Genomic DNA, 230,686 nt, shown 5'->3' on the forward strand with positions numbered 1-230,686 from the left:
GGTGTTAACACTTTCGAACTTTAACACGTCAGCACGTAAACACATTAACACTTTACCTCTCCCCGGCAGCATTCTTCGGCATTGGTTCCGCAGGCAGCACATTGTCCGTGGCCATGAACCCAGACTAACTCTGCCTCCTGCCCGCAGAATAAACACCGGCGTTTTGCTTTTTTAGGAGATTCTGTTTGGGGTGATGAAGTATTGTTATCCATTGTCTTCTGTTAATTCAGCATAGGCCACTTCGATATTCGCGCTTAGCGGAAGTCTCCATCCCGGAGCTTTGAAGTCCTCAAAACCGTTCAGGGTTTCTTTGTTCATCAGCTCTTCTTTAGTCATCCCGGCATCAATTCCCTTTTGAGTGAAATCTAAGAGAGCGGAAAGAAACTCACTCATTACTTCCAGATCTTCAGCACTTCCCGTAATTCCGAAATTTGAATTGCCATGCCCGAATATGTACATCGCATCTGACGGAAAATCATCCGCTGTTCGGTTCAGTGTGGTAATCCAGTTTGAAATGGAAGCTCCGGCTCCGCGATCAATAAAGGGATGAGCACGGTTAAACATCAAGTCACCCATGTGAGCTATATTCGCTTTCTCGAAATAAATAACTGAATCCCCACCGGTGTGCGCCGGGCCGTAGTGAGTCAGGTGAACGGTTTCATCCCCCACATCTTCCGACCATTTTTCTTCATAGGTGGTGTCCGGATAAACCTGGGCATCCAGTGCTTCCTGACCACGTGATTCCGCTGAGGCTTTTTGCAGATCCGGTACATTTTTATGAGCAACAATACGCTTCACTTTTTCTTTGAAGGCCGGATTCCCTGCTGTATGATCGCCATGATGATGCGTATTAATCAGCACATCAAAAGCTATGTCCGTCATTTCTTCCAAGCCCGAGATGCAGGTTTTGGCCGACTCAGGAAACTGAGAATCTACAATCACCACCGCATCTTCATTTACCAGCCAGCCAATGGTTCCTCCCCGGCCAACAAAAGTCCCCACATTTCTTCGAAGAGTGGTAAACGGACTTTCCTGCACGGCCGCAAAAAATTTATGGAGTGGCAATGTAGCGGCAGCTCCCATTAAGGCTGATTTCAATAAAAATTCTCGGCGTTTCATAGGCTTTGATTAGGTTGAATATAGAATGATCAGTCAACGCAATATAAAAGACAAAACATTCCGTGCAAGTTTGGAGACATTGATTCTCCAATCAGCAGCGTAATTCGTGCCAACACAGAGAGTATATTGGTCAACTCATTCAACGGCGAACATCTGCTCCACCCGCCTCATCCGCGTTCCATGCCCAAAGTCGAACAGGCTTCTAACTCATTCCGCGATAGCGGCCAGGCTTGTGATTAATAGCCAGAATGATATTCAGGGCAACCGATGCCAATACCGAAAAAGCGAGAGCTTTCCAGTCAACCACGAAAAAGGCCGCCAGGATGATGATGGTATCCGCCACCATTTGAAACTTACCAGCACTGATTTGAAAATATTCCTGCACATAAATAGACAGGATATTCAACCCACCCAAACTGGCTTTGTGCCTGAAGAGCATAAGAAGGCCACTCCCGATCAGAAAGCCTCCGAAAATAGCTGCGAACCACGGGTTAATTTCCCCGAACTCAAAGATTATTGGGATGAACTCGGTAAGAAATGAAACTCCAAATACAGCCAAAAAAGTCTTGATGGTAAATTCCCATCCCAGCTTTTTCACGGCAAGCACATAAAAGGGTAGGTTGATCACAAAGAAAACAACCCCAAAGCTGAAGTCCGTTGTGTACTGTACTAAGAACGACACCCCCGCCGTACCCCCAATCAGGAAGTTCATATGCGAAAAGATGGCGATACCGAAAGCCGCCAACAGCGAGCCAATTACAATGCCCTGAATGTCATCAAAAACAGAATGCTTCTGTGGTTCCGGTTGGTTGGGTTCGTTTAGTTCTTGTTGTTCTCTCTTACCGTCGGTCAGTGTTTTCTCTTGGTCCATTTAAGTGATTTGTTCATCCCTGATGAGCAACAGGATAGCTGCGTGCGGGACGATTAAATATTTTTCGTTTTCAAATTCAATTTCGTAGGCCTGTTTTTTCAGGAAAATGGCTAAATCTCCTTCAATAGCCTGCATGCCAATGTACTTAGTATCGGTGCTTCCTTTCCAGGTCTCCTCGATATCGGTATTCGGGATGGGATAACCCGGGCCGGTTTTTACGATGTAGCCACTTTGGATTTCTTCTTTCTCCTTTACAGAAGCCGGAAGCACCAGTCCGCTCCGGGTGTGGGTTTCCATATCTCGCGGCTTGATGAGCACCCGGTCGCCCACAACCACAAATTTCTCAATGGAGTTCAAATATTCTTGTATCATAGCTTGCTTCGAAATTTTCTGTAAAGATACGGAATTTGATGCTTTGGTAAACCGTTTGCATACATCAATTATACCCCTGATTATTCCCTTGAAACTTTCGAAGCTATTAACCCGATAAAGTCAGGTATCAACGAAGGACATTCTCTATGAACAACAAATTATGTGTGATTACCGGAGCCAATTCCGGTATTGGATTTGAAACCACCAAAGCGCTGGCAAAAAAAGGCGCCTACATTGTGATGGTTTGCCGGAATGAAGACAAAGCCGAAGAAGCCCGGCAGCAAATCGTCGATGAAACTTCAAACCCCGGAATTGATATTGTACTATGCGATTTTGCCATCCAGTCAGAAATTCGGGACGCTGCAGAGAAGATTAAAGCCGATTATGATAAAGTGGATGTGCTAATCAACAATCACGGCTTTTTGGCTTCAGACCGGGAAGAAACGGTAGACGGGCTGGAAAAGACCTTTGCAGTAAATCACATCGGCTACTTTTTGTTTACCAACCTGCTTTTGGACCACATCAAAGCCTCTGACTATGCTCGTATAATCAGTGTGGCCTCAGAAGCTCACCGCCGTGGAGAGTTTGACCCGGAAAACCTTCAGCTTTCCGAAGCATACAAACCCATTAAGGCCTATGGAAATTCTAAGTTGTTCAATATTCTGTTCACCAAAGAACTGGCCCACCGTCTGGTTGATACGCATGTTACGGCAAACTGCCTTCACCCCGGAGTCATAGCCTCCAATTTTGCCAACAGTGCCAGCTGGATTATGAAAACACTCTTTACAATCGGTAAGCCGTTCATGGCCTCTTCCCGTAAAGGAGCTCAAACATCCATTTATCTTGCTGCCTCTGCGGATGTAGAGAATGTGAATGGCGCTTACTTCAAAAACAAAAAGGCAGCCACCCCCAGTAAAACCGCCCGTGATGCCGATGCAGCCCGGGAGTTGTGGAAAATGAGCGAAAAGCTATGTGGTTTATAGATCTTTGCCATTGATTAATCGACCAACTGAAGAAAATTTTCAACCTTTTCTTGGAGATCGCTTCGTCGACGAACACTTCAAACCAATTCAAGCATTGGGCTCCTCGCGATGACTGCTCTTTTTATTCTCGAGTTATTTCAGGTTCAGCTTCGAAATCACAATGCCGGCTACCATTACAACTGCTGAGATAATAATGGGAGTGTAGTCTCCGGTACTGATGGCAACATCTGCACCGAAAGCCTCAATAGATTCAGAATCCTGCATGTACTGGTATCCAAAATAGATAATTCCTATTAATCCACCCGCGGTTAACATGCCGCCTATAGTCTTTTTCATATGTCTTTGTTTTGTTTGTATTCACCCTATTAAAGACTTTCAGCAGCATTTTGTTTCATTTATTTCGTAAAATCATTGTTAAATAATTTATTTTGTGTATCACGTATATAAAAAAAGGCTTACCGGTTATCGGCAAGCCTTTTTTAATTACCTAAATGCTACTTTTAGTGTGAAGAATACACGCTGGTAGTCCCGTCTTTCTTTAGGAGTAATACATCATAATTGTCAGCGGGACGTCCCGGCATTTCCATTCCGGGAGATCCGGTTGGCATTCCCGGAACTGCTAAACCAATTACATCTTCCGGTTTTTCCTGAAGCAGACGCTCCACATCTTCGCGGGGCACGTGTCCTTCCACAACATAATCGCCGATCATGGCTGTGTGGCAGGAAGCCAATTCACGGGTAATTCCGTTTTGCTGCTTCACCTGCATAAGGACCGGGGTCGGAACTTCTTCTACAGAAAACTCCCCCTCTTCCATATGATCGCCCCACTTGGTGCAACACTGGCAACCTTCATTTTTATACATCACCACTTCGGTTTTATCGGACAAGATGCTTTGCGGAGAATTACCCGGCCAGAACAAAAAAGCAGCAACACCTACGGTTACTAATAATCCAACAACTAAAATTTTCGCGTTATTCATATTCTATGTTTGTTTAAAATGATTTGCGACAAGATAACTTTCCTGAAGCAATTTTGTTTTACCGGATTTAGTTCAATTTTGCCTTCCCAAGCCGGCGGGAATTAAACACCACGTTGATGGAACTGAATGCCATCGCGGCTTCGGCCAGCAGCGGATGCAGCCATCCTACAAAAGCCAGCGGTATCATGATCAGGTTGTAGAAAAAGGCCCAGAATAAATTCTGCTTAATTTTGGTGAACGTTTTCTTGCTAAGGTTAATCGACCGAATCACCGCCGACAGATCTCCTTTTACCAGCACAATATCCCCGGATTCTATCGCCACATCCGTTCCGGTTCCAATGGCAATTCCAACATCAGCCAGGGTAAGTGCCGGAGCATCGTTGATGCCGTCACCGACCATAGCTACCACTTCTCCGGAATCCTGAAGGCGTTTCACTTCATTGGATTTTTGGTCGGGCAGTACTTCCGCGATCACTTCATCAATACCAACCTGATCGGCAATTGCACGGGCTGTTTTCTGATTGTCTCCTGTGAGCATAATGGTTTTGAGTCCCAGTTTTTTAAGTTCATCAATGGCTTGCTTACTGTCTTCTTTTACTTCATCGGCAATGCCAAGCAACCCAGCAATTTCGCCATCAAAACTGACCAACACGGCTGTTTTCGCTTTTTCTTCCAACTGCTGTTTCTGAGATGAAACATTCGAAGATATTTTCGTCCCCAGCTTTTCCATCAGTGATGGTGTTCCAACGCCCACCTTCTTGCCATCCAGTTCAGCATACACACCCTTTCCCGTTATGGATTCAAAACCGGAGACTTCTGCCGGTTTAATGTCTTTCTCGGAAGCATAGTTTACAACTGCCCGGGCGAGCGGATGTTCGGAATTGTTTTCTACTGATGCCGCCCATTTCAACAGGTCAGCGTCTTTGGTTTCGCCAAATGAGATCACATCCGTCACCGTTGGTTTTCCTTTGGTGATGGTGCCCGTTTTATCCAGCACAATGGCATTCACATCTTTCATGCGCTGAATGGCTTCCCCTTTTCGGATAAGGATTCCATTTTCGGCTCCAAGTCCTGAGCCCACCATCAGGGCCGTTGGAGTTGCCAATCCCAACGCACATGGACAGGCAATTACCAGGACGGCAATCATCGCATAAAAAGCCAACGCCGTTGATCCTAAATCCGGATTAACCCAGGGAATAAAAGCAGAAGCCCACTCCACAATTCCTCCGAAAAAGTCCGGGAATAGCAGCCATGAGGAAAGTGTAACCAACGCCAACAATAAAACCACCGGTACAAATATACTGGTGACCCGATCGGCAAAATCCTGAATCGGGATTTTACTTCCCTGGGCTTCCTCCACCAGCTTTATGACCTGGTTCAGGAAAGTCTCATTTCCCACTTTCGTAGCCTTCACCTTCAGCACGCTGTTGGTATTCAGGGTAGCACCAATCACTTCGTCTCCTTCCGACTTTTCCACCGGCATCGATTCTCCGGTTGCGATGGACTCGTCCACGCTGCTGCTTCCTTCAATAACTTCTCCATCTGTTGGAATTTTTTCTCCCGGCCGCACCAGCATGACATCCCCAACTTGTAATTCTTTAATTGGGATCTTTACTTCTTCCCCCTCTCTCAGAACAGAAGCTTCTTTAGCTCCCAGCGTCAATAACTTTCGGATGGCCTGAGAAGCACTGCCTTTGGCCTTCGTTTCAATAAACCGACCGGTTAAGTGAAAGGCCATAATCATACCCCCGATCATAGCAAAGCTGTGGAAATCAGGCCCGTACCCCAGTTCATGGGCCAGCTTTACAAAACCGGTAGAAAGTGAAGCCAGAGCTCCCATGGCAATCAACACATCCATATTGGGACTCAGGTTTACCGTTGACTTCCACGCACTTTTGATGGTTTCCCATCCGGGTACAAAAATGGCAAAACCGGAGAGCAGGATCATTCCCAACTCCATTCCCACCGGACCTAAAAACATATAATGGGCAATCCACATTGGGAGCATCCAAAGCAGCGTCAAAGCCGTAGGAACCCACGACCTCACCATATTTCTTTTGGCAGTTTCGTACTTCTTTTGCTCCCTCTCTTCTACTTTATCTGCCCTCGTGCCGGAATCCGAATCATCCCGGATCAGCGTATACCCGGCATTCGCAACTGCTTCTGCAAAATCATCCATGGTGAGGTCGCCCTCATATTCCACCACCGCTGATTCTGTAGCCAAATTTACGCTGGCAGATTTCACCCCTTCCAGGTTTTCGAGCTGTTTATCCACGGCATTGGCACAGCCTGCACAATGCATCCCATCAATTTGAAGTGTGGCTTTCATGGTTATCCTTTCACTCCTTTCATTGAATAGCCGGAGTCATCGATAGCTTTTTCGAAATCGGTCAGCTGAACACGGGAATCATCATATGAGACCTCAGCCGTTTCCTTATCGAGTTCCACGTTTACAGACCCAACTCCTTCTAATGATTGCAGTGCAGATTCAACGGTGTTTACACATCCGCTGCATCCCATTCCTGATATATTTATAGTGATTGTCTTCATAGCATTGGTTTTTGAATTTTATTCAAGATAAGTCTCTCCACACTTCCTGAAATGCTGAATATTGATGGATGTTTACACTATTCTGTCATCTCAACATATTTAGTGACGGCAGGGTTTTAGCTTGCGCACCAAAATAGACATCAAGGCCATCCTTCAATCCTGCAAATCATGGTTCAATGCCGGTTATCAAAAATGTGCCCTTCGTTGGCTAACCCATCCTTGTTCCTTCCCTTTTTTGAAGGGAAGGAGACTCCATAGCTGCTATGCCAAAAAGAATCAAACCAATTGCTTATGTAGTGCAATACATCGGTGCTATAAATGAAGTTCTAACACACCCATAATATCTTCCGGTTAACAAGCATGCCCTTCAGGGCTGAGTTACAGGCTGAACACAACCAAAAAATTCCGACAATCCTTACATCCTAAAAATCATGGTTCAAAACCACTCACAATATAAACCTTCGCTAACAAACCCATCCTTGTTCCTTCCCTTTTTTGAAGGAAAGGAGACTCCATAACTGCTATACCAAAAAGAATCAATCCACTTGCTTATGTAATGCAATACATCGGTACTATAAATGAAGTTCAAACACACCCATAATGTCTTCCGGTAAACAAGTATGCCCTTCAGGGCTGAGTTACAGGCTGAACACAACCAAAAAAATTCCGACAATCCCAACACCCTGAAAATCATGATCCCCATTAACTAAGAATAATGCACATAAACCAATTTTTGCAATTTTTCTCCGTCAAAGTTTTTATTCTCAGGCTTCATTCTTAACACCGATTTATCCATGAAAAAACTGATTTCATTTACACTCGTTCTGTTACTTTTTGGTGCTGACCTCGATGCCCGGCAGTTTCCTGAACAACTGGAATTCAAAGACATCTTTCATGAGCCGTTTATTCCCGGTGCCCGTCCGTCCTTTTCTCATTTCTCACCGGATGGCAAAACCATCTATTACACCTGGAGCGACTCGGCCACTTCAGATACCGATCTCTTCCGTGTTGGATTAAGTGGGAAAAATCAGCAGAAGGCCGAGGATAATGTAATCCGAAATTATGAGCTGTCACCCAATGGTAATCACGTCCTTTACACCAAAGACGGAGACCTTGTGCTGGCGGATAAAAGCTTCGAGAATGAACGAGTAATTGTGGCCTCAAAAGGTTTTGATTACGATCCCGTTTGGAGTGCCGATGGCTCACGCTTTGCTTTTGTTCAGAACGGAGACGTCTGGGTTTCCGGGGTTGAACAGGCTTTTATGAAGCAAATTACCAACCGTAAAGAAGACAGACCCGGATATAATGTGGAACATTGGGCCGGCAACAAATTAGTGATTACTCAGACAGACCGTTCAGATTACCGGGAGGTGTTCTTTCCCGAATACGCGGACACCTTCGTAGAGCCCGGAGGTGATGGCCGCGGCATCCCAACCCGAATTGTATCTATTGCCGGTGTTGATTCCGGAGATGTTGAAATCATTTTCACCCATAAAGGATACCTGGATACGGATGTAAGTTCATCAGGAAAACATCTCGCCATCGACTACCTGGATCCTGCCATGAAAAACCGAACCATCACCGTGTATAACGTGAACACACTGGAGGCTAAGACGCTTTTTGAGGATGAAACAGAAGGCTGGATGTACAACACCAACATGGAATTTGCCCCCATTACCGATCGGCTGATGTTCCAAAGTGAGCAGGACGGCTGGAATCATATCTACACCGTTAACCCGGACGGCACCGGATTTGAGCAGCATACGTTTGGGGAATATGACATCCCGTGGGCTACCTGGCTTGATGAGCGGACCATTGTTATGGCCACTTCTGAAATGGATCCCGGCGAACGACAGCTATACAAGCTGGACATCATCACCAACCTGCCAACTAAGCTCACCACCGAAGAAGGCTACCGAAGAGATTTCGAAATCAGCCACGACCGTCGGTATGTGGTGTATGAAAAAACCTATTTCAACGAGCCCTTCGATTTGTACGTGGTAGATACCATGATCCCCCAAAGAGAAACTCAGCTTACCAACACCGTTCTCGATTCTTTTTATGAATATGACTGGCAGCAAGAGGATTATTTGCGATTTAACGGTCGCGATGGAGAAACACGGCTGTCTATGTCGGTATTGAAACCGGCCAAAAGAAATCCGGACGGCAACCCGGTGGTAGTTTTTGTACACGGTGCCGGATCACTTCAAAACGTGTACAAAGGCTGGTCAAATAATTACTGGCGGGAGTATATGTTTCATCAATATTTAACCCTGCAGGGGTATTATGTGATTGAAGTGGATTACCGGCACAGCACCGGATACGGACGTAAATTCCGCGAAGACGTCACCAACTGGATGGGCAAATACGAAACCGAAGACATCGAAGACGGACTCGCATTCCTGGCTGATAATTATGACAAAGCTGATACCTCGCGCGTAGGAATTTATGGCGGTAGTTACGGCGGCTTCATGGCGCTATATGCGGTGGGCGTTTCTCCTGAACACTTTGACGCAGCAGCCGGATTGCGGTCGGTCACCAACTGGGAAAATTATTATTACGCCAACCCCTGGTACACCCTGCCGAGATTAGGAACTCCGGAAGACAATCCCGAGAATTACGCCCGTAGCTCGCCCATCACCTATGCAGATTCGCTGGAACAACCGGTTATACTGTTACATGGGTTGATTGATGATAATGTAGGTTTCCAGGATGCCGTGCATTACATTGAGATCCTCATCCAAAGCGGAAATGAAGAATTCGAGATGATGATGTACCCAACCGAGCGACACAGCTTCCGGGATGAAGATGCCTGGTATGACGAATACCGCCGCATTTATGAATTCTTTGAAAAACATTTGAAGTAAGCGGAACCGTTCTGAAATTTATTTCGGGTAATTAAAGTTATCATCCGGAGAATCACTTATTACTGCCATGAACCTATTTAAGAAAATAATGCTCTGGATTGCCGGCCTTCTGATTACCGCCTCCTTGTTTATAACCATTGTCGGCTGGGCGGTTTCCAAACCCGGGTATCAGGGACCGGAATCGGACCATTTCAATGGGACTACCTTTGAGAATCCCGGTAATGTACCAACCAAAGACTTTTTCGATGTGATGAAGTGGTATTTCCAACGGGACCAGGGGGAGTGGAATGAAGTTCCTGAAGAAGAAATCACCTTTGCAGAGCGCCCTGATGATAATGTCACATCAGGCTTGAAAATCACCTATGTCAATCACTCTACGTTCCTGATTCAAACAGCTGGGGTCAATATTCTCACTGACCCTGTTTGGAGTAAGCGGGTAAGCCCGATGTCGTTTACAGGCCCAAAAAGATTTCGCCCACCCGGAGTCCGGTTCGAAGACCTTCCGCCCATCGACCTGATCATTATCAGTCATAATCATTATGATCACTTGGATATCAGCACCCTGAAGAAGCTGAATGAAAAGTTTGAACCACGGGTGATTGTTCCGCTTGGTGTCGATGTTTACCTGAATCAGGAAGGTATTCAAAATACCATTCCATTGGATTGGGAAGAAGATCAGCCTATCGACAGCGACATTACTGTTCACTCCGTTCAGGCGCAGCATTTTTCAGCACGCGGTTTATTTGACCGGGATAAAACCCTTTGGTCTGGTTATGTAATCGACACTCCCTCAGGCAGCGTGTACTTTGCCGGAGATACCGGTTATGGAGACTTTTTCACCAGTATCGGGGAGAACCATCCGGATATAAAAGTTGGCCTGATTCCTATTGGCGCCTACAAACCCCGCTGGTTTATGAAGCCGATGCATGTAAACCCGGAAGAAGCCATCCAAATCCATAAAGATGTTGGAGCTGAAATTTCCTTTGGTATGCACTTCGGCACCTTTCCCCTCGCCGACGATGGCATGAAAGACCCCGAAAATGATTTTGCCAAAGCCATGCAGCAACCCAAAAACAGCGGAGTGAACTTTAAACTGCTTACCGAAGGGGATAGTTTTCAGGTTCAGTAACCTAAGCGGATGGTCTTTATAAGACACGAAATGATTCAACAATTCCACCTAATTTTTAGTCGATCATTTTGTACATTGTCGCAGAGTCAAAGCGACCTTTGAGAATGTCAGAAACGTACCGCGCACTTACCCGAAAATATCGACCGCATACCTTTGAGGATATTGTCTCGCAAGAGCATGTGAGCAATACCATCAAGAATGCCATTAAGCAAAACAGGCTGTCTCATGCCTATATGTTTTGCGGTCCCCGAGGTGTTGGGAAAACCACTATGGCGCGTGTGCTTGCCCGAACGATTAACGAAATTGACACCAGCATTGATGGCGAATCGCTGAACCAGACGCTCAACATCGTGGAGATGGATGCGGCTTCCAACAACAAGGTTGATGACGTTCATCACCTTCGGGAAAGCGTTCGTATTCCTCCTCAAAATGGCCGCTACAAAGTTTTTATTGTGGATGAAGTTCATATGCTCAGTAAAGCAGCTTTTAATGCGCTGCTAAAAACGCTGGAAGAACCGCCAGAACACGCCATCTTTATCTTTGCGACTACCGAACCTCACAAGGTGCTGCCTACCATCCTGTCTCGTGTTCAGCGATTTGATTTTAAGCGGATTTCCGTGGATGAAATCGTGCAGCGCCTTCGTAAGATTTCCCTGGATGAAGACATTTCCATAGATGAAGAATCCCTACACGTAATTGCCAAAAAAGCCGATGGAGCGCTTCGTGATGCTCTTGGACTAATGGATCAGGCAATCGCTTTTTGCGGAGACACTATCACCCACGACGAATTGCTGCAGGCACTGAATGTGGTGGGTACCGACCGCCTGTTTCAGTTTATGGATTGTGTGAAAGAACATGATGCCGACAAAGGACTGGAACTCATCAACACCTTATTGCAGGAAGGGTACGACATTCAGGAATACCTGATTGGACTGACTGAACACCTGCGAAATTTATACATCGCCCAAGAGTCGGCACAGCTCTATTTGGTTGAGGCTTCCGAAGAAACCAAGAAACGGTATCAGCAAACGGCCAAGGATTTTTCCCGGGATGATTTAATGCGGATGCTGCATATCATTAGCGAAGCTCAGATTAAGTTGAAAGATGCGAGTCAGCCACGTATTCAGTTTGAAATCACCTTGTTGAAGCTGATTCACATGAAGCGATCTGAGCAGCTTTCCGAGTTATTGGCCGGTTTGGAGGAGTTAAAAAAAAACTCCGGTAACTTCGTAAGCTCTTCTCAAAACGGTTCAACCCAAAAAGAAACTGAGCCTGAGTCTGCACAAAATCCGGAATCTTCTTCCAACGGACATCAGGTTGAACAAGATGAACCTCAGAAACCGGAGACCGAAGAACCCAAGAATGAGGATGTTCAAGAGGAAGATCCTCAGGAGGAACCGGAAGAAGAGTTTGAAGCCGGGGAAGCTAATTATGAAGAACCTGAGCCGGAACCGATAGAGGAAGACGACGATTTTGATATTGGCACCCCGGCACTGATGACCAGTCTTTCCAGAAAAACGGCGGCTGCTTCAAAGAAAGCATCTACCCCAAACGGAGCTGCTGAGTCGCCCTCAAAGCCTTCTCCAAAAGAGCCTAAAAAAGCCCCGGAAAAACTCACTCTTGAATACATCCAAAACTCCTGGCCGGAATATCTGGACTCTCTGAAAGGCGATTTCCCTATGTTGCTGCACCTGCAAATGGAACGGGTAAAAGTAGTAAAACTGAAAGGATCTGAGCTGTTTTTGGAGTGTGATAATCAGTTTGCCCAAAAAATGCTGGATGAGCAGAAATCCGAACTCCAGAAGAAGTTAAAGGAATGTGTGGGGGCATTGCTGCGTTTTAATGTGTCGGTTGGTGAGCAGCAGGAACGCGAAAAACCAATGAGCGTGTATGAACGCTTCAAACAAATACAACAAAAAGACCCCATTATCCGTGATATCGTTGAGATTTTCGGGGCCGAACTTGAGTATTAGATAGCTATCAGGTTGCAGCTTTCAGCTCTCAGTCCAATTATGCTGATGGCTGAAAGCTGAAGCCTGACAGCTAAAATAAATTTTAAATCCAATTCAGAATTATGAGCAACTTCAATATGGCCGATATGTTTGGCAAAATTCAGGAAATGCAATCCAAAATGCAGGAAGCCCAGGAAGGCTTACAAGACGTGATTGTGGAAGCCGAAGCCGGTGGCGGAATGGTGAAGGTAAAAGCCAATGGCAACAAACAAATCGTATCTATCGAAATGGATGACGATGTGGTTGACCCGCAGGATAAGGAAATGCTGGAAGACCTGATTGTAGCTGGCGTAAACAAGGCTCTTGAAAAAGCCGAAGAAGCCTCTAAAGAAAAAATGCAGGAAATGTATAAAGGCATGATCCCCGGCGGCGGAATTCCCGGAATGGATATGTCAAAATTTGGACTATAAGAAATTGGAAATTATGGATTATGAATGCTGAATGGCGAAGAACGCATTCAACATTCATAATTTCTCATTTATAATTCCCTAAATGCAGATAACCTCAGAATATTTGGAGCGGGCTATTGAGCAGCTCGCCAAGCTCCCGGGAACGGGACGAAAATCAGCCCAGCGCATTGCTATTCATTTATTGAAACAGAATGATGAGTATGCTCAAAAATTGGCTCAGGCCATTGTAGATCTGAAAGAAAAAGTTACCCGCTGCTCCGTTTGTGGAAATGTGAGTGACTCCGATCCCTGTAAAATCTGTGATAATCCTAAAAGAGATCCGTCCGCCATTTGTGTGGTTGAGGAATTCAATGATGTCTATATCATCGAAAAATCGAATGAGTTCAGAGGCCGGTATCACGTGCTGGGCGGGGTAATTTCCCCCATGGATAACATCGGCCCGGATAAACTGCGGATTCAGGAGCTATTGAAGCGAGTGGGAGAAGATGATCAAATTAATGAAGTAATTCTGGCACTGAACCCTGATGCTGAAGGAGAAGCAACTTCTTATTACATTAACAAACTTCTAAAGAACTATGAGGTTGATGTGACCCGTATCGCCTACGGCATCCCGATGGGAACCGAACTCGAGTTTATTGATGAGGCAACCCTAAGCCGTGCCTTCGCCAGCCGTAACAGTTTTTAAAAGAAATTAAGAATGAAAAATTCAAAATTTTAAATTAGCGTAACAGCGATCCTAATTTTAAATTTTTCATTTTGAATTAACCCAACCACCAAGCATGAAACAGTTAACATCTTTTTTTCTGGTCACTTTGTTGGCCTTTTCGACCCTTAACGCCCAACACCGCACCTACTGGCAGCAGCATGTTGATTATACCATGGAAATTGACGTGGATGCTGAAAGCCACCAGTATTCCGGTAAGCAAACTCTGGTTTATACCAACAACTCCCCCGATGTATTAGATCGGGTTTATTATCACCTGTATTTCAACGCTTTTCAGCCGGGTAGTATGATGGACGTTCGCTCCCGCACGATTGAAGATCCGGATCGAAGAGTGGGTGATCGAATTGCAGGATTATCCGAAGATCAAATTGGTTACCAGCGGGTTAATTCTCTTACACAGGATGGCAAACCGGTTGAATACGAAACAGACGGCACAATATTAGTTGTGGAACTGAATAAGCCGATTCAACCCGGAGCTTCCACCACTTTCAAAATGGAATGGGATGCACAGGTGCCTCTTCAAATTCGCCGATCCGGGTGGAATAATGCCGAAGGTGTAGAATTCTCAATGAGTCAGTGGTACCCTAAACTGGCTGAGTATGATTTTCAGGGATGGCATCCAAATCCTTATGTTGGACGTGAGTTCCATGGCGTTTTTGGTGATTTTGATGTCAAGATTTCCATCGATAAAGACTATGTGTTAGGCGGAACCGGTGTTCTTCAAAACCCTAATGAAATTGGATATGGATACGAAGAGGAAGGTGCTGAAGTAAACCGACCCCGAGGCGATAAAATGACCTGGCATTTCAAAGCTGAAAATGTCATCGACTTTTTCTGGGGAGCCGATCCCGATTTCAAACACGTTACTGCTCAGGTTCCCAACGGACCCAAACTTCACTTCTTGTATCAGCAGCCTGCTGTGGTTGAAGGAGCTTCCGATGAACAAAATGCGCAATACACCCAAAACTGGGAGCAACTTGTGGATTATACCGTTCGGGCTGTACAATATGCGAATGAAAACTTCGGAGAGTATCCTTATCCGCAATACACCAACCTCCAAGGCGGTGATGGTGGCATGGAATACCCCATGGGAACACTGATTACCGGTGGCAGAAGCCTCGGCAGCCTGGTGGGCGTGATGGTACACGAGATGTATCACAGTTGGTTCCAGAATGTGCTGGCCACCAACGAAAGCTTGTTAGAATGGATGGATGAAGGCTTTACCAGCTATGCTTCCGCTGAAACTATGGATCACCTGTTCAATCAAAATGCTGATTTCCCGTATGCCGGTTCATATCGTGGCTATTACTCACTGGTAGAATCAGGCCTGGAAGAACCTATGACCACTCATGCCGATCACTATGAAACCAATTTTGCCTATGGTCGGGCTGCTTACTCCAAAGGAGCCGTATTCCTGGGGCAAATGGAATACATCATTGGGAAGGAAGATTTCCGAAATGGAATGCTGAATTACCATAAAGAATGGAAGATGAAGCATCCAACGGCGCTCGACTTCCTCAGTATCATGGAAAAAGAATCCGGCATGATCCTGGATTGGTATTATGAATATTTTGTTCAAACCACCAAGACCATCGACTATGGCATTACTTCTGTAATCGGGAATGAGAATAGAACGTCCGTTAAAATTGAACGCATCGACTTAATGCCGATGCCGCTCGATGTTGTAGTTGAATATGAAGATGGAAGCCGTGAATTATTTTACATCCCATTGCGCGTGATGCGTGGCGAAAAGCCTAACGAAATGGATATGAAGCGAACGGTACTGAAAGACTGGCCGTGGGTTGAACCAAGCTATACCATGACCATCAACGAAGCCGCTTCTTCCATTAAAACAATCACCATAGATCCTTCTCAGCGACTGGCTGACATCAACCGGGAAAACAATTCTTTTGATGTATCAGCGATGCTGAACGATTAATTCTGACTTTAACTTTAAGGTGTCGTACCCAAGTGCGACACCTTTTTTATTTGATAAAATTCTTACCTGAAACAAAACCACATGTCTAAAAAAGACTACGCGAAGTTAGCTATTGAAGCCCATCAAAAGCATAAAGGAAAAATCTCTATTGAACCTAAAATGCCTCTGGAGACCAAAGATGACCTCAGCATTGCTTATACGCCCGGAGTGGCAAAGCCCTGCGAAGAAATAGCAGACGATAAAGAAAAAGCATACAGCTACACCGCTAAAGGAAATATGGTGGCGGTGGTCAGCGATGGTTCTGCCGTTCTTGGGTTGGGGAATATCGGGCCGGAAGCCTCCCTGCCGGTTATGGAAGGAAAGTCGGTGCTGTTTAAAAAGTTCGCCAATGTAGATGCTTTCCCCATCGTGCTTGACACGCAGGATACCGACCAAATTGTACAAACGGTGAAAATGATCGCTCCCGGATTTGGTGGTATTAACCTTGAAGATATTTCAGCACCCCGGTGTTTTGAAATTGAACGACGCCTCAAAGAGGAATTAAATATCCCGGTTTTTCATGACGACCAGCACGGAACGGCCATTGTGACCCTGGCTGGTATGTATAACGCCATGCGACTCACCGGCAAGAAGCTGGAAGATCTCTATGTGGTGGTGAATGGTTCCGGTGCAGCCGGAGTGGCAATTGTAAACCTGCTGTTTGAAGCGGGAGTAAAAGACGTAGTAATGTGCGACAGCCGGGGCATCATCCATAAAGAACGGACCGACTTAAATGACACCAAGAAGCGTATGGCTGAAATTACCAATAAAGGCCATCGAACCGGACAGTTGAAAGATGCCATTTCAGGCAGCGATGCATTTATAGGAGTTTCGGTGCCGGGTGTATTAACACAGGATATGGTGAAAACCATGAATAAGGACCCGATGATTTTTGCGATGTCGAACCCCATCCCGGAGATTATGCCCGAAGACGCTAAAGCCGCCGGTGCTGCTATCGTTGCAACAGGGCGATCTGACTTCCCCAATCAAATTAACAACGTTCTGGCTTTCCCCGGAATTTTTCGCGGAGCCCTGGATGCACGGACCACCAACCTGACTACTAAAATGTTTATCACCGCAGCCAAAGCCATTGCTGATTGTGTGGATGATCTCTCAGCTGATAAAATCATCCCCAGTCCATTTGATGAACGGGTGGCACAACAGGTTGCTAAGTCTATAAAGGAAAACAAGACTTAGGAAACGGCATAGCATGTAACATAAACTCCGTTTCTTATTTTAACATTTTCACCGTCCGGCTGTAAAGATTAATTATTAAGTTCCGGCTCTCGCTCAACGAGTTACAAATAAATAACCGGGTCGGAATGAGATCGATATTATCAGCACTTACTATATCTGTATTATGTGGAATTGGAAACGGACATGTTCTGGGGCAAACACCGGATGAGTTGGTTCCCCCGCCAACCAACAATGAAGTAACCGCCGTTTTTGCTGAAGAAGCTCCTTACATCGATGGTAACCTGGATGATGAAGTTTGGGAAAACATCCCTCCCATCACCAACTTTACTCAGGTTTGGCCTAACGATGGTGCCTCAGCAACAGAAGATTCGGAAGTAAAAGTTGCTTACGACCGCGACCACCTGTACTTCGCTTTCCGCTTTTATGATGATAACCCGGAATTAATCCGCGCCAAGAATCTGGAACGCGGAGGTCGAAATAACCGCGATGACCACGCATACATCGGCATCGACACCTACCGGGATGGACGAAATGCTTATCTGTTTGAAATGAATGCACTGGGCACTCAGGATGATGCCCTGATTACCGATGAAAGCATCAGCTATGACAGCTTTTCCTGGAATGCCGTATTTATAAGCGAAACAAAAATTGATGATGAAGGCTGGACCATGGAAGTCTCTATTCCGTTCCGACAGCTTCGGTTTCCGGAGGGAGAAGAACTCGAGTTTGGACTTATGATTTCCCGGATGATCAACCGCAAAAACGAGCGGGTACTATGGCCGGCCATCGGGATGGAATATGGAGGTAATTTTGGAGCTTTTGGCACGCTGGCGGCTGTCTCTCAATATGGAACCCTGAAAGGAATTAAGAACATCCGCCGGGGAAATAATATCGAGATTAAGCCCTATGTGATTTCCGGGGCACAGGAAGTCCGGCCAGATCTTCAGAATGAACAAACCGACGTTGAATATACCTACGATATCGGTGGGGATATGAAATGGGGCATCACGTCTAACCTAACCCTCGACCTGACCGTTAACACAGATTTTGCCCAGGTTGAAGCCGATAATGTACAGTTAAACCTCTCCCGTTTTAATCTATTCTTTCCGGAAAAACGGGAATTCTTTCTTGAACGCGCCGGACTTTTTGAACACGGAAATACCCGTTCCACACAAACTTTTTTCTCACGCCGAATCGGCCTCACCAATGATATCCTGACCGGTGCCCGCATGACCGGGCAGTTGGGGCGTTTTTCCGTTGGCGCCATGAATATCGAAACCGGAAATGAGATGGGAGATGTTTTTGGCAGCCAATCTACAAATAACACGGTTGCCCGAATCAGAACCAACGTATTTCCACGAGCTACCGTAGGCACCATCATCACAAACGTTGAGTCACCAAATGGATATAACCGCGCCCTCGGTTTTGATACCAAGTACCGATTCTGGAGCTCCAGCGAGTTTAACGCCTGGTACACCAAGGTTTGGGATGATACCGATGCCCTTAACGATGCAGCGGGCCACGGAAGCCTTCAGCTGCAGAATGAAACCTATTCAGGCGGACTGTCCTACACCAATGTGGGAGAAAACTACAACCCGGCCCTCGGTTTTGTACGGCGCCGCAACATGAGGCAATATTCCGGGAATCTTGGTTATAACCCTACGGTAGAATTTAATGCTCTGCCTTCGCTGCGCAGGTTCAATTTTGGAACTTCCTACAACTACATTGAGGGGCAGGATGGTGTTAAACGAACCACCCAACTTAGCGGGTCTGCTACCGCTGAGTTTGCCAGCCGGCAAAGTATCCGAATCAGCGGAAATCAACAATTTGAACGACTATTTGCAGATTTTCCGATACGGCAGAATGCCATCATTCCCGCCGGGGATTATACCTTTAATTCAATAGGCATTCGCGGGGTTACCGATGAAAGTAAACGCGTGTTCGGCACCGTTGAAGCCAGCACGGGACAGTTCTATCATGGAAACCGCACTGATTTGGAAGGCAGCATCGGGTTCCGGCAATCCAAGCATCTTCACATTGAAGGACGCCTGAGCCACTCCATGATCGACCTACCTATACCTAACGGCGAGTTTGATGCTACCACCGTTTCCACTTCCATACTCGGAGCTGTAAGTCGCAAGTTATTCGCCAAAGCCCTTATTCAGTACGACAATTTCTCCCGTGATCTTCAAGCCAACATTCGCATCGACTGGATTCACACTCCGGGCAGTGACCTGTTTCTCGTATTCAACACCTCCTACCACCTTACCGGAGATAATGAAACGCTTTTTGATCCCCGAAAAGATGTGATCATGAACAGTCAGGCCGCCGTAGTTAAGCTGACGTATTTGATTATGCTGTAGAATTTCGCTCCGACGCAGAGCGTCAGAGCGAGTTGAGATAAGGCATTTTATTCCGTCTCATCCATCTTCGACCTCCTCTGTCTCCTCCTTCAAAAAGAGGAGGACTCTTTTTTAAAGCCTTCATCAGTAATCAGGTTCCCCCTCAAAACAAAGCCCGGTTCTCGGGAAGGTGAGGTCGGTTACCGGGCTTTGACATAAGGAATTGATCTGTTATTTGTATTAGTTATCCCCCGAAGCCCTCTCAGGTCGCTTCCATCTTACAGGGTCTTCAGGTGTTGGGATGATGGGGTTATCGTAATTCTGAAGAAGTCGCATCGCTTCGTTGATGGCTGCTTCCAGCTGTGGGTCGTGTCCGTTTATAACCTCTTTAGGTGTTTGCATCACTTCTATATCCGGATCAATGCCTTCTCCTTCCACGGCCCATTCTCCGTCCATGTTATAGAAACCACCACGGGGAGCTACGAATCGGCCGCCATCTACAAACGGTGGAGTATCCCACGTTCCTACCAATCCGCCCCAGGTTTTAGCCCCAACTAAAGGACCGATTTCCATCTTACGGAATAAGTATGGAAGCAGGTCTCCCCCCGAGCCGGCTCGCTCGTTGATCACCATTACTTTTGGTCCCCAGATACCGGCTCCCGGTGTAGTGAACGGCTTGCGATCGCCGGCCTTACTGTTAAAAAAGCCATGCAGCTCACGCTCCATAACATTAACCATGTAATCAGCTGCTGAACCTCCTCCGTTATTTCGTTCGTCTATTACCGCACCCAGCTTATCCTGTTGGGCAAAATAGTATCTGTTAAAATATTCGTAGCCGCTACCACCGGTATTTGGCACCCATACATAGGCCAGCTTTCCAGCTGACATTTCATCTACCTTGCGTCTGTTACCTTCTATCCAGGCACGTGTTCTCAGGCCATATTCACCGGAAACCGGAACTACCGTTACCAGACGAGCTCCTTCCGTTCGAGGCCGATCATTGACTAACAACTGAACCTGACGATTAGCGGTTCCTTCAAAAGGTTTGTAGAAATTCTCTTCCGCTGAAATTTCTTTTCCATTTACGGCAAGTATATAATCTCCTTCATTCACGTCTATACCCGGACCTGAAAGAGGTGCCCTCAGGTCGGGATTCCAGCTTTCGCCGGTATATATCTTATCGATGCGATAGGCACCATTTTGATGAGATACATCCGCTCCTAATAACCCGGCTTGTACTTCTTCAAGATCGGGATAATCTCCTCCGGCTACATAGGAATGACCTACGGCGACTTCACCGCTCATTATATCCAGCACATAATTGAGGTCAGAGCGATGTTTAGCATGTTCTACCCAGGGAGCATACCATTCATATATGTCTTTCCAGGGTGCTCCGTGCATATTATCAACGTATAGAAAATCTCGCATAAACCGCCAGCCATCCCGGAATATTTGAACAAACTCTTCCTGAGGATCTACTTTTATCTTAATATCTGAGATGCTCAAACTGCCTTCACCGGCTTTCTTTTCACTGCCATCGGTACCGACAATTCCCCAAGCTCCGCCACTTCTGTAAAGCAAACTCTTACGGTCCTGAGAAACTACACCTTCATTGAAGTTAGCCATGAACAAACTTCCTTTTCGATCATCCAGGCTGTATTTGTGAAGCCGGGTTCCTTCATTTTCCACCAACTCCATATAAAATACATCTCCGCCCGGTCCCGGCATCAGTCCGGTATAATTTCGTTGGGGGATATCCACAGCCAAAGTACGTTCATCAATTCCTTCCAAATCGATTACCACTTCTACCTCTCCGCTTTCATCGGAGGAACTCCCTTCTTCAGAAATTTCTTCGTCATCGCTTTTAGGAAGAAGTGGAGAAGGCTCGTTATCCGATAACACAATCATATACAAGGCACGGGTTACCGGCATGTTGTAGGAACTCATATCCAGCCAGCCGGTATTTAATCCATAATCGGTGCTGGCGAGGAAATAGAGGTATTTTCCATCTTCACTCCATACCGGTGTGATTGTATCCGACATCCCGTCAGTCAGTTGATGTGTTTTCCCGGATTTCACATTGTGTACCTTCACTGCCTTAAATTGATTGTCCAAAATTTTGACGTAGGCAATCCACTTACTGTCGGGCGACCAAACCGGGTTCATGGTTCGGTTAGGATGTGCATATCCATCGGTATCTACTTTTTTGGCTTCTCCGGATTCTACATTCACATACCAGAGATTATAATCGGTATCGGTATAGGCTACGTATTTACCATCGGGCGACCAGTCCGGCCGAAAATAGAATGTGGGGTTTGGGAGTGATATTGACTTCGGTTCTTCCAGGCCATATTGATCACCAATCATCAGCGTATACTCTCCACTTTGATCGGAGAACCAGGCTACCCGACTACCATCAGGCGACCAAATTGGATAGCGCTCTGCACTTGCCGATGAGTTACTCAGGTTTCTCCACGTTCCGTTTTCTTTTGGAACCGTAATAATCTCTCCCCGAAACTGAAAAACCGCTCGTTTACCGGTTGGGGAAATAGCCGCATTATCCAGCGAATAGGCATTGGGTTCTTCCCAGCGCGGTCGACCCCAGTTCATGTCTCCGGCAACATGAATTTCGAGCTGTTCGGTTTCTCCGTTTTCGGGGTTCAGCAAATGCAGATACCCACCTTGTTCATACACAATCATATCAAAACCGGCATCCAGGCTTTTGGCGTCAAAGTCAGAGTGAAACGTCCATTGTTTTTCTTCACCGGATTCCGGGTTGAAGGACCAGATGTTATTTGCGAAATCCCTTTCGGATAAATAAAACACAGAACCATCATACCAAACCGGGTCGGTATGACGTTCGTTATCGGTTCTTGGAGTTTGGATTAAGTCGTATTTATCCAGACTCACAATCCAGATAGGCTGCGCTTGTCCGCCCCGGTAATTTCTCCATTCAGGATCCCAAAACGTGATGGGATTATAGGCCAGGTATTTCCCATCGGCCGACATTTCCCCGGTTGCGGCCCGCGGAACAGGCAGCACTTCCGGCATTTCACCTTCCGTACTCACTTTCCAAATGCGGTTTAGTTGTGTGGGATGAGCCGTTCGGGTTGAACGAAACAGAATTTCCCCATCCGGCGTCCAGCCCGTTACCACATCATCAACAGGATGCCAGGTGAGTCGTTTAGGAGAACCACCTTCGGCAGGAATTACAAATACATCGGAGTTGCCATCATACTCTCCGGTAAATGCAATCATGTTTCCGTCCGGTGAAAAATGCGGGTTCGACTCTCCCCCGATGTTGCTGGTAAGACGAACCGCATCGCCACCGGTTTTATTCACCTTCCAAAGATCATTGGCATGAACAAAAACGATACTGTTTTCTGAAATAGTAGGCTCACGCAAAAGTTGCGTTCCCTGAGCAAAGAGTTCAGCTGTAAAAGTCAGGGTTAATAAAAGTGTCAGTGTATATCCGAATAAACGTTTCATAATATCCCGTGTTAATTGATGTGCTTGCGGAATATAATGAATCAAAGAGGAGAGTAAAGAAGAGGTGATAACTCTTTACAAGTAGTGGTTTAAAACAAACTCGTTTGCTCGCGGTCTTCTTTTTGGGCTTGCTCTATCTGGGGTTCTTCAGTTGGGGTGAAGGTTTTGAGCATTTCAGGCATGAACCGTTTTTCATAGATGCGGCGTGCAATTCCGTGCAGGGCTTTCTCACCACGGGGTGGGATTCGGAGAAAACCGCTGTCATCTTCATCCAGGAAACCAAACTGGCGCAAATCGTTGACAATCAGGTAAGCCAGTTTTTCAGTTACGCCGGAATTCTTTTCGACATATTCGCGATGGGGCGGCTCGTCTTCACTTACATATACCAGGCCGAGCACGTTAAGTTCAACATCGGTGAGAGGGAATCCTTCGCTGCCTTTGGTCAGCAGATTGTCCCAGGTTTTTTGAGAGTAGTACAGCCCAAACCAGGACTTGGCTTCACGAAGCAAATGACCGCTCATTGCACAGGCAAAATGTTGACCGGGTCCGGCTTTGCGCGGCTCGCCCCGGGTACGAAACATATTCACCATAGTGGCGAGATCTAATTCTCCAATGTTAGGAGGATACCTGAAGTAAAAATCGCTTCGTTTTTGCATGTACCTGTTTCCTGTCTATTTGGTTTGACAGCATCGGTAAGAAATCTACAAAAAAAATTTCAAAGCCACTTCCACATTGAATATTCATTATTGACTATTCAATGTTCTTTCAGCTACTACCCTTTTTCCTTAATCAGGTCAACCGCTTTGTCCATGGTGAAGTCTTCAGGAGTTTCCCCTTTGGGAAGGCTGATGTTCTTCTTTCCATGCTTAATATATGGACCATACCGCCCGGTCATCACCCGAACCTGCTTGTCGGTTTCCGGATGCTTGCCCAAGTCTTTAATCTCATTACTTCCGCGGCGGGATTTAGATTTTTGATTGAGGAGCTCCACCGCCCGATCCAACTCAATATCCAGTACGCTGTCTGATTTTGGAATGGACTTAAATTTGCCGTCATGCACTACAAAAGGGCCGTAACGTCCCACACCAGCTTTCACTACTTTATCGTCTTCAGGGTGCTTACCGAGTGGCCGTGGTAATTCAAGCAGTTGCAATGCCAGATCAAGATCTACGTCTTTAGGTTCCATTCCCTTCAGCAGAGAAACACGCTTCGGCTTTTTGTTTTCCTCGGTTACTTCACCGCGCTGCACGTAAGGACCGTATCGGCCGGAAAGCAGGAATATGGGTTCCCCGGTTTCAGGATCTTCACCAATGGGTTTGTCCTGTTCCTCAGAAATCTTAATCAGCTCTTCCAGCTTTTCTGATGAGATATCGCTTGGGTCCATATCGTTGGGGAGCGAAGTAGTTACTTCTTCCCCGTTTTTCTCCATGCGGGCGTAAGGCCCAAATCGGCCCACCGCAACTTTGATGCCCTCTAAACCTTCCAGGGGCAAATCAAGTAGCTTAGCTTCCTGCGGATCAATCTTGTCTTCCTGCGTATCCACTTTGGCTTTGAGGCCATTCTCACCGCTATAAAAATCTTCGAGGTATTTCACCGGGTCCTGATTTCCTGTAGCTACCGCATCCAGCTTATCTTCCAGCTCGGAAGTAAAATCACTGTCAACCAAGTCCGGGAAATGTTTTTCTAAGAGGGATGAAACAGCAAAGGCGGTGAAAGTCGGAATCAGCGTTTTGCCTTCGCTCTTGGCATACCCACGATCCTGGATGGTACTGATAATAGAAGCGTAGGTACTCGGGCGACCTACTCCTCTTTTCTCCAATTCCTTAACCAGCGTTGCCTCCGTAAATCGTGCAGGAGGCTTGGTTTCGTGGCTCACAAAGTTCAGGTCATCCAGAGCAGTTGCATCACCTTCAGTCATAGCCGGAAGGAATTTTTCCTGGTTTTCCAGTGCCGCTTCCGGATCATCACTTCCTTCTACATATGCCCGAAAATATCCCGGGAAAAGAATTTTCTTTCCACCCGCACGGAAGTCCGCATCGGTTCCATTATTGGTTGCCCGAATGGTAACGTTTGTGAACTCAAGTTCAGCTTCAGCCATCTGTGTAGCAATGGTTCGCTTCCAGATCAGGTCGTAAAGCTTAAACTCACGGTCCCGCAACCCGGCTTTATCCGGCTTCACAAAACGGGAGCCTGACGGGCGAATCGCTTCGTGAGCTTCCTGTGCCGACTTCCCTTTCTTGTTGTAATTCCGCACGCGCTCAAACAGGTAATCTTCGCCATATTCTTCGGTCACCGCATCACGGGCAGCACCAATGGCCTGACCTGATAGCCGGGTAGAATCCGTACGCATGTAAGTGATAAATCCTTTTTCATACAGCTTCTGAGCAACACTCATGGTGTCTCGTGCAGAGAATCCAAACTTACGGTTGGCTTCCTGCTGCAGGGTTGACGTTATAAACGGAGGCGCCGGATTTCGCTTCTGTGTTTTCACATCCACATTAATCACCGACCAGCTTGCAGACTTCAGGTCATCAACCAAAGCCGATGCCTTATCTTCATCCAGCAGAACTACCGAATCCGGCTTCTTCAGCTTGCCGGTGTTCTCATCAAAGTCTTTTCCGCTGGCGAGGCGCTTTTCGTTGAGGTGAGTCAGGTCTGCATCAAACTTGTCATTCTCTCCCTCTTTATGAAGCTGTGCTTTCAAATCATAATAGGTAGCGCTTTTAAACTTCATGCGTTCGCGTTCGCGCTCAACCAAAAACTCAACAGACACCGATTGTACACGTCCGGCTGAAAGTCCGGGAGAAATCTTTTTCCACAACAAAGGTGAAACGGTATAACCAGCCAGCCGGTCCAGGATTCTTCTGGTTTCCTGGGCATGCACCAGGTTCATGTCAATATCCCGTGTATTTTCCAGTGCGTTCAGAACAGCCTCTTTGGTAATCTCCCGAAACGCCATTCGTTTTACCGGAATCTTAGGCTTCAGCACTTCCATCAGATGCCATGAAATAGCCTCTCCTTCCCGGTCTTCATCCGTTGCGAGAATGAGCTCATCCGCATCTTTCAATAACTTTTTGAGCTTGGTAACCACTTTCTTTTTGGAAGAAGGAACCACATATAAAGGATCAAAACGATCATCTACATTAATTCCTAAATTCGACCAGCTCTCTTTTTTATATTTGGCGGGAATTTCTTTAGCTGAGGAAGGAAGATCACGGATGTGACCCATAGAGGAGTCCACTACGTACCCTTTGGGCAGGTATTTTTTAATCGTTTTCGTTTTTGTAGGGGACTCTACAATGACAAGGCTTTTCATGCAATAAGGATAATTATTTCAAACTTTCGACCAGCTCTTTTAGCTCTCCAGCGTGGTCTTTGGTATTCACTTTTTCAACAGTGCCCAAAATAGTACCATCTGTATCAATAACAAAGGCCGAACGTGAAGGAGCCTCATACTCATTCCCAAACATCTTTTTCTCAACGATGGAATCTGTGGCTTCAGCAAACTTATAATCCGGGTCAGATACCAGTGTAAAGTCTATGCCCTGCTTCTTGGCATATCGCTTGTGAGAACCACAGGTATCTTTACTGATGGCCATCAGATTATAACCATGTTTTTTAAACCAGGATGATTCGTCGGCTAAGTCTTTAGTCTGCCGGTCGCAACCACTGGTGTTGTTCTTCATATATACCGAAACGATAGTCGGCTTATCCAGTAATTCGTTGAAGTTAATTTCTTTTTCCTCTCCATTATGCACCGCTTTAACGGTGAAATCAAAATCTGCTTTTGCTCCTGCCTCAATCATGAATGTGATATTTGGTTAGTTTTTCGGTTGGGTTGGGATAACTACATTTTGAGCGAGAATCGTTCAGTGGATCACAGATTTGGTGATTGAGGGATTCCGCAGATTTTTCCGCCCTCTTTTGTTTTCTCCTTCAACAAGTAGAAAAACTCGTTGTTTAGAATTGTAGTTAAAGAAGATATCAAAGCTATTGTATGTCACGAAAAATCTGTGAAGATCCCTCAATCTGAGCAATCTGTGATCACCGACGCCACAACAAGAACTTAGCCACGGCCGCCACTACCAGCGAGTGATGCACTGCTCCCCGGCTCACAAGTTCTAAAAAATCATCCAGCGGCATTACATGTACATTAATGCGTTCATTACCATCCAGCTGTTGTTCCTGAACTTTTTTGCAGTTTTTGATCAGGTAAGTATGGGTGTAATTGGTAAAAATTGCCGGGTTCGAACTCACCCGCCCTAAGTTAATACACTCATCACCTGCATAGCCGGTTTCTTCCAGCAGCTCTCTCTTTGATGTCTCCAAGGGTGACTCTCCGGGATCTACCATTCCACCGGGTAATTCCAGCGTAGGCTGTTCAATTCCATACCGGTATTGCTCCACCAACACGATTTCATCATCCGGGGTAAGCGGGATTACGTTGATCCAATCGGGAGCTTTCAGAATCGAAAATTCAGCCGAATGATCTTCAGACTCGATTTTCATCGTACGACTCAAAAGTTTGAAGATATTCGTCGTATATTTGACCTCTTCATCTGTGGTAACCCACGGTTCAATTGTAAATGTAAAATCACCACTACTCATATGTCAGATACGCTCAAATTAGTTAAAGATCAGTTTTCCTCGGAGGCAGAACTTAAAAAAGCTATTGATAAAGCGTGTGACCTGATGGAAGAAATTTACGATTCGGGCAAATATCCCCAGATGATTGTGGAGAGAATCTGGAGCAAACATAACCCGGTTATCGACGGAGAGCTTGCTCAACCCAAAGCTTACCGCTGGTATCTGAAGCGCGAAATTGAACGCCTGGTAACTAATGGAGCCACCGTTTTTGTGAAACCTTCGCGGGAAGCACTGCCCATGAACAACCCGGATCTTTTTGACAACCTGGATGAAAGTGACTGGGACATCACCCAAAAGAAATTGTTTTTGTTTCGGGCTGAGCGCATCGATATTTCACTCGACCGCCTTCGGCATTACACCGGAACTAAACCCGCCGATTTTCAACGATATATCCTGTTTACCAACTACGATATGCATGTGGAAGTATTCCTCGACAAGTTCCCCGATTGTGTTAAACCGGAACGAGAGGGCGTACAAATGCCGGCCTATCATCACAAGATGGACAATAATTCAGGGCTTACGCTCATCAACATTGGCGTGGGGCCTTCCAATGCTAAAACCATTACCGATCATGTGGGGGTGCTTCGACCTGATGCCATGGTGATGGTGGGTCACTGCGGCGGACTCCGGAACCACCAGGATATCGGCGACTTTGTGCTCGCAAATGGGTACTACCGTGCCGACCGTGTTTTGGATGACTTATTCCCCATCGGGATTCCGATTTCCCCGAATTATATCCTGAACCGTTATCTGAAAGAAGTGCTTGATCAGCATGATATGAACCACCGGATCGGGACCGTTTACACCACCGCCAACCGAAACTGGGAATTCTCGAAGGCTAAAACGGTGGAAGAAATTCATATGAGCCGCAGTGTGGCTATTGATATGGAGTCATCTACTGTAGCAACGAACGGATTCCGGTATCGCATTCCACACGCCACCCTTCTTTGTGTGAGTGATAAACCCTTGCACGGCAAACCTAAGCTCACGGACGCCGCTCAATCGTTCTACCAAAACTCCAAAGAGATGCACCTCGAAATGGTGATTGATGCCCTGCAAATGGTGAAAGATTCCTACCCGGAAGGACTGCCCAACTCCAGCATCCGTGCCTTCAACGAGCCACTGATGGGTGGAAGCGGGTGATGAATATCGAACATTGAGCAAGGAACATACAACATTGAACTGTTGAGGGTTTGGTTCTTATATGGATCAGCCCTCTTCTTGGTCATTCCTGCGGAGGCAGGAATCTGGTTGTTGCTACTTAAACCCTTAAGGCACCTTCAGGCAGTAGACCGCTTTGCTGCCCACATTCACCATGTAGCCTTCGCCCACCCCCAGCGAGGAGATATAAATGTCGTGGCTGTCAGTTTGATAGCCCGGGGGTAGCTTGTTGTAAATGACCTTTCCGGTGGAAGTATCCAGCACCCAGATATCTCCGCCCCCCGAGTTCGTAAAATATAACCGGCCGTTTTGCACTGTTGGAATACTGGTGTTGGAATAGAAAATATCCTTTCGCCAGAGTTCCTCACCGGTTGTAAGATCCAGTTTATGGGCATTGGTACCAACAGAGGCGGCATAAATAGCCTCGGCATCTACAGCCAGGCCCACATCAAACCCGCTGTCAAAAAAATTATTCACCCAGTTAATTGCTCCCTTTTCCCGGTCAACCGACACAATGGCTTTGCCCTGAAGTAACACAATGGCCGACTCCGTAACCTCAATATCATATATGGGCGGGCTAACCAACACCGAATCCCCCGGCTGTTCAGTTCTGATATCATCTATAGGAAACTCCACCGGAAGCTCCCAAATCAACTCCCCGGTTGCGGCCTCGAAGGCAAATAAGTTTCCCCGATATCGTTCTTCTCCGGGGATAGTACGGTCAAATGACGAACCGGGCACGTATAACATCCCATCTCCAAACGGGGAGTAAACGGGTTCAGTTGCTCCCTGGCTTACCCCCTCAGGAACCAGCCGGTCGATAGAGTAGCGGCGGGTAATCGCTCCGTCGCTCTTGCGCAGCTGCAGAACGTAACCCCGGCGACCGGCATACAGGTGCTCCTGGTCTTGGCTCATCACAGGGCCTCCCATACCGGAAAACTCAGTAGCATCCTGGGTTACCGGATTGCTCCATATAATCCTTCCGGTTGATTTGGATACGGCTTTGATATTGAATCCCTCATCAAGGTATAGCGTGTTTTCACTTGAAAGGATCGCCCGAGAGAAATTTCCGTTACTGGTGTTAACACTCCAGAGGCGCTTTCCTTTATTCAGACTGTAGGCTTTCAGCTGTGTATCCTGAATAAAATATACGGCCCCATCCTCTATTAGCGGCTGTGTACTCACCAACCGATCGGTTGAGTTTTTCAAGTTCCAGACCACCTCACCCCCTTCGGGACCGGTATCGCGACCGCCAAACAGCTCACAGGATGAAAGCAGGGCTGCACACATAAATAGATTGATTATAAAATAGTGGTAGTTCATCTTCGATTTCAGCTAGAAAAATTAGGTTCTCCAAACTTATTATGTATTACACATTCATAACGATTATGTAATAATGATATTCAATTTAATACCGGCTGGCTGGCGAGGTTCCCAGCCGGTATCGGATAATTATTGTAAACAGGGACTAACTTTAGAGTCGAAAGAGAATGACTCGGATTCACACCCCGATACATCTACATAATGGATGTCGATTGCCGTTTCTCCGGCACTGCTAACTACTAGTTTTACAGCTGCACGTGCCGTTTCCCCATCTGGAGCAGCATAAAAGATTTGTTGCAATGTGGTACCATTACCTACACTCACCCAAGAACTACCCTGATCTCTGCGATAATGCCACTGATAGCTAACTGAACCCCCTGCATTGGAGACACTGCTGGAGAAATAGGCCGACTCGCCACCACTCACCAGTCTCGGACCACTGATATTTACATATAATGGCTTTTTAACTTCTGGGATGCTAACATCATCATTTCTAAATATCTCAAAGAGCCGTTGTTTCACTGCCGGGTGTGCCGTTTCTTCGAGGTGATTGGCTCCTCTTGCTTCTAAACGCCTAACAGTGTTATCTCCGAATCTTTCAAAAAAGGAAGGAGCCTGCGTTACAGCGGTTAATAGTCCATCATTTGTGTCTTTACAATTCTGACCTATGTTACCGCATATAGTTCCTGAATAATAGTTAGCACCCACTACATATTTATCCCAATCTCGCTGTTGAAAATACACCAATGAAAGAAAGCCTTTGTACCACTGCTGGGCTATCGTGGCAAAATAAACAGCACTATTGTAATAGAAGAAGTGATTAGGGTCATATGTATTCGATGTAAGATATAGATAAAAATACTCTCCAGATAAATATGTGTAGTAAGAAGCAGCTGCAAAGTAAAATGAATACAGATATCGATGCGCTTTTATAAAAGTACCATTTTCAATAGGAGACTCCGGACCTCTGTACGCTGATTCAGAAATGCGTACATATTCGTACCTGGATCCTGATTCATTCCCAAAAATTGCATAGCGAGCAGTCGGCAGAGTATTGTTTGGGGAGGCATTCAGGGTATTGAGGAAGGAGCTCCCAGGCCTCATATCGCTAACTGAAGCTTTTTGTCCATACGCAGTTTGTAAACGAGCATTAATATAAGGCCCGGTAAGCTGGTCTATATAACCAATTTCACTTAGTACAGCCCTTCCAAAATCACGGCCATACACTGACCCAAATGAAGCTATCGGTCCGGCAGCAACATCTTCCACCCAACCAGCGATAACATTAGCCAGGTTCCCGTTTTGAACATTTACTGCAGCAGGAGCACCCAAATTGGGGGTTCCCACCGTAATGAGTGCATTCATTTTTCCTGTTCCTTTTTGTCGCAGGTGTTCTCGTGCTACAAGCCCTCCAAGGCTATGAGCCAAAGTAACAGTACCGGAAGGAATATAGACACTAGAAGCTGTACTACTTACAGCATTAGCAGAATTATAGGATACATTATCCCGATAAAAAACAAATTCAGATGACAGTTGCCCTGCCATGTTATTCCAAATCGTATAGTTGTCTCCCAGTCCATGTATGAATGACACTGTATTCGACTGGCTAAATCCGGCTACTGAAAAGCCTGCTAATAGGACCAACACTAACATAAAATTTTTCATGATGTACCTCCTAATTATGTTGCTTTTTGGGGGTGGTCTGGAGCAATAAATAACCTTCATCACCCCGCTTCATTTTTACTGCCTTTGAGTTACCATCCTTTTTAGCAGCATTTCTGGCAATTTCTTTTCCATCTTTAGAAGCAGTAAAATTTGGTTCCATCCTACCGGTGTTGGCATCAAATATGCTCGCAATGCTCATCATTTTTGACGGAGTATCTTCCTTATACTTATATATGACTTCGAAACGGCGGTTGCCTAATTCTTTAACTTTGTATCCTTTGTCTTTCAGCCACTTTTTTATCTCTCCGTCGTCCATAGCCTCTAAAGGTTTTTCATTTTCAGGAGTATTAGAATTGTTTGAACTTTTAAGTAATTGTCCGGGTCTATCTTCTCCACTCCCATATGATTGTACAATGTCTAATTCCTGCTGTATCTCAAACAGAATGTTTTTTTCGTCCGCAGATAATGCAGTCGAGTAATTAGAGCCATTCAGCGTATATTGCAGCGACGAATATCCGTCATAACGAATACTACTGGGCATATTTTTGTAGGTCTGGATTACTGGATTTATTTTAAACGGATCGTCGATTGTACTTTCGGTTCCGGTAGTAATAGAAAGGTTACCCGTTACACTCAGTTGATTTGATGAATACACATCAAAGAGCAAATGTTCGGAGGTATTAATATTATCTGCATTCAGATCAATATCTGAAGCGGAGTAACTTGCCTCTAAAGTAAATTCTGCTGAGCTTGGCTCTGTATTGGTTTCAAGCGCTGAAAGTTCTGGTACATTCATATCCCCACTGAACTCATGATTGTTCGTCAAAGTGGAAGTGCTGTTAGTTTCGCAGGCTATAAGACCAATCATTAGTAGAAAGGCCACAATCGGTACTGGAATAAATGTTAATTTTTTCATTATAGTAATATTTTTATTACAGTTACATGCAAATAATTATTTGTTTTTTTACTACAATTACGCACATTCTAAAAGAGTCAACAGATTGTTTTTTGTTACATTTATTTACAAATAAACAGTCAGCAACCTGTCCTAACCCGGGGAATCATGGATTGAACCCTCCAACCTGACTTCGACACCACCCATTTTCCTTTATTCGGCAATTATTTATTGCTTATCAATAAATAGTTATTGCTTTTCAAAAATTTATTTCTTTTGTTAAAAGCGGATTGAAATTAAATGATCTGTTATGAAACTCAGAAAAGACTGGTCGCTCGCTTATTTACTGCTTTATATATGCCAAATCGGATATTGGCTGATCATCATCAGTGTAGCTTTGGAGCTATTCATTTCATTCGCCCAACTTTCCGGCAACCATATTGTGATAAGGGATGTCTCCGTTAACCTTGAGCTCCGGCAATTTGAAGAATACAACGATATAGAATTAGACAATATCCGGCTGAATATTCCCGAAAGAATGACTTCAGATTTACAAATTTCCGGGCCTTATGAGGAAGTGAAAGGTGGTTTTTACTTTTTTAATGGACTGAAACTGTATGAAAATGCCGTGTTCTTTCTCATGCTATTTCTGTTCTCAAAAGTATTGAGAAACGTCGCCGAAGGGGATCCCTTTCACGCCAAAAACCCCTCTTACTTATATATGATTGGCTGGACGCTTATTATCTCTTCGCTCATCAATATTTCTTTTCAGTTTTTGAATATGGGGCATTTTATTTCCCTGCCTCTTTTAAGCAATTTGTCACTTCCGGATGGTATTGACATCACTTCGCTGGATATGTTTGGTAAAGACTTCTTGCTCGCTGGTATTTTCAACATCGTCCTGGGATATGTGTTCAAAGAAGGCGCCCGCATTTATGAAGAACAAAAACTAACGGTGTAACCATGGCCATAATCGTAAACCTTGATGTGATGCTGGCCAAGCGGAAGATGAGCCTTACCGAGCTCTCAGAAGAAGTGGGCATCACCATGTCGAACCTTTCCATCCTTAAAACCGGCAAAGCCAAAGCCATTCGCTTTTCCACCCTTGAAGCTATTTGCGAAGCCCTCGATTGTCAGCCGGGAGATATTTTGGAGTATTCTGAGGGTGAGTAGGTAACGTGTTAGTGTGTTAAAGTGTTAACATGGACACTTTAACACACTAAAACCTAAACACACTAACACTTAAAATTAATCTGTAAGGAATGGTCTTCAAATCGCTCTAACTGTAAAATGAATAAAACCAACAGAGCGATATGTCACATGAAGAATCCTTTTCGATCGAGCACTTCCACAGCCGGACGGTCAAAGATATGCAGCCGGATGAACAACCACGGGAAAAACTGATGCGCTACGGCGCCGACTCCCTTTCCGACTCCGAACTGTTAGCCATCCTGATCCGGACCGGAACCCGCAAGTTAAACGTAATAGAAACCGCCAAGGCTCTGCTCACCCAATTTGACGGACTTCATAATCTTTCCCGCAAAAACTGGCAGGCACTTAAAGTGATTCCTGGAATAGCGAAGGTCAAAGCCATCACGCTGGAAGCCGCCTTTGAGCTGGCGCGCAGAATTGAAGTAGCGGGACTGGGAGAAGAAGTTCAAATAACCTCCCCCGAAGACGCCAACGCCTATTTTGCCCCTAAACTCCGGCATCTCTCCAAAGAAACCTTTGTCGTAGGATTTCTGAATAATGCGAAAATTCTGACCGGCTATCAGAAAATCAGTACCGGAGGTAAAACAGCCACCATTGTGGACCCGGCTGAAGTAATGCGACAGGCTGTACTGAATGAAGCTGAATCCATTATCCTTGTCCACAATCACCCCTCCGGGCGGAATAAAGCATCGAGTGCGGATGTCCAGCTCACCAAGCGACTGGCAGAATGTGGCAAGTTGTTTTCCATCCCCGTTGAAGATCACCTGATTATTGCCGGATACAACTACACCAGCCTGAAAAGTGAGCAGCTGTTTTGAATGTACATTTTTCAACGCCCAACACGGAATAATGAATCTCCAATATCCAACGGATTTCCATCTGAAAATTGAGTGTTGGATATTGATCATTGAATATTTCCTTAACTATAATCACATAAAAGTTCACGATCATGAAGAACCAAATATTTGACCTGCAAAGACGTCTAATAAACTTTGCAATTTCGATAATGGAAATTGTAGAACTCCTTCCAAAAACATATACAGGAACCCATTTTAAGAAGCAATTAGTCCGTTCCGGCACAGCGCCAGCTTTACTTTACGGAGAAGCACAGGCAGCTGAATCAAGAAAGGACTTTGTTCACAAAATGAAAATCGGCCTGAAAGAGCTGAGAGAATCCTACATAACGCTGACGATTATCTTGGAAAAACCGTTGATTAAAAACCAGAAAGCTATTGGCACGCTTAATGAATGTGATGAACTAATCTCTATTTTTTTCACCAGCATTACTACGGCAAAACAAAATATGAAAAAGAGGTGAGGTGACTGTCTAATATTCAGGCAACCTTAATTCATCATTCCTTGTTGGATATTGGCTATTGGATATTCATACCTTTCTGAAAACACAAACCTCACCATATCTCCCATGATTTACGAATTCCTGAAACGTTCTCCGAAATTTGATGATACGGCTTTTGTGGCCCCAAGCGCTGATATAATCGGTGATGTGACCCTGGGGAAAGAAAGCAGTGTTTGGTTCAACGTGACGATCCGCGGGGATGTCAATTTCATTCAGATTGGGGACCAGAGTAATGTTCAGGATAATGTATGTATCCATGTGATGAATCAGACCGGCCCGACGATTATCGGCAATAAAGTGACTATCGGTCATGGAGCGGTTGTTCACGGATGTACCATCAAAGACCGCGTACTGATCGGCATCAACGCCACCATCCTTGATGAGGTTACCATTGAGCCCGACGTGATTGTGGCAGCCGGAACCCTCGTGCCTCCCGGCAAAACCCTCGAAAGCGGATATATGTATATGGGCTCACCGGCTAAAGCTGCACGTAAACTGACGGATGAGGAAATCGCATCCATCCCCAAATACGCAACCAACTATATTAAATATTCCCGGGCCTATCAACAGAAAGACACATACGACAAAAACCCTTTTTATACCAAGTAATTGAAAATGTTGAATTATAGATTTTGAATGAAACCCATTCAAAATCCATAACTTCTAATTCAGAATTTCAGAATGAGCGGCCTTTATATCCACATTCCCTTTTGTAAACAGGCCTGCTCGTACTGCGATTTTTATTTCGTAACCCGGCAGCAGAATAAGCAGGATTTTGTGGATGAACTTATCCGGGAAATTCACGCTAAAAAGGATTCGGTGTTTACCGAAGAACCCGTCCGATCCATCTACTTTGGTGGCGGTACTCCATCACTATTAACAGCTGAGCAGGTGAATGCTATTCTCGATGCCATCCGGGATGTTTTTGACACCGACCTTAAGGAAATTACCCTGGAAATGAATCCCGATGACGTGAGCCGGGAGTATTTATCGGGATTGAAGTCTGCCGGTATAAATCGTGCAAGCATGGGTATTCAGTCCTTCAACCCGGAGCTGCTAAAGTTCATGAACCGGGCACATACTTCCGAAGAAGCGATGAAATGCCTGGAGATACTGGAAGCATCTGAGTTCAAGGTTTTTACGGTTGATGTAATCTATGGCAATCCCGGACAATCTTTGGAAATACTGGAACAGGATCTGGATACCATTCTTGAGTTTAACCCTCCACATATTTCGGCTTATTCACTGACTATAGAACCTCAAACCCGACTGGGAAAACAGGTTAAGTTGGGCCGCATCACTCCCCCTGAAGACGATACCGTTTCCGACCATTTTGATCTGGTTGTTGATAAACTTGCAGCAGCCGGCATTCAACAATATGAAGTGAGCAACTATGCTAAACCGGGCAGCGAAGCGGTTCACAATTCCAACTACTGGAGCCATGAAAATTACCTGGGGCTCGGACCCGGAGCCCATTCGTTTTGGTGGAATGAAGATCAAGCATCAGCAACCCGCTGGAAAAACCGCAGCAACCTGAATGCTTACCTTAACGGAGACTGGAAAGAACAATCGGAACGCGAAGAGTTAAACCTGGCAGACTTAGCCGAAGAGCGACTGATGCTGGGGCTCAGAACCAAAAAGGGGCTTGAAAAGAAGAAACTGAAAAGCACCTACCACTTTGAGTTCAATGACCGGCAGTTACGTTACCTTCAAAAGCTGGAAGAAAACGGAAGAGCGGAAACCGGAGAACGAATTCACCTGACAAAAGAAGGACTCAAAATCGCTGACTCCATTTTACTTGATCTGATAACGATGACATAAACCCGATTACCTTACCTGAAGATCAGCTCCCCAGGCCTTGCCACTTTTTTGCGAAGCGCGCATACTCCCCGGCCTTCTCGTTCAAGCCGAACTTTTTATACGCATCCGATACCATTTGCGAAGCTTCCGCCAGACGGCGGTAATCGGCTTTGCTTGGGTTGGCTGCCGTTCCTTCCAGAGCTGGAACCTGTAAGGAGGTATTATCCTCCAGCGAATCAGGGTGAGTATCCATTGTGAAATTCGCCTGATAAATAAGCGGCCAGAACTGTGACTTTCCATATACTTTCTTTCCGATCACCCAATACCATTCGTCTTTCTTTACCATATAGGTAGAAGTACTTGTTTTACCTGTTGGAGCCGAAGACTTTTCTTTCACGGTCCCGGAAGAAGCAGCAGTTTGTGTTTCACTCTGCACGGGGTTATGCAGTTTTTCAGATTCGTTAGTTTCCTGAGCGGTCTCATTACTTTCTGCGCTTTCTGAAGACTGATTATTGGGTATCTGTTGTACTCGGGGCTGTTCAACCTTAGCCTGTTGTGCGGGCATATTGGTAGGCTCTGTGCGCAAAAAGAACCACCAAACCGATACAAGTGCTACCGCCAGCAATGCTGCCAATATCATAATCAAAGCTAAGTTATTACCCTCTTTCTTTCCTTCTCTTATGAAGGGTTTATCCGCAGGAGATTCTAATTCAGGTTCAGGTTCAGGCTCCGGATCCAGTTCAGCTTCTTCCGGTTCTTCTTCCGGTTCCTGCACATCAAAAGCAAAGGGATCCTCGTCGCGAGTATCTTCCTCAACCGGCTCTTGCTCAGAAGTTTCTTTTGCCTTCTCTTCTTCTAATTCGTCGTCTTCAGGTTCCGAATCATCTTCGGGCTCATCGTCAAACTGAAAAATCGTTTCTTTTACTTTCTCTTCCGGTTCCTGCTCCTTTTTTTCTTCGGAAGAAGTTTTCGGTTCATCGGATTCTTCGTCTTTTTCTTCCGGTTTCTCCCCAAGTAATTCGGTTTCCAAATGGGCAAAATTGGCATTCACATCTTCCTTAAGTGCTTTGTAAGGTGTGAACGAAACCCGTTTATGTGCCGGAATGGTAATCGGCTCTCCGGTTTGGGGGTTTTGCCCCTGCCTTTCAGCAACTTCCTTAACTTTAAAGCTTCCGAAATTGGTGATAGAGGCTTTGCCTGTTTCTTCCAGCTCCTGCTTTACCCTGGAGATCAGCGCTTTTGCAAAGGCCTCACTTTTCTGTTTGCTGAAGTCCGTTTTCCGCGATAAGGCTTCAATAATCTCGCCATATGTAACTTTGTTACTCATCTTCACCCTCATTTATTTGATCGCGCAGTGTGCTGCTTTGGCTGTAGTGCACCACTCGTTTTTTGGGGATAAGCATCATTTGCTCATAATGAGGGTTGTACGACTTATGCTCTTCCCTCACTTCCGACTTAAAACTGCCTAAACCGGGAAGGGTAAACCCTTTGCCGTTGGAAAGAAGCATGGTCAGGCCTTCCACAAAAGAATCATACAGATCTTCCGTCTCAGTCTGCGTGAGCTCAAGCTCTTCCGCTAATTGTTTGAGTACCTCCGACTTTGTCATAATGAGTATGTACTAAATTTGAAAACCAAGTATCCATGAATAAATGCTAAAACAATGAAATAAGCAATTTTCAGCAGATTTTAGTAAATCAATGTGGGTTAACGATTTCACTGTTACCTGAGGATGCTTATCATCCGCTATCATCAAAGTGCCTGAAAACCGGATAACCGTTATGCTCAAATCTTTTATCGAAGTAGATGCCGATTCCCATTTTCCCATTCAAAACCTCCCTTATGGGGCGTACGAAACCGAACAGGGCGAAATCCATCTTTGTTCTGCAATTGGTGAGTATATCATTGATTTGTTTGCACTGGATGAAGAAGGCTTATTCGATGGACCCGTACTGAATAACCAGTACGCTTTTCAGGACTCTACCCTCAATTACTTTATGAGCCTTGGAAAATCAGCATGGACAGAAGCCAGGGAAACCCTCCAATCCCTGTTATATGCCAACAACGAAACCCTCAGGGATGATGCCCTTCTTCGCCAACGCGTATTCAAAAAAAGAGACGATGTTCGCCTGGTGATGCCGGTGCAGATTGGGGATTACACCGACTTTTACTCCTCCGAACAACACGCCCGTAACGTTGGGTCCATGTTTCGCGACCCGGATAACGCTCTATTACCAAACTGGAAACACCTTCCGGTTGGTTACCATGGGCGCGCAAGCTCTATTGTTCTTAGCGGAACGGACATCCATCGCCCCAAAGGACAAACAAAACCTGATAATACCGATCAGCCGATATTTGGCCCTTCCCAAAAGCTGGACTTTGAACTCGAAATGGGATTTTTAACCGGATCTGGAAATAAGCTGGGCCACAATATTCCGGTGCAGGAAGCGGAAGATCATATTTTCGGCTTGGTGTTGGTGAACGACTGGAGCGCCCGTGATATACAGAAATGGGAATATCAGCCATTGGGGCCCTTTCTTGCTAAAAGCTGGGCCACTTCCGTCTCACCTTGGATTATAACGATGGAAGCTCTGGAGCCCTTCCGCACTGTATGCCCGCAGCAAGATCATAAACCTCTTGATTACCTGAATCAACCCGACCGTACCACTTTCGATATTCAGCTGGATGTGTTTCTGAAAACCGAAAACCAAAGTAAACCCCATCGAATCTGCTCCACTAACTTTAAGCATTTATACTGGACTATGGCTCAGCAGCTGGCCCACCAAACCGTTTCAGGATGTAATGTGAAACCCGGAGATTTATACGCCTCCGGCACCATCAGCGGACCTGAAGCCGATTCTTACGGTAGCATGCTTGAATTGACCCGGAACGGCACTCATCCTCTTACATTACCTTCCGGTGAAGGGCGGTCTTTTCTGGAAGACGGGGATGAAGTAATCATGAGCGGTTTTGCCCAGGGTGAAGGATTTAAAGTGGGTTTTGGGGAAGTAACCGGCAAGATTTTACCTGCTATCAAATAAGGCTATTTCAGCAAGGTCATCTTTTTGGTGAAAACTTCATCATTAATTTTCAGCCGGTAAAAGTACACTCCCGAACTCAGTCCTTGTGCGTTAAAGGGAATGGAATAAGAACCCAGCCGGTAATCCTGAGCCGTAAGCGTCTGCACTTTTCTTCCCGTGATGTCATACACCGTCAGTTCCACAAAAGCAGATCGGGGGAGATCAAAATTGATATTGGTTTCCGGGTTGAAGGGGTTGGGGTAGTTCTGATAAATTTTCACCGACTTGGGTAAATCCGCATATTCCGGATCACGAATCGTGATGGTATTGCCTTCTTTGCCAATCAGTAATTGAATTTCTCTTGTAGAGCCGCTGTTGCTGTAGTTCGCTATCACCACTCCGATTTTTTCCACTTCCTGCCAGGTTACTTCAGTGGGCACATATACCTGAGATTTATTTTCTCCGGTTGCGATCAGTTCATTCATCTCACCATTGTTCATATATAGCAAAACGCCTAATCCCACCTGGGTACTGTCGAAGTCCACGGCTACTTCAATAAAGCCATCATCACCGGCTGATGGTTCAATTTCAAAATAACGGGCGGCAAGAGGTCTTATAAAGTTCACTTCTACCGCTTCCTCAGGTACTGAATTAAACTTGGCTTCAAGATTAGCATTGGGATACTGCAACTTCTCCCCAAAACCGTAATTGTCCTGCCCCGCACGCGAACCCGAAGCAAAATGCCAAAGATGATTTCTAACAAAAGAAGTCTCAAAATCCTCTCCGCGATCCGGCAGCAGGTCAACCAACACTTCATCAATGCTCAGATTATTCTGCCCTTCTATCATTTGCCAGACATCACTCCACAATTCGTCCCCGAAATATTCACTGTAAAAAATCATCCAGCTTACATGCCAATACGCGCCGGGCGTGCCGTCTTCAGGAGCAAAAAAGATAGAGGCGGAATAAGGATCGGAAGAGTTCAGTCCATTTTTGATGTAGTTATAGTAATCGTTCACGTCGTCGTACACCACTTCTTCAAAAAGAGTGGCATCCATTTCAGCCCAGTCAAACGCCCCGGATGGAGAAGCCCATTCATTCTGAGCATACTGAATGGCATGCTTCAGCTCATGGGCAACAGTTGCATATACCGCCCCAACCTGATTTCCCAGCGGGTGAGTATTAGGTGGAAAATTCACGAAATCATTTTCCATCACTATATAGGTTTCCGGGCCTGAACCTCCCTGAAAAATGGTTTCCCCATAGTAAGAAAGGTCTTCCAGCTCTATGGTATAAGTGGTGCCGGTCGGGATGGGATCTTTAAAGCCAAGATTAATGACCTCGTGCCGGTACGAAGAATCTGCTGATTCGGCTACTAAATCCACATAATCGGGCACCCCATTTCCATCATTATCCTCAACTGAAACCGAGTCGTCGCCACTGGTTACATACACAATCTCAAATTTCCCGGATGGCGATATATAAGTTTCAAGCGCTTGTTTCTTTTTGGAAGGTGAATGACCTGACCGTATGGATTCGATCTTTGCCAATGCATCGGGAGAAATACGATCACGGTGGGCATGAAGAAACATTTCGGCCGGGGTGGCACATTTGTGAAGGGAGTTTCCCGGAAATTCATATAGCACCCTAAACTGTTCCAAAGCAGCAGTTTCAACATCCATTTCCCCTTCCGCAAAAGACCGCTGGATTTCCAGAAGATGACGAGGCGAGTCAGTCCTCGCTTGTCCTAACAATGCAGAAGGCATACTCAACAAAGCCAGAATAGTGACAACTACTCCCTTTTTAATTTGATCCCGATACTTATGCATTGTTTGGATTTTGCTTAACTTTAGGGTTCGCAAATGTTGAACGCTGTAAATCTACAGTTCTTACAATTTAAGAGAAAAAATGTACCAAGTAATACTTTATTATAATTTTGAGCCGATTGAAGATCCCGATCGTTTTTGTAAAGCCCACAAGAAGTTTTGCAAGGAAATTGAACTGAAAGGGCGGATTTATATTTCGGAAGAGGGAATAAACGGAACGGCAGCCGGCACCGAACAACAGATTGAAGAATACAAGAACTACCTGTGGTCGCTACCCGGTTTTGAAGACACTGAGTTTAAGCAGGAAGAAAGTGATTACATCCCCTTTGCCAAGCTTATCTGTAAAACAAGGGATGAAATTGTTGCCCTTCATGTAGATGATGTAAATCCTGAAAACGGAGGCAACTATCTGGACCCGGCCGAATGGCGTAAAGTGATGGAGTCTCAGGAAGACTACGTAATGATCGACGTTCGTAATAATTACGAATCCAAAATCGGGCACTTTAAAGGCGCCCTTACACCTGACGTTGACAACTTCTACGATTTTCCAAAATGGCTGGAAGAAGCCAACATCCCTAAAGACAAAAAAGTATTGATGTACTGCACCGGGGGTATTCGTTGTGAGAAGTTTTCCGTGCTGATGAAGGAAGAGGGATGGGATGATGTAAATCAGCTTCACGGCGGAATTCTCAAATATGCCAAGGAAGAAGAAGGCAAGCACTTTGAAGGCAAATGCTTTGTCTTTGACGACCGGCTGGTAGTTCCCGTAAACCCCAACGATCTGGAACCCATTGCCCGTTGTGAAATTACCGGCAAGCCTGCAGACACTTACATCAACTGTGCGAACATGGAGTGCAATAAGCTTTTTGTTTGCTCGGAAGAAGGGGCCCGGAAAATGGAAGGGTGCTGTAGTGAAGAATGTCGCCAAAGTGAATATAAGCGCCCTTTCGATCCCGAAAATGCGTTCAAGCCATTCAGAAAATGGTACAATTACTTTGGAGAAGATTTCAAGGAACGAGAAGTAAGCGCTGCCGATAAATAATTATGGCTGCATCGTTTCGCCCGGTTCGTATCGTTCCGCCTTATCCTGTTACCTACCGTTTTAAGGTAAAGTCGGAATTTGAGGGAAAATCCTTGCTGGATTTAATGCTATCCCGCTTTCCCTTTCATGGGGTAAATGTCTGGAAGACAAAAATCAATAAAGGTCATGTGGGAGTGAATGGAGAGGCAGCTGAGGCAAAGTACATCCTTTCCCTGCACGATGAGGTTTATCATCATAACCCGCATGTGATTGAACCTTCTGTGCCGGATGAAGTACAAGTTCTGGAGCAGGCCGATGACTACCTCATCGTTTACAAACCGGCTCCATTGCCCATGCATCCCGGCGGGCGGTACAACAAAAATTCGCTAACCACCATCCTTGAAGAGCAAGGCTTCAATAATCTACGCATTGTCCACCGACTGGATGCCGTCACCTCAGGACTCGTATTGTTCGCCCGCAACAAATCCTTCGCTCAACAAGCGATGATCTGCTTCAGTGAATCCAAAGTTCAAAAAACCTATTACGCGCTGGTCTCCGGAAACCCCGAAGAAAACACCGTGACCGTAGACACTCCCGTGCGGCGAAAAACAGGATTCGTGTTTGAAAGTGAATTAGGATTGAAGCATGCCAAAGAAGCCATAACCCATTTCGAAGTTTTTAAGCGCAACCAGGATTCAGCCATCGTAAAATGTACGCCAAAAACCGGCCGGACTCACCAAATCAGGCTGCATTTAGAGCAATGGGGACATCCCATTATCGACGATCCGATCTATGGACCTCACGGTGACAAAAGTAGTAAAAAAGCTCAGAAGGCCGGAATCAGTTTGCTAAACGCCGGATTGGAAATTGAGGAACTTGGGGTGAAGCGAGAGTTGGAATTTCCTGTGGGATGGTCAAAATAGTAATTAAGATACTATTCAGATTTGAACACGGTTGTTCGCTATTGCTCAAATAGAACGTTTCAAAAATCAGGTAAAACAAATTCCCTAAAGTTATCCCGATTAATTCCTTTCACGTCTTCCGAATAATTTTTGGTGAACGTTTTTGGAAATCGAATACTTCTTTTTGGATTCCATTTGAATTCAAAACCCGAAATGGCCTTTCCCGATACTTCAACATAGTCAACTTCCTGATGCTGTTTTGTTCTCCAGAAATACATGTCCGACTTATTTTTGGCATATCGCAGTTGCTTGAGGCGTTCACTTATTAAAAAATTCTCCCAAAGTGCTCCTTTATCAGTTCGGGTGGCAAAAACTCCGTAATCATGAATCACCGCATTTCGAACCCCATTATCGTAGAAATAGATTTTCTGATTTTTCTTGATCTCATTTCGAAGATTCCGGCTATATGCTGGTAACCTAAAGACGACATAGGCTTTTTCTAAAATATCAATATAGCTTGCTACCGTTTTGGGATCTAACCCTACTAAATCCCCTACTTCTTTATAAACCACTTCCTGCCCAACCTGATATGAAATTGCCTGCACTACCTTCTGTATCACTTCTGGCTTTCGGATGCCGGCATAGTTCAATATGTCTTTATACAGATAGCTTTCCACTAATTCATCCAGCACCTCCGATTGATGGTCAGAATTATTCAATACATCTGGATAGAAACCGAAAACCAATCTGTTCTCTAAATCCTGCTCTGATTTCAAATACCCAACATGATCCTGCCATTCTTTCCAACTTATTGGAAACAAGTTGAATGACCATTTTCTACCTGTCAAAGGTTCCTGAATACTGCTATTTAATTCAAATGCTGATGAGCCACTCAAAATGAGCTGTTTTTCTGGGAACTGATCGGTAATTATTTTCGCCGTTATACCGATCGTTCCCATCCGCTGAGCTTCATCGATAAATACAATTTCTGCATCACCGATTAATTGTTTTATTTGTTCAGTGTTAGGCTCGTCCAGTAATCTCCGCACCGTTGGATCGTCTCCATCCAAAAAGCGGACAGTGTATTCTTTATCTTCCAGAATGGTGTGGATAAGTGTCGTTTTCCCCACTTGTCTTGGCCCAGTCAAAACAACAGCCTTATCGCTGAATAATCTTTCTTTTACCAACTGTTTTAACTGTCTTTCAATCATTGGCTTAAACCTTTTACGATATAATTTACACCAAATATATAACTATTCAGGAACACAATCTATTTTTGTTATAACTATACAGGATCATAATACGCTTTAGTTATAACTATTCGGGAATAGAAGATACTTTATTATAATTGAATGCTTGAGCAGTCCGCCTCTTACACTCAGTATTAGAGGCAGGAGGATTCAGTGCTATCCACTTTTACGTACCAATGCAGATCATCTGGCACGAGGTATATTTAAGACGGCAAAAGCCGGAATACCTTAGCCTTTAAAAAAGGCCTCTGCAATTCGGGCAAATTGTTTCGGTTTGTCCAGAAAGGCATAATGGCCGGCATCTTCGATAATTACCAGTGCTGCATTTTTAATTCCTTTCTCGATTCGCTCTCCCTGGTAAACCGGAGTGGCATCATCATTTCTGCCCCATAGCAATAACACTTCATGCGGAATTTCTGGTAACGAAGATTCCAGGTATTCCGTCACCGATTTCACGAAAGTCTCCCTCATAACTCCGGAAAGCTTACTGTAATCGCTCGAACCCAGGCTTTTCCAAAGTGATGTAGACCGCAGCCAACCCAGAGCTTTTTCTCGAAGTGAACCGGGTAAAATCATAAACGGTGCTTTCAGAATTTTAGCCGTGTACTTTCTGATGTAAAATTTCACTGAGCGCTTGGGCTTCATTCCGGCACCGCCCGTAATCAGAACTTTATCGATGTGAGCTTTCCCAAAGTCTCGGGCACAAAGCTTTAGCATAATCCGCCCGCCAAAGGAGTGAACCAAAACATCTGTTTTTTCTTCACCAAGGGATACTATAAATGCCTGAACAGTGTCCGCGTAGTCATCAATATTCCAGGCCCGGGATGGTTCGGGAGAATCACCGAAGCCGGGTAAATCCAACACATAACTTGTTCGAAGGTGAGCCAGGTTTCGGGCAACCGGCATCATCACACGCTTGCTACTTCCCCAGCCGTGGAGAATCACCAGCGGCTTTCCCTCGCCTACTTTTTCGAAGGCAATTTTTTGGTCCTGATAGGTAAATACGTTTTGTTCGCTCATGAAATAAATTTTTCTAAACTTCCCACTTCTTGTCTTTGGAAACAAGGGAAGAATTAGATGTGCTAAACTTGTTCAGAATGAATTCCTGAATTATGAATAGTTCAAGCGTCCGCTTGGACTTTTATAAACAGGTTTGGATTACCAACCGCACAAGCGAACGCTTGCGCTAATTTGTGAATTAGACCAATTTTGTTTTTAAATCCATAGAACGGACAGGCTGTCCGTTCTGCGGGTTTGTTCTGAATATTTCTATTGAGTTTTTGTCCTGCCTCAGCCATATTAGTACATGAAATTCAACGACCTAAAACGTAAAGCATTCTTCTGGATAGAACGACTCCAGATTTCAAGAAGCGAGCGAATTTCCATTTCTGTTCTACTCGTGCTTTTGGCTGTGCTTTTTACGGTGAATTTTTTCCTTACCAAAACGTTCAACTACAGCCAGGAAAAATATGATACCCTCATCGCTGAGTTTGAGAAGCGAAGTGCGGAACTTCGACAGGAACAAAAAGAGCTGGATCAAAAATATAATCCACAGCTGACAGTTAGTGAAACCCCAACTTCAGAAGAGGTGGAGCAGACGAAAACAGAAATGGAAAAGGAACCCGAACACGATGAACCGGCATCCCTTAAAATCATTAACCTGAATACTGCAACGAGCGCTGAACTTCAAACCCTCAACGGCATAGGAGAAGCATATGCCGGCCGAATTATTGAATATAGAGAAGCCAATGGTGGTTTTGATTCCATAGAGGAACTGCTTAATGTAAAGGGCATCGGTGAAAAGCGGCTGGAAAATATCCGCCCATACATAAAACTTATAGATTGAATATTATTAACGCCACTAAAACACGAACGTACAAAAGATAAAGAACGAAGTGCGCGGATTTAATGCATTTCGTGTTTTTGAGATTTCGTGGCAAAACTAAAGGAAGACTATTTCATGCCAAAAATACTTTGGGCAGATGATGAGATCGATCAGCTGCAATCACATATCATATTTTTAGAGAAAAAGGGATTCGAAATCACTCCGGTCGCCAACGGAGATGATGCAGTGAGCATGATTTCCTCAGAGCCGTTTGATATCGTTTACCTGGACGAGCAAATGCCGGGAATGGGCGGCATCGAAACCCTCGAGAAAATCAAATCTATTCAGCCCTCTCTTCCCGTGGTGATGATTACTAAAAGTGAGGAAGAATCGATCATGGAAGATGCCATTGGCGGCAAGATCTCTGATTACCTCATCAAGCCGGTAAACCCAAACCAAATATTGCTGACCACAAAACGTTTGCTTGAACGGAGCCGCATTCAAACTGAAAAGTCAGCTCAAACCTACCTGAAGCAGTTCAACGAGCTCTCATCTCGCATTCACCCCGGCACCCACTGGAAAGAATGGATTGACATCTACAAAGAACTAACCAACTGGCAGATTGATTTAGGCTCCGGTGACGAAGGTCTCATTCAGGTTTTGGATGATCAGTTTCAGCAGGCCAACAAGGAGTTCGGGAGGTTTGTAAACCAAGAGTACAAAGACTGGGTTAAAAAAGATGAGGGGCGGCCGTTGCTTTCGCAGGAGATTTTTAAAAAGTATGTGAATCCGCACCTGGAGAAAGGTGAGAAAGTGATGTTTTTCCTGATCGACTGCATGCGGTACGACCAATGGCTGGTATTCGAGCCTTTCCTTTCCAACTATTTTTCCATTGATACCGATTTCTACTACTCCATTTTACCAACGGCCACCCCGTATTCCCGAAATGCCATTTTCTCTGGACTGTACCCTTCCGATATAGAACGCATGTATCCGGAATTATGGCAACAGGGGCAGGATGAGTCTTCCCTGAACAGGCATGAAGAAGAGTTGTTACGCAAACAACTGGAGCGTGATGGCATCGACATCAAATTTAAGTACGAGAAAATCTTGAATGCCGAGGCCGGACGGAAAGTAGCCGATAAAATTGGAAGCTACGCTCAGTCTAAGCTGGCTGCTTTTGTTTTTAATTTTGTGGATACGCTGGTTCACTCCCGGTCCGACTCCGACGTGATTAAGGAATTAGCCCCCGATGTATCGGCTTTTCGCTCGGTGACGGAAGCGTGGTTTCAGCATTCCTCATTGTTGCAGATGTTTAAAGGGTTGGCCAAAGAGAATGTCACCCTGATCATTACTACCGACCACGGTTCGGTTCGTGCATTGCGTGACACAAAAGTGTATGGCGATAAAGACACCGCCACCAATCTTCGGTACAAATATGGCCGTAACCTTAAAGCCGATGAATCCGATGCTGTTGTTTTTATGGATGACCCGGAACAGTACCGCCTGCCAAAAGTAGGAGCTGTGAATAATTACATCATCGCCCGGGAGGATTATTACTTTGTTTATCCGACCAACTATCACAAATATCAAAACCGGTACCGGGACACCTTCCAGCATGGAGGGGCTTCAATGGAAGAGATGATATTACCCGTAGCCACTTTAACTCCCAAGTAACGTGCAGCAGTTCCAAAGTTCATCCGTTGATGAAACCATTCAAATTGGTTTCGAGTTTGGTAAGCAATTAACACCCGGAGATGTAGTTTGCCTGGCCGGAGACTTAGGCGCCGGGAAAACCCATTTTGTAAAAGGAGTAGCTTCTTTTTTTGGAATTGAACCTGAAAAAGTCAGCTCTCCTACCTATACTTTAATTCATGAATATTCCGGTGATACTCCCGTTTATCATTTCGACTGTTACCGGTTGAAGCACGAACAGGAAGCTCTGGAAATTGGAGCCGAAGAATACTTTTATGGCGATGGCGTTTGCCTGGTTGAATGGCCTGAAAAAATAGACGGACTGATTCCTGAAGACGCCATTTGGGTCGAGATGTCACATCTACCTGAAAATAAACGCAAAATCATTATTCATCAGAAGCAGTAAACTGATGGGAAGTTCAAAAAAACGAAGACTTTCTTACCGACTTGATCTACTCCCTGTGATCCTTCCCTATCACCGCCGGGCAAAGAACACGCTCCGCACGGGAGATTTGGTGTACTACGGCCCCAGCCCGGAATATTACGGTATTGGTGAAGTGGTACAAACTGCAGAAAAAGTGTGTATGGTTGACTTCCGCGGAACCGGTGAACTGGGCATCCATAAAGATGAAATGCTCTCCACTTATCTTATCCCCATCCACAAGCTGAACCTCTCCGGGGTTTTGAAAGGAAGGTAAAGAACACCCAACAAGGAACACTGAAGGGTTAACTCCTCATTCTGAGTGAAAACGCCGACCGGTAAAGGCAGGAAGAATCCTCACAGCTAAAATCCAAAGTAAATGCTTCTTCTGGCTTGTGAAGATCTTTCGGAAGTACCCTCAAGATGACTTCAATCATTCAGTTTTTAAGTAAGAGCACTGAAACCCATATTCCTTACAGAATTTTTCTATTTTTGCCGCTCATCAGAAAAGCACCCTATGGAATACATCATCGACGGCATTATAAACGGGATCATTCAAACCACCGCACTTGAGTGGATCGCCGTAACTACCGGACTTATGAGCGTCTGGTTTTCTATGAAAGAAAATATCTGGGTGTATCCCACTGGTATCATCAGCGTGTTGATTTATGTGTACCTCGCCTTTCAGTACAAGCTGTATGCCGACATGGGGGTGAACTTCTATTATTTTGTGATGAGTGTGTACGGCTGGTACTATTGGATTCACCCCAAAGACAACAGCCGGGATCAGGTGCGGGTCACGATCAACAGCTCTAAAGAAAACCTGATTACTATTGGCATTCTATTGACCTCTTTTGGAATACTGTATTTCGTGCTCTCAAATTTTACCGACAGCGACGTAGCCTTTTGGGATTCAACCACCACCTGTTTTGCTATTGCCGGCATGTGGTTGATGGCACGCAAAAAGCTTGAAAGCTGGATCGCCTGGATTATAACGGACCTGATTTCCATCCCCCTCTATTTTTACAAGGAGTTGGTATTAACCAGCTTTCAGTTCCTTGTTTTCACCGGACTCGCCATTGCCGGATACTTGGCCTGGAAGAAATCTCTGGAAGAGCAGAAAGAGAATAGCCTATCCAAAGTTTAGGTTCCGACTGAATTAAAAATTCAAAATTTAAAATTGAGTTGGCTTGGCCAATTTTAAATTTTTAATTCTGAATTTTTAATTTTCAATAAAAACCACCAGGTCTCCGCTTTCAATCTCGATGGAGAATTCCGGTTCCACATTCTCATTAGAGGTTCCGTCCTGCTCTCCGTTTTCCAGAATCTCATCATTCAACGGGTACTTCAGTCCTTTTGTGGTGATGCCGGTTACTTTCCCGGAAAGAGGAAATAAAGAGATAATACTTCCAACAGGCAGTTCTGCCGAAAAGCTTGAATTGACCATTTGAGCAATTAATCGTTCATCCTTAAAAATCAGCCGGCCAAACGCAGGGTCAAACCGTTTTAGAACAGACAGGTTTTTCAGGGAATGATCCATTCTTCTCCCGAAGGCTCCCAGCACTGTGCAGGTTTCCACGCCCCGATAAAGTGCGAGAGACAATGCCTTTTCCAGGTCATTGGTTTCCTGATCAGCATCATGAATAATTTCAAACTCAACCGAACCGGGCTTTTCAAAACTATCCATATCTCCGATAACCACATGGGGCGTTAGTCCATGGAAAAGCAGCGTATTTCCCCCGCCATCCGCACCGATGATCAAATCTGCAGATTTCAATTCTTCCTCAAGTAATTGTTTGGAAGGGGGGAAACCGTTACTGACTATAACTGCATGCATACCTGTTTTCTTTAATGGCAGAAATTCCCCCTAAAATAAATGGATTTGTGGCAATGTTCGCCTATTTTTGACGCCAAGGAGATTTTATGTTTAAAAACTTTATTTCAAAAATATTACAACATCAAAAAGTAGCTGTTTTTTCTCATGTCCGCCCCGATGGTGACTGCCTCGGATCACAGGTGGCACTATGCTTATGGCTGCAAAAGAACGGGGTCGAAACATCGGCCTTCAATGAAGATTCGATACCGGAAAATATGGGCTGGCTGCTCGACTTTTTCCCCATTTCAAAACCAATGGAGGCTGAGCTTTCCAACTTTGATGCCTTTGTAGTGGTTGACGGAAATGCCCTTCATCGTTTTGGTGAAACCGCTGAGAAGATTTCCGAACTGGGTAAGCCGGTTTACATGATCGATCATCACCCGGACCCGGATGATATATTCGAGGAGTTTGTTTCTGAAGTGGAAGCTTCTTCAACCTGTGAACTGGTGTACAGGCTGTATGCCGAGCACGATCCTAAGCAAATTGATGAACATGCAGCAAAGGCGATGTACCTTGGTCTCGTAACCGATACCGGCTCGTTCCAGTTTGACAGCGTTAAACCCGGAACCCTACATGCTGCGGCCGACTTGCTGGATCGTGGCGGCTTCACCCCAAATCAGATCACAGAAAAGATTTACAGTTCACGTCCATTGCGACAGCTGAAACTGCTAAGCCTTGCCCTGGATACTATTGAGCTTCATGCCGGTGGTAAAATTTCAACCATCACCATTACCCGCGATATGTTCGAGCAAACCGGCACTTCGAATGAAGACACCGAGGGCTTTGTGCAATATCCACTGAGCGTGGAAGGCGTGAAAGCGTGTGTATTATTCCGGGAAGACGGAGACCGTATAAAACTGAGCCTGCGTTCTCAAAGCGATATTGATGTGAACAAATGGGCCCGTAAATTTAATGGTGGCGGACATAAAAAAGCAGCGGGTGCGTGGCACTCCGGCCCGTTACAGACGGCGGTTGATGAAGTCATAAACGCCGGCAAAGAACAATTATAGTTCCAGTTCTAAGTTTTTGCTATTATATGGCGACCTAAACGGTTAGTAATAGAGAGTAACATGGATAAGGATTATACCCTATTAATCATCGATGACGACACCCCCATTCATCTTATGCTTAATAAGATGCTGGGTGATGAGTATAACATCCTGATGGCAGGTACAGCCCAGGAAGGAATCGATATGCTTGCCGAAAAGAAAGTGCATTTCATCCTGACTGATATCCATATGCCGGGTATGTCGGGCCTCGATTTCCTGCAGGCACTGATGGAAGATGCAGACCGGAGGAACATCCCGGTTCTGATCATGACCAGCCTGCCTACTGTAGAAAAAGAGCAGATGGCACTTGGGCTGGGAGCCGCTGATTTTATTGACAAATCCCTTTTTAATGAGAAGCCGGAAGAACTGAAGAATCGGATCAGGGCCAAGATGGTGTCCAATGTTGATATTCCGGACTTACCCCCTGAATTAGATCTTGACCGGAAGGCCATCACCAAAAGTATTCTATTCGAAGTATCATCGGGTGATTTTGTTCATACCACCCAAAAGCTGTGCAAAATTCTGGGACAGAAACTACAAACCGATCATCTCTCCTTCTGGATGATTAAGGATGATAAGGTTCAAATGCTGCTTGCTAACGGTGTTCAGCCCCCACCAAGATATGGCCCTCGTGAACTTAAACGAGAGGAGACCTTTCAACGACTGCTTAAGAAGAAAAGGCCATATATGGTTAACAATGTGTACACCACGGGGAGAGGAATCTTAATTGAAACTTCTCAGGATGAAGGGCTTCCTGCTGAAATTGGTATTCCCTTGTTTGCCATCACAGAAAAGCAGCTTATAAAGAATAAAATGAAAATTCCGCCTACTGTTCCGTTATTTGGCTATGTGGTGCTGAAGCGAAAAAGGGTTTTTACATCCAAAGAGTATAAAATGACTTCTGTACTTATGATGCATCTTGGCACCATTTTATTTCGCTTGTTCAGAAATATGTAACCGAATTTTTAAACCGGATATACGGGCAATGGAAGCGACGGTCGCTTCGTTAGCTTAGTCCATTTGAACCTACTTATTTATTCTAATCGAAAACTCAGTCTATGGTTAGACACGCTACTATTCTTTCTCTGCTGATCTTATTGTTTACAGGGTGTAATCCCGACCAAAAGGCAACGATTCCGGATAAAGCTCCATTAGCTTCTTTAAGCACTATTGCTCCGGCAAAAGCTCAGAAGCAATCAGACCCGGCTCAAAATCAAACCCAGCCAACCGTCGATGACTCCCGCAAAAATGCCATCACCAATGCTGTGGAAAAGGCAGGCCCGGCGGTTGTAAGCATCACAGTTACCGAACTTCAGCGGGGATATACCCGTGAATTTGACTCTTTCTTTTTCCGATACTTTGATGTGCCTGTTCAGCGTGAAGTTAAAAGCTCCGGCTCCGGTTTCATTATCAGTGAAGACGGACTGGTTGTTACCAACGAACATGTAGCCAGTAAAAACTCCAAAACCATTATGGTGGCTCTTTCGGATGGCAGCAAACATGAAGCTGAATTGCTGGGCTCTGATGAACTCGCTGATTTGTCCCTGCTGCAAATCAAAGGCGACCGAACGTCTTTTCCTCATGTAGAATTTGCAGATTCCGATGATATCATGGTGGGTGAATGGTCCATAGCTATGGGCAACCCATTCGGGCTTTTTGCAGACGGTCAGCCCTCCGTTACTGTAGGAGTGGTAAGTGCCAAAGAACGTGACTTCCGCCCCGACCCCCAGGACCCTCGCGTTTATGTTGAAATGATTCAAACCGATGCCGCTATTAATCGCGGTAATTCCGGCGGACCTCTGGTGAACAGCAACGGCGAGGTGATGGGCGTCAATACCTTTATTTTTACAGGAGGAACCAGTTCCGGTTTTGTGGGATTAGGCTTTGCCATCCCCAGCAACCGTGTTCAAAAAATTATATCTCAACTTCAGGAATCCGGCTCTGTTTCTTTGGAATATGATCCGGGAATGAAATTCGTGCCCGTTACCCGACAGCTGATCATGCAGTATCCAAGCATCCCGCGGGTTCTCGGCTTATTTGTGACTGAAGTGAACAAAAGCGGACCTGCCTATGAATGTGGCATTATGCCCGGTGATGTAATTGTCCAAATTGGGGAAGAGCGCGTAACCAGCGACATGCATGCCTGGGCCCTAATGCGGGAATACGAAGAGGGCGAAGAAATGACGCTCCACCTAATCCGCGATAACAAGCAGTATAAAACCAGCATGAAGCTGAGAAAACGCGTTCAGGGTCGGTAAAAAATTACAGCGCACGCAGGAACTCAGCATTTCACCAGTCTCGCTGCTATCTCAAGTGAAATTATACAAAACCTGTTTCTACTCAAGATGACAATTTGAAAAGTTGATTACTCTACCGTTAGAGTTTAGAATTACTTTGTATCACTCCATTTTTTAAAGAACACACCTACTGTCCGGCCATTTCCGGCATCGAATCCGATTATTTCACCGGCATCGTTTCTTACAAATTTAACCTCAGAAATCGGAAACCCTCCGCTAAATGAATCGGCACTTCCGGGTAAAAGCTTGATATCATCTTCCAGCTGATAATTCTGTAACGACAAGGAGCTGTCGGCCAAGGCAATATCATATACCGTTTCTATTTCGTCGCTGAAGTAGCGGCCGGTATATTCTTCCATTTCTTCCAGTGAAAGCTCAAATTCGATTCTCTTCGCAATGTGATTTCCATTTTGATGCAGCGTGAGTGAATCAACCGTACCGTCTTCATTATGGTGAAAAGTCACCGACGCGTTCACACCTACCAGGCTAAAGGTAGAGTCAGATGTAGCTGTAATATTTATTTCCGGCTGCCCGGTCGCCTGCGTGTAAATACGATCTTCGTCTCTTGAGAATGTGAGGATAAAGCCGGGCATCACCTCCAGCTCGTAACGTCCTGTCAGTGGCTCAAAATCGGCCGGGTTGTACACAAAGGTTTCTGTTTCTTCAGCTGGCATTTCTTCTTCGCTGCCTTCTTCGTCAGAAACCGGCTCCATAAAATCTTCAAAAAAGGTTTCCGAGATTTGGTTTGCAATACTTCCGTCAAAAGAGGCAAAATTACTTTGGGTTACCACTGCCGCCCTGATAGCCGGAACAACTCTCAACATAGATCGGTGGGCCATATCTGCTCCTCCGTGTTGTATAAAATCCAGCCCCCTGTGTTTACCGATCATCAAGCCCAATCCATAGTTTGTTGGGTTTCCATTTTTTAAAGTGTCTGACGTGGACATTTCTTTTATCATAGCCTTAGTTCCCACTTTTGGATCCAGAAGGTGATCTATCCATTTGGCCAGGTCGCCCATTGTAGTGTGAATGCCTCCGGCCCCCATAGCTCCGCCTAAATCTGTTACTTCTTCCACTCCTCCGTCTTTCGAATTTTGATATCCAAGAGATCGATTTGGAACTACCTGATTTTGATTGGCTCGTACCACGGTATGATTCATCCCAATCGGTTTAAACACATTTTGCAGCATCCACTGCGGAAAGGTCATATCTGTTACCCGCTCTATTACTTCCGTCATAAGTGCATAGCCGGTGTTGTTATAATTCCATTCCGTCCCCGGCTCATTTTGGAGCTCCGGCTGTCGCTGAACGATTTCTATAATTTTCTCCTGACTTAGACTGGTGCTTGGATTTCTTCCCGTCATCGCAACCAGATTCAAAAATTCGCGGTAACCGTTGGTGTGATTGATCAGATGCCTGAGCGTAACGGTGTGTTCAAACTCCGGCAGCTCCGGGATGTAATCACGTACATCATCATCCAGATTAAGCTTGCCTTCCTGTTCCAGCAAAAGGGATCCAAATGCCAAAAACTGTTTTGATGTAGAACCAATATTATGACGGGTGTTTTCAGACATCGGGATATCATGCGTCAGGTTTGCCATACCATATGATTTTTGAAATACGACTTCCCCATCTATTATCACCATAGCCGCTGCACCCGGAACATCATTCCCGGTATACGGCCTCATCATTTGATCTACCTTGCCATCAGGTTCTGTGGCTATCGGCTCCACAGTTGATACCAAAATGGAGTATTCTCCTTCTTCGTCTTCAAATGGTGCGATTTCGAAACGGTATTCCCCGGCTTTTTTTGTATTGAACTGAAAATTTTCTTTCCCTCTTGCAGGATTATCATAGGTTCCAATTTGCTCACCTTCCGGTCCATGCACTGTAATAACCACATCTACCGTTTTTTGATTGGCAAATCCATATACAAACTGATCAGTGTCAACAGTAAGGGTAAACACATCTGTTTCACCAGTTTTCAGCGCACCTTCAATTTGTTCACCTATTTTTAGAGGGGTTGAATTTTGAGCAACCGTTAAAGATGCCGTTAACAGAAAAGCACATAGTAGCGTAGTCAGTTTTTTCATTTTTTTTAGTTGATTAGCGTTCCCGATACAAATTTCCGAATTATTCGCTCAAGTTAACAGAAAGTTAACCTTCTGCAATCGAATCCAAGCCTGGGCTTATTCGCTACATCCTGACCTTTGTTACAGTGAATGAAAGTATTCACTTCCCGATAATACTCATATAAACTGCTCTCCCTGCATAGTTTATTCAGACATGTATCCTTTCCCGGTTATTAATGCACCACTATCACTTTGTGTGAAAGACTAACCCTAAAAAAACTGCAAATCTTTTTTACCTTCCGACATTCACTCACACTCAAAATAAATGTATGCCTGCTGACAACGACGATCTTTCTTATCCCAAAGAGAATATTAAAGTCCTGCTACTGGAAGGAATTCACCCCACTGCGGAGGAAAATTTCAGAAAGCATAATTTCCTGAATGTTGAAACGCAGGATGAAGCCTTAAGTGAAGAGGAGCTGTTAGAAAAAATTGAGGATGTCCACCTGATTGGGATTCGCTCCAAAACCCAGATCACGGAGAAAGTCATCAGTAAAGCAAACAAGCTGAAAGGCATCGGCTGCTTTTGCATCGGCACCAATCAGGTAGATCTGCAAGCCGCGATGATGGCCGGGATTACCGTTTTCAATTCTCCGTATTCTAACACCCGCTCGGTAGCTGAGTTGGTTATTGCCGAATCCATTATGCTGAAACGCCGGATTCCCCTTCGCGACAAAAAAGCCCATGAAGGGACCTGGCTGAAGGATGCGAAAGACAGTTACGAGGTCCGCGGTAAAAACATTGGCATTATCGGGTATGGACATATTGGGTCGCAGGTTTCGGTTCTGGCCGAGAATATGGGCTTCAATGTGCTCTTTTATGATGTTGAGCCGAAGCTCCCCATGGGTAACGCCACCCGGGTGGAATCACTGGAAGCACTGCTTAACAAATCGGACATCGTAACGCTACACGTGCCGGCCACACCGGGCACCAACAAGATGATGGACGCCGAACGATTTACTCAAATGAAGAAAGGCAGCGTGTTGCTTAACCTGTCGCGGGGTTCAGTGGTTGATATTCAGGCACTGAAGGAGGCCATTGAATCCGGCCATATTTCCGGAGCCGGGATTGATGTATATCCTGAGGAGCCGGAGTCGTCGGGAGAGAATTTTACAACCGACCTGCAGAATTTACCTAATGTGATTTTAACGCCGCATATTGGCGGCTCCACCATAGAGGCGCAGTATAATATCGGGGAGGATGTATCTACTAAGCTCATCAACCTTATTGATAACGGAACTACAGTTGGTTCTCATTCGGTACCACCGCTGAACCTGCCCGTTCAAAAAAATGCGCATCGTATACTTCATATCCACGAAAACAAGCCGGGCGTTCTTTCCGAAATCAACAAATGCCTGTCCGATTCCGATATTAACATTCTGGGGCAGTACCTGAAAACCAACGAGCACATTGGCTATGTAGTACTGGATGTGGACAAGGAATATGACGAGCAGGTGATTGAAGAAATCCGCAATGTGAAACACACCATTAAAACACGGATTTTGTATTAGCATAAGAACACCGGGGAAGGAATCTGGAACTAATTATTAAGTTAGCTATAATGTTGTTGATTTGAATATTGAGGGTGTTATTTTACAAGAGCGTTTTCTGAAAAATTTTACTTTTCGAATGCATCATACATTTTGTTCAATTCGGATCATCTAAATGAATCCTTTTTTCAAAATTAAGCACACAATTACTCTTACCCTTACTCTTTTAAGCTTAAACTTATCTGCACAGGACTTTCAGGAAAAACCCATCGATTCTTTTAGAATGCTTGACGAGTTTGATTCGGTAAAAGCATTCGAAGATTACATAGAGGATTATGTACAGGAATGTCTGGATAATAGCTTGGGGGGATCAAATAGCGTGAGATGTTTCATTAGTAGTCAACTTTGGGATAAAGAACTAAATAAGTATTACCAGCTTCTTCGTGGTGAACTTTCTGAAGAAAATAAAGTTGTTCTAAAAGATGCGCAGCTTTCCTGGATAGATACCAAAGACAAAACGATTCGAATGAATAGCAATATCCTGAATTTAAAATATAATGAGCCAGGAACTATGTTCATTGCCATTAGAGCTAGTGAGGCTTCACAAAGTATCTCACCAATTGTTAAGCAACGAGCACTTTTACTTCGTAGCTGGTATCATAGTTTGTTGGAAGAATAGCATGAACGGTTCTAACCTAATTCGGGAATACCTCCTACAGAAATCCTCTACGAACCAAACCTCCCGGCCTGATCCAATGATTGGCTATGAAGTCAAAGCCTATCTTTTTCTTCCGGTTCCTTATCCGGTACTTTTGAAAGCACCCGGTTAAATTTCTTCCTGGAACCTAACTCGCCTTTTTCTTTCAGGTATTCCACCGTCATTAAAGCCGATAGTTTCTCGGAAACGGCTGAATTTATGAGCTGATTCATAGACACGCCTTCTTTTTCAGCCAGCTCTCGTATCTTCTCATGCATTGAGTCAGGCAGTCGAATGCTTAAAGTGCTCATAGTTCTCCAATTTTAATTAAAAATTCCTTTGGCGTGAGTGCCTTTAACCCAAAGTGGTCAATTCCTCTGAAGTCACCAAGGTTGTACGTAATTATATATTCACAGTCAGCTTCAACGGCCAATTCCAATATCATATCATCTTTAGGGTCTTTCAAAAAAGGACGCCAAAGAAAAAAGATATCCCGCTTATCGGCTACCTTACACAGGTAGTTCAAAAAGTCATCAATATCCTGATCAATTAAATGGCCGAACCTTTTTCTTTTACTGACCGACTCGTATTCCAGTAAAAGTGGAACAGAAAGACTAATATTAAACTTCCCTGTTCCAATTAAACTAACCAGCCTGAATGAGGCTCCCTGATTAGATCTCAGAGCCGAAATAATCACATTGGTATCTATAACTACGCTCAACATATAATGGTATTATATGTAATACCATTAAAATATCAAAACGCACCCGATCTGTATCCCACCTCTAAACGAACCAGTGTTTCAAAATGGCGTTTCCATCCGGGTGGTTGGAAACGGGTAAGAGTGGTGACGACTATTTCACTATTTAAACTTCTCTTGCAGCACTCACCAGCTGCTTAAAGATATTACGCTGGCGGGCAATCTGGATCAGGTATTCCGGGTGCCACTGCACACCAATCATAAACGGATATTCGGTGTGTTCTATGGCTTGAGTGATTCCGGTATTCAGTTCTTCGCAGGCGATCTCAATTCCTTCTCCGGATTCATCAATGGCTTGATTATGCAGGGCGTTTACATTGCAGATATCGGTCTGCAGCAGTTCGCACAGCTTGGTATGATCTTTAATGGTAATGCGTTTTTTCGGGAAGATGGACGACACCTGCGCTTTCTCCGCATAGAACCCGCGGATGTCCTGATGCAGCGTGCCTTTAAAATGTACGTTCATCAGCTGCATGCCCCGACAGATGCCCAGCACGGGAAGTCCCCGCTCAATGGCCTGCTCCAGCAGCTTAAATTCAAGGGCATCCCGTTCTAAATCGATCGGTGATCGTTTGGTGTGCTGAAAATACCGGGCCAGCCAGTATATCGGGAAAAAGAGAATCGACAGGATCCATTCGAATACCGTGCGCTTATCACGGGCCAGCTTTGCTTTTACGATTCGTTGCTGCCCATATTTCATGGGTTCCACATCCGCACCTCCACCCAGAATCAATCCGTCTATCTGATCGATGCTTCTCGGGGTATCCGGGTTGATACGTAGCGGTTTCCCACCCTGCAAAATTACTGATAAGGCCGTGAATATCCAGGCACCGGTTCCACCCTCGGTTGGACCTGTAATACCAATCACCGGTTCTCTATCGTACATTTTGCACCCAGCGGTCCATCAGCTTTATCCATTTCCTTTTTACACTAAATAAGGTCTTCTCATCCATTTGCAGAAATCTTCTTGCGTATTGATTTAGCGTTTGTTCATCATCTGCTAAACGTTCAACCAGCCACCAACGGTTCCATTCCTCCCCCAGCGACCAGCTTTCATCCTGAATGGAGCAGTTCGGAAGCCGATAATGAAAGGCGGGGCGGGCGGAAGTCAGTTTCTCATCCAAAAGTTCTTCGGTGAGTTCTTCTTCCAAAAACCGGAACACCGGGAGCATATCCAGCGGGCGGTTTCGTGAGTTATCGAACTCAAAGTAATCCCGGATCAGTGTTTCCAAATCCGGCCGGTAGCCCTCCTGCAAAATATGGCGGATATACTTCATCTCGTACCCGTTGATGTAAGGCGTCAGCTTCCGGCTGATATCAATATCCGCATCCTGACGAATCCAGGCGTCCAGCATCACATAGGCTTTCAGGTGACGCAACAAACTTTCCGCCGTCAACTCAGGCACCTCCGGGTTTAGATGCAGGCCAAAGGCATAGAAAAATGAACTCCCCGTTCCCTTTGCTTTCCACTCCCGGAGTTTATCTACCAATTTATTAAGTGCATCCAGTTGAGAAAAAGGAATAGGCGGAGTGATGATTTCGAAGGGAACAACTGTTGATGCCATCTCCCGCAGCGTATCCTCCAGCTTGTCCTTGTTCTGAAGCTTTTCCACATCCAGCCCAACCGATTTCAACACCCCTTCATATTTTTTGTTGAGAAAGAGGCTGGCATCCAGCTCCAGGGAGAAGGTTCCGAAATCAGAGTCCTTCACTTTAAATTCGTATCCGCTAACCTGCTCTGTTTCTCCGCCATAAAGATCCACAACCATCTTAGCTGCATCGGCCATTTCCACGCCAGTGAATTCAAATTCGAATCCGACAGAGCGCTCCTCGCCTTTTTGGTTTTTCGGGACCGGTGGTGTTTTAAACTTCAACTATTACCTCTTTTGATTTGTGAATTAGCTTAAACAGATGTCAGGTCAGTTTCAATCCTGAATTTTTAGCCACAAAAACACTAAATCTCAAAACGTTGGTTTAGTGTTTGGGCTCATGCAATCACTTTTAGATTTCTTATTCCATTCATCATTAGCAACCTTTCAGCGTCCGCAGGTCCTGGAAGCGTTGCGGGAATATGCTCCTTTTTGTTATACAGTGAACGCTCCAAGATCTTGAGCACGACTCAAGGTTCACAGGCTCAAACTCATAAATGGGTTCCCGCTATAAAATCCTTATTTTATTGCTTCATCAATTGAGCTCTAACTTTTTATAGCGTACATGACCTACCTTTCCACCGAAAATCTTTCCAAAAACTTTGGGATTAAGCCTCTTTTTGAGGATCTGACCTTTGGCATGTCCAAAGGAGATAAGACAGCCCTCATTGCTCCCAATGGTACGGGGAAGTCCACTTTGTTGAAAATTCTTGCAGGAGAAATGGAGCCTGATTCCGGAAAAGTGATGACACAAAAAGGCATTCAGGTTGGATTTCTTGCACAGGAGCCGGACATGGACGACAGCATGACCATCAGTGAGTTCATCGCTCATGGAAATTCTGAGAAAATCCGGGTGGTACAGCGTTATGAGAAAGCCGTTCGGGAGCAGGCTGAGGATTTCAACCCTCAAACCCAGCAGGCTTTTGAGAAGGCTTCTGCCGCCATGGATGCCGCCGAAGCCTGGGATGTAGAGCAGCAGATGGAACAGATACTGGGCGTGCTCAATATCTATGACCTGGATCAGTCCATTGCTTCACTTTCAGGCGGGGAGCGAAAACGGGTGGCTCTCGCCTTTGTGCTTCTGGATGAACCGGACCTGCTGATTCTGGATGAGCCGACTAATCACCTGGATGTGGAAATGATAGAGTGGCTGGAATCATATCTCGCCAAAAGTACCATGACCTTGCTGATGGTAACGCATGATCGCTATTTCCTGGACCGGGTTTGTAATCATATCCTGGAGCTGGATTATGGCAAACTCTATCACCATAAAGGAAATTACGAATATTACCTGGAGAAGAAAGCCGAGCGGGAAGAGATTGAGGCTACCGAAATTGCCAAAGCCGGCAAGCTGATGAAGAAAGAGCTGGAGTGGATGCGGCGCGGACCCAAAGCCCGCACCACCAAATCCAAGTCCCGGATCAAGGATTTTTACAAGACTCAAGAAAAGGCGCAATCAGGCCGGGAAGAAACCGAACTGCAGCTGGATGTGAATATGAGTCGGATGGGCGGAAAAGTGCTCGAGCTCAAGAACATATCCAAAGCCTATGATGACACCGTTATCCTGGACGATTTCAGTTACCAGTTTTTGCAGGGCGAGCGCATAGGTGTTTTGGGGAAAAATGGGGTCGGCAAAAGCACCTTTCTGAAAATACTGCTGGGAGAAGAACCCGCTGATTCCGGCGAGATTGAAACCGGCGAGACCATTGTATTTGGTCACTATCAGCAGAAGGGAATAAAAATTGATGAGTCGAAGCGGGTGATTGAAGTCATTAAGGAAGTAGCGGAGGTGATCGAGCTCGCCAATGGAGACAGAATAACGGCGTCGCAGTTTCTGGAACATTTTATGTTTCCTTCCAAAATGCAGTACACACCTGTTGAAAAGCTGAGTGGCGGTGAAAAGCGCCGGCTGGGCTTGATGATGGTGCTTATCAAAAACCCTAATTTTCTGATCCTTGATGAGCCTACCAACGACCTGGATCTGCTCACCTTAAACAAACTGGAAGATTTCCTTCAAAACTTTGGCGGCTGCCTGATCATCGTTTCTCACGATCGCTTTTTTATGGACAAGCTGGTGGATCACTATTTTGTGTTTGAAGGACAAGGGGTGATTGATGATTTCCACGGAACCTATGAGGAATACCGTGAGCAGATGCTGAACCGTATGGCTGCGGCTTCATCCCCGAAAAAAGAGAAACCAGCTCCAGAAACAAAACCTGAGCAAAAGCAAAAGAGCTCATCGGATCAACCCAAAAAACTAAGTTATAACGAGCGAAGGGAATTCAACAAGCTGGAGAAGGAAATCGCCAAAATGGAAAAAGAGAAATCCCGCCTTGAAGAAAAAATGAGTGGCGGCGATTTGGGTTATGAGGAGCTGAATGAGCTGTCGAAGGAATTTGAAGAGCTGAAGGAATCATTGGAAGAGAAAGAACTGTACTGGCTGGAGCTGGCAGAGAGGGCGTAGATTTAAGCCTACAGCGGGTTCATGAAACATCTTTTCCAGAAGGGACTAAATCTGTAAACAGCATCGTTAGTTTTTTACACTTTAAAATTGGCCATTTATGGACACACAGAATAATCGCAACTTTGTAATTCTTGGAATTGGAATCATCATTGGATTGGCTTCGCTGGGCTTTTTGCTACGGAATGCCGCCATCACCTATAAAGAATACGAGCGGACGGTTACTGTAAAAGGACTGGCTGAGCAGGAGCACCTGGCCGATGTTGTAATCTGGCCTATACAATTCACCGAAGCCAACAATCAACTTGCAGATATTTATCTGGACCTTGAAAAAAGTGAGCAAAAGATTAAAGACTTTCTCATTGAGAACGGTGTGAGTGAAGATGAGATTTCGATCTCCACCCCTTTTGTAACGGATAAATCGGCCCAGCAATATGGCGGTGCTGATAACCCTGAGTACAGATATGTAGCCAATCAAACTGTGACGGTATATTCTGAAGATGTGATACAGGTTCGGGAAATCATGAGTAAGCTGGCAGAGCTTGGGAAGCAGGGAGTTGCACTTACCGGAAATGAGTATCAGGTGCGAACCGAGTATTTGTTTAACAGCCTGAATGACATCAAGCCAAAAATGATTGAAGAGTCGACTAAAGAAGCCAGGAAGGTGGCTCAGAAATTTGCTGAAGATTCGAACAGCAAGCTTGGTAAAATAAAGACGGCTTACCAGGGGCAGTTTAGCATTTCACCCCGTGATAATAACAATCCGCATATCAAGAACATCCGGGTAGTTTCTACGGTTGTTTATTACCTGTCTGATTAATACAGAGTCAAAAGATTCTGCGTCTTTACATTAGCAGGCTACATCAATTGTGATGTAAAGGCAAATCAGGTTATCTTTGGCAAAAATTCAGCCCATAAATTTAATTCATCATGCCTACTGTAAAATTGTTGAAAATTGCTCATGGCCGCAGCGGCGATAAAGGAAATGGAAGTAATGTAGGAATTATTGCCCGCCACCCGGATATTTACCCTTTTCTGAAAGAAACCCTAACGGCAGATCGTGTGAAAGATCACATGAAAAATGTGTGTAAAGGTGAGGTTGAGCGGTATGAGTTGCCTAACATTGGGGCACTTAATTTTATTCTGAATGAAAGTCTCGGCGGTGGAGGAACTGTTTCCCTCAAGCTGGATGCCCAGGGAAAAACACATGCCTCCCAAGTACTTCGGATGGATGTTGACGTGCCGGAAAATCTACTGAAGCTGGTTGAAAATTAGAAAGGCTTTAGTGGTCGCGATGCCTTAAACGACTCGCTTGTTTACCGGAATAGATTGATCCGCAGTAACCATCTTCCCACTGACAACTATCTTTTCCGGTACACAAGCGAAGGGGTTCAGCCCTTCGGTAGCAAGTTAGGAAAGGACTTTGCCAAAACTACTCCCCGTAAAACCGAATGGGGATGTCTACTCTTACCACATCCCATTTCAGCGTCATGCTGGTCATGCTGTATTCAGGTTCAGAGAACTGAATGGTAAAAGCCTCAACCGGTGTTTCTAAATTCTGAACGGGAAATTTCATTCGTTTGTAGTCGCGCTCCGGCTTGTATTCAAACGCTCCCCACTGTCCTAATTCGTGGTTGAGGATAACAGTAAAAGAATCCGGCTGAGGAATGGTAAACAAAGCATAGGTTCCGGGAGTTATCGCCTGATCGCCCATTAGCACCGGTTCGGTAATAGTGATTTCAGTCGCTTCATTTGCACCGGTTCTCCACACTTTCCCCCAGGGCTCCCATTCCCCGAAAATTGTACGTCCGCGCCGGTAGGGCTGTCCGTAGACAACTTTAATATAGGTGCTGTTATGCTTGATAGAAGCGATGGCGATCGGGCTTTTCCGGTTGCCGTTTTGTGCAGGCTGTGGATCGGCTGGCTTTTTGGATTCGCAACCAAAAGCGGTTAACAGAAAGGCCCCACAAAATGCCAGAACAGAAACGCGAAGAACAAATGATTTAATCAAAATTGGCCAAATATAAATTGAGTGTTATTTCGGGTTGGTTCGTACGCAAGCCCTACCCCTAAATCAAACAATAAGTTAGACACTTTGAACTGAACATGGAAACCGGCTCCGAAAATACTTCGGCTTGAAGCCACTAAGTCGTTGGCGTCCATGTCGGTTAGGGTGTGTGTAAAAGTTGTTAAATAGATACTGCTCAGGTACAGAGGCAGGGTCAGCCCGCCGGTATCAGGATACCAAAGCGGAATGGTATAACGGGTGCTGAACCGGCTCAGGTTTTGAAAGCCTCCATCCTGCCCGGATCTGAAATTAGGGAAAGCACCGGATTTAAAACCCATAGGGATGATCGTATCGTTGGAGTAAATAGGTGATGCACTTTGCTGAAGAAATTGAAGGTCGAGCCTCAACGATTGGTTCCACTTCCTCAACGGCGACACAAAACCGAACACTCCGTAATAAGCCGACCATTGATTGGCAAAGCTTGAATTGAAGTTGCCGATCGGAGTTGGTATTGATATCTCCGGCTTGTTGAGGGTTTGCTCATAAAGCCCGAAAAAGGAAATTCCTGAAGAGGGCTGAATATCTCTCTTAAAATTCAACACCCCGATATTCAGCTGAGAAAAGAATCCGGCTTTATATCGCGTAGCAAAGTCGGTCAGGCCCGAAGGCTCCAGATCATAATACTTGAACTGCTCCGCGGAAATTTCCGGAGAGAATGAAATGGAGCTAAGCCTGGTATCTCCCCGGAATGTATAATCAAAAGGCATCGACAAGCTGATCCCCCGATCCTGTCTCATCAACGAAAACCGCTCGCCGGTATCATTGTTCTGTATAGCAAAAAACTGCGGGTCGCTATATCCGTTCAGTTCAAAGCCCGGATAAAACATTTTGTTGGTGTAGCTAACATCGTACCAAAGCCTGTTTTGTATCCCTGTAATTTCGGCCGAATACGCCTGTCTGGAAAGCGCATCAATACTCGAAAACCCGGCTCCGTACTGATAGGTCCCTCCTTTTTCTTCCAATACCGGATAAACCGCCCGGGGCTTCAGCCAGGAAAATTCTGCCCCATAAGGTGTTGGCTCTATGGTGGAAATTGAGTCCATAGCAGACGCCCCTAACAATGGCCTTGTTAATTCTTCATTCAGCGCATCGCCAGCCAGTCTCATTGAAACCGGAACCGGGGCATTCAAAAAATCATCCCGATTCAATACAGCCAACTTCCGTTCATTAACTTTCTGCACAACATATGCGATTTGACTACCATCCGGAGAATAGGACGCTTCAAATGCATTATACAATGAGCTGGTTCGCTGGGTGACTTCATCGGACTGCAAGTTATATTCGTACACGTTCATGGCCGGACCGGCATCCAGGCTAAACAACAAATGCTCACCATCCGGGTGCCATTGAGGGTCAAATACAGAGGCATTCTCAAAGGCCAGATCTGGAGCTTCATCCAGGTCTTCGGACAGGGAATTCAATGATGTTATCCAAAGTGCCTGAACGCCTCTTCGTTTCAAAACCACAGCCAGTTGTTTAGGTTTTGTCGGGTTGAACCGAAGGGTAACCGGAATAGCCCCATCAAAAGTTTTGCGTACTTCAACCTCTCCGCCCTCGGCTATTTCTACAATCTTACCGCCGGAGCCATCAGCCTGAATAGCCAGCACCCGCTCTCCATTTGATGTGGGAGCATAAACCCGGGCATTCTCTGTAAGCCTTGTTGAAGCCCCTGTTTCCAAATTCAGCTTTTGTACATCGGCAATGTATTGAGAGGGGATGAGCGGGTCGCGGGAATAATTACTAAAGTAGAAGTCAGTAGCGTTTTCAATCTCATAGTTATAATCCTCTACGCTGAACACTTCCTTTAGCAGCTTCATTTTTCCTGATTCTAAATCGTATTCATAAAATCCAATCCGCCCATTGTAAAAAGAACCGTAAAAAAGCAGCTTTGTATCTGATATCCATTTGGGACCGTGAATTTCTTCCCCTTTATACGGAGTGTCGATGATGCGGGACTTTTCCGTAGTGTTGACTTCAATTTCTGCCAACCGCTGTTCTTCTTTTTCCGCCAGGTCTTTCTCATACAACGCATACAACTGACCCGGCCACTTCCCTGTTTTAGCCCTCAACGCAACTCCATATCCCAAAAAGAAATTATGGTAGTGATAGCGAATCGCCTTTTTTGAAATGTCATCGCCGTAATTATCATGGAGCCAATCAATAAACGTATATCCCGAAATATAGTGGCGGTTATAGGGCTGGGTGTAATCTGAAGGAATGAGGGTTTGCCCCATATTCCATCGGCCGGAACTGGCAAAATTTGCATTGAAGCGATTGTTGAAGAAGCTGTAATTCCCCCGCCCTCCCTGTGGTGTCACCGATTCCGTTTCATAATACACTGCAAGTCCTTCATGTAAACCCACCGGGGCAAATCCATGAAATGTACGGGCGATATCCGGGGAGAATAAACTGATGAAATTGGGGATACTCACCTTTTTATCTTCAAAAGGCTGCTGAATATTGAAATGTGTGGCATGAATGAGCTCGTGAGGAAGCACCGTCTCCAGCCAGTCGCCCGACTGCGGGTTCATTCCCTTCCCTTTTATCGCGGCTAACTCTATTTCGGAACGGAAATTGAAGGAGGTTACAAATCCGTTTGAAAGATCATTGTAGTTATTCAAAATCACCGGGAAATTGGTCAGCGAACCTCCTGTCAGCTTCGAGGTTTTGGCATACTCACTTTCCAGTATTGCAGCCGATCTGTAAGCCAGAGAGTCTTCCCCTTGCGGAAAAATAATGCGAAAATGCGCTGTCTTAATTTGCTGCCAGTTCAATCCACCGGGGCGGTTTATAACCGAGGTGTTATACAGCTGTGCAAAAGTTGAAACAGGTGCAATCGTCAGACTAAATAGTACAGCAAATAAAATCCTTTTCATCATCCTGAAATACTAAACGGAGGTAAATAGTTGTAGATCGCCCAATAATGGGAAAAAGCACCGCCCATTACAAACAGGTGCCAAATTTCATGAAAGCCGAATGCCGTTGGAATCGGGTTTGGTTTCTTAATGCCGTAAATTACTGCCCCAATTGTATAAAACAACCCACCAATGGCAATCCAGTAAACAAATCCGTGTGGCAGCATCTTCCAAACCATCGGAAGAATTATTACTGAAGCCCAACCCATAAAAAGGTAAATAACCGTTGAAAACCAACGCGGAGCATTCATCCAGAAAGTCTTTTTCAAAATACCTGCAAGGGCAAACAGCCAGATGCCCAGCAACATCCCCCACTGCCAGGCCCCTTCCAAAACAATGGCACACATGGGCGTATAAGAACCGGCAATGACTATATATATGAGGTAGTGATCTACCATCCTGAAAAATTCTTCGATGTTATTTTGCACATTAATGGTGTGGTAGATGGCACTTGAGAGAAACATCAGAATCACGGAAATACCATAAACCAGATAGGCTGCCTTGTGTCCGGTCGGGCTTTCGGAAGCTGCCGACATCAAAAAGAAAAGCCAAACGGTGGCAATAATGGCGCCTAAATAGTGAGAGTAGGCATTAAAAGGCTCTCTTGGTGGAAAGAATGTTTTCAATGGAGATACTTGTCGTTTTATTACTTGGGGTATAATCCTTATTAATTTACCAAATCCGAATGAGCATTTAATAAATTATTTCTCAGCCTATCCCACAAACCTCCAGTAGAAAAACAGCAGGGCAAATGCGGAAAGGAATATCATACCCAGCCAGCTTAATACTCTAAGCCATGTTTTGGGGTGATGGTCTTCGGGCGTGAACCGCGACATGATGAGCCCGCAATTAATATAAGCCAGCGCCGGTGCTGTCAGAAAGGAAAGAGAGGTGGCCAGGTCTATAATATAGGTAAATTGACTGCCCGTTAGCCAAAGAATCAACATGGATATCGTTGAGATCAGAAACAGCAGTCCCTTATAAGAAAAAAGTCCCGACTCGTCAACCTCGCTCTTCATCACCCGGATAATTTCGCGGGTTACCCGGGGGTAAGAATCCGTCACCGTAAGCGTGGTGCTGAACATGGTTGTAAATGCACAAATGATGATAATCCAATGAGCCCAGCTACCCAATGTCTGTGTGTACAGATCGATGAGCTGTTGGGCAAAACCGGCACCTGAGGATGAAAAACTTACACCCGAACCAAACATCACCAATGCTCCGAGCGACAAAAAGATCAGCGCCAGAATAGACGCCCCCACATATCCAATATTGAAATCCAGCAGACTTTCTTTCAGGCTCGATTTATGTTGGGTCTGCTTTTGTCGCTCCAGGCTCCACAGCGAATGCCAGGCCGCTGCATCAATGGGAATGGGCATCCACCCCATCAGGGCAATCAGGAAAGTGACCCCGGCTACGTCCCATACAGAAGGTGCGGCGGGCAATTCTGAGGGAGAGGCATCAAACAACGCGGCCAAAAAGGCGGCAATGGTTGAAAGCGAGAGAACTACCATCACTACTTTAATCAGGGAATCGAGAGCTGAATACTGACCACGAAACAGAACACCAATGCAAATCAGTAAAATGATGATGCTCCACACCAGCAGCGGCAGCTCGATTCCGGTTAATTCTACAGCCAGACTTGCAGTTACGATGGTGACTGCAGCCTGGATAGCGAACATTGTCCCAATGGTAAAGATGATATAGATCCAAAGCGCCCAGCTGCCCAGTTTTTTGTAGCCGGCGATCAGGCTTTCTCCGGTGGCGGTAGCATAGCGCGGACCGTATTCCAGGAAGGGATACTTCATCAGGCTGGCAATGATGACCGCCCAGACGAGGGTGAATCCATAATCAGCACCGGCACGTGTAGATTGCACCAAATGCGAAACCCCGATGGCAGCCGCGGCCAGAATCAGTCCCGGCCCGAATGCATATTTAAAGGTAGATGTAACTTTTCCCGAATCCATTTCCTGTTCTGTTGCTTTCCATTCGGGCGGATGATAATGAAAAAATAGTTTGTGCGTGAACTGAGAAAGCCTACAATCACAAATCGATCATTCGGTCGCTTGGTTCATCGCTATTCTTTTTGATAGACGAATTGCACGTTCATCATTCGGCTCTGCCTAAATAAGAAAGACTTGAGAAATAAAGCGAGAGCCGGGTGATGAAATAGATACGGAGCAGGCACCTTTAGGTCGAGCCTATCCATCACCCCGTTTATCTTCTCTCCGGCGGTAAAGCCTTTTCCCCACGAAATGGAATGATGGATTACCCTCTGTCTAAGTAAAAATTTGTGCTTTAGCGCTTTCGTGGCAAAACCTTATCGGCTCAGCGAACCGATTAAGGCCCCGGAACTTTTAAAAACTTTTTTCATTTTGAACTGGTACCATTCAACGCGTTATTGAAGTATCAACCAGTATAAATCAAACTAACTATGAAAGCTCTCTTTACTGCTCTTTTCTCTTTGCTATTCGGGATGATGACCCACGCCCAGGTTCTGAACCCTGAACCCGTCACCCTTGATTATTACCTGCCGGACGGCGTTTCCTATAATTCTGAAATTCCCACCCCTAAAGAAGTTCTGGGAGCTGAGCTGGGTGAGTGGCACGTGCGCCACGATCAGCTGGTGAAGTACATGTATGCGGTTGCCGAAGCCTCCAATCGAGTTACCATCACCGAGTATGCCCGGACTTACGAAAACCGGCCGCTATTGATGCTTACCATCACCTCACCCCAAAACCAGCGCAATATCGACCAAATTAAAGAAGAGCACTTAAAGCTGACCGATGCCTCTGTTTCTGAGGACCTGAATATTTCTGAAATGCCGGTTGTGGTAACCATGAGCTACAGCGTACACGGAAACGAGCCCAGTGGATCCAATGCTTCTCTGGCTGTTGTATATCATCTGGCCGCTGCTCAGGGTTCTGAGATTAATGAGATGCTTAATAACACTGTGATTCTGATTGACCCGAGCATCAACCCGGATGGATTAAGCCGATTTGCTCACTGGGCGAATATCCACAAGAGTAAAAATGTATTGGTAACCGACCCGCAAAGCCGGGAATTTGACGAAAACTGGCCGGGCGGACGTACCAATCACTACTGGTTTGACCTGAATCGTGACTGGCTGCTGATGCAGCATCCCGAGAGTAAAGGACGGGTTGCCAAATTCCACGAATGGGTTCCACAAATTCTGACCGACCACCACGAGATGGGAACCAATGCTACCTACTTTTTCCAGCCGGGAATTCCTTCGCGTACGCATCCTATCACCCCGCAGCGAAATCAGGACCTGACCGGAGCTATCGCTGAATATCACGCTGATGCACTGGATGAAATCCAGTCACTCTATTATTCCAAGGAAAGCTTCGATGACTTTTATTACGGAAAAGGATCTACCTATCCCGATGTAAATGGCTCCATTGGAATTTTATTTGAACAAGCCAGTTCGCGTGGACATGCACAGGAAAGCATTCACGGAATTCTTGAGTTTCCGTTTACCATCCGCAATCAGTTTACAACGTCTCTTTCCACACTGGAAGCGGCGCAAAGCCTGAGAGAAGAACTGCTGGCCAACACCCGCGAGTTTTATCAGGAAGCTGCTGAAGAAGCGGATGATGCATCCATAAAAGCATACGTGTTTGGAGAAGAAGCCGACCAGGGCCGAACAAAGCACCTTGCGGAGATGCTGAAGCGAAACCAGGTTGAGGTGTACGAACTGGCAAGAGACTATAATGATTTCAAAGCCGGAAAAGCATACATCGTACCCACCAACCAAAAGCAGTATAAGCTGATTACTGCGCTTTTTGAGCGACGAACCGAATTCACCGACAGCCTTTTTTATGATGTTTCTGCCTGGACCATGCCCTATGCATTCAACCTGCCGTTTACGGAGCTGAACCGGGGCTACAACAAGAATATGCTGGGCGACGCCTTTTCTCTGGACGACTTAAACCTGACCGGAACGTTGAATGGTGGCAAAGCTAATTATGCCTATGCTTTTGAGTGGGATGAATATTATGCACCACGGGCACTGTACCGACTGCTGGCTAACGGAGTGAGAGCCAAGGTGGCCTCCCGTACCTTCAAATCCATAACCGAAAACGAAGCTAAAGACTTTGATTACGGCACCATTTTAGTTCCTATGGGCGTTCAGGATGACCCTGAAAAAGTACATGAGCTTATTCAGACCATTACCGAGGAAGATGGCATAACCGTGTACAACCTCGCCTCAGGTTTAACTCCGGCCGGCATGGACCTTGGAAGTAATAATTTCGAAAACCTTCAGGACCCTAAAGTGGCCGTTATTGGCGGATCGGGAACCAGCTCGTATGAAGTTGGTGAAGTATGGCACCTATTCGACCAGCGGTACCATATGCCGGTTACCATTCTTGAATATGAAGAGCTTGATGGAGCCGATCTCGATCGATACAATGTGATTGTTTCCAGCGGCTACGGAATGAACGACCGCGCCGCAGAGAACCTGAAAGAATGGGTGCGTGAAGGCGGAACGTTAATCGCTTACAGAAATGCACTTGATTGGGCAGAATCTCAGGGCTTCGCCAACATCGAATTTATTGATGATGAAGACGAGGAAGATGAAGAAGGTGAGGAAGAAGAAGTTGAAGTACGGCCGTATGTAAAACAAGGTCCGGATTCAGGATCTGAGTATATCGGTGGCTCTATCTTTAACGCCAAACTCGATCTGACCCATCCTCTTGGTTACGGATATAATGATGACGAAATCACCGTGTTCCGAAGTACCACCACTTTTATGAAGAAAGGAGAAAATCCGTATTCCACTCCGCTTTATTACACGGACAACCCGTTAGCCAGCGGTTACAGTAACGATGAGAATCTTGAAAATGCCAAAGGCTCTGCAGCTATTGTTGTGAGTCGGTTAGGCGGAGGGCGAGTGATTGCCATGGCTGACAACCCCAACTTCCGTGCTTTTTGGTATGGCACAAATAAGTTGTTTGCCAATGCCGTTTTCTTCGGTCATACCATCAGCGGCAGTACGGCTAATTAATGTTTAACACCGAACAAGGAACAAACAACACCGAACTTTTAACATAAATACTTCAAAGTTCGGTGTTCCTTGTTCGATGTTCTATTCCCTGGGCGGAAGACCCAATAATTTTCGCATATCAAAGTCATCTTCGGGTAGAGCTTTCAGGTTGTTGATCAACATGATGGCACGGTCTATTTTCTTTTGGCTGCTTTTTACCTGAGATACATAGTGAATGATATAACGCTGTTTGCTGGGAGCCAGCATCTCAAATCGTCGCTCTCCTTCCCTGTCCTGTTCCAGCAGTGCCTCTAACTCTTCCGGCATTTCCATCCCATATTTGCTGTGATCAAGCTCTATGGTTACTTCAACTTCTTCTCCCTTATTCACCCCAAACTTTTTCATCCGCTTTTTATTAACGGTGATGTAAGCATCTCCACCACCCAGAGCCACCATTCCACCATGAAAGGCTTTTTCTCCGTTAATGGAAACCATCAGCCGTGTTCCAATACCTCCGGCTTTATCCACGATTTCAGAAGGCACTGTAATATGCGTAAGCTTCAGCTTTGGCAGGTAATCGATGTGAGATTTGAAGGTGATGGGGTTCATTGAGTCGCTCTTTTTTTAACATCCGGTCTTCAGAATAGTTCTCTGAATTCCTTTTTGCAATATGAATGATGCCAGCTTTTCCAATTATCAACCAGCCCTGCATTTACAGGATTCTGTAGAGTGTAGTAAATTATCCGCTGTAACTCATCTGAATCCCGGATAACATGGTCATAACTCTCTGCTTGCCAAAAAGCAGACCCGGTTCTTTTTAGTACCTTATTTGCCTCTAAAGCAGTAAACCATTTCAGTGATTTCAAGATATTTGTTAATGGATAATCTTTCTTCCCGGAGGGTTTTAAGTGATTTGAGTCAGGTAACTTACAAATCAAGTGCACGTGATTTGGCATAATGCAGTAAGCATATAAGTCATATTTCTCCTGATCTCTGTGGTGAATTGCTTCTTTCACAATTTCTGTCACCTCATCATTTAAAAGCCAGGTTGGGCCTATCTCATTACAGTCCAGTAGTTGGTCGTATTTTTTAAAGATAGTTTTGTGAACTCGTTCCCGTAACGCGGACAGCCTGTCCGCACTACGGGAACTATCTTCCACCTTATTTATTAACAATCTCTGCTCTTGCTTGAGCCTTGAAACGGCTTGCTTTGGCAAAGAACCCGCTAAACGAAATGTGATAAAATATTCCGCACCCTCTGGCTGCCAGTGTGGAAGGTTTCTTCGATAAAATGCCATTTGCACCCTCAATGTTTACTGACAATATCCCAAATATTTCAGGGAGATTCCGCCTCACGTGCGGAATGACTTCTTTATTTCTTATTTGCGGTAATTCACCGATTTAAACTTCCCCTCTTTGTCAATAATATTCGTTTCGGCGCCGGGGATAATATCCGTGTTGTGCGCCGATACACATTTCCAGTATCTATCTACTTTCTGAACCACAAAACTAAAAATAGTATAGCGCAGCGAAGGAGTTTCCACATCTCCCTTTTGGGTTTGATTTTTGAGATGCATACGGGCGTAAACTACGGCTATATCATCAGACAGGTATTTCACGGTTGTTTTCCGAAGCACCAATTCCGAGTCTCCGAATATCTTATCAAATCCATAAGCGTGTGCTTCCCGGATATCATCCCGGTTATGCCACCAGAGTCCGACAACATTTACGAATTCCGCATCCTCGGCAAATAATGAAGCCAGCATATCCGCATCCCGCTGCATCCAGGCTTCTGTAAAAAGAACTGGTATTTGCTCCGGGGTTGAGGCTTTTTTGTAAGTCTTTGACATGTGATTAAGCTGAGGTTCTTATCTGTTCTCAAACCTAAAATCTTTTTCAGATTCTGAATCCGGCCAGCCTCAGCCGGCAGGTTCAGAATAACAACTATATAAACGCTAAGCCATTCGCTACGACGCAGAGCGATCGTAGCGAGGCCGTTTTGTTATCCTCCAATCTCTGGTAATGACGCTCTGCGTCGTTACCAACTGTCGATTTCAGCAGTTTTACTTCACTTTTACGCCATCAATAATCACACCGGTTACATTGGTGATGTATTCCAGCGGATCACCATCAAACATCACAACATCGGCATCTTTGCCAGCTTCGAGTGAGCCCACCCGATTATCAATGCCCAATAGTTCGGCTGCATCAATCGTCAGCACTTTGAGAGCATTTTCCATACCCAAACCGTTTGCTGCTGCAACACCGGCTTCGAACAGAACCACCCGGGTTTTGGGGACATAGCCTTCATACCCACTTTGAAAAGCAATCGGGATTCCGGCTTCATACAATTTAGCCGCTGTTTCAAAAGTAGCGTTTTTGCTGTCGCCGTAAGTGCGGATCATTGTTGGGTGAACGATTACTGGATGTCCGGCCTCTTTCAATTCGTCGATGATCAAATAAGCTTCGGCTGCACCGTCCAGCACCATTGGGAATCCAAATTCTTCCTGTAACCGAACTGCCGTCATGATGTCATTGGCTTTATGAACCGTAACCAAAGCAGTAAGTTTGCCTTCCAGCAAATCAGCCAGCGCTTCCAAACCTAAGTCCATGGAATAATCTTCATCGCCATTTCTCTTTTCGAGGTAATCCTTTGCTTTGATGAATTCCTGCCGAAGCATGGCAATCCCCTTAGAACGGGTTCCCGGCTTACTGATTTCACGACTCATATTATTTCCGAGAGTGAACGCAAGCATTTTGGCCGGAACTATCGTCGATTCCTCCACGGTCTCACCCACTGTCTTTACGATCATCGTCTGTCCGCTGATTAATGCGCCGGGTCCGTGTCCGGTATGAACCGTCGTAATTCCAAGCTCCCGTAAATGGCCTACCAAAGCTTCCCGTGCATTATAAGCGTCAATAGCTCTGAGCTCGGGTTGAATGGCACTGGAGGTTTCCAGCTGATCCTGGTCGTGATCCTGATTCAGGTGTCCGGCTAAACCGACTACGGAGTGAGCATCAATCAGGCCCGGAGTCACCACTTTGGCTTCATGCACTTCGTAACTGGATGGAATATTTACGCTGGAAGCAGAACCCACGCGCTCAATCTTTCCATCTTTGATCAATACCACACCATTGGGAATCGGATCTCCGGCCATGGTATATACCGTTTCACCTTTAACGGCTATTTGTGCCTCAGCCGTGTTAAAACTGAATACCAAAAGCAGTGCCGGTATCAATAATAGTTTTCTGAATAATCTCATTTTGAACCTCCCATTTCATGATGCGTGTGAACTTCGCCGCGGAAAATTTCATATCCGCCGGTCGCATATTTTCGGTCTTCTTCATCGGATCGATCCCAGACTTTGGAACCTTCAATCCAGGTTTGTTCTACATGTGTGTACACGCTGAACGGGTCTCCGGAGAGGATGATGAAGTCGGCATCTTTGCCCTTTTCAAGTGTTCCGGTTCTATCGTCAATGTCCATCATAATGGCGTTGGCAATCGTTACAGATTCAAGCGCAGCTTTCCGACTCATGCCTTCGCGTACCGCCAGTGCGGCTGATCGCAGAAACAGACGGGAATCAGTAATACCATCATCGGTATGAAGTCCCACTAATACACCAGCATCTTCCAGGTATTTCCCGTTAGCATTCTTGATTTCAGCCGCTTCCAGTTTTCCGCCAAAAGAATCCAGCGTAATAATGGATGCAGGAACTCCGGCTTCGGCAATTTCATCGGCTACTTTCCAGGCTTCACTCACATGCTGAAGCACCAGATCATATCCAAACTCTTCAGATAAACGGATAGCCGTTAGAATATCATCGTGCCGGTGGGTATGGTTGTGTACCGTACGCTTTCCTTCAAGCACCTGCACCAGGGTTTCCATCCCAATATCGCGGGGAGGCATCTTGCTTTCATCACCATCGGCGGCCTCTATTTTAGCCTGGTATTCCTGTGCCTTCACAAACAAAGCTCTTACCATAGCCGCAGACTTGGCGCGTGTTCCCGGAAATCCACTTCCTCCCAATGGGTTGGTTCCATTGGCCATTTTCAGTCCGCCATAAATGGTTTTATCCTCATCCAGGTAAATCAGCATATCCTCGATGGTGTTCGCTTCGCGGAGTTTCAGATACACGGTTTGGCCACTCATCAGGTGACCTGAACCCGGCATGATGTTTACCGAGGTGATTCCACCGGCTCGTGCTTTGCGGAACGTATCACTGCGCGGATCAATAGCATCCATAATGCGGACATCCGGATGCAGGGCTGACGACCGGTCGCCTCCATCACCTTCACCGATATGGGAATGGGTGTCAACAAGTCCGGGCATAATTACCTTACCCGTCATATCATGGACATCAGCTCCGCGGGGAATCCGGGTGTTTGGACCACCAACGCCCGTTATTTTTCCATCTTCAACAACAAGAACTCCGTTATTAATTGGCTCGCCGGAGATAGGTATGATTTGAGCTCCCTTAAATGCCTGTGGCGTAGATTGAGAATATCCATTCACACCAAACAAAAGAGCACAAACCAAAGCGAGCAAAAGGCTTTGGATAGGCTTCATAGTAGAAAAGTAGTTAGTTAAAATTGAAGAGCTCAATTTATAAAAAAAGAGCTGGGAGTAAAGCGGGTGTTCGTAAAAAGAAATGAATATTCGGTATTTAACTTTTCCAGAGTTAAACCGGATGCAGGCTTCAGGGCGAGGGTAACCTAAGGAATGTTGTAACCGACCAGTCGAAACTTAACTTTTCCATAGTTAAAGCAGAAATGAGGTAAACCATGTACCCTTAATAACTCTGGAAGAGTTCAGAGAAAGAAAAGGAATTGGAAATAAATATTCGGTATTTAACCTTTCCAGAGTTAAACCGGATGCAGGCTTCAGCTAACAGGCTTTAATAACTCTGGAAAGGTTATTTCTAATTAATTCGCATAATACTCTTCGATCTCAGCCAGCTTTTTATCGATCATCTCCCTGGAATACCATTTGCCCTGAACCATCACACCGGAGTGATTTTTAATAGCCGATAAATCCTGCAGTGGATTTTCATTGAGTAAGATCAAGTCTGCTCTTTGACCTTCAGCTACGACTCCAAAATCATCCCATTCAGCGAAATACTCCCCCACATTTTTGGTTCCGGTTTCTATGATTTCATAGTTGGTCATATTGGCTTCTTGCATGAGCGGAAGTTCGCGATGGATAGAAAAGCCCGGCACGCTGAATAACTGCGGTGCGTCTGTACCCATCAGGATTTTTACGTCCGCTTCGTTCATTTCCTCCAGCAGCTTTCTGCGCAGTTCAGCTTGTGCCTCCGGGTTTCCGGTTGAATAGCTGCTTCCCGGATTCTCCGCAAAATTGAAGTAGTTCTGCTTCACGGCATCAGGGATATATTTCAGCTCATCATACTGCTTCATCGCATCGTAATCTGCTGCCCCGATGATGGTTTCCCAAAGCGCCTGTGTCGGCACCATCCAAACGCCGGCTTCTTTCGTCATCTGAATAATCTCTGCCATTCGCTGATCCCGCTCCTGCTCCTCAAAAGCATTCAGGTAGGCTACGTATCCGTCAATATGATCCATGGTAAGCTGCCCCATTTCTATGGCATGAACAATACCCACCTCTTGCGGCACATGTCCTCCAAAATGAATCCCGATTTCATTCGCAGTTTCAGCCATCGCATCATATTCCGGGCGGGTTAATCCGGGGTGAACTTTCAACAAATCCCACCCTTCTTCTTTTTGCTGCTTTACTCTTTCTCTGGCTTGAGCCGGAGATGAAACAGTATTGCCGTTAAAACTAGGTCCGGCCAGATATAAATTCGGGCCTATCAGCTCGCCGTTATTCACTTTGTCTTTGAGCTTAAGCTGATTGGGATAACCCAGCATTCCGCGAACGGTTGTTATACCGGCCGACACATACAGGAAGAGCGTATGTTCTACATATTCATCATTAAAATAAGATGGAGCCGTTGGACCCGGATCGGTTGGCGGAACATGACCGTGCATTTCAGCCAAACCGGGCATCAGGTATTTCCCTTCAGAATCAATCACATGAGCATCCTCGGGAATTTTCACTTCATCGGCAGGACCAACCCTTACAATTCGGTCTTCTTCGGTAATAACGGTGTAGTTTTCCCACACTCCTTCAGATTCCATTGAAATAACATGAACATTGGTAAAAGCATAAGGAGCGTGATGCGATTGCGGGCTAATGGACTGACCGGCATCAAAATAAACGGCAAAAACGAATAAAGGCAGGCACAGGAGAGGCAGTATTTTTTTCATAATCAGTTTATGAATTACAGGATGCCTTAATTAAATAGAATGTATGGATATAAACCAACTGATTTTATCTTTATTTAGATACTAAAACGTATTAGACATTATTTGCTTATAATAGTCTTAAGGGTGCATTAGCTAAACCATAAAACCATGGTTTTTAAACCACTTTTTTTAAAACTGGCTATACGTAATATTCGAAAATTTTGGGGTATTACCGTTATCAATGTTTTGGGGTTAATTATTGGCCTGACTTGTACAACATTGATTTTTATTTTTGTGTATGATGAGTATTCTTTTGACCGCTTCCACGAAAACAAAAACAAAATCTATCGCCTGGGTTGGAATATTAAAACTCCTTCCGAAACAACGTATCTGGCACCCACTCCGGGACCACTCGGACCTGCACTAATTAATGACTTTCCACAGATTGAAAAAATGGTCCGGTTCACTCCGGCCAGACTTAACATAACCTTTAGAAACAATAGCTTTGGCAATTTAAAGTCATTCAGCACCGATCCCGATGTTTTTGAAATCTTCAGTTTTGACCTAATAATGGGGAGTCAGAGTCAGGTGCTAAGCAATCCTTCAAGTATTGTTTTATCAGAAGAGGTAGCCCAAAGAATTTTTGGGAATGAGAACCCCATTGGGAAACGGCTTGAGTTAGCTGATTTAACAAATGAACTAACGGTTACAGGAGTTTTCAAAAATCTGCCGCGCAATTCTCACATTCAGTTTGATGCACTTACTTCGATGGATGTTCATTATGAATTAAGCGGCTGGGATGACGGCACTGATTGGTACACCAGCATATATTATACCTATCTCCAGTTAGCCGATCCAAGCTTTGCCGATGAACTCGAGCAACAACTCCCTTTCTTAATCAATCGATATATAGATAATGAAGTATCGGTAACTGGTATAGAATACTCCGGCTCCCTCGTTCCTTTATCTCAGTTGTATTTGAATTCAGACCGCAGATATGAAGTCGGCCCTACTTCTGATAAACGGCTGCTTTTCTTTTTTTCTGTGGCTGGCTTATTTGTCTTATTAATAGCTTGTTTAAATTATATTACTCTGTCAACAGCCCGCTCTATAAAACGATATAAGGAAATAGGTATTCACAAAACCCTGGGAGCGGATAAGTCGCAGCTATTCGGACAATTTATTGGTGAGTCAGTGGGCATTATTTTTTTATCACTGTTAGCTGTTTATGTCTTAACTGTGCTACTGCTGCCTTTAACAAACAGCTTTTCAGGTAAAACAATAGCCCCCTCCTTTTTGTGGTCAGCCGAATTCTTACTCGCCTTTATTTCCGGGGGTCTGTTAATCGGAATACTTTCAGGTCTGTACCCTGCTTTTGTTCTTTCTAACTTTCAACCCGCCAATATACTTAAAGCGTCTCAACCTAAAGGAATAAGCGGAAGCCTGGTCAGGAAAATACTTACGGGTTTTCAGCTCTTTATTTCCTTGTTTCTGATAATAAGTTCCCTTGTCATTTACCAGCAAACAAATTTCTTGTTATATGGTGAAACCGGCTTCACTAAAAGTGATATGATGGTTGTTGCCATTTCTGAAGATGTATTGGGCTCTCAGGTTGAAAGCTTTGAACAAGAACTTCTCAATCATCCGGATGTTGTAAAGGCCACCGTTTCTGACCGCTATCCCGGTGAGCAAACCAACCGCACACAAGCCACAATCAGGCTTGATAATGGAGAAGAGTTAATCTCTAACATGGGTACATATTTTGTTGGATATAATTTCTTTGATACCTACGGAATAGAACTTATTGCAGGAACGCCTTTTTCCCCGGACCTACGTTCGGATTCATTATTTAACATTATAATAAATAGAAGCAGCCTGCGCCTTCTACAGATTGAGTCCGACCGTCCTGATTTAGCCTTAGAAAGAATAATAACTGTTTTTGGTACTGATGGATTCGTGCAGGGAGTAACAGAAGATTTTCATTTTCGCCCTTTCACCGAACAGATTGAACCCATCGCTTTAATACTGCTGCCAGAGGCTTTCAGCTTTATATCTTTGAAATTAAACGCCCAATTTAATGCGGAGACTATAGATGGACTGGAAAAAATCTGGAATAAGTTTGCCCCGGGTCACGACTTTAATTATTTCTTTTTAGAGGACAAACTTAGCCAAAACTACACTTCTCAGTCTAAGCTCAGACAAGTAATTTTTGCTTTCTCTTTTTTAGCCATACTTATTTCTTGTTTGGGATTACTGGGACTTACCAGTTTTACCGCAAAGCAGAAATCAAGCGAAATTGCAGTACGAAAGGTGTTGGGAGCCCGTTATTTTGAAATTATCCAATTGATTTGGAAAGAATTACTCCTTCTCATTTTGTTGGCTTCTGTTTTCGCTATTCCCGTTTCCTGGATCTTTTTAACAGAGTGGTTAGGTAATTTTGCATACAAAGTGGAACCTGGAGTGGCCCCATATGTATTCGGTGTATTGGTGATTTTAATACTGTCTGTATTAGTAACCAGCTATCATTCCCTTAAAGCAGCAATGGTTAACCCAACAGATTATTTAAGGTCGGAATGACCTTTCACTTTTTGGCTCCCTTTAAAACCATCTTTTAACGCGTCCCAAAAAGTGCCTTTATCTTCCTTGATGTCTTCCGGTTTGAGGATCTCCAACTTCAATGCACCGCGGTAGAAAAAATACATGCTGATCGCCATCACGGTATGGGCTACATCCAAATGATTGAACCATTTATGAATACCGATTTCGCTGGTATAAAAGAAAGCGGCCAGCGTGGCAAAAATAACAGTGAGGAAGAATATGCGGCTGCCTTCATTGCGGGTACGCCAGTACACCAGAAAATGAAGTGGGAGCACCACCAGTCCCAAACCATAAGCCGAATGCACCTGTATGAAAAAGAAGTTTAAGGTGGTAAAAGTGATCACCGCAAATGTGAGCAACTCCACTAAGTTTGCAACCTCCAGAAACTTGCCGAATTTATCATTAATCACGGGCTGAGCATGCATAATGGAGGCCCGCTCAATGGCCATCACCGCCAGCATACTGATCAGCCAGCCCGGAAGCTTCCACGACAATCCCACCGCATATTGAAAAGCATGTCCCAGAATTCCTCCAAGAAACGTAGCAATGGCCATAATCAGGAAGTACCAACGAATGTACTGATGAACTTTTCCTTTTTTATCCAGCTTCGCCAGTTTGTAGAATGCATACACACAAACGGAAGTAATCCAAAGATCGGTGAAGGTAACCATCGGCTCCATGATGGTGATATCAAATACTTCAATCGATGGCTGTCCTGAGTCTGACTGCATGTCTCCCTGTTTTGAATTCGGTTAATCAATCCACTAAAAATAACAGAAATGGAATAATTCCCGAATCTTTAAAAAACTGAAGTCATTTCTGCCTTTAAATTATCCCGATATTATTCCAAAAGGGACTGCGATTTGATTCATTCTTGCCTTATTTTGGCTTGATCGAATTTTAAATACCAAATCAGCTGTAAATGAAGCAAGTATATGTAGGGATGGGTACAGATATTATCCATCACGGCCACATAAACATTATTGAAAAGGCAAGAGAGTTAGGGGAAGTGACCGTAGGATTATTGTCGGACGAAGCCGTTACCAAATTCAGCCGCATTCCTTTCCTGGAGTATGAAGAACGAAAGCGTATTCTGGAAAATATCAAAGGCGTCAGCAAGGTTGTTCTCCAAAAAACACTGGACTATGAAGAAAACCTACGAAAGTTAAAGCCTGATTATGTGGTTCATGGAACTGATTGGAAAGTGGGCCCCCAGAAGCACGTCCGCCAGAAAGTTATCAGCATATTGGACGAGTGGGGAGGCAGGCTGGTGGAGCCGGATTATACCGAGGGGATATCATCATCCGGGCTTCGGGAGGCCTTACGTGAAATTGGCACCACCCCCGATATCCGCAGAAAAATGCTGCGACGTCTTTTGTCGGCAAAGCCTATCGTACGGGTAATGGAAGCTCACAACGGCATCTCAAGCCTTATTGTTGAAGAAACTAAAGTAGAAGCCGAGGGTGAACTGAGAGAGTTTGATGCCATCTGGGTTAGCAGCCTCACCGACTCTACCGCAAAAGGAAAACCAGACACGGAATACGTGGACCGGACATCCCGAATTCAAACCATCAGCGATATTCTCGATGTAACCACTAAACCCATCATTCTGGATGGGGACACCGGTGGACCCATTGAACACTTCGAGCTGATGGTAAAGAACATGGAGCGACTGGGAGTTTCTGCCGTCATTATTGAAGATAAATCCGGCTTGAAAAGAAACTCGTTATTCGGAACTGAAGTGAAGCAGGAGTTGGAAGATATTGATGTATTCTGCGAGAAAATTTCCAACGCCAAGAAAGCTCAGGTAACTTCTGACTTCATGATTATTTCCCGAATCGAGAGCCTGATTGCAAATGCAGGTATGGATGAAGCCCTGAAACGCGCGAAGGCTTACATTGAGGCTGGCACCGATGGAATCATGATTCACAGTCGTAAAAAAGATGGCGAAGAAATCTTCGAGTTCATGAAGGAGTATCAAAAGTTTGATTATAAAGTGCCGGCCATTTCGGTGCCCTCTTCCTATAATCAGTTTACCGAGCAGGAGCTGATTGATGCCGGATTTAACATTGTGATTTATGCCAACCACCTGCTGCGGAGTGCATTCCCGGCGATGAAGAAAACGGCTGAATCTATTCTTACTCACAAACGCTCACTTGAAGCGGACCAATACTGTATGTCGATCAAAGAAATTCTGGATATCCTTCCAAACTGATACCTATGCTAAAACCCGCTTTTTTATATGAACAGCTGGAGAAAAAGGGCGTCGAGTTTATGCTGGGCGTACCCGATTCCCTGCTAAAGCACTTTGGCTCTTACGCTTTTGATAAGGGTAATACCTTAATTGCTGCCAACGAAGGCGGGGCATTAGCAATTGCCTCCGGGTATCATCTTGCAACAGGAAAAATTCCGCTGGTTTACCTCCAGAATTCAGGCTTTGGCAACATTGTAAACCCACTTACTTCACTAACCGACGAGGAGGTTTACTCCATCCCCGCTTTGATTATGGTTGGCTGGAGAGGGAAGCCGGGAACCAATGATGAACCCCAGCACCTCAAACCCGGGAGAACTCAGGAAGAGCAATTGAAAGCTCTGGATCTACCCTACTCGATCTTGAGCAGCGATGAACAGCAGGTAGAGAAACAGCTCGGTACGGCCTTTGATACCATGAGGAAGAAATCCTCTCCGTACGTGCTTCTGGTTCCCCCTGATACTTTTGAGAAGTATGCATTTCAGGGCGACTCCAAAACCCATTCATATTCATTGAAACGGGAGGAAGTGCTCGAGCAGCTCGTTCAGAAGTTTGGGGAGAAGGACATTATTGTATCGACCACCGGCAAAACTTCGCGGGAGCTTTTTGAACTGAGGAAAAAACACGGGCTCGGACACCACCGCGATTTCCTTACGGTAGGCAGTATGGGGCACGCATCCCAGATAGCGCTGGGTATCGCTATGGAAAAGAAAAACCGGCGGGTATTTTGCATAGATGGTGACGGAGCTATGATCATGCATATGGGAGCTCTGGCGATTATCGGGGAGCAACAGCCTTCTAACTACTATCATATTCTGATCAACAATGGAGCACATGAGTCGGTTGGCGGCCAGCCCACTGCCGGATTCCATATAGACTTTGGAAAAATTGCAGAAGGCTGCGGATACAAACAAACATTCCGGGTAAGCGATCTCTCTTCTTTGAACGACAAGTTTGATGAGTTTGTGAATGCTGAAGGACCCGTTTTGTTGGAGATCATGACACAAACCGGAGCCCGCTCAGATTTAGGCCGCCCCACGCTTTCGCCCACAGAAAACAAGGAAAATTTCATGCAATTTCTTTCAGAGGATTGACACATGCAGGATCTTGAACGAAAAATTTTACTAAACCCCGGCCCCGGAACCACCTCCCAAAATACAAAGGAAGCTCTGGTAGTGAATGACATCTGTCCCCGTGAAGGAGAATTCGGGGCGATCATGAATGAGATTGTGGACGGCCTGTTAGCAATCGGTAATGGGCAGGATGATTACGAAGCCTGCCTATTTGCAGCCAGTGGCACAGGAGCTGTTGAAGCCATATTGACTTCCGCCCTGGATGCTTCAAAAAAAGTGCTCATTGTTACCAATGGTGCGTATGGCATCAGAATGAGACAGATTTGTGAATCTTATCAGCTACCTCATGAAACCATTCATGAGTTTGGCGATTATCCTGACGTAAAAGCTATCCGACAACGATTACAAGAAGGCGACTTTACGCACCTGGCTGTTATCCATCACGAAACTTCTACCGGCATGATGAATCCGCTGGAAGAATTCTGTGAACTTTGTGATGAACTGGATATCACCCTGATCGTGGATGCCATGAGTTCATACGGGGCCTATCCAATGGACCTGAAAAAGCTGAACATTGATTACCTCGCGGCTTCCTCCAATAAATGCATTCATGGAGTCGCGGGACTTTCGTTCGTGATTTTCAACAAAGAACAGATACAATCTCTCAAGAAAAGCTCCGGCAGCTTCTATTTTGACTTATACAAACAGTGGAAGTATCTGAAGGAGAGCAATCAACTGCGCTTTACACCTCCGGTTCAGGTGTGCTATGCCTTTAAGCAAGCCATTGAAGAAACGCTGAAAGAAACAACGGAAAAGCGATGGGAGCGCTATCAAAGGAATTGGCAGATTTTATACGATGGGTTAAAGGAGCTCGGATTCGAATTTTACCTTCCTGATGAGCAGCAATCAAAAATTCTGATCGCTGTAAAACGTACCGGGATTCTTCCGAAGGGTTTTGACCATTTTCATGACGCATTGTATGAAAGAAACATCACCGTTTATCCGGGCGTTATACCGGAAACGGATACCTTTCGCATGGCAGTGATTGGAGATTTATTCGAAGAGGATCTGAAGTATGTAATTGCTGAGATTCGATCATACCTGAAAAAATGATGAGCTCTGTGAAGACGCGAAACATACTGTTCGTTCTTGTTATCGGTTACCTCCTATCTTTTGGGTTCTTATCGTACAGGGCATTGAACCTTCAGTTCAACGGCGAACTGATTGCCCTGCTTCCCGATGACAACAACCACCTTTCCACCTACAAAAAGCTCGAGCAGCTCAATTCAACCGAGGGAGGCTTTTCGCTCGTCATTCACTCGGATAATGGCGAACCGGTAATTGAGCCGGCCCATGCCATTCGCGATACCCTTTTGAAGCTTACAGCTAATGGAAAACGGATTTTCCGTGGAGCTGAATTAGAGAATGACCTATACGATATCCGGGAATCGGCTTTATTTTTAATGACGGAAAATGAGCTTGACCGGCTTTATGAAGAGGTGGATGAGTACGTTACGCAAAAGAAGCTGGAGGCCAATCCTCTGTACGTGGATTTTGAGAAAGATGGAGCTGAAGAACAACCCAATTTAGAATTAGGAGCCCTTTCTTCGGTTTTGCTTGAGGAAGTAGCCAATACCCGCCGCTACAAAATGAATGAAGATAGCTCGGTCATAAGCATGCTGTTTTTGCCGGACTTTCCGAAAAGTGATTATACAAATGTGGAGCAAACCTACCAGCTGCTGCTGCAAAAGAAATCCGAGATCCAGCAGAATTACAACGGGTTGGAGCTGTTTTGGGGCGGCTCCTACGTAGATCACTACCACAAAATTAATGACATTCAGGCTTCCATCACCAAAGCGCTTATCATTGGCATCCTCAGCCTGATCGGCTTTCTTGTGGCGTACATGATACTTATTAACCGAAAGTCGGCATATAAAGCCGGGTATATCTTGCTGGATCTCGGGCTGATGTTTTTTGTGTTATTCTCCGGTTTCATCATTTCCATTGGCCTGTCTTCATTTTTGTTTAATGAAATCAATGTATTTACGGGCATTATTTTCAGCATTCTGTTCGGCATTAACCTGGACTATATTCTGCACCTGTATTCAGCGAATAAGCAGCACCCACCGAGTCTGACCTCCATTCGCAGGTTGTTATCGTCCTACCTCTTTTCAACCCGCCCCATTCTTTTAAGCTGCCTTACGACCGGACTCGCAATTATGAGCCTGATTTTTGCAGAGTTCAACGGGTTCATCCAATTCGGCATCATATTTTTTATCAATATTTTGGTGAACCTCTTTTCTACCTACCTGTTTTTGCTCTTTTCTCCTTCTGTTTCAAAACGCACGGCCGGCAATCAGGAGTCAGTGAGTTTACTGGATGGGTCTTTACCCGGCCTCAGCAGACGAACCCGATCTGTGGCACTTCCTTTACTGTTGACTGTAATTTCCATAGGTGCTTTTTTCGGGGCCCGGTCGCTTAGTTTCAACTTTAATTTTTCTGATCTGGAGCCCGATTCCGGCCCTTCCGCCTTCGATTCATTCAACTCAGAGACCGAAGAAGGAGGTGGCTACCATGAGCCCTCCTACTTTATCACCGATAACATTCAGCAGTCAAAAGACTTGTTTTTTGAAATCAGCGAAGGTATTGGGAATGAATACAAAGATATTGAACGAGTGGAATCTTTCTCAACCCGCTACCCGGTAAGTGAGCAAGAGTTAAGTATGAAATCCCGGAAAGTAGCAGGCATTCAGCAGCTTTTAACGAATAATGAAGAGTTTCTCGCAAATCTTGATCCCGAAGAAAAGGAAGTGATCGAGATCGCAGAGAATACGGTTCCCCCCACTATTGAGACCCTTCCCAATTATATAAAAAACCGATTCTTCTTTAAGGATGGCTCCATTGCCCCTCTTGTGATTATCTACCCTGCCATGAGTTTGTCGAACGGAGAAACTTCCATTCAGTTTAGAAAAAGCTCCGGCTCTATCCGTATTGATTCCGGGAAAACATTTTATGCCGCCAGTACTTCTATTATTGCATCCAGCATTTTAGAGCTGTTGATCCGCGAATCCACCTTTCTGTTTGTAGCTCCTCTTCTTACAATTTTTGGAATCCTTTTGGTTTACTACCGTTCGTTATTGCAGGCTTTGATGGCAGTCGCTCCACTACTGATTACGATAGGTATGCTGCTCACCATCCGGTCTGTTTTTCCTTTCGATATCAACCTGTACAATGTCATCGTTTTCCCCATCATCATCGGGGTGGGCGCTGATAATGGAATTCACCTGGTGGATTCCTGGATCAAAAATAATTCAGGGTTCTTGTCCTATTTTCTGTCGGAGCGTTTTCCCGTATTAGCAGCCTGCTCAGTAACGACCATCTTAGGTTTTATAGGGCTCATGTTTATAGATCATCCCGGGATGGAATCGGTAGGCATACTTGCCATAGCGGGGATTACCACCACGTTACTGGCCACTTATTTTACTGCACTTCTGCTGCAGACGTACGTTCTAAAGAAGTAAGATCCCAGTCTTCAATCTCATTCAGAATTCGCCGATCTACCTGATTTTGCTTCTTCCCAACTAAAAGATATAGCCCGTAAGAGGCGATATTCGCAATTACATAGATGTCGATGCGCCCAAACAAACTGGATACCAGGATTCCATTCCGCATTACATTAGAACCACACACCCAAGCCCATCCTGCCAGCATTTTTCGACTATTGCGCTCGTAGATTTCTTTGAATTTTTGAGGATCCTGCTCCCTCGCTTCTTCAAAGATTCGGGTTGTTTCATCGCTTCTGAATTTGATCTTGTTTTGTCGCTTCACATAATCAATCAAGACGGGATAGGTAACCTTTCGAAGCAGAGAAGATGTTCTGTCAAAATTTTCTTTGATGTGATCAACGGGCGGATTCCGGTGTTTGGAATCTGTCAGGCTAAAGTGAAGGAACTCCCCTTTATAATATTCATACAAGTTCGATTTGATACTGTGTACATAACCGGAAGTAAGCCCCAAAGCTAATATACCGGCAAGGGTGTATGTATCCGTAAAATAGAGCAACCCGAACAGATAGCAACTGATAAAAACCAGCATATCATTAAAGAAATCGAGGTACTTCCCCATTTCCGATCGCTGATCATAAATACGGGCCGCTTGTCCGTCTGCACTGTCCATCAATCCTGCAAAAGTAACCAGCACAAACCCGATGGAAGTGTACAACAGAACATCCTGCCAATACAGTAAAACCCCTCCGGTTACCCCGATCAGCATCCCCAAAACAGAAATATTGGTGGGAGTAAATTTTAGCTTATGAAAAAACTTGGCAAGCACATACCCACAAGGGCGACTGAAATAAAGATCATAACCTTCCTCAACAATTCTATTCTTAATCGACTTGTCGTACTCGCTGAAAAAACCCTTCGAAGACATCTATGGTTATTTATTTATTAACTGTGAGGTAAATGAAGTTAGCTGTTTTATCAGTTCAGGATTTTTATTCACTATTACCACTTCCTTTTCAAAAAAGTAACTGATGACATCAAAATTTGAAGACCCGTACACAGCTACTTCGTCATCTAAAATAAGCATTTTTGCATGAACCATTTTCCCTGATACGTATTTAAAATTTATTTCAGAATACCGCTTAAGGTTATGTATATAATGCATTAGCGGTTTGTTATTCGCCTTCGGAAGGATCACCTGATTATCCGGAACAGAGGCAATCGCATCCAGCATGGGGTAAGAGATATAGGGTGAGAGCGCAACCACCTTACTACTGGAAGTAACGCGCTCCAATAAATTTGTATAAGCTTCCTTTGTCTTCCACCCGTTTAACAGGTAGAGCACTGTCTTCGGGTTAATTTCTGTAATTGGTGGGGGCGTTGTCTCATTCAGGTCTGCCTGAAATGATACCTTGAGCGCAGCTGCGATATCGGGGTTGGTATGGCGAACCATGGTATCACTCCACTCAAAATTATGTTCCGTAAAATTCATCCCACCCAGATAGGATATCTCCTCATCGACCAGCACCATTTTTTTATGATTCCTGGCCGGATACCGGTGCATCAAAAACCCCATGGGATTGGTGAATTTTACCCGAATTCCGGACTGTCTTGCCTGCTTCAATAATCCGTCTAAAGCCTGCCGCTCTTTGCGGGCATTGTTTTTATTCATCCACCCCTGAGGTGCATTCAGAAATGTATCATTCACAACAAACCGCGAATAATCGTCAATCAACAAAGTTCGTTCGAGGGTTGGCTTGCTGCCGAGCAATTCAATAAGTTTGGTGCCAACCTGATCGGCCTCAAAACTCATGCATTGGATGGAAACTGAATGCCTGGCATTTTGAACATCAGCGGTTAGCTGCTCAAAAAAATGATCGCTATCCATAAAAACACGGATTTCACTGGCAGCGTAATTTTTACACATATACTATCGACGCGGTTTTAATATGAATATCATTCAGGTGTGCCCTTACGATTTATCGATTCCCGGAGGGGTTCAGACCCATGTTACGCAATTAAGTAACGAATTAGTGAGGAAAAATAACAAGGTGGTGATTTTTGCGCCACGGCCAACCAATCCCAACTCAGAAAGAGAGGCAGACTGCGAGGTAAAGCATATAACAAGCAGTACTCGTATTCCCTGGTGGGGAACCTCCATTGATGTATCGGTGCTGAAACCGAATGAAAAAAGCCAGATCCGCCAATTTTTTGATGAATTTAAGCCGGATGTCATCCACTTTCACACTATCTGGAATCCGGTGATGCAAACCCAGCTACTTTGGATGTTACCGGACTCGATAAAGAAAGTTGGCACCTTTCATGATACCCCACCTGATCGTGGGCTGGGTAAACATATCGGTGCAAACCTGATGAAAGTGGGAGCCAAATACTACCTCCCCAAAATGGATGAAATCATTTCTGTATCCGAAACTCAGGCGAAAGCCATGGGTGGTGACCCAGAGAACCTTCCCCAAAACTTTAGAATTCTGCCCAACGGGATTGATGCTGAAGCCGGCCAAAATATGGAAAAGAAATCAACCCCTGACGATGACTTCAGGATCATTTTCATTGGTCGTTTTGAAAACAGAAAGGGTGTCTTTGAGTTGCTGGAAATCTACCGGAGATTACAAAGTGAATCGCTAAATCAAAAAATTTCACTCACTTTAGTAGGGAATGGTCCTCAGCTATCGGAGATGAAGAATTTTGTAAATGAGCATCAGTTGAAAGAAGTGACTTTCCATAACGATGTAGATGATCAGGATAAAAACCGGCTGTTACTGAATTCCGACCTTATGATTGCTCCTGCATTGTATGGAGAAAGCTTCGGAATTGTACTGCTGGAAGCGATGGCACTTGGTGTACGAGTGATCGGGTATGGAAATGAAGGATACCTGAACATTGGAAAGAAATATGGTGTTGAAAACTTTCCGTCACCCGGAGACACTGAGGCCCTTTTCGAGTTGGCAAAACAGCACCTGAAGATGCCTGCCGAAGAGCAAAGCATTCTCATAAAAAAAGGATTGGAAATAGCTTCTAAACACGACTGGAAACTGATTGCCCAACAAATTGAACACATTTATTCACGATGAAATGGAGATAAAAACAGCAATTATATTAGCTGCAGGTAAAGGCACAAGGCTGAGAAGCGTAACCGGTGACGAAATCCCGAAGCCTTTAACCCCGCTAAAAGAACAACCCCTAATTGAGTACTCTATACAAGCATTGAGAAGTGCGGGGGTTCAAAAGATTTTGATCGGTTGTGGTCATTTGCTGCCAGAATTCAACTACCTGGAGAAAAAGTATAGTGAAGTCGAGATCGTTGAGAATCCATTTTACGATACCCGGGCCAGCATTTACACGTTGCTGATGTTTGAGTCGCTAGTGGACGAGCCATTCTATTTACTGGAAGCCGATATTTTGTTCGAACCCACCATTTTTGAACGGTTCACCCCGACAGATGACAATCAAAACCTGATTCTCACCTCTGCCCCCCTGAATCTGGACGACAATGTGTATTTCAGTTCCGAGGCGGGCCGGCTGACCAAGCTCACAAAAAATGCTGAGAAAATAGTGGATCCGGAAGGAGTAATGACTGGAATATGGGCTTTTTCCGCTGGGTTTATGAAGCGATTTACCACATTCTGTAAACAGATTAACATCGATTACAGTGAGGATTACGAAGTGTTATTGGCACAGTACTCATCAGAGCAGGAGGCTATTAGTATTGCTCATTTCCCGGAACTGAACTGGTGCGAAATAGATAATGAAGATCACCTTGAGTTTGCCCTGACTGATGTGTTGCCAAAAATCATACAATGATTTTCCGGTTGAAGTTCTGCAGAGGGCTCAACTAACCCTAAGGCTTTTCCCAGTAGCCTGTTTCAGGGTTTCGAACTGCATCCTTATCCAAACAGCCATAAATAGTTTTCAGGTACGCTTCGGTTTTGTCAGGTATGCGTGTTTGCAGCCCCCGAATCTCGAAGTCTTTGGTCGGAAACACCAAGTCCTTCAGGCTTGGAGAATTATAGTTTTCCCAGTCCGTTTTTTCCGTACTGAATAATTGATCTCCTTCCTCTCTGTAAAAATAGATGTCAGCATCAAAACCCTTATAACTCATATACAGTTTAGGGCCGTTATGCCGGTTAGAGGTATCATGCATAGTAAGTTCCGCAGGCAGCTTATCCAGATTATCCAAAATATAGGGATAGTGTTTCTCATGGCAACCATAATCGATATCGATATCGTGGGCAATGATATCATTCTCCCTGTAAAAGCCCAGCAAAGTGCCGAAATCAACCCAATAATCTACCTTTATATCCTGTAAAAACCGGTTGGAAGACTCGAACAGCTCCCAAAGTATTTGTTGCCTTAAGTCTCCGTTATTCATTCTCGTATGAACTAATCTTTGAGTATATTCCTGCAGTCGTCTGAAATGGTAACTTATGGGGTTTAACAAAAAGTCCTCCTTATAATCACTGAATGAATTTTGATGTAGTTTACACGTGGGTCAACGGATCAGATCAAGAGTATGCAAAAATCCGTGATGCCTATGCATCCAAAAAAAAAGACACCAATCCTGAGCGCTATCGTGACACCTTCCAAATGATCCGTTATAGCCTGCGTTCACTCGAAAAGTACTTTAACAGATTTAACAAGATATACATTTTAACAGCAAGACCACAGGTGCCCGAATGGCTTGATGTAAGTAATGAACGAATTGAGCTAGTGCATCACGACCAGGTAATTCCGGATAAATATCTTCCCACGTTTAACTCAAATGTTATTGAAAGTTTTCTTCATAATATTCCCGGATTAAGCGAGAATTTTCTCTACATGAATGACGATTTTTTGTTTGGTGCCCCTGTTAGCCTGCAATCATTTTATAAGGATCATAAGTATCGAGTGTACAATACCTTTTTTGGTGAAAATCTGAAATGGAGAATCCATGACGGATACAGAGATATTGTCGGATTGGGCATCATTGAACATCAGCCTATTATGATAAATAAGAAATACTGGAAAGAAGCCTTCTCGGTATTTCCCGACAAAACCGAGAACACCCGTCAGCATAAATTTCGGAATGACCGCGATTTATTTCCTTTGAAGTTATATCGGTACCACATGCTGAAACATCACCGTAATGAATCGGACCCTGTATGGATTACCGAACTAATTAAAATCTTCAGATTTCATAAATTGACCAATAATTTCAGCAAACAACAATCTTTCTTTGATAAAATGAAAAGGAACAGCCCGGAATTTTATTGCTTGAATGATGACCTCCGCGGCAATCCGAACCCAAGGGTTGTGGAGCTGGTGAAAGAGTTTTTGGAGCAGAAGTATCCGGCACCTTCTTCATTTGAATTAACTGATTAGTACACGCACCACTTATGCGGTTTATCGCTTTACTTATAAAATCCTCAATGCCCATATTTCTGATATCCAGTATATCCAGTGCATTGACGGGACTGTGTTCAACTTTCTTAATAAAAACAATACATCAGGCGGTTACATCTGCTGAATTTACCTTAGATCAGTTCCTGTGGAATTTCGGTTTATTTGCTTTGGGGTATATGATTTTTGCCTTCATAGCTTCTTACTCGGTATCAAAGCTCATCCAATCGATTGTCCATAAACTTCGTGAAGATCTCTCCCGCAAAATCCTGAAAGCTTCTTTTGAATCGGTTGAAAAAAAGCAGCCGAAGCTTCTGGCAATCCTTACGGAAGACATCAAAACAATTGCCTACTCGCTTGACCGACTCCCCGGTGTAACAACCGGCATCGCTACTGTTTTGGGGATTGTGGCCTATCTTGTGTTTTATTCTCCAATCCTAACCGTTGCAACAATTGTACTATTTGCCCTGGTCTTTCTATTTACGAAAGTCACCTTACCGTTCGTTAAAAAATATTCTGACCTGGCCCGTGAACAACTCAACGATTTGTACCAGCATTTTGAAGGCTTAGTGTTTGGAATAAAAGAACTCACATTAAATAAAGATTTCAAAGAGTCTTACTTGAATAAGGAGATTATCCCTACGAGCAGGATACAGAACCTGCATGCCCTGAAAGAGAATGTTATTGCTTCTTTTTCCAATCGCATGACGGATATCGTATTGCTTATGGGTTTGGGGGGAATGATAATCGCTATTTATAAAACCGGTTTTGTTGATTTGGAGTTTTTTGGGCAATACCTGACACTCGTTTTATTTACGCTGGCCCCTCTATCCACAGCAAGTGGCTTTTTAAGCAATTTGAAGCGTATCGAAACCGCCCTGGAGCAAATAGAATCGATTGGCCTTACAATGGATAACACCGATGGCTCTATAAATGAAATTACATTAGATGACACAAAAACCGGGCTGCCCCAAATTGAGTTAGAAGCAGTAGTACATCAGTATCTCAATGATGATGGAGGGAAAGTATTTGAGCTTGGGCCGATTGACTTAAAAATTAATCAAGGTGAAGTAATCTTTCTTGTAGGGGGAAACGGTTCCGGTAAAACCACCCTTGCAAAAATTATTACAGGCTTATATAAACCGGTGGGTGGCAATCTTAAGTATTACGGTCAGCCTGTTAACGACCGAAACCTGAAGCACTACCGTTCACATTTCGCCACCGTTTTTTCGGATTCGTATGTATTTGATCACCTTCATCATATCTCTGTAGGAAAAGTTGACAGAGAAGGTGATTATTTGATTGAATTGCTGGAACTAACTGATAAAGTTTCTATCGTTGAAAACAGATTCACCACAAAAAAGCTTTCGGATGGCCAACGAAAAAGGCTCTCATTAATTCAGGCTATACTCGAGGATAAGGATATATATTTGCTGGATGAATGGGCTGCTCATCAGGATCCACACTTCAAGACTATCTTCTATAACAAGATTATTCCCTTCCTTACCGAAAAAAGGAAAACAGTTATCGTAATAACACATGATGACCGGTATTTTGATACCGCGAATCGCGTGGTAAAAATGCAAGATGGGAACATTGCAGCAAAAGACTCACTCGTTACTAAATAGAGCATAAACCTTGGGGACTAAAGCCAATTATATTATTTCCGCAGCGGATGAAAGGTACTTCCGGAGTTTCCTTCAGCTCTATCATTCTTACATTCAAACAGAAGAGTTTAATAACAGTGGATTTATATTTTATGACATAGGTTTGAATGAAGAACAAAGAGTCTATCTAAAAGAACTACAATCAAAAAATGGTCATAATTTTACCTCTCATAAGTTTGATTTTGAGAACTATCCTGAGTTCGTGAAACTGAAATACAAAACCTATTCATGGAAGCCAATCATTATTCACGAAGTCATTAATCAGAGAGAAGCAAATATCCTGTGGCTTGACAGTGCCAATATTATCCTCAAGAACCTGAAGCCGATATGGAATGTGATATCTGAAACCGGCAGTTATGCCCCGTTTAGCGGTTCGGGCACGCTTGACGAGTGGACGGTTCAGGAGACCTTAGATTACATGAACGTTCCACAGCGTTGGTACGGGAAACGTAACCGGGCTGGTAATACCTGTGGATTTTCATATTCCAATAAAGTGATTAAAGAGGTTATTGAAAAGTGGAGAGAGTTGGCATTAATTAAAGAGTGCATTAAGCCGGAAGGCGCTAATCGAAGCAATCATCGTGATGATCAATCCCTGCTTTCCATTTTACTTATGGAAGCTGCTGAAAAAGATAACCTCACCCTAACAGATGACGAAGTTGACATCAGTTCGTGGAATCCAACTTCATTCATTAGTGTCAGAAATTTCGTTTCACCAAGTATTCCCGAAAGCCTGAACGTACTAACCATTCCTTACTTCAAAGTAGTCCGCCAAATTGATATGCTCATTAACCGCCTTTTCTGATATGGATGGCATGATATACATACCGATTTTAGTGGTTTTTGCCTTGATGGGATTATCAGTATGGATCTACAACTATCTGTCAGGAAAAAACCTGATAAAAGACTTTGTGCATTTCATCAGATTGAGCTCAAAGTCACTACAGGTATGGGACCGCTATCACTCCGATCTTTCCAAAAGTAATGACATCGTAATTTCCTTTACTACCATTCCGGAAAGAATTGATAAGCTGGATCTTACTCTGAAAAGTTTGTTGTATCAAAACACGAAACCGGCAAGCATTAATATTTATCTCCCATATCGGAGTTTCAGAAATAATAAGCCTTATAACGTTCCTACTCATTTAAATGAGTTGAGTAACATTCACATTCACCGGGTTGAAGTGGATTACGGGCCGGCCACAAAATTTATTCACGCATTGGCTCAGTTTCCGGAAAAACAGCATATTTTAGTAGTGGATGATGACAACATCTATCCGCCCAATTATGTAGAACAATTTGAACAGGCTTCCTGCAGTCATCCTGACAAGATATTAGCAGCCAGTGGCTGGAGGGTACCCGATGATCTCATCGACAAACCTACCACCCTGAAGTCAAATATCTTTAAAATTCCACCCACTCCAATACCCGGAACTCGAGTAAATAAGCCATATCCCATAGATGTTATACAAGGGTATTCTGGTTATCTTTTAAAACCCGATTTTTTCAACATAAAAGAACTCCAGGATTATTCCTCAGCTCCCAAAGCGTTAAGGTTTGTGGATGATGTTTGGATAAGTGCACACGCTTCGGTCCCTAAAATTGTATTCCCAATGCATAGATTTTGTTATTCACCTTTTTTTAGGCGCCAGGATTTCAGTTCCAGCAGCCTTGCTAAAATCAATAACTGGAACAAACCTAAAAACGAAGACCGTAATAACACCATTGGCATTAAATACTTTGAAGAGAGATGGTTAAACTTCCAAGACAACAAATCAGGGTAACTACTCTTTAATATTGATATAAACGGGCTATCATTCTAACCTGACTTAAACATTTTTTGAAACTCATATGTCAAACAACTATTCAACCAAAAATCGAGTGCTAAAAACTACTACATACCTATTCACGATATTTTTGTCCCTTACATTAAGTTCCGGTGTTTTAGCGCAGACTATTATTCTTGACCAACAAGACCTGCTCGATAATTACGAAAACTCCTGCTACGATGACCACATAAGCTTTTTCCCTTCTATCGCTTGTACTGACGATATTAAAGGCTATTTCAATGTTTTGCCATTTTACACAAACACCGTTTATAATTCTGAATATGCCAGAGGCTTGAATGATGGTCCTGCCTGGCAAGGTAAAGGAGTGAATTTTACTACAGCTTTTGGTTTTTCCGGAAGGTGGGGTAATCTCACTTACGTTTTTAACCCTATCATTCAATACAACCAGAACCTCCCATTTAATACCGGTGTGCAATACACTAGTCGTAATAATCCATACCAGTATCCTTTTGATGACATTGATTATGTAATTAGATACGGAGAAAGTTCAGATGTAAAACTCTATCCTGGTCAAAGCGAAGTTGCACTGTCTCTCAATAAAATAAAGTTTTCACTGTCCACCCAAAATATGCGCTGGGGTCCTGCTATTTATAACCCCATTCTTATGAGCACTAACGCAGGTGGCTTTCCTCACTTCAGGATTGGAACCAATGAAGTTTTGGAAACCTCTATAGGTGACATTGATGGCCAAATTATTTGGGGGTTAATTGATGAGTCTGAATACTATAATGACAACCCTGGAGATGACCAACGATATTTAACGGGGATTACTTTAGGATACAGCCCTCATTTCTTTAAAGAATTTTCTGTAACCGTTCACCGTGTATTATATACTCAAACCCGATACCTCACTGGTTTCTTTGATAATGGGTTAGCCGTTTTTTCGGGCATAATTGCCCCTGACAAGGGTAAAACAATTAAAGGTCGGTATTTCCCAAATGATGTCTACGATCAAATGATGACCCTTTCTATGAAATATAAAAATATAGATGACCGATTCGGTTTATATTGGGAATGGGGTTGGGGTGATTTTGCTGCCGGAATTTCAAATTTTCTCGAGCATCCTGATGATGCCGGTGGATATACCATTGGGTTGTGGAAAGAATTTACCCTGTCTAATGCTAATAGATTCCGTCTACTATTTGAACATAATGATCTTGCAACCTGGGATATACGATATACTGCCGGATATGGCCCCCCTTCTTTTTACATCCATCGTATAAATAGGCAAGGGTACACTAATAACGGTCAAATTATTGGGGCGTCGATAGGGCCCGGTGGGAATTCAGATGAAATCCGACTCACCTATTTTTGGGATGAATCTTCTTTATCTCTGGAATACCAGCGCACCCGATTTAACGATGACTACTTTTTTACTCAAGTCGCCGGGAATCAAAAAAGGCCATTTGACCTGGAACATCACGTAGGCTTTCAATACACCAGCAAACAATTCAACAAGCTTACATTTAATGCTGCCTTTTTTACCGGGATTAGAAATAACTACCTGTATCAAGACCCTATTTTAAAAGTAAATATACACTCGAAGGTCGCATTTAGATATCATTTCTAAATAGTGAATGACCTGAAAGCAACGTATAAAATAAGATTTTTAATCACCCCAGCCTATCCACAAAATCCAGCTTCTCCCAGGGGAATTCTTCTCTTCCAAAGTGTCCATAGGCAGCGGTTTTACGGTAAATAGGGCTTTTTAGGTTGAAGCGTTTGATGATGCCTTGTGGAGTGCAGTCAAAGGTTTTGGCTACCTTGTCGGCCAGTTCAACATCGCTCATTTTACCGGTTCCGTAAGTGTGTACATTTATGGATACCGGCTCAACCACACCAATTGCATAGGCAAGCTGAACCAAGCATTCTTCAGCCAGACCTGCAGCCACAATGTTTTTAGCAATATGCCGGGAAGCATAGGCTGCACTACGATCCACCTTCGATGGGTCTTTCCCGGAAAAAGCACCGCCGCCGTGAGCTCCTCGTCCGCCATAGGTATCCACGATGATTTTTCGGCCGGTAAGCCCGGTATCACCGTGCGGGCCTCCGATTACAAACTTCCCGGTTGGGTTTACATGATAAATCGTTTCGTCATCCACCAACTCGCCAGGTATTACATTCCCAATCAGGTGTTTTTTTATGTCGGACTGAATCTGAGCTTGCTCAACCCCCGCATCATGCTGGGTTGAAAGAACAATCGTATGAATGCGGGCCGGTTTTCCGTTTTCGTCATACTCAATGGTAACCTGACTTTTACTGTCCGGTCCCAGGTAATTCATGTTATCCGTTTGTTTACGGATTTTGGCCAGTTCCTTCAGCAAGCTGTGTGAGTACTGAAGAGGCATCGGCATAAACTCCGGGGTTTCTTTGGTCGCATAGCCAAACATCATGCCCTGATCACCGGCTCCGTCTCTATCTACCCCCTGGGCGATATCAGGACTTTGATTATGGATGGTGGAAAGCACACCACAACTTTCTGAATCAAATCGGTAGGAAGCTTTGGTGTACCCAATTTCACGTATTACCTCCCTTACAATTTCCTGCACGTCAATGTATGATTCGGTTGTCACCTCACCGGAAACCACAGCCAAGCCGGTGGTCACGAGGGTTTCAACAGCAACACGGGATTCAGGGTCATCAGCGAGGAGAGCATCTAAAATGGCGTCTGAAATTTGATCGGCTACTTTATCCGGATGTCCTTCGGATACAGACTCAGAGGTAAAAAGATTTTTCATGCGTAAACTAAATTCTTTGAAATAATAAGGTGCTTTCGGTTAGGAAAATGTGATGTTTGGGAATCTCCCCGCTTCACAAAGGCTGCAAAGTTAAAAAGATTTGACGAGAAAAAAGCTATGTATATCGACTTTCATTCCTTTTTCTACTCAAGCCTCTCGGATATTATGTCAGGGTCTCTTCTACAATCAAGTATGGCGTGAACATAAACTACATCCTCCTTCATTATATAGTAAATCGCAAATGGGAACCGGTTAGCAAACATGCAATGGTAACTTCCAAACTTTTTGGAATGTACCCCGGCATATAACATTAGTGAATCTATGTCAGAATAAAGGGCATCAAGAAAGTAGTCTCCCAGGCCCTGTTCCTGACTTTCATAGAAGTAAAACCCATTTACTAAGTCTGATTTGGCTGAATCCAGAATCAGAATCTTCATGATATCTGTCTTCTAATGTCCTCTTTGGCTTTCTTCCAATCTGTAAATGAATCTTTTCCCTCTTTAAGCGCCTGCTCTCTATTATCCAACACATTCTTATGCCAAACAGGAGGAGTATAATCAGCTTCTTTACTAATATCCTTCCATAGATCTTCCATTAGCTGAAGCTTTTCTTTCTGTGTAAGGTGTTCTATAACGATTTGATTATCCATGATGCAAGAATTTAACAGAATGCACTAATTAAACAAATCACGGTCAGTCTTAGACGGGTCAACATTCAAATACTGATACGCTTTCTTCGTGCCAATCCGGCCTTTCGGCGTTCGCTGCAAAAAACCTTCTTTAATAAGGAAAGGTTCATATACCTCTTCAATCGTGCCTTTATCTTCTCCCACAGCAACACCCAGTGTACTTAAGCCCACCGGACCTCCATCGTAATTTTCGATGATTGCTTTCAGAATCCGGATGTCCATTTCATCCAGTCCGTTGTTATCTACATCCAACGCATTGAGGGCCTTATCCGCAATCTTGTCGTCTATGGTATCCAAACTTTCCACCTGCGCAAAATCACGGGTGCGGCGAAGTAGCTTATTGACGATACGTGGAGTTCCGCGGCTTCTTCGGGCAATTTCATGAGCGCCGGCTTCGGTTATTCCCATCCCCATGATGTCTGCCGTTCGGAGGGCAATTCGCTGAAGCAATTCTACATCGTAATAATCCAGCCGCATATCGATACCGAAACGTGCGCGAAGTGGGGCCGTCAACAGTCCTTTACGGGTTGTTGCCCCAACCAGTGTAAAATGGTTTAGCTCAATCTGAATACTGCGTGCGTTAGGCCCGGAGTCAATCACAATATCCAGCTTATAGTCTTCCATAGCTGAATACAAATATTCTTCGATCACCGGGTTTAGCCGGTGAATTTCATCAATAAAAAGCACATCCCCTTCATCCAGGTTTGTGAGCATACCTGCCAGATCTCCCGGCTTTTCGAGTACAGGTCCTGTAGTGGGGCGAATTTTGACGCCCATTTCATTCGCAATAATATAGGAAAGGGTAGTTTTTCCCAGCCCCGGAGGACCAGAAAGAATAACGTGATCCAGTGCGTCGCCCCGCTGCTTGGCTGCCTTTATAAAAACCGAAAGATTAGAAATGGCCTTTTTCTGGCCAATAAACTCCTGAAGCGATCCCGGACGAACCGTCTGTTCAAATGCTTCTTCTTTTTCTTCAGGATTTAATAGTGGATTATTCACGTTATAGAGATAGTCTAATTGTTAACGCTAAGTTTACAGAATTATACTTAGTTTTATAGCGAATTGCGCATGCTAATTAATGAATGCCCTTTATGAAAAAGACGTCCTTATCGCCCGATGAAGTTAACTTCGACCCATCGGTTACAGAAAAATCGAAGATTGCCAAGAAAAGGGCCAATCCCAAAAAGAACGAAATCCTTAAACAGAAAGGTATGCATAAGGATTTGCGATCCAGCAACCTGAAGATTTTCGGGAGCGATTACTTTTTCAATTACGAGTTGAGCTGGCTAAAATTCAACGAGCGTGTGCTGGCCGAAGCCCAAAATGAGAAGAATAAAATCCTGGAGCGGGTAAAGTTTCTTTCCATCGTCTGCTCTAACCTCGATGAGTTTTTCCAAAAGCGGGTAGGTGGACTCAAACGACAGTTGCTGGCCGGAGTCAAAGAATTATCAGTTGATGGCATGACCCCTTCCGATCAGCTTAAATCGGTTCGGCATGAAGTACAGAATATGATTGAAGCTTATCGAAGCTGTTTTTTTGAAGATCTCGTTCCCAAACTTTCCCAGAAAGGAATTCAGATAAAATCTTATTCCGACCTCACCGATTATCAGAAAAGCGTAAGCGACCGGTATTTTCAAAAACAGGTTTACCCAATCGTTACCCCGCTGGCGGTTGATGAATCCCACCCTTTTCCATTTATCTCTAACAAGAGCCTCTCTTTTGCCATCGAGCTGGTAAACCCCAGAACCAAAGAAAAATCGTTTGCCCGACTTAAGATTCCTGCCAATCGGAATCGTTTTGTTCAGGTGCACCGAAAAGGAAACAAGGTAATTCTTGTGCCTATCGAGGATATTATCCGCGAGAAAATGGATCATTTTTTTCCGGGAATGAAGGTGCTTTCTGCCCATATGTTTCGGGTAACCCGGAATGCCTCTGTTGACCGCAATGAGGAAGAAGCCGAAGATCTGCTTGAGACCATTGAGGATGAGCTGAGAGAACGAAAGTTTGCCGAAATTGTGCGGCTCGAAATTGATGCCGAGATGCCCAAACATCTGAAAAAATATCTCATCAAAAACCTGAACATCAACTGGCAGGATGTGTATGAGATGAAAGGCACGATTGGGCTGGCTGATTCTATGGAGATAGCTAAGCTAAGCGGGTTTAACCGGCTCAAAGAGCGGGTATGGACTCCGGTTTTACATCCCTCGCTCAAACATAACCCCGAAGAAGAGATTCCCAGTATTTTTGAGGTCATCAAGAAAGGTGATTTCATGGTGCACCATCCCTACCACAGTTTTGAGCTTTCAACGCAGCGGTTTGTGGAAGAGGCAGCACGAGACCCAAAAGTACTTGCCATAAAACAGACTTTGTACAGAACCTCGAAAGACTCCCCATTAATGCACTCCCTGATGAATGCCGCGGAGGAGGGAAAACAGGTTGCTGTGTTGGTTGAAATTAAAGCCCGGTTTGATGAAGAACGAAACATTAATTGGGCGCAGAAGCTGGAGAACTTTGGCGTGCATGTGGCCTATGGTATTCCCGGATTAAAAATCCATACCAAGCTTACCATGGTAGTTCGTGAAGAAAGCGACGGCCTCAGAACCTATTGCCACATCGGAACCGGAAACTACCACCCGGATACAGCACAGCTCTATGAAGACCTGGCTCTTTTCACCTGTGATGAAAAACTCTGTTCCGATGTTACCGATATCTTCAACCTGCTTACAGGCTACGCTCCCGAACAAACTTTTGAAAAGTTATTGGTTGCTCCCAACCATATGCGTAAGCAGATGAATGAACTGATTGAAAAAGAGGTGAAAGAAGCCCGGAAAGGGAACCCTGCCCGTATCATCGCCAAAATGAACAGCCTGGAAGACCCGATGATTATCCAAAAGCTGTATGAAGCCTCTCAGATTGGGGTTAAAATAGACCTGATTGTCCGGGGAGTCTGCCGACTTGTTCCGGGTAAAGAAGGAATGAGCGAGAACATAACCGTTCACTCCATTATTGGGCGGTACCTGGAGCATTCCCGCGTCTACTACTTCCATCATGGTGGGGAGCATAAGTACTTTATCGGTTCAGCTGACTGGATGCACCGCAACCTGGATGCACGCGTTGAGGCCATTACCCCTATCGAGAAAACCGAGTTAAAGAAATACCTGCAGTTTGTTATCAATATTTATTTTAATGATAACAAGCAGCGATGGCTATTGATGGAAGACGGAAGCTACCAGCGGGCTCAAAAAGAAAAAGGCGATTCCAAACTAAGTGCTCATGACTTCCTGATGAATCATATGAAGGAAGGCGCCGAACCTATCCCTCAGGTACACAGTGAATAATTAGTGGAAATTATTCTAACTGCTGGGCATCAAAGCCTTCGTAGTCTGAACTTCCAAGGTCATCGCTAAGCTTCTTCAACAAACGGAAAGCCGGCTTACGAAACATGCCATCCAGTTGATAGGCTTCGAATACTGCTTTTTGAGCTTCCTCGAGTTCTCCTACATTTACGAGGGCATTGCCCATATACCAATACGCTTTTTCGAGAATCATGCGGCTGTCTTCAACCCGTTCTGCCGCTTCCCGGAATGCCGAAATTGCCTCTTCGTAATTAGATTCGTTGTAAAGGATAATCCCCTTATTGAGAAATGCTTTCGATCCATAGGGCTCTTCATCAAATCGGTTTATGACTTCATCAAACAGCTCAAGTGCGCGGTCTTCGTTTCCGGAGACGATGGCCTCAAAGCCGAGGTTCAGGAGAGAATCTGCGGTGGTAATGCGCATGTCTTTAGCCCGAACACCATCTGACGTTTCCACCTGATCGGGTCCGATTTGATTAATTACAAACTGATCGATCTGAGTTGGAGTTTCTATCCTGAATATTTGCACCAAAGCAATGATCACAAAAACGGCCGCTGCCGCTACATGCCAAGTGTAGGAAGGAAGTTTCGTGATGGTAGCCGACCCTGAATCCGGTTTTGAGTTCAATGCTTCACGTTCAATCAGTTCTTTTACGTTTACCTCAACTTCAAGAACATCCAACAGTTCCGGGTTTTTCGCGAACTCATTCCACAGAGCCTGAATCTCTTCCTCCGAAAGTTGCCCTTTTATGTAGGCATCTATCTGCTGTCTAATTTCTGTTTCTCTCGAATTTTCCATACTAAAGCTTTTCTATTACTTCAGAATGTATTCTATAAATACATTCTGATCTCACATAGTTAGAGCGATGAAAAAGCAATTCCTTACAGTTAAAGTTTAATTTTTTTTTCGAAGCATTCTTTGAGCACATTTATCACCCGGTGTTTCTTGGTCCAGGCGTTGTTCACAGAGATATTAAAATGATCGGCAACCACCGAAGTTTCGTAGTCAGGATTCTGAAACCAATATTCAATGTATTTTTTATAATCAGCCTTCAACGACTCCATACAGCGTTTCAGGATGTTCATTTTCTCATTATCGAGCAATCGGTTAAGCTGATCGGCCTTGTCTGAATGGTGCTCGGGAAGGTCCTCATAATTGACCTCACGGTCTTTGGAAAGCTGCTTAAAATACTCGTGTTTGGCCGTGGTAAACAGGTAGTTTATTACCGCATCCGGGTTCGAAATCTTGTCTTCACGAATTTTTTCTATGGCAATCAGGAGCGTATTTTGTGCGCAGTCTTGGGCATCATGAACTGTGGCATCCAGGCGTACCATCAAAAACTTAATAAGCACCGGAGTGATTACATTCACCTGCTCGGTGATTGCAGCCTCATTTTTTTCCAGTACGGCATCCACAAATTTCGAATAATCCATGCCCTTATTTTTGCCTAAATTAAGTGAATGCTAAAATAACATTCACCAACCAAAAGAAAATAAAGAAATTTAGTTTCTAACAGTGTAGTTTTAAGGTATGTATCGCGTACAGCTCAACAACTTTGAAGGCCCGCTCGACCTGCTCCTTTTCTTTATCAAAAAGGACGAACTCGATATTTACAATATCCCTATCTCCTACATCACCAAGCAGTTCCTGGATTACATACATATGCTGGAAGAACTGGACCTGGATGTAGCCAGTGAATTTATTTTGATGGCCAGTATGCTGATGTCCATCAAAGCCAAAATGATGCTCCCTCGGGAAGACTCTGACGATGAAGAAATGGATGAGTCTGATCCCCGATATGAACTGGTGCAACGACTGCTGGAATACAAACGATACAAGGAAATGTCGGAAAAAATGGCCGACATGGACGAAGAAGTCCGTAAACAGTTTATGCGCGGATACCCGGAAGCCGACGATGTGGAACAACAGGCCACCGGAGAAGCCTTGCAGGACGTAACTATGTTTGACCTGATCGCCGCCTTCAAGAAAGTGCTGCAGGATATTGAGCGAAAGAACATTGTTCACCACGTTGAGAAGGTGAGCACTACTGTTGAAGAACAAGCCGAATTTGTGCTGAACCGCTTGCAAGATCACGGCCGGCAAACCTTTATGGAGGTTTGTTCAACCCTGAAGAACAAAATCTATGTGGTTGTGACCTTCCTGGCAGTTCTGGAAATGATTAAGGAGCAACAAATCAATCTTTTTCTCGAAGAAGACCCTACGAAATTTTATATCGACCTAAAGCCGGTGGATGAAATCATCGGCGCTAACTAAACCTGATTACCTTAATGACTAATAAAGCACTACTCTTTTTACTCGCACTATCCCTTTCTGCATGCAGTATTTTCAAGAAAGGACCTGAAACCCCTCCCCCAACCATTTATTCGTTTTCTGAAGAAATCACCAAAGATCGCTTATACAGCGACCTGGCCGTATTGGCCCACGACTCTCTTCAGGGAAGGGAAACCGGAACCATATATGAAGAAAAAGCTGCACGATATCTGTCCAAACGATATGCGGAAATAGGACTGAAAGCTGTAGGTGACGATAACTCCTATTTTCAACACTACGAACTTACCCAACCAGCCGTTGAACAGGTTACCTACCGACTTGCTGATGGTGACGAAGTAGTTGATAATTCCACCCATAACGCCCAACAAATCGGAAATTTTGTTACCCTTTTTGGCGGTAGTGATACCGTAAGCGGGCCTGTTGTTTTCGCCGGTGCCGGCATGTATAACGAAGCGGAAGGCATCAATCACTTTCCGGAAGATGTGTCCGGCAAATGGTTGCTTGTGATGTATGAGCGTTCTAACACCAACATGCAATATCTGCAAAGAGCACTTACCTCTGGTGGCGCCGTGGGTACCATCCTGATTGTAGGAACCGATACTACCGACTTTCTTCAGGAAGCAAAAACACGCCAGGATTATTTTGGCCGTGGACAAGGACTGAACCTCAAGTATTTGCAGGAAGATGATGGCAGTACAGCTCCGGCATTCAACCGTGTTCACCCTGAACTGGGAGCCCGGATGCTTGGACTTGAAAACCTGGAGGCGTTAGCCGAAACACAAAGTAAAATCCTCGAAGAGCCTGCCTCTTTCCAGGCCAAGCCTTTAGAAGGACAAACTTTGTATCACAATCCCGTTGTGAACGAGAATACAGTTCATACCAAAAACGTGGTTGCTTTACTGGAAGGAAGCGACCCGGAGCTGAAGAATGAAGTGGTAGTACTAAGCGCACACTACGATCACGTTGGTGTTGGTCAGCCCGATTCAACCGGAGATAACATTTACAACGGCGCCGATGACGACGGAAGTGGAACCGTAGCTACGCTGCATACCGCACAAGCCATGGCTGAAGCAAAAGCCGCCGGTGTTGGGCCAAAAAGGAGTGTTTTATTCCTAAGTGTATCCGGTGAGGAAAAAGGACTTTTAGGTTCCCGCTATTATTCCGACCACCCCATTTTCTCCATCGAGAATACGGTAGCTAACATTAACATTGATATGATTGGTCGGGTTGATCCTGAGCACCAAAATAGCGACAGCAGCTATGTGTACATCATTGGTGGAAAAATTATTTCCTCACAGATGGACAGCCTTACTCAAATGGCGAATGTGATGGGACCAAATCTGGTACTTAGCGACCGATACAATGATCTTGAAGATCCAAACCAGTTTTACCGCAGAAGTGATCACTGGAACTTTGGGCGACTTGGTGTACCTTTTGTGTTTTTCTTCAACGGAACGCACGAAGATTATCACCGCCCGCAGGATCACATCGAAAAGATTACTTTCGAGCCTTACCTGAAGCGAACAAAGCTTGTGTACAACCTCACAGCTCTTTTAGCAAACTCCCCCGATCGTCCTCTTGTTGATAATCAGGAGTTTATTGAAAAGACACAGGTTGATCCTCGGTAGAACAAAGAACATCCAACACCAAACCTCGACCTTTTCTGCTCCAACGCAGAGCGATTGGAGCAAGGTAAGAGAACTTCAAACTTGAGCCTTCTTTGTTCGAAGTTAGATATTGAGTTTAAAAAAACGCTCCGGCAGCTCTGCGTCGGAGCGTTTTTTATTTACCGATCAAAATAAACGGAGCCCAATACACCGGGTGGTTGTAATAAGGGTGATCGATCATCGCCAGTTTGGCGTCACGAATTGCTTTGGTTTTGTAATCTATCATAGGATGTTCATACATGCCAAACCAATCCAGCGTTTGATTCCACATGCCGTAATCCTCTTGCTGGTGAGCTAACATGCTGCTGTAAAAGTTCGACATAAACACCGAGGTACTTCGGTCAAAAACGGACCACAAGCTTACCATTACCGAAGAAGCTCCGGCGGAAAGAAATGAGCGCTGTAAGCCCAGCAGTCCCTCGCCCGTCACCAGTTTACCCATTCCTGTATTACAGGCGCTTAGCGTTACCAGGTCGGCATTCAGTTTCAGGCTGGAAATTTCGCGGCTATTCAGGTGGCCGTCTTCCCCAAATAAAGACTCCACTTCTGCTTTTTTGGAAAGTATGAGTCCGCTTCGGAATGGATTGGTTTCATCCACATTGGCGTGAGTAGCAAAATGCAGGATTCGGTAATTCCCCAAATCATGAGACTTAAGTGTGGCTTCGGTAACATCATCATTCTTCAGAATTTTGACCTTACTGAAATTCACCGATATGGAATCCACCTCCAGCAAAGTTGAAGGCAACGAAGCAAATGAGGCCTGCGAACGCGCCGGGTAAGCTGCGTTTTCTTCACTTTCAAAACCGGAGCCTGCCAGAGCCAATAAGTCATATTCCGTTTCCCGATGAGGAGGTTGTATAAAAGAATAAATGGATGCAGAGGGCAGGTATTTAACCTGAAAATCCTGGATCAGGAACCGCGAGTCCCTGCTTAGAGCTTCAAAGGGCAGGAAGCTCAACGGTCCGTCCGGAATAATGACAAGGTTTGCTGTTTTCGGGCCTTCGACTTCTTCAAAAGCCGGAATCAAATAATCATACAAGTTCGCGCCCTGGTCATAAATCGTGCTTTTCTCTTCTGATTCGATTATGGATTGACGGAAACTGCGAACGTTCTCTGTAAAAAATGACCGGGCATTCGTTGAGCTCACTGAGTCTCTATAGGAAGCAGAAATATCATCATGTTGTACCACCAACCTGATCATGCCGGTCTGGGTAAATGCATACTCTATAACGGCTGTTTCCTCGTTCAGCAATTCCTGCACTTTGCTGAGGGTTACCGGTTCCGGATAATCAAAATTCTTTAACTCTCTGCTGTTTGTATGAAGTTCGTTCAGGAAGGATTGGTACTCGAATTCCAGGTCTTTAAGTTCTTCCCTGATTTCCGCAGCCCCCTCTTTTGAATCTGCTTGTTCAAGCTGGGTGTATAACCGATCTATTTGTTTCGCTTTTTGCTGTTTTTTGATCAGGGTAGCTTCGTCAAGCGTTTCGTACACTTTTTTACGGGCCTCGGCTAACTCATCCATCAACACACGAGCTTTTGCAGCCTCAACCAGGTCAAAGGCTTTCTCCGGATCATTCTTTTGAATGATATACCAGGAAGCCACCTCATTATAAAACCCGGCATAATCCCGGAAAAAACCAGATCTGAAAGTTAGTCCTGCCACATTGGTTCGGACAGAATCGATTAGAAAAAAAGCTTCATCCGCTAATATAAAAGCACTATCCGACTCCATTTTACTGTAAGCACCGGCAAGCTCTATAGTCGGTTCTATTTGAGAAGAGATACTTTGATTGGCGAACATGGCATGAGCTCTTCTGAATTGACCAACGCTTTTTCGGAATTCACCTTCTGCCTCGTAAATCTCGCCAAGCACCATATGGGCCTGCGATAGCTGCGAAGCAAAATTTTCGCTCGAAATGCTTTTTGCTTCCGTTACATATTCTTTCGCTTCATCAAATTCATCTTGCTTTAATTTCAATTCGGCAATTTTGAGATAAAGCCCTGCCAGCTCTTGCGGCGAGTCGGCTTTTTTTATCCAGTTTAACGCTTCCCGGTAAAAGCTTTCGGCATTATTGAGGTCATTATTCAAAACAGCCACCTCTGCAAGCTCTTTCAGGTTGTTGGCGATAGAAACCGGCCGTTCCGTCTGATAGTTAGTTTCCAGGGCTTCATTGAAATAGGCAAGGGCGTTTTCGTAATCTCCCGAGCGCTTATAAAGCTGGCCGATGTTGATAAGCGTCTGCGTAATGTCGTACGGGTTTTCCAGCATCCGGGAGAGCTCCAGCGACTTCCCATAGTAGATAATAGCGCTATCCTTTTGCCCCATATCATTAAAACTGACGGCCATATTATGGTAGGCAATATCCATTAGGTTGGGGTTCCCTGTTTCTTCTCTTAAATCTAAGCTCTGCCGAATGTACTTATTGGCCTGCTTGTGCAGCCCTAAATTTCGGAGCGTGATAAACATGCCATTCAGCACAAACGACAAACGATAGTTTTCGCCAATCGATTCATATATTTCTTTGGCTTTCTTCTGATGGGAAAAGGCTCGTTCATAATCTCCGGAGTATAAATAGGGGTAGGAAATATTATTATTTAGTTGAGCCATAAATGCTGAAGCTCCCTCAACTGCGGCAAGTTCCAACCCTTTCTCATAAAACCGTATTGACTTCTCATATTGCTCTAACTCGCGGTATACCCTTCCCAGGTTTTTTTGTATTTCCGCTTTTAATATAGCCCCCGCGTTTTTAGGCTGATGTTCATTTACGAATATAAAAAGCTCTTCTCCTTTCCGAACTTCACCCAGACTAAGTAAAGCATCACCCTGCCGTAAAATTGATCGTACCCAATCTACCGAGTCCCCAACAGAAAGGTAATACTCTGATGCCTCTTTAAAAATCTCTGCCGCCTGCTCATACTTGGCCTGCCGGTACAAATCATGGGCCTGATTGTACAACGAATCTGAAGCGACATTTTGGGCCTGTAACCCGAGAAAAAAACCGGCTCCAACAATAAGTATAACTGACGCAAATACTTTCATATACTCTTATCTGATTATTGCATGTAAAAGTATAATATTGTTTTTTGCTCAGAACAACGAATTAATCAGGTACAAATGAAAGATACATTGGCTTATAAAAATTACTTTTCGATAAAAGCATATAATCAATCAGACGACCCCGTTAAAGAAGACGGCACCGGAGGTGACGATGACGACGGCGGTAAAACAGGCGGAGGCTAAAAACTCTTTTTAGATAAAGATATAGCCACGTGATAAACGTGGCTTTTTTTTATTCCCCAAACAACGCATTCACAAAGTTGGCCCGGTCAAATACCTGAAGGTCTTCTATTTTCTCACCCAGCCCGATATATTTTACGGGAACGCTAAGCTCATGCGATACTCCGATTACGATTCCTCCTTTAGCCGTTCCATCTAATTTAGTGAGAGCCAGCCCGGTGATATCTACCGTTTCGGTGAACGCTTTTGCCTGCTGCATGGCATTCTGTCCGGTGGAAGCATCCAGTACTAAAATCACTTCATGTGGAGCTCCTTCCACCACCTTACCCATTACCCGCTTTATTTTGGCAAGTTCTTCCATCAGTGCTTTTTTGTTGTGAAGCCGACCGGCTGTGTCGATCAAAGCTACATCGCTGCCGCGAGCTTTAGCTGCTGCAACCGTATCGTAGGCAACGGAAGCCGGGTCTGCATTTTGGCCCTGTTGGATGATGGGAACATCCGCTCGTTCACTCCAGATTTTTAGCTGATTGACCGCTGCCGCACGGAAGGTATCTGCAGCTCCTAAAATCACTTTTTTGCCTGCTTTTTTATATAGGTGAGCCAGCTTTCCGATGGTGGTCGTTTTCCCGACTCCATTCACCCCAACCACTAAAATAACGTGTGGGTTGATGGGGAATTCGGCTTCAAATTCTGCGGGTTTATCAGGGGCATTGTCTTCCAGAAGGTGTACAATTTCTTCCCGGAGCATTGCTTGTAGCTCATCCTGCGTTACGTACTTATCTTTGGCAACCCGGGCTTCAATTTTCTTAATAATCTCGATGGTGGTGTTAACCCCCACATCCGAAGTAATCAGGATTTCTTCGAGGTCATCCAGGATGGCATCATCAACTTTATCTTTCCCTACAAAGGCCTTCCCGATTTTATTAAGCAGGCCATCGCGACTTTTCTCAACACCTTCGTCAAGCTTTTCTTTTTTCTTCAGTCCTAATTTTTCAAGAAATCCCATATAAATAATAGCTAATTGAATTCTGCTCCGCTCATAATCAGGCGGTAGCGATTAAAGTAATCGATCCAGGAGATAATCATTAATGTGAGTGAACATGCCATCAAAAACATATGGACGCCTCCGGCATCCGGAAAGAAAAACACCGCGATCCAGTACAAGGCTAACACGTTCACAGAAATTTTTCCGGACATGATAGCCATGGCCACCTTATCGTATTTCTTTTTGATATAGTACGAGCCCAGCATAATCATACTGTCCCGGATTACCGCAAATATCAAAAACCAAAGGGGAATCCATCCTATCCACACGGTGTACACGAAAAGAACGAGAGCACACAGCTTATCGGCAATCGGGTCAATCATCTTGCCCAGTTCTGAGATGGTGTCGGTCTTTCGGGCAATAAAACCATCCAGATAATCGGATATCACTCCATATACAATTAATACCATAATAGCGGTATTCACCTGTAAATCGTTCAGGTAATGTAAATAGACCACCGGAAAGGCCACTAAAATACGGCTGAACGAAATGGTATTGGACCAGGTAAATACCCGTCCTGTAACCTCCACTTTCTTTCCGTCTATATTTTTGGTTGTATTAGCCAAACCTTGTTTTTAATTGCGATATTGCCTGTCCAAATTTACAGTCCTTAAGTCTCTAAAACCACCATGAACGAGCACAAATTACTGGTAGAGAAAACCCTGACATCGAAAGAAGTTTTCAACGGAAAGCTGTTGCACGTTTTCTATGATGAAGTCCGGCTGCCTGATGGCTCAACTTCTACCCGGGAATGGATTAAACATCCCGGTGCCTGTGCTGTGGTTCCTGTTTTTGATAACGGAGACCTGATGATGATTCGGCAGTTTCGATATCCCATGAAACAGATTTTCTGGGAAGTCCCTGCCGGTAAAATTGATGCCGGAGAGCTGCAAGACACCACTGCTATGCGGGAACTTGAGGAGGAAGCCGGCGTTTCTACAACTGATTTCGCCTACGTCGGGCATTTTTACCCCGGCATCGGATATTCCGATGAAGTCATCCATATCTATGTGGCCTGGAACCTGAAGTCGGTTCCGCAGAAAGCAGATGAGGATGAGTTTGTTACCCGCCAGCGTATTCCTTTCAAAGAAGCAGTCAATATGGTTCACTCCGGAGAAATCAACGATGGGAAAACCGTGATCTGTTTACTCAGGGCATGGCAGTGGTGGCAGAATAATGAGCCTTTCGAGTTAGCTTAAAAACTAAAACAGGTAGCTTTACTGAATAATCCCTTCATCCTTAGCCAGCTCATACATACTTTCGTGCAGGTTTTCATTGTCCAGCTCACCGCGCATGCATAATTCAGTAACCTCCACCCCATTCAGCATCAGCACACACCCCATATCAGAGAGTACCTGATCAAATTTCCGGGGGTCGGTCTTGCTTAGTTTGTCCACATCTATTCCATCGGGACTGATCTTCTTGTTCACTAAAATATAGAATTGATCATCGGGTCCGTCTCCAAATGAAAATTCCTCTAATCCGGTGTCTTTCAGTTTAAGCATGGCGTTCTAAAAATTCTCTGGCTTTAATAATTTCTGTGATTTCATCTGATTTTTTATCCACGATCCGAACCTGGAATAAGCTTATGATCGCCTGTTCCTTCAGTGTGGATATTACTTCATCAATAGTTTCGCATTCTTCGGTTTCACTCACAAGGTCGTTAATGCCTTGCACAATATACCGGTACTGCTTATCACTTTTCTTTTTTGATGTTTGGGGTGATGGCTCCTGAGGCTCATTAAAATACTCGCGGATGGCTTCTTCCGTAACATACCAGCTAACCCCCAGCTTTCGCCCCCGGATTCGTCCTTCCCGAAGGTAGGTTCGCAAAGTCATCTTTGAAATTCCGAGCTGCTCATGCAGGTCATCGACCGAATACAGCGTTAAATCTCCTACTGTCTTGGGCATTATGCTTCTTAATTATCAAATTTTGATTACTGTTTATCACCTTTAAACTACAAATAATTTATTATTAGTTACTATTAGTTATATAAAAGAAATTAGATTTGGTCGAGGCAGCAGTTCCGTCGTATATTGGAAGCAGTTATTCAAAAAAACAAGCCCGGCAGCTAAAACCTGTGCGGGATTTTTTATGCCTGCCTCTCACTAATCCCTGCTTCTAATCCGGTTACATTCCTTTTCATTCCCGGTTTTTTGTTAGGATGCGGTTCCCTAATTTATCCCGATGATTAATAAGTGTTACGCCCTCTTACTTCTTCTCCTTCTTCTTTCTTCTTGTTCGGCCAGCCAAACATATATTAACCGGGAAGACGGTGATCCCTTTTCTCTTTCTCCCCCCAACAGTAATGACTTAGTCTATCGGGTATTCCTGATCGGTGACGCCGGCGCTCCCTCCTTGGATGTTCAGGAACCAAGCCTGAAGTTCCTTCAGCAACAACTTGAAGAATCCGGCGAGCGAAGTGCCGCTATTTTTCTTGGGGATAATATTTACATGAATGGACTCCCTGACTCTGCTCATCACCGTCGATCTTTTTATGAGCAGCGATTAATGGAGCAGCTCAAAACCGTTGACAACTTTAAAGGACGTGTGGTTTTTATACCGGGTAACCACGACTGGGATGATGGTGGACCTGATGGTGTAGAGGCCGTAAAGCGACAAGAACGTTTTGTGGAATCGTACCTGAATCGTGGCAATACTTTTTTGCCCGACAATGGCTTCCCAGGACCTGTATCCGTTAAACTGCTGGACGACAATGACGACCCCCGGCTTCGTGAAGACATTCGGCTTATTGTTTTAGATACGCAGTGGTGGCTTCACAAATACGACAAACCATATGGCGATACCGGAGAGTATGAACTTTTTGATGCCGGCGATATCCTTATCGAACTGGATGACATTCTGAAAAAGCAACGAAATGATTATTTGTTGATTGCTGCCCACCATCCTTTAAAAACCAATGGGAATCATGGCGGGTATCTTCCTCCATCCACCCACCTGAAACCACCCGTTTTTGGGAGTTTATATGCGTTGTACCGCAGAGTATTTGGCAACCCACAGGATGTTCACCATCATCAATATGCAAAAATGGTGGACGCACTGGAAAACTTATTTCACACCTACGAACTGGAGGATTTGATATATGCTTCCGGTCATGCACACAGCCTTCAATATCACCGCGAGGAAGGCACCCGCATCAATCATCATTACCTGATCAGCGGTTCCGGCACAAAAGAGAATTATGTAGCCTCCGGGCGGGGAGCTGAGTTTATCCACTCCGGAAACGGATTTTTGACTATTCAATATTATGGAGATGGATCTGTCTGGCTGGAAGCGTGGACTCCCCAAGGAGATGGGTCTACCGGAAAATTACTGTATCGAAACCAACTTAAGCCCCCTTTTGAGGAGGCCTTTCCTGATCAGGATTCCATAGAGGATGTGGCTGACATTGATTACACCGACAGCACAAAAGTGGCTGCTGCCAACCATGATTATGATGGCAAGAACAGCCTGTTCGAGTTTTTTATTGGGGCACATAACCGAAAATACTGGTCGGTTGAGCATGAGTTTCCGGTGTTTGACATCACCGAAGTTGAAGGTGGGTTGACGCCCGTACGAACCGGGGGGAAAGGACAATCTACCACCATTCACCTGGAACGCGAAGACGGCCGGGATTTTGTGCTCCGCTCCGTTGACAAAGAGGCCGGCCGGATCTGGGATGAGGAGCTCAAGAAAACCATTGCCCGGGATTTAGCCCAGGATCAGTTTTCCATTATCAATCCCTATTCCGCATTGCTGATCCCAACACTGGCAGATGCCATCGGCACCTATCATACCAACCCCGCGATCTATTATGTACCGGATGACCCCAAGCTTGGCGTCTATGCTGATGAAATAAGCGGGCAACTTGCTCTGTTTGAAGAACGCCCCAACGGCGACATGAGTGATGTTGCCAGCGTTGGGTTTACTGAAGAGGTGCTCAGCAGCACGGAACTGCTACGAGAACTCGACAATGATATAGATCATCGTGTGGACCAACAAGCTTTTGCCAAAAACCGGCTCTTTGATATGCTGTTGGCCGACTGGGATCGGCATGAAGACCAATGGCGATGGGCTTCTTTTGAACCGGAAGACGAGAAAGGCAAGATCTACAAACCCATTCCACGCGACCGGGATATTGCACTGATGAACATGACCGGGGTTATCCCTTCTCTGGCTAAAGTTCTGGGGCCTTTTTCCCAGTATCAAAATTTTTCTGACGACTATGGATATCTCAAAGGGCTAAACAACAACTCGCTGGCTATGACGCGCCGGTTCACAAATCAGCTTACCAAAAAGGAATGGCTGGACATTGCGGAAGACATCAAAAACTCCCTTACGGATGACGTTATAGAGGAAGCTGTCCGAAACTACCCGGCTCCGGTTTTTGAGAAGTTTGGAGATGAAACCATCCGAACGTTTAAAATCCGCAGAGACAAAATAATTGATGTTGCTGTCGACTACTATGAACTGATTTCCGGTGTGGTTTCTATACAAGGAAGCAACAAGCGGGAGCTATTTGAGGTGCAGGTGCTTAGCGCTGATGAAGTACAGGTAAAAGTGTTTAAGCTATCGGGTAAAGGAGAGGTTCGGGAGCAATATTATGAGCGTGTTTTCTCACGAAACGAAACCCATGAACTGCGCCTGTATGGAATGGGCGATGACGATATTTTCCGATTGAATGGAGAGGGAAAGAATAATACCAAAATCAGGATTATCGGCGGTTCGGGAAATGATGTGTACTCGGATTCAACCTCCCGTAAAGGCTTGTTCCGCCAGGTTGAAATTTATGATACAAGGAATGGCAACTCCGTATCGAAAGGCTCTAACACAGATGTAAACCTCTACGACAAAGCCGAAAACATTCATTACAATTACAGCAAGGATTTCCGCTGGAATACCATCCGTGCCAGCCTCTTTTTTGAATACAATAACGATGACGGTTTGTTCCTGGGCGGCGGGCCGAACATCATTCAAAATGGCTTCAGAAAACAACCGGCGTCTGTTCATTATCCACGGGCCAATTACGCCCCGCTTACCGGAGCTGCAAACGTACGCTATAACGGAACCTGGTATGATGTGATCCAAAAGTGGGATGCCAAACTGGAAGGTGAGTTTTTGTTTCCCAAGAGTTATAAGAATTTTTTCGGCTTTGGAAATGAAACGACATTGCAAGACCGCTCTTTGAATTATTACCGAGCCCGCCTGTATCAATATACCATTGAACCGGGAATGACCATCCAAAAAAACATCCTGGAGCTTTATGCCGGCATTAACTTGCGCGGTACCAATGTGGAGAAAGACCCGAACAACATTGTCACCGACCCAACACAGGGAATCCCCCGTGGTGATTTTGACGAACAGTGGTTTACCGGCCTGGTAACTTCCCTTCACTTTTCTGATTTAGATAATGGCCTTAATCCAAAACAAGGATATCGACTTATTCTGGATGGGGAGCTAAATGTGGGAGTTCTGAATACGGACGAAACCTTCAGCCGGCTTCAGTCTGAACTGGAGCTGTACTTCTCACCCCGGCTTGACCCGCAAATTACCCTCGCCAACAGAGTCGGCTCGGCCCATAACATTGGAGACTTTCCATTTTACGAGGCCAATACCCTTGGAGGCACCACCAACTTAAGAGGATACAACGGGCGTCGTTTTTCGGGGAGAACCAGCTTTTTCAATAACACCGAGCTACGCGTGGAGCTCTTCGATTTCTACAACTACCTGTTAGGCGGAAAGGTGGGAATCAGTGGCTTTTTTGATGTGGGCCGCGTTTGGTTTGAGGGAGAGAATTCCGAGCTTTGGCATACCGGCTACGGCGGTGGCGTTTGGTTTAATGTGTTTGAATCTTTTTTAATCAATTCGAGTATTGGTGTGTCGGAAGAAGGAACCTTGTTTTCAGTGAAAGCAGGATTTTTATTCTGATGTTCATATTCTTTAAGGCTTTATTATTGAGTATATTTATCCAGGTCAAACCTATCTAAAACACCAATTCAGGATGCCATAACAGATGGCCAAAACTAATAACATACGATTGCTCGCTGCCATCATGTTTGCCGATATTGTCGGTTATTCAAAAATGATGCAAGATAATGAGACGAACGCAAAAGCGCTTAGAGACCGTCAGCGATCTGTAATCGAGAAGTTTTTGCTGAAGTATCATGGGCAGGTGATGCAGTATTATGGGGATGGCACGCTCATCATGTTTGGCAGTGCGCTGGATGCCGTAAACTGCGCCAAAGAAATTCAGGCAGAACTGCGAAGCGAACCGACTGTTCCATTACGCATTGGCATTCATATCGGAGATGTGGTGTACGATGATGAGGGCATTTACGGAGACGCTGTAAATGTAGCCGCGCGCGTTCAGGCGCTTGGAATTACAGGCTCGGTTATGATTTCAGGGAAGGTGTTTGATGAAATCAAAAATCACCCCGGTATTCGCGTAGAGGCTTTCGGTGAACATGAGCTTAAAAACATCTACATCCCTATAAGCATCTATGCCCTGGCCGATCGCGGCCTTGAAGTCCCCAAACAAAGCTACATCGAAGAACTGACCGGAAGTTCTCAAAAGAGCATAGCTGTTTTACCATTTACCAATTTCAGCTCCGAAGCAGATAACGAATACTTTAGCGACGGCATCACCGAGGAGATCATCAATACCCTCACAAAAGTAAAAGACCTCCGCGTTGCCTCCCGAACCTCCGTATTCGCCTACAAGAGCGTGACCAAAGACGTCCGCGATATTGGAAAGGAATTGAATGTATCTACTCTTCTGGAGGGCAGTGTGCGCAAGGCCGGAAATCGAATCAGAGTTACAGCGCAGCTTATCAATGCTGATGATGGGTTTCATATTTGGTCCGAAAACTTTGACGGGGAAATGAAGGATATTTTTTCGGTGCAGGATGAAATCGCCCTCAAAATCGTGACCCGATTGGAAGACAGTTTCACTGAACAGGAAAAAGACCGGCTCTATGAATCTTCCACCCAAAATGTTGATGCCTATAATTATTATTTACAGGGGCTTTTTTACTGGAACAAGCGGTCTCCGGAAGCTGTCAAAAAAGCCATTACCTTTTTTGAAAAAGCCATCCATGAATGCAACACCTACACTAACGCCTACTCTTATCTGGCAAATTGCTATACCTACCTCGGAACCATTGGACATATGCAAGGCGAAAAAGCGTTTACCAAGGCAGAAAAGAATGCGCTGAAGGCTATTGAGATTAACAATTCCCGGGCCGACTCTTACATTGCCCTGGGTTTCGTGAACCTGTTTTTTAAGTGGGATTTTTACACCGCCGAATCCAATTTCCGGAAGGCAATTACCATGGAGCCTAACAGCAGCGAAGCACGACAAGCTCTTTCATTTTATAATCGGATTGTTGGCCGGTTTGACAGGATGATTCGGCAAGCAGAAGCAGCTGCTAAAATTGACCCCCTTTCGTTGCCGGCACTGCTGGAATTAGGCCGATCACATTGGGTAGTTGGCAATTATGAAAAGGCCCTGAACTCGTTCAATGAAGCGCTCGATTTAGATCCTCTTTTCCGCGCTGCACTGGAAGGAAAAGCGCTGGTTTATATGAGCCAAAAGAAATATGACAAAGCCTTGCGGGCCGCCAAGAAGTACATCGACCTCATCGACTCTAAGTACAAGGGTGGCTCTCAGCTTGCCTGTATTTACGCTTTAATGGGAGATAAAAAACGGACGGAAGAAAGTATCGAACTCATCAAAAAAAGAGAAAAAGACCAGCCAAACCAAAACCTGACGCTGGATTATGCCATGGTATATGCTGCTCTTGGCGATAAAGACCGGGCCTTCAAGTACCTGAATAAGGCGTATAAACAGAAACTCGGCTCGCTCCTTTTAATACAAACGCTGCCCGTCATAAAAAACCTAAAAGGCGATCCGCGGTTTGAAGAGCTGGTTCATAAGATCGGACTTCCTAAAGAATCAAAAGTGAGCCTCAACGCTCATTAATTCATTGCCTTTTCGTATCTTAGCGACTCACAACTCGGGAAAACCATGTCAGACACACAACAAGAAAACCCTCAACCGGAAGAGGAAAAGAAAGATCTCGGCTCACGCAAGCGGGGTGTTTCAGATATGTTTCGGACTTCGTACCGCACTCACATTGAGCTGAGTGCCATTGCAGATAACAAGTCCAACATCATGATCAGCATCAACGGGATTATTATATCCATTATCCTTGCGTCCATCTCTCCCAAAATTGATTCCAACCCGTGGCTGCTCATCCCGACTTCTATTTTACTGGTAACCTGTATGGTTGCCCTGGTGTATTCGGTTTTGGCAGCCCGCCCGAGGGTTAGCAAAGAAGAAGTGTCGCTAGAAGATGTGCGTTCAAACCGGTCAAACATTTTGTTTTTCGGAAATTTTAATAAGCTGAACCGCGAAGATTATGTAACCGGCATGGAAGAGCTGATGACGGACAGCGAACGACTGTATGATACCATGGCCCGTGATTTATATGGATTGGGATCTGTTCTTTCTGAAAAATACCGGCTGATCAGGATTGCCTACAACGTATTTATGGTTGGGCTGGTGCTATCGGTAAGCAGCTTTATTTTGGTTTACCTGATAATTTCGGGAGGCTCCGGTTTTTAACCTTCCTCTTCTCCATCTATGTTTTTGTATGCCTGAGTGATGCGCTGGTTCATCAGGCGACGGTAGTTTTTAAACTCATATTCACTCACCGTAAACTCAGAGCGATACTCCCCGTCAAAACATTCTACTTTTAGTTTATTGGGCTTGTCCGTCTCCGAGATGGTAACCTGAACATTTCCCAGCCTGTATGAATCTCTTTCTTCCATGAATTAGTTTTTTCAGGAAGGTAAAAAAATCTGCTTTCAGCTGTTGAACTTTAACCGCTTTTAAATTGGTTTCATGCATAACAAATGCCTCAGATTTACTATTTTTCATCTTTAACCAATTTATTTCGTTAATGAAGAAGAAAGTTGCCATTACCATCGTGGTTTGTGCGTTCCTTGGGATTTTTATGTACAACTCCCTTTCCAAGGTTCAACCCAATGTAATAGAAAACGCCCCTGAATGGATTCCGATTAATGAAGCCCAGGAAGTAGCCGCATCTACCGATAAGCTCATTTTTGTGGATGTGTATGAAATCGGCTGCAAATACTGCCGGGCCATGGATCGGGAAGTATTCCCGGACTCTACCGTTCGACAGGTGCTGGATGCCAACTATATCCCCGTTCGTATCGATGGCAACTCCACGGAACCTATTCAGTTCAACGGACAGGAAATCCCCTCCAAAAAATTCGCCCAAAGCAAAGGGGCCTATGTATTTCCTACTTCCCTGATACTGGATGCACAGGGAAACGTTGTCAAGAAAAAAACAGGTTATATGGGCGTAGATGAATTCCGACAGTTCTTATACCAATAATCAGGATTAACCAAAGACTTATTATGATTTTCAAAAAACTGACCCAACACTTACTGCCCTTTGTTGCGCTGCTTGTATTTTCTACCGGATGCAACAGCCAAACCAACGACACCAAAACTCCTCCGGCTTCTGACCTCAGCGTTGAAGCCCAATTAGTTGTAGAAGGAATCCGTATTGGCTGGGGAATCGGCTTTCTCCCCAATGGAGATATGCTGGTAACCGAGAAAGCTGGAACCTTGTACCATATCAGTGAAGGTGAAATTGTTGCTGAAATTACCGAAGGCATTCCTTCTGATCTTGACGTGAACGGACAGGGAGGTTTCCTTGACGTAGAAACCCATCCGGATTACGAAGAAAACGGTTGGATTTACTTTTCCTATGCTTCCAGCCAAGGAGAAGGCTCAGGCAGTAACACAAAAATTATACGTGCCAAACTGGATGGAAGCAGCCTGACTTCCGTTGAAGAAATTTATAAAGGAACTCCCAACTCCCGCCGAGGGCAGCATTACGGAAGCCGCATTGTTTTTGATGAAAACGGATACCTGTTTTTCTCCATCGGTGACCGTGGAAATCGCGATGTTTATCCCCAGGACATCAATCGTGACGGCGGTAAGATTTACCGGTTGAATGCCGACGGCTCTATTCCGGCTGACAATCCTTTTGTAGGCAAAGATGGCCTTGATGCTATGTACACATACGGCCATAGAAATCCCCAGGGAATGGCTGTTCATCCTGAAAGCGGACTGGTTTGGTCGCACGAACACGGCCCGCGTGGTGGTGATGAAGTCAACATCATTGAACCGGGTAATAACTACGGATGGCCGGTTATCAGTTATGGTATTAATTACGATGGAACCGAGTTTGCCGAAGACACCGCCCGCGAAGGCATGGAGCAGCCCATCACTTATTGGGATCCATCAATTGCACCATCCGGAATGGCATTCATCACCAGTGATAAATACCCGGGCTGGGAGGGAGATCTTCTGGTCGGTTCTTTGAAATTCGCCTATATCGCCCACTTAGATTTGGATGGCGATGAAGTTGTAGGGGAACAAAAACTGGTTGAAGGTACCGGAAGAATCCGCGCAGTTGAACAAGGTCCTGACGGCTACATTTATTTTTCTGCAGAAGGCGACGGAATTTACCGATTAGTGCCCACTGAAGACTAAAACTCATCTTCTGATATTGTTTTCTGAAAGCCTGATCGTTTGGTCAGGCTTTTCTATTAGCCACCCATTTCTCATTTGCGATAAAATTTTTTGTAAGGAATGGGTGATTTATCGCTCTTACTTACATGGGAGCCCGAACAACATACCAATTCCCCTTTAGCCGCTACCCGGCCGTCAGAATTGTTTTGCTGATGATTGCCGGCATTCTGCTTCATGAGTACTACAAGCCTGCTCTGCACTTCTCCCTCATACTTTTTACCCTGCTTTGTCTGATTTTTGGGTGGGTTGAGTGGAAGGTTCAGCAGTCATCTACCTCTGCTTTTCCAAAACTGGGCACCTCCCTTTTTCTCTTGTTAATGGTCTCATTTGGGATTTTTCGAAGTGCCCTTCATTCCGCACAGGATTCCCCACTTATTATAAAACTGATTCAAGTTTCTGATTGGGAGTCGGTCAATGTAACCGGATCGATCGCCTCTATTTCAACAACCTCCTCCGGTAAAGAACGCTGGGATGTTGCCATTTCTGAAACAAAAATAAACCACCTGAATTCTGATCTGAACTATAAAGCACGGATATTGGCAGACGAAGCGGCGCGAGCAGCTACATTGGGAGATAAGGTGAGCTTTTCAGGAACTATAATCCCCATTTCCGAAAAGCGTAATCCGCTGGACTTTGACTACAAAGCGTACCTGCATTCACAAGGCATTTCTGCTCAATTCAAGCTTGACAGCCTTCACCATATACAGCCAAACAACAACCCGACGGAGTGGGTGTGGTGGAGAGAACGTGCCTTAGAACTCGTCGACAAAAACTTTGACGCTCAAACCTCACCAATAGCCAAGGCCTTACTGGTTGGATACAAGCAAGAATTAGACAGCGAATCAAAAACAGCTTTCGCCCGCGCCGGACTCTCTCACATTATGGCGGTTTCGGGTTTACACGTTGGGTTTATCATTGCTCCCTTCTGGATCATCATTCCCTATTTCTGGACCAAAAAGCATGGAAGCAAAATCGGGTTGATTCTTTTGATCCTGATCCTATTCAGTTATGCGGGCATCACCGGGTTTTCTCCATCTGTGATGAGGGCATCTGTAATGGCCGGTTTTCTGACCTACGGTAAACTTTTCCATAAGATTAACGACTCCATTAACCTCACGGCAGCGGCCGCTCTTGTTCTCTTAATTATCAACCCATCGCAGCTATTTAATATCGGGTTTCAGCTTTCCTTTTCGGCAGTACTGATTATACTGCTCATTCTGCCGGTCATCCAAAATCTGCTGCCGTATTGGGTTCGGGTTCGATGGTACAGCAAACCCCTGATGGTCGTCATTGTTTCACTGGTGGTTCAATTTGGATTATATCCCTTACAGGTGCATTACTTTGGGGAAATTTCTTTGGTAAGTCCTATTGCCAATGCCCTGTTCGTCCCCTTCCTTGGGATCGTAGTTCCGCTATCGCTCGTCGCTCTGTTTATCACAGCCATTATTCCTGCTGCCGGATTCGTGCTCAATTATCCTTCTTACATTTTTCTTGGGTGGATGAGCGACTTTGTGAATATGGGCGCAGGGTGGGACTGGGCCTGGACCACCGCTTCCCTAAACAATAACCTGATTTTTATCCTCTGGCTTTTTCTGATTTTGGGAATCGCCGCCTGGCACACCTCTGCTTTACGGTGGAAACTAACGGCTTCTTTCCTGGCTACCGCTTGTCTGATGGCATCCCTTAGTGCAATCCACAGCTTAAAACCGGCCACATTGCGCGTCACTTTCTTTGATGTGGGCCAGGGTGATGCCGCCCTCCTCCACACCCCAAACGATAAATACATTCTGATTGATGCCGGAGTTTGGTCGCCGGGGTACAATAGTGGAAAGTCCGTTATTATCCCGCACCTTAAATCAGCCGGAATCCAAAAGCTGGATGCCGTCATTCTCAGTCATCCCCATGCCGATCATATCGGAGGCATTCTTGAGCTGATGAACTCTATACCCATCGATGTAATTTATAATTCCGGTTATGAATATGATTCCAACCTCTATCAAACCTACCTGAAATCAGCCACTGAAAAATCTATTCCTGTACAGCCATTGGTATCCGGAGATACACTCGCGCTGGATCCATCCATGCTGTTTCTCGTACTTGGCCCGGATGGCAACATGTATAACTCTGACCCGAACGAACATTCCATAGTACTGAATGTGATTTATGGGGAGTCGGAGTTTCTATTTACCGGCGATGCGGGCGAAGATCAGGAAGAACGCCTGGTGCATGCTTACAATCACTTATTGGATACTGATCTTCTGAAAGTAGGTCACCATGGAAGCCGAACCAGCTCGGGTTCAGCTTTCCTGAGTTCTGTGACTCCCGAAATTGCTGTGGTGTCACTGGCTGAGCGAAACCGATTCCGGCATCCACATCGCGAAGCCCTGAACCGACTCTATCGCACAGACGCCCAATTACTCTTTACCAGCCGGGAGAGAGCCATCATTTTTGAATCAGACGGCAAATCCATTCAACGCATCCACTGGTGACTGTGATCGGTGAGATAAATAGCCCCGTCCTTTAGGGCGGGTTGAAAAAGGAGCGAACAAAAAAGCTTCGCCCCACAAGCAGAAATGAAAATTTTCTGGTATCCGAAGCTTTGGCTAAGTAGCCGACTAACGTGTATGTGCCCAACCCTGCGAAAACCATATCTTCCGCATACTCTTATGATGCTTGGGTTTTGTGTTACTCTCAATGCCCCCGCCCTAAAGGACGGGGCTATTTATTCATAATCATCACATCCATCACAGTAAACTGTGCCTTTTTCCTAAAAAACCGGTATCCTTCAGGGCTAAACTGTATTCAAAAATCACCGTACCAAAAAAATCTTAATGGCAGAAAAGGAACGACTTAGCTTTGAAGAGGCTTTAAAGAAATTGGAATCGATAGTGGAACAACTTGAGGACGAAGAGATTACACTGGAAGATTCCGTTAAGCTGTATGAAGAAGGCGTTCAACTATCTAAGTTTTGTACTGAAATCTTAGAACAAGCTGAACTTCGTATAGAACAAGTAAACGAAGCGAATACGCAGTAAATTTTTATAAACCTATGGAACAGAAACAGCCAAAACCGGGAAAGTTACTCGCTCAGATTAATTCCCCTTCCGATTTAAAAAAGCTTGAGGCCGATCAGCTTCAGGAAGTTTGCGATGAACTTCGCCAGTACATCATTGACATAGTTTCTGTTCATGGTGGTCATTTTGGTGCCAGCCTTGGGGTAGTGGAACTAACTACCGCACTTCACTATGTGTATGACACTCCTAAAGACCTGCTGGTTTGGGATGTTGGGCATCAGGCCTATGGGCACAAAATACTAACCGGCCGAAGAGAACAGTTTCATACTAATCGCGTTTATGGCGGACTATCTGGATTTCCAAAAAGATCTGAAAGCGAATATGACACTTTTGGTGTAGGTCATTCCAGTACCTCAATTTCTGCTGCTTTGGGCATGGCAGTTGCCCGCGATTTAGACCAATCTGACAAAAAAGTTGTAGCCGTAATCGGGGATGGTGCCATGACAGCCGGCCTCGCTTTTGAAGCCATGAATAACGCCGGCGCAATGAACAGCGATATTCTGGTGATCCTCAACGACAATAACATGTCGATTGACCCGAATGTTGGTGCCCTGAAAGAATATTTGGCTGACATCACCACCAGTAAGACCTTTAATAAAATGAGGGACGAAGTGTACGACATGCTCGGGCACTTTAAATCTGCCGGCGAGAAGATGCGCAAGGTAGCCTCTCGCCTGGAAAAAGCCATGACGGCTGCCCTTACCCCGGGTTCCCTCTTTCGCTCCTTAGGATTTAAATATTACGGCCCGGTGGACGGACATGACGTTGACGGGCTCCGCAGAATACTGGAAGACCTCAAAGACGTGAAGGGACCAAAATTGCTTCACGCCGTTACTGTTAAAGGCAAAGGATTTGCACCGGCTGAGAGGGAGCAAACCAAGTGGCATGCCTCCAGCAGTCCTTTTGATAAAATTACCGGTAAGTCACTTTCCGCTCCATCTAAGCCAAACCCGATTCCAAAATATCAGGATGTGTTTGGGGATGCTTTGGTTGAGCTGGCCGAAAAAGACGAACGTATTGTAAGTATGACTCCGGCCATGCCCAGCGGTTCAAGCTTATGGCCAATGATGAATACCTTCCCCGAGCGGGCTTTTGATGTTGGTATCGCTGAACAGCATGCCGTTACCTTTGCAGCCGGATTAGCTGCCGAAGGGAAGAAAGCCTTTTGTGCTATCTACTCATCTTTCTTGCAACGCGGTTATGACCAGCTGGTTCACGATGTAGCCATCCAAAACTTACCGGTTGTATTTTGTATTGACCGCGCCGGACTTGTTGGAGCCGATGGTCCTACACACCACGGAGCTTATGACACCGCCTACATGCGGGCAATCCCCAATATGATTATTTCTTCTCCGCTGAACGAGCAGGATTTACGGGACATGATGTACACAGCCTCCAAGTATGATGATGCCGCCTGGGCTATCCGTTATCCTCGTGGAAGAGCGACCGGAATGGATGTTAGGGAGAACTTTGAAATGATGGACATCGGTAAAGGGGTAGAACTCAGAGAAGGTGAAGACATTGCGATCCTCAGCTTTGGTCCGATTGGAAAATATGTGTTTGAAGCCGCCGATCAACTTTCTAAAGAAGGGATTGAGATCGGGCATTATGACATGCGCTTCGCCAAGCCCCTCGATACGGAATTAATCGATCAGGTTTGTGACAACTACAGCCACATCATCACGCTGGAAGATGGTTCTAAGATGGGTGGATTCGGAAGTGCTGTTGCTGAGTACATCGCTGAGAAAGAAGAAAGGCCCACTCTTAAAATAATGGGCATTCCTGATCGTATAGTAGAGCACGGCACCCAGGAAGAACTTCATGATGAAATCGGAATTGGCGTTGCCGGTATTATTGAGAATGTTAAGCAAAAAGCAAAGGTAAAGGTTTAGTTTTGAGATACACATCCCTACTACTGTTAGTCATTTCATCCTTAACTCTGACGGGCTGTTTTTTTAATAATGACAGCACGCCGGTATACCGGGAAGCAGAAGGTGTAGTGTTGGAGAATGGTGAAGCCGTTGCCAATGCTGACATTCATATCCGTAATAAATTTGATCCGGGCGGCTTTTCACAACAGCCTGCAGCTCCCAATTACATGATTAATTTCAGTGTACAGGTCGAAGCTTTGTATTCTCTTTCGTTATTCCGTCATGGGTCCGATAGTGTTTACAATACATTTTTTGAAGACACACTGGCTGCCGGTGAGCATGCGATTCAGGTACCAGACTCTTTACTGACTAACGGAATTCTCGGCTATGAAGTCAGGTCTAATCAGGATTTGCTGACTACAAGCCTCTTTTTGGTGAATAAGCCAGACAGCGCGCTCCCCGGTTCTTTGCCTTTTACACAAACCAATGCCAGCGGCGAGTTCACGCTAAACCCCGAATATCTTGCATTGGGCAAGTCGTTTACATCACAGACGGGAAGCTTCGAAATCACCGACAGCCTGAAAATTTATGTTGTGCAAGACAGCTCTATTCAGGTTATATCCGGAGTGAAGTATAAGCCCGACCAGGATAATTTCTTTGAGATTATTGTTGATTAACCTGATTTTTGGGGCATGAAGTTTACCCTTTCTGATTTCGACTACAATCTTCCTGAAGAACTCATCGCCCAGTCACCGGCTCAGCCCAGAGACCATGCCCGCTTGCTGGTTTATAACCGGGCCGACAAAACCATCACCGATGACCATTTCTACAATATCGGGGATTACCTGCCAGATGATACCACCATGGTGGTTAATAACAGCAAAGTTGAGAAATGCCGGCTGCTATTTGATGACGGAAAGAAGGAGCTTTTTGTAACCTCTGTAAGTAACAATAACACCATTGAAGCAATGGTACGGCCCGGTAAGAAATTTAAGCAGGGCAAAGAACTTCAATTGGCTGAAGGCATCTCTGCGAAAGTAATCAATATTGCCGAAGACGGGTTACGAACCCTGGTGCTGTCTTGTGATATAGACAACCCAAAGCTGGAACCTTATAAACACACGCCCTTTCCTCCTTACATCGAGCAGGATGAATCTCTTTCCGAGGAGTATCAAACCGTTTATGCAAAGGATTTGGGAAGTAAGGCAGCCCCTACGGCCGGACTTCATTTCACTGATGAACTGCTTGCCAAACTGAAAGATGTCGGGATTAAGAAAACGGAAGTCACCCTGCATGTGGGACTGGGCACCTTCGCCCCGGTAAAAACGGAAAACCTGGACGAACACAACATGCACAGCGAGTGGTTTCAGCTAACCGAGTCAACCTGTGAAGAGCTGAATGCAGCCCGTCATATAACCGCGGTTGGGACCACCAGCATCCGCGTACTGGAGACTGCCTCCAACTCCGAACGAGAATTCACCCCTGAAAGCAGGGAAACTGATATTTTTATCACTCCGGGCTACTCCTTTAAAGCGGTGGATGCTTTGATCACCAATTTTCACCTTCCCAAAAGCACCCTCCTGATGCTGGTCGCTGCTTTTATGGGATTCGATGAAATGAAACGGGTTTACGAACACGCCATCAGCGAGGAATACAGCTTCTATTCCTTCGGCGATGCCATGCTGATTCTTTAATAAATTCAGACTTGTTTTTTGCTGTTTCTGAACCCTACTCTTCTTATATTTGATGCCCTTTTGAAAATATCACTCGATGTTCACCCTTCGGTGTTCCTTGTTCGATATTCAAATGCGCCCGTAGCTCAACCGGATAGAGCGTCTGACTTCGGATCAGAAGGCTGAGGGTTCGAATCCTTCCGGGCGTACTTAAATAAAAAAGCGACTTATAGCCTCAATTTAATCAGTTATAAGTCGCTTTTTTGTTTAATGCTGTTCATGTAAATTCTGGTTAGACTTTATTAACCCACTAAGACTCACCAAAATCATCTTCCCAAGAATCCAATAGGTCCGGATCACCTATTTCATCTCTATCAAATTCCGTTGTATTATGAGACTTATTTCCATAAGTAATATTGAAATAATGCTCATTTTCACGGCTAGCTTTCTTTGCTCGCTCTAAATCCAATTCTCTTTGCATGGAAATGATGTTTATAAAATGAGACTTAAGTTGTTTTGGCTTGGTATATTTGTTGGGCTTAATAAGTACATTGAGTACTTGAATAATTAGAACTACCTGGTTTTCCGAAAACCCAGCAAACCTCAATTCATGCTCTACATTTTCAATTCCACATTCTAAAAAGTTAGAAGAAAGATTTTTAAAACTTACTTCTTGCCAATTCCCATTTATTTTTCTTTTCACAAAAATATCAGGAAAAGTATCTGCGTTTGCTAACTCCAGGTTGGAGTTAATCTTCACGCCCTTACCAATTTCATTAAATCCTTTTTCATCAAGCTTGTCTCTGTCTGCTTGATCAAAAATGTTTCTGCTTTTTTTCCAGTAAATAAAACCATCTTTGTCAATTACTGGTATTAATCCGAAATAGCTAAATGCTTTCAATGCCTCACTATATCCTCTATCAATAAATTCGAGTATCACATTTTGTTGGTTATATGTAAACCCACTAAAATATATTCTATCAAATTTTTCTTTATTAAATCTCTCTTTGTCAATCGGTTCTAGTTTAATTGAATTTGTAGAACCAAAAACTATTACAGCTCTAATATCAATATCATTTTCGACAAAGGTTGGGGTAACTTTTGAGATTAATCCCATAGTCATTCTTTTGTTGTATTCAACTCAGTTATACCAATAGTTCAATAATTAAAGAGGATTCAGCATTTATATTCTATAGATATGCTAATACCAAGTGACCATTTAGTTTAAATAAAGCATGATCAATATTGGAAAACAAGTTTACACTTATTTAACCTCGTTCCTAACCACTCGGTTCGGAATGTCTTTTTGGACCTCCCGGTCCAAATTCTATCAGACACAACCGTCACTTCAGTAGGTGAAAAGCCCGTCAAACAAATCATTCATTACCTTCTACAATTTTCCCACTCCTATTATTAAAGGTTTCTAATATTATTATATTACTTAAAGTGTAATAACCCTCTTTAGGTTTTATAAAAGCTTTAACACCCTAATCCACATCAACTTTGTGTGATTAATTAACCCTGTAAATAATGGGAAGTAACTTTACGGAACTTGAGCGTTCAGAGAATTCAACGTTGAATCTCGCGATGAAATTAATTCACGAGATCACCCGGCTCAATGATAATGAGCTCTCAGTTTCTGAACTGATTCGCAACGCTTCTCATCTTATATCTAAATTCTGGCCTGAACAGGCAGGCGTTTTAGTTAGCCTAAGTTTTGATGACATTTCTCATCATTCAGGGCATGAATCCTCAAATACTGAATTCTATACATCCGGTTATGAAGCAGGCGGGCTTCCTGTTGAGATTTCAGTTTCTGCGGAGAGCGACCGTCACTTCAGTGAAGATGATACTTATTTCATTGAAACTGCTTGCATGCTTGTGGCATCAAAAATAGAACGTATTCTATCGAAACAGAGAATACAGGAAGAGCAGGAGCTCATTGATAAGGCTTACCAACTCGCTCACATTGGTACCTGGGAATATGATATGATTAACCATGAGCTACACTGGTCCGATATCACCAAACAAGTTCATGGTTTTGAAGCGGATTACAACCCCGATGTAGAAAGTACGATTCAATTGTTTAAGGAAGGTTACCATCGCGAAACCTTTGCCAAAGCCGCCTATGACGCTATTGAACATGAGATCCCATTTGATGTTGAATTAAAAATTATAAGCGGCAAAGGTGATGAACGATGGATAAGAGCTACCGGTGAGCCTGAATACGCTGACGGACAGTGTATCAGGTTTTATGGTATCAGCCAGAATGTAACGGAGCGCAGAAAGGCCGAGGAAGATCTTGAACTTAATGAGAGAAGGTTCAAAGCTTTAGTACAAAACGGGATGGATATGATTGCCATCCTTGATGAAGAAGGTAACTATACGTACGCCAGTCCGGCATCAAAGAACGTACTTAATCTTCCTCCGGAATACTTCATGGATAAAAATGCATTCGACCTTATCCATCAAGATGATAAAGACAGACTCTACACATTATTTACTTCTCTATCTAACAACGAAACAGTTCAGATTAACCCTTTTCGTTTTTTGAATAATGAGAAACAATGGAGGTGGCTGGAAGGCACGATCACAAACCTTAGCAATGACCCTGCTGTTAAGGGATACGTTGTGAATACCCGGGATATAACGGAACGGCAGATTAAACACGAGCAAATTCTGGATTCGCTCAGGGAAAAGGAAACCCTGCTTTCAGAAATCCACCATCGTATTAAGAACAACCTTTCCGTCTTAGTCACCATGCTTCATTTACAAGCTTCTGATGAACAGAATGAAGCTGTTTTAGACCGGTTACTTGACAGCATAGCCAGAATTCATACCATGGCCAGCATTCATGAACAACTTTACCAAACCAAAAACTATGCGGCCTTAGATTTTAGTGAACGCCTTAAGCTTCTGGCTCAAACAATTAAGAAGACATTACAGACAGATGTTGAGGTTGAATTAGTGTTTAATTGTAAACCTCTCACCATCCCCGTTGACTATGCTTTAACTTGTTCGTTAGTTGTTAATGAGGTACTGACCAATGTATTTAAACATGCATTCAGAGGCATGCAGAAGGGCCTTGTGACTTTAGATTTGAACCCTGATTCATGTGGAGATAAAGCTCACCTTAAAATTTCAGATAATGGTGTCGGGTTACCCAGTAATTTCAATCCCAGTGAAAGTGACTCATTAGGACTGTCACTAATCGATATGTTATCTGAACAAATAGCCGAAGACTATTCTTTTAGCTCTTCAGATAAAGGCACCGTTTTTACTCTTACCTTTAGTAAAGAGGTGCTGGAGTCGGCTTAATTATTTTCGCTTAAAGCATTCACTTACAATCTCGGGTTCACCACATTGTTGTAAATAGAACCAAAGCTTAGTTCCAGGCCAAAGCTGAGTTCATAAGAATAGGAGGTTGCCCGTTCTCTCAGGTTCAGCAGCTGCTCCTGCTCGGTGATACCACCGGCAGGGATGGAAAGTTGATTGTTAATCCAGTCATATTCTCCCCTGAAATAGACCGACAAACCACGAAAAATCCTGAAGTCCAGCTGCAGGTCGGTTCCTATCCTGTTTTTGGTAAAGTCATGCAGAAATGCGGAGCCAACAATCCGGGCCTCAAATTCACCCCAGGGTTGCGTAAACCTGATTTGGGAACTTAGCTGCTGCTGTAATAATTTCTCGGAAGTTTTGCCATAAACGGTTTCTTCATTGTATTCATAAAGCCCCACGGTAAATCTATACAGAAAGGTAATTTCCCGCTTAGTGAATTCGCGGTACGGGAATACGCTGTACTCTATCGCCGGACTTCCTTCCAGCAATAAATCATAGTTACTTCTTGTAGAGTGGCGAGCTTCTGATGAAATACCGGCCGACCAATGATCTCCCAGGCTTTTAACTAACAGTGCTTCTGCCGATCTGCTTTCGCGGGTAAACGTGTCGGTTTCGCCATCATCTTCAAAAGTCTGTTTCTCGTAGTACTGCTGCACTTCAAACTCAAACTTCCATTCCGGAGTTACCCTTTCTGCACTTAGCCGACCGTTTAGCGAAAATTCATTTTCAGACTTCTCTCCTTCCAAATCCGTATCGGCATTTATATCAAACACCCAAAAGTTCCAGTCATCTCTTTGCTCTTGTTGTTTCCCTTCGTTTGCCGCGTCAAAATCAATAATTAACCGTTGGGCTACCGGCCTATCTTTTAAGTAAGGAAACAAACCCAGTTTTATGTACTGGTTTAATCCATTTCTCCTTTCATCCTCGGTATCCGATTCCGGAGAATAGAATATCATTACATCGTTTACCCCTGAAAAATCATTTTCTCCAATAAACTCAAGCGTATATTCCTGCCCCTCGCTTCCGGTTTGTTGACGGGTGATCAGCAAATGCACATCCGCATCTTCATTTGTACGGACGTAATTAACGAACTGAATTTCATCACGGACAAAACTCTCATCACATGTTCTTCGGCAATCTAAAAATACATTAATCGTGGATGATGAATCCTGAGCTGTTGCAGATCCGGGATATGTAAAACAGGCCATCAGCAACAGATACGTTAGTTTCTTTTTCATTTGGGGGAATAAATTAACGTTGATTTTAGTCTTGGAAGCATGATTAAGGTAAACAGAGGGCGCTGCCTTTTCTGTAATTCTTTATTAAAAAGGGCCTTGTCATCTTCATCGCAATGGACTAACCCTGTTGCCGGTCGGTTCATTCAGTCTATGGAAGCTAAAATCAGGGCAATAGGAACTTTCTATTGTCGGGTTGAGTTATCTGTGCATACATTTAGTTCAACATTAAACTATTTAATACTAACCTAACTTATATTATTATGGCAACCTGGAATATCGACCCAACTCATTCAGAGATACAGTTTAAAGTGAAGCACCTGGTTATTTCGACCGTAACCGGCAATTTCAAAAGCTTTAACGGTGTGTTAGAGACAGAAGACGACTCTTTCGAGAATGCATCTGTTACCTTTGAAGCTGACATCGACAGCATTACCACCAACAATGAAGACAGAGATGCTCACCTCAAGTCTGACGACTTCTTCAACGCCAAAAAATTTCCCAAACTCAATTTTGAGTCCACTTCATTCAAAAAAACCGGTGGGGATACCTACGAATTGACCGGAAACTTAACCATCCGCGACATCACCAAAGAAGTGACCCTGAACGCTGAGCATGGCGGAACCGTAAGCGATCCATACGGACAAACCAAAGCCGGATTTGAAATTAATGGCTCCATCAACCGAAAGGAATTCGGGCTTAAATGGAGTGCGGTAACCGAAGCCGGCAGCGTGGTTGTAGCTGATGAAGTTAAATTACACCTGAATGTACAGGTCGTAGAAAGTGAACCCGTGGAAGCATAGGTTCGTGTAGTTATTATTTATTTACGTATAGAGGGGCGGTCTTTGCTGAGGCCGCCTTTTTTTATGCAATCACGCGGTGTACTTCTCCAGAAAGGCTTCTTTGTATGCCTTCCCAACCGGCAGGGAGTGATTTCCCAATTTGATGAGATTTCCTTCCAAATAGTCAATTTTGGCAAGGGCAACCACATAGGATTTATGAACACGACTGAACAGTGATTCAGGCAGCTGGCTGTAAAAGTCTTTCAGTGTTTGATTGAAGGTCAGTTTCTTTTCTTTAGTGTGAACCGTGATGTAATCGCCCTGGCTTTCTGCAAACATAATATCATTCACCCCAACCCTGTATAACTTACCATCCGCTTTGATGGTGATGACCTGATCGGCCGCTTGACTTGCTTCCGTTTTATCCCACGCTTTATCCACTGCTTTCAAAAACCTCTCAAATGAGAACGGTTTAAGCAGGTAATCCACTACATCCAGTTCATACCCTTCCAACGCATATTCTGAGTAAGCGGTGGTTAAAATTACCCGAGGTGCATTATTCAGCGTTTTAAGAAACTCGATGCCGGACAAGCGCGGCATGTTGACGTCCAGAAACAGTAAGTCAACATCCTTTTCCTTTACCACTTTCCGGGCCTCTAAGGCATTTTTACACGATTCTGTCAGCTGCAGTTCAGGAGTGTCGGCAATGTATTGTTCCAGAACGGATCGAGCGGCCGGTTCATCATCGATTATTACACAACGCATCATCCTGTCCCCAGTTTTAATGTAAGTTCATACAGGTTTTCCTGTTGGTTAATGTCGAGGCTGTAGCTTCCACCGTAGGCGAGATCTAATCTTCTTTTGGCATTCTGAAGGCCGGTTCCTGAAGTCTTTTCCTCCTTATTTCCCTTTTCATAAACGGTGTTTTTACAGTGCAGAATTAATCCCTTTGCTTCCTGTTTTATCTGGATGGATATCAGAGCTTCCTCATCCGTCAGGTCTGCATGCTTGAAACAGTTTTCTACAAAAATGATTAACAGCAGCGGGGCAATTTTCCTTCCTGAAAAATCACCCTCTGTGCTAAAGTGAACTTTATCAGGCTCATTCAACCGCTCTTTATGTAAATCTACAAAGTGAGTAAGGTATTCTATCTCTTCTTCCAGCAAAACCTGCTCCTGATCCATCTTATCAACCACATAGCGTAGCATATCCGATAATTTCAGAATCAGCGCCGGCGCTTTATCACTTTTCTTGAGGGCTTCACTGTAAATCGTATTCAGCGAGTTAAATAAAAAGTGCGGATTTACTTGTGCCCTCAGGGCTTTCAATTCTGATACCCGTTTCTCGGATTCCAGCTCAGCAATTTTATTTCTGCTCCTCAATACCTCAAACCAACTTCTTCCGAACTCAAGCGTTGAACTTAAAATCAAATAAAGGACAGCGAAACCTGTTACCTCGATAAAGCCATAAACCCCGACCAAATAGTATCCGGGAAACAGCCAATCAGAAAGCAGCAAAAAAGAGAAATTATAAGCGGGGTATGCCATCCCTAATAATACTATAAGGGTTAGCCCGTACAACCAAAAGCGAGACTTAGCCAGGTAGTTCGGAATTAGAAGAAAGGCATGCAATGAAACGATGATAACAAAGGGAACATGGAACAGAAAGGTGTAAATAACATCGATGGTCCGAATGTCGCCTGTACGACTGAACACTTCCAATCCGGCATAAAAAGAAACTGCCCAGAACACCACGTACATAAGCAGTTTCTTATTAAACAGTTTACTGAACCGCATCTGGCACCCTTTTCAGTGTTAACGGATCCTGGTAAGCATCTTCTTCATCCCCATATTTCTCAACAAACTGTTGCAGTTCGGGGGTTGAAGCGGTGATTAATATCTCCGTAGAATCATCATAATCGGCTTGTACCACTTCGTGCTTTATACGAACACGATTATTCAGAATTTGATCTTTGATCCAGCTGCTTTCAAGGTGCTCCATCACCAGTTTCGAGTCCTGAACATCAATCCTCGAGAAAGTATTAATGTTAAACCTGTGAGTAATAACCGGGGAAGCAGACATTCCCAAATCAACATCAAAAAGCTTAAGATTAAGATAATATTGACCATTCAGCTTGCCCACCTTTCCTAAAAATAACACCGGTGTAATGTTAGGTTCATCGGTCTCCTCAAATAAAATCAGGTATGCGTTCATTTTTAGCGAGTCTTCTTCTCCGGGATCAAAACTTATATCTTCATCAGGATATTTCCGAATCAACTCCGCGAGCATTTTCGGGTTATTATCTGAAGCGAATGTCCACCGCTGATCTCCATTTTCAAAAGTACCATCCAATCCTTCTAACAGGATGGCTTCTTCAGCTGTAAATAAGGGGTGAACCGATTTCAGAAAACATCCGGACAGGCTGAGCACCAACAGCGGAAGGATCAAAACTTTAGTTATCGTCTTTTTCATAATTTCAGTGATTAATTAAGATTGCACACCAAAGAAATAAAGCTTTAAGCCGTCATTTAAATTTATTCGATAAACGCACCTGATATCTCGATGAACGTTTTGTTTGCTGTGGTTTTTTATCTGCTAAAATAGGTAAATGAAACAAACGGCACTTTATAATGGACTTTATGTGAGTTATAATCCCTCTTAAATCTAACTAACTACCTGTTATGAAAAACATTTTCTTTGCTCTTCTTTCACTATTAGTACTTAGCAGCTGTACACAACCTCAAAACGATAATGCTCCTCAACCTGAACAAAAAGAGTGGGCTATCGCTTTACATGGCGGGGCGGGATATGTTTCTAAAGACATGCCTGAAGACCGCAAACAAGCTTACATGGAATCCCTGGAGGAGGCGCTGAACATCGGTGCCGAAATTTTGGAGAATGGCGGTTCCGCCCTCGATGCCATTGAGAAAACGGTGAACTACCTGGAAGACAACGAACTGTATAATGCCGGAAAAGGTGCCGTTTTCACCTCTGAAGGAAAGAATGAGCTGGATGCCGCCATCATGGACGGCGCAACACTGAATGCCGGAGCCATCACGGGTGTAACTACGGTTAAAAACCCGGTTTCACTGGCTCGCAAAGTCATGACTGATTCCAAGCACGTATTCTTTTCTGCAGATGGAGCAGAAACCTTTGCTGACCAAACAGATGTAGAACGGGTAGATCCCGAATATTTCTATACCGAAAGCCGGTTTCAATCTTTAAAAAGAGCACAGGCTGCAGAGCAGGAATCCGGTCTCATTGAAACGAACCAACAAAAAGCCTGGAAATATGGTACTGTAGGCGCCGTTGCTCTCGACAAAAACGGTAAACTGGCAGCGGCTACCTCCACCGGCGGCATGACTAATAAAAAGTATGGGCGTGTAGGTGATGTTCCCATCATCGGGTCCGGAACCTATGCAAACGACCTTGTTGCCGTTTCTGCTACCGGATGGGGAGAAAAGATTATGCTGAATGTATCGGCACACACATTGGCGGCTTACATGGAGTTTAAAAATGCCACACTGCAACAATCTATGGATTACCTGGTGGATGATGTACTTGAACCGGGCGATGCGGGCTTCATTGCCGTTGACAAGTATGGGAATTTCTCCATGAAAACGAATACCGGGTCTATGTTCCGCGCGGCAACCGATTCAGATGGAAATAAAGAGGTAGGAATCTGGGAATAACGTCTATACGTGTTAATGTGTTTACGTCTTCTGTTTCTCGTTTACACGTAAACACATTAACACTTTCTCACTCTAACCCGAGGCGAAATTGGTCGCGCAGCTCCTGAATATAGATTCCGATATCATTTCTCAGTTCAAACAATACGGAATGAAATTCCAAGTACTCTTTTTTCACGAAGAGTGATTTCTTTTTAAGAGACTGTAGCAGTTCAAGGGCGTGATTCGCACTGGCCAGCGCCTTTTTGGAGTATGCGATATTGGCCCCAATGTATTCCGGTTCAAACCCAAAAGAATGTCCGCCGGCAAGCTTGGCGCCAATCTTCAGGCTTTCATCCACAAATTCCTGGAAATCTTTAGACTGCTGTTTTACAGGAACTGTTTCTGCCCACTTAAGGATGTCAACAGCAAACTCTTTAGCTTCATAGAAAGCATCCAGGTCTTCGAGTGAGCCGTAATCGGTGTACATGTACTGGTCGCTCAGACTTTTCCATTCTTCACCTTCGTCAAATTCATCGAAATCTTCATCGGCTTGATCCATGAAGCCATCTTCGTTCAGACCAAACAAGAAGTCTTCGTCATCCCAGTCATCATCCTCATCGTCCCAATCATCTTCGTCTTCCGGGAAATAGGCTTCGTCCATAAGCAACTCTTCTTCAACATACGCTTCGAAAGCATCGTCTTCATTCTGGCTTTCCTGAAGCAAGGTCAGCCATCTTGGTATATTCCCTTTGGGGTCAGAGGCGATAAACTTGCGTAGCTGTTCGCTCTTTTTCTCTACTTCATTTAAGTGAGCTTCCCACTTGAATTCGTCCCACTGTTCGTCATCGAATCCATCAAAATGCTGGTGCATATAGGTAGGCTATTGGTTGCTGTTTATTATAAAAAAGGAATTGTCGGTAGTAATGCAATACTTTGTGGAAAAGTAACGCTTTTTGTGGATAAAAAGTTGTTATAACCGCTCCAAAACATTAATAATTACCTGGGTCATTTTAGGCTCCGCCATTGCTGCTGCAGCCAGTACATCTTCAATATCCACCGGCTCTAAGGCATCCGGGAAGCACTCGTCGGTAATTACAGAAATACCAAGTACATCCATTCCCATGTGAACCGCAGAAATCACTTCGGGCACGGTACTCATTCCCACTACATCTGCACCCAGCTGGCGCATATAGCGGTACTCAGCTTTGGTTTCCAGCATAGGTCCCGTCACGGCAAGGTACACTCCCTGGTGCATCTTGGTGGAGTTTTCGAGGGCTACATTCTCCGCCAGTTCCAGCAGACGTTCGGTATAAGGCTCGCTCATATCCGGAAAGCGTGGACCGAGTTCATCATCGTTGGGGCCGATAAGAGGATTATCCCCCAAGAAGTTGATATGATCCTTAATCAGCATGATATCACCACGACTGAAATTTGGATTCAGTCCCCCGCAGGCATTGCTTACAAAAAGCGACTGAGCTCCGATGGCTTTTGCTACCCGTACAGGGAAAGCAATCTGCTGCATGGTGTAACCTTCGTAATAGTGAAAGCGCCCCTGCATAGCTACCACATCTTTTCCGCCAAGGCGTCCAAAAATCAGCTTACCGGCATGGCTTTCAACGGTTGAAACCGGGAAGTGAGGGATGTCGGCATAACTGATTACATGCTCGGTATCTATTTCATCGGCAAGTTGACCGAGGCCGGTTCCCAGAATAAGCAAATACTCCGGCTGGAATTCTGTTTCTCCCTTAATAAACTGAACTGCTTCGTCTCTTTTCTTGCGAAATTCCTCAACCGTATCGTATTTCATAGAATGTAATTAGAAGGTGCTGTTGATTAAATACAGAAGTGCAAAAATACGACAACCACTAATCTATTTCATCAAGAATATCGTCAAGACGGTCGCTGCCGGGAGGGAATGCGTGATCCTCTTCGTCCTCATCTTCATCGCCTTTGCCGGCTGAATCTAAACCATCCGTTTCATTTTCCTCATCAAGCATAAACTTGGTAGGCCGCGTCGGGTTTTCCAGCGATTCTTCTAACCGCTCTTCTTTGGGAAGCTGAAACACTTCCATTTCATCTTTACTGAATTGCTCCACCGACTTCTTGGCGTTTTCAAGATAAGAAGTAATTCCATTGATGATTTCTTCCCGGCGATCCAGCAGCCTTAAAATGCTTTGGCGAATTTGCTGCCGGTTGTGGTTGGCTTCTTTGATGATGGCATCGGCTTCCATCTCGGCTTTTTCCAGGGTATTCTTAGCTTCTTGCTTAGCACCGGATACCTTTTGCTCCATTGACTCTTTGGCGGTCTGCAGCGTTTCGTGAAGAGCATCTTCCACCCGTTCGTAGTGTTTTACCCTTTCCGTCAGCTTGTCAATTTGCTGCTCAAGCTCTTTGTTCTTATTAATCAGGTGTTCAAATTCATTAGATACCAGCGTTAGAAAAGCCTGCACATCTGCCGTGTCGTACCCGCGAAGTCCCTTTTCAAAAGTTTGTTGTTTTATTTCAAGCGGAGTGAGTTTCATAACCAAATGTTTTTCGTGGACCTTAAAGCTTAATAAAAATACTATTTATTCATTTAACATGTTCCGCAGATTTCCGTCGTCGTCTTTTTCTTTTTTTGATGATGAACGCACTTCCTCTTCTTCTATTTCAATTTCCGGCATCGACTTTTCACTGTCGTCTACCAGGTATCGCTCCTCTTCAATATCCGAAACTATTTCTTCGAGGTTAGACAGCCGGCGCTCCGTATTCTTTTTAAACTCTCCCAATGCCTTAAAAAACTGAGGATTAATCTCACTTCTTCCACCACTGCCCTGATCAATTTTTGCTTTAATGAGCTTATAAATCCCCGTCAAAACCAAACTCACGAGTCCGGTTCCAAATATAATAGCAATAATAGATAACAATACTATTTCATTAGGCATAACAGCTCCTTCTATTAAGCTCTTGTCTTCCGTTTTGATCCGGTATTATCGGAATTTTGCCCCTCAACTTCATCATCAATTTCAATATCCCTTAACGAGTTTGCTGGTTCTCCGGACGACTTTCTTTCTTCTTCAGTGACAATCGCTTCCAGGTTTTCAATTCTGGATTTCAGGTTATGGACGATCTTCCTCATCTCGTTCAGCTCGCGGGAGCTGCCCATCCTCTTTTCTTCCATTTCCAGTTCTTTCTCTTTGTAAGCATACACCAGACCGCCAATTATAGCGATCATAGGAATCAATGCGTACCACGGTAATCCAAATAACATAATGCCCTCAATGTTTTGTTTAATAGTTCAAATATAGCTGAAAATTACTACGGAGCAAGCTAATCATAGTTGCGCTCGCCGAAGATGGCACTACCGATTCTGACCATGGTTGCCCCTTCCTGAATAGCCACCTCCATATCGTTGGTCATACCCATAGACAGGTGCTCCAGGTTCACACTTCCTTCGTTGTATTTCTGGTGGGAATCGAACAGTTCTTTCAGCAGCTTAAACTCTGAGCGAACGTCTTCCGGGTCATCCACAAAAGTTGCCATCCCCATCAGTCCCCGTACTATTACATGGTCGTAATTCTGGGCAGACTCTAAAATATTAGCCAGGTCTTCCGGTTCGCACCCGCCTTTTTGTTTCTCCCCGCTGATGTTTACCTGAATCAAGGCGTTTACTACCCGGTTGGCTTTGCCGGCTCTCTTCTCAATTTCTTTCAAGTACTTTGCCTTCTCAACAGAATGAATCCAGTTTACCCGGTCTGCGATATATTTGATTTTATTGGTCTGAATGTTTCCGATGAAATGCCAAACCACGTCCGTGAGCTCAATTTCAGCCATCTTGTCCTCGAGCTCTTTCATCCGGTTTTCCCCGAACTGCAGGTGCCCGGCGGTAACGGCTTCTAAAATATCCTCATTGGGCTTGGTTTTACTTACCGCAACAAGGGTAATCTCTTTCGGGTCTCTGCCGGCGTCTGTTGCAACCTTTTCAATTTTTTGTTGAATTGATTTAAGATTTCGGGCGATATCTTGGTCACTCATTGCAAAAAATGTTCTTTTTTAGCTCTTCAGTGTAATTAACCATAAGATAAGCTTTTATCATTCATCAATAAGCCTTATTTTTGGAAGCTCTAAGGTTATCGTAATTAATGGTTACTGATTTATTGAACGTATTCAAACTCATACTTTTCATACATCATCCGTCCAGAAGGTCGTCGGGTTTCAAAGTGCAAGGAGATAGATAGCATGTCAACCCGAATCCGGCAAATATCTACTTTCCTCAATCAGTGGGCTCCTCCCAAAGTAAAAATGGATTATGATAATGTCGGATTACTCGTAGGAGACCCGAATGCGCAGGTAACCTCTATTCTCACCTGCCTTGATGTAACCGACAGCGTGGTAGCTGAAGCCATTGAAACCGGATGCGAACTTATTGTAGCTCATCACCCGCTTATTTTTAGCAAGATTGGAAGTATTAATCCCACCGATGAGCAGGGTCGTATAATTTACAAGCTCATTAAAAACGACATTGGCTTGCTTGTCGCTCACACCAACTTAGATGCCGCGCTCGATGGCGTCTCTTTTGTGCTCGCCAATATGCTGGGGCTGGATAACCTTAAGTTTCTTGACAAGAATTATTCCATAAGCCGAAAGATCCGCCTTATCACCTCTCATAAAGACAGTGACGCTGTACTGAAGTTGCTGAATTATCACTCTGCGGAAGAGGCTCACCACTTTGATGTAAACAGCCGTGAAGACGGGCTGAAGTGTTTTGAAGCAATCATTGACCAACATAACGTGTCTGTCCTGAAAAAAGCCCTCAACAAAGAGGGGATGCTTAAAGAGGGAAGTTTTCAGGTGATAGATCTTGCTTCAACCTCTCAGAATTTTGGGATGGGAGTTTTAGGAGAATATCCCGAAGAAGGAATTGGTAAAAATGAATTTTTGCACCTGGTATCGAAAGCATTGAATGTAAAGGCCATACGATATTCCGGAGATGTAGACCGAATTAAAAGCGTGGCCGTATGTGGCGGGGCCGGCGTGTTTTTGAAGAACAAAGCCATTGCAGCCGGAGCCCAGGCTCTGGTAACCGCCGATATTAAGTACCATGATTATTTCACTGAAGCCGATGACTTCCTTCTACTGGACGTCGGCCACTATGAAAGTGAATTCCCTGTTGCCGAAGCCCTGAAAAACGAGCTATCCGAAGCCTTTGAAGAACTTACTGTTTCTGTAACGCGAACCGTAACGAACCCGATGCAGGTATATGTATCGGAGCCTGAACCGAAAACTATTCAACCAAGCTGAAACTCACTCCATGAACGAAGTATTACAAAAATTAGCCAACCTCCAATACATAGACAGTCGCATTGACGAGCTGAAACAGCTTCGGGGAGATCTTCCGGAAGAAGTGCTGGATCTGGAGACAGACATCGCCCGAAAGCAAGCAAAGCTCAATAACCTCGAAGAGGAAGATCAAAACCTCACGGTCGAGTACGATAATCTTAAGCTTGATCTGCAAAGTTCTGAAGAAAAAATTCAGAAGTACGAAGATCAGCAGTTGAGCGTACGCAATAATCGCGAATACGATGCTCTGACCAAAGAGATCGAAGCTCAAAAGCAAGTGATTGAAAATGCGGAGTCCCGACTTAAAGAAATCGAGAAGCGTAAAGAGGAAATTGGCCCTGAAATTGACAAAGCCAAGGAAGAACTCGACGCTGCTCAAAAGCTTTACGACGAAAAAAGCGAAAGCCTTGATGATGTAGTCAAATCTACTGAAGAGGAAGAGAAGCAACTTCTTAAAAAGCGTGAAGAGGTAGAAAAGGAAATTGACGATCGTTACATGCGCAGCTACAATCGCTTACGCGACGGGCTGAACAACGGAATGGCTGTTGTTGCCATGGACCGTGGTGCCGCTCTTGGAATGGCGCTGCCTCCACAAACCCAGGTTGAAGTCCGCAGAAAAAATAAAATCATCATCGATGAAAACAGCGGGCGTATAGTGGTAGATCAGTCTTTCTTTGACAACGCTAAAGAAGAACTCTCTATCTGATAAGAATAGTTTTCGGATCAGCACATTGTTTAAAAAAGGGAAGTCGAGCACTTCCCTTTTTTGTTTCTGCTTGCCTGAACAATCTAACCGATTATCGTAGGGGCAATTCATGAATTGTCCCTACGATAATGGCTGAACAACCTTGGTTAGTTCATACAAAAAAAAAGCCTATCTTTAGTTCACAGGAAAGCCGGGTAATCGCTTGGTACAATTATGTGCCGGGAGGAAAGTCCGGACACCAACAAGTACCGCGCTCCCCGATTCGGTTCAGCCGGCGAAGGGGAGGCTTCTCGTCAGGAATGGCGGGATGACAGACAGTGCAACAGAAAACAGACCGCTTCAGCGCGGAGCGCTGAGAAATTCCAAGCCGCAAACTCCAATGAACAACTATAAACTTTAATTGAGCATTGGAATTTGATTTTTGGTGCTTGGAGTTTTCAACGCTCCGCGTTGGAGTAAGGGTGAAAAGGTGAGGTAAGAGCTCACCGCCCCAAAGGCAACAATGGGGGCACGGCAAACCTCGCGGGATGCAAGTTCATGCAGATGGTATACGCCACTTGTCGTGACGCCATCGGGTGGAATGCGCCAGATAAATGATTACCACCCGCACACATTGTGTGGGAACAGAATCCGGCTTACAGGCTTTCCTGTTGAATTTACATGAAAACCCCGCTCTTATCTGAGAGTGGGGTTTTGTTATTTCTGACCAGTTTTAACCGGGGCGTGAGGATTGCCAACCAGATAGCGCTTATCGTTTATATTTACCCGCTTTTTTTCATAATATTCTTCCCGTTTATCCCCTTCTGAAAGCGGGTTATATACTCCATACAAAATTCTCCTGCTTTTATCGGAGTTATTTCGTTGTGACCGGTGGGGCAGGCGCTCTGTGAAAAAGATCACATCTCCGGGCTCCGTTTTCAACTTCTTCCATTCGAGTTCATCCTCTATAGATTGCGAGATTTTTGAAAAGTTAGGATGCTCCGGATATGGCTGTTCCATTGGCAAAATTTCCAGCTTCTCAAGAGGCCAGTTGGGTACAACTTCCAGACACCCGTTTGATTCAGTAGCCGGGTCGATGCTTATCAAGAATGAAATATACGGGCTCGAATCAGCATCAAATTTCATTTCCATTCCCTTTTCATAGGCAACCCCATCCTGGTGTGCAGAATGTGCTCCTCCATTCGGGTATTTATAATTTATACGTTCTTTATAAAGAACGGCTTTTTCGCCCATTAACTCGGTTACTAAACTGATCATTCTTTGGCCCGTCAGTATCTTATTCAACTCATCATGATATGGAGCAAAGTTTTCCACCCGTGATAGTTTAGTTGGATCATCCATCTCATAAAACCGCAGCCACTTTGAATAGTCATCACCCCATGATGCTACTTCATCTACCATTTTTGAGATAGAGTCGATTTCATTTTTGAAGAGCCCCTTTTTGATTAGGTAGGAATTATTTTGATAGAACTGAACTTCATTTTGTGACAGCAACATGCCCGCCCCCCATTGATTCGTTGAATTGGTTAATTTTGTGCGCTGATAGAAATTAATCACATATTAATCTTATAATTCCCCTTCACATTGCGCTCTATCTGTCGCTTCACGTCTTTTTCTTTGATGGAGTCTCTCTTGTCGTATTGCTTCTTACCTTTGGCTACACCGATCAGCACTTTGGCATTTCCTTTTTTGAAGTAGAGCTTTAGCGGCACAATGGTATAGCCCTTTTGTTCGGTTGCTTTTTCGAGCTCTCGTATTTCCCGCTTGTTGAGCAGTAATTTTCGAGGACGGGTTTCATTGTGATTGTAATAGGAGCCGTGCTCGTAGGGCTTAATGTACATATCCCGCAAATACACTTCACCATTCTGGATAAACGCAAAGGTATCAGCGAAACTGGCCTTGCCCTGGCGCAGCGATTTCACCTCGGTTCCCTTCAGAACCAACCCTGCTTCATAGGTCTCCTCGATATGGTAATCGTGGCTGGCCTTTCGATTCTTAATGGTAGGTGTTGTTTTCTTATCGCTCATTGGACCACAGACTTAGTGTGATAACGCTAATTTAGCTGCTTTCTGACACGCCGGGAGTGCCTAAAAGTTAAATTTCGAAGCCTAATTCTTTTAGCTTTTCCATGATTTCCGGCTCCGGACTGCGGTCAGGAAATGTTCGGTAGATGCCCAAAATTTGTTCGGTTTCAGCAATGGCTTTCTCATTTTCCGGGTTGATTTCCAATACGGCAATAAATTCACGCAGTGCATTATTCGCATTTTCCCGCATCTGCGAAGGGTCCGAATTATAGATCAGGTAAATACCGTGTTGCAGGTGCACATTTTCTTTCAGGGCCACTACTTCCGGGGAAGTCGGGCGGCCATCCAGAATAGCCATAGCATCCTCGAACTTGGCTTCTTCCACCAAACTGTTAACCTGCTGCTCAAGCGTTTGTTCTTGTTCAGCTTTTTGTTCGGATTGATTGCAGGCCGTTAGAAGCCCTGCTGTAAGGATGATAAAAAGTAAAGTTCTCATTGATTTCATCAGTTCATATAAATTGGGTTCGGACTAATACAGAGCAGAAAGATAAGCATACTCAGCCAGCCTATCACGCGCCGGGCCGGGGATAATTTTTCTTCAATATCGACCGGCGGATGTTCCACGCCAACCACAAATGCCATAAAAAAGCTCCATACAACCCATATATACGACGCCTGACCGGCCTCCACACCGCCCACAGCATAATCATAGACAACCGATCCTATAATTGAGGCGGCCATCATCGCAAAAATCCAATAACGATCTGAGCGGAAGGCGCGATTCATGAGCACGAATAAGATGAATCCCCACACTACATATTCCGCTAAAGGCATGGTGGTATAGCCAGCAATAAACTCCCGGAGCAGAGGAATGGCTTCCGCTCCACCAATAGCAGTGATCATGGTAAAAAACAGCCTTGCCACCACCCTGTGCTTTTTGTATCCAATAAGAGAATACAAAATGTGTCCACCATCCAGCTGACCCACCGGCATCAGGTTCAGTGCGGTAAAAAACAGGCCGAGCCATCCCGCAAATAAAAAGGGATAATGATACATCTCCCACATGGGCGGAACGTTATCAAACATAGATGCCAACGCAGAATATAACAGCGTATTCCCAACGGTTAATACACCCTGACCTTCCACTTCATCTGTAATAAACTCCGGATAGGTTCCATTTTGAGCAACATATTCTTTCAGCTCCTCGTGCCCGGAAAAGTTTTGCACATACTCGGCCGGTTCGGGTAAAGTGGCAAAACCAATCATTAGTACAACCAATGCCACGATGAAACCGGCTATAGGACCTGATGCCCCTACATCAAACAGCTTGTGCATTTTTCGGATTCGTTCTTTAATCCTGATCACCGCCCCTACTGTACCTATCCCGATGGGAAGTGGAATATAATAGGGCAGCGTCACTTTTATGTTGTGGCGAACCGCGGCAAAGTAGTGCCCGAATTCATGAACCGTAAGGAAGGATAGAAACAACCCGGCAAATAAGAGGCCTCTGAGTATGTCGGTTGTGTTGGGTATGGCAAATGGGAAAAGAACCGGTTCAAAGCCTACAAAATTGGCGCCGGTCATAGTCACAAAGAAAAATGTGAGTAAGAACAGCCCCAGATGTTTTAGAATCGTCTTGGTGTCGGGTTTGTTCTTGGGCTCCTCTTTTCTGGAAAGGACTTCAAAATCGCTCGTAACTTCCTCTTGATATGGATTTGAACTCAATCGTCTCTTGTTATTGGGTTAATGACTTTCTTGAAATCGGAAGTGTCATACATCGTGCTCCGCCTCGCCCTCGGCACAACTCATGACCCTGGAAACTGATGGCTATCTTCTGTCCTTCTTTAGGGGTGAACCCTTCTTTGCCGTATTCTTCAATAAACTCAAACTGGTTCATCAGGTCATAGCCATGATCAACCAAGGTGTTAAAGGTATTGGTATTACGCTCGTAACCTACAATTACACCGGGCGCCAGGGCAAAAACGTTGGCGCCATCAGTCCATTGTTCACGGAATTGATTAGTACGGTCTTCGCCACCACACTTGATGAAATTAAAGTCTCTTCCGGTTTCTTCTTCAAGTGCTGATTGTAACGAGCTTTTCATTTCTGTCTTGATGGAATCCCCATCCTTAAACAGGGCAACAACATTGTTTTTCTGCTCTAAAATAGCCGGGGGAAATACGATGCACTCGCTTTCATCAGCAAACGTAAAAATAGTATCAAGGTGCATGGACGAACGCTGTTTGGGGATATCTACCGCCAACACTGTTTCCACTCCGCTGTTCAGCAGACCTTCTGTGCCCTTCATCAATCCGCTGAAGGATGTTCGTTCGCTCATCCCGATGAGCACAAGCTTGTCTGAAACCACCAATACATCACCGCCTTCTATGGACTGATGCCCGGATATTTTAATGGCATCTTCCCTTACGCTTTCAAACAAAGGATGAAACTCCACCAAGGTTTCCATAAGCAGCGACTCTCGCATGCGGGCTTTTTTCGCAGCTCTTGAAATAAGAATATTGTCTCCTACGACTGCTGCCAGGTCCCGCGTAAAAAGCAGGTTGGGAGAGGGATTCAGGGAAAACCCTTTCGAGCGCTCCAGGTATCCCTGGGTCACAAACACCAGCAGTTCTTTAGGATCAAGTTTCCGAAGTTCCTTTTCCACCACATGCAGGTTTTCTTCCGGAAACTCCTTAATCAGCTGTTCAATAAAAAACAGGCGGGCGTCTTCATTCTTAAATACCTCTGTCAAAAGATCCAGAATCTCGATCACATTTCCAGCTGCCGGCATGGCCGTTTTAAAAACCTCCAGCATATCCAAATGCTCTATCCTTGCATCTTCCTCAAAGATGATGTCGTCGAACAACAGTTCATCTTTAAGCTCGGGATTTACCAGGGAAACCTCATGGCCGGGCGTGTGAACGATTACTCCCTGCAGGTGACCTATTTCTGAAGAAACATTTATATCCATAAAATGGTTGAGTGGTTGATTGTCGGAGCCGTGAAATATAACGGTTACAAACGGCATTTATAAGAAGTAATTGGCTGAGTGAATCAATATCTTGACCGCCAAGCAAATGAAATGAGAGTATGACTTCAAAGACAGAAATAGAATCGTTGCTTTTTTTAATGGATGATCCTGATCCGTTTGTTCAACAAAGTGTGGAGACCCGGCTGCAGGAACTTGGAGAGAAAGCGGTGCCCCTGCTGGATGAGTATCGTTCAGAAATTAGCGGGGAAGACGCCAAAAGCAGGGTGAATGATGTGATTCACAAACTTACTTTTGACACGCTTGAGTCTGACTTTATAGAAATTCTCGAAAATGGCATTAAGACCCGAAAATCCCTTGAGACCGCCATTTTTACGCTCGCACGTTTTGGAAACCCGACGCTTCGCATTTCAGAATACCAAAAGAAGCTGGATCACTTTGCCCAGATGATTGAGCCGCAGATCAAGTACAAGCTTGATGAAAAGCGCAAGATGAAGCGTATGCTTAAATTCATCTTTGAGGACCTGAACTTTCGTGGAGATACAGAATTCTATCACGCCCCCGGGAATTGCTTTTTAAACCAGGTAATTGATCGGCGAAAAGGACTGCCTATTTCACTAAGCCTGATTGTCATGTTTATCGCCCGCCGGCTGGAGATGCCTTTTTTCGGGATCAACATGCCCATTCATTTTATGCTGAATTACGTGGGAGATAAAGAAGAGCTTTTGATTGACCCCTATGATGACGGCGCCATCGTTACGTACGATCAGTGCTATTTCTTTTTGAAGAAGAATAACATTGACCCCCGCCCGGAACATTTTCAGATAGCCACAAACCTGGATATTGTGTTGAGATGTATTCGAAATCTCATCCACAGTTATGAACGGCAGGAAGAGCCCGAGAGAGTTGAAGACCTTCGCAAGCTGCTGAACGTAACAGAAATGTATCAGGACTGACCAATGGCCGGTTATTCAGGAACCCCTCTCCTGAAAAAACTGGGCGTCAAGCCCGGTTATGCAATCCTGCTTGTTAACCCTCCTGACTATTTTCAGAAGTTATTAGGCCCACTTCCCGAGGCTTCACGCTTTGTTGATATTAACCACTCAAAGCCACTGCCTTTCATTCACCTTTTTTGCCGGAATGAAAAAGAGCTCCACAACTTGCTTCCTCCATTAAAAGATAAGTTGGCTAAAGACGGAAGCCTTTGGGTTTCCTGGATCAAAAAATCGTCAAAGCTTACCACGGATATCACCGGGAATGAAGTTCGCTCGCTGGGCCTTCAAATCGGGTTGGTTGATGTAAAGGTGTGTGCTGTTGATGACGACTGGTCGGGCCTGAAGTTTATGTACCGAAAAGAGGATCGTTAATCAGCCGTTTTACCGGAAGGAAACTTAAAGATGTATTCAGCTCCCCCCACTTCTCTGTTATTCACCTGAACCCCAGCCTTTAAGCGGGAGGCAAAAGAATTAATGAGAATTGCCCCAAGACTCTCATCATCCGACTGATCAAACCCGGATGGCAAGCCGGGGCCATTATCGGAAACGATCAGCACGATATCATCACCAATTTGCTTTAGTCGTATGCGAAGCTCACCGCGCTTGTTTTTATTGAACGCGTGTTTGTAAGCGTTAACCACTAATTCGTTAATCAGAAGCCCACAGGGAATTACCCTTTCGGTTTCAAGTAATACTTCTTCCATTTCAAATTTGAGCTCAACGGCTTCTTTGTAATCCGTAAATGTTTTGTGGATGGCCTCTACCAAATCTTTTATATACGTATTGAGCTTGATCTCTGAAAGAGACTCCGTTTTGTACAACTTCTCATGCACCAACGCCACCGACTGAATGCGTGCTTGGGTGTCTTGCAGTACTCTCTTTGCTTCCCGGCTTTCCGTATTTCCTTCCTGAAGATGAATGAGGCCCGACACTATAGCGAGGCTGTTTTTTACCCGGTGATGAATTTCCCTTAGCAAAACCTCCTTTTGCTCTAAGTTAGCCTGTATCGTCTTTGTCTTGGCGTTCACGCTTCGCTTAAGGCTTATGACCCAACCCACTACTACAATAATTAACATTGCAGAGGCGGCTGCAATCAAATACAGATAAAACTGCGGAATGCCCCGAAAAGTCAGGTCTTCCGGTGTTCTGAGAAATAATTTGAAGGTTCGTTCTTTGGGAAACTCCGGGTTGTACTCTGTTATAATCCCTTTTACGGAAATTCTATCGCCCACTCCCAACACATCAAAGTCAAACTGATCATACAAACTGTGGAAATTCGACACGTACACCATCATGCTTTTGGATGAGCCTTCGGTAGATATGCGCACATACTTGCCATTAAACGTGCTGCCTTTTTCAATAATTTTTCCCTCCCCTTCTGCCAACATCCCCAGATAATCCTGTGGGGACTCTATGACTTCTGATAACGAGCGTACTTTAATCGGAGATGAAGTCTTAAAAACCCGGTATGAATCAATATGAACTTCCGCCAGCCCATTGTACCGTTCTATTTTCCCTGTGGCTACGATGCTATCGCCTATTCCGAATGGAGTTTCTATTTCCATCGCAAATACGGACATGCCGGCAGAATCATTCTGCACAAATGCCTGAAGATAGTGTTCATGAAGTAAGCCGGTTTCAATATTAGCGATGCCGGTTATGCTTACTTCCTCCCCAAAATAATCCAGCGTGTTATCGCTATTTGTGTCAGAGCGGATTTCAGAAAAAGTCCAAAAATAATCGGCGTCAGACTGTGCCTTTACTTCGAAACTGAAAAAACCTGCCGATACAACAAAACCTAAGAGAAACCACCCAAGGCGAGTACCAAAATTTTCAATCATTATTCACACTAAAAGTTAACCTAAAGCCGCAAGGGTCGTTTCTGACCCTCAGATGATTGCCAAAATAATATTTTCATCTTTATATCTATAATCATTTTTCACATTATCGGTTTATAAACAAATTTTTGATTCTGCCGGCTGTTAAATCTTCCTCACCACCGCCCAAACAAAGATACAGCCACCCAGCAAAAACCCGATTCCCGTTCCTGTATTGAAAAAGAAAATTTGCCCCAGTCCATATAGGAAAAAGAAAATAGCTCCCAGCGACATCCCAATATTCACAAGCTGAGGTAGCAAGCGGTCGGTCGTGTAGTTTCCATCCCTATACCCTGACCAGCTGCCCATCGGCGTTACTTTAGCATAGAATTTTTTGAGCGTCTCTTCCGATTCCGGCTTGGTCACAAAGGTTGCTGCCAACCAGATTATTGTTGAAAAAGTGGTTGTAAATATCATGCTCCCGGAAAAGTCATAGCCCATTTGATTCGAAAATACAGCCCCGGCAAAAGCTGCAATCATTGCTGAAATTTCACTCCAGGCATTAATTCTCCACCAGAACCATCTAAGTAAAAGTACGCCTCCAATTCCGGCACTTAGCGACAGGATAAACTCCCAGCCGCCGGAAACGGAATCAAAGAAGTAGGAAACACCAACCCCCAGGGCAGCCATCAGTAATGTGGCGACCCGAGAGATGAACACATAGTGCTTTTGGGCTTTCTCTTTGTTCTCAAATTCTTCTTCGTTTTTTATGAACCGCTTGTAGAAATCATTTACCACGTAGGAGGTTCCCCAGTTCAACTGAGTGGAAATAGTGGATACAAATGCGGAGAGAAAAGCCACCATCAATAAGCCCATCCAGCCCACAGGCAACACTTCCAGCATCATAAGCGGGTAACCGGTTTCCGGATCTTCGAGACCCGGGAATACAACCAGAGCAACCAAGCCAACTAATATCCATGGCCAAGGACGAACGGCATACATCAGGATATTGAACAACAAGGTTCCGCCGACCGCATTTTTCTCATCTTTAGCTGAAAACATTCGCTGGGCAATATACCCTCCGCCACCCGGCTCAGCCCCCGGATACCAGGCCGCCCACCAGTTCATCCCCAACCAAATAAACGCTGTAGTCAGTGCTATTTCAGGATTGGTGAACGGGTTGAAACTCAAAATATCATAATTAGCCACCTCACCAAGCTGCGACTTAAGCTCGGATAACCCGCCCACATGATCTACGGAAAAGTAGGCCAGCGCTATTGTCCCTGCCATTGCGAGGATAAACTGAACAAAATCTGTTACCATCACTCCCCACAAACCGGATATTGCTATGTATATGCCAATCAGCCCATACAGCACCAGGATAGCCACCCATTGATCGGCACCGGTAACTACCGTTAGAATTTTTGCCATGCCAACCGTAACCCACCCCATAATGATGCAGTTGAATGGAAAGGCGAAATACAGTGCCCGAAATCCCCTAAGAAAACTGGCCGGCTTCCCGCCATAGCGTAGTTCAATAAACTCCACATCGGTTATTACGTCCGCCCGTTTCCAGAGTTTGGCGTAGATGAATACAGTCACAATACCTGAAATCATCCAGTTCCACCAAAACCAATTTCCCGCAATCCCCTGTTTTGCAACAATTCCGGTAATGGCAAGGGGAGTATCTGCTGCAAATGTAGTAGCCACCATCGAAACCCCTACCAGCCACCAAGGCAGGTTTTTTCCACCGGCGAAGAAATCGTCAAGTGACTCTTGCCCTCTAACCTTGGCTGCCCACGCAACGGCTATCATTAATAGTATATATCCGGCAACAACGAGATAATCAGCTGTCTCAAAGGGCATATTTCGATCTAATTTTGTTTTCTTGATTCCATGAATATCAATGGGAAGAGTATAGCTAAAAATATTTTGTCTATTTCAACCTGAAGAATAATAACAACACTGGTTTTGTTAATTATTATTTATTTAGTTGGACTTATTGCTTGCGTTCTGTTATTCTCCGAAAAGTTAAGGCAATGAATGGTTTACGGACCTTAGGGTTTCAGCTCAGTATATAAATGGATACTAACAGAAGTTTTGCAAAAAGCTCTTTCAGGCGGCTCCATATAGACAGAAAGATGATGGGCATCCTCGTCGTTTTTACGGTCTTGGGGATTTTTCTGACCATATCGGTTATTGTAGCCACCAACACACTGTCGGGGCTCAGGGGTTACTCAACCTTTCAGGTAAACTGGACGGAAGCGCGTAAAGATGCCGCTTTTCACCTTCTCAACTACATCAACACGAGGGACGATGTTTACCTGGACGGGTTTAAAGATGCAATGCAGCTCATCGATAATGCTTCAAGTATTCGGGAGGAGCTTAAAGCTGAGGATACCGATTATGCCTATTTACAGGAACTGTATATCCAGACCCATACCATGCCCAATGACGTTGATAACATGATCCGCACTTACCAATGGTTTCATTCTTTTGGGGATTTTCAAATTGCTATTCAGGAGTGGATAGATTCTGATGGCACCATGAGGGAAATGGAGGGGCTGGCTAATGAGGCGCAGATGCTTGTCAACACTAATTCTTTGACTTTTGAACGGCAACAAGAGCTCACGAACCAGGTTTTAGCTTTAGATCAAAGACTAAGAGGATCTAAATTCAGGCTGGCCGCGGCTCTTTCTTCGGGAACAGAGCTTTTAAATTTCATCATGTTGTGGATTGCTGTTTCTCTTGGGTTAATCTTGTTAACCACCGGTGGCATGCTTTCTTTTCGATTTCTGAAGAGCATTAAAAACTGGGAAAGAGAGATCGAGATTAATGAGCAGAAGTATAGGTCACTGTATGAGCAAAATCCCAATGCCGTTTTCTCATTATCCAGAGATGGCCTTCTAATTTCTGCCAACCGAGTATTCGAAAAGGCTGTAGGCATGCAAGCTGAAGTATTGAAAGGTTCAACTATTGACCGGTTTGTAGAAAAATCAGATATCAAAAAACTGCAGTTCCATTTTCACCGAACGCTGGAAGGAACCCCACAGCATTATGAGACAGCTGTTGTTTTAAAAAAATCAGCTCCTATGCATGTAGAGGTTACAAATTTGCCTATGGTTGTTGACGGAGAAATTATTGGCGTTTACGGTATTGCCCGCGACATTACTTATAGAAAGGAAGCAGAACTGAAAATAAAAGAGCAGCTGCAAGAGAAAACTCACCTTATAGCAGAAGTCCATGACCGGGTGAAGAATAACCTGGCTTTAGTTTCCAGCCTGATACAATTACAACAAAATCTATCAAAACAACCAAGTTCCGGAAACTTCTTTGATAATACGATTTCCCGAATCCACTCTATGGCGATGGTGCATGAGCGACTATATCAGAACGAAACTTTTTCAAGCATCAGAATGGATGAATATGTAAATGAGCTGTTAGAAACCATTCGGCGAAAATACTCCTCTCCTTCGGCCAATGTTCAGTTAATAACGCATACCAACCCTGTTACATTAAGCATCAAACAGTCTATACCAACCGGACTTCTACTTAATGAGCTTTTAGTGAACGCTTTTAAACATGGCATCACTGAAGATAATGGGAAGATTGAAGTCTATCTTTCGCAGGAAAAGGATGAGGTTGTCATCAAAGTTTCTGATACAGGCCCGGGACTTTGTAAAGACTTTGACCTTAAACAGGCCCAAACCTTGGGGATGACTTTAATTTCGGTGTTACTCCGACAGCTGGATGCCGATTACCAATTATCTAATGAAGAGGGAACCACATTTACTATTCGGTTTAAAGGTATAGACGTGCTTTCCAGAACGGGCTGATAAGACTGGTAAATTCTTTTTCTAAAACCGGTGTTCAAAGGAGGAGTATAACAGAAAAATTTAGTTACTTCTTACTATGAAAATGAGCCTGCCATATCACCTGGGTTGTACAGTCTGGAGTTTGCCGGAGTGGAAAGGAAGTTTCTTTACTGATGATGCCCAGCCCGATCGGTTTCTGTCTCAGTATTCGTCCGTATTTAATTCTGTGGAAGGCAACACCACATTCTATAACACCCCTGACCCTGAAACCATATTGAAGTGGGGGCAACAAACTCCGAAAGGATTTAAGTTTTGCTTCAAATTTCCCAAGCGCCTCACCCACGAGCGCCGGTTACAGAACGTGGAAGATGATGCGGTGCATTTCGTAAAGTTGTTTGAACCGATCAGAGAGAAAACCGGGCCGTTTATGATTCAGTTTCCTGACAGTTTTGGGCCTCAGGATCTATATAAGCTGGAAAATGTGTTCTCCGTTCTTCCAAAATCATTTAGCTATGCCGTTGAGGTTCGTCACCGTGACTTTTTTGACCACGGAAAGCATGAACGAAACCTGACTTCTCTCCTGAAAAGCTATGATGTGGATCGGGTTATTTTTGACACCCGTAAACTCCATTCGGTTAAAGCTACCGAATCTTCCATTGCAGAGGCACAAAAGAAAAAGCCCAAAGTACCCGTTCGATTCGATACTACGGGTGCCCGGCCCTTATTAAGATATGTAGGTACCAACGACATCCTTAACAACGAACCCTACCTGAAGGAGTGGGCTATCATAGTGGCTGAATGGATTGATGAAGGGCTTCACCCCTACGTTTTCATCCACGCTCCCAACAAGGTGGATCAGCCTAAACTATGCCGGCATTTTCACAAGCTGCTGTCGCAGTTGATTGAGGTTCCTGTCTTGCCTGATTGGCCTGCCAATAAGCAGGATAAACAACTTGGGTTGTTCTGATTTAATTACACCGGTTCGTTCACATTGATTTCGGTATTGGCTTCTACATTATTAGCCGACTTTACCGCTTCCACACTGTACCGGGCGTGGGGTTTAATCTCAAGCCGCTCTTTCTTGATGGGATCTCCGGTTACATCGCAGACTCCATAGTTACCCGTTTCTATACGATCTTTCGCCATCTTAATCTCTTCGATCTTCTCTTTTTGCTTTTCGATCATTGAGTAGTACTTCTCTCTTTCTTCCTCCGAGGAAGCAATATTACCCTGATGGTGGGCCGAGGAGGAAGTAGTATCATCAAGCTTACTCTCAATTTCACTTAATCGATCTTCGAAGGAATTTATCTTTTCTTCGGCATCTTCCAGCTCTTCGTTTAGCCGTTCTTCAAAATGCTCAAGTTCTTCTGATGAAAATGGAGTGTTGTTTACCGGTGCTTCTTGCTGTGTCATAATACTCTCGTTTTATCCAACTTCATTCAGTTATTAAACGAGATATCTGTTTTTAGCATTTCAATAGCTCAACTGAGTCTATTCAAGGTTGCCAACCATGGCCGTGTTTTTGACGAAGTCCAGTTTCTTCAGCTCATCCATAGCCTCCAACTCTTTATCCTCTTCGGTTTTGAGTATCGCTGAACGCTGACTCTTTTGCAGCACCTCAAATTTTAGATCCGGGTAAGCGGCTTTAATATCTGTAACCGTTTTTTCTGTAGCATTATAGGTTAACGCTACTACTACATATTCGTACTCTTTACTATAAGTCAGCTTTGCCAGCAGCTGATTTACCTTATCACTTCCAAGTGTATCGCTATCATTAATCTCTTCCATCTCTTTGTCGGAGTTCCCGGCGGCTTCACTCATCACAAACTCTACCCACTCACTTTCTTCCAGTTCTTTCAGCTGTTGGGGGCTTGGGTTGTTTTCTATGGAAAGCACTATGTTTTTAATCTCGCTGCTCAGAATTTCATATCCCATATCGTCCAGTTTCTGTTCAATAAAGGTTGGAGAAACTGTATCAGAAAAGGTTACCTGGATTTTACCGGCTTCAATGTTGTATTCGCCCTTCTCAAGTTTTTTGATGTCGGTATCGTCCATCACTTGTGCGAAACCGATAAAAGGAACCAACACGCTAACTATTATGACTACTAACTGTTTCATGAAAACCCGTTTTATTTATTATTACCTGTAGCTGTAACGGGAATTTTTGGTATTTGTTCCCCGATGAACTTTCTCTGCGTGTCCGTTAGTCCCGCCTACTTTTTTAAAAGCCTGGCCTTTTGACTTCCGGCACCAACTGCCAACATACAAATACAAATAAATATAAACCCACCGGTGAGTGTAAAATTATCCACCAGATAACCCATGATGGGCTGAGAAAGCATTCCGCCCAGCGCTCCCATTGTTGCCACCGTTGCAAGTGCCACAGCACCTTCTTTTCCGGCAGCACTGAAAATCATGGGGAACGTTAGTGCAACACCTGCGCCTGCCATAACAAAGCCAATTGAAGCAACCATCAGGTTTGGAGATAAGATCGAAATTATCACACCCGTAGCTGCTATTACAGAACCGCCTGTGATTAATGCTTTTGCCCCAAACCTTGGTTTCAGGCGGTCCCCTACCAAACGCATAATTAACATGGAAACTGCATAAGCGGTGTATCCAATGGGGGCCAGTCCCTCTGATGCTCCCACATAATCTGTGAAGAATAAGGTTACCCAGTTCATAATCGAGTCTTCGATGGAAGCTGCAACAAAGCAGATTACCCCCAACCAAAGTAAACTCCCGTGTGGAAGTTTGAATCGTGCTTTCACAGCCTGTGGGTCCGGGCCGTCTTCCGGCAGGTAGCTATAGACGCCCATCAGTACAACCAGCAGCAATATGGCTATTCCCCAGAAATGAAGGGTTACAGAAAACTGTTGTGATGCCATAGCTGTTCCTGCCAAAGCCCCGGCAACATTCCCCACTCCAAACCAGGAGTGGATCATGGACATGTGCGACCGGCCGGTACTTTCTTCGATCCTGGAACCGAGAGCATTGATGGAAATATTATATCCGCTGGCTCCCGCGCCGGTAATTAACAGCACAAGTGTCAGTACAATCCAGTCCGGTGCTACCGCCATGGGAATGAGTGACAGAATCAACAGCACACCAAAGAGCATAGATGCCTTTTTCGCTCCAACACGGTGTATGAGTCCGGTTACTGCCGGCATAATTAATATGGTGCCCAGTCCCCGCCCAAGCAGTGCATATCCCAGCGTAACCGGGGTGAGCATGGATATATCACGAATGGCCGGAATACGGGAAGCCCAGGTTGCAAATACGGCTCCCAGAATAAAAAAAGCAGTACAAGTGGCTATTAGCTCTCGCTTTGCCGTATTGTCGGAAGTATTTGAGCCGTATGAAGAGATCGTTTTTATCTTGAATTTAGAAGCAGCTTGAAAATACGGGCAATGATCAAAACTTCATAAACTTAGTTCTTGGTTTTGGTTATTGGTTTTTAGTGATTATTTGTATTCCTTAGGATTTATTTTTGCAATGAAAGCCTGCTTTTTATGCCCCAACCTGATTTTGACGTTGTCATACTTACTGACTCCCGATATGTAAACCCTCCTGCACCCGGCGGGTATGTTCAAAATATTCTTACGGAAGACCGTATCGTAAAAGAGGCTTTGCAGGATATCGGCTTAAAAGTGGACAGAAAAGATTGGGCTGATCCTGACTTTGACTGGTCTTCAACCAAGACCGTACTTTTCAGAACAACCTGGGATTATTTTAATAGGTTTGGTGAATTTAAACGCTGGATGGAAGACACTTCTACAAGAACCCATTTTATTAATAGTGAGAAGCTTATCCGCTGGAATATGGACAAACATTACCTGGATGATCTCAGCGGGGGTGGCGTTACCGTAGTTCCTACCCGATATCTCGACAGCGGAAATGGACTATCGATACACCAGATTCACAACATCACAGGCTGGCAGGATACAGTCATCAAACCTACAGTTGGGGGAGCCGGCCGCCACACCTATCGCATTCAACCCAAAAACATAGACACCGTTGCCCAAAAGCTTGAAGAGGTAATGCTGGAAGAAGATTTCATGCTTCAGCCTTTTCAGGAGTCCGTCATTACCAGCGGGGAATGGTCGTTTGTCTTTTTTGGTGAAACCTTTAGTCACGCCGTGCTGAAAAGAGCTAAACCGGGCGACTTCAGAGTACAGGATGATTTTGGCGGGACCGTACATGCATATTCGCCTAAAGAGAATGAGATTGAATTTGCCCGGCAAGCATTACGAGCCTGCCCTGAGCTTCCGGCCTATGCGCGGGTTGATATGGTGCTCAATAATTCAGGAGAACTGGCTGTTTCTGAACTGGAGCTCATTGAACCGGAGCTTTGGTTCCGCATGAAACCGGAGGCAGCTAATTTATTGGCAGAAGAAGTCGCAAAACGGACCCCCTGAAATAAACCGACTTATTTCTGATAAGCTTCAAAGTAGGATTGAATGCGTTTTGCATTCACCCCTAAATCACCTCTGCCAATTCTTGACTTCGATCGCACATCTATCTTACTTCCCGTTGCGGTGGTATCAACCCTAATCACAACATCATCAACAAACCCAAACCAGGGTAATTTGTGGTAAGCTTCTATTCGTCCTTCCCGCTTGTTTTCACCTACAACTTGCCAGGGCATTTCCCGCGCTGTTTCAAGAGCACGGTCATAAGCCTCATCATAATCCATTGAAACGTTCAGCGTTTCCAGCCCTTCATAAAATTCTCTTTGGGCTTCGGCCGGACCGTCCTCATGTATATATTCCGGGGGGTTTGGAGCATCTTGCCGGAGGGGAACAATAGCATCAAACTCTGGGGGATTCACCGTATCCGTTGTGATATCGTGGATAGGCGGATATCCTTTCTGAACTTCCATGTACCAATACCCAAAATTTGATAAGGCAGCCAACCCGATAATCATTGCCGTGAAGCCGGCTATAGTATAATTCTGATCCCGTTCTTTCATCCTGAAAAAACCAGCCGTTCCTGCAATTCCACCTAAAATAGCTGATCCTGTTCCCCAGGGAATGATTGAAAAACCGGTACTAAAGTGCCACCAACCCCACTGATATCCATAGCCTGAAAGAATAACTGCCAGTCCGCCCAAAACGGCTAACGAAGTCCCCCATTTTAATAAGCCGGATCCTTTTATGTTTGTTGCTGCCATTCACTTACTCCTACATTTTATTAAGCCTTTAATATTATACACAAGAAATCCCGGTAATCGTTCCGAATGACGATTCCATTAAATATCTGTGGCCCAGCGTTTACAGAATAGCAGAAACAAAAAATCCCGCTCGGTGGCGGGATTTAAACTTCATCAGGAAAGAGCGTTCTTAATTCGCCCGAAGATTTCATCGATGGTTCCTATACCATCTATCTCCTGCACCTTACCCTGTTTTTTATAATGCTTCATTACGGGCCGGGTTTCTTCCCGATATACCTGAAGGCGGGTTTTCACTTTTTCCTCGGTGTCATCCGAGCGGCCTTCACCGCGGGAAAGAATTCGTTTGATGAGTTCCTCCTCCGGAACCGACAACAGGATGAAAGCATCGAGCTCGTCGTTGTTGTTTTCCAGAAAAGCATCGAAAGCCTCGGCCTGAACTACCGTTCTTGGAAAGCCATCCAGAATGTACCCTTCCTGGTATTTGTCTTTACTCAATTCATCTGCAACCAGGTCAACAACGGTTTGGTCAGGAACTAATTCACCGGAATCCAAAATGGATTTCACCTTAACCCCAAGTGGCGTTTTATTTTTGATCGCTGCCCGAAAAATATCTCCGGTTGAAAGATGTGGGATGTTGAACTCGTCTTGTAATAATTTAGCCTGAGTCCCTTTTCCCGCCCCCGGAGGGCCAAACAGAATAATATTCATTCTTTGTTAGTTAGATTGATCTGATAAATAGCCGTAACAAGCTGATCTGCAATCTTAGAACGTTAACTAAAAAGTCTAAGATCGCAGTAAAATTCAGCCGGCGAATTTATTGTTTCTTCGCGCCTTTTTCCTGAATACGAGCAGCTTTACCTCGCAGGTCGCGCAGATAGAAAAGTTTTGAACGTCTTACTTTTCCTTTTTTCTTCACTTCAATTTTAGCGATGAAAGGAGAGTTCAGCGGAAATACACGCTCAACACCAACGTTGCTGCTGATTTTACGAACAGTAAACGTCTTGTTCGGGCCGCTTCCTCTTTCGGAAAGCACAACGCCTTCGTACTGCTGAATACGCTCTTTTTCACCCTCGCGCACGCGGTAGTGAACATTTACAGTATCTCCAGCTGTAAAGTGAGGAACGTCCTCATTTATCAGGCTTTGCTCTACAAGTTTTAACTTATCCATGATTTCTAAATTTAATCCCGATAGCTATCAGGATTGTTATTAATGTTCTTTCTTAAATTTTTCGTACAAATCTTTTCTTCGTTCTTTGGTCCGTTTTTCGGATTGCTCCTGTTTCCATTCGGCCACTTTTTTGTGATCGCCGGAAAGCAGCACATCCGGGACTTTCATCCCCTTAAACTCTGCCGGACGTGTATAAACCGGACCTTCCAGCAGTCCATCCTGAAATGAATCATTCAGCGCGCTTCCTGCATCTCCCAACACACCGGGGAGCAGGCGAACAACAGCATCTGTAATAACCATTGCCGGGAGTTCACCTCCTGAAAGCACATAATCACCAATGGAAAACTCTTTGGTGATGAGTTCATCTCTTACCCGCTGATCAACGCCTTTATAGTGGCCACATAAAATGATGATGTTTTTTTTGAGCGATAATGCATTTGCGTCAGGCTGTTCAAAAACATCGCCATCGGGTGCTGTGAAAATGAGTTCGTCATAATCACGTTCGGACTGGAGCTTTTCGATACAGCTGAATATCGGCTGCGGTGTAAGCACCATTCCGGGTTCGCCACCATAGGGGTAATCATCTATTTTCTTGTGTTTGTCTTCGGTATAATCCCGAAGGTCGTGCACATGGATTTTAACCAGCTCTTTATCGACAGCCCGCTTCACAATACTGTGGTTCAGCGGCCCGTCCAGCAAAGCCGGAACGGCGGAAATAATATCAATTCTCATCATATTCCCTCCAGTTCATCCAGGTTCTGGCAATAGATGTTACCGTCGCGCCGGTCTTCTACAAAATGATCGATGTATGGAATCAGGCGGCTTCCCGATGTAGTAGCTACTACTAAAATAGGGTGAGCCGGATTGTTCATCACATCAACCACCAACCCGATGGATTCATCTCCGTCATATACTTCATGATCAACTAATGAATCGTCGGTTTCAGCTTCTGCATATACAAAAGGCTCGGCTTCCTCTGCTTCCAGAAATATACCTTTGCTTTTCAATGCTTCTGCGCCGGTGCGATCAGCGACATGGTCAAATTGTACAAAGAACGAAATTTTATTTCTTTTTCCCTCTACCCGAAAATCCATGATTCGGGCCGGGTAAAAGTCGCCTCGGTCATTCCGCAAATACACCAGCTTCAGTTCTTCAACCTTCTGCGGGTCATCGACATCAAAGAAAACTTTGACCTCGCCCTCAAGTCCATGGGAGCGTTCAACATGCCCCACCTGAACAAAGCCCGGTGTATTGGCGTCCTGATTCATCGGCGCCGGATATTAATTTTATCCTTCTTGTTTGCTTTCCCAGGCACGCTGAACCGTCACGCGGTCTTCGTCTTCCGGGACAAATCCTTTAAGGTCGTCAAGATCGGTGTTGTTGATGTGATCTATCGCCTCTTTGGCATTCATATCAGTGGAAACCTTGTCGGAAGATGACTCTTCAGCTTCTTCTTTCTCTTCTTCAGCCGGCTCTTCGTCTTTGGTTTCTTCCTCGGCGGCTTCTTCCGTTTCCTCTTCAGCAGCTTCAGCAGAATCTTCTTCTGTTTCTGCTTCGTCTTCTGCAGGTGCTTCTTCTTTAGCTTCGGTTTCTTCTTCAGCTTCATCAGCTGCTTCTTCCTCGGCTTCGGCTTCGGCTTCCGCTTCTGTAGTTTCTTCTTCGGCAGCTTCTGTTGTTTCTTCTGCAGAGTCATCAGACTCAGCTTCTTCTAATGCCGCTTCAATTTCTTCGGCTTCATTTTTAGGAGCTTCGTCTTCTTCTGCATCGGCAGCCGCTTTTTCAGCTTCTACTTCAGCAGCAGCTTGCTTCGCTTTTTTCTGAAGCTGCTCTTTGTATTCTCTTTCTTCGGCAGCAAGCACTTCCTGGTAGTCCGCTTTGCGGCTGGTGGCATCTTCTTTCTTAGAGTCTCTGTACTCTTTCCACTCTGCCAGTGCTTTTTCAATTTCTTCTTCGCTCTTGCCCCAGTTTATGAGGTGACGCTTGTACAGTACACCTTCTCGGCGAAGGATTTTACGTACGGTGTCGGTAGGCTGAGCGCCGGTGTCTAACCAATAAAGAATGCGGTCTTCGTTGAGTACCACTTCTTTTTTCTCGGTTACGTTGTCGTAACGACCCACACGCTCTACGATACGTCCATCACGAGCTTCGTGTCTTTCGGCTACTACGATATGCCAAATCGGGCGTTTTTTACGTCCTTTTCGTTGTAATCTGATTCTTAACAATGCTGTTCTCCAATGTGTGTTTAAATTATAAGTTCTTATCGGCCGATAGGCAGATTCTTCAATCCTTGAAGAGCACGTCCGGCTTTACCCATTTTTGACATGGTCTTCATCATTTTTTTCATTTGATCGAACTGCTTCATGAGTTGATTGATCTCACGAACAGTGGTGCCAGATCCTTTGGCTATTCGGCGTCTTCGACTTCCGTTTAGCAGCTCGGGCTCCTGGCGTTCCTCCGGCGTCATTGATAAGATTATAGCTTCAATTGGTTTGAAGGCATCATCGTCGATTTCAGTATCGTTCAATGCTTTGCTGGCGCCGGGTATCATAGAAACAAGATCACCGAAGTCTCCCATCTTCTTGATCTTCTGAATTTGCTCGAGAAAGTCGTTCAGGTCGAATTTATCCGACCGAATTTTTTGCTGAAGTTTTTCTGCTTCCTTCTCGTCAAATTCTTTTTGAGCTTTTTCAACAAACGAAACCACATCTCCCATGCCCAGAATACGCTGAGCCATACGGTCGGGATAAAAAGGAGAAAGAGCATCCAGCTTTTCGCCGGTACTCACAAATTTGATGGGCTTGTTTACAACGGTCTTAATGGAAAGAGCAGCACCACCGCGGGTGTCACCATCCAGTTTGGTTAAAACCACACCGTTATAATCAATGCGTTCGTTAAACTCTTTGGCTGTGTTAACAGCATCCTGCCCGGTCATGGAATCGACCACAAACAGGATTTCGTGAGGATTTACGGCCTTCTTAATTTCCGCAACCTCATTCATCATCTCCTCATCTACGTGTAAACGACCCGCGGTATCAATGATAACCGTATCGAGTGCCAAACTTTTAGCCATCGAAACGGCTTCTTTGGCAACACGAACCGCATCTTTCTGCTCGATGGAATACACCGGAACATCAATTTGCGAAGCGAGTGTCTTAAGCTGGTCAACAGCGGCAGGGCGATAAACATCGGCGGCAGCAAGAAGAGGATTCCTTTTATGCTCCTGCTTTAAGTGTCGGGCTAACTTACCAACAAAGGTCGTTTTACCCGAACCCTGAAGTCCGGCTATAAGAATTACTGTAGGAGGAGTGTCAGCTTTAGCAATGTCGGCCTTTTCGCCACCAAAGGTCTCAACCAGCTTGTCGTGCACAATTTTTGTGAACTGCTGGCCGGGATTAACACTGGTGAGTACATCAGAACCGAGCACCTGCTCTTTGACATCTTCCGTAAACTGGCGGGCAACCTCATAATTAACGTCAGCATCCAGCAATGCACGGCGAATTTCGCGGACAGTCTCCGCTACATTCACATCCGTGATGCGTGCTTCTCCCTTCAGTGACTGAAAGGCTTTGTCTAATTTTGAGGATAAATCTTCAAACATAATGTTAACAGGATTTTTCTCCGCCAATTACAGAGCCTGTAAAAATACGGGTTCTTTTCCGTGTTATCAACAACAATGTGGATAAATGTTTTTGAGTGATAAATCGTGAACGGAAGTAACGGTTCGATCTTTCCCTCTTTTTAAACCAGAGGTTCAGGCAGGTATTACGAACGAGACGTTCGTAACGAGAAAAATATGCTAAATTGGTTAAGTGCCTGATTTATCCCAATCGTTCAAGCGTCCGCTTGGACGAACTCATTTCTTGTTCCAGCTTTTTTAGTTCCATACCGCACAAGTGGACGGTTGCACTATTGCCATTATAAATTTCCCATTTGGTTAAACCCTCATCAAACTCTCCCGGAACAAAATCGCTTTTCTCTTCTTTAACTGAGTGAATTTTCCGCAAAAAAATTTTAGGTCATGAGAAAGTTAGCGATGATAGTGCCGCTTGTTATTGCATTCAGTGCATGTGCAAGTACCAAACCTCCAAACGACAAACTGACCCAGGTTGAAGCCTCCATTCAGCAAGCCGAACAAGTGGGAGCTGAAAACTATGCTCCGCTTGAGATCCGCGAGGCCCGCAAGAAACTGGACAAAGCCCGGGAACTTGTTTCCAGGGAAAAATACGGGAAGGCTAAGCGAACGGCTGACCGCGCTATGGTAGATGCGGAATTGGCCCAGATGAAATCATTATCTGAAAAAGCCCAGAAAGCCGTACGGGAACTACGGGAAAGCATCCGCGTGCTTCAGGAAGAAATTCAGAATAACTTAGAAAAAGCGGAGCGTCAGTCATGAGAGATTGTACAAGAAATAGTTTAGTTGCTCTCAGCCTGATTATTCCATTGCTGTTAGCCGGTTGTGGCGGACCTCCACAAAACAACCCACTGCTTACGGAAGCCAGGCAGTCTTATGATAAGGCTGAGCGAGACTCCATGATTGTAATGAAAGCCCCTGTTGCATTGAAGGAGGCCGAAGAAGCCCTGGAGCAAAGCCATCAACTGTGGGAAGAGGGTGCTGATAAAAACCTGGTTGAACATTATGCATATATCGCCCATCAGAAAACCAAAATTGCCCGCGAAACCGCTGAATTAAATGCAGCACAGGATGAGGTGGAGCGCGCCGAAGCCGAACGAAAAGAAGTGTTGATTGAAGCCCGGAAAGCGGAAGCCATAGCAGCCGAGCAGCGCGCTGAAAAGGCCATGACACAACTTCAACAAGAACGAAAAGAAGCAGAAAAAGCCCGGCAGGAAGCATCCGAACTGGCAGACCGGTTATCAGAGATGGAGGCCCGCCAAAGTGAACGTGGCATGGTGCTGACTCTGAGCGATGTGCTTTTTGACTTCGACAGTTCTACACTGAAAGCCGGAGCCAATAAAGTGGTAAATGAACTGGCCGCCTTTCTGAACAACTATCCCGAGCGCACGGTCCAAATTGAGGGCTTTACAGATAGTGTGGGCTCAGCTGAGTACAACAAAAATTTATCGCAGCGAAGAGCGGATGCTCTGAAGCAGGCGTTAATTAAAGCAGGGATCTCTTCACAGCGAATTGAGACGGTGGGATATGGAGAAGAGTATCCGGTAGCCACAAATATGAACGAGGCCGGAAGACAACAAAACCGGCGGGTGGAAGTTATAATATCCAACGAGAATGGAGCTGTTTCGCAACGTACGGAATAGCTTCATACGCGAAGAGAGACAAGGGGGAAGGTTGATCACTTCCCCCTTTTTTTATTGTTATAGTGAGAGCTGATAAAGTGATAGAGTGATTTGACCCAGCTTTGAAATTATTCCCTATCTAATCCAAGCGGACGCTTGCACTGGTTGCGCGATTTATTAGGATGACATGACCCCTCCCAATGCTGAGTAACCGAGAATACAATCCATCATTCCGCTTCCGCTTAGCAGGGCCATGCGTATTAATTGGGAGAAGCGGGGTGATGGATGGGACTGTATTCGCCTGGCGAAGTTCCATCACCCGGCTCTTGTCAAATTCAACAACATTTTCTGAGCGTGCTGAGCCGAATGATGGGATTTTGATATAACGAATTTAAAACGCTTCTACTTTTTGACTGCTATCCGAAAAGTGATTTTCTTACCCGTCATTATGGTTTAGTTTTCCGTAGAATCTCCCCATAACTTTTTTTATGGCCTTTTTGGGATATAAAATCTTACTAAGAAAATACCTGCTCATAGACTTAGGCGTATTGTTATTATTAATTGTGCTTCCTCTTTATATCTCACCCGATGAAGCTGTTTCTGCCTTTCGGAGAGCCGTTCTGTATAGCGGTTTTATAACACCAGGCATTAGTTACCTCGAGATCAAAAAATCTCACCAAGCTCCCTTCTTTGATAACTTAGGCGTGTCTTACCTGGCTTTATATGCCGTTTTATTTATACTAAAAACGATCTTTACTCTTTTAATTTCGATATATGTCTAAGCTGATCCTGGATAGCATCTTCTTTTATTATCCTGAACTAAAGGTTTTGCAAGGAGCTTTTCTTGAAGTCCCCAATAGAACTATTACTTGTTTGGTTGGAAGGAATGGCTCCGGCAAAAGCACTCTGTTTAAGATTGCTGCCGGACAAATACAGGCCGACAGTGGCATAACCCAAATAGAGGAATTAAGACTTCACAAAAAATCTAAGATCACCCGATTTAAGCACCTTTCGTATTTACCTCAAAAGCCTTTCCTCCCCGGTTCCATAAAAGTGGGCAACCTGATTGATAAAAGTTTTGCTGATCAAGATGAAATAATCGGTCACGTTTTAAAAAAAAGGGTTAAAAACTTGTCTACAGGTGAGCGTAGATACCTGGAAATTCTATTAGTGCTTTCATTGGGCCGAGAATTTATTTTGCTTGATGAACCCTTTACAGGCCTTTCTCCCATATTGATAGAGAAAGTTATCGAACATCTCCATAACGCCAAAAATCACGGCTCTGGGATTTTGATCTCTGATCACTATATGAGATACATTTCTGAAATTGGAGAGTCTTTCTACTTATTGGAAAGTGGAAGAACTCAAGTGCTTTAATCACGATTGATATTGCTACAATTTGATCGACCTTTCATTTAACACTGAGACAGAGCCGTGTTGCCAAAAAAAATTAAGATTATATTCCCCTTCCCCCATCTAGTTCAAGCGTCCGCTTGGACGAACTTATTGGTCAATAACATGAGCCTTTCTTAGATCAACACCGCACAAGAGGACGCTTGCGCTGGTTGCGCGATTTATTAGGATGACATGACCCTCCCAATGCTGAGTAACCGAGAATACAATCCATCATTCCGCTTCCGCTTAGCAGGGCCATGTGCATTAATCGGCAGAAGCGGGGTGATGGGTGTGACTATATTCGGCTGGCAAAGCTCCATCACCCGGCTCTTGTCAAATTCAACAACATTTTCTGAGCGTGCTGAGCCGAATGATGGAGTTTTATGATCCTGCATTCTGATTTCTCCCCATCTAGTTCAAGCATCCGCTTGAGCGAACCAACCTCATCTGACGACTACAGTTTGTCCGATGAATTTTCATGCATCATATTTTTCATACCCCCTCATTCGTCAGACCGCTAAAACATGTTCTCCTGACAAAACAACTTACCAAAACGGTCGGACGAGCCGTACCACTCTACCCGCCTACATCACCCCTCAACTTTCAACTCTCGATTTCATCCCCTTTAAAACTATATTCCCCTTTCCCTCGTCTTACTTTCAGAATGAACTCGGGACAACACGAACACATGGAAGACGCACAACTGGTACAGGATTTTCGTGGTGGAAATCACCAGGCTTTTAATACGCTGGTAACGCGATGGCAGGATCGCATTCACCACTTTGCGTACCGCTTTTTTGCCAGTTCCGATGACGCCGCCGAGATCACTCAAAAAACATTCATCAAAGCATACCAAAAGCTGGACACACTGGATGATGTAAACAAGTTTGGGTCGTGGTTGTACACCATTGCCAACAACCTATGCCTTGATGAATTGAAACGAGCGGGCCGAAAACGAGCGACTTCCTATGAAGCGCTCAAGGTTGCACCGCAAACAGAAACGGCCACTCCTGCCGATGGCACCGTACTCCGAAACGAAGGACTGGTTCTGCTTCACAAAGCATTACTCCAGCTGCCAGTGGATCAACGAGTGGTGGTAATTATGAAAGAATACGAAGGCCTGACCTTCAGAGAAATAGCAGAAATTTTAAATGAACCTGAAAACACAGTAAAGTCAAGATTGTATTACGGGTTGAGCGCACTCAAAAAGACGTTCGACTCCTGGAACATCAACAAAGAGGTGTTTGATTATGAATAAAGAAACCGCACGATCGCTCTACATGGATTATCTGTATGATGAACTGGAGCCAGATCAACGAAACGAATTAGAACAATTTTTATCTCAAAACCCGGGGCTGAAGAAAGAGCTGGAAGAACTGTCGAATGTACGCTCGATGCTTTCTCACCTTCCGGTTCAGGACCCGGCCGAGCAGCTGGTGATGGTTGAACCTCACAAATCCGGATTACAGGAGTGGTGGAATGAGTTAATCGGAGGGTTGCTTCCTCAAAACGGATTTGCCCGCACCGGCTTTGCAATGGCCTCGCTTCTGGCGGTCTTCGTTGTGATAGGGGCCTTCACAAAATTAAACATCACCGTTGACGATGGCAGTTTTAACCTGGCCTTTGGAGAGAAACAGGAAATTATCCAACAAGGATTCACCCCGCAGCAGGTTGAAATGCTTTTACAGCAAGTCCGAGAAGATAATGCCGTTATGATTTCGGATGCCATTCAGCAAGCACAACAGCAACAGGAAAACCGGATTGAAAAAACGCTGGTCAACTTTGCGGATTACATTGAGCAGCAGCGGCAGTCAGACCTGCAGATGATCTCCTCCGGGCTCTATAACATGGAAGAAACATATTACGACCGATTCAGACAAACCGATCAGGTATTAGGCGAACTCATACAAACGGTAAGTACCGGAAATTAAATTTACAGGACAAAATTATGAATATGAAAACGAACACTTTTAAAAACCCCGTCATTGCGAGGGATTCCGCGACCATCGGGAGCAAATCCCGCGGCAATCTCCATAAATCGACTTTCGAGCTTAATCAAGGAGATTGCTTCTTCGATCAAGTTGACAGATCAAATTCAAATTACGCGGCTCCTCGCAATGACAGCCCTAATTTTCTTTCCAGAATAATCCTGTTTGGGTTGATGACACTTTTGCTGTCTTCCCTTTCCTTTGCTCAGGATTTTGATACCAACCGCATGAACCGCGACATCAAGATCATGGAGAATATTCTGGGCGAAATGTTTAAAACCCAGTTTACCTCTAATGAAGGTACCGTGCAGGTGCGCTCACAGGGATATACGATTTTTGGAAGCGGCTCATCCGGAAATGTAAAGGGAACCTACATTCCGGGCTATGGAGTCATCTTCATGATTCCTGCCACCAGTAACAGATACATTATATCCAGCGGAAGCTCCGGCTCGAACCGACAGGTTGTTTTCCAGTACAGTTCTGAAGACTCCGACCGTAAGATTGATAAAGAGTCTGTAACCAGCCGAATCGGTGAGTTTTTACAGGATTATGCTTCAACAATCGGCCAGCTTAAAAATAATGAAAGCATCCTTGTTATCTATGGCTCGGCTAACGCTACCGGAAACCGCACTGCTGTTTATAGTATAAGAGGAGATGAAGAAGACCGACCTTCCCCGCTCCCAGTTATTTCAGTTTCTGCAAAGAAATCGGATTTGGATGCTTTCAGAAGTGGCAGAATAAATTCAGATGCTTTGCAAAACCGCCTGTCTGTTTCAACCTCTGAAGACAAAGAACGACTCGATCTTAAAGTACTTGGCAACATTTTTGGAACGGCTTTGGGTGAGGGTGATGGAAATGAGTATCACCTTATTAACAGCAATTCTCTGTCCTACATGTATCTGGACAACTTTGGCGCACTTTACTCACTGGACCTACATCGTGGACATGCACTGGGTTCTTTAAGCTCAAGTGTATTTAAGCTGAGACTCTCCCGGGATGCTGAGTCGGAAGATCGGGCAGAAGCAGAGGCCAGAGAGCATGAACTGGAGCTTACTGAAACCATTGAAAAGGAATACGACGCCCTTGTTAACAAAACCAAAGAGTTCATTATTGATTATGGTCGCACACTCAGCTCTCTTGAAGACGACCAATACTTGTTGGTTTCACTAAACATCAATGAATCAAGCGACATCATTCCTGAGCGGGTCGATTTCCAGGTTAAGAAATCAACATTCAATCAACTCGATAAGGGACAAATTTCCAGGGAAGCGGCATTAAATGCTGTAACCCTCACGGAATATTAAAGTGTAACTAACATCCTATCCAGAAAGCTGCCTTGGATACCGGTCATGAATTTCATCGATCCGTATTCGGGGTGGCTTTTTTACTTTAACGTGCGATTGTGTTTAGGTGTGAATGTGTTAAAGTATCTATATAAGAACTTTAGCACGTTAACACCTTCCCCCCTCGTTTAAGCGTCCGCTTGGACTTTTTTATATCATAATCCCTCAACGTAATTAAACACCGCACAAGCGGAGAACTTTAACACGTTAACACCTTCACACATCTACTATTACAAAACGAAATTACACTCTTTGTTCAGAGCTCTATCCAGTATTTCTTCATATTCTGCGGCTTCAATTTCGATACAGCCAAACTGAGCCAGGTGATCGGTGTAGAACTGAGTATCCCAAAGCAGAAAGCCGTTCTTTTTTAATATTTCATGGCAATGATACAGTGCGAATTTGTCTGCCCACTTTTCTTTTTTAAACATACTTTCTCCAAAGAAAGCGGCTTTTAACTTTACCCCGTACAACCCTCCCACCAGTTCGCCATCCCGATAAGCCTCCACGCTGCAGGCGTTGCCGTATTGGTTCAGCACATCATAGGAATTGATGATCAGATCGTTAATCCAGGAAGTTTCCCGATTGGCACATTGCTTTACTACTTCCCGGAAGTTTTGATTTACCCGAACCTCAAACCTCCCCTGCCTAATAATACGGGCTAAGTTATCCGAGGTGTGAAACTCTCCTATAGGTATTATCCCCCGCTTTCGGGCCGTGTACCAGTTTACATCTTCGGCCTTTTTATGCTCAGCCATGGGAAATATTCCCTGGCTGTAGGCTTCCAGCAAACTTTCCGGCGGGATGATTTTCATGAATGGATTAAGTAAATATTCTGAAGGTCTTTCTCAAAAAACCGTGCTTGTACCATCTTTGCTGATTTTTCTGATGCGCACGGAATTGGAGTTTGAGAATTCAAGTAAAACAACGGATCCATCTTTCGCAAACGCTCCGCCCGTAACCGACCAGTCTCCTTCAGAGCGATATACCTCTTCTTTGGCTCCGTCCTTATAAACCTTTATCACCCTCTGCCCCGAAAACAGAGCTACATACAATTCATTCTCACGGTCAAACCACATCCCCATTAGTGCGTGATGATCACCAACCCAGTCAAATTCAGAGGTTCGCTCAATAAGAGATTCCGTAAACTTCGAGCTGCTTTTTTCAGAAACCTTCACAATGAATCCTTCAAAAGAAACAAATAGATCCCCGGACGGGCTGAGCGTGTGCCAGCGCGGGCTACCCTCAAACTTTGAAAGAGAATGTGAGTGAAACACTTCCTCATTCCTGTAAACTTTTATCCGCTTATTGGGCCTGTCGAGCACATAAGAATGGCCTTCATTGTCACGGACAAACGAATAGTCGCTATACTCATCCGGATAGCCATTTCTCCAACCCATTACGTCTTCAACCGTGCCATCCGGGAGCCGCACCCATACTTTGTGGCGATAATTATCTCCCTGATTTCGCACATCTTCTCCGAAGAGTTCATCGTTCGGGGAGAGCCAAAGCTCATGGGTGTGAACGTTCTCTACAACAACTTTTTTGTCTCCATCGGGAGATATCATCCAAACCCGGGAAAGATCGCTGTAGAAAATATTACCCTTCGAGTCTATAACTACTGATACCGAAGGGTGTGCCGCTACAGATCCCAACATCCCAAAAAGGATGAAGAAAAATATGGTGGCTGATATTCTCTTTCTGTTATTCATACTTCTTTAGAAATCACAATAGATCATGCTGCCAGAGCCGATCGGAGATCCGGGAGGTGGAGCCGGGGCATCCTCAACCTCAAATTCTTCGGGATTGGTTAAAAACCGGCCAATGGTATAAACAGCATATTGGCTGTCTGCATCTTTTTTGCCGGATAATTTGGATTGAAGATCGGTTAGTTTTTTATGTGTGATGGCTTTTGTAACCGGATTGGCATCATTATCTGCTGCCAGTTCAATCATGTTCTTCAGCACCACGTGGTTAACCACACGTTGAATAGATCCCAGGTATCCGTTTTGAGATTTTCTGTTCCAGCTGGCATCGATGAGTTCATCCAGAACTGTTTCCAGGCTCAGGTTGTTATCACGAGCTCCGTATTCAACTAAGCGATTGGCTCGTTCTGCATTCAGAATCAGGCTGACGGGTAAGTCGGCAGCTGTTTCAGCAATGCCTAATGCATCCATGGCCGGACCTGCATTACCATTAAACAGTTCTCGCGAATAGCCCAATGAAGAAGGCCTCGGAGGTATAAGTTCCAGCAGATTTTCAGGAATAGCCAGTGTGGCCGGCTCAATAGCTTTTAGCATTTCACCGAGGGCCTTTTGCTGAGTTGATTTAGCCACTATTTTCGGGGCAGATAAATTATCTCCCTTCATATTATAACTGTAATCCAGCCCGCCAATTAACTTCACGGTGCCTTCCAGCTGATAGCGGTGAAAAAAGTACATTGGCACTAAAGCATCTTCCAGCTCTGCCATCGGCTCTCCGGATTTCAGATTCGCTTCCCCGAAATTCTCAAGTGCTTCCTTCCTGATATCCAGAATGGTTGATAACTGGGTAGCCGGATCTGAACCAAAATCCCAGAGATGGGCATCGGGGTGAGCTCCGCTTTGGGGGCGGGCATCAGCATCCGAGATATACTTAAGGCCGGAGTCATAGGCTTCTTCCAAAATTTCATCGAGCGCCTCTTTCTCATCGGTTCCTTCCGGAAAATCCTGGTAACCATAAGCCACGACCACTTTATCCCACTCACCAATTCCCACATCGTATGGATCAGAAAGGTCTATTTCTCCATTCACTAATTTAGGTTGCGGATGAGGATAATCCATCACGGAAGCATCGCCGGTAACGCTGGCTGCGAAATTGTGAGCTATTCCAATGGTATGACCTACTTCGTGCGCGGAAAGCTGTCGGATTCGGGCAAGGGCCATTTCCTGCATGGTCGTGTTGAGCTCATCATCCCCATAAGGAGCGAGCAAGCCAACCGCGATCAGGAAATCCTGACGGACCCGCAGCGAACCGAGTGATACATGACCTTTTATAATTTCACCGGTACGAGGATCTGTTACCGAAGAGCCATACGACCATCCGCGGGTTGACCGGTGAATCCATTGAATCACATTATAGCGAACATCGAGCGGGTGGGCTTCTTCCGGCAGAATCTTAACGATAAATGCATCTTTATAGCCGGCCGCCTCAAATGCCTCATTCCACCAGCGAGCTCCGTCAAGCAGTGCACTTCTGACCGGCTCGGGGGTTCCATTGTCCAGGTAGTACACAATCGGCTCAACCGGTTCACTCATTTCAGCATCCGGGTTTTTCTTTTCAAGTCGATGGCGAGCTATAAATCGTTTGGTCAAATCCTGATCAATGGGTGTTCCATAATCCTGATATGAAATGCCGAAATATCCGGACCGGGGATCCGTCTCTCTTTTCTCATAACCATCATCCGGCAATTCAATAAACGAGTGGTGCTGACGTACGGTAATGGCTTCCGGTGTTGGTACCACCGAGCGAACGTATCCGCCGGGATTGCTTCCATCAAAGGTTAGCGTGGCTTCAAACTCTGTATTTTGGGGGAAGTTCATGGTGCCTTCTTTGTATAAAGCAGACCGGTTCTTATCCAAACTGTAGGATCCCTGATTTGATCTCCGAAGCGTGTTAGTTACTCCATGAGCATCTCTGAGTAAAAAGCTTGTTAAGTCAATTAACACTTTCCCGTCTTCTTCGGCTGCAACTTCAAACCCGGCAATAATGGAGGATGCAAAAGCCTCCCGAACTGATTTCTTTTCCAGCTCATTATCTGTTTCTGCACGGTATTCGTAGTTAGGCTGAACCATGAGAACTTTCGGTCCCCGGCGTTCAAAATAGACTACCCGGGTATCCCCAAGTTGTCCCCGGTCTAACCCAATATCATTAGAACCGATACCTGCCGTTAATGAATTCACGTATAAGAATTCGGTATTCAGTTTATCGACCTCTAACCAAATCTGGTCTTTTGATTCATCGAAGTAGTAATCAAAATATCCTTCGGTTTTAGTTAGGCCTTCTGTTTTTTCGGATATAGACGGGATTTGTGCTGATACCTGGCTGGCCACAAGCATCATCACAACAAAAGTAAACGCTCTTTTCATTAATGCAGAGTTTTGTTTGGGTTGAAGGGTCGCTAAATAACGGTTTCAGCCAATATCTGAAAGAAGAGCGGATAAGAAAAATGTTAAAGTTTTAGAGGGTTGCCGAATTTTTAAGGGCTCCTATTGAAATAAATTCAAAGCCCTACTCACTTTTAGCAACCTTTCAGCGTCCGTAGGTCCTGGAAGCGTTTCGGATTCGTAGTTGAAATTCAGTTAGCTTTAAAAAACCAGCGAACGCTCCAAGGTCTTGGGGGCGCTTGGAGGTTCTTAAAGGGCTAAAGCCCTGTCCCAAGCCGGGTCAGGGCCTTTCACCGCCCTGAAGGGCGGAGTAATTATTCCTTAGAATGAAAACGATAGTTTTTGATAAACTCCTCATATTCTTCTGAAAAAGACTTTACCTGATGATGCTTTTCTTGTTTATCAATGTAGCCGTTTACTCTTTTCAGTTGTGATTCCCCTACTGACACAGCGAAGTACTCTTCTTGCCAACCAAACTTCTCAGGAAGCGAGAGGTTTCTGTTTGCCCAATATGAAGACTCCCCTTTTATCAGGTTCATGATGGTCTGAATATTTTGATCAGACGATATTGAAATTAAAGCATGAAGATGATCATGCCAGCCATTGATATTCAAGAGGTGAATCTGCTTGGCTTTTGAATATTCCCGAATGTGTTGGCAAAGAGTATTTTTATTCTCCAGACTTAAAAGTTTTTTTCTACTTTTTGTAGCCCAAACAAAATGCCCATACATTTTTATAAATGGCATGTCTCTTGGTTTAATTTTTAGCTTCCCCTTCAGAAAAATAGAAAGGATTAGATAAAATCAAAGCGGGTGTACCATTTAATTGCACCGGCCTTCAGGCCGGTGAATGAGTGGCATAAACCGGAAAAAGGGCTTTAGCCCTTTGTATGGGCGTGAAAGGCAGAGTTTGTTTATTTCTTCTCCAAATACTCTTTAAACTCGCCGTTTTTCAGGCGGGTGAAGTAATCTTTAGAGGCCAGCCTTACTTTTTTGGAAAGTAATAAAGCGGAAGTCACCGTAGGTATGGCCATCAGGGCAAACATACCATCAATCAGGTTGATGACCGCATCCAGCGAAGCCACGGCTCCAAAAATAATAGAGAACACATAGAAGTAATTGTAGAGATGCTGCCTTTCCGCACCTAAGAGGAAGCCCAAACATTTTGAGCCATAATAGGAGTAGGAAAGCATGGAGCTTACACTGAAAGTGAGTACGGATATAATCAATAAGTACGTACCGAATGCAGGGAGCGCTTCGTTAAAAGCGTTGAGAGTAAGCGTTACCCCATTGGCTTCCGTGGATTGCCATACACCGGTTACCAAAATCGCAAGGGCCGTCATGGTACATACCAGCAATGTATCGATGGCAGGTTCCATCATAGCTACCAATCCTTCCCGAACAGGTTCTTTGGTCTTCGATGCACCGTGCGCCAGCGACTCCGTCCCGATTCCAGCTTCATTTGAAAAAGCAGCCCGCTGAACCCCGATAATAATCAACTGACCTACAGCTCCGCCCATCACGGCTTTTCCGGTGAAGGCATCTGTTACAATCAGCCCTAAATAGTAGGGAATGTCTGCAATGTGAACGGCTAAAATAAACAGTACCGAAACTACATAGATCACAACCATGGAGGGAACCAGCTTTGAAGCTACCTTCCCGATTTTGGTAATCCCGCCAAAAATCACCAGTGAAACCAAGCCGACCAGCACAATTCCGGTGATCAGGTTTCCTGTAAAGGCGGCATCTGCTTCAACCCATCCGTTCGGGATGTAAATAAAGTCTCTTAAAATCTGTACCAGCTGGTTGGTTTGGAATATTGGCAGCGGACCAAATAACCCCGCCATCGCAAACAGGTAAGCCAGAGGCATCCATTTGCTGCTGAGTCCTTCCCGGATTACATACATCGGTCCACCCTGAATTTTGCCCTGGGTGTCTTCTCCGCGATACATAATGGAAAGCGTACAGGTGAAAAATTTGGTTGCCATTCCAACAATGGCGCTCATCCACATCCAAAACAGCGCGCCGGGACCACCCATAAAAATCGCAACTGCTACACCGCTGATGTTCCCCATACCCACGGTGGAAGCGAGTGCTGTGGAAAGAGCTTCGAAGTGGTTAATATCTCCCGGATCATCGGGGTTGTCATATTTTCCACGCACAAGGTCTACCGCGTGAAAGAAAAAACGAAATGGGGTAAAGCCGGATGAAATCAGGAAAAAGAGCCCTCCTCCCACCAACAAAATGACAAGGGGGTATCCCCACATGAAAGAGGAAAACGCTGCGAGAAATTCTTCGATGAGTGCCAGAGTATTGTCCGTTTAATTGATGTTAAGCGTAGAAACTAATGAATAAAGGTATTAATTGTGGAGCAAGCGACTATTTTTTTACCAATTTAAATTTTCATGACTTAGTTTAGAGGCTGTTCCACAAATAATTAATTACGTACTACTTAAAGAGATGACCGTTTTTACCAAGCGACTGCTCCCCATTGTAATGATTGCCGTGCTTTTTATAGCGGGTTGCCAAAACAGTACCGAACCCGAATCAAACCCAGATGCCCGATTCCTTGAATTCAGTATTTCTGAACTTCCCAACCTCTCGTTTACTATAGATCATGATGAGGGTTTTGTAGAAGTTACTAATGCAGAACCGATCCATTCCGGTACGGACCTCACCTTGCTAACGGCAAGTTTTTCAACCTCTCAGGGAGCTTCTGTTTTTGTGGACACCGTGCAACAAGTCTCCGGAGAAACCATAAACGATTTTTCTGAAGGCATTTTTTATACCGTTATTTCTGAGGATGGTACTGCCCAACAAAAGTACTTTGTTTACCTCAGTGAAGAACTCCCTCTTAACTACCTGTTAACAGAATACCCTACCGTTCAACTAAACCCAAGCGGAAGAAACCCTTTATCTGCAGAGATAAGGGTTGAATCCCGCGAACCCACTACAGCAAGTATAGAAATACTGGGAGATATCCCTATCGAAAAAACCGTATCCAGTCGTTTTTCTACCTATCAAATTCCCGTATTGGGACTCTACCCCGATGCCGAAAACCAAGTTGTACTTACGGTTGAAAATTCAAACCAACATGTCGTCAAAGATACCCTTAATGTTACAACAGAAGCTCTACCCGACTTTCTTCCAACGCCGGAAATTAACGTTCTTCAGGAATCAAAAATGGAGCCCGGCATGCATTTTAACGAGGTGCATATTGGGAATGCCGGCAAATTCAACAGTTATCCATTGATGTTTGACAACAATGGTGATATCCGGTGGTACCTGGATTTAAGTGAACATGACCGAATTACCTGGCCAATTCAGTTTAATGGTGATGGTACTTTTTTCGCCATATTTGGGGTAACTATAATTGAGTACGATATGTTGGGTAATGAGTTGAACCGGATCGTGGTTGAAGAAAACAACATGCATCATGAAATCATCAAGCTGCCAAATGGAAATTATGTGATAGCAGTAAGCCGTGTAGGTACTACTATGATTAAGAATGGAGAGGAGATAGGAAGTGTAGAAGATTACATTATTGAAGTTGACGGCAGCGGTAGTATTGTAAACGAGTGGGACATGGCTGAAATTCTTGACGTAAACAGAACCACATTAACTGACGGTGGTGTAGACTGGTTTCACATGAACTCAATTTGGTATAGTGAAAGCGACAATACCCTGATTATCTCCGGCAGAAATCAGGGCGTAGTTAAAGTCGATTGGGAGAATAACCTGAAATGGATCTTCGCCCCTCATCAAGGCTGGGGCAAAGCCGGCAGATATGAAAAAAGCACCGAAACCGCTCCTTTTCTTTTGACTGCAGTGGATGAGAGCGGGACGCCTTTCAGTGATGAAGTTCAACTGGGAACTCTTGAAAGCAATGACTTTTCCTGGGTTTGGGGTCAGCATGCTCCGCTTATTCTGCCAAACGGCAACCTTTTTATTTTTGACAACGGTTTCAACCGGAATTTCGGAACAGCCGCATCTAATTACTCAATGGGAACGGAATATGAAATTAACGAACAGCATATGACCGTAAAGCAAGTATGGAGTTATGGGAGATCGCGCGGAGATGAGCTTTTTTCTTCTATCATCAGCGATGTTGACTATCTACCAAATACCCATAACAGGCTTTTTATGCCCGGCGTTGTTCGAACAGGAGCCGGCAACCCTTATTCAAAAATTGTCGAGATTACTCACCCCGATAAAGAAATAGTCTTTGAATCAACGCTTCACTTTAAGAACCAGCTTGTAAATGGACAAGGTTGGGGAAATCTTGATATTACTTACCGTGCTGAACGCATTCCCTTATATGAAAACTAATTTTTAGCCCCTCAGAAAAAAGATGTAATCAGTACCGGGAGGGGTTTGTCCGGCTTGTCGAATAAGCTTGGCTATTTGTGCACGGTGATGTTGGCCGTGGATAACAAGGTGAGTCAAAATATCACCTACAACATTCCCGAATTCCTCACCTTTGGAGTTTTGGTAGGTAATGGCTTTATCACTCTGTGCAACCAAGTCTTTTAGCTTTTCGGTATTCTCCTGCATCTTTTGGCTCATTTCAGCCATCGAAAATTGTGGCCATATCTCCACCGCTGTTTCTTTGCCTGTGATTCTGTTCATCCAAACCTGTTGGGCTGCCAGGATGTGAGAAAGCAAGCCCATGACTTCTTCTTTCGTTTTGCCCTCATCAAGTTCACGAATAGCCAGAAGTATTTTTTTGTTGGCCCATCGGTCGTATTCGAAAAGCTTTTCAAAGTCCATGAGACTATCCTATTCCAAAAAATTTGGAGATACCGTTGATCACAAATTGAACACCAATAGCCAGCGCGATGAAGCCCATCATGCGGGTGATGACCGTCATTCCGGTTTTACCAATATATTTTACGATGGCGGGTGCTACTCTTAATATTCCGTAAGCAACCAGCGCCGTCATAAATACAGCCGCGCCGTTCACCAGGTAATCGGTAATTCCCTGTGCATCGGAACCGAATCCGATTACAACCGCAATACTACCCGGCCCCGAAAGCAGAGGGAGTGCAAGGGGGCTGAATGATACGTCTTCTTTCTCTTTGGCAGCCTCCTGATCTTTCTTGGTCAACTTTCTGCCACCGTTATCGGGGCTTAACATCGAAAAGCCGGCTCTTACAATCACCAACCCTCCGGCTATCTGAATGCCCGGAAGGCTGATTCCAAAGAAGCTGAGAATGTAGGTTCCAACCAACAAAAAGGTGATCAGAACAAAAAACATGTAAGTAGTAGCCTTGCGCGCGGTCCTGATTTTCTCCTCATCGGTATGCCCTTCCATCAATGAAATGTAGATAGGCATTGCTGCAAAGGGGTTAACGACAGAAAATAAAGATGAAAAGCTTGCAAAAAATAATGCTGCTATGCTCATAAAAACAGTAGAAAAGGGGATTATGTCTTTGAAAAATTCTTCCATGATGGCCCTAAAGATACACAGCTTTTTACCAATTTTTAGTTTGTGTTTTTACTTAAAACAAAGCTTAACTTTTATATCGGTTATATTATTTTATTTTCTGTTCCAACAAATTTTATTAATGCTATGAGCGCTGTACAACTTATTTCTTATGATCAATTAATTTCGGATACGGAAAGCATTTTAAAGCGAAATGTGACCCGCGATGAAAAGCTTTTTGCGATTTGTGAATTGTTAGCTGATGAAATCCCTTCTTTCAGCTGGGTGGGTTTTTATCTGCCTGATCCTGAGGGGAAACAGGAACTTGTTCTCGGTCCATTTGTGGGCCCTTCTACCGACCACACCCGGATTCCTTACGGCAGAGGTATTTGCGGACAGGTTGCCCTTAGCCACGAGACCTTTGTGGCACAAGATGTACACAGCGAAGAAAATTACCTGGCCTGCAGCACCGATGTACAATCCGAAATTGTTGTCCCCATCATGAAAGACGATGAGTTTGTAGGCCAACTCGATATCGACTCAAACACAAAAAACTCCATCACCAAAGAACAGCGTGAGCTTTTGGAAGAGATTTGTGAGTTTCTGTCGGACGAATTTTAATCAATTAGTACCACGAGAACCTTTTCTTTTCTAACGAAATGGACATCGATCAACTCAGTCGACTTGGGTTTTAAGACGTTTTCTTATCCTGATTTATGTTTACGCTTACGGGTAGCATGTCTATAGCGGTGGTCACATTAGAGCTGTAGGTAAATCCTTTTTCAGCTAATGTTTTGTGGCACCCGTCCATCACCTGCGACCGTATTTCACCTAACTCGCGGTCATTGCTGAACGTATCAATCCAGAAGAAAACTTCCAGCTCAACATAAGCTGCCGTAAAGCCGGCTATCAGAATATTTGGGGCAGGATTTGCAAGCGTGAGTTTATGATCCTGTACGGTTTTGAGAAGAGTCTCTCTTGCTTTCTGAAGATCGTCACCATAGTCAACCCCAATGATGAAGCTGCCTCGTCGCAACCCATCTCTTGTAAAATTGTGAAGCGGGTTTTTGTAGATGGTGACACTTGGAATGAAAATATCACACCCGTCGGCAGTCCGTATGTGAACGTCCCGTATCTCTATTCTCTGCACAATTCCTCTTATTCCATTGCTTTCAATCAGATCTCCGACATCGAAAGAGCGGCTGAAAGAAAGGAATAACCCTGCAAGTAAATTTTCACCTATCTCCCGGAAAGCGAATCCAAGTACCACGGCAACAACACCACCCGCAGCTAAAAAACTGGTGGCAACTTGGGTTAAGCCAACAAGGTGTAAGGCAATAACCAGACCCAGCACATTAAATGCCCAGCGTACCAGTCGCTTAATCAGCCGGACTTGCTTTACGCCTTTGGTTCTATCATCGCCAAGTAAACGACCAACACCGCTGCTGGCAAGCCTGCCGATAAAAATAAGCACAACCAACGATGTTATAGCAGCTAAAATTTGAGGCGTTGTGCTTATTATTCTGTCCACCAAAAGCTCAAAACTTTCTTGCATGTTTTGTGTCTTAGTTCATGTTTTGCGTATAAAGTACATGAAATAAAACGATTTTAGCGAAGCTTAATTCCGCGCTTCTTTTAAAGCAGCACCAACGGGTTGGTTTCTGATGGAATTTTATCGAGTGCATACACGGCTATTGCTTTAACCTCTTTGGTTACCGAGGCTGATCCATCACCGGTTTTGTTCTCAATAAGAATTACTCCATTTCCACCTAAGTTTTTTGCTTCTATTTTCAGCATTTCAATCATGCTTTCAGTGGAACTTTCTCCGGCTGTTTCCTGAATTTGAACCGTGGCAAGCTCCAGGTATTCTCCCTCAACTTCATCCAGTGAATTGTAAACGATGATTTCCTGACTATGCGTCGGTAGTACACCAAATACATCTGATTGTACCAGGTCTTTAACGTGCGTGGTTGTGGACTTTGTTATTGACGTGCTGCAAGCTGTCGTCATCATTCCGATTATTACTAAGATCAATACCGCATTAACTTTTCTCATCTCTCTTCTCCTTTTATTTATTTTTGAGACAAGAGCTAATACGCCGGTTTCAGAAGGGGGTTACGCCTTTCGGGCAGTATTTTCTTTATGATGAGTAAAAATTTGTTACTACAATTTCGATAAGCTCAAATCCGAAACATGAAGATTCACGCTATGGTTAACACGCAGTCCGTAAATACCGTCATTGTTCATGCCTGATGCATCAATATCTGCAACCTCTTCATCATTAATTGTAAAGCGGATACTCTCGCCCTCAACCATTACCTGCAGTACATTCAAAACAGAAGACACTTCAGGGTCATCGTATATGTTGATTGCATCGCTGGCCGTCCAGCCCTGAATAACCTCGGTGTCTTCGCCTGTCCTTTTTTTGATGAGAAACTCGCCGGTATTCCGAAGTAAAAAATACATATATGTCTGAGCATCACCTTCCAGATCGGAGCCTCCCCAGAAAAGCCCATATCCCTCCCGGTTTCTTTCGCCGGGATTAAAAAAGTGCAGTTCCGTTTTTACACCAAATGAACCGGAGGCCGTGTTGGCTGGGTGATAAAAGATGCCGGCAGGTCCGGTGGTAATATGCCAGCCCGGGGTCATGTTCACAAAATAGATATCAGAAGAGTCCGGCTTTGAACCTATGACCACATCATCCATGCCGTGATCGAGGCGAACTTCCCATCCATCCGGGACTTCAAAATTTGTGCCTTGCGGAATATTTGGATCGGGACGATCCTGTGCTTGTGAAAAGCTGAAGAGACTACACACTAAAATAACCGACGTAAAAAGCACTTTCATAGGAATCCCCACTTTATTTCTATTACTACCTTCCTGATTATACAATAAATGATTGAATAGGAGAAATCCCTATTTACAGGCATCTTGGCGGCCTGCTTTTCCCCTTTAGGCTACTTGATGGAGTTGTATGCGGATAACGTTCTGCGGTAAATCACATTAGTGGTGTCGTAGAACTGCTCTCCGATACTCAGGGCTTTTTCAAAATATTTTGTGGCCTGCTCATTTTTTCCCAGTTGCATGTAAACAGCCCCTATATTACTCAACTCTCGCAAGTGATCGGGATGTGTTTCTCCTTTCACCTTCACATTACTTTGGTGGGCTTTTATAAACCACTCCAACGCTTTCTCCTTTTGGTCATCGTAGAAATATACCAGCCCCATGTTTCCTTCACTGGTCAAGGTCAGAGGGTGGGTATCTCCCAACAAGTCTTTTCGCATATAGTAGGCTTTTTCGATTAACTCTCTTGCTTCCTCATATTTTCCCTGCTTCTGAATGATAATCCCTAAATCATTCATCGCCTTAGCTCGATCTATACTTCGCTTGCTCCCAAAAATATCATTATACAAATCCAGCGAATAGCGGGAATGCTCCTCTGCTTTATCACTCTCCCCCTGCATATGCAATGCCCAGGCCATGCTTGCATGAGCCCCGGCTACCTTGGTAGGCGTATAGTGCCTTCTCCCGTTTTCATATCCTTCCGTTCTCGCTTCGATAACCTCTTCGAAAGTAGAAATAGCTTTTTCATACTCGCCCTTGTCGTACAAAAGCCAGCCATGATCGTGACGGCTAACCCAGTACGCATCCGACATGGTATCCTTTCGGGCGGCATAACCGTCAAAAATTTCATTATACAGGCTGTCCGCTTTCTCATATTCTCCCAGGTAGGTGAACACTTCTGCCTTGTACGATTTGGACGTTAACAGGTAGGCCTGCCAATCCAGCGGCACAATTTCGAGGTTTCTGATTTCCTCTTCATTATTCTCCAAAAATTGCTGAAGTGAATCTGCATAATTCAGCGCTATTCTATCCTGTCCCATAGCCCGCGCCAGGTCGGCTTTTTTGTTGTACACATCAGCCAGCCAGTACCTGTATTCATTGTCTTCTTCAAGAGATCGAAGTATGGATGCCGATTCATTTAGCAACGAATCCGCCGTTTGCAGCTCGCCGAGATTAAACTTTATTGACCCGAAGTTTAACAGTAAGCGGGCTTTTTCACCGGGTACATCACCAAATTTGTACTCCACCATAGCCAGCGACTCATCAAGAAAACGGCTTGTGGCAAGTCGGGGATCCTCGGTCGTAGTATAATCCACCTCCTCAAAAACATTCACCATTACATCGCTTACCATTTTAGCTCTGCTTAAGGCTTCCAGCGCCCGGTTTTTTTCTTTGGTGATGTTGACGCTATAAATAATCCCAAATGTGACGATGGCCACTAAAAATGTAGCTGCCACCGAAAGCTGATACTTGTTCCTTTTCAGAAATTTCTCCGTCTTATACCGGCGGGTGTTTTTTCGCGCCGCAACCGGCTTTTTTTTCTGAAGGCTTTCCAGATCATTCAATAGCTCCCGAACTGATGAATACCGGTATTCGGGTTCTTTTCTGAGACATTTGCTTACAATGGCATCTAAATCTTTCGCATCAATTGTTTTGAGCTTTACCTTCGCCTTTGCGCTGATATTCTCGGTCTCTCTGTTGAGGATTATTTTCTCGGCTTGCTGCAGGGTCTTCCCTGAAAGATCGAATGGCTTCTCCCGTGCAATCATCTCATACAGAACCAAACCAAGCGCATACACATCCGTGGCTACCGTTATCTTTCCCATATTGATCTGTTCCGGCGCTGCATAACTTAGACTCAGCAGCCTGCCCGACTCCATGGTCTGTATCACTTCTTCTTCTGAAAGCTCTTCGGAGATAATTTTGGCAATCCCGAAATCCAGCACTTTGACCCGTCCCTGCTCATTAATCAACACGTTTTGCGGCTTGATATCCCGGTGCACAATCAGGTTGCGATGGGCATATTCAATCGCTTCACAGATCTCTTTAAACTTAGCAAGGCATTCTTTCAGTTCCGGTTCCTCTTTTTGAATGTACTCCTTCAGCGACATTCCCCGCACGTATTCCATAACCAGGTACGGCCGGTTTCTTTCGGATATACCGGCATCATACAACTTGGCAATATTGGGATGCTCCAAACTGGCGAGAATCACTTTCTCCTGCTTGAACCGCTTTTCCCAGTTTTCACTAACCAGACGCCTGTTTAAAACCTTGATGGCGACTTCTCGTTCAAATTCTCCGTCCGAGCGCTTGCCCTTATATACAATGCCCATTCCTCCCTGGTCAATCTTGCCGGTGGTGGTATAAAACCCATAGGTCTCCGGGGTAAAGTCACTTTCTTCCGTTTCGGGTGGGGCTTCGGTATCAGGAATATCGTCGAGAAAAGACTTCAGGTTCTTCTTTTGATCATCCAGAAAGGTCTCGCTGTCATGAATGGATTCCAGCAGTTCTTCGGCTTGTTTCTGCAGCTCGCTGTCTCCCCCGCAAAGTTCTTTGATGCGGTCTTTCTGCTCTTCTTTTGGACAGAGCAACACGTCATCAATGATTTTTTCCAGCTTTTCAAACTCCGACTTTTCCATAATAGTGTCTGTTCTTGATTTCCCGAATTTCTTTTAAGCTAATAAAATTAGTGGATTGATAAAGCTCCCTTCTTATTCATCATTTCTTCACAAAGATTCTATATGTATCAATAGCGCTTTGCAACATATTCAGATAGTTACACTATCAAAAAGGTTTGATCTTTAACTTTGTAATTGGGGGGTTGTTATGGCTAAGAAAGCAGCTCAGATCATCGAACAACAAGTTCAGTTTTGGATGCGTAAAGAGGCCGCCCAAAAAGGCGTTCCCGTCTCTAATTCTACGCGTCCTATAATCACGATATCGCGGGAATTCGGAGCTAAAGGCGCTGCCCTGGCAGAAGAATTAGGACGGCGGTTAGAATTCAAGGTTTGGGATAAGGACTTACTGGAGTTAATAAGTAAGAATATTGGCAGCAACAAAGAGTTTATAAAGTCCTTAGATGAGAGTCGCCGGGGGTTATTGGAAGACACCATTTTCGGGTTTATACATCATCGCGAAACAAACCTCAGCTATCTTCTTTTCCTGATTAAAGCTGTTCGGGCTCTGGAGAAATTTGGTAGTAATATTATTGTAGGAAGAGGTGCAAATTACATCTGCAAAATACCGGACACTTTTCATATCCGTGTGGTCTGTCCTCTTAATAAGCGTATCCAGAACTATGCACGCGACTATCAAATCACAAAGAAAGAAGCCTCCGAATTTATTTTGAGGAAGGACGCAGATCGTCAACATTTCAGTAAATATAACTTCAATCAGGATTCTGGAAATGCAAGCGATTATGACCTGATTCTTAACTCAAGCACTTTTTCTTTGTCAGAGATGGCTGAAATAGCAGTGCAAGCCTATGAAATGAAAACCGGAACTAAGGTTGCTGAAATGGCTCAGCAGGAGTTGTAAAAACCTACCCGTAAATTACAACCAGTCCACGATTTCTTCTTTCTGCTCTACTTCCACATACTTTTCAAATATTTCGTGGAGGCTGGAATCTTTTTGTAGTTCTTTGCGGCTCACAGAGTCCAGGTAGGCTTTAATGTGGCCGTGATGCAGAATGGCGATATCGTCACAGAGGTTTTCTACCACCTCCAAAATATGACTGGTTACGATGATGGTCACCCCTTTTTGCTTCAGGCGCCGGATGATGTTTTTCATCCGCTCGATGGAAATTACATCAACGGCTTCAAAAGGTTCGTCCAACAGTAGCAGCTTGGGCTCAACCAAAACGGAAGTTACAAACGCCAGCTTTTTACGGCTCCCGGAAGAAAGCTTGTTCACTTTAATTTTGGCAAAATCCTTGATGTCGAAATAATCCATCAGCGAGTACGCCTTCTCAATCAGCCCTTCTTTGTTCACCTCGTAGATTTCACACACATACTCGATAAACTCCAGGCTGCTGAACTGCTCAAACAACAGTGGCGGCTGCAACACAGAAGCGGTCAGCTTTTTAATTTCCAGCTCGTTCCTGGCGTTCAGTTTCATCCCGTGAATAATTACATCACCGCCTTCGAAGCTCAGCAAGCCCGTCAACACGCCAATCAACGTGCTCTTCCCGGCGCCATTCGGGCCAATCAACCCAAAAACCGTCCCTTTTGGAATCTCCAGGTTCAGGTTCTTGAGCACCGGTGTTTCCTCGTAGCTCTTGTCCAGATTTTTTATTTCTACAGCTCGCTCCATAATCTCATCAATACTCGATTTTTAAACAGGTTAACCAAAACATCCATGTGTCGCCATAAATAAATTCCCATAATTACAATAACCGTTCCCATAATCGTCAGCCGGTACCATTCCAATCCATTTAGTGGCACAAAGACCAAGTATCCCATAGAAAAAATCAGGAATGAGATAGCGAATGTTACTTTTTGGGGGATAATTGGGTGCTTATAACTGAATGAAGAATAGGTGGCTTTTTGGTATTGGAAATAGGAACTCCAGACAAACAGCAGCATAAACATCAGGAAGAAAAACGTATTTGCCACAAAAATTTGCAAGGGTGAACCGATTTCAGGAATCACAAGTAATTCAAACAGCGTAATCAGGTAAAAAACCAGCAGCGGCAAAACAATCACCCCTAAAAAGCGCTCTTTTAACTGTTTTTCTAAGTTGATGGGAAACTGAAGGTGCAGCAGGAATTCCCGGTTTTCATAACCATACATATTGGCCATTCCCATAGCCAGCAGAGCCACTGGAATTCCCGCTAGAATGGTTGGAATTAAAATAGTTTTAGCGACTTCATAATCTACATTCAACAATAGCGGAACGTATACAATCGGAATAATAGTAAGGGTTAATACCTGCAGCCGGTTGTAGGGATGCTTCATCACATAGAAGTAATATTTTCCTGCATTCCGCCCAAGAACTTTACGAAGTATTGTCCAGAGCTTGCTGCTTTCCTCTTCTGCTTTTTTAAGTCCGGGGTTCAACAGCCCTTCCTTCGTTTTGTTGAAGTGATCAACAACGGTAAGCCCAATCAGCACAATGGCAAAAAAGAGAATGGTAAGTGCATTCATCCACCCATAATCTTCGGTTACGGTTTGGATTAGCATGCCGCCCGGTAGCCACGACAAAAACGCATTTACTGTCTCAACCTGAGGCAGTAATTCCGCAAAGATCTTTGTCGAATTGGATGCAAAAAGTGACACTAATTGAAACAGACCGAATACCAGCACAAAGAAACCAATCACAACGGCAATAAAGCGCTTTTCAACAACACGGATAAACCGGTGTTTTACTGAATAAATTAACACATAATTTAAAGCTACAGCTGCTATCGCCACCGGCACCTGATAAGCGGCATGTACCTGTATCAACAAAAAAACCAGCCAGGTTAAATTGTAGATTATATTTACCGGATGACAAAACCCGATGATGGTCAGATATTTGGCCAGCCTTTTTAAAGGGAAGCCAAAGCCCAACAGCTTTCGGTTTTCCTCGATATTCATCAGCCGCATATTGGTGAATGAAAAGTGCATCACCCAGTAGGCATTGGCAAACACCAGCAGAATAAAGGAATAAATATCCGGCGTTAGCCACGGAAGCTGCATCTGCATCCAGGGGTCGCTGTCCATCAGTACTACCACAATGGCAGTCCCGGCAAGGTTCACCAGCATAATCCCCAGAAACAGAATGTACCCGATGGTCAGCAGCAGCTGAAAGCGGTTCAGGTTGGAGATAAATATTCTCCAGTTTAATGTAAGCAGCCTGTAGAACAAGGGCGGTTAATTAGTTGATGAATAACAGGATGCTATTATAACAGTATCATCGTGATTTTACTATTTGAAAGTTCAAATTTTCATCAGTTGGCCGTGCTTATGATTTCATTTCATGTTTAAATCATTTGATCAGTAACATTTTCTTCACCTTGGTATAACTGCCCGTCTGCAGCTTGTAGATATACACTCCGCTGGAAAGCCCGGATGCATCAAAATTCACCGTAAAGGTGCCTGCCCGTTTCTGTTCATTGACCAGTGTATGGACTTTTCTCCCCAGTATATTATACACCGTTAAATCAACATAAGACTGTGTGGGCAACGAGTATGTAATGTTCGTGTTTGGGTTGAATGGATTAGGATAGTTTTGCTTTAAGGAAAAGGTTTCGGGTAGTTCACGGTCTTTCTCCCCGGCAGTGGATATCATGACTTCAAATACCAACTCGGCCTTTGGCTGTTCTGAGTCGTTACTGATAATTGAAAGCGAATCTATTCCGCTTGCAGAGAGATGGCTTGCATCCAGTTCTACATTTATCGCGACCGTATCTCCAGCGCCGATGGTTCCTGAAGCCGGGTTCACGGTTTTTATAATCGCCCCGGTGCTATCTGCAGAGTCGGCAACAGTGTTGCTTTTCAGCGCCGCATCTTCGGTAAATTCAGGAACGGTAAAATCTATTTCCGCTTCTCCATCATTCACCAACACCACCTGCTCCGTCACGGTTGTCTCTTCACTGATGGTAACCTGATACTTGGTTTTTTCTATGCTGAGACTCCTCTTTCTTTGCGGGATGAGCTCTATCTGCATTGTCCCAATGTTATTAGCTTCATCAAGCTCAAAAACCTCCTTGCTATAATCTACATACGCTCCCACATTATAGGTGCCTGCACTTATTCCCTGAGGTAACCGGCTTCCCATTGGGGATTGTATAGCAATCGAGCTGTCTTCACTCAACTCGTTCACTCTTACTTTAGCAAACAGGGAGTCTTCTGTTGTGATTTGCTCGTCATCCGACAAGTAGAAGCCCACCAAAAAACCATTGGCTACTGCTTGTTTACCATTATTGGAAACTTCAGCCTGAAAGCTGTTATTGACGAGAGCGCCGGCCTCAAGTGTATCGCCGCTTGAGCTTACAACTTCTCCGGCCATCAGTTCTGTACTGTCTCTTTCAGTAACCGACAGAATGGTTTCAATGGTGAATGACTCGTCGTTTACATCGTTGGAGTTAATTCGCAAGGATGTGTTGTATTCTCCGGGGGACAACTGTTCTGTTTGAAAAGTAAGTGCCAGTTCTTCTGAGGCTCCTCCTTGAATTGAGCCCGAAGACTTATCAAAGGTAATCCAGGGCGACTCCTCTGACTCCTCCAATTCCCACAGAAGTGTTTCACCACCGCTATTGGTCAGCATTACTTTTTTGTCTTTGGATTCGCCTTTATACGCATCCAATTCCAGTTTAGCTGATGAAAGTTGAAGTTGTGGCAGCTCAGAATCCCGCTTTATGGAAAAGCTTTTTACAGCTCCTACATCCTGTCCTTCTTCGGTATCCAATCCGGGCACACCCACCAGTATTTCAGGCTTGCCATCGTTGATGTAGGAAATTAATGAAGAGCCAAAGAGCTCCGTCGTTTCTTTGTTATCTGCGCCTATGGCACCCAGCGCCTGCCACTCATCATCTTTCGGTGTTTTTTTGTAGGAGAACACTTTACCTGAGCCGGCCTTAGGAGCTGATACACTCAAAAACGTTTCCTCGGCTACTTTAATCAATGAAATTTGTTCGCCAAAGCGACCTCCTACAGGCACTGTTTGAGAACTGACCGGTACTTCTTTGCCCACCCATTCGTCTTCTTTAAGTGAGTAGCTAAATACCGCTCCACTTGGCTCCGACTTAGCAAAAGTAGTTCCGGGCGCTCCAACAACTATTTCGAAGCCACCTTCAGCATCGGCACTAATGTCTATCGATGTTCCAAAGTCAGCAAAAATGAGCAGGTCTTCACTTATCATGCTGTGGAATACCCACTGACCTGACTTATACTCATACACAAACACTTTCCCGGAGGAAACTTCCGAGTCTGTACCCGGAGCACCAATCGCCATGAATCCGCGGGAGTCTGAAAAGGCTATGTCAATAGCTGCTCCGAAATAGTCTCTGGCTACAGATTCGTTTGGGGTGATGGGTGCTGTCTTCCATCTTGTTCCGTCGTGCTCACTTACAAAAACCCCACCTGCATTAGTCTGTCCGGTCGCATCCCATTCAGGGGCGCCGGCAATAATCAGCGGTTTTTTCGAGTCGCTAAGTGGATTCTGCTCCAGCAAAACAGACTCCCCATATCCTGCTCCGGTTTCCACATCGGCTTGTATTTTCGCTTGTTGCTGCCACTCTCCCAAAACTTTCTCAAAATAATATACCGATCCGGGAACAGTATTTTGGGTCTTCAGCTTATCGGGATCGGTGCCCGGTGAACCTGCTGCAGCAAAATCATTTTCATTTAATCTCAGCACATCCATTGAATACCCAAATCGTTCTCCGGAAATTGGTTCGGTAGGTGAGATTTCGGTTCCTTGTCCCCAGCCGGCTTCCGTAAACTCATAAATATAGCCTACCCCCAACTGTTCATTTCTGTCGGGAATACCTACGGAGATAAATTTCTCATCCGGGTCGCCTCCTATTACTGAGCCGAACTTATCAAAGGGAACACCATATATAGCACGAAACGCCTCTTCAGGTGTCGGGGGAATGTTGGAATCAAACACTCTTAAAGATACAGGTACATCGAGCGCGGATACGCCGGCATCAGGGGATGTAAATTCCAGCTTCCCGGTCAGCTGACCCGGTGTGGTATTTTCTGATCCTAAATAAACCGTCACTTCTCCTGTAGCTCCGGGAGCTAATGACCCTGAAGTGAAATTAAAATCAATCCAGCTTTCTGCCGAACTTACATTCCAGTTCAGCGTGCTGTTATTCTTATTGATGATCTGGACCTTGTATTCTGCTTCGGTTCCTTCCATTACCCGCTTGCTTATTTGTCTGGGCATCACGGGTATATCAGGTGTTTCATATACTGCCTTGTAAGCCTTGTCGTTTTGGTCGGGATTAAGGTCAAGATATCTGGAACTGTATGATGATGCGTTCGGTAAAATCCACCTTTCAAAGCTATCGGTTCCAAAATACTCGGGGGCATACACGCTTACGTCCGTGCCCGGAGCAAACCTTCTTTCAACCGTTGTGGTGCCAGATCCTTCATCAAGCACGTCATCCGGAAATATGCTCAAATCAACCCCGATTGGATCGTTGTTCTTATCAACGGCCTCGAAAGTAAGTACAGATGTCTCTGTGATATTTATTTCAAGAGCATCTTCACCGTCCGTGTCGTTGTTGTCCGTATTGCTGTCTTCATAATCTATTACTACTCCAAGATAGTTTTTACCCGTTACCCCATCGGGAAGTTTGAAAGGCTGGGTATTTACCGTTAAGCCTGCTGAAGGTTGAAAATTAAACGAGAACGTCTGCGAACTCAGCAGTTCATCAGACGTTGAAATGTTATTGTTATCCGATAAATAGATGTCTACATCCCAGTTGCCATTCATCTGCTGGGTAGAGCGATTAAACACCTTGAACGAAAGCCCATTTATTTCCTGTCCTTCAGCCTTATCCGTTACCAAAAGGTCTGTTTCCATGGCAACCAGGTCCAGGTTTTGGGGTGTGCTGTTATTCTTAAAACCGTTCCAGGTATTGTAGCGTGGCTGCGTAACTCTGGTATAACAGGTTGGGGGCTTGCGGTTCTCATCTTTATCCTCTTTTGTATGTGACGTGGTTGCATACATAATGCGATCTCCGCTTTTAAATGCATAGGCGCCGCTACCACTTTGGCCGCCATAACCAACGCGATCCTGGCATACGGTGTTTTTTTCTGAGGCAAACGTTCTGAAGTCAAACTTGCCGTCCCACTCAAACATGAAGTTACCGTCATAGGGACTTTCTGCCGGATAACCCTGGTTGTAAAAGGTATTGTTTTTGAAAAAGTCATTGTCGTTGTCAAACCCGTAGCCAAACCAGCCTGTTAAAAAACCCACAGGCCGTTCCAGTTCTATCCAGCCGATATCATAAGATAAATCATCGTTATCGGTCCACCCCGAAATTGAGAATAAATTCTTTGCCATCGCTCCGCCAAAAGGTTTATCCCCGTCTTCATAGGCCGGAACCACCTCTACCGATGTAGCCCAACCTCCCCGGTTTTTGTCCTCACTGTACACACAGTGTCCGGCGGTAAGCACCCATTCAAAATCAATTAATGAACCCGAACAAACCAAATTAGCCCCGTTCGAAAAAGTCATGAAAACTTTCACATTCATTTTGTAGGGAAAGTCTTCCGGGTCTGTTACTTGCTGCAACGGACTGAATTTAGCCCTCCGTTCCTGGTTTTGATTTTCCTCTATCTTCGAACCAGCAATCGGGCTGTGGTAATTTCCCTCTCTGAAATTATTTCTGCTCGGAACCGAAATCTCATTCTCCCGGAAACGTTCTACTTTTCTCGTTTCTATGTTATACCGATAGAAAAGCTGCTCACCGGAAGATTTTTTAGCCCGCTCTTCATACACGGGCAGGTTCATGGGTTTAAAATCTTCGTAATTGTTAAACCCCGTTTCCACAGGCTCATCATCAACGAGCTGTATATTTTGAAGCTTAGTCGTGTCCTTGACTGCTGTAGTCTCTGCCGTCTGTGCGACACTCGTAATTTGCGAGGCAAAAAGAAGGGTTAATATTACCAGTGATGACCGAAAATTTATTATCTCTCTCATTATGTGGGTTTTTATTGTACTTCATTAACTCATACGAAGCACAAAAAAGAATCCGCTCAAATACATAACTCAGCCTTTTCAGTCATAAAAAAAGTGCCTTCAAATTGTCAACATTGCGACAACCCAAAGGCACTTTAAATTTTTTGGCAGAGACTAAGGCAAGAAACGTCTCTTATCTACAATAGATACTGATCTCTAAAATTCGATCCCTACAGTCAGGGCAAAGGCTCCATTTTTTGCTTCATCGTTGAAGTTGTCGTTGGCTACATCTTTCAATCCGACGGTGTAGCGCAACCCGATGTTGAACTTACTTATATCTAACCCGGCACCAACAGCAATTCCAAAATCGGTTCCCTCGGCTTGGTCATCAAGGTTGATGGAGCCGCTTTCATTCTTCACTTCCGAGTTAAGGTTAATCCCCATGTATGGCCCGAAAAATACGTTAGGCTGTACTCCCGGAGTATTAAACCCAAACTTTAGCAGTACGGGAATTTGCAGATAATTCACTCTGAACCAGGCATCACTGTTTTCAATACCTGCTCCATATTGAGCATATAGTACTTCCGGCTGAATGGTTAGCGGCGATGCAGGAACTTTGATACTTGAGTAAATTCCCCCTACAAATCCGGCTTTATACTCTACATTGTCTGTGTTGTTAAAAGTTGAGTAGTTTGCGCCGGCCTTCACCCCAAACTTTGGCAGTACTTGTGCCTGTGCAACGCTTCCCAGCACAAAAAAAACTCCGGCTACAATTCCGATTATCGTTTGTCTGAGTTTCATTTTATGATCTTGTTTTACTTTGTAATTATGATGAACCTGCTAATAGCTGTTTAAATCAACATTATTGCAGGTAGTCTTTTAAAAATGTACCTGTATAACTCTCTTTATGTTCCATAATGTCTTCAGGCGTACCTTCTGCTACAATTTGTCCGCCTCCAAATCCACCTTCCGGCCCGATATCAATAATCCAGTCGGCACACTTTATGATATCCAGGTTATGCTCGATGATAATTACCGAATGACCCTGTTCAACCAGCTCATTAAACGAATCAAGCAGTTTGGCCACATCTTCAAAGTGCAGGCCGGTTGTTGGCTCATCGAAGAAATAGAGGGTGTGGTCGGTGGAGGTTTTAGCCAGGAATTTTGCCAGCTTCACCCGCTGGGCTTCCCCTCCGGAAAGGGTGGTCGCGCTTTGCCCTAATTTTAAGTATCCAAGCCCTACATCTTCCAGCGGCTGCAGTTTGTTAATGATGGTGGTTTCGTCCACAAAAAACTCAATGGCTTCAGAAACCGGCATCTCCAATACGTCATGAATATTCTTGCCTCGATACTTTACGCCTAACACATCTTTTCGAAAACGGGTTCCGTTGCACACTTCGCAGGTCAGCTCAATGTCGGCCATAAACTGCATTTCAATCCGCTGAACGCCTTCTCCCTGGCAGTTTTCACAGCGGCCACCGGGCACGTTAAAAGAAAAGTGACCCGGTTCGTACCCCATTATTTTGGATTGCTTGGTATTGGCAAACAGGTCGCGGATACCATCAAAGGCTTTAGTGTACGTGGCCGGATTTGAACGGGAAGATCGGCCAATCGGACTTTGATCTACCATCTCCACGCCGTGAACAGCTGCCATTCCGGACAGGTCCGAGAAACGTCCTACTTTATCATTATACGACCCAATGTGTTTTTGAATGCCGGCGTACAGCGTATCGTGAACCAGCGTTGACTTCCCGGAGCCTGAAACACCAGTCACCACCGTCATCATCCCAAGTGGAAAATCCACGTCTACATTCTTCAGGTTATGCTCTGAAGCTCCCCGCAATTCAATGGTTTTCCCATTTCCTTTTCTTCGTTTTGTGGGAACCGGGATTTCCTTCCGACCACTTAAAAACTTCCCGGTTAGTGTGTCGGCTTTAATGAGTTTATCTACAGAACCCTGAAATACCACTTCTCCACCATGAGTTCCGGCAAAAGGACCAATATCAATTACATTATCCGCCGCTTTTATCATTTCGGGATCGTGCTCTACCACCAATACGGTATTTCCGATATCCCTCAACGACTCCAGAATTTTAATCAACCGGTCGTTATCCCTGGGGTGAAGTCCGATAGTCGGCTCATCCAGCACATACAAACTTCCTATCAAAGAGCTGCCAAGTGCATTAGCCAGGCTGATTCGCTGCGACTCACCTCCACTCAGGGTATTTGCCAGCCGATCCAAAGTCAGGTAATCCAGGCCCACTTCATCCAGATATTTGAGGCGCTTTCGGATTTCGTATAGAATCTGCCCTGCCACGCCTTCCTCAAACTCGGTAAGCTCCAGGTCTTCAAAATAATCGCGGGCGTGGCCAATGGTCAGCTCAGAAACTTCGCCCACATGCAAGTCGCCAACTTTCACATACAGTGCATCTTTCCGAACCCGGTAGCCTTCACATTCCTGACAGCGGCTGTATCCGCGATAGCGGGAATACAACACGCGCATGTGCACTTTATAGGATTGGTTCTTGATCTCGTCAAAGAACTTCCAGATTCCGATATACTCATCTTTCCCTTTCCAGATTACATCTTTGAATTCTTTGGAAAGCTCCGCGTATGGCGTGTCGATAGGATATTTTTCACGGGCTGCAACTTTTATTAAATCCCGCAGGTGCATGCTGAATTTCTGGGAATCAAAAGGGGCGATAGCTCCGTTCCTGATCGTTTTTTGGTGATCGGGAATAACCAGGTCTTCATCGATACCGGATACCTTCCCAAAGCCTTCGCAGTTATCACAGGCTCCAAATGGATTATTGAATGAAAACATCTGGGGAGTCGGCTCGGTAAACTCGATGCCATCTTTTTCAAAACGTTCACTGAACCGAAGTTCTTCACCGCCCCTCATCTTAATTGAGCACCTTCCGCTGCCTTCCTGAAAAGCCGTTTCCAGCGAATCGGCAATTCGTGTGCGGGTGTCTTTATCATCCTTTAAAACCAGGCGGTCAATCAACACCCGGTGCTTGTCAGCCTTAAATTTTTTCAGGTTGATTTCATCCGTTGTTAAATCCACCATGCTTTCGTCTTCGATGTTTAAAAGACGAGTCAGCCCTTTTTCTTTGAGCACTTTAAGCTCTTCATCCAGCTTCTTTTTTTCGTGATGTGGAATGGGATGAAGCACATAAAACCGTTCGCCTTCATCCTGGCTTCCAAACAGCTTCTCAATGGCAGTGCGAGGGGTGTCCTTTTTTACCACTTCTCCCGAAACCGGTGAAATCGTCTTCCCTATCCGGGCAAATAACAACCGAACGTAATCATAGATTTCGGTCGTTGTACCGACGGTTGAGCGAGGATTGGAGGTAGTCGTTTTTTGCTGTATGGCCATGGCCGGCGATATTCCCTGCATAAAATCCACATCCGGCTTATCCATTCGCTCCAAAAACTGACGGGCATAGCTGGAGAGACTTTCCACATACCGGCGCTGCCCTTCCGCATAGATAGTATCAAAAGCGAGACTCGATTTTCCTGAACCCGAAACCCCGGTAACCACGGTCAGCTTATTACGGGGAATTTCTACGTCAATGTCTTTGAGGTTGTGTGTCCTCGCCCCCTTTATAATTATCGGACGCTCTTCTTCTTTCTCTTTTGCTTCTTTGCTTGCCGTTTGAATTGTGGACATAGATTTGTTGAATCCTGATTTAGTCGAACCCTGAATATAAACATTTGTTGGGAGTGAACCGACAACATCAGAAAACAAAAAAAGCGAGAGATTCTATCCCTCGCTTTCTGATTTTATTAGTGTATATCGTAATCGCCCTATTATAAATATTCTAAGCGAATCGACCCGCCGCTGGTTTTGGCTTCGATAAGGGTTCCGCCTCCGTTCATGGTGCCGTTGATTTCATCTTTCTCAGCTTGTCCGCTGAAATTGTTCAGGTCAACATAAACGCGGTTTCCATCCAGGTCTAAGTTATATCCATTTTCCTGGGGCACTCTAATGGTGATACTTCCACCGGAGGTTTTCAGTTCTATATAATCAGATGGAGCAAGGATTTCGGCATTGATTGAGCCTCCGCTTGTTTTAGCGTCCACATTACCTTCAATACCGGACAGACGAATACTGCCTCCGCTGGTTTTGGCATCCAGGTTCCCAACGATGGTTTCTGCACGGATGGTACCGCCACTGGTATTCGCTTCCACATCACCCTGCACTTCCGTCATATTGATGCTGCCGCCGGAAGTTTTTAAAATCATTTTCCCCCGAATTCCTTCCGCTGTTATGCTTCCACCTGAAGTTTTCAGCTCCTGGGAACCACTCAGGTTACGGACGGTCAGGCTGCCGCCGGAGGTCTTTAGCCGGCTTCGTGTTTCTTCCGGTGCATACACCACAAAAGAGATAGAGTACCCGTCGTTATTCCAGTTCCAGCTGCCTGACCTTCTTTCCACAATTGCCCTGACGTTATTGCCATCTTGCGCAATTTCTATTTCATAATCGTCAAGGTCAGCATCACCGGGCTCCACGTAGTCGCCCCTTTTTCGCACATACATTTCCACAATTACTTCGTCCTCATTAGATCCTACTACCGAAATACTTCCCCCTGATGTTCTTACCTCCAGGCTCACCTGTCCTGATACGCGGAACTCTTCAACCCGATATACATCATCACTTGATTGGGCTAACGCGGGTTGAGCCGCTGACAAAAAAAGTCCGGCCACTAACGCGCCGGATAGCATCAATTTCTTCAAATATTTTCCTGTTGAACTCATATTTTCTCCATTGGTTTTCACTCACTCTCTTTACACGAATGATTTTTGCAGTAGTTACATTTTTATGTGGGCACTGATGTGAACTATTGATTAAATTTGCCCGCCATCAAAATTTGGAGTTTCATGAAGATACCTTTCATTTTAGCAAAACGCTTTGTAGCCGGAGAGTCTTTTACCGAATCAATTCCGAAAGCAAAAGAATTAAACAAAAAAGATCTCAAGCTTACCTTGGATCTTTTGGGTGAAAATATTGACGATCGCCAAACCGCAACAGATACCGTTGATGCTTACATTCGCCTGCTTGAAGGCATCAAAGAGCAGGATTTAATCAGCAGTATTTCCATTAAGCTCACCATGATGGGGCTGGATATCGATCATGATTTCACCCGGGAAAACCTGTTTCGCCTGCTGGATGTAGCTAAGGCTCAAGATCAGTTTGTGCGGATTGATATGGAGGGTTCTGATCATACCCAAATCACACTGGATATCTTCAAAGAAGCTTTCGAAAAGTACGGCAAGCATGTGGGTACTGTGATTCAGGCCATGCTGCATCGAAGCCATAATGATATCCACGAGCTGGCTGAAATGGGAGCCGATATTCGTCTGGTGAAAGGCGCTTACAGCGAACCTTCCAAGATTGCACTCCAAAACATGCCTGCCATTAGGGAGGCTTTCAAAGAGCAGGCGAAAGTGCTTTTAGAAAAAACACCTTTTCCCCGTTTTGGGACTCACGATGACGAACTAATTGACTGGCTTAAGAGCTACGCCGCCGAAAATGAAATTTCCAAAGATCGTTTTGAGTTTCAGATGCTGTACGGGCTTCGGGAAGAAACCATGGTTCAGCTTAGTGATGAAGGCTATTCTGCCCGCGTGTATGTTCCGTTTGGCACCGACTGGTTTCCCTACTTCAAGCGCCGATTGATGGAGCGTAAAGAAAACGTTTGGTTTGTGCTAAGCACCATGTTTAAGAAGTAAAGTAAGTGTTAAAGTGCTAACGTGTTAAAGCTGAGTCCTTGCCTAACACGTTAGCACTTTAACACTTCAAAACTTGAACACATTACCTATGTCCTTTCTTTTCGAGCCTTCTTTCCACCGATACCTTATTGGCGTTTTGTTTATTCTTGCCGGTCTGCTTCACTTCCTGAAACCCGGTATGTATATGAGCATCATGCCTGACTATATTCCTTTTCACAAAGCGATGGTTCTCATCAGCGGGGTGGCTGAAATATTGGGAGGAATTGGAATCATGGTACCTGAATTTCGCACTTTTGCAGCCTGGGGATTAATTGTATTACTCCTCGTCGTTTTTCCGGCTAATATTGACATGGCCTGGAGCGGATATAAAAACCATGGCCTCACCCTTTATACCTGGGCGCTGATTGCCCGGCTGCCTTTACAATTCGTGCTAATATGGTGGGTATATTGGGCAGGGGTAAATTGATTAGTGATTAAGTGACAAAGTTTTTGATAACTTACTTCTTCACCATACCACTACATCACCTAACCGAACTTGCTCAAAAAGGCACTTCCATATCTGATTCCTGTTTTACTTGGGATAGCACTACTGCCTGTCCCGTTGCTCCGTGATTTTCATTTTGAATCAGCAGCCCTTGCCGCTGTTATTGGTTGTTTTTGGGCGAGCCTCAGAGCCGCTAAAGCAGTTTCTGATAAGGATTTTTTCCACTCTTTGAACGTACTGGGCTTTTTATATCTCGGCGGGCTTCCGCTTTTTATCACATCACTTGTTACGGGTTGCCTGACTTTTGACGGGTTTGGGTTCTGGATATTCATTCCACTTCCCTCTGTTTTTCTGGGAACAGCGATTGGGCGCTTATTCCGTTCTTTCAAGTTTCCATTTCCGGGATTATTCACCGTTGGTGTTCTTCTTTTTTGCGGGGTTGGTGTTTGGTTAATTGAATTTTTTAGCTTTCCCCAAGTGTATTTCTATAATCATATATGGGGAATTTGGCCCGGACCTATATATGATGAAGCTGTTCAGCTTTCCGGTTCCTTCCTCTACTTTCGCTGGATTACTTTTCTGTGGATTGTCCTGCTTTGGGTGGTTCCCAACTGGAGCCAGAACCTGCAAACCAAACTCATTACCGGCTTTGCCCTCATCAGCTTACTATTCAGCTACCTTAATCTTGACGAAGCCGGCATTATCAGTCCAAGAGCATCCATTAAAGCGCAGCTGGGAGCCGTCCATCAAACCAAACACTTTGATCTTTATTTTGATGAGAACTTCTATTCACCGGAAGAGATTCGGTATTGGGCAGCAAAGCACGAATTCTACTTCCGTGAAATTAATAACCTGCTCAACATTGAGTGGCCGAATGACCGGAAAATCGAAAGCTTTCTGTATGCTCATGCCTGGCAAAAGAAGAAAATCACCGGCGCCAAGTTTACCAGCTATGTGCCCATTTGGCTGGAGCAGGACCAGCTTCACGTCGCCAAACAACAGCTGGAAGGCGTGTTGAAGCACGAGATGGTACACGTGCTTTCCAAGCAGTTTGGAAACGACCTGTTTAACGGAAGCCGAAGTATTGGATTGATTGAAGGTCTTGCTGAAGGAATTGCCAAAGATGCTTCCACTCAGTCCACTCTTCATCAAATCGTTGCCGGGGAGAAACCCTTCCCTTCATCGGAAGACATGCAATCTGCGCTTTCATTTTCCGGATTCTACAGCAGCGCCGGAGCTATCAGTTATACCACCGCCGGCTCTTTTGTCGCATACCTGCTTTCAAATTATAGTGTGGATACCTTCAAGAAAGGCTATGCTTCCGCTGACCTGGCATCTGCCTATGACACCTCCTTTTCTGCATTGGTAAATAGTTGGCATCAGACGTTAGACAGCACTGCTCTCGATTCTGTTGATCAGCAAGTATCAGAGTTTATTTTTGCACAGCGGTCTTTATTTGAGAAGAATTGCCCGCATTCCATTTCAAAGGAAATGAGGCTTTGGGATGAATACCGGTTTTTATTAGCTGATCGGGACACCTCCTCCGCTTATCAAAAACTGGATGATCTCTACCGCCTTTTCCCTCAAAACGATTTGGTGAAAGATGCCTGGGTTCGGGCTCAGCTGATGCAGGGAAATTATGAGCAGGCTTCAGACGCCATCACCCCAAAAGACACCCTGCTTGCTTTACAGGTACTCAAAGCGGATGCGCTTTTTCTTACCGGGCAAGTCCAAAAAGCTGATTCTGTATTGGATCACATCTCCCCAAAAATTCAACAGTCGGAAGCACGGAACTTCCGGTTTACCCTTCAGCTTCGGGCAGATTCTGTCCAGTGGAAACATCATGTTCAGCGACGTTACCAAAACATATTTCCGGATAGTTCTGCTTTTGTTGAACTGAATCTCCCCAACCGTATGCTAAGCCTGAATAAGGTCCTCATGGAAAACCGGAAATCACTGTCCCTGCTTTACGCCCGGCAATTGCTTGATCATAATCCCGACTCGCATTGGTTTAATATTTATGAAGCCACTGTCGATTGGCTTGCTTTCTGGGGAGCCTTCGATCTCGCCGAGCAATGGATAGATTTGGTTGATGAAGAGAACCTCCGCCTGCGATACAAAGAACGACTTGAGAAACAGCGAAAGTGGCTTCGGTTTTTAAAGGCTGAATCAACAGTTGCAGATTAACCGTTTTATAATCATGTTTGATCATATTCACAGAAATACTTTGGGTTGATGGGTTACAATAGTAAATCGATAATTACTGCTGCTGTTTTTTTTACATGCCTTGCCATGCTGATAACGATCCCTCAATCAGCTGCTTCCCAAGACTGGCGCCTTTCCGCAACCTATAACGTGCAAAGTGTGGGCTTTAACTACGTGCCTAATCGTACCTATTCCGGGGAAATCAATAAAGCCGTAAAGGGAATGCTGGAAGTTGAGCTTGAACGGTATTTATTATACCGGTTGTATGTAGCCGGAAAAGGTGAGCTTTTAGTCCAAAACCAGGAAGATTTTTTGATTGGCGGTCCGGTTAATTTTAACCAGATCAATTTTGGGGCCACAGCCGGTTTGCAATGGCCCAAGCTTGGAGTATATGGCGGAGTAAAAGCCGGTGGCGTGTGGAATTTTAACATCAAAGCAACCGACCCCAATGGAAATCAATTCTGGGTGAAGCCCACCGAAAATGCCGACCGTTTTACTACTTCAATAACCGGAGGTGTAAAATACTATCTGCTGAATTTTGTACGACTGCAGGCCGAGATCACCAAAACCCATAATCTTCCCCAAAACATTGTGCCTGAAAGCAGCTTCACCGAAAGCCCGGCTTTTCGATCCTTCGATTTCAGTCCTGTTACCTTTTCAGTTGGGGTTTCCATCAGTATTCCGTGGAATGAGAGAGAGCGTCCGGAAGGAGATAAAACCAAACTGCCATCCCTCATGCGGGTAACAGCCGTCAATTTTGACAAGCCCATGGACGATACGTTCGTCACTTCTAAATTCGGCCCCCGGTGGCGAAGCACTCATGAAGGCGTGGATCTGGATGCAAACCTGAGAGACAATATCTATGCAGCAGAGCAAGGTGTTGTTGTAAAAGCAGGAAATGGCCGGGGATATGGAAAAATGGTCCGCATAAAACATTCGGGCGGATTTGAAACCGTATATGCTCACATGAGCAAGATTAAGGTTAAGGAAGGTGACCGCGTTAAAAAAGGCCAGGTTGTTGGCAAGGCCGGAAATACGGGAACCTCCAGCGGAGTGCATCTGCATTTTGAAATCATCAAAGACGGCAAGCCAGTTAATCCTCAATCCTATATTCGTTTTTGATTTCAGAGTTTTTACTATCCAGCAATTCACAAAAAAATAGACGCTATGAAGAATGTTGCCCTTATCCTCCTTTTTATATTGCTTTCTCTTCCTCTTTTAGCCCAGGAGCCCGACTCCACGGCTCAACCCGAAACCTTTGTGTATGAGTGGTCGGGAGAAAAAATGACCATGCAGAAATATTTTATCGTTTTTCTGAAATCGGGCCCGGAACGGAGCCAGTCTGAAGAAGAGGCGATGAAACTTCAGCGCGAACATCTGGCTTACCTGGGTGGACTGTATGAAGAAGGCATCATTAACCTGAACGGACCCACAGATGGAACAGGAGATATCCGTGGTTTTTCAGTTTACAATGTAGCTACCATCGAACAGGCCCGGGAGTATGCGGAAAATGACCCGATGGTAAAAGCCGGCCGCTTGGTTGTGGAAGTTCACCCCTGGTGGTTGGCAAAAGGTTCGGGAGTGAAGTAACTTCCGGTATAATCCAAAGAACAAAAGACCATAATGCGTGAAGCCATCTTCGTACCCCTCGAATCTTACAAGGAACTCCCACAGGATGAAATGAAACAAAAGGCCTCGGAGTTCTACGAACTGGTGAAGCGCCGGCGCACTGTTCGTGAATTCAGTTCCAGAGCCGTGCCCAAAGAGGTTATCGAGAACTGTTTATTAGCCGCAGGCACCGCCCCGAATGGAGCGAACAAACAACCCTGGCATTTTGTGGCCGTCAGCGATCCGGAGGTGAAGAAAAAGATTCGGGTTGAGGCAGAAAAAGAGGAGCATGAGTTTTATAACCGCCGGGCCCCGGAAGACTGGCTTGATGACCTTCGCCCGCTTGGAACCGATGAGCACAAACCCTTTCTGGAAGAGGCCCCCTACCTGATCGGTATTTTTGCCCAAAGTTATAACCTGGATAAGGAGGGCGAGAAAGAAAAGCATTATTACGTTAAAGAGTCCGTCGGCATTGCCACCGGAATTTTGATTACCGCTTTACACAATGCGGGTTTAGCCACATTAACTCACACTCCAAGCCCCATGGGTTTTTTGAATGAGATTATGGGTCGGCCTTCACACGAAAAACCATTTCTTTTGTTGGTGGTTGGATATCCCGCTGAGGGAGTTACGGTTCCGGACATCACCAAAAAATCACTCGATGAAATTTCAACCTTCATCTGACCACCTTGTTGTTACTACAAGCTCTTTTAATTCTTAAATCCTTCTGATCTTGTGACATGAATGAAAAAGAGCAAAAACCGAAAAAGACATCCTCCTTTAAAAAAGAACTCCTGCAATGGGGAGCTATATTTCTGATCGGAGCTATTTTATACGGCACCGGGTATCACACAGAAGTAATCGGAAAGCTTCAAAGCGTGATTTTATACACCGGCCTCTTTCAGCCCGATGTTGAAGAGTCTGTTGTACATGGAAATAGTGCTGACTATAACATGCAGCTGCTTACCCTTGATGGCACCCCTGTTTCTTTTTCGGACTTCAAGGGCAAAACCATCTTCCTTAATTTTTGGGCGACCTGGTGTCCGCCTTGCATCGCCGAGATGCCGAACATCCAGCGGTTGCATGATGACATTCAGAGTAATGAGATCGTTTTTGTGATGGCTTCACTGGACCGGGACCCACAGAAAGCCCGGGATTTTATAGAACGGAAGGAGTTTAGCTTTCCGGTGTATTCTGTACGAAGCAAACCCCGCGTTTATGACGCATCCATTGTGCCTACTACCTACGTTATCTCCCCAACCGGTGAAATTGTGCTAAAACATCAGGGCATGGCCAACTATAACACGGATCGCTTTAAGAATTTCTTGAGTGCCGTCTCTTCCCTGCAGCCTGCTGAATGGAATGCGGCTGATACTGATTCTGCCGAAAGTCGCTGATCTTCTTTTTTTGTGACATCGAAATCAAAAAAACGTACCTTGGCGCCCTCTAACCTTCATCCATTTCACACTAATTTTATGGAAAAAGTAATTTCAGGTATTCAGCAAATTGGAATCGGTATTCCGGATGTCCACAAAGCCACGGATTGGTATCGCCGTCATTTTGGTATGGACATCAAAGTGTTTGAAGACTCTGCCACAGCTGAACTGATGACACCATACACCGGCGGCGAAGCTCATGACCGAACGGCCGTGCTGGCTCTGAATATGAAAGGTGGGGGTGGATTTGAAATCTGGCAATACACCAGCCGCACTCCTCAACCCGCTGACTTTGACTTAATGATGGGTGATTTGGGAATCAACGTGGGCAAGATCAAGTCCATTAACGTGCCCGGAACCTATGATGAAATGGAAGCTGCAGGTTTGGACATTCTCACTCCCCTTGAGAAAAACCCCGCAGGTGATTATAACTTTTTTGTGAAGGATTTGTACGGCAACATCTGGCAGGTGGTTAAAGGGCTAGATTTCTTTAAAACCAAAACACCGGCATCTACCGGCGGAGTTGTTGGGGCCATCATCGGCTCCACGGATATCGAAAAAGCCCGTAAGCTTTATTCCGATGTTTTGGGTTATGATGAAGTGGTGTATGATAAAACCGCTGCATTTGATGACTTCAAAGGATTGCCCGGTGGTGAAGACCGGTACCGCCGTGTTTTACTGCGCCATTCCCAGTCCCGTCAGGGTGGCTTCAGCCAAATGTTTGGTCCTACTGAAATAGAACTCATCGAAGTTCAGGAGCGCGAACCTCGTAAACTTTTTAAAGACCGATATTGGGGAGATCTGGGTTTTATCCATCTCTGTTTTGATGTACAGGGAATGGATGCCCTGAAAGAAGAGCTGGAATCCAATGGGTTTCCGTTCACCGTAGATTCTGCCAACAGCTTTGATATGGGCGAAGCCGCCGGGCGTTTTACCTATGTGGAAGATCCCGATGGCACCCTCATAGAGTTTGTGGAAACGCACAAGGTCCCAATCATCAAAAAGATTGGTTGGTACATTGATATGACCAAGCGAGATCCCAAAAAGAATCTTCCCAACTGGATGATCTCAGCCCTTCGGTTTAGCCGAATGAAGGATTAATCAAACACCTTTTTAAATAATTGCCAACTATTGTTGGCGAGTGCTCTCCCCTGGATTCAGGGGTTTTCCGCCTTCCAGTACATCCATTTCACCGGGAAGAATTTCTTGTATATAAGATGCATTTCGCTCGGTATCGTACTGAACCCTGTACTTCTTATTTTCTTGATACAAATCAAGCATACCGGTTAGCCGGCCATCTCGTAACAATAGTGTGGCAAGGCCTTTTTCTTTGTTCCCAATATTTGCTGAAATGGAAGTAATTCCGGGTATGGTTTCCTGAACACGCCGCACATCTAATGTTAAGGCCATTTGCCCCTCTTTTGTTTTGACCTCAAAAGTGTCTCCCTTTTTCAATACGCTTAGAGCCTCTATATCCGCTTCTAAATAATATTTTTCAGCTGATACAGTATCTGACGGTTCGCTCTGATTTGGTTTCACCTCTTTCATTACACTTGCTTCTTTTTCCTGCTCCTTGTTTGAACAGGAGAACAGAGAAAGCACGGACACCAATGCGACGAATATGGGGATTGTATTCTTCATACTACTTTAATAACACCATTTTGCGGGTTAGCAGTTGTGATCCTGTCTGTAGGCGATATATATAAACACCGCTCGATAATCTATCCGCATTGAATATGACTTCGTGTTCGCCCCGGTTCTTTTTTTGGTTTAGCAATGTTGCCACTTTTTGACCTTGCATATTATAAACCGTCAACTTCACATTCCCTGGCTCCGATACATTAAACCGGATTGCAGTAGATGGATTAAAAGGATTGGGATAATTCTGATGCAGGTTAACCTGCTCTGGTATTTCCCCAGGCTCGTTAGATACCATTTCATTCACCGTCAAGGTAACCGGTATTTCAAACTCTGGGTTTTCTGGGTCATTGGTCGTTACTTTCAGGAGAGTTTCGTAAGTGCCGGAATCAATTCCTTCTGTGTTGAATGTTAGCTCAAGCTGACTCGCTCTTCCCTCCAGTGACACGCCACTCATTGATGGAACGGAGAGCCATTCATAGGGTGCTCCGCTCTGCTTTATTTCAATATTGTCAATATCCATATACGTCCCTGAAACTTGATTTCGATGCAGCACTTGTATTAAGCCGGGTGTGAAACCTTCAAGAAAACTGTTCTGAGAAATCAGGTTGCCATTGTAATAGTAGTCGATAGTTTCGTTGGAGTTGTTATACACGATTCTCAGCTCTCCATATACATTTGGTGAAACACTGGCGCCGGTACCAAAAAAGGATACTTGTCCGGATTCATTCTCATCTGCTGCAAACATAGTTTGATTGGCTATAATCACCCCACTCGAAAAGCCCCCGGTTTTCCCATCAAAAATGTAAAAATCATAGGTCTCGCTTGTGTTTGAAACCAAGAATCTGATAGAAATTTCATATTCCCCAAAAAGCTGATACCCAAAAAATGGAGAGGCTATAAATTGAGTATTACCACTTCCGTCATATTCCAGTCTCAAATGTTGGGTTCCGGTATTAGGGTTCTCACCTGATATCTTAAACTCGGAATCGGAAAGAGCCCTCCACCCGGCACGCCCCTTATAGCTGCCGGAAGAAAAACCCTCATTACTTTCAAAAGAAGTATTGTAAATAACTTCTTCAGCAAGAGCAGTTTTCAGAGGATTCATAAAACCCGAATAATTCGCAGGGTTTTGCAACGGACTCTCAAGAAAAACGGGCTTTATTTCCTCTCCTTCCCGTTGGGTCTGTTTCTCAACGGTTTGAGAAGTAAAATCAAAATCTGCGCTCCACATCAAGGCACTGTTTCCTGAATTGGAAATATCTATTGTGGCAGTGAATTCGTCTTCCCGGTTCATTTCTACTTCTATTTCGTTTGCAGAAACCGCAGCTACGGGGGCATCAACCACCGATAGCCGGTAAGAGGCTACGCTCCATTTGATCTCTTTCATGCTTCTCGCATTGTCTTCCGGTGTTTGAACATTATTCGTTCCCGTTGGCACACCCTGCCATGTTAAATCCGGGCTGGAAAAAATCGGCGCCTCGCTCAGTCCGTCTGCATAGGCCATAACAGTATGAAAGTCACTGCTTTGGTTCTGATATCCCACTGAATAGTGATATAAACCTCCGGCATCTGTCGCTGAAGAGCTGTTTTGCGTTCGCGAATGCGCATTTCCCATGTTGTGCCCTATTTCATGAATGAGTGTATAGCCGTTTGCAATTTGTTGTACACGGTTCAGGTTAAATGCATAGGCTTCCTCTCCGCCGGAACTACCCAGTCGCCAACCCAATCCACCGGTATCATCTATTTTAGCGATAAGTGATACTACGTCTGCACCGTATTGATTCCGCAAGTCGTGGACATCTTCCATGTAACCGTCATACTCTGCCTCAAACTGTGGGTTATCCGGGTTTTGAGATAATCTCCGAAGCCGGTCTTCAGACTCTACTCCATCATTTTCTTCGTCATAGTTGGTTTTGTAGGTATGAACCAGTCGCAAATTGATTCCTGCCTTACTGTTATCGAGGGCTGTTTGGGAGAGAGTCATTGCCTGAGCCATAGTAGCATTTATATCTCCACTCGAAGAAGTGGCCGCCCAGGTTTCAGCAGCGTTTGTATAAACAAGCATTACATCAATAGTGACACTGTCATCTGCCGAGCCATATAAAAGAGTGGGTTCGCTACCTTTTCGTGCTTTTGTATAGTTTGCTTTGTCGGAACCAAATTTTCGTGGTGGGGTTATTAGTGACCTTTTACTCTCATGTACTCCACAGGCCAATAACTCACCGGCAGACTTCTTTTTCTTTGACATGTAATTTTGCGCTGAATCCTCATCGTAACGCAAGCTCAAGGCCGAGTCATGCGACTTGTGGTATATTCCGTTTAAGCGTCCCTGATGATATGTAAAAGATAAAACCCGTTCTGTTTCCCCTTTCTCTGCCGCTATTATTGAAATATAGCCCGGCAGGTATTCCATTCTCCGGGTTACCGTAAATTCACGGCTGCCTTCCCCCGTTTCAAAAAAGAAGTCAGCTCCTTTTTTGAATTCCGGATTACTGAAAACTTCATTGTTCAGTGAATAGAACGTTCTGTTTGGGTTTTCAGGATTTACTTTAGCAAAAGAAGGGAGTACTTCATTAAGTAAAAACTTCTTTTGAGCTGTTGCACTTGTTGAGGCAAGGCAAATTCCAACAAGCGATAACACAATGATTTTAATTTTCATAGAGGGTTTTTAGCTGGATCTTTGAACTAATATCACAAATCTATCTGAATAAAACCGATTTTAAGCAAAACGGTCTGCCAGGCGATTTATTAAATATCCGCTTTCGTTAAGTGCTTGGGTCGCAAACTTTCCAAAGAAATCGGTTACCCCTTCGAACTCTTTGATGAATCCTTCCCGGTCATTTTTTTCTACCATTTGCACCAGTTTTTTGTGATGATCAAAGAACTTTAGCAATAAGTCCCGGCGCTCTTTATTCGCAAATACAATATCGGCATACAGCTCGGCATCCTGTGCAAAAATCCGCCCGGTCATCATCAATTCTGCCCGATAAATGGGGGAGGAGTAATCGAGCATGTCAGTCGGTTTTAAATCATACTCTTCCATAAACGAGCCGTGCAGCAGCGCCACAAAGTGACGAAGCCCCTGAACCAGGTGCATCACATGATCGTGTTTTTCGGGATCTGCATGTATAACCCGCATTCCCCAAAGCTCACATTGGTCCTGGAACCACTTTGCCTGCTCTCCATCGCGGGCATCGCAAAAAACCATCAGCTGCTTGGATAAGTTCTGAACATCCGGGCCGTGCATAGGGTGCAATCCAACAACCGGTCCCTCATGCGCCTGTAGCATAGCCTGAATAGGGTTTGATTTGTTACTGGTGAAGTCGGCAAGAATGGTGTCTTTCTTCAGACGTCCACCCAGCCTCTCAATCACACTTTCCGTTACGTTGATTGGAACGGTAACAATAACCATATCCAGCTTTGGCGACATTTCTTCCAGCTCATGCCAGTTCTTTTTGTCTATAGAATAGGTTATGTGCCCGGTTTGATCGGCCATGCGCTTATACAGCTTACCCATTCCGCCTTCACCGCCTATAAATAGAATATGCTTGGGCTCTTCGGTAGCAATAGGAAAGGTTTCCTGCGATTGCGTTGCCCGCGAGGCCGTCATAATCATCCTCAGAAAATCCTCAGCCCATTCCGGGTCAATCCCTTTGTTTTGGGCAAGCTCTTTGAAAGCTTTCGACTTTTCCTCTTCCCTGGCCGGCACAAAAACAGGTAGCTGGTTTTCTACTTTTCGTTTGATGACATCCCGAACAATTTCACCCCGCTCCGAGAGTAAGTCCAGAATTTGTTCGTCAATTTCATCAATTCGCTTTCGGGGCGATTCTAAATCTTTATGTCGATGGGACATTTGCGTCGTTTTGTTGGCCACGAAAGCTCTAAAACACAAAAATTGTTTTTGATTTGCAGATTTTGCTTTATCGGGCTCGTTTACCCAATGGAATTTTAAAACCCGATTCGTGCTTTAGTGATTTGGTGGCATTAATTTTTCACAGTTCTTGTTTCCTAAGTTACGTTACAGTTTGTACCTTTAAAAGCTAATTATGGCTCAATTTAAACTTCACTCACCTTACAAACCCGCAGGCGACCAGCCCACTGCCATTGCCGAACTTACGGAAGGCATCAATGCGGGCGACAAATTCCAGACCTTACTTGGGATTACCGGCTCCGGAAAAACACGAACCGTTGCCAATGTTATTGAAAATGTGGAGAAACCAACCCTGGTGATGAGCCACAACAAAACGTTGGCTGCACAGCTTTACCGGGAGCTCAGTGACTTCTTTCCCGAGAACCGTGTTGAGTTTTTTATATCCTATTACGATTACTACCAGCCGGAAGCCTATATCTCTACGCAGGATAAATACATCGAAAAAGATTTGTCCATCAATGAGGAGATTCAGCGACTGAGGCTGCGGGCAACCAGTTCCTTGCTTTCAGGGCGGCGGGATGTGATCATTGTTTCCTCGGTAAGTTGTATTTTTGGTATCGGCTCTCCTTCAGAATATGAAAAGCTGATTCTTACTCTGAAAAAAGGGCAGGAAATTCCCCGAAATACCATTCTATATGATTTAGTAGATCTGCATTATAACCGAAATGACCTGGATTTTAAACGCGGTACTTTTCGGGTGCGGGGTGATGTCATTGATGTGTACCCGGCTTATTCGGATGAAGGATTGCGCATCACTCAATGGGGAGATGAAATTGAATCCCTCCAGCTTTTTGATGTAAATGACGGTACGGTCCATGATTCGGTTGATGAATTTCGGGTTTACCCGGCTTCCCATTATGTAACGTCCAAGTCCCGTCTTGAGCAGTCTATAGAACAAATCAGGGAAGAACTTGAATGGCGCCGGCAGGTCTTAATTGATGAAGAAAAATTTCTGGAAGCCAAGCGCATTGAACAGCGCACCCTGTTTGATATTGAAATGATTCAGGAGATTGGCTATTGCTCAGGTATCGAGAACTATTCCCGCTATTTGAGTGCCCGAAAACCCGGCGAGCGCCCATACTGCCTGCTCGATTATTTCCCCGATGATTTTCTTGTGGTGGTGGATGAAAGCCACCAGACCATCCCTCAAATTTCCGCTATGTATGGGGGTGACCGATCCCGTAAAGTAGAGCTGGTTGAACATGGATTTCGCCTTCCCTCTGCGCTTGATAACCGGCCTCTTACTTTTGACGAGTGGGAAGGACTGATCAATCAGGCTATTTTTGTAAGTGCTACCCCCAGCGATTATGAACTGGAGAAATCCGGAGGGGTTTACACCGAACAAATCATTCGTCCAACCGGACTTATGGAACCTGAAATCGAAATTAGGCCTCTGGGTAATCAGGTGGATGATCTGCTGGCTGAAATTCAGGAGAAGGTTGAGAAAAAAGAGCGTGTACTTGTAATCACGCTTACTAAACGATTAAGTGAAGAGCTCAGTGAGTATCTGAAAAACCTGGGCATCAGTGCGGCTTATATGCACAGTGAGTTAAATGCTCTTGAAAGAATCGAAGTTTTATATAAATTCCGCCGCGGAGATTTTGATGTTCTTGTGGGCATTAACCTGCTTCGGGAGGGAATTGATATTCCTGAACTGAGTCTGGTGGCTATTATGGATGCAGATAAAGAAGGATTCCTGAGATCGGAAACTTCGTTGTTCCAGATAGTTGGCCGCGCAGCACGTAATGTCGGTGGGAAAGCTATTCTGTATGCAGATAAAATCACAAACAGCATTCAGAAAGTAGTGGATGAAACCAGGCGGCGGCGCAAACTGCAGGAAGAGTACAATGAGAAGCATGGAATTACCCCCGAAACCATTAAGAAGGAACTGAAACCATTGGTTGATCCGGCGTTGATTTCAAATCAAAGCTTTGACTTTGCCGGCAAAGACGAGGAAGCGGATGAAGACGCTCTCGAGGTGGTGAAGGTTGCTGAGGATGGCATTCAGTATAAAGCCAGCCCGGCAATGAAGGAAGTAACCTTCGAAAGTAAGGACAAGCTTATTGAACATCTTCGCGAAACCATGGTTCACGCAGCCAAGAACATGGAGTTCGAGGAAGCGGCTCGTATTCGGGATCAAATTGCACAATTAGAACAAGAATTATAGTTACCAATGAAGAACACGCTTACGTTTTTGAAATCATTTGCAACGGATAAAGACGTTGCTTCTATAACTCCTTCTTCCAAATACTGTGTGCGAAAACTATGTGAGCATATCGACTTCACCACTACAAAAACTATTGTAGAATATGGTGGCGGAACCGGTGTTTTCACCAAGCATTTCCTCAAACAAATGAGCCCCGATGCCCGCCTTTTTGTATTCGAAACCAACGATAACTTCTACAAGAAGCTGAGTGAAATTCAGGATGAACGCATCACCGTTTTTCACGAAAGCGTGGAAGAGATCATGAACCTGCTTCCTGAACAAGTAGTTGGTGCTGTTGACCATGTGGTTTCCGGGATTCCCTTTTCCTTTTTTGATTGGGAGATGAAAATCGACATACTTGGGAAAACTCAACAAATTTTGAGAAATGAAGGCTCTTTTCTGGCTTACCAAACTTCGGGTCACCTGAAAAAACCCCTTACCGAAGTCTTTGATAACTATACCACCGATTTCTGCTGGAAGAACATCCCGCCTTATTTCATTTATGAGTCGGTGAAGGACTAATCTGTTGGGTTACAGATCACCGTAAAGAATTGTTATTAAAAAAAGTCCCTATTCCGGTTTTTGGCCCAGCTTTTTACAGATGCCGGCCAGCTGTTCTTTTTCTTTAATGCTGAGACAGCTAAACTCTTCTTTGATTTTATCCAGATGCTGGGGAAAGAATTCTTCAATAAAAGAACGCCCCTTTTTGGTTAAGCTGATGATCACTGCCCGGCGATCATTAGGGTCTGTTTTCTTTTCAACCAGGCCATTCTTTTGGAGGTTGTCTATTACCAGCGTAATGTTGCCCCCGCTTTTTAACAGCTTTTGGCCAAGTTCTCTTTGGTTCAACGGGCCGAGGTGTAGCAGGGCTTCGAGGGTTCCGAACTGACTGACGGTTAGATTGGCATCTGATAAGTGGCGGGAAAGTCGGCCGTTCAAGCTTTCTGAGGCTCGCATCAATTTGATAAACGCGTTAAGCGTCGACTTTTCTTCGTCCGTACCGTCGTAATGTGTTCCCATAATGTCTCACCTGTTTCGTGAAGTCAAAACTTTATGCCGGGTGGCATCGTTCGCTCATACATCATATACAACACTGACGGGAGCATGATCCGAAATATCCCACTTTTTTTCTATTTCAGCCACCTTTGCTTTTTCTGCTAATTCATTGGTCGCCAGATGATAATCAATTCTCCAGCCTTTATTTCTTTCCTTGGAAGCAGCGCGATAACTCCACCAGCTATATAGATCTTTTTTCCCGGGATGAAGCTCTCTGAATACATCATTGTAACCGACCTCGAGAAAATCCGTTACCCATGCCCGTTCTTCCGGTAAAAACCCGGACGTTTTATGTTGTTTATCCGGGTTATGAATATCTATTTCGGTGTGGCAAATATTGAAATCCCCACAAAAAACGGAGGGCTTTTCATCTTCAATAAACTTCTTTCCGAAACGGATAAAGTTGTCCAGAAAATCCATTTTCATATCCTGCCGAATATCGCCCGTGGTTCCACTGGGGGCATAAATGCTGAATACTCTGAAGCCATCATACTCCGCCATAATCACACGGCCTTCACTGTCAATCCAGTCAACCCCTATTCCTTCTTCAATTTTCTTCGGCTTTTCCTTGGAATAAATAGCTACACCCGAATACCCCTTTTTCTCAGCTACATGATAATATTCGTGATATCCCAGCTCTTTTACTTCTTCGGGAACCTGATTCTCCAACGCACGAAGTTCCTGTATACAGATGATATCCGGGTCGCTTTCTCCTACCCAGTCAACAAAACCTTTTCGGTGAGCGGCTCTTATTCCGTTTACATTGTATGAACTGATTTTTGTCAAACCGATTTATTTCGCCTTTAAGATTCCGAAATTTCTTTTTCCAACCTTCAGGGCAAACTCATCCCCTTCTGAGAACGTGATGGAATGGTTTTTGTCGGTGACTTTCTTGTCATCGATGCTGATACCACCCTGTTTAATCATGCGCTTGGTTTCGCCATTACTTGGGGAGAATCCTGTTTCTGCAACAATGTCCAGAAGACGGATTTCCTTCCCGGTTTCAAAGAAAAATTCGGGAGCATCGTCCGGAACTTCCTTGTTAATCACCGTTTGCTCAAAATGTGTTTTTGCGCCTTTTGCCGCGTCCTCTCCGTGGTACATGCGTACGATGGTGAACGCCAGGTCGTGCTTCGCATTCCGCGGATCCTTCTCAATTTTCTCTTTAATAGAGGGAAGTTGTGAGGTTTCCACATCGGTAACCAACTCATAGTAGGTGTAAATCAGATTGTCCGGAATAGACAGCGCTTTACCGTACATATCATTCGGCTCTTCATTTATGCCGATGTAGTTATCGTAGGATTTGGACATTTTTGCTGAACCGTCGGTACCCACAAGCAAAGGCATCATCAGACAAACTTGCGGTTCCTGTCCATCTTCTTTCTGAAGCTGACGGCCAACGAGAAGATTAAATTTCTGATCTGTTCCGCCTAACTCAACATCAGATTTCAGGTGCACCGAATCCTGCCCCTGAGCCAATGGATACAGGAATTCATGCAATGAAATCGGCTCATTCTTTTCAAACCGTTTTGAGAAATCATCCCGCTCAATCATGCGTGCAACCGTCAGTTTTGACGATAGCTTGATGACATCCATAAAATCCATCTCACCCAGCCAGTCGTAATTGTTGGTAAGGGTGAGTTTGCTTTCATCTAATATGCTGTTTGCCTGCTCAATATAGGTTTGGGCATTTTCTTTAACCTCTTTCATCGTAAGAGGCGGCCGGGTTTTATTCTGCCCGGTTGGGTCGCCGATCATGGCGGTAAAGCCACCAATAATCAGTATAACTTCATGCCCTAAATCCTGGAACTGCCTCATTTTTCTGAGGATAACAGAATGACCTAAGTGTAAGTCGGGCCGGGTTGGATCTACCCCCAGCTTTATTTTCAGGGGCCTGTTTTCTTTTCTGGATTTTTTAAGCTTTTCAATGAGTTCTTCTTCAGGAACAATTTCTACCGTTCCGCGGCGGATGATTTCAAGTTGTTCCTCAACAGGTAAAAATGACATTTAGTTATCTGTATTATCGTTTAAAAATGGGATGTTTTCTAAGGGATTGTGATCGCTGATGTTGGCCTTCAGCGTTTCGGTATAATTTTCGGCACCCGGGTAAACCAGGGCTACACCATTGTAGGTTAAGGGAGCAAGGTAAATTACATAAGGGTATAAATAGGATTCATTTCTGGCTTGTTCGCCCGGCACATTAAAACCGGCTAAAAGCAGCAGTATGGCGCTTACCACAAGTCCGCTTTTCAGAGCTCCAAAGGTAGCTCCCAAAATACGATTTACCATGCTTAGTTTAACTGCTTTCAAAAGTTCTTTTGTACCGTACGCGATTAAAGCAACAATACCGATGGTGCCTATAAACAGGATAGCGCCGGATACAAAAGGCACATACGAAGCCCCTTCTTCAAACAGCGGCGCGATGATACCGGTAAAGGCATCCAGGTAGTTAAAAGTCAGGAAAACCGCGAGTATAATCGCTACAATATTAAGTACTTCTTTTACCAATCCATTTACAGCCCCTTTGTAGCCAAAGTAAAGTATGGGCGTGGCAATAATCAGGTCAAGGATCAGCATTCATTATCCCCCAAGTTCTTCTTTCACTATGCGGCTAACCAATGATCCATCGGCTTTACCTTTTAGTTGACCCATAAGCGGGCCCATCACTTTGCCCATGTCTTGCATGCCGGAAGCTCCAAGGGCTTCTATCTTCTCCTTTACTATGCTGCGGACTTCATCTTCGTCCATCATTTCAGGGAGATAAGCCTCAATAATTTTCAGCTCTTTTTTCTCATTCTCGGCCAGGTCTTCTCTGTCACCGTCTTCAAACTGCTCAATGGATTCTTTCCGTTGCTTGGCAGCTTTCATCAGTACTTCAACAGCCTGCTCATCGGTGAGGTTAGCTTCCCCGTCTTTTCGCTCGCTGATTTCTTTTTCCATCAGTTTGGCTTTTAAAGAGCGTAAAACCCGCAGCTTATCCTGCTGTTTGGCTTTCATCGCATCCTTGATGTCTGAAATAATCTGTTCTTTAATTGTCATAGTAAATTCCTCCGAGGCTGAAAATAACCAAAAAAAAAGGTTACACAATCATAATTGCGTAACCTTATATATTCATTATGAATGTAGTATCTATCAGGCTTTATTTTGCTGAATAAATTCTTTCACATTTTCCTGGTCGATCATCACTTCCTTGTAGGCAAATTTGCCTTTATCGTTCTTGGTAGAAATGATAACCTTTGCCATTTTGCGGTGAGCCGCTTTCGCTTGTAATGCTTCTTGTCCAAATGATTGCTTCTTAGCCATAACTCTGGTTATTTAATTTCTTTGTGAACGGTGTGTTTACGAAGAACCGGGTTGTATTTTTTTAGTTCAAGTCGATCCGTGGTTGTTCTTCGGTTTTTAGTCGTAACATAACGAGATGAACCGGGTTTTTCGGTACACTCTAAAATCACCTGAACTCTGTTTCCTTTTGCCATTTTTCTACACTTCTTTTATAAGAGTTCCTTTTTTCCGCGCTTCTTTCAATACCGCAGAAATTCCTTTCTTGTTAATTGTTCTGACAGTTTTCGCAGAAACTTTAAGGGTTACCCACTTATCCTCTTCCGGAACGTAAAAACGTCGCTTTTGCAAGTTCAATTGAAAGCGATGTTTTGTCTTATTATTTGACTTGGAAGAACGGTACCCGTTCAAAGCTCCTTTACCTGTAATATCGTCTTTTCGCGACATCGTTGTAATCCGTTAATTCGTAATGAAAATAGACACCAAAGATAGAAGTATAATCATCAAAGTTCAACGGTTTTAGCGATGAAAATTCTAATTATTAACATTTTCCCGAATTATCCACATTTACAACTGCTTTTTTTAACGGGGATTTAACCCCAGAAACGACAGCTCTAATATTTTCAACAAAAACCCTTCCTTTTTTTGATTTTGCTTGTGTAAGCTCTATTTTCAGGCGTTAATAAACTCATCTTACAAAGCTATCACTCCATAATTATGGCAAAAAAACAAGGTTCCGACTACAAGGCATCAAACATACAAGTTTTGGAGGGTCTTGAAGCGGTACGAAAACGCCCTGCAATGTATATTGGGGATACAGGTCAGCGCGGCCTTCACCACTTAATTAACGAGGTGGTTGACAACTCCATTGATGAAGCGCTTGCAGGCCATTGCGATCACATTATAGTAACCATTAATGAAGACGGCTCCATGACCATACAAGATAATGGTCGTGGTATCCCGGTAGACACTCACGAGAAACTCGGTATTCCCGCTGTGGAAGTCGTGCTTACCAAACTGCACGCCGGCGGTAAGTTTGACAAGGATTCATATAAGGTATCCGGTGGACTCCACGGGGTTGGTGTAAGTTGTGTGAATGCACTGGCCACCAACTTCCGGGCTGAAATTCACCGCGATGGTGAAATTCATGTAATGGAATTTGAACAGGGTAAAACCACCATTCCTCTCTCCGTAAAAGGAAAAACGAAAGAGACCGGAACAAAGATTTCTTTCACCCCCGATCCGACTATTTTTACTCAGACGGTTGAATTTAAGTTCGACATTATTGCTGAGCGCATGAGAGAGCTCGCTTTCCTGAATCCCGAGGTTACCATCGAATTGGTTGATGAACGGGAAGAAGACGAAGAGCTCAAAAAAGAAGTTTACCACTACGAAGGCGGGGTAAAAGACTTTGTTGATTTCCTTGATGAGCACCGCGAGTCGATGCTTACCACCCCAATTCATATTACCGGAGAAGTTGAGAATGTGCCTGTTGAAATTGCCATTCAATACAATAGCTCTTTCAGCGAAAACGTCCATTCTTATGTAAACAACATTAACACCCGGGAAGGTGGTTCTCACGTATCCGGTTTCCGAAGAGCATTAACCCGTTCTTTGAAGTCTTACGCTGAAAAGAACAACCTTATTAAATCTAACAGCAAGATTTCCATCTCCGGGGAAGATTTCCGGGAAGGAATGACAGCCGTACTGAGTGTAAAAGTTGCTGAACCTCAGTTTGAAGGACAGACCAAAACCAAACTGGGTAACTCCGAAGTTCAAAGTGCCGTTGAGGTTGTAGTTTATGATCAGTTAAACGAGTACCTGGAACAAAACCCTAAAGCAGCTAAGAAAGTAATTGAAAAAGTAGTTTTGGCTGCAGAAGCTCGAGAAGCGGCAAGAAAAGCACGCCAACTTGTTCAGCGCAAAAGCGTTATGAGTGGCGGCGGACTTCCGGGAAAACTGGCTGATTGCTCTATAAAAGATCCCGAGCACAGTGAAATTTACCTCGTTGAGGGTGACTCTGCCGGTGGTTCTGCCAAGATGGGCCGTAACCGAAGTTTTCAGGCTATCCTTCCATTAAGGGGTAAAATCCTGAATGTTGAGAAAGCCAAGATTAACCGGATTTTGGAGAATAAAGAAATTCAGGCCATGATTACGGCACTGGGTACCGGTGTTGGTCATGGGGATGAGGACTTCGAGCTGGACAAGCTCCGATATCATAAAATCATAATTATGACGGATGCCGATGTGGACGGTTCTCACATTCGCACACTTCTGTTAACATTTTTCTACCGCTATATGCGTCCGCTAATCGAAAACGGGTTCATATATATTGCCACCCCTCCTCTATATAGAATCACAACCAGCAAAGATCTGGAATATGCATGGGACGATGAAACCCGTGATAAGTTGGTAAAAGAACTCAAGAAAACCCGTAAGAAGTTTGATGTTTCCCGCTATAAGGGTCTTGGAGAGATGAATCCCGAGCAGCTATGGGAAACCACAATGGATCCGGAAACACGCACTCTACAACAGGTAAATGTTGAAAGTGCTGCCGGCGCCGACAAACTTTTCTCAACCCTGATGGGTGGAGATGTGGAACCTCGTCGTGAGTTCATTGAGCGAAATGCCAAGTACGCCAACATCGATATTTGATCTAACTAATCTGAATACAGACTAACCTTTTTTATTACCTGATTTATGGCCAGAGAAAAAATTATACCTATTACTATAGAAGACGAAATGCAGTCGTCCTACATCGATTATTCGATGTCGGTGATTGTGTCCAGGGCGCTTCCTGATGTTCGGGATGGATTGAAACCCGTTCACAGAAGAGTTCTTTACGGGATGAATGATCTCGGAATGCTTCACAACCGTAATTATAAGAAGAGCGCCCGTATTGTGGGTGAGGTGCTTGGTAAGTATCACCCCCATGGTGACTCAGCCGTTTATGATTCTATCGTTCGGATGGTGCAGGACTTTTCACTTAGATATCCGCTCGTAGATGGACAGGGCAACTTTGGGTCCATTGACGGTGACAGTGCGGCGGCCATGCGTTATACAGAGGTTCGCATGGATCGGCTTTCGGAAGAATTGCTTTCCGACATTAACAAGGAAACCGTTGACTACTCTCCCAACTTTGATGACACTCTTGAAGAGCCCACGGTTCTTCCAAGTATGCTTCCCAACCTTTTATTGAATGGTGCTTCCGGTATTGCCGTAGGTATGGCTACCAACATGGCACCTCATAATATGACGGAAGTTATTGATGGAGTCACCGAGTATATCGACAATCCCGATATTGAGATTAAGGAGTTGATGCAACACATCAAGGCTCCTGACTTTCCAACAGCCGGTATCATCTATGGTTATGAAGGAGTTAAAGAGGCTTACGAAACCGGACGGGGAAAAATCACCCTCCGTGCCCGCGCTAATACTGAAGAGCTGCGCGGCAACCGTGAGCAGATTGTAATTACAGAGATCCCATACCAGGTTAACAAGAGCACGCTAATTCAAAAGATTGCATCTCTTGTTAATGATGAGAAAATCACTGAAATATCTGAAGTTAGAGATGAATCTGACCGTGAGGGTATTCGCATTGTTATCATTTTAAAACGTTCTGCTAACGCCGGCGTTGTACTCAATCAGTTATACAAGTACACGCAAATGCAGACCACCTTTGGTGTGATTAACCTGGCTCTTGTTAAAGGCCGTCCTAAGGTGATGGACCTTAAAGAGCTTATTTATCACTTTGTTGAGCATCGTGTTGATATTATAATTCGTCGCACCATGTATGATCTCGATCAGGCGGAAGCCAGAGCTCATATCCTGGAAGGACTTAAGATCGCCCTTGATAACCTGGATGAAGTAATCAAGACCATCCGGGCTTCTAACAGTCCTCAAGAAGCGAATATTGAGTTGCGCAAGAAGTTTGCTCTCACCGACATTCAGGCCAAAGCCATTCTGGACATGCGTCTTCAGAAGCTTACCGGACTGGAGCGCGAAAAAATTGATGGTGAGTACAGAGAGATTATCGACAAGATTTCTGATTACCGCGAAATTCTAACCAATCGTGATAAGCAAACAACAATCATAAAACAAGAGCTTGCAGATCTGAAGAAACGCTATGGTGATGAGCGAAGAACACAAGTTGTTCACTCCGCCGACGACTTCAGCATCGAAGACATGATTGCTGATGAAGATGTAGTTGTAACCATTTCCAATAAAGGCTTTATCAAACGGATGCCGGTAAGCGGCTATCGCAGACAGCGCCGTGGCGGTAAAGGAATGAAGGGAACAACCACGCGAGATGAGGAATATGTAGAACATTTATTTGTAGCCACAACCCATAATTACATTCTGTTCTTCACAGAGAAAGGAATGTGTTACTGGCTGAAGGTCTATGAAATTCCGGAGGGTGGCCGACTTGCAAGGGGACGCGCTATTGTTAATCTCATTGAGCTTGACAAAGACGACTCCATCAAAGCCTTTGTTCCGGTTAAAACCCTTGATGAAGAAGAGTACATTAATAATCACTCTATTATCATGGCGACCAAAGACGGGCTTGTTAAGAAAACAACCCTCGAGGCCTACAGCCGTCCTCGACGTGATGGTATAATTGCCATCAATATTAAAGAAGGCGACAGCTTACTTGCTGCCGAACTTACCGATGGCGATAGCCAAATTATTCTTGCCAACAAAAACGGCCGAGCCATCAGGTTCCACGAAGAGGACGTTCGGGAAATGGGCCGAAACACTTCCGGTGTGAAAGGAATGAGCCTCGGCAAAAATGGTGAGATCGTTGATATGGTTGTGATCCGAAACGCTCACGAAGCCACCGTGCTCGCCATGTCTGAGAATGGATATGGCAAACGTTCTCTTGTTGATGATTACAGGGAACAATCCAGAGGTGGTAAAGGCGTGATTACACTCAAGATAACTCCGAAGACCGGAGACCTGATTGCGCTTAAAGAAGTTACCGATCAGGATGATCTTATGATTATCACGGAGCGAGGTAAAGTTATCCGAATGAATTGCGGGGGCATCAGAACCATGGGTAGAAATACTCAGGGAGTTCGCATCATGCGTCTGGATTCTGATGGCGCCATTGCAGCCGTAACGCGAGTGGTTAATGAAGAGGAAGGAGACGAAGAAGATGAAGATTAATTCTTAATCCTCTCTCAAAATAATTAAAAAGAAAAGGGCTTCAATTTTGAAGCCCTTTTTTATTATCTGAATTTTTTGGCCGGTTAGTTGTCCAGCATTTCCCGGAGTAACTTCTTTCTTTTTTCGATGAGTTCTTTGGGCTCTTCAATTTTTACTTTTTTCCCAAACTGAAGAAGCCATTCGTTTATAAAGTCCAAATTATCGAATTTAAAACTCACCTTAATAAATTCAGAATTTACCTGAGTTTTCTTAATTATTTTAGCCGGTAAATTCGCCTCCAGACGCGACATCTCTTCTTTTTTGACCTGTAGTATTATTGATTGAGAACTCTTCTCAGATCGAAAGATAAGGCCCTCTATGTCCAAATCGTTGTTAAGGTGGTAGTTTTCGTCTAAGATTTTTACTTCTTCCACCTTTTCGAGAATAAAATTTCTGATTTCACCCCGAAGATGGGATTTTCCAATTACGTTCCAATGATCTTGGTAAAAAACCAAAATGTAGGGATCGATTTTTCGAATTCCCGAATCCCCTGATTTTGTGGTGTACTCAAATTGCAATCTTTTTTGCTGAGCGATGGCGCTGCTTATGAGATACCAACTCCCTCCTTTCTTTTTTTCTCCACCAAACCTCAAATAGGGATCGACGATTGTTCTTCCTTCTAATGAAGTCATGAATTCTTTTAATTCATCCGGAAGTACATTTTTGATTTTCACCTCCACCCCCTTAGCATCTTCCACCAAGCCTTGGTCAACCTGAGACTTCACAAAATTCAGCCCAACCATGATGGTTGCAAGCTCTTTGGAAGTGAACATGAGCGGCGGCACCTTATAGCCCTCGATTAATCCATAGCCTGAATATCGATCCCAGGTTACCGGCACGTTAATTTCCTGAAGCGCATTAAAATCACGGAAAATCGTTCTTCGACTTACATCAAACCGCTCCGCCAATTCATCTACCGTTAAGCGTTTACCCGGCTGCTGAAGCAAAAGCATCAGCTTCAGCCTTCTTTCTGAACTATTCATGACTGGCTTATTCTTGAGATTTCTACCATAGCCTTTCCTTTATAAAACTCTTCATCAAACCCGGGCATCAGGTCAATGATGTTAACCTTCAGGGGCTCTTTTGCTTTTTCAAGCTCGGACTCAATTTCATCCCCTCCTTTTAGCAGGATAATATTTCCCCACGGCTTTGATTCAAGCATTCGTAGCAAATCCCCTATCTTAAAGGCATGCTTTGAAACCAAGAGCTCATCCCCAGCAAATCCAACCTTTTCTATAGAACAGGAACTTGTTGATATATTCTTCAGGCTCAGAGCGGAAGCAATGTTTCTACATGCCATCACCTTTTTTGTTACCACATCATTCAGATGAATCTGCTTCTCTCTATAACAGATAGCCAGTGGCATTCCCGGCAAACCACCGCCGGTGCCCGAATCTATAACTTTCGCAGTCTTTTCAAACAGTTCAGACTGAGTTAGAACTAATGAGTGCTCTACGTGGTCTTTTATAGTTTCACGTGAAACATCCCGGCTCACAAGATTAATCTTTTTGTTCCACCAAAGCAGACGGCTTATATATTCTTCTAATTCTTTTTCGTGACGATCAAATAAAACCCGAATATTCTCAGCTTTTTCGTAGGCTAATGGAGTATATAAAATCTGATGTTCCACGTGAAACAGTCCTAATTTTTCAGATAAACCATAAGCACGGAGAGGTCGCTTGCTGAAACCCCACTTATTCTGCTTGCCTGACCTATTGTTTCCGGGCGAATTTTAGAAAGCTTTTGCGCTCCTTCTGTGGAAAGGCTTTTGATGCTTGAATACTCTACCTGCTCAGGGATAGACATATTCTCCTGCTTCTCCATCTCCTTCACCATCTCGAACTCTTTTTCGATGTAGCCCGCGTATTTTATTTGAATCTCTATCTGCTCTAACACCTCCTTGTTGTCGCTGATATCTTTTACCTGTTGGGCAAAGTCTTCGTCATAATCCATCATATCACGTAAAGAAACCTCAGGGCGAAGTAGAATTCTCTCGGCTTTCATGGGTTGACTCATGGTCGAGCTTTCCTTACTCTCGAGCATGGGGTCCATCTTCTCAGGATAAACCGTATAGTCTTTAATTAGATCGTCGAGCTTATTTATAGCTTCTTTCTTTTTTTCAACTCGTTGCATTCGTTCATCAGAAGCCAGGCCTATACGATTTCCGATCTCAGTCAGGCGAAGATCGGCATTGTCTTGGCGGAGCAAAATTCTGTGTTCTGCTCGTGATGTAAACATTCGGTAAGGCTCTTCTGTGCCTTTATTAATAAGGTCATCGATCAAAACGCCGATGTAAGCCTCCGATCGCTGAAGGACTAAAGGTTCTTTTTCCTGTACATGAAGAGCCGCATTGATACCGGCCATCAATCCCTGGCAAGCAGCCTCTTCGTAACCGGTAGTCCCGTTAATTTGTCCGGCAAAGAATAACCCTTTTACTGATTTAGTTTCTAACGAACGCCTTATTTGGTGTGGGGGGAAATAATCGTATTCGATGGCATAACCAGGGCGAATCATAATTACGTCTTCAAATCCGGGAATAGTTCGTAACGCTTTGTACTGAACATCTTCCGGAAGGGAGGTCGAAAATCCATTCAAATACATCTCATAGGTATTCCACCCTTCAGGCTCCAGGAATAATTGATGTCTGTCCTTATCTGCAAAGCGATTAATCTTATCCTCAATGCTTGGGCAGTACCGGGGGCCAATGGATTTAATGCGTCCATTAAACATCGGGCTTCGATCGAATCCTTCCTTTAAAACTTCGTGTACTTCTTCATTGGTATAACCAATCCAGCAAGACATCTGCTCTTCCAAAGAAGGCAGGTTCTCCGTCAGAAAAGAAAAGGCTGTTGGGTTCTCATCCCCAAACTGCTCCTCCAGTTGAGAATAGTCCACGGTTCTTCCATCTACCCGGGGAGGTGTTCCGGTCTTTAACCTGCCAACTTCAAAGCCAAGCTTTTCAAGAGCAGCGGAGATACCGATGGAAGCTCGCTCTCCGGACCTACCCCCTCCATAATTACTTTCACCAATATGAATAAGTCCGTTTCCAAAAGTACCGGTCGTTAAAATAACTGACTTGGCAAAAAACTTTTGTCCGGTCTGGGTAACTACCCCCTTAATCTCATTATCATTTTCTGATATTAAATCGACTACATTATCCTGGCGGAAAAACAAGTGATCTTTATCCTCGAGCTTTTCCCTCATTTTTTGAGCATATAACATACGATCGCTTTGGCAACGCGGGCTCCACATAGCGGGACCTTTGCTCATATTGAGCATCCTGAATTGAACGCCGGACTCATCGCTGACTATTCCGGACAGCCCGCCCAGGGCATCAATCTCTCTTACCAACTGGCCTTTTGCTACCCCACCCATAGCCGGGTTACAAGACATCTTAGCGATAGCTTCCAGGTTCATGGTAATCAGCAGGGTTTTTGCTCCCATTTGAGCTGCGGCTCCGGCGGCCTCACTTCCGGCATGGCCTCCACCAACTACGATTACATCATATGTAGGATCTAAAACGGACATTACTCTCTGTTTTTTATGTATTTATAAAAACTAATTAATCCTTAGCTATAATAAAGATAAGAAATTGTAGCCCGCTGAACTATAACCTGCATTGGGTTGATTTGCCGAAGATTCGCGAATACGGGAAATCACATTTACATAGTGGCTACAAACAAAAAAAGCTTCCAACTATGTGGAAGCTTTATTGCGATCCGGAAGGGACTCGAACCCTCGACCTCCTGCGTGACAGGCAGGCGTTCTAACCAACTGAACTACCGGACCTTTTTGAGAGCATCAAATATACAGACCATATCGATTGGAAGTCAAGCCTTTTTCCGAAAAAGATTAATTAAAAAAAATGAGGATCACGAACTCAATCGTGATCCTCTTATCGGGATGGTGATGGGATAAAGTTCTTAACGATTCAATTCCTTTTCAATAGCAGCAACAAGGGTTTCACTCTGTGGTTCTACGCCACTCCTGAATCTTCTCTTTAGTAAACCATTTTTATCGATCAAAAATTTCTCAAAATTCCATTTAACCTCACCATCAAAGTCATCATTCGGTACTGAGGTCAAATATGAAAACAAGGAAGCCTGATCTTCACCCTTAACGGATACCTTCGAGAACATCGGAAATTCCACTCCATACTCAAGCGTACAAAATTGTTTTATTTCCTGATCTGTTCCCGGCTCCTGCCCATTAAAGTTATTAGCTGGAAACCCCAATATCACAAACCCATCATCTTTATAGGTTTCGTAAATCTTTTGAAGTCCTTTGTACTGAGGGGTGTATCCGCATTTTGAGGCCACGTTGACCACTAAAACAACTTGTCCTCTATATTGTTCCAGGGAAATCTCCTCACCGTCAATATCCTGAACGGTAAAATCGTATAATGATGTTTGGTCTGATATTCCCATAGTGGCTGTGAGTGATAGAAGCAGAGCTGTAAATAAAATTTTCATTGAAATATTTTTTTCTTCGGTCGTTAGTCTTTAAACTGATTCACTTAATAAAATCATTCCCCATGATACAATCTCTTTTTAAGCGGTTTCTGTTATTGGTTCTTATTGCCTCCCCTGCCTTCTGTTATGCTCAAATGTTTTCCGTAGGTGATGAGGTGGAACAACGATCTAACCCTTTTGCCCCATACATCCGGGTTGGCATTCAGCCTATCGACTTTAGTTATACCGGGAATCCGGCCGCCCTCAACTCGCATCAATCATTGGCATTTACCGGGACGGCTGCTCACATCTCTTTTGAATCGGGTGGATTTAATATTGGTGCAAGCCTGGGTAACGACATGACCGGCTTGGACAACAGAAATTACTTTGACCTGAACATCAACTTTACTAATCCTTTCTATTTTGTGAGAAGACCTAACTTTGGTCTCGGTGTGCCCATTCAATTGGGTTCGAAGATAACCAGCGTTCGGAGTGATGATATAAGTGAAGAGTTTTCTCAAACCAATCTGCATGCCGGAGCAGGAGGAATAGCACAACTCTACTTTCCTGATAAGCTTGGTGTAACGGCTCAATTTATACCCAGCTTTGGGTTCAGTACTGCGAGTGGTGGTTTAATTGGAGGTAACGTTTTTTCCATGAGGGGGAAAGCAAGGGTGAATTTCTACAACCTGATTTTTGGAAGAAACATAAGTTTGGGCTATGATTACATATTCGACTCCTACGATATTGACGGTGACGAATTTGATTACGATTATTCAGGACATATACTAACACTCGGAATTTCCCTTTGAAGCCAGAAAAATTTCTTCTCGAACTTGAACAAATCCTTGAACAGGCGGGCTACACCCTCCGCAAAGAGCGGGGTTCGTTTCGTGGGGATGAGTGTATAATTGAAGGACAGAAGCTGGTGATGGTAAATAAGAACAAGCCGGTAGCTTCGCAGCTTGGAACTATGGGGCGGGTGCTTGGCCAAATTGATTTGGCAGGCGTGTACATTAAACCCGCCGTCCGAAAAAAACTGGAAGAACTTTGGGATCAATTGGCGGTAACCCCTGAAGAAAC

Annotated in this window: 206 protein-coding genes, 2 tRNA genes and 1 other RNA gene (1 of these 209 only partly in view); 96 read left to right on the plus strand and 113 right to left on the minus strand. The window is 44.6% G+C overall.

Features of this window, described 5'->3' with window-relative positions; genetic code table 11:
- Positions 1–204 precede the first annotated feature (204 nt).
- The 3 genes from NM125_RS05795 to NM125_RS05805 form a co-directional block, all read right to left on the minus strand.
- Entirely contained in the window at positions 205–1,119 is a 915-nt protein-coding gene (locus tag NM125_RS05795; protein WP_255133712.1) for an MBL fold metallo-hydrolase, read from the minus strand.
- 202 nt (positions 1,120–1,321) lie between these two features.
- A complete protein-coding gene (locus tag NM125_RS05800; RefSeq protein ID WP_255133713.1) occupies positions 1,322–1,990 on the minus strand; it encodes a YitT family protein in 669 nt (222 codons plus the stop codon).
- On the minus strand, positions 1,991–2,362 hold the full coding sequence (locus NM125_RS05805) for a co-chaperone GroES (RefSeq protein WP_255133714.1): 372 nt from the start codon (positions 2,360–2,362) through the stop codon (positions 1,991–1,993). It lies immediately after the preceding gene.
- A gap of 146 nt (positions 2,363–2,508) precedes the next feature.
- On the opposite strand from NM125_RS05805, the gene NM125_RS05810 reads away from it, so the two are divergent.
- The gene (locus NM125_RS05810; protein ID WP_255133715.1) at positions 2,509–3,345 is read left to right on the plus strand and encodes an SDR family oxidoreductase; all 837 of its coding nucleotides are present in this window, start codon (positions 2,509–2,511) and stop codon (positions 3,343–3,345) included.
- Positions 3,346–3,477: 132 nt separating this feature from the next.
- On the opposite strand, the gene NM125_RS05815 is transcribed toward NM125_RS05810, so the two are convergent.
- The 4 genes from NM125_RS05815 to NM125_RS05830 all read right to left on the minus strand — a co-directional run bounded on the left by NM125_RS05815 (position 3,478) and on the right by NM125_RS05830 (position 6,875).
- Positions 3,478–3,681, minus strand: coding sequence for a hypothetical protein (locus tag NM125_RS05815; protein WP_255133716.1), 204 nt, complete (start codon positions 3,679–3,681; stop codon positions 3,478–3,480).
- Positions 3,682–3,845: 164 nt separating this feature from the next.
- Entirely contained in the window at positions 3,846–4,325 is a 480-nt protein-coding gene (locus NM125_RS05820; RefSeq protein ID WP_255133717.1) for a DUF411 domain-containing protein, read from the minus strand.
- Positions 4,326–4,392: 67 nt separating this feature from the next.
- Positions 4,393–6,654 carry a heavy metal translocating P-type ATPase gene (locus NM125_RS05825; protein ID WP_255133718.1) on the minus strand — a complete coding sequence of 754 codons (2,262 nt, stop codon included), beginning with the start codon at positions 6,652–6,654 and terminating at the stop codon, positions 4,393–4,395.
- Positions 6,655–6,656: 2 nt separating this feature from the next.
- Positions 6,657–6,875: a heavy-metal-associated domain-containing protein gene (locus tag NM125_RS05830; protein ID WP_255133719.1), complete on the minus strand. Its 219-nt coding sequence runs from the start codon at positions 6,873–6,875 to the stop codon at positions 6,657–6,659.
- Between the two features lie 794 nt (positions 6,876–7,669).
- Here NM125_RS05830 and NM125_RS05835 point away from each other — a divergent pair.
- The 8 genes from NM125_RS05835 (at position 7,670) to NM125_RS05870 (ending at position 19,555) form a co-directional block, all read left to right on the plus strand.
- A complete protein-coding gene (locus tag NM125_RS05835) occupies positions 7,670–9,742 on the plus strand; it encodes a S9 family peptidase (protein ID WP_255133720.1) in 2,073 nt (690 codons plus the stop codon).
- 67 nt (positions 9,743–9,809) lie between these two features.
- On the plus strand, positions 9,810–10,871 hold the full coding sequence (locus NM125_RS05840) for an MBL fold metallo-hydrolase (RefSeq protein ID WP_255133722.1): 1,062 nt from the start codon (positions 9,810–9,812) through the stop codon (positions 10,869–10,871).
- A 104-nt stretch (positions 10,872–10,975) separates the two neighbouring features.
- Positions 10,976–12,844 (plus strand): DNA polymerase III subunit gamma/tau, encoded by a 1,869-nt coding sequence (dnaX, locus tag NM125_RS05845; RefSeq protein ID WP_255133724.1) that lies wholly within the window; start codon positions 10,976–10,978, stop codon positions 12,842–12,844.
- Between the two features lie 101 nt (positions 12,845–12,945).
- Positions 12,946–13,293, plus strand: coding sequence for a YbaB/EbfC family nucleoid-associated protein (locus NM125_RS05850; RefSeq protein ID WP_255133726.1), 348 nt, complete (start codon positions 12,946–12,948; stop codon positions 13,291–13,293).
- A gap of 82 nt (positions 13,294–13,375) precedes the next feature.
- On the plus strand, positions 13,376–13,978 hold the full coding sequence (recR, locus tag NM125_RS05855; RefSeq protein WP_255133728.1) for a recombination mediator RecR: 603 nt from the start codon (positions 13,376–13,378) through the stop codon (positions 13,976–13,978).
- 94 nt (positions 13,979–14,072) lie between these two features.
- Entirely contained in the window at positions 14,073–15,956 is a 1,884-nt protein-coding gene (locus tag NM125_RS05860) for a M1 family metallopeptidase (protein WP_255133730.1), read from the plus strand.
- 81 nt (positions 15,957–16,037) lie between these two features.
- Positions 16,038–17,192 carry an NAD(P)-dependent malic enzyme gene (locus NM125_RS05865; protein WP_255133732.1) on the plus strand — a complete coding sequence of 385 codons (1,155 nt, stop codon included), beginning with the start codon at positions 16,038–16,040 and terminating at the stop codon, positions 17,190–17,192.
- Positions 17,193–17,317: 125 nt separating this feature from the next.
- Positions 17,318–19,555: a carbohydrate binding family 9 domain-containing protein gene (locus NM125_RS05870; protein WP_255133734.1), complete on the plus strand. Its 2,238-nt coding sequence runs from the start codon at positions 17,318–17,320 to the stop codon at positions 19,553–19,555.
- Positions 19,556–19,774: 219 nt separating this feature from the next.
- On the opposite strand, the gene NM125_RS05875 is transcribed toward NM125_RS05870, so the two are convergent.
- The 5 genes from NM125_RS05875 to NM125_RS05895 all read right to left on the minus strand — a co-directional run bounded on the left by NM125_RS05875 (position 19,775) and on the right by NM125_RS05895 (position 27,532).
- Positions 19,775–23,023: a S41 family peptidase gene (locus NM125_RS05875; RefSeq protein WP_255133736.1), complete on the minus strand. Its 3,249-nt coding sequence runs from the start codon at positions 23,021–23,023 to the stop codon at positions 19,775–19,777.
- Between the two features lie 89 nt (positions 23,024–23,112).
- Entirely contained in the window at positions 23,113–23,679 is a 567-nt protein-coding gene (locus NM125_RS05880; RefSeq protein ID WP_255133738.1) for a hypothetical protein, read from the minus strand.
- A 116-nt stretch (positions 23,680–23,795) separates the two neighbouring features.
- The gene (gene topA, locus NM125_RS05885; protein WP_255133740.1) at positions 23,796–26,339 is read right to left on the minus strand and encodes a type I DNA topoisomerase; all 2,544 of its coding nucleotides are present in this window, start codon (positions 26,337–26,339) and stop codon (positions 23,796–23,798) included.
- A 13-nt stretch (positions 26,340–26,352) separates the two neighbouring features.
- Positions 26,353–26,829, minus strand: a complete 477-nt coding sequence (locus tag NM125_RS05890; protein ID WP_255133742.1) for a peroxiredoxin — start codon at positions 26,827–26,829, stop codon at positions 26,353–26,355.
- 238 nt (positions 26,830–27,067) lie between these two features.
- The gene (locus NM125_RS05895; RefSeq protein ID WP_255133744.1) at positions 27,068–27,532 is read right to left on the minus strand and encodes an NUDIX hydrolase; all 465 of its coding nucleotides are present in this window, start codon (positions 27,530–27,532) and stop codon (positions 27,068–27,070) included.
- A 99-nt stretch (positions 27,533–27,631) separates the two neighbouring features.
- On the opposite strand from NM125_RS05895, the gene NM125_RS05900 reads away from it, so the two are divergent.
- The gene (locus tag NM125_RS05900; protein WP_255133747.1) at positions 27,632–28,813 is read left to right on the plus strand and encodes a phosphorylase family protein; all 1,182 of its coding nucleotides are present in this window, start codon (positions 27,632–27,634) and stop codon (positions 28,811–28,813) included.
- 126 nt (positions 28,814–28,939) lie between these two features.
- Here NM125_RS05900 and NM125_RS05905 read toward each other — a convergent pair whose 3' ends face one another.
- From NM125_RS05905 to NM125_RS05915, 3 genes are all read right to left on the minus strand, one after another.
- Positions 28,940–30,154 (minus strand): outer membrane protein assembly factor BamB family protein, encoded by a 1,215-nt coding sequence (locus tag NM125_RS05905; protein ID WP_255133749.1) that lies wholly within the window; start codon positions 30,152–30,154, stop codon positions 28,940–28,942.
- 129 nt (positions 30,155–30,283) lie between these two features.
- The gene (locus NM125_RS05910) at positions 30,284–31,747 is read right to left on the minus strand and encodes an esterase/lipase family protein (protein WP_255133751.1); all 1,464 of its coding nucleotides are present in this window, start codon (positions 31,745–31,747) and stop codon (positions 30,284–30,286) included.
- 82 nt (positions 31,748–31,829) lie between these two features.
- Entirely contained in the window at positions 31,830–32,735 is a 906-nt protein-coding gene (locus NM125_RS05915) for a hypothetical protein (RefSeq protein WP_255133753.1), read from the minus strand.
- Between the two features lie 289 nt (positions 32,736–33,024).
- On the opposite strand from NM125_RS05915, the gene NM125_RS05920 reads away from it, so the two are divergent.
- The 6 genes from NM125_RS05920 to hemW all read left to right on the plus strand — a co-directional run bounded on the left by NM125_RS05920 (position 33,025) and on the right by hemW (position 37,104).
- On the plus strand, positions 33,025–33,675 hold the full coding sequence (locus tag NM125_RS05920; protein WP_255133755.1) for a DUF2975 domain-containing protein: 651 nt from the start codon (positions 33,025–33,027) through the stop codon (positions 33,673–33,675).
- 2 nt (positions 33,676–33,677) lie between these two features.
- Complete coding sequence (locus NM125_RS05925) at positions 33,678–33,887, plus strand: helix-turn-helix domain-containing protein (protein ID WP_255133756.1); 210 nt, start codon at positions 33,678–33,680, stop codon at positions 33,885–33,887.
- Between the two features lie 140 nt (positions 33,888–34,027).
- A complete protein-coding gene (radC, locus tag NM125_RS05930; protein WP_255133758.1) occupies positions 34,028–34,744 on the plus strand; it encodes a RadC family protein in 717 nt (238 codons plus the stop codon).
- Positions 34,745–34,875: 131 nt separating this feature from the next.
- Complete coding sequence (locus NM125_RS05935) at positions 34,876–35,244, plus strand: four helix bundle protein (RefSeq protein ID WP_255133760.1); 369 nt, start codon at positions 34,876–34,878, stop codon at positions 35,242–35,244.
- A 105-nt stretch (positions 35,245–35,349) separates the two neighbouring features.
- Entirely contained in the window at positions 35,350–35,892 is a 543-nt protein-coding gene (locus NM125_RS05940) for a gamma carbonic anhydrase family protein (RefSeq protein ID WP_255133763.1), read from the plus strand.
- 72 nt (positions 35,893–35,964) lie between these two features.
- A complete protein-coding gene (gene hemW / locus NM125_RS05945; RefSeq protein WP_255133765.1) occupies positions 35,965–37,104 on the plus strand; it encodes a radical SAM family heme chaperone HemW in 1,140 nt (379 codons plus the stop codon).
- Positions 37,105–37,126: 22 nt separating this feature from the next.
- On the opposite strand, the gene NM125_RS05950 is transcribed toward hemW, so the two are convergent.
- Positions 37,127–38,410 carry an HU family DNA-binding protein gene (locus tag NM125_RS05950; protein ID WP_255133766.1) on the minus strand — a complete coding sequence of 428 codons (1,284 nt, stop codon included), beginning with the start codon at positions 38,408–38,410 and terminating at the stop codon, positions 37,127–37,129.
- Complete coding sequence (locus tag NM125_RS05955) at positions 38,403–38,690, minus strand: HU family DNA-binding protein (protein WP_255133768.1); 288 nt, start codon at positions 38,688–38,690, stop codon at positions 38,403–38,405. Before NM125_RS05955 ends, NM125_RS05950 begins: the two co-directional genes overlap by 8 nt.
- A gap of 172 nt (positions 38,691–38,862) precedes the next feature.
- Between NM125_RS05955 and fahA the strand changes: the two genes are divergently transcribed.
- A complete protein-coding gene (gene fahA / locus NM125_RS05960; RefSeq protein ID WP_255133770.1) occupies positions 38,863–40,122 on the plus strand; it encodes a fumarylacetoacetase in 1,260 nt (419 codons plus the stop codon).
- A gap of 2 nt (positions 40,123–40,124) precedes the next feature.
- Here fahA and NM125_RS05965 read toward each other — a convergent pair whose 3' ends face one another.
- Positions 40,125–41,930, minus strand: coding sequence for a T9SS type A sorting domain-containing protein (locus tag NM125_RS05965; protein ID WP_255133772.1), 1,806 nt, complete (start codon positions 41,928–41,930; stop codon positions 40,125–40,127).
- Positions 41,931–42,009: 79 nt separating this feature from the next.
- Here NM125_RS05965 and trhO point away from each other — a divergent pair, with 79 nt between their 5' ends.
- Both trhO and NM125_RS05975 read left to right on the plus strand, forming a co-directional pair.
- Positions 42,010–42,969 (plus strand): oxygen-dependent tRNA uridine(34) hydroxylase TrhO, encoded by a 960-nt coding sequence (trhO, locus tag NM125_RS05970; protein ID WP_255133774.1) that lies wholly within the window; start codon positions 42,010–42,012, stop codon positions 42,967–42,969.
- A gap of 2 nt (positions 42,970–42,971) precedes the next feature.
- Positions 42,972–43,871 (plus strand): pseudouridine synthase, encoded by a 900-nt coding sequence (locus tag NM125_RS05975; protein ID WP_255133776.1) that lies wholly within the window; start codon positions 42,972–42,974, stop codon positions 43,869–43,871.
- Positions 43,872–43,930: 59 nt separating this feature from the next.
- On the opposite strand, the gene NM125_RS05980 is transcribed toward NM125_RS05975, so the two are convergent.
- Together NM125_RS05980 and NM125_RS05985 are read right to left on the minus strand one after the other, a co-directional pair.
- Positions 43,931–45,061: an ATP-binding protein gene (locus NM125_RS05980; protein ID WP_255133778.1), complete on the minus strand. Its 1,131-nt coding sequence runs from the start codon at positions 45,059–45,061 to the stop codon at positions 43,931–43,933.
- Between the two features lie 267 nt (positions 45,062–45,328).
- Positions 45,329–46,120, minus strand: a complete 792-nt coding sequence (locus tag NM125_RS05985; protein WP_255133780.1) for an alpha/beta fold hydrolase — start codon at positions 46,118–46,120, stop codon at positions 45,329–45,331.
- A 286-nt stretch (positions 46,121–46,406) separates the two neighbouring features.
- Between NM125_RS05985 and NM125_RS05990 the strand changes: the two genes are divergently transcribed.
- The 5 genes from NM125_RS05990 to pnuC all read left to right on the plus strand — a co-directional run bounded on the left by NM125_RS05990 (position 46,407) and on the right by pnuC (position 50,188).
- The gene (locus NM125_RS05990) at positions 46,407–46,946 is read left to right on the plus strand and encodes a ComEA family DNA-binding protein (RefSeq protein WP_255133782.1); all 540 of its coding nucleotides are present in this window, start codon (positions 46,407–46,409) and stop codon (positions 46,944–46,946) included.
- A gap of 87 nt (positions 46,947–47,033) precedes the next feature.
- Complete coding sequence (porX, locus tag NM125_RS05995) at positions 47,034–48,602, plus strand: T9SS response regulator signal transducer PorX (RefSeq protein ID WP_255133783.1); 1,569 nt, start codon at positions 47,034–47,036, stop codon at positions 48,600–48,602.
- A gap of 1 nt (position 48,603) precedes the next feature.
- Entirely contained in the window at positions 48,604–49,026 is a 423-nt protein-coding gene (tsaE, locus tag NM125_RS06000) for a tRNA (adenosine(37)-N6)-threonylcarbamoyltransferase complex ATPase subunit type 1 TsaE (RefSeq protein WP_255133785.1), read from the plus strand.
- 4 nt (positions 49,027–49,030) lie between these two features.
- On the plus strand, positions 49,031–49,318 hold the full coding sequence (locus NM125_RS06005; protein ID WP_255133787.1) for a hypothetical protein: 288 nt from the start codon (positions 49,031–49,033) through the stop codon (positions 49,316–49,318).
- 240 nt (positions 49,319–49,558) lie between these two features.
- Positions 49,559–50,188, plus strand: coding sequence for a nicotinamide riboside transporter PnuC (gene pnuC, locus NM125_RS06010; protein WP_255133789.1), 630 nt, complete (start codon positions 49,559–49,561; stop codon positions 50,186–50,188).
- 75 nt (positions 50,189–50,263) lie between these two features.
- Here the strand turns inward: pnuC and NM125_RS06015 are convergent, their stop codons facing one another.
- On the minus strand, positions 50,264–50,878 hold the full coding sequence (locus tag NM125_RS06015; protein WP_255133791.1) for a thiamine diphosphokinase: 615 nt from the start codon (positions 50,876–50,878) through the stop codon (positions 50,264–50,266).
- Positions 50,879–50,964: 86 nt separating this feature from the next.
- Here NM125_RS06015 and NM125_RS06020 point away from each other — a divergent pair, with 86 nt between their 5' ends.
- From NM125_RS06020 to NM125_RS06030, 3 genes are all read left to right on the plus strand, one after another.
- Positions 50,965–51,927 carry a DHH family phosphoesterase gene (locus NM125_RS06020; protein WP_255133794.1) on the plus strand — a complete coding sequence of 321 codons (963 nt, stop codon included), beginning with the start codon at positions 50,965–50,967 and terminating at the stop codon, positions 51,925–51,927.
- Positions 51,928–51,987: 60 nt separating this feature from the next.
- Positions 51,988–52,923, plus strand: a complete 936-nt coding sequence (locus NM125_RS06025) for a response regulator (RefSeq protein WP_255133796.1) — start codon at positions 51,988–51,990, stop codon at positions 52,921–52,923.
- A 101-nt stretch (positions 52,924–53,024) separates the two neighbouring features.
- Positions 53,025–54,224 (plus strand): S1C family serine protease, encoded by a 1,200-nt coding sequence (locus tag NM125_RS06030; protein WP_255133799.1) that lies wholly within the window; start codon positions 53,025–53,027, stop codon positions 54,222–54,224.
- Between the two features lie 131 nt (positions 54,225–54,355).
- On the opposite strand, the gene NM125_RS06035 is transcribed toward NM125_RS06030, so the two are convergent.
- Positions 54,356–56,356 (minus strand): serine hydrolase, encoded by a 2,001-nt coding sequence (locus tag NM125_RS06035; RefSeq protein WP_255133801.1) that lies wholly within the window; start codon positions 56,354–56,356, stop codon positions 54,356–54,358.
- Between the two features lie 308 nt (positions 56,357–56,664).
- Between NM125_RS06035 and serA the strand changes: the two genes are divergently transcribed.
- Both serA and NM125_RS06045 read left to right on the plus strand, forming a co-directional pair.
- Positions 56,665–57,906, plus strand: a complete 1,242-nt coding sequence (gene serA / locus NM125_RS06040) for a phosphoglycerate dehydrogenase (protein ID WP_255133804.1) — start codon at positions 56,665–56,667, stop codon at positions 57,904–57,906.
- 154 nt (positions 57,907–58,060) lie between these two features.
- The gene (locus tag NM125_RS06045; protein ID WP_255133806.1) at positions 58,061–58,564 is read left to right on the plus strand and encodes a lysozyme inhibitor LprI family protein; all 504 of its coding nucleotides are present in this window, start codon (positions 58,061–58,063) and stop codon (positions 58,562–58,564) included.
- A 92-nt stretch (positions 58,565–58,656) separates the two neighbouring features.
- Here the strand turns inward: NM125_RS06045 and NM125_RS06050 are convergent, their stop codons facing one another.
- From NM125_RS06050 to NM125_RS06065, 4 genes are all read right to left on the minus strand, one after another.
- Positions 58,657–58,893, minus strand: coding sequence for a YlcI/YnfO family protein (locus NM125_RS06050; RefSeq protein WP_255133808.1), 237 nt, complete (start codon positions 58,891–58,893; stop codon positions 58,657–58,659).
- The gene (locus NM125_RS06055; protein WP_255133810.1) at positions 58,890–59,306 is read right to left on the minus strand and encodes a putative toxin-antitoxin system toxin component, PIN family; all 417 of its coding nucleotides are present in this window, start codon (positions 59,304–59,306) and stop codon (positions 58,890–58,892) included. The genes NM125_RS06050 and NM125_RS06055 overlap by 4 nt, the downstream gene beginning before the upstream one ends.
- 142 nt (positions 59,307–59,448) lie before the next feature.
- Positions 59,449–60,228 carry a gamma-glutamyl-gamma-aminobutyrate hydrolase family protein gene (locus NM125_RS06060; RefSeq protein WP_255133812.1) on the minus strand — a complete coding sequence of 260 codons (780 nt, stop codon included), beginning with the start codon at positions 60,226–60,228 and terminating at the stop codon, positions 59,449–59,451.
- Entirely contained in the window at positions 60,218–61,216 is a 999-nt protein-coding gene (locus NM125_RS06065; protein ID WP_255133814.1) for an amidoligase family protein, read from the minus strand. The genes NM125_RS06060 and NM125_RS06065 overlap by 11 nt, the downstream gene beginning before the upstream one ends.
- A 340-nt stretch (positions 61,217–61,556) precedes the next feature.
- Here NM125_RS06065 and NM125_RS06070 point away from each other — a divergent pair, with 340 nt between their 5' ends.
- The 3 genes from NM125_RS06070 to NM125_RS06080 all read left to right on the plus strand — a co-directional run bounded on the left by NM125_RS06070 (position 61,557) and on the right by NM125_RS06080 (position 64,727).
- Positions 61,557–63,455, plus strand: a complete 1,899-nt coding sequence (locus NM125_RS06070) for an ABC-F family ATP-binding cassette domain-containing protein (protein ID WP_255133815.1) — start codon at positions 61,557–61,559, stop codon at positions 63,453–63,455.
- A gap of 97 nt (positions 63,456–63,552) precedes the next feature.
- A complete protein-coding gene (locus NM125_RS06075) occupies positions 63,553–64,272 on the plus strand; it encodes an SIMPL domain-containing protein (RefSeq protein WP_255133817.1) in 720 nt (239 codons plus the stop codon).
- Between the two features lie 110 nt (positions 64,273–64,382).
- Positions 64,383–64,727, plus strand: a complete 345-nt coding sequence (locus NM125_RS06080; protein ID WP_255133819.1) for an AtuA-related protein — start codon at positions 64,383–64,385, stop codon at positions 64,725–64,727.
- A 157-nt stretch (positions 64,728–64,884) separates the two neighbouring features.
- Here NM125_RS06080 and NM125_RS06085 read toward each other — a convergent pair whose 3' ends face one another.
- From NM125_RS06085 to NM125_RS06100, 4 genes are all read right to left on the minus strand, one after another.
- Positions 64,885–65,463, minus strand: coding sequence for a DUF2911 domain-containing protein (locus NM125_RS06085; RefSeq protein WP_255133821.1), 579 nt, complete (start codon positions 65,461–65,463; stop codon positions 64,885–64,887).
- Complete coding sequence (locus NM125_RS06090) at positions 65,460–68,399, minus strand: TolB-like translocation protein (RefSeq protein ID WP_255133823.1); 2,940 nt, start codon at positions 68,397–68,399, stop codon at positions 65,460–65,462. The genes NM125_RS06085 and NM125_RS06090 overlap by 4 nt, the downstream gene beginning before the upstream one ends.
- Complete coding sequence (gene trhA, locus NM125_RS06095) at positions 68,396–69,061, minus strand: PAQR family membrane homeostasis protein TrhA (RefSeq protein WP_255133824.1); 666 nt, start codon at positions 69,059–69,061, stop codon at positions 68,396–68,398. Before trhA ends, NM125_RS06090 begins: the two co-directional genes overlap by 4 nt.
- 87 nt (positions 69,062–69,148) lie before the next feature.
- A complete protein-coding gene (locus NM125_RS06100; RefSeq protein WP_255133826.1) occupies positions 69,149–70,402 on the minus strand; it encodes an Nramp family divalent metal transporter in 1,254 nt (417 codons plus the stop codon).
- Positions 70,403–70,869: 467 nt separating this feature from the next.
- Here NM125_RS06100 and NM125_RS06105 point away from each other — a divergent pair, with 467 nt between their 5' ends.
- Positions 70,870–73,464: a M14 family metallopeptidase gene (locus tag NM125_RS06105; protein ID WP_255133828.1), complete on the plus strand. Its 2,595-nt coding sequence runs from the start codon at positions 70,870–70,872 to the stop codon at positions 73,462–73,464.
- Positions 73,465–73,545: 81 nt separating this feature from the next.
- On the opposite strand, the gene NM125_RS06110 is transcribed toward NM125_RS06105, so the two are convergent.
- The 6 genes from NM125_RS06110 to NM125_RS06135 form a co-directional block, all read right to left on the minus strand.
- Complete coding sequence (locus NM125_RS06110) at positions 73,546–74,052, minus strand: YdeI/OmpD-associated family protein (RefSeq protein ID WP_255133829.1); 507 nt, start codon at positions 74,050–74,052, stop codon at positions 73,546–73,548.
- 29 nt (positions 74,053–74,081) lie between these two features.
- Positions 74,082–74,741, minus strand: a complete 660-nt coding sequence (locus NM125_RS06115) for a transposase (protein ID WP_255133831.1) — start codon at positions 74,739–74,741, stop codon at positions 74,082–74,084.
- Positions 74,742–74,822: 81 nt separating this feature from the next.
- A complete protein-coding gene (locus NM125_RS06120; protein WP_255133833.1) occupies positions 74,823–75,293 on the minus strand; it encodes a YybH family protein in 471 nt (156 codons plus the stop codon).
- A 213-nt stretch (positions 75,294–75,506) separates the two neighbouring features.
- On the minus strand, positions 75,507–76,706 hold the full coding sequence (locus NM125_RS06125; RefSeq protein ID WP_255133835.1) for an amidohydrolase family protein: 1,200 nt from the start codon (positions 76,704–76,706) through the stop codon (positions 75,507–75,509).
- A complete protein-coding gene (locus tag NM125_RS06130) occupies positions 76,703–78,013 on the minus strand; it encodes an amidohydrolase family protein (RefSeq protein WP_255133837.1) in 1,311 nt (436 codons plus the stop codon). Before NM125_RS06130 ends, NM125_RS06125 begins: the two co-directional genes overlap by 4 nt.
- Positions 78,014–78,369: 356 nt before the next feature.
- On the minus strand, positions 78,370–79,731 hold the full coding sequence (locus NM125_RS06135) for an amidohydrolase family protein (RefSeq protein ID WP_255133839.1): 1,362 nt from the start codon (positions 79,729–79,731) through the stop codon (positions 78,370–78,372).
- A 147-nt stretch (positions 79,732–79,878) separates the two neighbouring features.
- Here NM125_RS06135 and NM125_RS06140 point away from each other — a divergent pair, with 147 nt between their 5' ends.
- Positions 79,879–82,287: an ABC transporter permease gene (locus tag NM125_RS06140; protein ID WP_255133841.1), complete on the plus strand. Its 2,409-nt coding sequence runs from the start codon at positions 79,879–79,881 to the stop codon at positions 82,285–82,287.
- Here NM125_RS06140 and NM125_RS06145 read toward each other — a convergent pair.
- Complete coding sequence (locus tag NM125_RS06145) at positions 82,269–83,039, minus strand: DUF6962 family protein (RefSeq protein WP_255133843.1); 771 nt, start codon at positions 83,037–83,039, stop codon at positions 82,269–82,271. The genes NM125_RS06140 and NM125_RS06145 overlap by 19 nt on opposite strands.
- Before the next feature lie 191 nt (positions 83,040–83,230).
- Between NM125_RS06145 and aepX the strand changes: the two genes are divergently transcribed.
- Genes aepX through NM125_RS06165 form a run of 4 tightly spaced genes read left to right on the plus strand, consistent with a single transcriptional unit; the run spans position 83,231 to position 89,153 of the window.
- Entirely contained in the window at positions 83,231–84,523 is a 1,293-nt protein-coding gene (gene aepX / locus NM125_RS06150; RefSeq protein WP_255133845.1) for a phosphoenolpyruvate mutase, read from the plus strand.
- A gap of 5 nt (positions 84,524–84,528) precedes the next feature.
- Positions 84,529–85,653 carry a phosphonopyruvate decarboxylase gene (gene aepY / locus NM125_RS06155; protein ID WP_255133847.1) on the plus strand — a complete coding sequence of 375 codons (1,125 nt, stop codon included), beginning with the start codon at positions 84,529–84,531 and terminating at the stop codon, positions 85,651–85,653.
- A gap of 3 nt (positions 85,654–85,656) precedes the next feature.
- A complete protein-coding gene (locus NM125_RS06160; protein ID WP_255133849.1) occupies positions 85,657–86,745 on the plus strand; it encodes a 2-aminoethylphosphonate aminotransferase in 1,089 nt (362 codons plus the stop codon).
- Between the two features lie 8 nt (positions 86,746–86,753).
- Positions 86,754–89,153, plus strand: coding sequence for an RND transporter family protein (locus tag NM125_RS06165; RefSeq protein WP_255133850.1), 2,400 nt, complete (start codon positions 86,754–86,756; stop codon positions 89,151–89,153).
- On the opposite strand, the gene NM125_RS06170 is transcribed toward NM125_RS06165, so the two are convergent.
- Positions 89,113–90,063 carry a CDP-alcohol phosphatidyltransferase family protein gene (locus NM125_RS06170; RefSeq protein ID WP_255133852.1) on the minus strand — a complete coding sequence of 317 codons (951 nt, stop codon included), beginning with the start codon at positions 90,061–90,063 and terminating at the stop codon, positions 89,113–89,115. The genes NM125_RS06165 and NM125_RS06170 overlap by 41 nt on opposite strands.
- 6 nt (positions 90,064–90,069) lie before the next feature.
- Positions 90,070–91,062 carry a phospholipase D-like domain-containing protein gene (locus NM125_RS06175; RefSeq protein WP_255133853.1) on the minus strand — a complete coding sequence of 331 codons (993 nt, stop codon included), beginning with the start codon at positions 91,060–91,062 and terminating at the stop codon, positions 90,070–90,072.
- Positions 91,063–91,084: 22 nt separating this feature from the next.
- Here NM125_RS06175 and NM125_RS06180 point away from each other — a divergent pair, with 22 nt between their 5' ends.
- On the plus strand, positions 91,085–92,227 hold the full coding sequence (locus tag NM125_RS06180) for a glycosyltransferase family 4 protein (RefSeq protein ID WP_255133855.1): 1,143 nt from the start codon (positions 91,085–91,087) through the stop codon (positions 92,225–92,227).
- Positions 92,205–92,957: a phosphocholine cytidylyltransferase family protein gene (locus tag NM125_RS06185; protein ID WP_255133857.1), complete on the plus strand. Its 753-nt coding sequence runs from the start codon at positions 92,205–92,207 to the stop codon at positions 92,955–92,957. Before NM125_RS06180 ends, NM125_RS06185 begins: the two co-directional genes overlap by 23 nt.
- 37 nt (positions 92,958–92,994) lie before the next feature.
- Here NM125_RS06185 and NM125_RS06190 read toward each other — a convergent pair whose 3' ends face one another.
- Positions 92,995–93,525, minus strand: a complete 531-nt coding sequence (locus NM125_RS06190; protein WP_255133858.1) for a LicD family protein — start codon at positions 93,523–93,525, stop codon at positions 92,995–92,997.
- 92 nt (positions 93,526–93,617) lie between these two features.
- On the opposite strand from NM125_RS06190, the gene NM125_RS06195 reads away from it, so the two are divergent.
- The 5 genes from NM125_RS06195 (at position 93,618) to NM125_RS06215 (ending at position 99,619) form a co-directional block, all read left to right on the plus strand.
- Positions 93,618–94,514, plus strand: coding sequence for a stealth family protein (locus NM125_RS06195; protein WP_255133860.1), 897 nt, complete (start codon positions 93,618–93,620; stop codon positions 94,512–94,514).
- 14 nt (positions 94,515–94,528) lie between these two features.
- Positions 94,529–96,160: a cyclic peptide export ABC transporter gene (locus tag NM125_RS06200; RefSeq protein ID WP_255133862.1), complete on the plus strand. Its 1,632-nt coding sequence runs from the start codon at positions 94,529–94,531 to the stop codon at positions 96,158–96,160.
- Positions 96,161–96,170: 10 nt separating this feature from the next.
- A complete protein-coding gene (locus NM125_RS06205; protein WP_255133864.1) occupies positions 96,171–97,004 on the plus strand; it encodes a DUF1647 domain-containing protein in 834 nt (277 codons plus the stop codon).
- A gap of 1 nt (position 97,005) precedes the next feature.
- Positions 97,006–97,983: a hypothetical protein gene (locus tag NM125_RS06210; RefSeq protein ID WP_255133866.1), complete on the plus strand. Its 978-nt coding sequence runs from the start codon at positions 97,006–97,008 to the stop codon at positions 97,981–97,983.
- Positions 97,984–98,050: 67 nt separating this feature from the next.
- Positions 98,051–99,619 carry a capsule assembly Wzi family protein gene (locus NM125_RS06215; RefSeq protein ID WP_255133868.1) on the plus strand — a complete coding sequence of 523 codons (1,569 nt, stop codon included), beginning with the start codon at positions 98,051–98,053 and terminating at the stop codon, positions 99,617–99,619.
- A 43-nt stretch (positions 99,620–99,662) separates the two neighbouring features.
- Here NM125_RS06215 and metK read toward each other — a convergent pair whose 3' ends face one another.
- From metK to ruvB, 4 genes are all read right to left on the minus strand, one after another.
- Entirely contained in the window at positions 99,663–100,787 is a 1,125-nt protein-coding gene (gene metK / locus NM125_RS06220; RefSeq protein WP_255133869.1) for a methionine adenosyltransferase, read from the minus strand.
- 143 nt (positions 100,788–100,930) lie between these two features.
- Positions 100,931–101,224, minus strand: coding sequence for a hypothetical protein (locus NM125_RS06225; RefSeq protein WP_255133871.1), 294 nt, complete (start codon positions 101,222–101,224; stop codon positions 100,931–100,933).
- Positions 101,221–101,436, minus strand: a complete 216-nt coding sequence (locus tag NM125_RS06230; RefSeq protein WP_255133873.1) for an addiction module protein — start codon at positions 101,434–101,436, stop codon at positions 101,221–101,223. The genes NM125_RS06225 and NM125_RS06230 overlap by 4 nt, the downstream gene beginning before the upstream one ends.
- Before the next feature lie 24 nt (positions 101,437–101,460).
- Positions 101,461–102,474, minus strand: a complete 1,014-nt coding sequence (ruvB, locus tag NM125_RS06235) for a Holliday junction branch migration DNA helicase RuvB (protein ID WP_255133875.1) — start codon at positions 102,472–102,474, stop codon at positions 101,461–101,463.
- Positions 102,475–102,566: 92 nt separating this feature from the next.
- Here ruvB and ppk1 point away from each other — a divergent pair, with 92 nt between their 5' ends.
- A complete protein-coding gene (gene ppk1, locus NM125_RS06240; RefSeq protein WP_255133877.1) occupies positions 102,567–104,813 on the plus strand; it encodes a polyphosphate kinase 1 in 2,247 nt (748 codons plus the stop codon).
- A gap of 10 nt (positions 104,814–104,823) precedes the next feature.
- Here the strand turns inward: ppk1 and NM125_RS06245 are convergent, their stop codons facing one another.
- Together NM125_RS06245 and NM125_RS06250 are read right to left on the minus strand one after the other, a co-directional pair.
- Positions 104,824–105,630 (minus strand): tetratricopeptide repeat protein, encoded by an 807-nt coding sequence (locus NM125_RS06245; protein WP_255133879.1) that lies wholly within the window; start codon positions 105,628–105,630, stop codon positions 104,824–104,826.
- A gap of 89 nt (positions 105,631–105,719) precedes the next feature.
- The gene (locus NM125_RS06250; RefSeq protein WP_255133881.1) at positions 105,720–106,265 is read right to left on the minus strand and encodes an RNA polymerase sigma factor; all 546 of its coding nucleotides are present in this window, start codon (positions 106,263–106,265) and stop codon (positions 105,720–105,722) included.
- A gap of 97 nt (positions 106,266–106,362) precedes the next feature.
- Between NM125_RS06250 and NM125_RS06255 the strand changes: the two genes are divergently transcribed.
- Positions 106,363–107,106 carry a segregation and condensation protein A gene (locus tag NM125_RS06255; RefSeq protein WP_255133883.1) on the plus strand — a complete coding sequence of 248 codons (744 nt, stop codon included), beginning with the start codon at positions 106,363–106,365 and terminating at the stop codon, positions 107,104–107,106.
- Positions 107,107–107,120: 14 nt separating this feature from the next.
- Complete coding sequence (locus NM125_RS06260) at positions 107,121–108,752, plus strand: M28 family peptidase (protein ID WP_255133885.1); 1,632 nt, start codon at positions 107,121–107,123, stop codon at positions 108,750–108,752.
- Positions 108,753–108,906: 154 nt separating this feature from the next.
- Here NM125_RS06260 and NM125_RS06265 read toward each other — a convergent pair whose 3' ends face one another.
- Positions 108,907–111,831: a CHAT domain-containing protein gene (locus NM125_RS06265; protein WP_255133887.1), complete on the minus strand. Its 2,925-nt coding sequence runs from the start codon at positions 111,829–111,831 to the stop codon at positions 108,907–108,909.
- 75 nt (positions 111,832–111,906) lie between these two features.
- Between NM125_RS06265 and NM125_RS06270 the strand changes: the two genes are divergently transcribed.
- Complete coding sequence (locus NM125_RS06270; protein ID WP_255133889.1) at positions 111,907–112,032, plus strand: hypothetical protein; 126 nt, start codon at positions 111,907–111,909, stop codon at positions 112,030–112,032.
- A gap of 49 nt (positions 112,033–112,081) precedes the next feature.
- Here the strand turns inward: NM125_RS06270 and ftsY are convergent, their stop codons facing one another.
- A complete protein-coding gene (ftsY, locus tag NM125_RS06275; RefSeq protein WP_255133891.1) occupies positions 112,082–113,035 on the minus strand; it encodes a signal recognition particle-docking protein FtsY in 954 nt (317 codons plus the stop codon).
- 11 nt (positions 113,036–113,046) lie between these two features.
- Positions 113,047–113,640 (minus strand): CDP-alcohol phosphatidyltransferase family protein, encoded by a 594-nt coding sequence (locus tag NM125_RS06280; protein WP_255133893.1) that lies wholly within the window; start codon positions 113,638–113,640, stop codon positions 113,047–113,049.
- 63 nt (positions 113,641–113,703) lie between these two features.
- Between NM125_RS06280 and NM125_RS06285 the strand changes: the two genes are divergently transcribed.
- Entirely contained in the window at positions 113,704–114,273 is a 570-nt protein-coding gene (locus NM125_RS06285) for an NUDIX domain-containing protein (RefSeq protein ID WP_255133895.1), read from the plus strand.
- Between the two features lie 18 nt (positions 114,274–114,291).
- On the opposite strand, the gene NM125_RS06290 is transcribed toward NM125_RS06285, so the two are convergent.
- A complete protein-coding gene (locus NM125_RS06290) occupies positions 114,292–114,579 on the minus strand; it encodes a hypothetical protein (protein ID WP_255133898.1) in 288 nt (95 codons plus the stop codon).
- On the minus strand, positions 114,572–114,985 hold the full coding sequence (locus tag NM125_RS06295) for a helix-turn-helix domain-containing protein (RefSeq protein WP_255133900.1): 414 nt from the start codon (positions 114,983–114,985) through the stop codon (positions 114,572–114,574). Before NM125_RS06295 ends, NM125_RS06290 begins: the two co-directional genes overlap by 8 nt.
- A gap of 277 nt (positions 114,986–115,262) precedes the next feature.
- Between NM125_RS06295 and NM125_RS06300 the strand changes: the two genes are divergently transcribed.
- The 3 genes from NM125_RS06300 to NM125_RS06310 all read left to right on the plus strand — a co-directional run bounded on the left by NM125_RS06300 (position 115,263) and on the right by NM125_RS06310 (position 121,701).
- Positions 115,263–119,003: a BamA/TamA family outer membrane protein gene (locus NM125_RS06300; RefSeq protein WP_255133902.1), complete on the plus strand. Its 3,741-nt coding sequence runs from the start codon at positions 115,263–115,265 to the stop codon at positions 119,001–119,003.
- Between the two features lie 85 nt (positions 119,004–119,088).
- Positions 119,089–121,056 carry a tetratricopeptide repeat protein gene (locus tag NM125_RS06305; protein WP_255133904.1) on the plus strand — a complete coding sequence of 656 codons (1,968 nt, stop codon included), beginning with the start codon at positions 119,089–119,091 and terminating at the stop codon, positions 121,054–121,056.
- A 45-nt stretch (positions 121,057–121,101) separates the two neighbouring features.
- Positions 121,102–121,701 carry a Pycsar system effector family protein gene (locus NM125_RS06310; RefSeq protein ID WP_255133905.1) on the plus strand — a complete coding sequence of 200 codons (600 nt, stop codon included), beginning with the start codon at positions 121,102–121,104 and terminating at the stop codon, positions 121,699–121,701.
- Here the strand turns inward: NM125_RS06310 and NM125_RS06315 are convergent.
- On the minus strand, positions 121,698–121,907 hold the full coding sequence (locus NM125_RS06315; protein WP_255133907.1) for a hypothetical protein: 210 nt from the start codon (positions 121,905–121,907) through the stop codon (positions 121,698–121,700). The two genes, NM125_RS06310 and NM125_RS06315, sit on opposite strands and share 4 nt — an antisense overlap.
- A 131-nt stretch (positions 121,908–122,038) precedes the next feature.
- On the opposite strand from NM125_RS06315, the gene NM125_RS06320 reads away from it, so the two are divergent.
- From NM125_RS06320 to NM125_RS06355, 8 genes are all read left to right on the plus strand, one after another.
- On the plus strand, positions 122,039–122,497 hold the full coding sequence (locus tag NM125_RS06320) for a thioredoxin family protein (protein ID WP_255133909.1): 459 nt from the start codon (positions 122,039–122,041) through the stop codon (positions 122,495–122,497).
- A 23-nt stretch (positions 122,498–122,520) separates the two neighbouring features.
- Positions 122,521–123,666 carry a PQQ-dependent sugar dehydrogenase gene (locus NM125_RS06325; protein WP_255133911.1) on the plus strand — a complete coding sequence of 382 codons (1,146 nt, stop codon included), beginning with the start codon at positions 122,521–122,523 and terminating at the stop codon, positions 123,664–123,666.
- A 125-nt stretch (positions 123,667–123,791) separates the two neighbouring features.
- Positions 123,792–126,194, plus strand: coding sequence for a DNA internalization-related competence protein ComEC/Rec2 (locus tag NM125_RS06330; RefSeq protein WP_255133913.1), 2,403 nt, complete (start codon positions 123,792–123,794; stop codon positions 126,192–126,194).
- Positions 126,195–126,536: 342 nt separating this feature from the next.
- On the plus strand, positions 126,537–126,740 hold the full coding sequence (xseB, locus tag NM125_RS06335) for an exodeoxyribonuclease VII small subunit (protein ID WP_255133915.1): 204 nt from the start codon (positions 126,537–126,539) through the stop codon (positions 126,738–126,740).
- Positions 126,741–126,754: 14 nt separating this feature from the next.
- Positions 126,755–128,671, plus strand: a complete 1,917-nt coding sequence (dxs, locus tag NM125_RS06340) for a 1-deoxy-D-xylulose-5-phosphate synthase (protein WP_255133917.1) — start codon at positions 126,755–126,757, stop codon at positions 128,669–128,671.
- A 2-nt stretch (positions 128,672–128,673) separates the two neighbouring features.
- The gene (locus NM125_RS06345) at positions 128,674–129,327 is read left to right on the plus strand and encodes a hypothetical protein (RefSeq protein WP_255133919.1); all 654 of its coding nucleotides are present in this window, start codon (positions 128,674–128,676) and stop codon (positions 129,325–129,327) included.
- A gap of 15 nt (positions 129,328–129,342) precedes the next feature.
- On the plus strand, positions 129,343–130,344 hold the full coding sequence (gene queA / locus NM125_RS06350) for a tRNA preQ1(34) S-adenosylmethionine ribosyltransferase-isomerase QueA (protein WP_255133920.1): 1,002 nt from the start codon (positions 129,343–129,345) through the stop codon (positions 130,342–130,344).
- A 114-nt stretch (positions 130,345–130,458) separates the two neighbouring features.
- A tRNA-Arg gene (locus tag NM125_RS06355) sits at positions 130,459–130,532 on the plus strand.
- 101 nt (positions 130,533–130,633) lie between these two features.
- Here NM125_RS06355 and NM125_RS06360 read toward each other — a convergent pair.
- Positions 130,634–131,440 carry a hypothetical protein gene (locus NM125_RS06360; protein ID WP_255133922.1) on the minus strand — a complete coding sequence of 269 codons (807 nt, stop codon included), beginning with the start codon at positions 131,438–131,440 and terminating at the stop codon, positions 130,634–130,636.
- A 470-nt stretch (positions 131,441–131,910) separates the two neighbouring features.
- Here NM125_RS06360 and NM125_RS06365 point away from each other — a divergent pair, with 470 nt between their 5' ends.
- Positions 131,911–133,641: a sensor histidine kinase gene (locus NM125_RS06365; RefSeq protein ID WP_255133924.1), complete on the plus strand. Its 1,731-nt coding sequence runs from the start codon at positions 131,911–131,913 to the stop codon at positions 133,639–133,641.
- Positions 133,642–133,664: 23 nt separating this feature from the next.
- On the opposite strand, the gene NM125_RS06370 is transcribed toward NM125_RS06365, so the two are convergent.
- A complete protein-coding gene (locus NM125_RS06370; RefSeq protein ID WP_255133926.1) occupies positions 133,665–134,900 on the minus strand; it encodes a DUF481 domain-containing protein in 1,236 nt (411 codons plus the stop codon).
- A 260-nt stretch (positions 134,901–135,160) separates the two neighbouring features.
- Between NM125_RS06370 and NM125_RS06375 the strand changes: the two genes are divergently transcribed.
- Positions 135,161–135,700, plus strand: a complete 540-nt coding sequence (locus NM125_RS06375; RefSeq protein ID WP_255133928.1) for a YceI family protein — start codon at positions 135,161–135,163, stop codon at positions 135,698–135,700.
- 69 nt (positions 135,701–135,769) lie between these two features.
- Here the strand turns inward: NM125_RS06375 and NM125_RS06380 are convergent, their stop codons facing one another.
- The 3 genes from NM125_RS06380 to NM125_RS06390 are packed head-to-tail and all read right to left on the minus strand — an operon-like array spanning position 135,770 to position 138,151.
- Positions 135,770–136,447: a LytR/AlgR family response regulator transcription factor gene (locus NM125_RS06380; protein WP_255133930.1), complete on the minus strand. Its 678-nt coding sequence runs from the start codon at positions 136,445–136,447 to the stop codon at positions 135,770–135,772.
- On the minus strand, positions 136,444–137,475 hold the full coding sequence (locus NM125_RS06385) for a sensor histidine kinase (RefSeq protein WP_255133932.1): 1,032 nt from the start codon (positions 137,473–137,475) through the stop codon (positions 136,444–136,446). The genes NM125_RS06380 and NM125_RS06385 overlap by 4 nt, the downstream gene beginning before the upstream one ends.
- A complete protein-coding gene (locus tag NM125_RS06390) occupies positions 137,462–138,151 on the minus strand; it encodes a hypothetical protein (RefSeq protein WP_255133934.1) in 690 nt (229 codons plus the stop codon). Before NM125_RS06390 ends, NM125_RS06385 begins: the two co-directional genes overlap by 14 nt.
- Positions 138,152–138,360: 209 nt before the next feature.
- On the opposite strand from NM125_RS06390, the gene NM125_RS06395 reads away from it, so the two are divergent.
- A complete protein-coding gene (locus tag NM125_RS06395) occupies positions 138,361–139,371 on the plus strand; it encodes an isoaspartyl peptidase/L-asparaginase family protein (RefSeq protein WP_255133936.1) in 1,011 nt (336 codons plus the stop codon).
- A gap of 67 nt (positions 139,372–139,438) precedes the next feature.
- Here the strand turns inward: NM125_RS06395 and NM125_RS06400 are convergent, their stop codons facing one another.
- The 6 genes from NM125_RS06400 to NM125_RS06425 form a co-directional block, all read right to left on the minus strand.
- The gene (locus NM125_RS06400; RefSeq protein ID WP_255133938.1) at positions 139,439–140,221 is read right to left on the minus strand and encodes a hypothetical protein; all 783 of its coding nucleotides are present in this window, start codon (positions 140,219–140,221) and stop codon (positions 139,439–139,441) included.
- 99 nt (positions 140,222–140,320) lie between these two features.
- Positions 140,321–141,157, minus strand: a complete 837-nt coding sequence (locus NM125_RS06405; protein ID WP_255133940.1) for a purine-nucleoside phosphorylase — start codon at positions 141,155–141,157, stop codon at positions 140,321–140,323.
- 58 nt (positions 141,158–141,215) lie between these two features.
- Positions 141,216–141,872 (minus strand): DivIVA domain-containing protein, encoded by a 657-nt coding sequence (locus NM125_RS06410; RefSeq protein ID WP_255133942.1) that lies wholly within the window; start codon positions 141,870–141,872, stop codon positions 141,216–141,218.
- A 45-nt stretch (positions 141,873–141,917) separates the two neighbouring features.
- On the minus strand, positions 141,918–142,274 hold the full coding sequence (locus tag NM125_RS06415; protein ID WP_255133944.1) for a hypothetical protein: 357 nt from the start codon (positions 142,272–142,274) through the stop codon (positions 141,918–141,920).
- 14 nt (positions 142,275–142,288) lie between these two features.
- A complete protein-coding gene (locus tag NM125_RS06420; RefSeq protein WP_255133946.1) occupies positions 142,289–142,600 on the minus strand; it encodes a hypothetical protein in 312 nt (103 codons plus the stop codon).
- Positions 142,601–142,659: 59 nt separating this feature from the next.
- Positions 142,660–143,364, minus strand: a complete 705-nt coding sequence (locus tag NM125_RS06425; RefSeq protein WP_255133947.1) for a YggS family pyridoxal phosphate-dependent enzyme — start codon at positions 143,362–143,364, stop codon at positions 142,660–142,662.
- 204 nt (positions 143,365–143,568) lie between these two features.
- Here NM125_RS06425 and NM125_RS06430 point away from each other — a divergent pair, with 204 nt between their 5' ends.
- From NM125_RS06430 to rnpB, 3 genes are all read left to right on the plus strand, one after another.
- Positions 143,569–144,630: a Nif3-like dinuclear metal center hexameric protein gene (locus tag NM125_RS06430; protein ID WP_255133949.1), complete on the plus strand. Its 1,062-nt coding sequence runs from the start codon at positions 143,569–143,571 to the stop codon at positions 144,628–144,630.
- A 10-nt stretch (positions 144,631–144,640) separates the two neighbouring features.
- Entirely contained in the window at positions 144,641–145,375 is a 735-nt protein-coding gene (locus NM125_RS06435) for a zinc ribbon domain-containing protein (RefSeq protein ID WP_255133951.1), read from the plus strand.
- Between the two features lie 182 nt (positions 145,376–145,557).
- An RNA gene (gene rnpB / locus NM125_RS06440) (RNase P RNA component class A) lies at positions 145,558–146,029 on the plus strand.
- A gap of 42 nt (positions 146,030–146,071) precedes the next feature.
- Here rnpB and NM125_RS06445 read toward each other — a convergent pair.
- The 5 genes from NM125_RS06445 to NM125_RS06465 all read right to left on the minus strand — a co-directional run bounded on the left by NM125_RS06445 (position 146,072) and on the right by NM125_RS06465 (position 150,370).
- Entirely contained in the window at positions 146,072–146,872 is an 801-nt protein-coding gene (locus tag NM125_RS06445) for a phytanoyl-CoA dioxygenase family protein (protein WP_255133953.1), read from the minus strand.
- Positions 146,873–146,928: 56 nt separating this feature from the next.
- The gene (gene smpB / locus NM125_RS06450; protein ID WP_255133955.1) at positions 146,929–147,402 is read right to left on the minus strand and encodes an SsrA-binding protein SmpB; all 474 of its coding nucleotides are present in this window, start codon (positions 147,400–147,402) and stop codon (positions 146,929–146,931) included.
- 67 nt (positions 147,403–147,469) lie between these two features.
- Positions 147,470–147,895, minus strand: coding sequence for a hypothetical protein (locus tag NM125_RS06455; protein ID WP_255133958.1), 426 nt, complete (start codon positions 147,893–147,895; stop codon positions 147,470–147,472).
- Between the two features lie 8 nt (positions 147,896–147,903).
- Entirely contained in the window at positions 147,904–149,124 is a 1,221-nt protein-coding gene (locus tag NM125_RS06460) for a site-2 protease family protein (RefSeq protein ID WP_255133960.1), read from the minus strand.
- A gap of 10 nt (positions 149,125–149,134) precedes the next feature.
- Positions 149,135–150,370, minus strand: a complete 1,236-nt coding sequence (locus tag NM125_RS06465; protein WP_255133962.1) for an arginine deiminase — start codon at positions 150,368–150,370, stop codon at positions 149,135–149,137.
- 119 nt (positions 150,371–150,489) lie between these two features.
- On the opposite strand from NM125_RS06465, the gene NM125_RS06470 reads away from it, so the two are divergent.
- Together NM125_RS06470 and NM125_RS06475 are read left to right on the plus strand one after the other, a co-directional pair.
- Positions 150,490–151,344 (plus strand): transglutaminase-like domain-containing protein, encoded by an 855-nt coding sequence (locus NM125_RS06470; RefSeq protein WP_255133964.1) that lies wholly within the window; start codon positions 150,490–150,492, stop codon positions 151,342–151,344.
- A 3-nt stretch (positions 151,345–151,347) separates the two neighbouring features.
- Positions 151,348–151,755: a hypothetical protein gene (locus tag NM125_RS06475; RefSeq protein ID WP_255133966.1), complete on the plus strand. Its 408-nt coding sequence runs from the start codon at positions 151,348–151,350 to the stop codon at positions 151,753–151,755.
- Here the strand turns inward: NM125_RS06475 and NM125_RS06480 are convergent.
- Positions 151,752–153,224: a sensor histidine kinase gene (locus tag NM125_RS06480; RefSeq protein ID WP_255133968.1), complete on the minus strand. Its 1,473-nt coding sequence runs from the start codon at positions 153,222–153,224 to the stop codon at positions 151,752–151,754. The two genes, NM125_RS06475 and NM125_RS06480, sit on opposite strands and share 4 nt — an antisense overlap.
- A gap of 141 nt (positions 153,225–153,365) precedes the next feature.
- Complete coding sequence (locus NM125_RS06485; protein ID WP_255133971.1) at positions 153,366–155,066, minus strand: sodium:solute symporter family protein; 1,701 nt, start codon at positions 155,064–155,066, stop codon at positions 153,366–153,368.
- A 215-nt stretch (positions 155,067–155,281) separates the two neighbouring features.
- On the opposite strand from NM125_RS06485, the gene NM125_RS06490 reads away from it, so the two are divergent.
- Positions 155,282–157,036 carry a sensor histidine kinase gene (locus tag NM125_RS06490; RefSeq protein WP_255133973.1) on the plus strand — a complete coding sequence of 585 codons (1,755 nt, stop codon included), beginning with the start codon at positions 155,282–155,284 and terminating at the stop codon, positions 157,034–157,036.
- Positions 157,037–157,118: 82 nt separating this feature from the next.
- The gene (locus NM125_RS06495) at positions 157,119–157,982 is read left to right on the plus strand and encodes a DUF72 domain-containing protein (protein ID WP_255133974.1); all 864 of its coding nucleotides are present in this window, start codon (positions 157,119–157,121) and stop codon (positions 157,980–157,982) included.
- 5 nt (positions 157,983–157,987) lie between these two features.
- On the opposite strand, the gene NM125_RS06500 is transcribed toward NM125_RS06495, so the two are convergent.
- The 3 genes from NM125_RS06500 to NM125_RS06510 form a co-directional block, all read right to left on the minus strand.
- Positions 157,988–158,428, minus strand: coding sequence for a TraR/DksA family transcriptional regulator (locus NM125_RS06500; protein ID WP_255133976.1), 441 nt, complete (start codon positions 158,426–158,428; stop codon positions 157,988–157,990).
- Positions 158,429–158,506: 78 nt separating this feature from the next.
- Positions 158,507–159,133 (minus strand): hypothetical protein, encoded by a 627-nt coding sequence (locus NM125_RS06505; RefSeq protein ID WP_255133978.1) that lies wholly within the window; start codon positions 159,131–159,133, stop codon positions 158,507–158,509.
- A 95-nt stretch (positions 159,134–159,228) separates the two neighbouring features.
- Positions 159,229–160,308 (minus strand): MFS transporter, encoded by a 1,080-nt coding sequence (locus NM125_RS06510; RefSeq protein WP_349294181.1) that lies wholly within the window; start codon positions 160,306–160,308, stop codon positions 159,229–159,231.
- On the opposite strand from NM125_RS06510, the gene NM125_RS06515 reads away from it, so the two are divergent.
- Positions 160,247–160,414, plus strand: coding sequence for a hypothetical protein (locus NM125_RS06515; protein ID WP_255133980.1), 168 nt, complete (start codon positions 160,247–160,249; stop codon positions 160,412–160,414). The genes NM125_RS06510 and NM125_RS06515 overlap by 62 nt on opposite strands.
- Before the next feature lie 113 nt (positions 160,415–160,527).
- Complete coding sequence (locus tag NM125_RS06520) at positions 160,528–161,433, plus strand: ATP-grasp domain-containing protein (RefSeq protein ID WP_255133982.1); 906 nt, start codon at positions 160,528–160,530, stop codon at positions 161,431–161,433.
- Positions 161,434–161,444: 11 nt separating this feature from the next.
- Here the strand turns inward: NM125_RS06520 and NM125_RS06525 are convergent, their stop codons facing one another.
- From NM125_RS06525 to ffh, 7 genes are all read right to left on the minus strand, one after another.
- Positions 161,445–162,188: a DUF1499 domain-containing protein gene (locus NM125_RS06525; protein WP_255133984.1), complete on the minus strand. Its 744-nt coding sequence runs from the start codon at positions 162,186–162,188 to the stop codon at positions 161,445–161,447.
- Positions 162,189–162,341: 153 nt separating this feature from the next.
- Positions 162,342–162,896, minus strand: a complete 555-nt coding sequence (locus NM125_RS06530) for an adenylate kinase (protein ID WP_255133986.1) — start codon at positions 162,894–162,896, stop codon at positions 162,342–162,344.
- A gap of 106 nt (positions 162,897–163,002) precedes the next feature.
- Entirely contained in the window at positions 163,003–163,356 is a 354-nt protein-coding gene (rplS, locus tag NM125_RS06535; RefSeq protein WP_255133988.1) for a 50S ribosomal protein L19, read from the minus strand.
- A gap of 39 nt (positions 163,357–163,395) precedes the next feature.
- Positions 163,396–164,088 carry a tRNA (guanosine(37)-N1)-methyltransferase TrmD gene (gene trmD, locus NM125_RS06540; protein WP_349294182.1) on the minus strand — a complete coding sequence of 231 codons (693 nt, stop codon included), beginning with the start codon at positions 164,086–164,088 and terminating at the stop codon, positions 163,396–163,398.
- Positions 164,088–164,624, minus strand: a complete 537-nt coding sequence (gene rimM / locus NM125_RS06545; RefSeq protein ID WP_255133991.1) for a ribosome maturation factor RimM — start codon at positions 164,622–164,624, stop codon at positions 164,088–164,090. The genes trmD and rimM overlap by 1 nt, the downstream gene beginning before the upstream one ends.
- Positions 164,625–164,642: 18 nt before the next feature.
- On the minus strand, positions 164,643–165,578 hold the full coding sequence (rpsP, locus tag NM125_RS06550) for a 30S ribosomal protein S16 (RefSeq protein ID WP_255133993.1): 936 nt from the start codon (positions 165,576–165,578) through the stop codon (positions 164,643–164,645).
- Between the two features lie 35 nt (positions 165,579–165,613).
- Positions 165,614–166,954 (minus strand): signal recognition particle protein, encoded by a 1,341-nt coding sequence (ffh, locus tag NM125_RS06555; RefSeq protein WP_255133995.1) that lies wholly within the window; start codon positions 166,952–166,954, stop codon positions 165,614–165,616.
- 420 nt (positions 166,955–167,374) lie between these two features.
- Between ffh and NM125_RS06560 the strand changes: the two genes are divergently transcribed.
- The 6 genes from NM125_RS06560 (at position 167,375) to NM125_RS06585 (ending at position 173,296) form a co-directional block, all read left to right on the plus strand.
- Entirely contained in the window at positions 167,375–167,749 is a 375-nt protein-coding gene (locus NM125_RS06560) for a DUF4398 domain-containing protein (RefSeq protein ID WP_255133997.1), read from the plus strand.
- On the plus strand, positions 167,746–168,630 hold the full coding sequence (locus tag NM125_RS06565; protein ID WP_255133999.1) for an OmpA family protein: 885 nt from the start codon (positions 167,746–167,748) through the stop codon (positions 168,628–168,630). Before NM125_RS06560 ends, NM125_RS06565 begins: the two co-directional genes overlap by 4 nt.
- A gap of 753 nt (positions 168,631–169,383) precedes the next feature.
- Positions 169,384–169,986: an ATP-binding cassette domain-containing protein gene (locus NM125_RS06570; protein ID WP_255134001.1), complete on the plus strand. Its 603-nt coding sequence runs from the start codon at positions 169,384–169,386 to the stop codon at positions 169,984–169,986.
- Positions 169,987–170,692: 706 nt separating this feature from the next.
- Positions 170,693–171,262, plus strand: a complete 570-nt coding sequence (locus NM125_RS06575) for an RNA polymerase sigma factor (RefSeq protein WP_255134003.1) — start codon at positions 170,693–170,695, stop codon at positions 171,260–171,262.
- A complete protein-coding gene (locus tag NM125_RS06580) occupies positions 171,255–171,935 on the plus strand; it encodes an anti-sigma factor family protein (protein WP_255134006.1) in 681 nt (226 codons plus the stop codon). Before NM125_RS06575 ends, NM125_RS06580 begins: the two co-directional genes overlap by 8 nt.
- A 230-nt stretch (positions 171,936–172,165) precedes the next feature.
- Positions 172,166–173,296: a hypothetical protein gene (locus NM125_RS06585; protein ID WP_255134008.1), complete on the plus strand. Its 1,131-nt coding sequence runs from the start codon at positions 172,166–172,168 to the stop codon at positions 173,294–173,296.
- A gap of 269 nt (positions 173,297–173,565) precedes the next feature.
- Here the strand turns inward: NM125_RS06585 and aat are convergent, their stop codons facing one another.
- The 5 genes from aat to NM125_RS06610 form a co-directional block, all read right to left on the minus strand.
- Positions 173,566–174,150 carry a leucyl/phenylalanyl-tRNA--protein transferase gene (gene aat, locus NM125_RS06590; RefSeq protein WP_255134010.1) on the minus strand — a complete coding sequence of 195 codons (585 nt, stop codon included), beginning with the start codon at positions 174,148–174,150 and terminating at the stop codon, positions 173,566–173,568.
- 33 nt (positions 174,151–174,183) lie between these two features.
- Positions 174,184–175,047 carry an NHL repeat-containing protein gene (locus NM125_RS06595; RefSeq protein WP_255134012.1) on the minus strand — a complete coding sequence of 288 codons (864 nt, stop codon included), beginning with the start codon at positions 175,045–175,047 and terminating at the stop codon, positions 174,184–174,186.
- A 6-nt stretch (positions 175,048–175,053) separates the two neighbouring features.
- Complete coding sequence (locus NM125_RS06600; protein WP_255134014.1) at positions 175,054–177,462, minus strand: zinc-dependent metalloprotease; 2,409 nt, start codon at positions 177,460–177,462, stop codon at positions 175,054–175,056.
- Positions 177,463–177,794: 332 nt separating this feature from the next.
- Positions 177,795–178,226, minus strand: coding sequence for an IS200/IS605 family transposase (gene tnpA, locus NM125_RS06605; RefSeq protein WP_255134016.1), 432 nt, complete (start codon positions 178,224–178,226; stop codon positions 177,795–177,797).
- Between the two features lie 167 nt (positions 178,227–178,393).
- Positions 178,394–179,788, minus strand: a complete 1,395-nt coding sequence (locus NM125_RS06610; protein ID WP_489886128.1) for an alanine/glycine:cation symporter family protein — start codon at positions 179,786–179,788, stop codon at positions 178,394–178,396.
- A gap of 151 nt (positions 179,789–179,939) precedes the next feature.
- Here NM125_RS06610 and NM125_RS06615 point away from each other — a divergent pair, with 151 nt between their 5' ends.
- Positions 179,940–181,808: an aryl-sulfate sulfotransferase gene (locus NM125_RS06615; protein ID WP_255134020.1), complete on the plus strand. Its 1,869-nt coding sequence runs from the start codon at positions 179,940–179,942 to the stop codon at positions 181,806–181,808.
- A 3-nt stretch (positions 181,809–181,811) separates the two neighbouring features.
- On the opposite strand, the gene NM125_RS06620 is transcribed toward NM125_RS06615, so the two are convergent.
- Positions 181,812–182,249: a DinB family protein gene (locus NM125_RS06620; RefSeq protein WP_255134022.1), complete on the minus strand. Its 438-nt coding sequence runs from the start codon at positions 182,247–182,249 to the stop codon at positions 181,812–181,814.
- A gap of 4 nt (positions 182,250–182,253) precedes the next feature.
- Entirely contained in the window at positions 182,254–182,928 is a 675-nt protein-coding gene (locus NM125_RS06625; RefSeq protein ID WP_255134023.1) for a MarC family NAAT transporter, read from the minus strand.
- A 123-nt stretch (positions 182,929–183,051) separates the two neighbouring features.
- Here NM125_RS06625 and NM125_RS06630 point away from each other — a divergent pair, with 123 nt between their 5' ends.
- A complete protein-coding gene (locus tag NM125_RS06630; RefSeq protein WP_255134026.1) occupies positions 183,052–183,525 on the plus strand; it encodes a GAF domain-containing protein in 474 nt (157 codons plus the stop codon).
- Positions 183,526–183,595: 70 nt separating this feature from the next.
- On the opposite strand, the gene NM125_RS06635 is transcribed toward NM125_RS06630, so the two are convergent.
- The 4 genes from NM125_RS06635 to NM125_RS06650 all read right to left on the minus strand — a co-directional run bounded on the left by NM125_RS06635 (position 183,596) and on the right by NM125_RS06650 (position 188,387).
- Entirely contained in the window at positions 183,596–184,459 is an 864-nt protein-coding gene (locus NM125_RS06635) for a mechanosensitive ion channel family protein (RefSeq protein ID WP_255134027.1), read from the minus strand.
- A gap of 80 nt (positions 184,460–184,539) precedes the next feature.
- Positions 184,540–184,959, minus strand: a complete 420-nt coding sequence (locus NM125_RS06640; protein WP_255134029.1) for a hypothetical protein — start codon at positions 184,957–184,959, stop codon at positions 184,540–184,542.
- Between the two features lie 108 nt (positions 184,960–185,067).
- Complete coding sequence (locus tag NM125_RS06645; protein WP_255134031.1) at positions 185,068–185,751, minus strand: hypothetical protein; 684 nt, start codon at positions 185,749–185,751, stop codon at positions 185,068–185,070.
- A 110-nt stretch (positions 185,752–185,861) separates the two neighbouring features.
- The gene (locus tag NM125_RS06650) at positions 185,862–188,387 is read right to left on the minus strand and encodes a serine/threonine-protein kinase (protein ID WP_255134033.1); all 2,526 of its coding nucleotides are present in this window, start codon (positions 188,385–188,387) and stop codon (positions 185,862–185,864) included.
- A 187-nt stretch (positions 188,388–188,574) separates the two neighbouring features.
- On the opposite strand from NM125_RS06650, the gene NM125_RS06655 reads away from it, so the two are divergent.
- Positions 188,575–189,285, plus strand: coding sequence for a cytidylate kinase-like family protein (locus NM125_RS06655; RefSeq protein ID WP_255134035.1), 711 nt, complete (start codon positions 188,575–188,577; stop codon positions 189,283–189,285).
- 15 nt (positions 189,286–189,300) lie between these two features.
- Here the strand turns inward: NM125_RS06655 and NM125_RS06660 are convergent, their stop codons facing one another.
- The 6 genes from NM125_RS06660 to NM125_RS06685 form a co-directional block, all read right to left on the minus strand.
- Positions 189,301–190,059, minus strand: a complete 759-nt coding sequence (locus NM125_RS06660; RefSeq protein WP_255134037.1) for an ABC transporter ATP-binding protein — start codon at positions 190,057–190,059, stop codon at positions 189,301–189,303.
- Complete coding sequence (locus NM125_RS06665; RefSeq protein WP_255134039.1) at positions 190,044–191,594, minus strand: hypothetical protein; 1,551 nt, start codon at positions 191,592–191,594, stop codon at positions 190,044–190,046. Before NM125_RS06665 ends, NM125_RS06660 begins: the two co-directional genes overlap by 16 nt.
- 121 nt (positions 191,595–191,715) lie before the next feature.
- Positions 191,716–196,386, minus strand: coding sequence for a BACON domain-containing protein (locus NM125_RS06670; protein WP_255134041.1), 4,671 nt, complete (start codon positions 196,384–196,386; stop codon positions 191,716–191,718).
- A 195-nt stretch (positions 196,387–196,581) separates the two neighbouring features.
- A complete protein-coding gene (locus NM125_RS06675; protein ID WP_255134042.1) occupies positions 196,582–197,166 on the minus strand; it encodes a porin family protein in 585 nt (194 codons plus the stop codon).
- Positions 197,167–197,227: 61 nt separating this feature from the next.
- Positions 197,228–200,038 carry an excinuclease ABC subunit UvrA gene (gene uvrA / locus NM125_RS06680; protein WP_255134044.1) on the minus strand — a complete coding sequence of 937 codons (2,811 nt, stop codon included), beginning with the start codon at positions 200,036–200,038 and terminating at the stop codon, positions 197,228–197,230.
- Positions 200,039–200,178: 140 nt separating this feature from the next.
- Entirely contained in the window at positions 200,179–201,126 is a 948-nt protein-coding gene (locus tag NM125_RS06685) for a DUF4097 family beta strand repeat-containing protein (RefSeq protein ID WP_255134046.1), read from the minus strand.
- A 123-nt stretch (positions 201,127–201,249) separates the two neighbouring features.
- Here NM125_RS06685 and NM125_RS06690 point away from each other — a divergent pair, with 123 nt between their 5' ends.
- The 8 genes from NM125_RS06690 (at position 201,250) to NM125_RS06725 (ending at position 208,935) form a co-directional block, all read left to right on the plus strand.
- Positions 201,250–202,101: a proline dehydrogenase family protein gene (locus NM125_RS06690; protein ID WP_255134048.1), complete on the plus strand. Its 852-nt coding sequence runs from the start codon at positions 201,250–201,252 to the stop codon at positions 202,099–202,101.
- Between the two features lie 88 nt (positions 202,102–202,189).
- Positions 202,190–202,567, plus strand: a complete 378-nt coding sequence (locus NM125_RS06695; protein ID WP_255134050.1) for a DoxX family protein — start codon at positions 202,190–202,192, stop codon at positions 202,565–202,567.
- Between the two features lie 69 nt (positions 202,568–202,636).
- Positions 202,637–204,772, plus strand: coding sequence for a hypothetical protein (locus tag NM125_RS06700; RefSeq protein ID WP_255134052.1), 2,136 nt, complete (start codon positions 202,637–202,639; stop codon positions 204,770–204,772).
- 105 nt (positions 204,773–204,877) lie between these two features.
- Positions 204,878–205,912, plus strand: a complete 1,035-nt coding sequence (locus tag NM125_RS06705; RefSeq protein ID WP_255134054.1) for a M23 family metallopeptidase — start codon at positions 204,878–204,880, stop codon at positions 205,910–205,912.
- A gap of 45 nt (positions 205,913–205,957) precedes the next feature.
- Positions 205,958–206,380: a YciI family protein gene (locus NM125_RS06710; RefSeq protein ID WP_255134055.1), complete on the plus strand. Its 423-nt coding sequence runs from the start codon at positions 205,958–205,960 to the stop codon at positions 206,378–206,380.
- Positions 206,381–206,413: 33 nt separating this feature from the next.
- Positions 206,414–207,082 carry a nitroreductase family protein gene (locus NM125_RS06715; protein ID WP_255134057.1) on the plus strand — a complete coding sequence of 223 codons (669 nt, stop codon included), beginning with the start codon at positions 206,414–206,416 and terminating at the stop codon, positions 207,080–207,082.
- Between the two features lie 56 nt (positions 207,083–207,138).
- Positions 207,139–207,795, plus strand: a complete 657-nt coding sequence (locus tag NM125_RS06720) for a TlpA family protein disulfide reductase (RefSeq protein ID WP_255134059.1) — start codon at positions 207,139–207,141, stop codon at positions 207,793–207,795.
- 78 nt (positions 207,796–207,873) lie between these two features.
- The gene (locus NM125_RS06725; RefSeq protein WP_255134060.1) at positions 207,874–208,935 is read left to right on the plus strand and encodes a VOC family protein; all 1,062 of its coding nucleotides are present in this window, start codon (positions 207,874–207,876) and stop codon (positions 208,933–208,935) included.
- 27 nt (positions 208,936–208,962) lie between these two features.
- On the opposite strand, the gene NM125_RS06730 is transcribed toward NM125_RS06725, so the two are convergent.
- The 3 genes from NM125_RS06730 to tyrA are packed head-to-tail and all read right to left on the minus strand — an operon-like array spanning position 208,963 to position 213,328.
- Positions 208,963–209,475, minus strand: a complete 513-nt coding sequence (locus tag NM125_RS06730; RefSeq protein WP_255134062.1) for a hypothetical protein — start codon at positions 209,473–209,475, stop codon at positions 208,963–208,965.
- A 1-nt stretch (position 209,476) separates the two neighbouring features.
- On the minus strand, positions 209,477–212,134 hold the full coding sequence (locus NM125_RS06735) for a zinc-dependent metalloprotease (protein WP_255134064.1): 2,658 nt from the start codon (positions 212,132–212,134) through the stop codon (positions 209,477–209,479).
- A gap of 60 nt (positions 212,135–212,194) precedes the next feature.
- Positions 212,195–213,328, minus strand: a complete 1,134-nt coding sequence (gene tyrA, locus NM125_RS06740; RefSeq protein WP_255134066.1) for a bifunctional chorismate mutase/prephenate dehydrogenase — start codon at positions 213,326–213,328, stop codon at positions 212,195–212,197.
- A gap of 193 nt (positions 213,329–213,521) precedes the next feature.
- Here tyrA and uvrB point away from each other — a divergent pair, with 193 nt between their 5' ends.
- Together uvrB and NM125_RS06750 are read left to right on the plus strand one after the other, a co-directional pair.
- Complete coding sequence (uvrB, locus tag NM125_RS06745; RefSeq protein WP_284700149.1) at positions 213,522–215,573, plus strand: excinuclease ABC subunit UvrB; 2,052 nt, start codon at positions 213,522–213,524, stop codon at positions 215,571–215,573.
- A gap of 6 nt (positions 215,574–215,579) precedes the next feature.
- Complete coding sequence (locus tag NM125_RS06750; protein ID WP_255134068.1) at positions 215,580–216,134, plus strand: class I SAM-dependent methyltransferase; 555 nt, start codon at positions 215,580–215,582, stop codon at positions 216,132–216,134.
- Between the two features lie 48 nt (positions 216,135–216,182).
- Here the strand turns inward: NM125_RS06750 and NM125_RS06755 are convergent, their stop codons facing one another.
- The 8 genes from NM125_RS06755 to rpmB form a co-directional block, all read right to left on the minus strand.
- Entirely contained in the window at positions 216,183–216,632 is a 450-nt protein-coding gene (locus NM125_RS06755) for a MarR family winged helix-turn-helix transcriptional regulator (protein WP_255134069.1), read from the minus strand.
- A 54-nt stretch (positions 216,633–216,686) separates the two neighbouring features.
- Entirely contained in the window at positions 216,687–217,454 is a 768-nt protein-coding gene (locus NM125_RS06760; protein WP_255134071.1) for an exodeoxyribonuclease III, read from the minus strand.
- Positions 217,455–217,460: 6 nt separating this feature from the next.
- Entirely contained in the window at positions 217,461–218,675 is a 1,215-nt protein-coding gene (gene tyrS / locus NM125_RS06765; protein ID WP_255134073.1) for a tyrosine--tRNA ligase, read from the minus strand.
- Complete coding sequence (locus NM125_RS06770; protein ID WP_255134075.1) at positions 218,676–219,245, minus strand: CvpA family protein; 570 nt, start codon at positions 219,243–219,245, stop codon at positions 218,676–218,678.
- Between the two features lie 3 nt (positions 219,246–219,248).
- Complete coding sequence (locus NM125_RS06775) at positions 219,249–219,707, minus strand: GatB/YqeY domain-containing protein (protein ID WP_255134077.1); 459 nt, start codon at positions 219,705–219,707, stop codon at positions 219,249–219,251.
- Positions 219,708–219,800: 93 nt separating this feature from the next.
- On the minus strand, positions 219,801–219,971 hold the full coding sequence (locus tag NM125_RS06780; RefSeq protein ID WP_255134079.1) for a DUF4295 family protein: 171 nt from the start codon (positions 219,969–219,971) through the stop codon (positions 219,801–219,803).
- Between the two features lie 8 nt (positions 219,972–219,979).
- Positions 219,980–220,144 (minus strand): 50S ribosomal protein L33, encoded by a 165-nt coding sequence (rpmG, locus tag NM125_RS06785; protein WP_103664281.1) that lies wholly within the window; start codon positions 220,142–220,144, stop codon positions 219,980–219,982.
- Between the two features lie 4 nt (positions 220,145–220,148).
- Complete coding sequence (gene rpmB, locus NM125_RS06790; protein ID WP_255134081.1) at positions 220,149–220,394, minus strand: 50S ribosomal protein L28; 246 nt, start codon at positions 220,392–220,394, stop codon at positions 220,149–220,151.
- A gap of 270 nt (positions 220,395–220,664) precedes the next feature.
- Here rpmB and gyrB point away from each other — a divergent pair, with 270 nt between their 5' ends.
- Both gyrB and gyrA read left to right on the plus strand, forming a co-directional pair.
- Positions 220,665–222,602, plus strand: a complete 1,938-nt coding sequence (gyrB, locus tag NM125_RS06795) for a DNA topoisomerase (ATP-hydrolyzing) subunit B (protein ID WP_255134083.1) — start codon at positions 220,665–220,667, stop codon at positions 222,600–222,602.
- Positions 222,603–222,647: 45 nt separating this feature from the next.
- A complete protein-coding gene (gene gyrA / locus NM125_RS06800; RefSeq protein ID WP_255134085.1) occupies positions 222,648–225,113 on the plus strand; it encodes a DNA gyrase subunit A in 2,466 nt (821 codons plus the stop codon).
- An 83-nt stretch (positions 225,114–225,196) separates the two neighbouring features.
- On the opposite strand, the gene NM125_RS06805 is transcribed toward gyrA, so the two are convergent.
- The 5 genes from NM125_RS06805 to NM125_RS06825 all read right to left on the minus strand — a co-directional run bounded on the left by NM125_RS06805 (position 225,197) and on the right by NM125_RS06825 (position 229,624).
- Positions 225,197–226,135 carry a helix-turn-helix transcriptional regulator gene (locus NM125_RS06805; protein WP_255134087.1) on the minus strand — a complete coding sequence of 313 codons (939 nt, stop codon included), beginning with the start codon at positions 226,133–226,135 and terminating at the stop codon, positions 225,197–225,199.
- Positions 226,132–226,782 carry a 16S rRNA (guanine(527)-N(7))-methyltransferase RsmG gene (locus tag NM125_RS06810; RefSeq protein ID WP_255134089.1) on the minus strand — a complete coding sequence of 217 codons (651 nt, stop codon included), beginning with the start codon at positions 226,780–226,782 and terminating at the stop codon, positions 226,132–226,134. The genes NM125_RS06805 and NM125_RS06810 overlap by 4 nt, the downstream gene beginning before the upstream one ends.
- An 11-nt stretch (positions 226,783–226,793) precedes the next feature.
- The gene (gene mnmG / locus NM125_RS06815) at positions 226,794–228,680 is read right to left on the minus strand and encodes a tRNA uridine-5-carboxymethylaminomethyl(34) synthesis enzyme MnmG (RefSeq protein ID WP_255134091.1); all 1,887 of its coding nucleotides are present in this window, start codon (positions 228,678–228,680) and stop codon (positions 226,794–226,796) included.
- 187 nt (positions 228,681–228,867) lie between these two features.
- A tRNA-Asp gene (locus NM125_RS06820) sits at positions 228,868–228,941 on the minus strand.
- Between the two features lie 134 nt (positions 228,942–229,075).
- A complete protein-coding gene (locus NM125_RS06825; protein WP_255134093.1) occupies positions 229,076–229,624 on the minus strand; it encodes a glutathione peroxidase in 549 nt (182 codons plus the stop codon).
- Positions 229,625–229,686: 62 nt separating this feature from the next.
- Here NM125_RS06825 and NM125_RS06830 point away from each other — a divergent pair, with 62 nt between their 5' ends.
- On the plus strand, positions 229,687–230,415 hold the full coding sequence (locus NM125_RS06830; RefSeq protein WP_255134094.1) for a hypothetical protein: 729 nt from the start codon (positions 229,687–229,689) through the stop codon (positions 230,413–230,415).
- A protein-coding gene (locus tag NM125_RS06835) for a hypothetical protein (RefSeq protein ID WP_255134096.1) crosses the window boundary here: on the plus strand, positions 230,412–230,686 show its 5' portion. Its footprint extends 25 nt past the window's final position; 275 of the gene's 300 nt are visible here — the first part of the coding sequence; its start codon is at positions 230,412–230,414; its stop codon lies off the right edge, out of view. The genes NM125_RS06830 and NM125_RS06835 overlap by 4 nt, the downstream gene beginning before the upstream one ends.

The organism is Gracilimonas sediminicola, assembly GCF_024320785.1.
GTDB classification, from domain to species: Bacteria; Bacteroidota; Rhodothermia; order Balneolales; family Balneolaceae; genus Gracilimonas; species Gracilimonas sediminicola.

What these genes read in the sequence shown, in the direction of transcription:
- NM125_RS05795 (WP_255133712.1), bottom strand. Translation starts at nt 1,119, where the DNA reads ATGAAACGCCGAGAATTTTTATTGAAATCAGCCTTAATGGGAGCTGCC.
- NM125_RS05800 (WP_255133713.1), bottom strand. Translation starts at nt 1,990, where the DNA reads ATGGACCAAGAGAAAACACTGACCGACGGTAAGAGAGAACAACAAGAA.
- NM125_RS05805 (WP_255133714.1), bottom strand. Translation starts at nt 2,362, where the DNA reads ATGATACAAGAATATTTGAACTCCATTGAGAAATTTGTGGTTGTGGGC.
- NM125_RS05810 (WP_255133715.1), top strand. Translation starts at nt 2,509, where the DNA reads ATGAACAACAAATTATGTGTGATTACCGGAGCCAATTCCGGTATTGGA.
- NM125_RS05815 (WP_255133716.1), bottom strand. Translation starts at nt 3,681, where the DNA reads ATGAAAAAGACTATAGGCGGCATGTTAACCGCGGGTGGATTAATAGGA.
- NM125_RS05820 (WP_255133717.1), bottom strand. Translation starts at nt 4,325, where the DNA reads ATGAATAACGCGAAAATTTTAGTTGTTGGATTATTAGTAACCGTAGGT.
- NM125_RS05825 (WP_255133718.1), bottom strand. Translation starts at nt 6,654, where the DNA reads ATGAAAGCCACACTTCAAATTGATGGGATGCATTGTGCAGGCTGTGCC.
- NM125_RS05830 (WP_255133719.1), bottom strand. Translation starts at nt 6,875, where the DNA reads ATGAAGACAATCACTATAAATATATCAGGAATGGGATGCAGCGGATGT.
- NM125_RS05835 (WP_255133720.1), top strand. Translation starts at nt 7,670, where the DNA reads ATGAAAAAACTGATTTCATTTACACTCGTTCTGTTACTTTTTGGTGCT.
- NM125_RS05840 (WP_255133722.1), top strand. Translation starts at nt 9,810, where the DNA reads ATGAACCTATTTAAGAAAATAATGCTCTGGATTGCCGGCCTTCTGATT.
- dnaX (WP_255133724.1), top strand. Translation starts at nt 10,976, where the DNA reads ATGTCAGAAACGTACCGCGCACTTACCCGAAAATATCGACCGCATACC.
- NM125_RS05850 (WP_255133726.1), top strand. Translation starts at nt 12,946, where the DNA reads ATGAGCAACTTCAATATGGCCGATATGTTTGGCAAAATTCAGGAAATG.
- recR (WP_255133728.1), top strand. Translation starts at nt 13,376, where the DNA reads ATGCAGATAACCTCAGAATATTTGGAGCGGGCTATTGAGCAGCTCGCC.
- NM125_RS05860 (WP_255133730.1), top strand. Translation starts at nt 14,073, where the DNA reads ATGAAACAGTTAACATCTTTTTTTCTGGTCACTTTGTTGGCCTTTTCG.
- NM125_RS05865 (WP_255133732.1), top strand. Translation starts at nt 16,038, where the DNA reads ATGTCTAAAAAAGACTACGCGAAGTTAGCTATTGAAGCCCATCAAAAG.
- NM125_RS05870 (WP_255133734.1), top strand. Translation starts at nt 17,318, where the DNA reads ATGAGATCGATATTATCAGCACTTACTATATCTGTATTATGTGGAATT.
- NM125_RS05875 (WP_255133736.1), bottom strand. Translation starts at nt 23,023, where the DNA reads ATGAAACGTTTATTCGGATATACACTGACACTTTTATTAACCCTGACT.
- NM125_RS05880 (WP_255133738.1), bottom strand. Translation starts at nt 23,679, where the DNA reads ATGCAAAAACGAAGCGATTTTTACTTCAGGTATCCTCCTAACATTGGA.
- topA (WP_255133740.1), bottom strand. Translation starts at nt 26,339, where the DNA reads ATGAAAAGCCTTGTCATTGTAGAGTCCCCTACAAAAACGAAAACGATT.
- NM125_RS05890 (WP_255133742.1), bottom strand. Translation starts at nt 26,829, where the DNA reads ATGATTGAGGCAGGAGCAAAAGCAGATTTTGATTTCACCGTTAAAGCG.
- NM125_RS05895 (WP_255133744.1), bottom strand. Translation starts at nt 27,532, where the DNA reads ATGAAAATCGAGTCTGAAGATCATTCGGCTGAATTTTCGATTCTGAAA.
- NM125_RS05900 (WP_255133747.1), top strand. Translation starts at nt 27,632, where the DNA reads ATGTCAGATACGCTCAAATTAGTTAAAGATCAGTTTTCCTCGGAGGCA.
- NM125_RS05905 (WP_255133749.1), bottom strand. Translation starts at nt 30,154, where the DNA reads ATGAACTACCACTATTTTATAATCAATCTATTTATGTGTGCAGCCCTG.
- NM125_RS05915 (WP_255133753.1), bottom strand. Translation starts at nt 32,735, where the DNA reads ATGAAAAAATTAACATTTATTCCAGTACCGATTGTGGCCTTTCTACTA.
- NM125_RS05920 (WP_255133755.1), top strand. Translation starts at nt 33,025, where the DNA reads ATGAAACTCAGAAAAGACTGGTCGCTCGCTTATTTACTGCTTTATATA.
- NM125_RS05925 (WP_255133756.1), top strand. Translation starts at nt 33,678, where the DNA reads ATGGCCATAATCGTAAACCTTGATGTGATGCTGGCCAAGCGGAAGATG.
- radC (WP_255133758.1), top strand. Translation starts at nt 34,028, where the DNA reads ATGTCACATGAAGAATCCTTTTCGATCGAGCACTTCCACAGCCGGACG.
- NM125_RS05935 (WP_255133760.1), top strand. Translation starts at nt 34,876, where the DNA reads ATGAAGAACCAAATATTTGACCTGCAAAGACGTCTAATAAACTTTGCA.
- NM125_RS05940 (WP_255133763.1), top strand. Translation starts at nt 35,350, where the DNA reads ATGATTTACGAATTCCTGAAACGTTCTCCGAAATTTGATGATACGGCT.
- hemW (WP_255133765.1), top strand. Translation starts at nt 35,965, where the DNA reads ATGAGCGGCCTTTATATCCACATTCCCTTTTGTAAACAGGCCTGCTCG.
- NM125_RS05950 (WP_255133766.1), bottom strand. Translation starts at nt 38,410, where the DNA reads ATGAGTAACAAAGTTACATATGGCGAGATTATTGAAGCCTTATCGCGG.
- NM125_RS05955 (WP_255133768.1), bottom strand. Translation starts at nt 38,690, where the DNA reads ATGACAAAGTCGGAGGTACTCAAACAATTAGCGGAAGAGCTTGAGCTC.
- fahA (WP_255133770.1), top strand. Translation starts at nt 38,863, where the DNA reads ATGCTCAAATCTTTTATCGAAGTAGATGCCGATTCCCATTTTCCCATT.
- NM125_RS05965 (WP_255133772.1), bottom strand. Translation starts at nt 41,930, where the DNA reads ATGCATAAGTATCGGGATCAAATTAAAAAGGGAGTAGTTGTCACTATT.
- trhO (WP_255133774.1), top strand. Translation starts at nt 42,010, where the DNA reads ATGTACCAAGTAATACTTTATTATAATTTTGAGCCGATTGAAGATCCC.
- NM125_RS05975 (WP_255133776.1), top strand. Translation starts at nt 42,972, where the DNA reads ATGGCTGCATCGTTTCGCCCGGTTCGTATCGTTCCGCCTTATCCTGTT.
- NM125_RS05980 (WP_255133778.1), bottom strand. Translation starts at nt 45,061, where the DNA reads ATGATTGAAAGACAGTTAAAACAGTTGGTAAAAGAAAGATTATTCAGC.
- NM125_RS05985 (WP_255133780.1), bottom strand. Translation starts at nt 46,120, where the DNA reads ATGAGCGAACAAAACGTATTTACCTATCAGGACCAAAAAATTGCCTTC.
- NM125_RS05990 (WP_255133782.1), top strand. Translation starts at nt 46,407, where the DNA reads ATGAAATTCAACGACCTAAAACGTAAAGCATTCTTCTGGATAGAACGA.
- NM125_RS06005 (WP_255133787.1), top strand. Translation starts at nt 49,031, where the DNA reads ATGGGAAGTTCAAAAAAACGAAGACTTTCTTACCGACTTGATCTACTC.
- pnuC (WP_255133789.1), top strand. Translation starts at nt 49,559, where the DNA reads ATGGAATACATCATCGACGGCATTATAAACGGGATCATTCAAACCACC.
- NM125_RS06015 (WP_255133791.1), bottom strand. Translation starts at nt 50,878, where the DNA reads ATGCATGCAGTTATAGTCAGTAACGGTTTCCCCCCTTCCAAACAATTA.
- NM125_RS06020 (WP_255133794.1), top strand. Translation starts at nt 50,965, where the DNA reads ATGTTTAAAAACTTTATTTCAAAAATATTACAACATCAAAAAGTAGCT.
- NM125_RS06025 (WP_255133796.1), top strand. Translation starts at nt 51,988, where the DNA reads ATGGATAAGGATTATACCCTATTAATCATCGATGACGACACCCCCATT.
- NM125_RS06030 (WP_255133799.1), top strand. Translation starts at nt 53,025, where the DNA reads ATGGTTAGACACGCTACTATTCTTTCTCTGCTGATCTTATTGTTTACA.
- NM125_RS06035 (WP_255133801.1), bottom strand. Translation starts at nt 56,356, where the DNA reads ATGAAAAAACTGACTACGCTACTATGTGCTTTTCTGTTAACGGCATCT.
- serA (WP_255133804.1), top strand. Translation starts at nt 56,665, where the DNA reads ATGCCTGCTGACAACGACGATCTTTCTTATCCCAAAGAGAATATTAAA.
- NM125_RS06045 (WP_255133806.1), top strand. Translation starts at nt 58,061, where the DNA reads ATGAATCCTTTTTTCAAAATTAAGCACACAATTACTCTTACCCTTACT.
- NM125_RS06050 (WP_255133808.1), bottom strand. Translation starts at nt 58,893, where the DNA reads ATGAGCACTTTAAGCATTCGACTGCCTGACTCAATGCATGAGAAGATA.
- NM125_RS06055 (WP_255133810.1), bottom strand. Translation starts at nt 59,306, where the DNA reads ATGTTGAGCGTAGTTATAGATACCAATGTGATTATTTCGGCTCTGAGA.
- NM125_RS06060 (WP_255133812.1), bottom strand. Translation starts at nt 60,228, where the DNA reads ATGTACGATAGAGAACCGGTGATTGGTATTACAGGTCCAACCGAGGGT.
- NM125_RS06070 (WP_255133815.1), top strand. Translation starts at nt 61,557, where the DNA reads ATGACCTACCTTTCCACCGAAAATCTTTCCAAAAACTTTGGGATTAAG.
- NM125_RS06075 (WP_255133817.1), top strand. Translation starts at nt 63,553, where the DNA reads ATGGACACACAGAATAATCGCAACTTTGTAATTCTTGGAATTGGAATC.
- NM125_RS06080 (WP_255133819.1), top strand. Translation starts at nt 64,383, where the DNA reads ATGCCTACTGTAAAATTGTTGAAAATTGCTCATGGCCGCAGCGGCGAT.
- NM125_RS06090 (WP_255133823.1), bottom strand. Translation starts at nt 68,399, where the DNA reads ATGATGAAAAGGATTTTATTTGCTGTACTATTTAGTCTGACGATTGCA.
- NM125_RS06100 (WP_255133826.1), bottom strand. Translation starts at nt 70,402, where the DNA reads ATGGATTCGGGAAAAGTTACATCTACCTTTAAATATGCATTCGGGCCG.
- NM125_RS06105 (WP_255133828.1), top strand. Translation starts at nt 70,870, where the DNA reads ATGAAAGCTCTCTTTACTGCTCTTTTCTCTTTGCTATTCGGGATGATG.
- NM125_RS06110 (WP_255133829.1), bottom strand. Translation starts at nt 74,052, where the DNA reads ATGAACCCCATCACCTTCAAATCTCACATCGATTACCTGCCAAAGCTG.
- NM125_RS06115 (WP_255133831.1), bottom strand. Translation starts at nt 74,741, where the DNA reads ATGGCATTTTATCGAAGAAACCTTCCACACTGGCAGCCAGAGGGTGCG.
- NM125_RS06120 (WP_255133833.1), bottom strand. Translation starts at nt 75,293, where the DNA reads ATGTCAAAGACTTACAAAAAAGCCTCAACCCCGGAGCAAATACCAGTT.
- NM125_RS06125 (WP_255133835.1), bottom strand. Translation starts at nt 76,706, where the DNA reads ATGAGATTATTCAGAAAACTATTATTGATACCGGCACTGCTTTTGGTA.
- NM125_RS06130 (WP_255133837.1), bottom strand. Translation starts at nt 78,013, where the DNA reads ATGAAGCCTATCCAAAGCCTTTTGCTCGCTTTGGTTTGTGCTCTTTTG.
- NM125_RS06135 (WP_255133839.1), bottom strand. Translation starts at nt 79,731, where the DNA reads ATGAAAAAAATACTGCCTCTCCTGTGCCTGCCTTTATTCGTTTTTGCC.
- NM125_RS06140 (WP_255133841.1), top strand. Translation starts at nt 79,879, where the DNA reads ATGGTTTTTAAACCACTTTTTTTAAAACTGGCTATACGTAATATTCGA.
- NM125_RS06145 (WP_255133843.1), bottom strand. Translation starts at nt 83,039, where the DNA reads ATGCAGTCAGACTCAGGACAGCCATCGATTGAAGTATTTGATATCACC.
- aepX (WP_255133845.1), top strand. Translation starts at nt 83,231, where the DNA reads ATGAAGCAAGTATATGTAGGGATGGGTACAGATATTATCCATCACGGC.
- aepY (WP_255133847.1), top strand. Translation starts at nt 84,529, where the DNA reads ATGCTAAAACCCGCTTTTTTATATGAACAGCTGGAGAAAAAGGGCGTC.
- NM125_RS06160 (WP_255133849.1), top strand. Translation starts at nt 85,657, where the DNA reads ATGCAGGATCTTGAACGAAAAATTTTACTAAACCCCGGCCCCGGAACC.
- NM125_RS06170 (WP_255133852.1), bottom strand. Translation starts at nt 90,063, where the DNA reads ATGTCTTCGAAGGGTTTTTTCAGCGAGTACGACAAGTCGATTAAGAAT.
- NM125_RS06175 (WP_255133853.1), bottom strand. Translation starts at nt 91,062, where the DNA reads ATGTGTAAAAATTACGCTGCCAGTGAAATCCGTGTTTTTATGGATAGC.
- NM125_RS06180 (WP_255133855.1), top strand. Translation starts at nt 91,085, where the DNA reads ATGAATATCATTCAGGTGTGCCCTTACGATTTATCGATTCCCGGAGGG.
- NM125_RS06190 (WP_255133858.1), bottom strand. Translation starts at nt 93,525, where the DNA reads ATGAATAACGGAGACTTAAGGCAACAAATACTTTGGGAGCTGTTCGAG.
- NM125_RS06195 (WP_255133860.1), top strand. Translation starts at nt 93,618, where the DNA reads ATGAATTTTGATGTAGTTTACACGTGGGTCAACGGATCAGATCAAGAG.
- NM125_RS06200 (WP_255133862.1), top strand. Translation starts at nt 94,529, where the DNA reads ATGCGGTTTATCGCTTTACTTATAAAATCCTCAATGCCCATATTTCTG.
- NM125_RS06210 (WP_255133866.1), top strand. Translation starts at nt 97,006, where the DNA reads ATGGATGGCATGATATACATACCGATTTTAGTGGTTTTTGCCTTGATG.
- NM125_RS06215 (WP_255133868.1), top strand. Translation starts at nt 98,051, where the DNA reads ATGTCAAACAACTATTCAACCAAAAATCGAGTGCTAAAAACTACTACA.
- metK (WP_255133869.1), bottom strand. Translation starts at nt 100,787, where the DNA reads ATGAAAAATCTTTTTACCTCTGAGTCTGTATCCGAAGGACATCCGGAT.
- NM125_RS06225 (WP_255133871.1), bottom strand. Translation starts at nt 101,224, where the DNA reads ATGAAGATTCTGATTCTGGATTCAGCCAAATCAGACTTAGTAAATGGG.
- NM125_RS06230 (WP_255133873.1), bottom strand. Translation starts at nt 101,436, where the DNA reads ATGGATAATCAAATCGTTATAGAACACCTTACACAGAAAGAAAAGCTT.
- ppk1 (WP_255133877.1), top strand. Translation starts at nt 102,567, where the DNA reads ATGAAAAAGACGTCCTTATCGCCCGATGAAGTTAACTTCGACCCATCG.
- NM125_RS06245 (WP_255133879.1), bottom strand. Translation starts at nt 105,630, where the DNA reads ATGGAAAATTCGAGAGAAACAGAAATTAGACAGCAGATAGATGCCTAC.
- NM125_RS06250 (WP_255133881.1), bottom strand. Translation starts at nt 106,265, where the DNA reads ATGGATTATTCGAAATTTGTGGATGCCGTACTGGAAAAAAATGAGGCT.
- NM125_RS06255 (WP_255133883.1), top strand. Translation starts at nt 106,363, where the DNA reads ATGTATCGCGTACAGCTCAACAACTTTGAAGGCCCGCTCGACCTGCTC.
- NM125_RS06260 (WP_255133885.1), top strand. Translation starts at nt 107,121, where the DNA reads ATGACTAATAAAGCACTACTCTTTTTACTCGCACTATCCCTTTCTGCA.
- NM125_RS06265 (WP_255133887.1), bottom strand. Translation starts at nt 111,831, where the DNA reads ATGAAAGTATTTGCGTCAGTTATACTTATTGTTGGAGCCGGTTTTTTT.
- NM125_RS06270 (WP_255133889.1), top strand. Translation starts at nt 111,907, where the DNA reads ATGAAAGATACATTGGCTTATAAAAATTACTTTTCGATAAAAGCATAT.
- ftsY (WP_255133891.1), bottom strand. Translation starts at nt 113,035, where the DNA reads ATGGGATTTCTTGAAAAATTAGGACTGAAGAAAAAAGAAAAGCTTGAC.
- NM125_RS06285 (WP_255133895.1), top strand. Translation starts at nt 113,704, where the DNA reads ATGAACGAGCACAAATTACTGGTAGAGAAAACCCTGACATCGAAAGAA.
- NM125_RS06290 (WP_255133898.1), bottom strand. Translation starts at nt 114,579, where the DNA reads ATGCTTAAACTGAAAGACACCGGATTAGAGGAATTTTCATTTGGAGAC.
- NM125_RS06295 (WP_255133900.1), bottom strand. Translation starts at nt 114,985, where the DNA reads ATGCCCAAGACAGTAGGAGATTTAACGCTGTATTCGGTCGATGACCTG.
- NM125_RS06300 (WP_255133902.1), top strand. Translation starts at nt 115,263, where the DNA reads ATGATTAATAAGTGTTACGCCCTCTTACTTCTTCTCCTTCTTCTTTCT.
- NM125_RS06305 (WP_255133904.1), top strand. Translation starts at nt 119,089, where the DNA reads ATGGCCAAAACTAATAACATACGATTGCTCGCTGCCATCATGTTTGCC.
- NM125_RS06310 (WP_255133905.1), top strand. Translation starts at nt 121,102, where the DNA reads ATGTCAGACACACAACAAGAAAACCCTCAACCGGAAGAGGAAAAGAAA.
- NM125_RS06315 (WP_255133907.1), bottom strand. Translation starts at nt 121,907, where the DNA reads ATGGAAGAAAGAGATTCATACAGGCTGGGAAATGTTCAGGTTACCATC.
- NM125_RS06320 (WP_255133909.1), top strand. Translation starts at nt 122,039, where the DNA reads ATGAAGAAGAAAGTTGCCATTACCATCGTGGTTTGTGCGTTCCTTGGG.
- NM125_RS06325 (WP_255133911.1), top strand. Translation starts at nt 122,521, where the DNA reads ATGATTTTCAAAAAACTGACCCAACACTTACTGCCCTTTGTTGCGCTG.
- NM125_RS06330 (WP_255133913.1), top strand. Translation starts at nt 123,792, where the DNA reads ATGGGAGCCCGAACAACATACCAATTCCCCTTTAGCCGCTACCCGGCC.
- xseB (WP_255133915.1), top strand. Translation starts at nt 126,537, where the DNA reads ATGGCAGAAAAGGAACGACTTAGCTTTGAAGAGGCTTTAAAGAAATTG.
- dxs (WP_255133917.1), top strand. Translation starts at nt 126,755, where the DNA reads ATGGAACAGAAACAGCCAAAACCGGGAAAGTTACTCGCTCAGATTAAT.
- queA (WP_255133920.1), top strand. Translation starts at nt 129,343, where the DNA reads ATGAAGTTTACCCTTTCTGATTTCGACTACAATCTTCCTGAAGAACTC.
- NM125_RS06360 (WP_255133922.1), bottom strand. Translation starts at nt 131,440, where the DNA reads ATGGGATTAATCTCAAAAGTTACCCCAACCTTTGTCGAAAATGATATT.
- NM125_RS06365 (WP_255133924.1), top strand. Translation starts at nt 131,911, where the DNA reads ATGAAATTAATTCACGAGATCACCCGGCTCAATGATAATGAGCTCTCA.
- NM125_RS06370 (WP_255133926.1), bottom strand. Translation starts at nt 134,900, where the DNA reads ATGAAAAAGAAACTAACGTATCTGTTGCTGATGGCCTGTTTTACATAT.
- NM125_RS06375 (WP_255133928.1), top strand. Translation starts at nt 135,161, where the DNA reads ATGGCAACCTGGAATATCGACCCAACTCATTCAGAGATACAGTTTAAA.
- NM125_RS06380 (WP_255133930.1), bottom strand. Translation starts at nt 136,447, where the DNA reads ATGATGCGTTGTGTAATAATCGATGATGAACCGGCCGCTCGATCCGTT.
- NM125_RS06385 (WP_255133932.1), bottom strand. Translation starts at nt 137,475, where the DNA reads ATGCGGTTCAGTAAACTGTTTAATAAGAAACTGCTTATGTACGTGGTG.
- NM125_RS06390 (WP_255133934.1), bottom strand. Translation starts at nt 138,151, where the DNA reads ATGAAAAAGACGATAACTAAAGTTTTGATCCTTCCGCTGTTGGTGCTC.
- NM125_RS06395 (WP_255133936.1), top strand. Translation starts at nt 138,361, where the DNA reads ATGAAAAACATTTTCTTTGCTCTTCTTTCACTATTAGTACTTAGCAGC.
- NM125_RS06400 (WP_255133938.1), bottom strand. Translation starts at nt 140,221, where the DNA reads ATGCACCAGCATTTTGATGGATTCGATGACGAACAGTGGGACGAATTC.
- NM125_RS06405 (WP_255133940.1), bottom strand. Translation starts at nt 141,157, where the DNA reads ATGAAATACGATACGGTTGAGGAATTTCGCAAGAAAAGAGACGAAGCA.
- NM125_RS06410 (WP_255133942.1), bottom strand. Translation starts at nt 141,872, where the DNA reads ATGAAACTCACTCCGCTTGAAATAAAACAACAAACTTTTGAAAAGGGA.
- NM125_RS06415 (WP_255133944.1), bottom strand. Translation starts at nt 142,274, where the DNA reads ATGCCTAATGAAATAGTATTGTTATCTATTATTGCTATTATATTTGGA.
- NM125_RS06420 (WP_255133946.1), bottom strand. Translation starts at nt 142,600, where the DNA reads ATGTTATTTGGATTACCGTGGTACGCATTGATTCCTATGATCGCTATA.
- NM125_RS06425 (WP_255133947.1), bottom strand. Translation starts at nt 143,364, where the DNA reads ATGAGTGACCAAGATATCGCCCGAAATCTTAAATCAATTCAACAAAAA.
- NM125_RS06430 (WP_255133949.1), top strand. Translation starts at nt 143,569, where the DNA reads ATGTCAACCCGAATCCGGCAAATATCTACTTTCCTCAATCAGTGGGCT.
- NM125_RS06435 (WP_255133951.1), top strand. Translation starts at nt 144,641, where the DNA reads ATGAACGAAGTATTACAAAAATTAGCCAACCTCCAATACATAGACAGT.
- NM125_RS06445 (WP_255133953.1), bottom strand. Translation starts at nt 146,872, where the DNA reads ATGTTGCTGTCACAAAATGAAGTTCAGTTCTATCAAAATAATTCCTAC.
- smpB (WP_255133955.1), bottom strand. Translation starts at nt 147,402, where the DNA reads ATGAGCGATAAGAAAACAACACCTACCATTAAGAATCGAAAGGCCAGC.
- NM125_RS06455 (WP_255133958.1), bottom strand. Translation starts at nt 147,895, where the DNA reads ATGAGAACTTTACTTTTTATCATCCTTACAGCAGGGCTTCTAACGGCC.
- NM125_RS06465 (WP_255133962.1), bottom strand. Translation starts at nt 150,370, where the DNA reads ATGGATATAAATGTTTCTTCAGAAATAGGTCACCTGCAGGGAGTAATC.
- NM125_RS06470 (WP_255133964.1), top strand. Translation starts at nt 150,490, where the DNA reads ATGACTTCAAAGACAGAAATAGAATCGTTGCTTTTTTTAATGGATGAT.
- NM125_RS06475 (WP_255133966.1), top strand. Translation starts at nt 151,348, where the DNA reads ATGGCCGGTTATTCAGGAACCCCTCTCCTGAAAAAACTGGGCGTCAAG.
- NM125_RS06480 (WP_255133968.1), bottom strand. Translation starts at nt 153,224, where the DNA reads ATGATTGAAAATTTTGGTACTCGCCTTGGGTGGTTTCTCTTAGGTTTT.
- NM125_RS06485 (WP_255133971.1), bottom strand. Translation starts at nt 155,066, where the DNA reads ATGCCCTTTGAGACAGCTGATTATCTCGTTGTTGCCGGATATATACTA.
- NM125_RS06490 (WP_255133973.1), top strand. Translation starts at nt 155,282, where the DNA reads ATGGATACTAACAGAAGTTTTGCAAAAAGCTCTTTCAGGCGGCTCCAT.
- NM125_RS06495 (WP_255133974.1), top strand. Translation starts at nt 157,119, where the DNA reads ATGAGCCTGCCATATCACCTGGGTTGTACAGTCTGGAGTTTGCCGGAG.
- NM125_RS06500 (WP_255133976.1), bottom strand. Translation starts at nt 158,428, where the DNA reads ATGACACAGCAAGAAGCACCGGTAAACAACACTCCATTTTCATCAGAA.
- NM125_RS06505 (WP_255133978.1), bottom strand. Translation starts at nt 159,133, where the DNA reads ATGAAACAGTTAGTAGTCATAATAGTTAGCGTGTTGGTTCCTTTTATC.
- NM125_RS06515 (WP_255133980.1), top strand. Translation starts at nt 160,247, where the DNA reads ATGGATATATCACGAATGGCCGGAATACGGGAAGCCCAGGTTGCAAAT.
- NM125_RS06520 (WP_255133982.1), top strand. Translation starts at nt 160,528, where the DNA reads ATGCCCCAACCTGATTTTGACGTTGTCATACTTACTGACTCCCGATAT.
- NM125_RS06525 (WP_255133984.1), bottom strand. Translation starts at nt 162,188, where the DNA reads ATGGCAGCAACAAACATAAAAGGATCCGGCTTATTAAAATGGGGGACT.
- NM125_RS06530 (WP_255133986.1), bottom strand. Translation starts at nt 162,896, where the DNA reads ATGAATATTATTCTGTTTGGCCCTCCGGGGGCGGGAAAAGGGACTCAG.
- rplS (WP_255133988.1), bottom strand. Translation starts at nt 163,356, where the DNA reads ATGGATAAGTTAAAACTTGTAGAGCAAAGCCTGATAAATGAGGACGTT.
- trmD (WP_349294182.1), bottom strand. Translation starts at nt 164,088, where the DNA reads ATGAGAATTGATATTATTTCCGCCGTTCCGGCTTTGCTGGACGGGCCG.
- rimM (WP_255133991.1), bottom strand. Translation starts at nt 164,624, where the DNA reads ATGAATCAGGACGCCAATACACCGGGCTTTGTTCAGGTGGGGCATGTT.
- ffh (WP_255133995.1), bottom strand. Translation starts at nt 166,954, where the DNA reads ATGTTTGAAGATTTATCCTCAAAATTAGACAAAGCCTTTCAGTCACTG.
- NM125_RS06560 (WP_255133997.1), top strand. Translation starts at nt 167,375, where the DNA reads ATGAGAAAGTTAGCGATGATAGTGCCGCTTGTTATTGCATTCAGTGCA.
- NM125_RS06565 (WP_255133999.1), top strand. Translation starts at nt 167,746, where the DNA reads ATGAGAGATTGTACAAGAAATAGTTTAGTTGCTCTCAGCCTGATTATT.
- NM125_RS06570 (WP_255134001.1), top strand. Translation starts at nt 169,384, where the DNA reads ATGTCTAAGCTGATCCTGGATAGCATCTTCTTTTATTATCCTGAACTA.
- NM125_RS06575 (WP_255134003.1), top strand. Translation starts at nt 170,693, where the DNA reads ATGGAAGACGCACAACTGGTACAGGATTTTCGTGGTGGAAATCACCAG.
- NM125_RS06580 (WP_255134006.1), top strand. Translation starts at nt 171,255, where the DNA reads ATGAATAAAGAAACCGCACGATCGCTCTACATGGATTATCTGTATGAT.
- NM125_RS06585 (WP_255134008.1), top strand. Translation starts at nt 172,166, where the DNA reads ATGACACTTTTGCTGTCTTCCCTTTCCTTTGCTCAGGATTTTGATACC.
- aat (WP_255134010.1), bottom strand. Translation starts at nt 174,150, where the DNA reads ATGAAAATCATCCCGCCGGAAAGTTTGCTGGAAGCCTACAGCCAGGGA.
- NM125_RS06595 (WP_255134012.1), bottom strand. Translation starts at nt 175,047, where the DNA reads ATGAATAACAGAAAGAGAATATCAGCCACCATATTTTTCTTCATCCTT.
- NM125_RS06600 (WP_255134014.1), bottom strand. Translation starts at nt 177,462, where the DNA reads ATGAAAAGAGCGTTTACTTTTGTTGTGATGATGCTTGTGGCCAGCCAG.
- tnpA (WP_255134016.1), bottom strand. Translation starts at nt 178,226, where the DNA reads ATGCCATTTATAAAAATGTATGGGCATTTTGTTTGGGCTACAAAAAGT.
- NM125_RS06615 (WP_255134020.1), top strand. Translation starts at nt 179,940, where the DNA reads ATGACCGTTTTTACCAAGCGACTGCTCCCCATTGTAATGATTGCCGTG.
- NM125_RS06620 (WP_255134022.1), bottom strand. Translation starts at nt 182,249, where the DNA reads ATGGACTTTGAAAAGCTTTTCGAATACGACCGATGGGCCAACAAAAAA.
- NM125_RS06625 (WP_255134023.1), bottom strand. Translation starts at nt 182,928, where the DNA reads ATGGAAGAATTTTTCAAAGACATAATCCCCTTTTCTACTGTTTTTATG.
- NM125_RS06630 (WP_255134026.1), top strand. Translation starts at nt 183,052, where the DNA reads ATGAGCGCTGTACAACTTATTTCTTATGATCAATTAATTTCGGATACG.
- NM125_RS06635 (WP_255134027.1), bottom strand. Translation starts at nt 184,459, where the DNA reads ATGCAAGAAAGTTTTGAGCTTTTGGTGGACAGAATAATAAGCACAACG.
- NM125_RS06640 (WP_255134029.1), bottom strand. Translation starts at nt 184,959, where the DNA reads ATGAGAAAAGTTAATGCGGTATTGATCTTAGTAATAATCGGAATGATG.
- NM125_RS06645 (WP_255134031.1), bottom strand. Translation starts at nt 185,751, where the DNA reads ATGAAAGTGCTTTTTACGTCGGTTATTTTAGTGTGTAGTCTCTTCAGC.
- NM125_RS06650 (WP_255134033.1), bottom strand. Translation starts at nt 188,387, where the DNA reads ATGGAAAAGTCGGAGTTTGAAAAGCTGGAAAAAATCATTGATGACGTG.
- NM125_RS06655 (WP_255134035.1), top strand. Translation starts at nt 188,575, where the DNA reads ATGGCTAAGAAAGCAGCTCAGATCATCGAACAACAAGTTCAGTTTTGG.
- NM125_RS06660 (WP_255134037.1), bottom strand. Translation starts at nt 190,059, where the DNA reads ATGGAGCGAGCTGTAGAAATAAAAAATCTGGACAAGAGCTACGAGGAA.
- NM125_RS06670 (WP_255134041.1), bottom strand. Translation starts at nt 196,386, where the DNA reads ATGAGAGAGATAATAAATTTTCGGTCATCACTGGTAATATTAACCCTT.
- NM125_RS06675 (WP_255134042.1), bottom strand. Translation starts at nt 197,166, where the DNA reads ATGAAACTCAGACAAACGATAATCGGAATTGTAGCCGGAGTTTTTTTT.
- uvrA (WP_255134044.1), bottom strand. Translation starts at nt 200,038, where the DNA reads ATGTCCACAATTCAAACGGCAAGCAAAGAAGCAAAAGAGAAAGAAGAA.
- NM125_RS06685 (WP_255134046.1), bottom strand. Translation starts at nt 201,126, where the DNA reads ATGAGTTCAACAGGAAAATATTTGAAGAAATTGATGCTATCCGGCGCG.
- NM125_RS06690 (WP_255134048.1), top strand. Translation starts at nt 201,250, where the DNA reads ATGAAGATACCTTTCATTTTAGCAAAACGCTTTGTAGCCGGAGAGTCT.
- NM125_RS06695 (WP_255134050.1), top strand. Translation starts at nt 202,190, where the DNA reads ATGTCCTTTCTTTTCGAGCCTTCTTTCCACCGATACCTTATTGGCGTT.
- NM125_RS06705 (WP_255134054.1), top strand. Translation starts at nt 204,878, where the DNA reads ATGCTGATAACGATCCCTCAATCAGCTGCTTCCCAAGACTGGCGCCTT.
- NM125_RS06710 (WP_255134055.1), top strand. Translation starts at nt 205,958, where the DNA reads ATGAAGAATGTTGCCCTTATCCTCCTTTTTATATTGCTTTCTCTTCCT.
- NM125_RS06715 (WP_255134057.1), top strand. Translation starts at nt 206,414, where the DNA reads ATGCGTGAAGCCATCTTCGTACCCCTCGAATCTTACAAGGAACTCCCA.
- NM125_RS06720 (WP_255134059.1), top strand. Translation starts at nt 207,139, where the DNA reads ATGAATGAAAAAGAGCAAAAACCGAAAAAGACATCCTCCTTTAAAAAA.
- NM125_RS06725 (WP_255134060.1), top strand. Translation starts at nt 207,874, where the DNA reads ATGGAAAAAGTAATTTCAGGTATTCAGCAAATTGGAATCGGTATTCCG.
- NM125_RS06730 (WP_255134062.1), bottom strand. Translation starts at nt 209,475, where the DNA reads ATGAAGAATACAATCCCCATATTCGTCGCATTGGTGTCCGTGCTTTCT.
- NM125_RS06735 (WP_255134064.1), bottom strand. Translation starts at nt 212,134, where the DNA reads ATGAAAATTAAAATCATTGTGTTATCGCTTGTTGGAATTTGCCTTGCC.
- tyrA (WP_255134066.1), bottom strand. Translation starts at nt 213,328, where the DNA reads ATGTCCCATCGACATAAAGATTTAGAATCGCCCCGAAAGCGAATTGAT.
- uvrB (WP_284700149.1), top strand. Translation starts at nt 213,522, where the DNA reads ATGGCTCAATTTAAACTTCACTCACCTTACAAACCCGCAGGCGACCAG.
- NM125_RS06750 (WP_255134068.1), top strand. Translation starts at nt 215,580, where the DNA reads ATGAAGAACACGCTTACGTTTTTGAAATCATTTGCAACGGATAAAGAC.
- NM125_RS06755 (WP_255134069.1), bottom strand. Translation starts at nt 216,632, where the DNA reads ATGGGAACACATTACGACGGTACGGACGAAGAAAAGTCGACGCTTAAC.
- tyrS (WP_255134073.1), bottom strand. Translation starts at nt 218,675, where the DNA reads ATGTCATTTTTACCTGTTGAGGAACAACTTGAAATCATCCGCCGCGGA.
- NM125_RS06770 (WP_255134075.1), bottom strand. Translation starts at nt 219,245, where the DNA reads ATGCTGATCCTTGACCTGATTATTGCCACGCCCATACTTTACTTTGGC.
- NM125_RS06775 (WP_255134077.1), bottom strand. Translation starts at nt 219,707, where the DNA reads ATGACAATTAAAGAACAGATTATTTCAGACATCAAGGATGCGATGAAA.
- NM125_RS06780 (WP_255134079.1), bottom strand. Translation starts at nt 219,971, where the DNA reads ATGGCTAAGAAGCAATCATTTGGACAAGAAGCATTACAAGCGAAAGCG.
- rpmG (WP_103664281.1), bottom strand. Translation starts at nt 220,144, where the DNA reads ATGGCAAAAGGAAACAGAGTTCAGGTGATTTTAGAGTGTACCGAAAAA.
- rpmB (WP_255134081.1), bottom strand. Translation starts at nt 220,394, where the DNA reads ATGTCGCGAAAAGACGATATTACAGGTAAAGGAGCTTTGAACGGGTAC.
- gyrB (WP_255134083.1), top strand. Translation starts at nt 220,665, where the DNA reads ATGGCAAAAAAACAAGGTTCCGACTACAAGGCATCAAACATACAAGTT.
- gyrA (WP_255134085.1), top strand. Translation starts at nt 222,648, where the DNA reads ATGGCCAGAGAAAAAATTATACCTATTACTATAGAAGACGAAATGCAG.
- NM125_RS06805 (WP_255134087.1), bottom strand. Translation starts at nt 226,135, where the DNA reads ATGAATAGTTCAGAAAGAAGGCTGAAGCTGATGCTTTTGCTTCAGCAG.
- mnmG (WP_255134091.1), bottom strand. Translation starts at nt 228,680, where the DNA reads ATGTCCGTTTTAGATCCTACATATGATGTAATCGTAGTTGGTGGAGGC.
- NM125_RS06825 (WP_255134093.1), bottom strand. Translation starts at nt 229,624, where the DNA reads ATGAAAATTTTATTTACAGCTCTGCTTCTATCACTCACAGCCACTATG.
- NM125_RS06830 (WP_255134094.1), top strand. Translation starts at nt 229,687, where the DNA reads ATGATACAATCTCTTTTTAAGCGGTTTCTGTTATTGGTTCTTATTGCC.